Raw genomic sequence first — 230,686 nt, 5'->3', positions numbered from 1 at the left:
TGCGCAATCAACAGACCCTGCATCGGGTGCGCCTGGGGCCGATCGGCTCGCCGGGTGAAATCCAGCAGGTGCAGAACAGCGTGCGCCTGGCCAATCTCGGTTCGCCGAGCGTGGTCACCGCCGAGTAATACGTAGTACTTGATTGACGGTTCACTTGCAGTTTGGGGGGTGAACCTGGTTGTTGGCTCGTTGAAGAACAAAAGCCCGGCAAGGGTTCTGAGTGAACGACTGAACACGCGATGGCCCGTTAGAAGGTCATCTAGATTAGTTTTGCCCTCGGGCAGTTTCCATTAGCGATTTCGAGAGACGGATGAACATCACCACCTTTGCCAAACGCCTGTGCCTTCTAGTCCCGCTGCTCCTCTCGCCTGCCGCTTTCGCGGTCGAGATGATGCCGTCGCCGCCACAACTGGCCGCCAAAGCCTACGTGCTCATGGATGCCAGCAGCGGCAACGTGCTGGTCGAGAACAACGGTGACCAGCGTCTGCCCCCTGCCAGCCTGACCAAGCTGATGACCGCGTACATCGCGACCCTGGAAATCCGTCGTGGCCAGATCGGCGAAAACGATCCGGTGACCGTCAGCGAAAACGCCTGGCGCACCGGCGGTTCGCGGATGTTCATCAAGGTCGGCTCGCAAGTGACCGTCAGCGACCTGCTGCACGGCATCATCATTCAGTCGGGCAACGACGCCAGTGTTGCGCTCTCCGAGCACATCGCCGGCAGCGAAGACGCCTTCGCCGACATGATGAACAAAACCGTGGCCGACCTGGGCATGACCAACAGCCACTTCATGAACCCGACCGGCCTGCCGAACCCTGAGCACTACTCGTCGGCTCACGACATGGCCGTGCTGGCTCGTGCCATCATCCACGAAGACCCGGCTCACTATGCGATCTACTCGCAGAAAGAGTTCTTCTGGAACGGCATCAAGCAGCCTAACCGCAACCTGCTGCTGTGGCGTGACAAGACCGTCGACGGTCTGAAAACCGGTCACACCGACGAAGCCGGCTACTGCATGGTGTCTTCAGCCGTACGTGATGGCATGCGCCTGATCGCGGTAGTGTTCGGCACCAACAGCGAAGTGGCCCGTGCTTCCGAAACCCAGAAGCTGCTGACCTACGGTTTCCGTTTCTTCGAAACCCAGACCTTCTATCAGAAAGGTGCCGAGCTGGCTCAGGCCCCTGTCTGGAAAGGCGCCACCAATCAAGTCAAGGCCGGCCTGGCTGAAGACCTGACCATGACCCTGCCAAAAGGCCAGCTGAAAAAGCTCGCCGCCAGCATGACCATGAACCCGCAACTGGTTGCGCCAATCGCCAAGGGCGACGTGATCGGTAAAGTCGAAGTCAAACTGGACGACAAGGTGGTGCACAGCGCCGACCTGATCGCCCTGGACGCGGTCGACGAGGGTGGTATCTTCCGTCGCATGTGGGATAGCATCCGTCTATTCTTCTACGGCTTGTTCAACTGAATTAGTGTGGACTCTCATGGCCCCGTTCCAATCCGGAGCGGGGCCATGTCCGTTGCCACGGCTTACGAGGCCGTTACGCCATGACAGACACCGAAGTAAAGGCGCCAAAGATCGAATTCCCTTCCAATGATTATCCGATCAAAGTGATCGGCGACACCATTGTGGACATCAAGCAAAAGATCATCGATATCGTTAAGAAGCACGCGACGATCAACGATGAGAAAGTGGACGAACGCCAGAGCAGCAACGGCAAGTACACCACGATCCAGTTGCACATCATCGCCACCGGTCAGGATCAGCTGTACGACATCAACAGCGAGTTGCGGGCTACCGGTTTCGTGCACATGGTGCTGTGATGTCTGGCACGCTGGGCTTTCGCGAGCTCGGCCAGATGGCTTACGAGCCGGTCTGGCATGCCATGCAACGCTTCACCAACGAACGTGGCAGCGATGCCGCTGACGAGATCTGGCTGGTCGAGCACCCGCCGGTATTTACCCAGGGGCAGGCCGGCAAGGCCGAGCACTTGTTGCTGCCGGGGGATATTCCGGTGGTGCAGGTCGATCGCGGTGGTCAGGTGACTTACCATGGCCCCGGCCAGTTGGTGGCCTATCTGCTGCTCGATGTACGCAAGCTGGGTTTCGGTGTGCGTGATCTGGTCACCCGCATGGAACACTGCCTGATCGAGCTGCTGGCCAGTTACGGCGTCACTGCCGCGGCCAAGCCGGATGCGCCGGGCGTCTACGTCGACGGGGCGAAAATCGCGTCCCTGGGTCTGCGGATCCGCCACGGTTGTTCCTTTCATGGCCTGGCCTTGAACGTGGACATGGACCTGGAACCGTTTCGACGGATTAATCCCTGCGGCTACGCCGGGCTGGCGATGACCCAGCTGAGCGATCACGCAGGATCGATTGAATTTGCCGAGGTAAGTGCCCGGCTGCGCGCGCAGCTCGTCAAACACCTCGACTATGCTGAGCAGACGACCCTAACGGGCGGAATCGACTGATATGACTACTGATGCAGTGCAAACCATGATCCCGACGCTGGATGTCACCGAGCGTCCGGCCCCGCGTGCCAAGGTAGAAGCCGGCGTCAAGCTGCGCGGCGCCGAGAAGGTTGCACGCATCCCGGTGAAGATCATCCCGACCACCGAACTGCCGAAGAAACCCGACTGGATCCGCGTGCGCATCCCGGTTTCCCCGGAAGTCGACCGCATCAAGGCCCTGCTGCGCAAACACAAGCTGCACAGCGTGTGCGAAGAAGCGTCCTGCCCGAACCTGGGCGAGTGCTTCTCCGGCGGCACCGCGACGTTCATGATCATGGGCGACATCTGCACCCGTCGCTGCCCGTTCTGCGACGTGGGTCACGGTCGTCCGAAACCACTGGACGTCAATGAGCCGGAAAGCCTGGCCATCGCCATCGCCGACCTGAAACTGAAATACGTGGTGATCACCTCGGTGGACCGCGACGACCTGCGTGACGGCGGTGCCCAGCACTTTGCCGACTGCATCCGCGAGATCCGCAAGCTGTCGCCGAACGTGCAGCTCGAAACCCTGGTCCCGGACTACCGTGGCCGCATGGACGTTGCGCTGGAAATCACCGCTGCCGAGCCGCCGGATGTGTTCAACCACAACCTGGAAACCGTACCGCGCCTGTACAAGGCTGCGCGTCCGGGTTCGGATTACCAGTGGTCGCTGACCCTGCTGCAACGCTTCAAGCAGATGATGCCGCACATTCCGACCAAGTCCGGCCTGATGCTGGGTCTGGGCGAGACCGACGAAGAAGTCATCGAAGTCATGAAGCGCATGCGCGAACACGACATCGACATGCTGACTCTGGGCCAGTACCTGCAACCGTCCCGCAGCCACTTGCCGGTGCAGCGTTTCGTGCATCCAGACGTTTTCGCCTGGTTCGCCGAGGAAGGTTACAAGATGGGCTTCAAGAACGTCGCCTCCGGCCCGTTGGTACGTTCCTCGTACCACGCCGACGAGCAGGCGAAGCTGGTCAAAGCCGAGCTGATGTCGTCCTGATCACGCGGTGAGAAAAACAAAATGCCCGCACGGCTTTCAGGCCTTGCGGGCATTTTTTCGCCTTGCCTACGGCGATCAGTGCTTTTTCCTGCAACCTGCGGGGCGACGGACCCTCTTCTGTTTGTCCTCGTTCCTGACTACTGTGTGCTGAAGATTTATCGCAGGGAGATTCATGGATGACCGTTCGACCGACCCACACACTGTTTCCACATACACCGGTTCCGGCCTTGCCCCGGGAAGGGCTGATCGGCGTCATTGCGCCCGCCGGACCCGCGCCGCTGGACACCGACAAAGCCATTGCCTGGATGCGGGCTCGCGGTTACGCGCTGCGAATCTTTCCCGGTGTCTATGAGCAGGACGGCTACCTGGCCGGCAGCGACGATGTACGCCTAAATGACCTGCACGCGGCGTTCGCCGACGCTGAAGTGGACGCGATCATTTGTCTGCGCGGCGGTTACGGCACGCCACGTTTGCTCGATCGCATCGATTTCGAGTTGCTGCAAAACAATGCCAAGCCGTTCATCGGTTACAGCGATATCACGGCGTTGCACCTGGCGATCAGCCGTTATGCGGGGTTCGTGACGTTTCATGGTCCGCTGCTGAACGCTGATCTGTTGGGCGACAGGCAAAAACCTACCGAGTCTTCGTTTTTCAACATGCTCAGAGGGCAGGTGAAGGCCGGTAGTGTGCTGACGCACCCGGTGACCTATCCGTTGACCACGATTGAGCCAGGCATCGCGCACGGGCGCTTGCTGGGGGGCAATCTGGCGATGATTGCCGCGATCATGGGCACGCCTTATGAGATGGATGCCGAGGGCGTCATCCTGTTCATCGAGGACATCAACGAGCCGTTGTATCGCATCGACCGGCTGCTGACTCAACTGCGTCTGGCGGGCACGCTGGGCAAGTTGCGCGGGGTTCTGGTGGGGGATGTGGCGGGTGTCGAGGTGGCTGCACTGGAGCGCTTGCTCAAGCAGACCTTTGAACCGTTGCGGATACCGGTGCTGTCGGGGTGGCGCAGTGGGCATTGTGATCCGAACCTGACGTTGCCGATGGGGGCGTTGGTGAGGCTGGATGCGGGGAGCAAGGAGTTGGTGTTGGAGCAGGATGTGGTGGTCAAGGCTTAGATTTCATCGTCTGACAGGCCGCTTTCGCGAGCAAGCCCGCTCCCACATTTAATCGCGTTCCTACAGGGAAACACGGTTGAATGTGGGAGCGGGCTTGCTCGCGAAGGCGGCATTCGCCATACGACTGACTATCGGTTACGCAGGCCTTCGAGCAACTTGTGCGTCGGGTACCCGTCCGCCGGCCAGCCAAACGACTGCTGCGCACTGCGGATCGCCTTGCGGGTGTTGGCACCAATGATGCCATCGGCGGTGCCCGCGTCGTATTTCTGGGCGCTCAACAGATTTTGCAGCTCGATCCGTTCGGTACGGCTCAGTGGCAAATCATCCTTGGGCCATGTGCCGTTGATCAGGCCCGCGCCGTTGAAGCGCTCGGACAGCAAACTGACCGCCAGCGCGTAGGACGAGGAGTTGTTGTACTTGAGGATCGCACGGAAGTTGTCGAGCACCAGGAACGCCGGGCCGCGATAACCCGCCGGCAGCAGCAGTGCTGCGGACAAGTGTTCGGAGCCCGCTGGAACCTGCCCGCCGTTAGGCAGCGTCACGCCGAGCTGCCGCCATTCGGCGACACTCTTGCGGGTCGTGCCATCGGCTAGCACGTAGTTGAAGTTGCCCGGCAGTTGAACTTCAAAGCCCCACGGCTGACCTCTCTGCCAGCCAGAGCTTTGCAGGTAATGTGCGGTCGAGGCCAGGGCGTCGGCGGAGCTGCCCCAGATGTCGCGGCGACCGTCGCCATCGAAGTCCACGGCATGGGTGTTGTAGGTGGTCGGGATGAACTGCGTCTGGCCCATGGCGCCAGCCCAGGAACCGAGCATCTGCTCCGGCGCGATATCGCCCTGTTGCAGGATCTGCAGGGCCGCGATCAATTGCGCGTGGGCGAAGCCTGGGCGCCGGCCTTCATAGGCCAGGGTCGCCAGGGAGTTGATCACCGACTTGCTGCCCTGGAACTGGCCGAAGTTACTTTCCATGCCCCACACCGCGACGAGTGCCTGGCGATCGACGCCATAACGCTGCTCGATGCTTTGCAGGATGTCCGCGTACTGGCTGACCAGCGCCTGGCCTTTGCGCACACGCAGCGGCGACAGGGCGCCGTCGAGGTATTCCCACACCGGACGGGAAAACTCAGGCTGGCTGCGGTCGGCACGGATCACGCTGGTGTCCAGGCTGACATTGGCGAAGGCGCGATCAAACAGGTCGGCGCGGATGCCGGCGGCCAGTGCATCCTTGCGGAAACCCGCCTGCCATTCGGCGAAGGTCTGGGTGGGCTGGATGTCGAGGTTCTCACCGGTTGGCACCACGGGCGGAATCACCGCTGGGGCTGTCGCGACGGGGAGGGTCTGAAGCGGTTGGGCGTCGGCGGCGGTCGGTTTTTCCGCGCAGGCGACAAGCAGAACAAGGCTGGAGGCAGCGATCAATTGGCGCAGGTGCCAACGACGGGAAATACAAAAGGGCATGCACGGGTCCAGGGAATACGAATCAGGTGCAGACCTTAACATGTTGAGCGCTGGCTTGCCTTTCAGGCCGCCAGAAAGTAAGAAGCCTCCCAGTTGTCAGACTGGAAGGCTTCGCGGCGGTAGCTGCCTTTGCCCTTGCCGGCTCGTTCCTGACGGCTGCGGAACAGTGGCTGGGCGATGATGGATTTGGCCTTGTTTGGGCCATTTTTTGATGGCTTTTTGCTCATGATGATTTCTCGCAAGTGAGTGGTTTTTGCGGGGGAAATCATCTGCTGAAGTTGGGGTTCTGTCTAGACCCCACGTTGCGTAGGACCTTTCGGACGCCTTCGCGGGCAAGCCTCGCTCCTACAAGGGCGGAGGGATCCCTGTAGGAGCGAGGCTTGCCCGCGAATGGCCGTTGTGTGGTCGAGCGCCTTACTCGGCAGGCAATGTCAGCCGCTGCCCAGCCATCAACAACGACAACCGACTCAGACTCATCCACGGCGAACCCGCGGCCTGGCCTTTGATCTGTGCGTCGATGCGCTGTGCTTCCAGCAACAGCTGCGCCCAGCGTTGCGCGGAGTAGCGTTGCAGGGCTTTGCTCATCAGCGGTTTGCGTTTGTCCCAGACCGGCGGTCGGGCAGAGCTGAAGGCTTTGTCCAGCGGCACACCCTGACTGTACTGCAGCGACAGGTTGGCCAGCAGGCGCAGTTCACGGGCCAGGGCCCAGAGAATCACCGGCGGTTCGACCCCTTCACCGCGCAAGCCTTCGAGCATGCGCAGGGCATGTGCGGCTTCACCGTTGAGAATCGCATCGGTCAGGCCGAAGACATCGAAGCGCGCACTGTCGGCCACCGCCGCCTGCACGGTCTCGACGGTGATCTGACCGCCTTCGGCCATCAGCTTGAGCTTTTCGATTTCCTGGGCGGCGGCCAGCAGGTTGCCTTCGACGCGCGCGGCGATCAGTTCGACGGCGTCCTGGCTGGCGGAGAGCCCAGCCTGGGACAAGCGCTGGCGGATCCAGCTCGGCAGCTGGTTGGCATCCACCGGCCAGATTTGCACGAACTGAGTGTGCTGGCCTTCGACCAGCGCCTTGCCCCACTTGGTTTTCTGGGCGCTGCCGTCGAGTTTTGGCAGGCTGATCAGCAAGACGGTGTCTTCGGCCGGTCGCGAGCAGTATTCGATGAACGCGGCGGCGCCTTTGTCACCCGGTTTGCCGGACGGCAGACGCAGCTCCAACAGGCGCTTTTCTGCGAACAAAGACATGCTTGCGCCAGCTTGCAGCAGCGTTCCCCAGTCGAAACTGGCGTCGGCGGCGAATACCTGGCGTTCGTCGAAACCCTGTTGGCGAGCGGCTGCACGAATCGCGTCGGCGGCTTCCTGGCACAGCAACGGGTCATCGCCACTGATGACGTAGACCGGCGCGAGAGCACCTTGCAAGTGTTTGGCGAGTTGGGCGGGGGCGAGTTTCATAAGAGAGGGCGAACGGGGCGCCTGAGCGCCCCGTAAGTCTTACTGCTGCGGGATTTCGATAGGCGACTGACGCGGCGTTTCCGCTTCAGCCTTCTGCGCAGCTTCAAGTGCTGCAGCTTCAGCCTTGGCCTTCGCCTCGGCGGTCTGTTGCAGCTGATCCAGCTGGGCCGGCGACAGTTGCTGCAAGCGCAGCATCATGCGTTGTACCAATTCGCGACGGATCTCCCGGCGAGCATCGGTGGCTTCCTGATCGGAACCCACCAGGTTATTGCCGTCGTGGATAAAGACTTTCTGCACTTCAAGTTTGTCGCTCAGCAGGGGCAGGTTGTGCTCACCACTGATGTCGTACTTGAGTACCGTCGTCACCTGGTATTCGCCAGTACGGCCGGCGCCCGCGTAACTGAGGATGCGCTGGCTTTCCTGCTCATCGGCCAGCACCAGTTTGTAAGGTGCGCCCGTGTAGATCTTGACGCCGCTGCTTTCCAGCATCTGACGCATCATGGTCACGGTTTCGCCGTAGGAGTTGCGTGCACTCAGGTCGAGTTCCTTGAAGGCGAGTTGATAGGTGCCGGTGCCGCGCAGCTGGAAACCGCAGGCGCTCAACAGGACCGCAAGGCCCATCACCAGCAAATTGCGTTTGATCATCTTGTTGCTCCCCTTGAAACCATGTGGGCCGACCGTGCGGCCCGAAAGGTTTTACTCGGCACCAGGCTCACCTGGTGCCTGATCCAATTAGCTGGCGACGATATTGACCAGTTTCCCGGGCACTACGATCACTTTACGAATAGTCAGGCCATCGACAAAGCGCAGCACGTTTTCGTTGACGCGGGCGGCGGCTTCGATTTCTTCACGGGTCGCGGTGGCCGGCATTTCGATCTGGCCGCGCAGCTTGCCGTTGACCTGGATGACCAGCGTCAGGCTGTCCTGCACCAGCGCGCTGTCGTCCAGCACCGGCCAGCCTGCGTCGATCACCGGGTCAGCGTGACCCAGTCGATTCCACAGATCATGGCTGATGTGCGGGGTGATCGGAGCCAGCAGCAAGACCACGGTTTCCAGACCTTCGTGAATCAGTGCGCGATCCTGTTCGGTGCCTTGCGGGGCCTTTTCCAGCACGTTCATCAGCGTCATCACCTGGGCGATGGCGGTGTTGAATTTGTGGTTCTGGCCGACGTCATGGCTGGCCTGCTTGATGGCCTGGTGGATCGAGCGGCGAATGGCTTTCTGCTCGTCGTTCAGGCCGGCGACATCCAGTTTGCCCGGCAGGCCCTGAGTGACGTGGGCTTGAGCCAGACGCCAGACGCGCTTGAGGAAACGGTGCGAACCTTCTACGCCGGAGTCGGACCATTCCGCGCTCATGTCAGGCGGCGAGGCGAACATCATGAACAGGCGGCAGGTGTCTGCGCCGAACTGGTCAATCATCGACTGAGGGTCGACGCCGTTGTTCTTCGACTTGGCCATCTTCTCGGTGCCGCCGATTTCCACCGGCAGGCCGTCTGCGATCAGCTTGGCGCTGATGACCTTGGCCTTGCTGTCGCGTTCGAGTTCGACGTCCGCCGGGTTGAACCACGTGTAGGCACCGTTGGCTTCGCGACGATAGTAAGTCTCGGCGATCACCATGCCTTGGGTCAGCAGGTTCTTGAACGGTTCGTTGGAGCTCACCAGGCCTTCGTCGCGCATCAGCTTGTGGAAGAAGCGCGCGTAGAGCAGGTGAAGAATCGCGTGTTCGATACCGCCGATGTACTGATCCACCGGCAACCAGTGGTCGGCCGCCGATTTCTCGACCAGGCCACCTTCATAGTGCGGCGAGGCGTAACGGGCGTAGTACCACGAGGACTCGACGAAGGTGTCCATCGTGTCGGTTTCACGCTTGGCCGGTGCGCCACATTTCGGGCAGCTGCACTCGTAGAACTCAGGCATGCGCGCCAGTGGCGAACCTGCGCCGTCCGGCACAACGTCTTCCGGCAACACGACTGGCAGCTGATCTTCCGGGACCGGCACATCACCGCAGGTGGTGCAGTGGATGATCGGAATCGGGCAGCCCCAGTAACGCTGACGGCTGATGCCCCAATCGCGCAGGCGGAACTGGGTGCGCGAGGCGCCGAGGTTCTTCTTGATGAGCGCGACTTCGATGGCGTCGAACGCGCCGGCGAAGTCGAGGCCATCGAACTCGCCGGAATTGATCAGCGTGCCGTGCTCACCGTAGGCGTCCTGCCATGGCGCCGGGTTGGTCTCACCGGAGCTGGTGCGCACCACCGACTTGATCGGCAGGTTGTATTTGGTGGCGAATTCGAAATCACGCTCGTCGTGCGCCGGAACAGCCATGACCGCACCATCGCCGTAGTGCATCAGCACATAGTTGGCGACCCACACCGGGAGTTTCTCACCGGTCAGCGGGTGCTCGACGAACAGCGAGGTCGGCAGGCCTTTTTTCTCTTGGGTGGCGACGTCGGCTTCAGCAACGCTGCCGCCCTTGCATTCAGCGATGAACGCCTGCAGCTCAGGGTTGTTCTGTGCAGCCAGGGTGGCCAGCGGGTGTTCAGCGGCCACGGCAACATAGGTGGCGCCCATCAGGGTGTCCGGACGGGTGGTGAAGACTTTCAGTGCGCCGGCTTCGCCGATGGAGTCGACGTTGTACGGGAACTGCACTTCCATGCCACGGGATTTGCCGATCCAGTTGCGCTGCATGGTCTTGACCTGTTCAGGCCAGCCGGTCAGCTCGTCGAGGCTCTCCAGCAGTTCATCCGCGTAGGCGGTGATCTTGAAGTAGTACATCGGGATTTCGCGCTTTTCGATCAGCGCGCCGGAACGCCAGCCGCGTCCGTCGATCACTTGCTCGTTCGCGAGGACGGTCTGGTCGACCGGGTCCCAGTTCACGGTGCCGCTTTTCTTGTAGATCACACCTTTTTTGAACAGGCGAGTGAACAGCCATTGTTCCCAGCGGTAGTAATCCGGCTTGCAGGTGGTCACTTCGCGGGACCAGTCCACCGCCAGGCCCAGGCTGCGCAGCTGGGTTTTCATGTAGGCGATGTTTTCGTAGGTCCACTTGGCGGGCGCTACGTTGTTCTTCATCGCGGCGTTTTCCGCCGGCATGCCGAAGGCGTCCCAACCCATGGGTTGCAGGACGTTCTTGCCTTGCATGCGCTGATAGCGGGAGATCACGTCGCCGATGGTGTAGTTGCGCACGTGCCCCATGTGTAGCTTGCCGCTGGGGTAAGGGAACATCGACAGGCAATAGAAAGTCTCCTTGCCTGGCTGTTCACTGACTTCAAAGGACTTTTGCTCGTCCCAGAACGACTGGGCGGCGGCTTCGATTTCACGGGGCTGATATTGTTCGTGCATGGCTACTTTTGAACTGAATAGGGGTGGCCTAATCCTCTTCAATGCGACGCTGGACGGTGATCACGCCAAATCGGCGTTGCGGTGCCCAAGCGAGCTGGAAGTGGAGTTACAGGAAGCGCCGTAGCATACATGACCGCACTCTACCGAGGGAAACCCTGATTGTTGCCGCGCGTCTTGCAAAAATGGCTGCGAGGGCCGTTGGTCGCGGCATCCAGCCGGTTTGTTCATGGAAGCTAAGCTCTAAATGGGGAGTGAGTCTTATCTTCAATGAGGTGAGGGATGGTTGAGTCACAGCAAAAAGTTACTAAGCCGGAGTTGTACGAAAGACTGATCGATCGTCTGGGAATAGCCCTGGACGCGGCAAAAACCGCTGGCCGGTTGCGCGATGAACGCCCCCTTGAGCTGGAATTGCGTGGCCTGAGCCCCGCAGAATTTGCACTGGTCAAGGCGTATCTGGACCGCAGTGAACGTGAGACACACGGATGCTTGTCAGAAGCAGTGAAGCAACTCGACGCACCACGTTCGGCCAAGATCATCTGGCTCAAGGACAAGGTACCGGGCAGGGACGCGGTAAAGGTCCGGTCTCTGCAATTCAAGTAAGGGCACTTGAAGCCATGACGCATGGTTTTTTGAAGCATAGTCCTTCCGCATTTGTTGTCGCATTGCGTCAACCCACTTAGGCTTCGGGCATCTTCTGGAGATGCTCGATGCCTTTTCGTTACTTCGTTAAACAACTTCTGCTGCCGCCCGGCATTTTATTGCTATTGTTGCTGCTTGCCTGGTGGTTTCGCCGCTCAAGACCGCGGCTTGCGGGCGTGTGCTTTGCGCTGGGGCTCGGCGGATTCTGGCTGATGAGTCTGCCGGTGGTGGTGCAGTGGAGCGCCAAGGCGCTGGAACGGGAACCGGCGCTGAATCGTTCTGAATGGGCGACCCTGAGTCAGCGCGCTGATGCGATCGTGGTGCTGGGTTCCGGGCGCGAACGGGGCGACCTGGCCTGGGGCGACGACCAGCCGACCGGCGTGGGCCTTGCGCGTCAGCGTTATGCCGCGCGACTGGCTAAGGCGTCCGGCCTGCCGATCCTCACCAGCGGCGGTCTGCATTTCGGCACGCCGCCCAGCGAAGCCAAATTGATGGCGGATTCGATGTTTGAAGACTCCGGCATCACTGTGCGTTGGCAGGAAGGGCGTAGCCGTACAACCTGGGAAAATGCGCAGTTCAGTGCCCAGGTGCTGTTGCCGGAGGGCATCAAGCGCGTGGTCGTGGTGACTCAAGCCTGGCACATGCCGCGGGCGGTCTGGAGTTTCCAGCAGGCGGGATTCGAGGTGGTGCCCGCGCCGATGGGGTTTCTGGGCGTGGACAATGCGCTGCCATTGGGTGGCTGGATGCCTGAGTTCAAATCGATCTGGCAGAGCGGGCAGCTGTTGAATGAGGCGGTGGGACAGATCGGGTATTCAATGTTCTATCGCTGACCTGTGGCGAGGGGATTTATCCCCGTTGGACTGCGCAGCAGGCCCATTTTCAGGGCTGCTGCGCAACCCGACGGGGATAAATCCCCTCGCCACAAAAGCTGGTCAGTCTCAGACGGTTTTCGACATCCGGTTGGCCACTAACGCCCAGCCAAACAACAACACACACACGATGATCAGCGGCCACGAACGCCATTGCAGGTAAGGCGTCAGGTTGTGCATCGGCACCACTTCTCCGTACAGGATGCCGCGTTCGAACTGCGGGATCTGCGTGGTGATCTGGCCGAAGGGGTTGATCAGGCCGGTCACGCCGTTGTTGGTGGCGCGGATCATCCAGCGGCCGGCCTCAAGCGCGCGCATCTGCGCCATCTGCAAGTGTTGCAGCGGGCCGATGGAGGTGCCGAACCAGGTGTCATTGCTGATGGTCAGCAACAGATCGCTGCGAGCGGCGAGGCTGGCGGCGAATTCCGGGTAAACCACTTCGTAGCAGATGTACGGCGCAATCTGATAGCCCTTGGCTTGCAGCATCGCCTGATCGGCGGGGCCGCGGGCGAAGTCCGACATCGGCAGGTCGAAGAAGGCGATCAGGCCGCGCAGCACATCCTGCAACGGCACGTATTCGCCGAAAGGCACCAGCTTCTGCTTGAGGTAAGTGCCATCGCCTTCGCCCACAACGGTAATGCCATTGAAGAAACGCCTCTCGTGGCGGACTTCCTGGCGGATGGGCACGCCGGTGATCAGTGCGGTTTTACGCTCTGCGGCGAAATTGCCCATCATGCTCAGGTAGCCCTCGGCTGACTCCTTGAGCACCGGGACCGCCGTTTCCGGCCAGATCAGCAGGTCGACCCGTTTCGAGCTGAAACTCATGTCGCGGTACAGCGCCAGCTGCGCGTTGAGCTGCGCCGGATCCCATTTCATGCTTTGTTCGATATTGCCCTGGATCGCCGCAACGCTCAGCGGTGCACCCGCCGGGCTGGTCCAGGCATGGCCTTTGAGCGCGATGCCGGCGACCCAGGGGCCGACCAACAGCAGCGCACCCGCCGCAATAAAGGCTTTACGACCGGTCTTGATCAGGCGCGAAGCGTTGTAGATCAGCGCGGCGGTCAAGGCCAGGGTGAAGGACACCAGCCACATCCCGCCCACGGGTGCGAGGCCGGCCAACGGGCCGTCGAGCTGGCTGTAACCAGAGTAAAGCCATGGGAAACCGGTGAGGAACCAACCCCGAAACGCTTCCTGGCCTACCCACAGCGCTGCGAACGCCATGGCATCGGCCAGCGGCGCTTCGTTGCGACGCAACCAGCGCGCCCAGATCCAGGCGGGCAGGGCGAAGAACCAGGCAATCGCCGCGGTGAACAGCAGCATCAGGAACCCGGCGAGCAGTACCGAAGCGCCGCCAAAGTTGTGAATGCTGTAGTAAATCCAGCTGGTGCCGGCGCCAAACAGGCCGAAACCGAAACACCAGCCACGGCCCAGGGCCTGACGGGGGTTCAGTTCGCGCAAACCGGCATAGAAGAAACCGACCGCCAGCAACGCCAACGGCCAGATATCGAATGGCGCCAGGGCCAGGGTGGTGATTGCACCGGCCGCCACGGCCAGCAGGTTACCGGGCCAGCCGGGGCGGGTCATACGACGCATTTCAATCCTTGGATTTTATCGGGCGATAGGTGTCAGGCGCAGTAAGTGAATCCGACGGCTGTCGGCGTTCAGGATACGGAAGCGATACGGGCCGATCTCGGTTATTTCGTTGCGTTTCGGCAAGTGCCCGAACGCGCTCATCACCAGGCCGCCAACGGTGTCGAACTCATCGTTGGAGAATTCACTGTCGAAAAACTCATTGAAGTTCTCGATCGGCGTCAGGGCCTTGACCAGGAAATCACCGCTGGGCAGAGGCTTGATGTAGCTGTCTTCCTCGACGTCATGCTCGTCTTCGATGTCGCCGACGATCTGTTCCAGTACGTCTTCGATGGTCACCAGACCCGCCACACCGCCGTACTCATCGATGACGATGGCCATGTGATTGTGGTTGGCGCGGAACTCGCGCAGCAGCACATTCAGGCGCTTGGACTCCGGCACGAAGGTGGCCGGGCGCAGCAGGTCCTTGATGTTGAAGCTGTCGCCGTTCTCCCTGAGGATCAACGGCAGCAAGTCCTTGGCCAGCAACACGCCCATCACGTCATCGTGGCTTTCGCCGATGACCGGGTAACGGGAGTGGGCCGAGTCGACCACGGCCGGCAAAAACTCACGGGGTGTCTGGGTCGCCTTGATGCTGATCATCTGCGAGCGTGGGACCATGATGTCCCGTACTTGCAGGTCCGCGACCTGGATGGCGCCTTCGACGATGGCCAGCGCTTCGCTGTCCAGCAACTTGTTTTGGTGCGCATCGCGCAGAAGCTCCAGCAGCTCCTGACGGTTCTTCGGCTCGTGGGCAAAAGCCTGGGTGAGCTTACCCAGCCATGACTTCTGCCCGTTGCTCGATCGATCTTCGCTCATAGCGATTACTCTGAATCCTTTGTTGTCACGATAGTGGATGTTTCAATTTCGTCGTCCGCGTACGGATCGGGATAGCCCAATTCGGCAAGCAACGTTCGTTCCAGTGCTTCCATTTCTTCGGCTTCGTCGTCATCTATATGGTCGTAACCCAGCAGATGCAAGCAGCCGTGAATGACCAGATGTGCCCAGTGGGCCTTTGGTTCCTTGCCTTGTTCCGCAGCTTCGCGCTCGACCACCGCCACGCAGATCACCAGATCGCCCAGCAGCGGGATATCGAGAAACTCGTCAGGCACATCGGCCGGAAACGACAGCACGTTGGTGGCGTAATCCTTCTGCCGCCAGGTGTGGTTCAGCTCGCGGGCTTCTTCTTCGTCGACCAGGCGAATGGTCATCTCGGAGTCAGCGGTGCGCTGGCGCAGTGCCAGTTCGCACCATTGGCGGAACTCGGATTCGCTGGGAACAGGCGCTTCGGTAGCCAGTTGCAGATCAAGCTCAAGCATCGCGGCGACTGTCCTTTGGTGTTTCGTCTGTCACGCGATTCTCGAAGCGCTCATAGGCCTCGACGATCCGCTGCACCAGTGGATGGCGCACAACGTCCTTGGGCATGAAATGGGTGAAGCTGATGCCCGGCACATCTTTCAGCACTTCGATCACATGGTGCAGCCCGGACTTGGTGCCTTTCGGCAGGTCGACCTGGGTGATGTCACCGGTGATGACCGCTGTGGAGCCGAAGCCGATCCGGGTCAGGAACATCTTCATCTGTTCGACGGTGGTGTTCTGGCTTTCGTCGAGGATGATGAAGCTGTTGTTCAGCGTACGCCCGCGCATGTAGGCCAGCGGCGCGACTTCGATCACCTGACGCTCGATCAGCTTGGCGACGTATTCAAAGCCGAGCATTTCGTAGAGTGCGTCGTAGAGCGGACGCAGGTACGGGTCGATTTTTTGCGACAGGTCGCCCGGCAGGAAGCCGAGTTTTTCGCCCGCTTCAACCGCCGGGCGAACCAGCAGGATGCGACGAATCTGCTCGCGCTCCAGCGCGTCTACCGCGCAGGCAACGGCCAGATAGGTCTTGCCGGTACCGGCCGGGCCGATGCCGAAGTTGATGTCGTTACCGAGGATTTCCTTCACGTAGCGCAATTGATTCAAGCCGCGAGGGCGAATCATGCCTTTCTTGGTGCGCAGGGCCACGGAGGGTTCGGATGGCGAAACGTTGTCCAGCGCTTCGACGGCCGATTCCTGCAGGAACAGGTGAACCATGTCCGGCGACAGCTCGGTACCCTTGGTTTCCCGGTACAGGCGGCGCAGGAGGTTTTCCGCGGAGGAGGTGTGTTTGGGGTCGCCGATCAGCTCGAACTGGTTTCCGCGGTTGCGGATCTCGATGGTCAGGCGTTGCTCGATCAAGCGCAGGTGCTCGTCGAACATCCCGCACAGATTGGCGAAGCGGCGAGCCTCAAAGGGCTCGAGGATAAAACGATGTGGTTCTATGGGTGCGTTCAAGGTCGTATTTAGCCGCCCTGGGGCAATTAAGATGAAATCAAGGATAACGCCAGTGGCGCGGGTGCGAAAGCTCTTAAATATTTGGACCTGGAACACCGTCCCCTGTGGGAGCGGGCTTGCCCGCGATGAACGATTACACGGTGTGTCAGCCAGACCGCGTAGTGGCCATCGCGGGCAAGCCCGGCTCCCACAGAGATATTCGGCGTTACTGGATCAACGAACCCCGCAGCGAGTGCGGCTGCGCCGCATCAATGTGCACATCGGCGAACTGGCCGATCAGGGTCGGATTGTCGCAGCGGAAGTTGACGATCCGGTTATTCTCGGTCCGGCCTTGCAGCTCGCCGGGGTCTTTTTTCGAATAATCGGTGACCAGAATCCGCTGGATCGAACCGACCATTTGTCGGCTGATCTCGAAACCCTGCTGGTTCAGGCGATGTTGCAGGGCGTTCAGGCGTTCTTTTTTCAGCTCTTCCGGCGTTTCGTCGGCCAGATCGGCCGCCGGCGTGCCCGGGCGCTGGCTGTAGACAAACGAATAGGAGAAGTCGAAACCGACGTCTTCGATCAGTTTCATGGTTTGTTCGAAGTCTTTTTCGGTTTCGCCGGGGAAGCCGACGATAAAGTCCGAGCTGATGCAGATCCCCGGCACGGCCGCGCGCAACTTGCGCAGTTTGGATTTGTATTCCAGCGCCGTGTGGTTGCGCTTCATTGCCGACAGAATGCGGTCCGAACCGGATTGCACCGGTAGGTGCAGGTGCTTCACCAGCTCCGGCACTTCGGCGTGAGCCTGGATCAGGCTGTCGGAGAACTCGAGCGGATGGGACGTGGTGTAGCGAATCCGATCGATGCCATCGACCGCCGCGACGACCCGAATCAACTCGGCCAGATCCGCCAGGCGCCCATCGTGAGTGGTGCCGCGATAGCCATTGACGTTCTGGCCCAGCAGCGTCACTTCACGCACACCGTTTTCAGCGAGGTGGATGATTTCGGCGATCACGTCATCGAACGGTCGGCTGACTTCTTCGCCGCGGGTGTAGGGCACCACGCAGAAGGTGCAGTACTTGCTGCAACCTTCCATGACCGACACGTAAGCGCTCGGGCCATCGATGCGCGGCTCTGGCAAATGGTCGAATTTTTCGATTTCCGGGAACGAGACGTCCACTTGCGGCAATTTGGTGGCGCGGGCGGCGTCGATCATTTCCGGCAGGCGGTGCAGGGTTTGCGGGCCGAAGACCACATCGACATACGGAGCGCGATCGCGGATGGCGGCGCCTTCCTGACTGGCGACGCAACCGCCGACGGCAATCACCATCTCCGGGTTCGCCAGTTTCAGTTCGCGCCAGCGGCCGAGCTGGGAATACACCCGGTCCTGGGCGCGTTCGCGGATCGAGCAGGTGTTGAGCAGGATCACGTCGGCGTCTTCAGCGCGAGCGGTGACTTCCAGGGCCTGGTGTTCACCCAGCAGATCGACCATGCGCGAGCTGTCGTACTCGTTCATCTGGCAACCGTGGGTTTCGATGTAAAGCTTCTTGGCCATGGATACAGTCATCACGTGATTCAAAGAACCGCGCATTATAGGGAACATGTCCCAAGGTTCCTACCGCTGTGCGTCCGGTGGCTATGCTATAGTTCGCGCCCTCATTTTTATCCCCCGATGTGTTGCTCGCCCACCATGACCAAACGTGAAGCTCCAATCTACAAGGTGATTTTCCTCAACCAGGGCCAGGTGTACGAAATGTATGCCAAGCAGATCTATCAAAGTGATCTGTGGGGCTTCCTGGAAGTGGAAGAGTTCGTCTTTGGCGAGCGCACGCAAGTGGTCGTCGACCCGAGCGAAGAGAAGCTCAAGGCTCAGTTCGAAGGGGTCGTGCGCAGTTTTGTGCCGATGCATTCGATTGTGCGCATCGACGAAGTCGAGCGTCTTGGCACGCCGAAAATCAGCGAAGCCCGCGGCGCGGTCGGCAATGTCATGCCGTTTCCGATGCCGATGCCGGAGAAGTAGGCCGCAGTCTTTAAGCTGACAGAGCTCTCTTCTGTGGCAAGAGGGTGATTGTGGCAAGGGGGTTTATTGTGGCGAGGGGATTTATCCCCGTTGGGCTGCGAAGCGGCCCCCAACCAGACGCCTCATTCTTTCAGTTGGACCGCATTCGCTGATTTTACGACTGCTGCGCAGCCGAAAGGGGATAAATCCCCTCGCCACAAAATCCCCTCAACACAGGGGCCAGCGTTCAATTCAGGGAAGTGGCGAAAACGGCGTACGCCCGTCGGCACTTTGCAATTCCATCAGGTACTTGCGGAAGATTTGCCCCAGCACCTGGGTAGCCACCTCAAGCTCTTCACGCGGCATCTTCTCGGCGACTTCATCTGCCGTATCCAGCGCTTCTTCAGCACCGTTGACCGCGGCCATTTTCAGCACGATATATGCCTGAACGTTATTGGCCGGTACGCCTTCGCCGTGGAAGAACATGGTGCCGAGTTTGAATTGCGCCTGGGCGTGGCCTTGCAGCGAGGCCTTTTCGAAGTAGTCGAGGGCTTTTTTGAGGTCGCGCGGCGTGTTTTTGCCGTCGTAGTAGAACTCGCCCAGCTCGTATTGCGCTTGCCCATCCCCTTCATCCGACGCTTTCTGGCAGGCGGCGAGCGCCTGCGCCAGGTCTTGCGGCTGGGTATTGAGGGTGCAGCGACCCATCGCTGGGATTAACAACGAGTTGCCGCCTGCTTGTGCGAGCGCGAGCAGGGGCTGAAGGAGCAACAGGCAGCCCAATGCAAGGGCGCGGCCGGTGCGGTTCATGGGAATCGACTTACCTCTGAAGGGCGCGCGGACCCATCGAGGGATCCAATAAGCGCGCATTATGAAATAAGCAGGGCCAACCTTACAAAGTCTTTACTCGTTTTTCTGCTGCGCGGGGAATATATCGCCCGGTTTGCGGGAGATTATTGGCAGATGAGTAAGAAAAGACGCTGAAATGTAGGTGAAAGCTGACGCTGGCAATCGCCAACGTCAGCGGCACAGCATTACTTCAATGCGGCAAATGCGCGTTCGGCGGCATCCAGCGTCAGTTTCAACTCGGCTTCGCCGTGGGCAATCGAGGTGAAGCCGGCTTCGAATGCACTCGGCGCCAGGTACACGCCGCCTTCGAGCATCAGGTGGAAGAAGCGGCCGAACAGCTTCGCGTCGCTGGCCATCACATCATCAAACGTGACGATATCGTCGGCGCCGCTGAAGTAAAGGCCGAACATGCCACCGGCTTGCGTGGTCACGAACGGAATGCCGGCGGCATCGGCGCGTTGTTGCAGGCCATCGAGCAGGCGGCTGGTGTAGTCGCTCAGCTCGGCGTGGAAGCCCGGGCGGCTGATCAGGCGCAAGGTCGTCAGGCCGGCGGCCATCGCCAGCGGGTTACCCGACAAGGTGCCCGCCTGATAAACCGGGCCCAGTGGCGCGATGTGCGACATGATTTCGCGTTTGCCGCCAAAGCAACCGACCGGCATGCCGCCACCGATGATCTTGCCGAACGTGGTCAGGTCTGGCGTGACGCCGTAGTGCGCTTGAGCACCGCCGAGGGCGACACGAAAACCGGTCATCACTTCGTCGAAAATCAGCACCACGCCGTGCTTGTCGCACAGGGTCCGCAGGCCTTCGAGGAAGCCCGGCGCCGGCGGTACGCAGTTCATGTTGCCGGCCACCGGCTCGACGATGATGCAGGCCACGTCCTGGCCGACTTCGGCGAGCATGGTTTCCACGGCGTCGATGTCGTTGAACGGCAGGGTCAGGGTGTGTTTGGCGAATGCTGCCGGCACACCGGCCGAGCTCGGCACGCCTTGGGTCAACGCGCCGGAACCGGCCTTGACCAACAGGCTGTCAGAGTGACCGTGGTAGCAGCCTTCGAACTTGATGATGCTGTCGCGACCGGTGAAACCACGGGCCAGGCGAATTGCGCTCATGGTCGCTTCGGTGCCGGAGCTGACCATGCGCACCATTTCCATCGACGGCACGATCGAGCAGACCAGGTCGGCCATCTCGGTTTCCATCTCGGTCGGGGCACCGTACGACAAACCGTGTTCCAGCTGTTTACGCACGGCGTCCAGCACGTCCGGATGGCTGTGGCCGAGGATCATCGGGCCCCAGGAACCGACGTAATCCACATAGCGCTTGTTGTCTTCGTCGGTGACGTAGGCGCCTTCCGCGTGTTTGAAGAACAACGGCGTGCCGCCCACGCTCTTGAAGGCGCGAACAGGCGAGTTCACGCCACCGGGAATGTGTTTCTGGGCATTGGCAAACAGCGTTTCGGAACGAGACATGATCGGGCTCTCAAATCAGATTTTCAGTAATTCATTAAAGGCGCGGGCGCGGCGGGTGACTTCAGCCGTGCTCTCGGCGCCAAACAGGCCGTGGACCACCGCCAGCAGATCGACCCCGTGGGCCACCAGTGGCGCGGCATTGTCCAGGGTGATGCCGCCGATCGCGCAGATCGGCAGGTGCAGTTTGCTGCGGGCCTGGTCGAGCAGCTCGAGGCTGCAGGTCGGTGCGCCGGGTTTGGTGTTGGAGTTGAAGAAGCGGCCGAAGGCGACGTAGCTCGCGCCTTCCTTGGCCGCTTGTTCAGCGAGTTCGAGTTGCGCGTGGCAGGTCGAACCGATGATCGCCTGGCGACCCAGCAGCGCACGGGCCGGGGTCAGCGGGCCATCGGTCTGGCCCAGGTGCACGCCGACGTTCAGGCGCGCGGCCAGTTCGGCATCGTCATTGATGATCAGGTGGGTCTTGTAGCGATCGCACAGATCGCGCAGGGCTTCGGCCTCGCGCAGGCGGCGGGCCTCGTCGCTGCTCTTGTCGCGATATTGCAGCAGGGTGACGCCGCCTTCCAGCGCCGCCTCCACGTACGACAGGAATTTACCGGCCAGTAACTGGCTGTCGGTAATGGCGTAAAGGCCACGTAGTTTCATCGGACATGCCTCATGGCGTTACGAACAGAAATCCAGTGGCAGGCGGCGCGGCACGAACTGACCTTTGCCCAGCTGCTCTGCATCGCGCAGGGTGCGCCACGTGTAGTTAAGCGCGGTCTGCACGGCGCTGACGAGGTTTTCACCTTGAGCCAGACGACCGGCGAGGGCGCTGGCCAGTGTGCAGCCGGAGCCGTGGTAACTGCCGGGCAAGCGCTGGCAGGTGAAGGTTTCGCGGCGACCGTCGCGGCTGTACAGGCGATTGTGGATTTCGTCTTCATCGCCATGGCCGCCGGTGATCAGCAGGTGTTTGACGTAGGGCAGGAGTTTTTCAGCGCACTCGTCTGCGGTGCCTTCGGGCAGTTCGGCGAGGATGCGGGCTTCGGGAAGGTTAGGGGTTGCGATGATGGCCAAGGGCAGCAGGCGTTCGCGCATGGCGTAGCCGACTTCATCCTTGCCCAGTCGCCCGCCGCCGCCGGCGCGCAGCACCGGGTCGCAGACCATCGGCAAATGCGGGTGCGCCTGCAGCAGTTCGACGACGGTGTCGACCATTTCCAGGGAACCGAGCATGCCCAGTTTGACGGCAGCGACTTCGGAATCGTTGAGCACGGCGTTGGCCTGGGCCAGTACCCACTCACGGTCGAGGACGCGGAAGTCAGTGACATTGACCGTGTCTTGCACGGTCAGGGCGGTGACGGCCGGGGCCGCATGACAACCCTGGGCAAGCAGGGCTTCGATATCTGCCTGCAAGCCGGCGCCACCACTTGGGTCGTGGCCGGAGAGACAGAGGACAACGGGGCGAGAGCTGTAGATATTCATGGTGCGCGAGCTTACCACCAAACATCGATTTTCGGGTGCAGTGCCTGCCAGTCCTGCCGATAGAGAGTCATGGGCTGGCAACGCAACTTGGCGGGATTGTCACAATCTGACCGGGCAAACAGCTCTGGCTCAATGCGCTCCGCTGGAACGCCCGTACTAGAGCCTTTGCAGTAAATATTTCAATGGTGTTCAATGGCCATCAACGGCTATGCTAGAGTGGATCCAAACCAATAACAGGTAATACCGGTTTTACGTCTACTCAAAAGGAATGAGGGGCTTCCTGAGATAACCGGACAGGCCACGCTGGGGCTTAAATGCGCTATTTGCTGATGTTGCTGTTTTGCTTGCCCCTCATGGCGAGCGCAGTCGAATTCGATGAATTCACTCAAAGCCTGCCCTTGGGCCGAACCCTGCAAGTGTTCGAAGATGCCGATGGTCAGGCGACCATCGAAGATATCCGTGCGCAAGCCGCGGCCGGATACTTCAAGCCCCACGATAAGGCCACCCTCAACGCCGGTTATTCGCGTTCGGTGTTCTGGCTGAAAATCGACCTGCATTACCGCCCGACCAATCCGGCTGCGCAACGGACCTGGCTGCTGGAGCTGGCCTATCCGCCCCTCGATCACCTTGATCTGTATTTGCCCGATGCTGGCGGAGCCTATCGATTGGTCCGTCAGACCGGCGATGCCTTGCCGTTCGACAGTCGCGAGATTCGCCAGAACAACTACTTGTTCGATCTGAACTTCACGCCCGATCAAGCGCAAACCCTGTACCTGCGCCTGCAAAGCGAAGGGTCTATCCAGGCGCCGGTGACGTTGTGGTCGAGCACCGCATTCCTTGAAGAACAACCGGTGCGGCTCTATGTGCTGGGCCTGATTTACGGCGTGTTGCTGGGGATGCTGGTCTACAACCTGTTCATCTACCTCAGCGTGCGCGACACCAGTTACCTCTATTACATCTTCTACATTGCCTCGTTCGGTTTGTACCAGCTGTCGGTGAACGGCGCGGCGGTGCAGTATTTCTGGCCGAACAATCCCTGGTGGGCCAACGCCGCGACGCCGTTCTTCATTGGCTGCGCAGGGCTGTTCGGCAGCCAGTTCGCCCGTAGCTTCCTGCAGACGGCGACGCTCAGCCGCTGGCTCGATCGCTTGCTGCTGGCGTTGATTGCGTTCGGTGCGGTGGTGGTCGGGTTGTCATTGATGACCAGTTACGCCCTGGCCTTGCGTCTGGCGACGACGCTGGCCCTGACGTTCACCGTGGTGATTTTCGCCGCGGGATTTTTCGCCTGGTGGCGCGGCTTGCGGGTGGCGCGGTATTTCATCATCGCCTGGTCGGCGTTTTTGCTCGGCGGCATCATCAACACGATGATGGTGTTGGGTTACCTGCCGAACGTGTTCCTGACCATGTATTCCAGCCAGATCGGCTCGGCCATCGAAGTGGCGCTGTTGTCCCTGGCCCTGGCCGATCGTATCAACGCCATGCGCGAGCAACAGGCGCAGACCTTGTTCGATGCCGGTCAAAAACTCGAAGTGCTCAACCAGCAACTGGCGCACAGCAACAAACTCAAGGATGAATTCCTCGCGACGCTGACCCACGAATTGCGCACGCCGATGAACGGTGTGATCGGTTCGCTGGAGTTGATGCAAACCGTCGAGATGGACCCGGAACTGGAGCAATACCAGCAAACGGCCGCCGGTTCGGCGCGAGACATGATGCGCATGGTCAACGGTATCCTCACCCTGACCGAATTGCAGGCCGGCAAGCTCAAGGCCAATGCGTCCCCCTTCAGTTTGCGCAGTGTGGTCGATGCCCTGCGCGTGCAGTTCGAAGGCAATGCGTCAGGCAAGTCACTGGACTTCAAGGTCGATGTCACGCCAGGTCTGCCGGACCGTTTGTACGGCGACAACATCAAGTTGGCGCAATGCCTGGAATGCCTGCTGGACAACGCGATCAAGTTCACCCGGGTGGGCGGCGTGGCGTTGCGGGTCACGGGTAAGCCCGTAGGCCCCGATCGGCTGGCCCTGTCTTTTGCCGTGATCGACACCGGCATCGGCTTCACCGATCTGGGCGAGGCGACGCTGTACCAGCGCTTCTTCCAGCTCGACGGCTCGATGACCCGCGAATACGGCGGTCTGGGCGTTGGCCTGGCGATCTGTCGACAACTGGTCGACTTGCTTGGCGGGCATCTGACTCACCGCTCCGAGCCCGGTAGCGGCAGTCGCTTCCAGCTCGACGTCGAGTTTGAGTTGCCCGTGGTGGAGCGAGTCTCAACGCCCATGATGCCCCGGGAGTTTCCGCGTCTGCGCCTGCCGCAGGACTGCACCGTGCTGCTGGTGGATGAAAACAGCATCAACCAGTTGGTGATGCGTGGCATGTTGCTCAAGCTCGGGTTCCGGGTACGAACGGCCGACAATGGCGTGGCTGCGCTGGATCTCTTGCAGCGCGAAACCTTTGACGCCGTGCTGATCGATGGTCAGTTGCCGTCGCTGGATGGCGCGTCACTGTGCTGCCAGATCCGCGCCTTGCCGGGCTGCGAGCAATTGCCGGTGTTCATGATTGCCCTGAGCGTTGATCGGGAGCGTTGCCCGACCGGTGCCTTGATTGATCACCTGAGCAAACCGGTGAAGTTCGAAGACTTGCAGGCTGCGTTGTATCGTCGCGTGCTTAGTCCAAAACAAGGCGAAAGCGCCGACAGTTAGGCGGATATGCCACTTTGTTCGGCCTCGGGGCAGTGATTAACTGAATTCCTTGGCTGTCCAAAGGAGCCCCGTCATGAACCTGCATCAGTTCGCCGAAACCCACGACGTCACCAACCAGCCGCCGTCACTGGACGGCACCAACCTGTATCGCATTGATTTGCCGTTGCAGGATTGGTCGCGGCGTTTCGGGGCCGGTTGGGCCGAATCGCGGATCGACGCTTACGGCGCACTGGCCGGCGGGCCGCTGATGGAAGCGGGGTTTCTGGCCAACCAGAACAAGCCAGTGTTCAGCAGTCACGACCGTTACGGTCATCGCATCGATCTGGTGGAGTTTCACCCGGCGTATCACGAACTGATGCGCACCGCGATCGAGCACGGCCTGACCTCGCTGCCCTGGGCGCATCCGCAGGACGGCGCTCATGTCGCTCGCGCTTCCATGACCTACCTGCACAGCCAGGCTGAAGCCGGCAGTGGTTGCCCGCTGACCATGACCTTCGCCAGCGTCCCGGCGATGCGCCTGCAACCGGACCTGGCCGAGCAGTGGCTGCCGAAAATCCTCGCCACCGAATACGACCCGCGCAACGTCGGCATGGCGCACAAGGCCGGCGTCACCATCGGCATGGCCATGACCGAGAAACAGGGCGGCACCGATGTGCGGGCCAACACCACCAAGGCCTATCCGGTCGGCGCGAGCGGCCCGGGTCAGGCCTATGAACTGGTGGGCCACAAGTGGTTCTGTTCCGCGCCGATGTGCGATGCGTTCCTGACCCTGGCGCAGACCGACAAGGGGCTGACCTGTTTCCTGTTGCCGCGCCATCGTCCTGACGACACGCGCAATCAGTTCTACATCCAGCGCCTGAAGAACAAACTCGGCAATTGCTCCAATGCGTCCAGCGAAGTCGAATTCCGTGGTGCGCTGGCGTGGATGGTCGGTGAAGAAGGGCGCGGCGTTCCGACCATCATCGAAATGGTGGCCATGACCCGCTTCGATTGCATGGTCGGTTCCAGCTCGCTGATGCGTCAGGCATTGACCCAGGCCAGCCATCACTGCGCTCACCGCATGGTCGGCGGCAAGCTGCTCAGTGAACAACCGTTGATGCAGAACGTGCTGGCCGACCTCGCGCTGGAAAGCGAAGCGGCCCTGGCGTTGAGCCTGCGCATGGGCAAGGCGCTGGATCATCTGGACGATGAGCACGAAGCGAAATTCGCCCGCCTGGTCACGGCGGTGGGCAAGTACTGGATCTGCAAGCGCGCCCCCGCAATGATCAACGAAGCCGCCGAGTGCATGGGCGGCGCGGGGTATGTCGAAGACACCATCCTGCCGCGTTTGTACCGTGAGGCGCCGGTCAATTCGACGTGGGAAGGTTCCGGCAATGTGCAGTGCCTGGACGTGCTGCGGGCGCTGTCGAAAGAGCCGGGTGTGCTTGATGTGCTGTTCAGCGAGTTGGGCGACGGTCATGGCGACAAACGCCTGGCGGCGCACATCAGCCAATTGCAGACGGCTTTCAAGGACACCAGCGACATTCAGTATCGTGCCCGTCAGCTCACCGAAGATATTGCGTTGGGGTTGCAGGCCAAGTTGTTGCTGGAGGCCGGTAATTCGGCGGTCAGCGATGCTTTTATCGCCAGTCGTCTGAATGGCGGCGGCCGGGTGTACGGTGCATTGCCTCGGGGCCTGGATGTGGAAGCGATCGTCGCCCGATCGACTCCGTTTGTGTAAACAACACCGATCAAATGTGGGAGCGGGCTTGCTCGCGAAGGCGGTCTAACATTCAACAATGATGTTGGTTGACAGTCCGCCTTCGCGAGCAAGCCCGCTCCCACATTAGTTCCAGGGTGTAGCTCAACATTTATCTATCAACACGCCACTGTTCCCGTGAAGCGACGATGCAGGCAAGATGAAGACCTGCAAGTCAGAACACAGGATGCTGATCGTGACCGAAGCTTTTATTATCGTTCAAACCGCCGAGCAAGCCGTGGACCGGCTTGCGCTCTTGCACAATCGTGCCACCACCGCACTGAACCAGGCGCTCAAGCGTTACCTCAAGGATCGCATTGAGCCGGACGCCGAACAGCGTGCGATGTTTCGTTATCCTGAACTGCGTCTGACCTATCACTGCCAGGGCGAAGTCCCACAGACCACCCGCGCCTACGCCAAGGTTCAGTTGCCGGGGACCTACAGCGTCACCGTCACTCACCCGGCCGCTTTCCGCAAATACCTGCTGGAACAGCTGGTTCCGCTGATGCACGACTTCACCGTGACCGTGGAAGTCGGCATCAGCCAGCAGAACATTCCTTATCCCTACGTGGTCGAGCAGGGCGATGAACTGGCCGGCTCCGGCGTGACCGCTGCCGTGCTGGCGCGGGTGTTCCCGAGTACCGACCTGTCCGCCGCCACCGATGGCATCGCTGACGGTCTGTACGATTGGGAAAACACTGATCCCCTGCCGCTGGCCCTGTTCGATGCCGCGCGGGTGGATTTCTCCCTGCGCCGCCTGGTGCATTACACCGGCAGCGACTGGCGTCATGTGCAGCCTTGGATTCTGCTGACCAACTACCACCGCTACGTCGACCAGTTCATCGTGCATGGCCTGGAGCAGTTGCGCAGCGATCCGCGTTTCGTGCGCATGGTTCTGCCGGGCAACGTGATCATCGAAAAGAGCATGGATCACGGCGAAGCCTCGGCGATTGCGGCGGGTGTGGTTTGGCACCGCTATCAAATGCCGGCCTATCACCTGATTGCCAGCGACGGTCATGGCGTGACCCTGGTGAACATCGGCGTCGGCCCGTCCAACGCCAAGAACATCACCGACCATTTGGCGGTGCTGCGTCCGCATTGCTGGCTGATGATCGGTCACTGCGGTGGCCTGCGTCAGTCGCAGACCATCGGCGATTACGTGCTGGCTCACGCCTACATGCGCCGCGACGGGATTCTCGACCGGGTCGTGCCGCCGAACATTCCGATTCCGGCCCTGGCCGAAGTGCAGATGGCGTTGCAGCAAGCGGCGGCCAACATCACCGGCGAGAAGGGCGACGAGCTGAAAAAACGCCTGCGCACCGGCACCGTGCTGACCTACGACGACCGTAACTGGGAGTTGCGCTGGGCCCAGGAGCGTCCGCTGATAAACCTGTCCCGCGCCGTGGCGGTGGACATGGAAAGCGGCACCATCGCCGCGCAAGGTTATCGCTTGCGGGTGCCGTACGGCACGTTGCTCTGCGTCTCGGACAAACCGCTGCACAGCGAAATCAAACTGCCGGGTTCGGCCAACGCCTTCTATGAGCGCGCGGTCAGCCAGCACTTGAAGATCGGTATCGAGGCGGTGGACCTGTTGCGCACCGAACTCAACTCGCTGCACTCGCGCAAACTGCGCAGCTTCGACGAGCCGCCGTTCCGCTAACGGTTGTCATGGTCATTTGGCGGTCGGGGCACTAGCATTAGCAGCCCTGACCGTTAGATGTTCTCTTCGCCATGTCCCGTCCCCAACGTCCCGTTTCCCGCCGCCCTGGCGTGAAACCTGCGCCATCCGCATCAGCCCCGCGCCGTGTCGCCAAAGCGCCGCCGGCCGAGCCGAAGCTGATCCTGTTCAACAAACCGTTCGATGTGCTGACGCAATTCAGCGACGGCGAAGGGCGGGCGACGCTCAAGGACTACATCGAAATTCCCGGGATTTACCCGGCAGGTCGGCTGGACCGTGACAGTGAAGGCTTGCTGCTGCTGACCAACGACGGCCAGCTTCAGGCGCGGATTGCCGATCCCAAACACAAACTGGCGAAGACCTATTGGGTGCAAGTGGAGGGCGAACCGAGCGCCGAGCAGTTGCAGCGTTTGCGCGAGGGTGTCGAACTGAATGACGGCATGACCTTGCCCGCCGAAGCACGGCAACTGGATGAGCCAGAATTGTGGCCGCGCAACCCGCCGGTACGCTTTCGCAAGAGCGTGCCGACCAGTTGGCTGGAGCTGGTGATTCGCGAGGGGCGTAACCGTCAGGTCCGGCGCATGACCGCGGCGGTCGGCTTGCCGACGTTGCGCCTGGTGCGGGTCAGGATCGGTGACTGGTCGATCGAAGGGCTCGATCAGGGCCAGTGGAAGGAAGTGCCGGCGCTCTTATAGCGAGCCGGATTCGATCAGGCCGATGACCACGCTTTTGATCACGAACGCGGCCACGCCCAGGCCGAGAACGAAGAACAGGATGAACGAGCCAAAGCGCCCGGCCTTGGATTTTTTCGCCAGATCCCAGACGATGAAACCCATGAAAATGATCAGAATGCTGACCAGTCCGGTCATCATCCACTCTTCGAATACGGCAGGATCCATCAGGCAACTCCAGCGCGGGCGGGGCTAAAAGGCGCTGGAGTATACGGCATGGGGGATTGGTGCAGCATTGACCTGCGGCAGTGTGTCGCAGCTATTCGTCGCCTGTGCGGGCCCCTTCGCGGGCAAGCCTCGCTCCTACAGGTCTGGGTCGTATAAACGTTTTGCGTCTGACGCGGACCTGTAGAGGGAGGCTTGCCCGCGAAGGCGTCCTCAACTACGCAGATGAGTCAACGGCAACTCAGTGCTGTTCAACACCTGATTCAACACAAAACTCGAGCGCACACTCGTCACCCCTTCAATTCGCGTCAGATGCCCCAGCAGCAATTTCTGATAGTGGTCCATATCGGGCACCACCACCTTGAGCTGATAGTCCGCGTCCATCCCCGTCACCAGGCTGCATTCCAGCACTTGTGGCAACGTGCGAATGGCCGCCTCGAAGTTCTCGAATCGCTCCGGAGTGTGTCGGTCCATGCCGATCAGCACGTAGGCGGTCAGGCTCAAACCGAGCAGTTTGCGGTCCAGCAGCGCCACCTGGCGGGTGATGTAGCCGTCGTCCTCCAGTTGCTTGACCCGGCGCGAACACGGTGAAGGCGACAGGCCGATGCGTTCGGCCAGCTCCTGGTTGGAGATGCGCGCGTCGCGCTGCAATTCCGCCAAAATGCTCAGGTCGTATCGGTCGAGTTTGCTCATCAATCAGGCCTTTGTCATATCAATTGCGGCAGATTATCTATCCAGGGTTAAAAATTGCGCAAGTCATGTTTATTTGAGCAATCTTCGCAATCCTCTGCCGGCGCCGCAGGCCTATTCTTATCACCAGAATCACTGCTCGGACAAACAGTCCACAGCGGCTCGCCCAATCAGGCCAGTCGCGGCCGCCACCCCCACCGGGGATGTGCCGGCCCCCGAGCTGCACACTGTCCAGAAGACGGCGTGAGGTGAGCCGACGTCAAAAGCGTCGAGCACGGACGAAGTTCTCAAAGGGAGGCCGACGGGTCTCCCTTTTCTTTTGCCTGCGATTTATCGTCGGGCCCTCAATAAATAAGTTTCGCGACTGATAACCTGTTGCAGAACCGGCCTGTGCTTTCCCAGTCTTACGTACAGGCCCTAACCCGCAGTGAGGAAAAGCATGAAGTCGCGCATCTGGCGTTTGGCCGGTGTTGGTTTGCTGTGTATCAGTGTCACTGCGCAATCGCTGGCCGATGAGCCGCAGAACCGTGGTCCCGACAGCGGGCAACGAGGCGACGGCCGTCAGGGCAACAATCAGGGGCATGGCGGCAACAATCAGCCCCGCCCGCAGAACAACCCTCAGCAGAATCAACCACGCCCGCAGAACAACGACATCATTCGTGGCGACAACAGTCGCCAGTTCGAGCAAAACGGGCAGCCACGCAATGGCGGCCAGTGGCAAAACAATCAGCCGCGAGACAATCAGCCTCGCGACTTCAACAATCCCGTTCGGCCGCCACCGCCGCCGCCACAATTGCCGGCCAACGACCTGCCGATCCAGGGCCGGCCCGATACCGTGCGCCAGACCCAGCAGCCACAGCGTGGCTACTACAATGACGTGCCGCGGCGTAACGACAACAACAACCCGCACTGGCAGAACAACGGCCCGCGTCCCGACGACCATCACTGGGCCGGTCGCCCGGACGGTCACGGTAACGGTTGGGGCCCGGGCCCGCAGTATCGTCCCGGACATGTGATCGACCGCTTCCCGGACCGCGACTACCGCGTGCCCTATCGGGGCCAGGATTATTTCTACTCCGGCGGCTACTGGTACCGGCCGCTAGGCCCGCGCTATGTGGTGGTGCAGCCACCCCGCGGGATTCGCGTCGGCTACCTGCCGGATTACGCCCGAGAAGTGTGGGTCGGTGGCGCGCTGTTGTTCCTCGCGGCCGGTTCCTATTACGCCTACCAGGAAAGTACTCAGGATTACGTGGTGGTCGAGCCACCCGTGCAACCGCAGCCGCAACCGGTCAGCAATAGTTATGACGTGGTGGCGTATCCGGCCAACGGCCAGTCGCCGGAGCAGGTCAATCAGGACGGGTACGAGTGCTATCAATACGCGGTGCAGCAGAGCGGCTTCGATCCGCGCACGGCCACCTATCAACCGGACCCTTCGGTGGTGCAAGCCTACCGTCAGGCCCAGGGCAATTGCCTGAGCAGCCGCGGGTATCAGGTGAGTTTCTGATTCGCCCTGGCGGTCTTCACCACTTCCTGCGGGTCGGCGTGCACCAGCACCTCGGCTCGCGGGTAAGCGGCGTGAATCGCATCCGCCGCCTGATCGCTGATGCCGTGAGCCACTGACAGCGTCAACTCCCCCGGCAGCTCCAGGTGCAACTGCACGAACCACTGATTGCCGGAAACCCGCGTGCGCAAGTCGTGCGCGCCCAGTACGCCGGGAACGCTGCAGGCCAGTTCGAGCATGTGCTGGCTGACATCCGGCGGCAGCTCTTCGTCCATCAACACCGTAAAACTTTCCCGGGCGATCTGAATCGCGCTCCAGAGAATGTACGCGGCGATCGCCAATCCGAACCACGGATCCACCTGATGCCAGCCAAACCCGGCCAGCACCAGCGCCACCAGGATGCTGCCGTTGAGCAGCATGTCCGAACGATAATGCAGGGAGTCGGCGCGCACGGCGTTGGAACCGGTGGCCTTGACCACCCGATGCTGCAACATCAGCAACGCCAGCGTCAGTGCCAGAGAGAACACAATCACGCCGATGCTGATCCACGGCGCACCCACCGGTTCCGGATGCTTGAGCCGGTCAAACGCCTGCAAGGCAATCAGCACCGCACTGCCGCCAATGAACAACGCCTGGGCCATGCCCGCCAGTGACTCGGCCTTGCCGTGACCGTAACGGTGATCGTCATCGGCGGGGCGCAAGGCGTAATGCACCGCCAGCAGGTTGAGCAGCGAGGTGACGCCGTCGAGGGTCGAATCGGTCAACCCGGCGAGCATGCTCACCGAACCGCTCAGCCACCAGGCGATGGCTTTGGCGACGATCAAGGTGCACGCCACCGCCACCGAGGCACGGGTCGCCAGCCGCAGCAGGCGGGCGTGTTCGGAGCTGGAAATCATAGGTGCGGCTATTCCTTCATGTGCACGATTTACGCGGCAGGTTGCAGGCCGAGCAGGGCCAGTTGCTGGGTGCTGCCCTTGTGCTGGATCAGGCGCGGGTCATCCAGCGGGAAGCTGCGGCCCAGTTCGGTTTCCAGAATAGTCTGCAACTTGTGGTTATCGACCTTGCCGTCGGCGCCAATGGCTTCCTTGAGTTTTTCCGGCGCTACCTGCGCGGTCTCGCCGGGCGCGTAGTAGATCGCGCCGCTGGCGAAGTCCACTGCAAACGCGATCAGGCCGGGAATGATGTAGAACAGCAGGCCCACGGCATCCAGCGCGGCGATGGCCGGGTCGATCTTGCCTTCGATCTGCCCGCGGCGATCGGGGTAGAAGATCGATCCGCAAGCGGTGACCTGGGTCAGCAGGGTCGCAACCAGTACACCGCCAATCAGGCGAAAGGGAACACGCATAGGAAATCTCCTGAGTAGTCTTGAAACGAAAGGGCGTCTCTATGAATTAGGACCCTGATAAACGCCGAGCAGTTCGCCGTTATACTCGCGCCTCTGTTTGGGAGCCAGCATGATTTCTTTGCCGATTGATGAAGTTTTACCCGCTCTGCGTGAAGCCTTGGCTACACGCCACGAAGCGGTGCTCGAAGCACCGCCCGGCGCCGGTAAAACCACCCGTGTTCCGCTGGCCTTGCTCAACGAGCCCTGGTTGGCCGGGCAGACCATTCTGATGCTGGAACCGCGCCGCTTGGCCGCGCGTGCGGCAGCGGAGCGTCTGGCCAGTGAGTTGGGCGAGAAGGTCGGCGAAACTGTCGGCTATCGCATTCGTCTCGACAGCAAGGTTGGCCCCAAGACCCGTATCGAAGTGGTCACCGAAGGCATTCTCAACCGCCGCCTGCAGGACGACCCGGCGCTGGAAGGCGTGGGTTTGCTGATCTTCGACGAATTTCATGAACGCAGTCTCGACGCCGACCTGGCGCTGGCCCTGAGCCTGAATGGCCGGGAACTGTTTCGCGACGATCAGCCGCTGAAAATCCTGTTGATGTCGGCAACGCTGGAAGGCGAACGCCTGGCCGGGCTGCTCGACGACGCGCCGATCCTGCGCAGTGAAGGGCGCATGTACCCGGTAGCGATGCGCTGGGGGCGGCCGTTCCAGCCCGGCGAGTTCATCGAGCCGCGTCTGGTGCAGACAATTCTCGAAGCCTTGAACGACGAAACCGGCAGCCTGCTGGTGTTCCTGCCGGGCCAAGCGGAAATCCGCCGGGTGCATCAACAACTGGCCGATGCGCTGGGCGAGAGTACGCAGGTTTTGCTTTGTCCTTTGCACGGTGAACTGGACCTGGCCGCGCAACGCGCCGCGATCGATCCGGCGCCGCCGGGCTTTCGCAAAGTGGTGCTGGCGACCAACATTGCCGAGACCAGCCTGACCATCGACGGTGTGCGCGTGGTGATCGATGCCGGGTTGGCGCGGGTGCCGCGTTTCGATCCCGGCAGCGGCATGACCCGTCTCGACACGCAACGGATCTCCCGCGCCAGCGCCACTCAGCGCGCCGGGCGGGCGGGGCGGCTGGAACCGGGCGTGTGTTATCGCATGTGGTCGCAGGACCAACACGAACAACTGGCGGCGTACGCCAGTGCGGAGATTTTATCGGCGGACCTCGCCGGGCTGGCGTTGCAACTCGGTCGCTGGGGCGTGAAGCCGGGGCAATTGGTGTGGCTCGACGTGCCGCCGCCAGCGGCGTATGCCCAGGCGCAGGACTTGCTCGATCGACTGGGCGCTCTGGAGGGTGAAGCGCTGACCCGTCACGGTCAGGCCATGGCCGAACTGCCGGCGCATCCGCGCATCGCCCATTTGTTGCTGCGCGGTCAGGCGCTCGGCCTGGCGGACATGGCGTGCGATGTCGCGGCACTGCTCGGCGAGCGGGATATCTTGCGCGGTGCCGGCGCCGACTTGCACAGCCGACTGGTGCTGCTGTCCGGCGAAGAACGTGCCGCGCGCGGTACTCAGGGCGGCGTGCAACGGGCCCGGCAACTGGCGCGTCAGTATCGCGGTTACCTGCGCGGCAAACCGTCGGAGCCGGTCGGCGATCCGGATCATCCACGCTGGCTCGGCGCACTGTTGGCACTGGCCTATCCCGATCGTGTCGCCCAGCAACGTCGTGCGGGTGGCGCGGAATATCGCCTGGCCAACGGCCGCGCCGCGTTGTTCGCCGAAGCCGACAGTTTGATGAAACAGCCATGGCTGGTGATCGCCGATCTGGGCAGTCGTCAGGGGCAGCGTGAGGAACGAATTTATCTGGCGGCGGATTTCGATCCGGCGCTGTTCGATTCAGTGTTGGCCGAGCAAGTGCGCGTGGTCGATCAACTGGATTGGGACGAGCGCGAAGGTGTGTTGCGCGCCGAGCGCCAGCGCAAGGTCGGCGAGTTGATCCTCAGTCGTGAACCGATGACCGGACTTGATGAAACCGCGCGCAGTCAGGCGCTGGTGAATCTGGTGCGGCGCAAGGGGCTCGAGCTGTTGCCGTGGACGCCGGAGTTGCGTCAATGGCAGGCGCGAGTGGCGTTGTTGCGGCAGTTGGACCTTGATGGCAAGGATCAGAGTGAGTGGCCGGATGTCAGCGATGCTGCGCTGCTCAAAAGCCTCGAACACTGGTTGATGCCGTATCTGGGGAAAGTCTCGCGGCTGAGTCACTTTGCCAATCTGGACCTGTCGAGCATCGTTCACAACCTGCTGCCGTGGCCGTTGCCGCAACGGCTGGATGAACTGGCGCCGCATCATTTGAGCGTGCCGTCGGGATCGTCGATCCGGCTGGACTACAGCGAGCAGCCGCCGATCCTGGCGGTGCGTTTGCAGGAGTTGTTCGGGCTGGCCGAAACGCCGCGCATCGCCGGCGGGCGGCAGGTGGTGAAGTTGCACCTGTTGTCTCCGGCGCGGCGGCCGGTGCAGGTGACGCAGGATCTGGCGAATTTCTGGCGCAGCACGTACGCCGAGGTGAAAAAGGATTTGAAGGGGCGGTATCCGAAGCATTATTGGCCGGATGATCCGTTGGTGGCTGAGGCTACGGCGCGGATCAAACCGCGCAAATAATCCCTGAAACTGAACACAAACCCTGTGGCGAGGGGGCTTGCCCCCGTTGGGTCGCGAAGCGGCCCCATATCGGTGTATCAGATACACCGCATGCAATGGTTCGCGACTGCTGCGCAGCCGAACGGGGCGGTGCGGCGATCCGACAAGCCCCCTCGCCACAGGGGTTCACCAGGCTCAGGTTCTTGTCGCAGCCTTCGCGGTCAATTGCTCCCGGCAGTAATCCGCAAACAACTGCGCAGGTTTGGTCAGTTGCCCGCGTTTGAGCCACGCCGCCACCAGCCCTGAGCCGGTGACGTCTTCGACGATGTCCACGCACACCACTTTCTGCCCGTCGTAGGTGCATTCCGAATGCGGTCGCGTCACCAGGATCGAGAAGCCGAACCCTTGCCCGACCATGCCCCGCACCATCTCGATCGACGGTGAGCTGAAAGCAATGTGTGGGGTAAGGCCCAGCTCTTCGAACAGGCTGACGAAGTAGGTCCGGCTCGGTTGCACGTCCAGCAGAATCATCGGTTCCAGGCACAGATCCCGCAGCGACACTTGCTTGAGCTGGGCAAAGCGATGATCCGCCGGCAGCAACGCATAAGGCCGTTGCGCGGGCATCAGCGGTTCGGTCTGGATGGTGGCGTCGAGGTCGTGTTCATAGAGGATCGCCAGGTCGAAGGTGCCCGAGGTCAGGCCTTGCACCAGCTCTTGCTGCTCGCCGTCGCGGATGCGGATTTTCACCCCCGGATACAGCGCCGAGAACCCGGCAATCAATTGCGGCAGGTACAGCGGGGCAACCGTTTCGAAGCAGCCGATGTCGATTTGCCCGGCCACCACATCGTTGTCAGCCAGGGCGTTCTGCTCGAACTCCTTGGCCATGCGCAACAGTTCCTGGGCCTTGCGGTAGAAACGTGCACCACTGGGGGTCAGGGACACACCTTGTGCATGATGACGGATCAGCAGTTGCACACCGAAGCTGTCTTCCAGGCCTTTGATCGCCGTGGAGATCGCCGGCTGTGCGATATACAGCTTGCGCGAAGCCTCGGCGACGCTGCCGCATTCGACGGTGGTGATGAAGTACTTCAATTGACGCAGGTTGTAGGCAGCCACGGCAAACCTCGGGGTGGATGGACTCGACATCCAGGCAATTTTTGCGCCGACTGCATCCGTTCTGACGACGGTGTTGTTGTGCCTGAACAATAACCACATACCGCGCAACCGTGGAGATGGGCTGCCCAGTTTTTTCATGGTCTGCGAAGACATTTTTACTATTTTTCCTCGACACGGGCCTGGGCCACCATCCAGACACAAGAAAAGCCCCTGGAGCATTGAACGTGTTCGAGCTTGCATATTGGCAAAAAAAGGCCGCAGCACTGCGGTTTCCCGACCTGGCGGTGATCGACGGCAAACCCCGTTCGGCGCAGTCGGGCCAGACCTTCGCCGCGATCAACCCGGCCACCGGCCAGCGCCTGGCCAACGTGACCGCTTGCGGCGCTGACGACGTCGACGTCGCGGTCAACAATGCGCGCCAGGTGTTCGAGGCCGGCACCTGGTCGGCGCGTTCGCCGGCCGAGCGCAAGCACGTGCTGCTGCGTCTGGCTGATCTGATCATGACTCACCGCGAAGAACTGGCACTGCTCGATTCCCTGAACATGGGCAAACCGGTGATGGACGCCTACAACATCGACGTGCCGGGCGCCGCCGGGGTGTTTCGCTGGTACGCCGAAAGCCTCGACAAACTCTACGACCAGATCGCGCCGAGCGCGCAGAACGTGTTGGCAACCATCACCCGCGAAGCGCTGGGCGTGGTCGCCGCCGTGGTGCCGTGGAACTTCCCGCTGGACATGGCCGCGTGGAAACTCGCACCGGCGCTGGCGGCCGGCAATTCGGTGATCCTCAAACCCGCCGAGCAATCGCCGTTTTCTGCCCTGCGTCTGGCCGAACTAGCACTGGAAGCCGGGCTGCCGGCGGGCGTGTTGAACGTGCTACCGGGCCTCGGCGAACACACCGGCAAAGCCCTTGGTTTGCACCCGGACGTCGATTGCCTGGTGTTCACCGGCTCCACCGAAGTCGGCAAATATTTCATGCAGTATTCCGCGCAATCGAACCTGAAACAGGTGTGGCTGGAGTGCGGTGGCAAGAGCGCCAACCTGGTGTTCGCCGATTGCCAGGACCTGGATCTGGCGGCCGAGAAAGCCGCGTTCGGCATCTTCTTCAATCAGGGTGAAGTGTGTTCGGCCAACTCGCGGTTGCTGGTGCAGCGTTCGATTCATGACGAGTTCGTCGAGCGCCTCAAGGCGCAGGCCGAACGCTGGTTGCCGGGCGATCCGCTGGACCCGTCGAGCAGCGCCGGGGCGATTGTCGACAGCCGGCAGACCGCGCGCATCATGAAGTTTATCGAGCAAGCCGAGCGCCTGGGCGCGACAAAAGTGTGTGGCGGTCGGCAGTCGATCTTCAACGGTTCGGACAACTTCATTCAGCCAACGATTTTTACTAACGTGAGCCCGGACATGCCGCTGTTCCGCGATGAAGTGTTCGGCCCGGTGCTGGCGGTCACCGCGTTCGACGACGAGGCACACGCCTTGCAACTGGCCAACGACAGCGTCTACGGTCTGGCCGCCTCGCTGTGGACCGACGACCTTAATCGCGCCCACCGCGTGGCGCGGCAATTGCGCGCGGGCACGGTGTCGGTCAACAGCGTCGATGCGCTCGACGTGACCGTGCCTTTCGGCGGTGGCAAACAGTCCGGTTTCGGCCGTGACCTGTCGTTGCACTCATTCGATAAATACACCCAGTTGAAGACCACCTGGTTTCAGCTGCGCTCATAACAGCCGCTCACAAAAAAACGGAGAACTGGCGATGACCACACCACGTGAAACCCGCGACTACCAGGCCGCCGACGCTGCGCACCACATCCACGCATTCGTCGATCAGAAGGCGCTCAACGATGAAGGACCGCGGGTGATGGTCCGTGGCGAGCGCCTGCACCTGTGGGACAACGATGGTCGGCGTTACCTCGACGGCATGTCCGGGTTGTGGTGCACCAACCTCGGTTACGGGCGCAAGGACCTGGCCGCTGCTGCGACACAACAGCTTGAGCAGTTGCCGTACTACAACATGTTTTTCCACACCACCCACCCGCAGGTCATCGAACTTTCGGAGCTGCTGTTCAGCCTGTTGCCCGGGCACTACAGCCACGCGATCTACACCAACTCCGGCTCCGAAGCCAACGAGGTGCTGATCCGCACCGTGCGGCGTTACTGGACGATCCTCGGCAAGCCCGAGAAGAAAATCATGATCGGTCGCTGGAACGGTTATCACGGTTCGACGCTGGCCGCGACGGCACTCGGTGGCATGAAGTTCATGCACGAAATGGGCGGCATGCTTCCCGACATCGAGCACATCGACGAGCCGTACTTCTTCGCCCACGAGGGCAACCTCACCCCGGCTGAATTCGGTCTGCGGGCGGCGCAGCAACTGGAAGCGAAGATTCTCGAACTCGGCGCCGATAAGGTCGCCGGATTTATCGCCGAACCGTTCCAGGGCGCGGGCGGGATGATCTTCCCGCCAGAAAGTTACTGGCCGGAAATTCAGCGGATCTGCCGCAAGTACGACGTGCTGTTGTGCGCCGACGAAGTGATCGGCGGTTTCGGCCGCACCGGCGAATGGTTCGCCCACGAGCACTTCGGTTTCGAGCCGGACACGCTGTCGATCGCCAAGGGGCTGACCTCCGGTTACATCCCCATGGGCGGGCTAATTCTGTCGAAGAAAATGGCGCAGGTATTGGTGGAGCAGGGCGGGGTGTTTGCCCACGGCTTGACCTATTCGGGGCACCCGGTGGCCGCCGCCGTGGCCATCGCCAACCTCAAGGCGTTGCGCGATGAAGGCGTGGTGACGCGGGTCAAGGACGACATCGGGCCGTACCTGCAACAGTGCTTGCGCGAGGTGTTCGGCAATCACCCGTTGGTGGGGGATATTCAGGGTGTGGGCATGGTCGCGGCGTTGCAGTTGGCCGAGGACAAAAGCAGTCGCAGGCGCTTTGCCAACGAGAACGACATTGCCTGGCGCTGCCGTACGATTGGCTTTGAGGAAGGGGTGATTATTCGTTCGACACTGGGGCGGATGATCATGGCGCCGGCGTTGATTGCCAGTCGTGAAGAGGTTGATGAGCTGGTCGGGAAGACTCTGAAAGCGGTTGATCGTACTGCTCAGGAATACGGCCGGCTCTGATCTTGTAGCGTTCCTTCAGGCCTCTTCGCGAGCAAGCCCGCTCCCACATTTGATCGGTGTCATACACAAATTTTGTGACCGACATAGATTCAATGTGGGAGCGGGCTCGCTCGCGAATGCGATAGTCAATTCAACACACCTCTAGCCTTTTGCACAAACCCCGTGCACCCCCGCCAACCCCGCCCTTTTATCGCGCACGCTACCCAGTTTTTTCATCACTCCCATCGACATATTTCCTAATTTTCCTAATCCCCACCTTGGTCCAACATCGACCTCGCCAGTCAGCCGAACGCTGCCCACAAAAAGTCCATCAGAGACCACCCGTGGCAGCTCTTCTCCAAAGGCCGCTGGCCGTACTGCCCATGACAAAACTAAATCAACAGCTTTGGGAGTGCTCCATGATCAAGTCCTTGCTTACCCGCGTTGCTCATCCATTGGCGATCACCGCCATTGCCGCCACGGTCGCCACCAGCGCCCAGGCCGGCACCCTGTCCATCGGCCATACCACGTGGGTCGGTTACGGCACGCTCTACCTGGCCCAGGACCTGGGCTACTTCAAGGAAGGCGGCTTGACCGTCGAATTGCCCGTCGTCGAAGAAGCCTCGATGTACATGGCCGCGCAAGCCTCGGGCGAATTGTCCGGCTCGGCGTCGACCATCGACGAAGTACTCAAGTACCGTCCGCAATTCTGCTTCAAGGCGGTTGCGGCGCTGGATGACAGCCATGGTGGCGACGGTGTGCTGGTGGGCAAGGACGTCAAGAGCCTGCAAGAACTGAAGGGCAAGGCGGTGGCGGTGAACGAAGGTTCGACCTCGCAGTTCTGGCTGTCGTACTTGCTGAAAAAACACGGCATGAGCATGAGCGACATCACCGTGCAGAACATGACGGCTGACGATGCCGCCACCGCGTTCATTGCCGGTCGCGTGCCGGCCGCCGTGACCTGGGAACCGCACTTGTCGATGGTGCGCAGCAAGCAACAAGGCAAGGTGCTGATCGACAGCAGCAGCACGCCGGGGGTAATCGTCGACGTGGTCGCGCTCAATTGCACGGTCATCGAGAAACAGCCGGAAGACGTCAAGGCCTTGGTCGCCGGTCTGTACAAAGCGGTGCAGTACACCAAGGACCATCCGCAGGAAGCCTACAAAATCATGGCCAAGGGCGTTGGCGGTTACCTTGCCGATCCGAAGGAACTGGAAGCTGCCGCGCAAGGCGTGCGCTTCTACGATCAGGCCATGAGCGAAAAACTCCTGGGCTCGCCGGGCAAGCCGGGCGACAGCGAACCGCTGATCAAACTGGCCAACGAAACCGCCAGTGAATTGCAGGGCAAACCCTACAACGTCAGCAATGACGACCTGATCGACAACCGCTTCGTCACCCCGCTGTAGGAGGTTCGCATGTTCACGCGCAATTCATGGCTGAGCCGCTGTATCACGCCCAAGACCGGTTTGCCGGTGTCGGTGATCTGGAGCGCGAGTGGCCTGGCCTGGGTGTTGTTGGTCGGCCTTTGGGCCGGGTTGTCTTACGGCGGCGTGGTGCCGGGCATGTTCCTGCCGACACCCGGCGCGGTGGTCGAGGCCGCCGTGCGCCTGAGCCGCGACGGCACCCTCGGCCTGCATGTGTGGGCCAGCCTCGAAGTGGTGATGGTCGGTTTCATCGTGTCGTCGCTGGTGGCGGTGCCGCTGGGGTTGCTGATGGGCAGCTTTCGCATCGTCCAGGCGTTCCTTGAGCCGATGGTGAATTTCATTCGCTACCTGCCGGTGACCTCGTTCGTGCCGCTGTTCATTCTGTGGATCGGCATCGGCCTGGAGCAGCGGGTCTCGGTGATTATTTTCGGCGTGTTTTTCCAGCAACTGGTGATGATCGCGGACGTGTCCAAAGGCATCTCCAAAGACCTGATCAATGCGTCTTACACCCTGGGCTCCAACCGTCGCGATGCCGTGCTGCACGTGATCGCCCCGGCGTCGTTACCGGGCGTGCTCGACACCTTGCGCGTGACCATGGGCTGGGCCTGGACTTACCTGGTGGTCGCCGAGCTGGTCGCCGCTTCCAGTGGCCTGGGTTACCTGAGCCTCAAGGCCATGCGCGGCTTTCAAGTGGATGTGATTTTCCTGGCCATCGCGATCATCGGCCTGTTGGGCCTGGTCACCGATCAACTGTTTCGTTTCCTTCGTCTGAGGATTGCCGCATGGGCTCAGTAACCGCCGTCAACCCGCGTTTCGTCACCCCGGTGGCCACCCCGGCGCGCACCGCGCCACGCCTGCAAGTGGACAAGGTCAGCCTGCGCTATCAAAAGCCCGACGGCGGTGTGTTCACGGCACTGGATCAGGTTTCGTTCGAAGTGCCGGATCAGCAATTCGCTGTGCTGGTCGGGCCGTCGGGCTGCGGCAAGTCGAGTTTGCTGTACCTCACGGCCGGCCTGAACGAGCCCACGAGCGGCGAGATCTACGTCGGCGGTCAGCAAGTGCAGGGCCCTGGCGCGGATCGCGGCATGGTGTTCCAGAGCTATACGCTGTTCCCGTGGCTGACGGTGCGGCAGAACGTCGAGTTCGGTCTGAAACGTCGCGGCATGGCGGCGGCGCAGCGCAAGGAGATCGTCGATTATTACGTCAACGAAGTCGGCCTGACGAGCTTCGCCGACAACTACGCCAAGCAACTGTCAGGCGGCATGATGCAGCGTGTGGCGATCGCCCGGGCGTTGGCCAATGATCCGCAGATCCTGCTGATGGACGAACCCTTCGGCGCCCTCGACAGCCAGACCCGCCTGCAAATGCAGCAGTTGCTGTTAAGGGTCTGGGGCAACAGCAAGAAGACCGTGCTGTTCGTGACCCACGATATTGACGAGGCGATTTTGCTGGGTGACCGGGTTTACGTGATGGGTGCCAGGCCCGGGCGGATCAAGCAGATTCTGGACGTACCGATCGAACGCCCACGGACGCTGGACATGGTCATGGAGCGCTCGTTTATCGAGATGAAGCGCGATATTTTCGGGCTGCTGCATGATGATCTGGAGGAGGTGCATTGATGCCAGTCATGCACAAATCCCTGTGGGAGCGGGCTTGCCCGCGATAGCCGTGTGTCAGACAGCATGGATGTTGAATGTTAAACCGAATCGCGGGCAAGCCCGCTCCCACAGGTTTTGTGTACGGCGGAGCTACGGTGCGGCAGGCAGGAGAAACCGCGCAATCACCGGCAAATGATCGGAGATCCGCAAGGTATCGTCCTGCCTCACCATCGCCTCGACCCGTTTGATCCGCGGGCTGTAGAACAGGTAGTCAACGGTCCGGTCCGGGCCGTTCAAGCCCGGGTCGTTCGGGTAATGCGTCAGCCACCGTGCCCGATCGATTCCACTGGCTTCATTGTTGGTCGGGATCATCGGGTACTTGTCCCACAGCAGATGCAATGCGCTGTCGGCGGAGTAGGGCGTGCGTTGCTCGGTGGGCAGGCGTCGATATTGCCCCAGCGGCAGCAGGTTGAAGTCCCCACCGATCAGCCACGGCGTGCCTCGACTTTCGAACCGGTCGAGGACCTTGGCGACGGCGGTCACCTGGGTCTGCAGCGTGTCGTCGGGTTGAAGGACGCGGTCCAGATGGGTGTTGAGCACCGCGATCTGACCACCGTCGCTCAACGGCAGGTACGTCACCAACAATGCGTTTTTCGGATTGAACTGGCGGCTGATGAAATCGGCCGGCAGGGTTGGCAGTTGCAGGCGTTCGGCGTGTTCGATCTGGTAGCGGCTGAGGGTCGCCAGTTGCCGGCCGACGCTGCCGAAGATGTGCGGCTGCGGTACGAAATCAGCTTTCCAGTCGAAAGCAGATGCGCTGCACGGATACAGGTCGGCGACCCGTTCCTGAAGCAGTTTGAACTGGTTCTGGTAATCGCTGGCCTTGGCGCCGTCGTCAAGCTCCTGCAGCAGCACGACATCGGGCTGCTCGTCGCGAATCACCCGCGCCACTTCGTCGAGGCTGAAGGCCATGTCTTCGGGGGTGGGTTTTTCGTCGTTGCCGGCCGCCAGGTCATTCCAGAACACGTAACGTTTGCCGGCCAGGTACTGAACGTTCCAGGTCATGACTTTCAACGCCTGGCCGGGCACCAGGGTCGGGGCCTGGGCGTTGCAACTGACCGGCAACGTTTCCTTGGGCTCGGGGCGCCAGGTCAGGTTGTAGATCAGCAGGGCAATCAGGCCGAGTGCAATCAACAGGCCCAGCAGGGTGTAGCGCAGTAGACGGGTCATGGCTCGGCTTATAGCGTTACAAAAGGTGGCCCCGAGCATAACCGAGAGCTGCGCCGAAGCCCACGGTCAGAGCGGCCGGTCGATTTTCTCGGGCACGTCGCTGATCAGCATGAACATGCGGAACAACACCACGCTGGTGAACAGCTGCAAAAAGCTGTGAGCGCTGTCGATCAGCAAGGAAATCACCGGGTTCTGCGGCTCCGGGTAAATCTGGAGGGTCAAGCCCTTGAGCACCCACAACGGCCCCATCACACACAGAATGCACACCAGGATGCGCAGGAAATGGCCGCGGGTCAGGCGCAGGCTTTCTTTCATCGCCGCCAGTGGCCCCAGGCCGCGTAGCACCAGCAGGTACTCGCCGAACGCGAGGGTCACCATCAGCCAGATGCCCGGCAGGAAATACAGCGACAGGCCGATCAGGATCAGCAGGGTATTGAGCGCAGTCAAAAGGGCGAAACGCGGCCACAGGTAGGCGGCTCTCGACAGCAGGTCACGGTTGCGCGGTGATTCACCCCGGCTGCGCGCATCGAGAAACAGGATCAGCGCGGCGGTATACAGCGGATAGACCAACAAACCGACAATCACGCTGATGCCGGGAAAACTGTCCGGCTCAGTCGAGCGGTCGACCACTTGCTGCAGCAGCGCCTCGACCATCACCAGCGGCAGGCACAGCCGCACGATCTGGCCCAGATTGCGCTTGAAGAAATACAGAGAGTCACGCAGTACATCGAACGAATTCATCAGTCGGTATCGTAGGTTGAAAGCAGTGGCCCACTTTAACCGATGCAGCGCTGCGGGGCGCAAACGTAAACGTTCGGTAAAGGTCATTGAAACAACTTGTTTCAGCCTCCATTAAGGTCGAGCACCGTATCCTCCTTGGAGAAGGGCAACGATTTCCCCGGCAATCTACGAGGTCGCCATGAACAGCGAAGAACAAACCCTGATCGATGGACTGTTTTCCCGGCTGCAACAGGCCGAAACGGATTCAGCCCCGCGCGACGCCCAGGCCGAGGCGCGGATCAAGGAACACCTGACTCGCCAACCCGCGGCGGGCTACTTCATGACTCAGGCCATTCTGGTGCAAGAGGCAGCGATCAAAAGCCTCGACGCGCAGAACAAGCAACTCACCGAGCAACTCCAGCAATTGCAGGCCGAACTGCAATCGGCCAAGGCGCAGACGGCGGCTCCGGCACCGAGCAGTGGTGGCTTTTTGTCGAGTATTTTCGGCGGCAGTTCCCGTGAAACGCCTGCCCAAAGTGCACCGCCCTCCAATGGTGGCTGGCGTGAGCCGGGGCGGCAGTCGTTCAACTCGCCGCCGCCACAACAGAACTTCGGTGCAGCGCCACCGCAGCAGAATTACGCGCAGCAACAGCAACAGCAACAGCCTGTCGGTGGTGGGTTCCTCGGTGGCGCGCTGAAAACCGCAGCCGGTGTCGCGGGTGGCGTGATGCTGGCACAGGGCATCAGCAGCCTGTTCCATCACAACCAGCAGCCGGAAGTGGTTGAAGTGATCAAGGAAGAGCCGGCTCAGGTCAACGATCAGAGCGGTGACAAAGGCTGGGGCGACGATCAGCGTGTGGCTGACAACTCCGCCGATCAGGGCGGTTACGCCGACGCCGATTACAGCGATGACAGCTCATCGTTCTTTGGCGGTGACGACGATTCCTACGTCTGATTGATTTTCTGTGGCAAGGGGATTCATCCCCGCTGGGCTGCGAAGCGGCCCCCTGCGTCTGTTCAGATAAATGGAGTGGGTCGGATACACGACTGCTGCGCAGCCGAACGGGGCGGTGCGACGTTTCGCTAAATCCCCTCGCCACAGGTTGCCATTCGTCCGAGGTGCTCAGGCTCCTCGGGCCGATTATTCGCGGAACAATCCTCGAGGCTGGCATACTGGGCAACTTTCGGGCCCGGTGCCTGATTCAGCCTTGAGGAAAACCGGTGAAAAAAATTGCAGTGTTCGCCGATGTTCAAAACCTCTATTACACCGTGCGTCAGGCCTATGGTTGCCACTTCAACTACGCCGCGTTGTGGGCTGACATCAGCAAACAGGGCGAGATCGTCGAGGCCTACGCCTACGCGATCGACCGTGGCGACAGCAAACAACAGCAGTTCCAGCAGATCCTGCGCAACCTCGGTTTCACCGTGAAGCTCAAACCCTACATCCAGCGCAGCGATGGCTCGGCCAAGGGCGACTGGGACGTGGGCATCACGCTCGACATCATGGACGCGGCGGACCACGTCGACGAAGTGGTGCTGGCCTCCGGCGACGGTGATTTCGACATGCTGCTGGAACGCATCATCGCCAAGCACGGCGTGCAAGCCGTGGCCTACGGCGTGCCGGGCCTGACCGCCAACTCGCTGATCCGCGCCGCCAGCCGCTACGTGCCGATCGAAGGCGCGTTGCTGCTCAAGAATTGATTTTTACGGAGTTGAAACAGGTTTGGAACGCATAGCAGTCATCGACTTTGAAACCACCGGGATCTCCCCGAGCGGCAGCTGCCGGGCCACGGAAATCGCCGTGGTGATCCTTGAACAGGGGCGCATCGTCGAGCGTTACCAGAGCCTGATGAACGCTGGCGTGCGCGTCCCGGCCTTCATCGAACAACTCACCGGCATCAGCAACGCCATGTTGCGTACCGCACCATCGGCCGAACAGGTCATGAACGAAGTCAATGAGTTCGTCGGCACCACGCCGTTGCTGGCGCACAACGCCGCGTTCGACCAGAAGTTCTGGGACTTTGAACTGGGGCGGATCAAACGCACGCGGTTGCAGAACTTTGCCTGCTCACTGCTCCTCGCCCGCCGCCTGATGCCGGCTGCACCGAATCACAAGCTCGGTACGCTCACCACCTTCGCCAGCCTGCCCAACACCGGCAAGGCTCACCGGGCAATGGCCGATGCTGAAATGGCGGCCAACCTGACGGCGCACCTCGCGCAGGAGTTGCGGCAGAAGCACGGGTTGCGTGAGTTGTCCCATGATCTGCTGGTCAGCCTGCAGAAAGTGCCGGCGGCGAAGATCAACGAGCACCTCAAGCGCCATCGCGGGTTCTAAAAACACCACAACCTCCCTGTGGGAGCGGGCTTGCTCGCGAAAGCGGAGTGTCAGTCAACATCAATGGTGAATGACACTCCGCTTTCGCGAGCAAGCCCGCTCCCACAGGGTTGGTGTTCAATCTCAAACCTTGTGTTTAAACACGCCTAAAACTCGACGATTGATCCTACCGAAACTTAAGGATTGTCTGTCTTGCCCCCGTTCTGTGGCATCGATAACCTCTGGGACGTCGCTGCCAATTCAGCGACCGGGACTGCAAGCCCGCCGATAGTTTGGTAGACGCCTAACGGCACACCTATAATCGCGTCGCTTTATTTGTGACCATCGATTTATGGTAGCTGTGTGCGGGAGACCTTCGGGTCTGCCGGGGTTGTCTACTGACTCGGTCTTGCAGACCCGCACATAGCTGCCACCCATCATCTGCAAGTGATGCTGGCGGCTCCAACTTTCAGTAGGAAATTCGCCATGATCAAAGTTACCCCCAATCCCCCCGAAGACTCAGATCTGTCTCCTGTAGGGCAAGCAGCTGCCTGTGCCCCTCACTTCAAAGCCAAAACATTCATCCGTCACCACATCCGGCTACGAGCACTTTTACTGCACGCAGAACCCTGGTTCTGCGCCCGCGATATAGGCCGGCTAATGGGAGTGGATATAAACGGTAGATACGCACTCAAGCTCGATGCGGATCAGCGGCGGATGATGCGCTTGTCCGAAAGCGATGAAGCGCAAGAAACCTTGATGCTCAGTGAGTCAGGCGTGTACGCGATGCTGGTCTATCACTACTGCCCGGAAAACCGCCATTTGCGGCGTTGGCTGACCCACCATGTGGTGCCGATGTTGCGGGAGGAGGCGGGGCCCGTTTCGACGCAAGCGCCGCATATGCGGGCGATGGAATGGGCCGGCGGAACGCTGCGGTTGTTGCATTGGCGCAAAGAACCTTGGGTTCGTCTGCGGGATATGCCGAGTGTGTTGTCAGCCGGTTACAGCGGCGTTTGATCGATCGCTTTCGCGGGCAAGTCGGACCGCCGCACCGCTCGCTCCTACAGGACGGCATCGTACCTGTGGGAGCGGGCTTGCCCGCGATAGCGGAGTGTCAGTCGAAATCAGTGTTGTTTGACACACCGCAATCGCGGGCAAGCCCGCTCCCACAGGGTTGGTGTCGTATCAAGCTTTGCCGTTTCCTTCGATGTGCCCCAACGGCACGCGCTTCTCTATCGCGCTCGACAACACAATCGACGTCTTGCTGAACCCGAATTTGGCGATCCGGTTGATCAACTCTTCCAGCTCCGGCATCGAGCCCACCGCCGCTTGCATGATCACGCACGGATCACCCGTTACCCGATGGCATTCGGTCAGTTGCGGGATTTTGATCAGGTCGTCGTAGGCCTTCTGGTTGCCGTGCTGGTTCAGGCGCAGTTCGATGACGCACTGGATCGGCAGCCCAAGCTTGGCCATGTCGACTTTCGCCTGGTAACCGGTAATCACCCCGTTGGCTTCGAGTTTGGCCACGCGCTCGGCCACGGCCGGGGCGGACAGGTTGACCTTGCGCGCGAGGTCGGCGTAGGACGCACGACCGTTTTCCAGCAGGGCGCTGAGGAGCATGCGGTCGTATTTATCCATGGGCGATTTCCTGAAAAATGACTGACTTTCGAAAACACGGTTTATAGCGCTGATCTCCGTGATTTGAAAAGTGTACCGGCGCTATAAACAGGTTTTGTAACTTATTTTATGCGATTGGCCTTTCTAGAATAGCTGTTCATTTGCCCTTGCCTGTGAGCTGACCCATGCCTGGCCTGCGCCGTTTTCCCTTGCCGTTGATCGCTGCCTTTTTTGCGTTGTACGTGATTTGGGGCTCGACTTACCTGGTGATTCGTATCGGCGTGGAGTATTGGCCGCCCTTGCTGCTCGCCGGTATTCGCTTTGTCATTGCCGGGACCTTGATGTACGGGTTCCTGCGCTGGCGCGGGGCGCCGGCGCCGACCTGGGCGCAGTGGAAAGCGGCGGGGATCATCGGGATTTTGCTGTTGGCGTGCGGTAACGGCGGGGTCAGTGTGGCGGAGCACATGGGCGTCGCGTCCGGTGTCGCCGCGCTGGCGGTGGCGACGGTGCCGCTGTTTACCTTGCTCTGCGGATATTTCTGGGGCGCGCGTAATACCCGTCTCGAATGGGCCGGGATTGTGCTCGGGCTGATCGGCATCGCCATGCTCAACCTCGGCTCCAACCTGCAATCGAGCCCGTTGGGTGCCCTGTTGCTGATATTCGCGGCAGCTTCCTGGGCGTTTGGTTCGGTGTGGAGCAAACACCTGCCGTTGCCTCAGGGCGCGATGGCCAGTGCCGTGGAAATGCTGGTGGGAGGCGTGGTGCTGCTGATCGGCAGTGCGGTGAGCGGTGAACATCTGGAAGCCATGCCGCCGATTGAAGGTTGGGCGGCGCTGGCCTATCTGACGTTCTTCGGTTCGATCATCGCCTTCAACGCTTATATGTACCTGTTGAAAAACGTACGTCCAGCGGCGGCCACCAGTTATGCCTACGTCAACCCTGCGGTGGCGGTGTTGTTGGGGATCGTGTTTGTCGGCGAAACCATCGGTATCGAAGAAGCGTCGGCCATGTTGGTGATCATCAGTGCCGTGGTGTTGATCGGTTTGCCGCAGTGGCGTCGGGCTCCGGTAAAGCCCGCTGCCGTGGTGCAGACAGAATCGAGCGTGAATTAGGGTAAACTGCGCACCATTGCACACTTGTTCTGCACAACCGCGCTGAATTTTCCTACGGTAATCCCATGACTTTCGCCTCCCTTGGCCTGATCGAACCCTTGCTGCGCTCTCTCGAGACGCTCGGCTACCAGACCCCGACGCCGGTTCAGGCGCAAGCCATTCCGGCGGTGCTGGCCGGTCGCGACCTGATGGCCGCCGCCCAGACCGGCACCGGCAAGACCGCCGGTTTCGCGTTGCCGCTGCTGCAATTGCTGGCCATGGAAGGGCCGAAAGTCACTGCCAACTCGGTGCGCGCGCTGATCCTGGTGCCGACCCGTGAACTGGCCGAACAGGTTCACGAAGCCGTGCGTCAGTACGCCGAGAACCTGCCGTTGAGCACTTATGCGGTGTATGGCGGCGTCAGCATCAACCCGCAAATGATGAAGCTGCGCAAAGGCGTCGACTTGTTGGTAGCGACGCCGGGCCGTTTGCTCGACCTGTTCCGCCAGAACGCGCTGAAGTTCAACCAGCTGCAAACCCTGGTGCTGGACGAAGCGGATCGCATGCTCGACCTGGGCTTTTCTGAGGAGCTGGGGAACATTTACCGCGTGCTGCCGAAGAAACGTCAGACACTGCTGTTCTCCGCGACCTTCTCCGATGCGATTCGCCTGCTGGCCGGGCAGATGCTCAACGACCCGCTGAGCATCGAAGTCAGCCCGCGCAACGTTGCCGCCAACACCGTCAAACAGTGGGTGGTGACGGTGGACAAGAAGCGCAAGCCGGAGCTGTTCATCCATTTGCTGCGCAAGGGCAAGTGGAAGCAGGTGCTGGTGTTTGCCAAGACTCGCAATGGCGTGGACGCATTGGTGGAAAAACTCCAGGGCCTTGGCATCAACGCTGACGGCATCCATGGCGACAAACCGCAGGCGACCCGCCAGCGTGCGCTGGACCGATTCAAGGCCAGCGAAGTGCAGATTCTGGTCGCCACTGACGTCGCAGCCCGTGGTCTGGATATCGAAGATCTGCCGTTGGTGGTCAATTTCGACCTGCCGATCGTGGCAGAGGACTACATCCACCGCATCGGTCGTACCGGCCGTGCGGGTGCTACCGGGCAGGCTATTTCGCTGGTGTGCGCGGATGAAGTGAATTTGCTGTCGGCCATTGAGACGCTGACGCGTCAGACGTTGCCTCGGCAGATGGAACATGACTTTGAACCTGAGCACCGTGTGCCGGATACCGATGCCAGCGGTCAGGTGGTGAAGAAGCCGAAGAAACCGAAGAAGCCAAAGACGTCCAGTGGCGGTAAACGCAATTTGGGTAAATGGGTCGAGAGCGGGGATGCTTCGGCGCCAGAGCCTTCGATCAAGCCTGTGCGCAAGGTGCCGGTGTTCAATACCGGGCCGCGTAAGCGTAAGCCTTGATCCGCTTCGGCGTCTGTTAGGCCGCCTTCGCGGGCAAGCCTCGCTCCTACGGGTTAGTGGTGCCCTTGTAGGAGCGAGGCTTGCCCGCGAAGGGCGCGCCTCGGTCTCAAGACTTGCGCTTGAGCCACTCCACCATCCCCAACCCCGCCGCTCGCCCACTGGCGAAACACGCGGTCAGCAAATACCCCCCCGTCGGCGCTTCCCAATCCAGCATTTCCCCCGCGCAAAACACGCCAGGCAGTTGCTTGAGCATCAAGCGTTCATCCATCGATTCGAACATCACGCCACCGGCGCTGCTGATGGCCTCATCCAGTGGGCGGGTTTTCACCAGCGTCAGTGGCAACGCCTTGATCGCTTTGGCCAGTAATGCCGGATCGGCGAAGCATTCAGCCGGCGTCAGTTCGCGCAGCAACGCCGCTTTCACGCCATCAATCCCGAGCTGACTGTGCAGATGCTTGGACATGGAACGAGACCCGCGGGGTTTGCTCAGTGTCGCCTGTACTTTATCCACAGGCCTGCCGGGCAACAGGTCGAGATGAATCGTCGCCGAGCCGTGTTTATTGATGGCTTCACGGATGGGCGCTGACAACGCGTAGATCAAACTGCCTTCAATGCCGGTGGCGGTGATCACACATTCCCCAAGCCGCGGGACATCATCATTGAGACCGATGGCGATATTTTTCAGCGGTGCGCCGGCGAATTTACTGACCATCAATTCGCTCCAGGCCTGCACCTCGAAGCCGCAATTGCTCGGCTGCAACGGCATAAGTCCTACACCGCGCTGCTCCAGTAGCAACATCCACGTGCCGTCCGAACCGAGACGCGACCAACTGCCTCCGCCGAGGGCCAGCAGGGTGGCGTCGGGCCGAATGGTTTTTTCGCCGTCGGGGCTTCCGATGAGTAATTCACCGTTGTCGTCCCAGCCGAGCCAACGGTGGCGGGTGTGGATAACGACGCCGGCATCCCGCAACCGTTTGAGCCAGGCGCGCAACAGGGGAGCGGCTTTCATGTCGGTCGGAAACACCCGGCCGGAGCTGCCGACGAAGGTTTCGATGCCCAGGTCATGAATCCACTGGCACAGCGCGTCGGCGCCGAAGGAACGCAGCAGGGGTGCAATCTGCGGTGCGCGTTCGGCGTAGCGTGAGAGAAACGCCGGGTAGGCTTCGGAATGGGTGATGTTCATGCCGCCGACCCCGGCGAGCAGGAATTTTCGCCCCACCGATGGCATGCCGTCGTACAGGTCGACCTTGATTCCGGCCTGGCTCAACACTTCCGCCGCCATCAGGCCGGCGGGGCCGCCGCCGATGATGGCGACTTGAAGGGGGAGGGCGGTGGAAGATCGAGTCATGGAATGCGCTGCGGTTTGGCGGAATAAGCGGGGCATTCTACCGCACAGATCCAATGTGGGAGCGGGCTTGCTCGCGAAGGCGATTTAACCTTCAACATAGATGTCGTCTGGCCCACCGCTTTCGCGAGCAAGCCCGCTCCCACATTGGATCTGTGCGTGCTCGAGGGCTGATCAAAAAACAACCAGTGCTTTGCAGGCTATATGCAACATGGCCTGCAGACCCTTTCACTCAGGTTATCCACAGGCAGTTCCACAGGCATTGTGGGTAAAGACTCACACCTCAATGACAACCTGATGACGTCCACACCCGCTGCGCGCTGTGATGGAGGATTCCATGCCGGCGCGCCAAGGCCTTGCGGTCCTTGCTGTAACCGCCGCCAATCACCCCGACCACCGGAATATCCCGCCCCAGGCAATGGCGCATGACGCTTTCATCCCGAGCGGCCACGCCTTCGTCTGTCAGCTTCAGATAACCGAGCGCGTCATCCTTATGCACATCGACTCCGGCGTCATACAACACCAGGTCCGGTTGATACAGCGGCAGCAGATAGTTGAGCGCGTCGTCCACCACCTTCAGGTAATCGGCATCGCCCATGCCTTTGGGCAACGGGATGTCCCAGTCACTTTCGGCCTTGCGTGCAGGAAAGTTCTTCTCGCAGTGCAGGGAAACCGTCACCGCCTCCGGGGTGTCGTGCAGGATTCGTGCAGTCCCGTCGCCCTGATGCACGTCGCAATCGAAGATCAGCACCCGATTCACACGACCGCTTTCCAGCAGGTAATGGCTGATCACCGCCAGGTCATTGAAGATGCAGAACCCCGCCGGATAGTCGTAATGCGCGTGATGCGTGCCGCCGGCGAGGTGACAGGCCAACCCGTGTTCCAGCGCCTGCTCGGCCGCCAGCAACGAACCGCCGACCGCCCGCACCGTGCGCCGAGCCAGCGCTTCGCTCCACGGCAGGCCGAGGCGCCGCTGGTCCTCGCGGGACAACTCGCCACTCATGTAGCGTTCGATATAAGCAGCGTCATGGGCGAGGGCGAGAATCTCCGCTGGGCAGAGTTCCGGGCGCAGCAAATCGGCGTCCCGGGTCAGGCCGCTGTCCACCAGGTGATCGCGCAGCAGGCGAAACTTGTCCATCGGGAAACGGTGATCCGCCGGGAACTCGGGGCTGTAGTCTTCGTGGTAGATCAGTGGCAGCGACATGGCGGTCTTTTATCAAGTACGGCAAGCAGGAATGAAGGAAGGATCCTACCAGCGATGTAGACTTGCGGCATGGAAAGGGGGGAGTAAACGATGGAGCCGATACTGGAACTCGAGAGCGCGCGACTGCTGTTGCGGCAGTGGCGTGATGAGGATTTGCCGGCGTTTGCGGCGATGTGCGCCGATCCGCAAGTGATGCGCTATTTTCCGGCGCCCCTGAGTCGGCTGGACAGTGCTTCGCTGATCGGGCGCGTTCGCGGACATTTTGCCGAGCATGGTTTCGGCCTGTGGGCGCTGGAGCGCAAGGACACCGGCGCGTTCATCGGTTTTACCGGGTTGGGCGTGGTCGGTTTCGACGCGCCGTTTACGCCGGCCATCGAAATCGGTTGGCGCCTGGCCCGCGAGCATTGGGGCCTGGGCTATGCCAGTGAAGCGGCATGGACCGCTCTGCGCTGCGGGTTTGACCGGCTGGCGCTGAAAGAAGTGGTGTCCTTTACCAGTGAAGCTAATCTGCCTTCGCAGAAAGTCATGCAGGCAATCGGCATGCAGCATGATTCAGCCGATGACTTCGAGCACCCGAAGCTCGCGGCCGACCATCCCCTGCGGCACCATGTGTTGTACCGCATCACCCGTGAACAATGGCTGCAAACCTTGCATGGATAAGCCGGCCCGGACGTTTACAATGGCGCCAATGATGGCCCCGGCCAGAACCTGAATCGACCGCCGCAGCCAAGACTGCGCGGCATAGCGTTGTGTGAGGAGAGTCTGAATGAGCCAAGTGTTGGATGATCTGGTCGACTTGCTGACCCTGGAACCGATCGAAGAAAACCTGTTCCGTGGCCGCAGTCAGGACCTGGGTTTTCGTCAGTTGTTCGGCGGTCAGGTAATCGGTCAGTCCCTGTCGGCGGCCAGTCAGACGGTCGAAGCCGCGCGCCATGTGCATTCGATGCACGGTTATTTCCTGCGCCCGGGCGATTCGGCGTTGCCCGTGGTGTATCAGGTTGACCGGGTGCGCGACGGCGGCAGTTTCAGCACGCGCCGGGTGACGGCCATCCAGAAGGGCAACCCGATCTTCACGTGCAGCGCCTCGTTCCAGTACGACGAAAAAGGTTTCGAGCACCAGGCCGAGATGCCGGTGGTGGTCGGCCCGGAAAACCTGCCGTCGGAGCTGGAACTGACTCAGCAGCGCGCCCACCTGATTCCCGAGCACATGCGCGAAAAATTCCTGTGCCCGAAACCGATCGAGTTCCGACCGATCACCGAGAAAGATCCCTACAACCCGCAGCCGTCCGATCCGATCAAGTACGTCTGGTTTCGCGCAGACGGTGCCTTGGCCGATACCCCGGCGTTGCACAAATACCTGCTGGCCTATGCCTCGGACTTCGGTCTGCTGACCACGTCGATGCAGCCGCACGGCAAGTCGGTCTGGCAGAAAGACATGCAGGTTGCCAGCCTCGATCACGCCCTGTGGTTCCATCAGGATCTGCGCGCCGATGACTGGTTGCTCTACGCAATGGACAGCCCGTGGGCCGGCAATTCCCGTGGGTTCAGCCGTGGCAGCGTGTTCAACCGCGCCGGGCAACTGGTGGCCTCGGTCACCCAGGAAGGCCTGATTCGTCATCGCAAGGATTGGGCATGAGCCTGTCCGAGGTGCGGCACTGGGTGTTCGACATGGACGGCACCCTGACGGTGGCCGTGCATGACTTCGCGGCGATTCGCGTGGCTTTGGCGATCCCGGCCGAAGACGACATCCTGACCCACCTCGCCGCGCTGCCGGCCGATGAAGCCGCGGCCAAACACGCCTGGCTGCTGGAGCATGAGCGAGATCTGGCGCTGGGTTCGAAACCGGCGCCGGGGGCCGTCGAGTTGGTGCGTGAGTTGGCGGGGCGCGGTTATCGCCTGGGCATTCTCACGCGCAATGCGCGGGAATTGGCGCATGTCACGCTGGAGGCCATCGGCCTGGCGGACTGCTTTGCGGTGGAGGATGTGCTGGGGCGTGACGAAGCGCCGCCCAAGCCGCATCCGGGTGGTTTGTTGAAACTGGCCGAGGCCTGGAAGGTGCCGGCGAGCGAGATGGTGATGGTCGGTGATTACCGCTTTGATCTGGATTGCGGTCGGGCGGCGGGAACGCGGACGGTGTTGGTGAATCTGCCGGATAACCCATGGCCGGAATTGACCGATTGGCATGCGGCGGATTGTGTTGAGCTGAGGCAGATGCTTTTGGCTTGAGAGGCTGGTTGTCTGAGAGTGCCCCTTCGCGAGCAAGCCCGCTCCCACATTCGACCGTATTCTTTCTGAAAGAATGCGGTCGAATGTGGGAGCGGGCTTGCTCGCGAAGGGGCACTGCCAGGCAATACAGAGTTCACTGCCCAAACAAAACCTTCTGCCCCTCCGGCGACGTAAACATCCCATCCCCGTCATGCCCAACCCCGGGCACTTCGATCAGTTGCTGATTCAGCTCTTTCGGATGGCTGCGCTTTAAAAAATCAAAAAAACTGCGCCCGCGCGCCAATCGATAAGCACCCTGGGCTAGCGCCTCACAGCTTTTATCCAGCGCCGGGTGATTCGGGTCGATGTCCTGCTGCCCCAGTAGATAAACGATGTCACGCTGGACGTAATTTTCCTTCAGCTGCGCAGGCGTTTGTCCTTCGGCATAAGCCGGCAGATCGGCCAGACCGTACTTCCAGCGATTGAAACCCGGGCAACGGGCGTGACTGAACGCCACCGGCCGTCGCTCATCGAGGTACGCGTAGGAAGACGGGTTGGCGATGACATAACGCACGTGCACGCCCGCGGCCTTGAGCTCCGGTTGATCGTGATTCAACAAGGCATAGCGCTGAACCACCTGAGCGCCACCGGAGTGGCCGGCGATGACGACGTCCTTTACGTCCGGAAACTGTCGACGATCGCCGAGCCGGGCGATGATCTGGTCGAGCGCCGCGTAGGAACTGAGCGCAAACGGAGCGGTGGATTCACCGCCGGCCATCCAGTCATTGCCCTGCCAGCGCAACACGGAGTCGGCCACGGGATGGAGTGCCACGTCGGTTTCATTGAGAAATTGCGGAGCAATCACCAGCGTGTTCGTGCTTTGCCCGGCCTGCTCCGCCGCACGCTCGGCACTCTGGCGATACGTCTCGGCGTTGCGCAATCGTCCATGGATGATGATCAGCACGCGCTCGATTTTCGCCGGCGCCGGGCCAATGCCCACCGCCATCTCACCTTCGTTCAACAATAGCCGTCCGGGGCTGATCTCCTTGACCGCCTGCTCGGCAGCCTGGGTACTTGCACAGGTAAACAACAGAACCAACAGCCACTTGTTCATCTATAGGGTTTTCGCCGCAAAGGTATCGCACTGGCCCACCTGGCCTTGCGCAAATCCGGTTTTGAACCAGCGCACCCTTTGCGCTGACGTGCCATGGGTAAACGAGTCCGGTACCACGCGACCCTGACCTTGCTGTTGCAAGCGGTCATCGCCGATGGCGTTGGCGGCATTCAAGGCTTCTTCGATGTCGCCCGGTTCCAGCCAGTTCAGGCGCTGCTGCGCGTTGTTGGCCCAGACGCCGGCCAGGCAATCCGCTTGCAGTTCCTGGCGCACCAGCAAACCACCGTCGCCTTCCATTTGCCGGCCTTGCTGGCGGGCAGTCTGAATTTTCGCCGAGACACCGAGCAACGTCTGAACATGGTGTCCGACTTCGTGAGCGATCACGTAGGCCTGAGCGAAGTCTCCCGCGGCGGAAAAGCGTTGCGACATCTCCTGGAAGAACGCCATGTCCAGATAGACCTTCTGGTCCGCCGGGCAATAGAACGGACCGGTTGCAGACGTCGCCAGACCGCACGCCGAATTCACCCGGTTGCTGAACAGCACCAGGGTCGGGTTCTTGTACTGCCGCCCGGCCTGCTGAAAAATCTGGCCCCAGGTGTCTTCGGTGTCGCCGAGAATCGAGCGTACGAATTCCGCCCCTTCATCATTCGCCGGCGGTGCCTTGCGGGTTTGTGTCGAGGCCGGTGCCGATTGCTCGGTCATTTGGCCGGTCAGTTGTCCGAGGATCTGCAATGGATCCTGGCCGGTGATCCAGCCGATCCCGACAATCAGAATGATTGCCGTCAGGCTCAGGCCCTTGCCGCCACCAAAGCGCATCCCGCCGCCACCGCCGCCGACATCATCACCACGGGCATCGACCACGTTGTCGCTGCGTCGGCCTTTTTTCCATAGCATGTGGGAATCCTCTGATTGTCCGTGGTGATGAGTGTTGCTGGTGAGTGAGAGCGGCGCCAGTCCGGTCGTCCGTCTTTCGCTCGCTGGCCGGCAGCTTGCAGGCAGTAGGAACGTGGATAACCCATCGAATTCCCTCAGCAGGCGGGTTTTTATCAAACAGTCGAGTGTCTGCGTCGCTCGGGCCGAGGGTTCCAGATTTCGCATTACTCGTTTCGTCTTCTAGAATCAGGACAAATCGAATTCGGAACCTCCCATGGCCGGCAGTCAAATCGAACGTGTCTTCAACGTGCTTGAAAGCCTCACCCGTGAACCTCGCGGTTTACCTATGCAGATGCTCGCGGAGCAACTGGACATCCCTAAAAGCGCCACCCACCGTATGCTCGCGGAGCTGATTCGCCTGGGTTATGTGCGACAGAATCCGGAGAATCAGCGGTATCACTTGTCAACCAAACTGGTAGCGATGGGCTTTCGTTACCTGGCGGGCAGCGGCGCCGATATCGTTCAGCCGGTGCTGGATCGTTTGGCTCAGGAGACCGGGGAGCTGGTGCGTCTTGGGATTATCGAAGGTGAGCGGCAGATCTGGATCGCCAAATCCCAGGGCGCCCGTTCGGGATTGCGTTATGACCCGGACATGGGCCGGGACGCACCGCTGTTTTATACGGCGTCGGGCCATGCGTGGCTGGCCTGCATGAGCGACGCCGAAGCCTTGTCGCTGGTGGAGCGCCAGGGTGGCGACCGGCCGAAAGATATGGGGCCGAACGCACCGCGGTCCAACATTGAGTTACTGGAACGGCTGCGGCTGGCGCGGGAGCAAGGCTACGCCTGGGTCGAGGAAAGTTCGGCGGTGGGCACATCGGCCATTGCGGCCGTGGTACGGCACCCAACCGATGAGAGAGTGATTGGCGTACTGAGCATTGCCGGCCCCAGCGCGCGGATGCCGGGGGCCCGACTTCATGAGTTGGCCCCGCTGTTACTGAAATTTACCGAGGAATTGTCTGCAGCGAGCCTGGCGTCTGAGTTCTTCAATTAACGGCGCTACTGAAAATTGTGTGCGTTGTTCGCCCGGTTTTACGCTGTAGCTATGTAAGAATCTGGAACCAGGTTCTAAATTTAGTTGAACTCGCGAGGCAAAAAAGGTAACCCATGACCGTCAGCACCCCGCTCTCCGGCGTAAACCAGCCCTTCAAAGGGATTTTGCTGATCGTCGTCGCGACCTTCCTTTTCTCCAGCCACGATGCCTTGTCGAAATACCTCTCGGGGTTCTACCCGATCGTCATGGTGGTCTGGGCGCGCTATGTGGTTCACACCTTGTTGATGGCCGGGATTTTTCTTCCGCAATCCGGGTTGCGCGTCCTACGCACTAAACGACCGTGGCTGCAGTTGCTGAGGGCGTTGTGCCTGCTGGGCACCAGCCTGTTTTTCACCACCGGCTTGCAATACATTCCCTTGGCCGAAGCCACGGCGGTCAACTTCCTTGCGCCGGTTCTGGTGACTGCACTGTCGGTGCCGCTGCTGCGTGAGCGCGTCACCCGTGGCCAATGGATCGCGGTGATTTGCGGATTTATCGGCGTGCTGATCATCGTCCACCCCGGCGGCGATCTGTTCACCCCAGCGGTTCTGCTGCCACTCTGCTCGGCGCTGTTTTTCTGTTTCTATCAGTTGCTCACCCGCAAACTCAGTGAGATCGACAGCGCGACGACCAGTAACTTCTTTGCCGGCCTGTGTAACACCCTGGTGATGAGCGCGCTGGTGCCGTTCTTCTGGCAAGTGCCAAGCATTGGGCATGGATTGATGATGGTGGCGTTGGGCGCCTGCGGGATGACGGCGCATCTGTTTCTGACCCAGGCATTCCGCCACGCCGCGCCTGCGTTGCTGGCGCCGTTCGGCTATTGCCAGATTGTGTTTGCCGGTTTGCTCGGCTGGTTGCTGTTTTCCCATACGCCGACGCTAACGACTGTGGTCGGGATTGCGGTGATTTGCTGCAGCGGGTTGGCGGCGGCGTGGCAGCAGAGCCGTAAGTAGATGGGCACAAAAAACTGTGGGAGCGAGCTTGTGTGGCGAGGGGATTTATCCCCGTTCGGCTGCGAAGCAGTCGTCAACCCTTTACACGCGGTTGGCCTTTGAAATGCTGGGGCCGCTTCGCAGCCCAACGGGGATAAATCCCCTCGCCACAAAGGCCCGCTCCCACGGGGACATTGCGTCGGACTTTACTCAGTGACGGTCGGAATCTTGCGCGGCGCCATGAAGTACATCCAGATCAGTGCGATGAAGTACATCGCCGGAATCATCGTAAACAGCACGGTGTAGTTGTTGTTCGTGATGGTCAGGATGTGGCCGACCAACTGGGTCATGAACATCCCGCCGATGGCGGCGCACATGCCGCCGAAACCGAAGACCGTACTCATCATGTGTTTAGGCGTGTAGTCCATCACCAGGCTCCAGATGTTCGCGGTCCAGGCCTGGTGCGCGCCGATGGCCAGGGAGATGGCAAACACCGCGACCCACAGATTGCTTGAACCGGCGGCCATGATCACGCCGATGATGCAGCAGGCGAACAGCAGCATCGACATCAGTCGCGCCTTTATCGGGTTGACCCCGCGGCCAATCAGGAATGAAGAGAGGATGCCGCCGCCGACACTGCCGAAGTCGGCCGTCAGGTAAATGATGATCAGTGGGATGCCCATCTGGGTCACGTTGATGCCCAGGTTGTATTGCTGATTGAGGAACGGTGGCAGCCAGTACAGGTAGAACCAGAACACCGGCGCGGTCATCGAGTAGGCGAGGGCGAAGGCCCAGGTGCCTCGCATGCGCAGGATTTTCGAGAACGGTACGCGGGCCTGTTCCGGTTCGACTTCCTTCTGGATGTAGTCCAGTTCCGACTGTTTGACGCTCGGGTGCTCTTCCGGGTTGAAGTACTTCAAGCCCCAGAACAGCAACCAGATGCCACCCAGTGCCGCCATGCACAGAAACGCGGCTTGCCAGCCCCACACGTGCAGGATTAGCGGCAGCAGCATCGGCGTGAACATCGCCCCGACGTTGGTCCCGGCGTTAAAGATGCCGGTGGCCACGGCGCGCTCGCCGGCGGGGAACCACAACCGCGTGGTTTTCACGCAGGCCGGGTAGTTGGCGGCTTCGGTCAGCCCGAGGATAAAGCGGCAGACCATAAAACCCACCGCTGAGGTGGCCAGGCCGTGGGCACCGGTCGCCAGGCTCCAGAGCAGCACCGCGCAGAAGAACACGCGCTTCACACCGACCCTGTCGATCAACCGGCCTTGCAGCACGAAACCGATGGCGTAGCCGACCTGAAACCAGAAGTTGATGTTGGCGTAGTCCATCGCCGTCCAGCTCATTTCCTTGGCGAGAATGGGCTGCATGACGCCGAGTGCGGCGCGGTCGATGTAGTTCAGGGTAGTGGCGAAAAACACCAGCGCCAGCATGCCCCAACGGGTTTTGCCAACGGCCATGGCGCCGCGGATCTTGTCGCCGATGCCGCCAGTGGCAGGAGTCATGGAGGAACGCTCCACGGGAGAGCTTTGAGAAGGAGTCATGTAGGCCACCGATTATTTTTATGTGGTGTTCTGGGTCTTGGGTCACCGAGACCGTTGTGTGTGACCGGACTCAATGTGGGGTCGATGGTGCGCAGTGGACGAAAAATCGTCAATTCGCCAACGGTCATAGTGTTCGATAATCGCACGCAAAACTAACCGGGTAGTACACTTTGAATTGCTGTGCAGGATCTTGCAGCCAATAATTCACGTCAAGAAAAACGCGGTCCCTGTAGGAGCACGGCTTGCCGGCGAAGGCGTCCTGAAGATCGCCTTCGCGAGCAAGCTCTGCTCCTACAAAGAAGCGTGTCAGGTCCTGAAAAGACAGCCTCCACCACCGGGAGTCGAATTATGCAGCGTTCCATTGCCACCGTTTCCTTGAGCGGTACCCTGCCGGAAAAACTCGAAGCCATTGCCGCCGCCGGTTTCGACGGGGTGGAGATTTTCGAAAACGACCTTCTCTACTACGACGGTAGCCCAAGGGAAATCAGGCAGATGTGCGCCGATCTCGGGATCGCCATCACGCTGTTCCAGCCGTTCCGGGATTTCGAAGGTTGCCGCCGCGATCGCCTGCCACGCAACCTGGAACGGGCCGAACGCAAATTCGACCTGATGCAGGAACTGGGCACCGACCTGGTGCTGGTCTGCAGCAACGCCTCGGCCGACGCCATCGGTGATGAACAGATCCTCGTCGACGACTTGCGCCTGCTGGCCGAACACGCCGGTGCGCGTGGCCTGCGAATCGGTTACGAAGCGTTGGCCTGGGGTCGGCATGTGAACACCTGGCAACAGGTGTGGAACATCGTTCGACAGGCTGACCACCCGCACCTGGGCGTGCTGCTGGACAGTTTCCACACGCTGTCGCTCAAGGGCGATCCAACGGCCATCGCCGAGATCCCCGGCGACAAAATCTTCTTCGTGCAAATGGCCGACGCGCCGATCCTGGCCATGGACGTGCTGGAGTGGAGCCGGCATTTTCGCTGTTTCCCGGGCCAGGGTGAATTCGACTTGCCGGGGTTTCTTGCGCCGATCATCAAGAGTGGTTACACCGGGCCGCTGTCGCTGGAAATTTTCAACGACGGCTTCCGCGCCGCGCCGCCACGAGCCAACGCTGCCGACGGCTTGCGTTCGTTGCTGTACCTGGAAGAGAAAACCCGCGAGCGGCTGGCGCAGGAAACCCAGCCAACGGCTTGCGCCGACATTCTGTTCGAGACCCCCAAGGCCAGCGAATACAACGGCATCGAGTTTCTCGAATTTGCCGTGGACGAAAGCCTTGGCGCCAAACTCGCTCACTGGCTGGAGCGACTGGGCTTCGTCAAGGCGGGGCAACATCGCTCCAAAAGCGTGAGCCTGATGCGTCAGGGCGATATCAACCTGATCCTCAACTCTGAGCCGTACTCGTTTGCCCACAGCTTTTTTGAAGCTCATGGCCCGTCGCTGTGCGCCACCGCCGTGCGGGTCAAGGACAGCGTCAGCGCGCTGGCCCGGGCGGTGGCCTACAAGGGCCAGCCGTATCGCGGGCTGGTCGGCCCCAATGAATTGGAGTTGGCGGCGGTACGTGCACCGGATGGCAGCCTGATTTATCTGGTGGACCAGGACGCCGACGTCTATGGCACCGACTTCAATCTGCATCCGGCCGCCATGGCCAGCGGTGGCCTCAAGCGCATCGACCATATGGCCATGGCGTTGCCGGCCGACAGCCTCGACAGCTGGGTGCTGTTCTATAAGAGCCTGCTGGATTTCGAGGCTGACGACGAAGTGGTGCTGCCGGACCCTTACGGTCTGGTAAAAAGCCGGGCGTTGCGCAGTCGCGACAGCTCGATCCGCTTGCCGCTGAACATTTCCGAGAACCGCAACACCGCGATCTCACACGCACTGTCGAGTTATCGCGGCTCTGGCGTGCATCACATTGCGTTTGATTGCGACGATATCTTTGCCGAAGTCAGCCGCGCCAAGGAGGCAGGTGTACCGTTGCTGGATATCCCGCTCAATTACTACGATGACCTCGCCGCGCGGTTCGATTTCGATGACGAATTCCTCAGTGAGCTCGCCTACTACAACGTGCTCTACGACCGTGATGCCCAGGGTGGCGAGCTGTTCCACGTTTACACGGAGCCGTTCGAAGGGCGTTTTTTCTTTGAAATCATCCAGCGCAAGAATGGTTACGCCGGTTACGGCGCGGCCAACGTGGCAGTACGGCTGGCGGCCATGGCCAAATCCCGCAGTGGCGCCATTCGTCAGGCCAAGTTGTAGGAATTTGGTAAACGCGAGGTGAAACCGCTGCCGCGCGGCTTCCTTCACTGTGCGGCGCGGCTCATAATTGCCAGCCTGTGCAGTGATGGCCGTGAGCCCGCAATGACAATAATTTCAGAACTCTCCGTAGCGCCCGACGAACCCATGGCCGAGCCGCGCAAGAGTCGCAAGAACAACCCGGAAAAGACCCGCGAGAACATTCTTCAAGAAGCCATTGTCGAGTTCGTCCAGCAGGGACTTTCCGGCGCTCGCGTCGATGCGATCGCCGAGCGCATTCACACCTCCAAACGCATGATCTATTACTACTTCGGCAGTAAGGAACAGCTCTACATCGAGGTGCTGGAGAAGCTCTACGGCGATATCCGCAACACCGAAAACCGCCTGCACCTGGCCGAACTGGCGCCGGTGGAGGCCATTCGGCGACTGGTGGAATTTACCTTCGATCACCATGATCGCAACGTCGATTTCGTGCGCATCGTCAGCATCGAGAACATTCACAACGCGGAATTCGTGAAGCGCTCCGATGCGATCAAGGCGATGAACAACACCATTCTTGATTCACTGGGCGTGATTTTGCGTCGCGGGGCTGAAGAAGGCGTGTTCCGGGCGGGGCTTGATCCGCTGGATGTGCATCTGCTGATCAGCTCGTTCTGCTTCTATCGCGTCTCGAATCGCAACACGTTCGGGGAGATTTTTCAGATCGAGCTGGCAGACGAAAGCATCAAGCAGCGTCATCGGGAAATGATTTGCGAGTCGGTGTTGCGCTACCTGCAGGCCTGACCTGTGGCGAGGGGGCTTGCCCCCGTTGGGCTGCGAAGCAGACCTGAAAACAATTGCGACTGCTCGGCAGTCGAACGAGGGCAAGCCCCCTCGCCACATCTGCCCGCGAAGCTCTTCAGCCATTCATGCTCTGAAAATGCTCGAGCATCCGCTGCGCGTCCGGCACCACGCCGCTGAACAATTCAAACGCCTTCACCGCCTGAAACACCGCCATGTTGCCGCCATCGAGCGTCCGGCAACCCAGGGCGCGGGCGTTACGCAGCAGTTCGGTTTCCAGTGGGAAGTAAACGATCTCCGCCACCCACAACTGTGCCCTGAGCAACTCCACCGGTACCGGCATGCCCGGCAGTTTTTTCATGCCCATGGGCGTGGTGTTGACCAGCCCGTCGGCCTGAGCCAGCGTACTCGGCAGGTCATGACCCGCCACCGCCCGGTCCGCGCCAAAATGCTGATTGAGGTTGTTCGCCAGCGCCTGAGCGCGACTGATGTCCACGTCGAAAATACTCAGCAGGCGTACGCCTTCGCTCAATAACGCGTGGGCCACCGCCGCACCGGCCCCACCAGCGCCCATCTGGACGACACGCTCAACGGCAACGCCCTGCAAACCACGGCGAAAACCCTCGGCAAAACCCAGGCAATCGGTGTTGTGGCCAATGCGTTTACCGTCCTTCAACACCACCGTATTCACCGCACCGATGCCGCGGGCTTCCGGTGAGAGTTCGTCGAGCAAAGGGATGACCGTCTGCTTGCACGGAAAGGTGATGTTCAGGCCGGTGAAACTCATCTGCTCGGCCGCCAACAGCAAGTCGGGCAGGGCATCGCTGTCGAGTTTGAGCTGGTCGAGGTCAATCAGGCGATAGAGATAACGCAAACCCTGGGCATCGCCTTCATGCTCATGCAGTGCGGGCGTACGGGAAGCCTGGATGCCGGCACCGATCAGCCCGGCCAGTACAGCGTTGTTCTGAGTCACGGCATTCACCCCTTCAAACGCAGGCCGAAATGTTCAAGCGCCAGGCGATACCCGTGGCTGCCGAAACCGGCCATCACCGCGGTGGCAATGGCCGAAACGAAGGAGTGGTGGCGAAAGGGTTCGCGGGCGTGGACGTTGGACAGGTGGACTTCGATCACCGGCAGTTCGCTGGCGACCAGGGCATCACGGATGGCGACCGAGGTGTGGGTCCAGGCGGCCGGGTTGATAACGATCCCGGCGCAACGGCCGCGGGCGGCGTGAATCCAGTCGAGCAATTCGCCCTCATGGCTGGTCTGGCGAAATTCCACCGCCAGGCCGAACTCTTCGGCTGCACGTGCGCACAACGCTGAAATGTCTGCCAGGGTTTCGTGGCCGTAAGTCGCCGGTTCACGGGTGCCCAGCAGGTTCAGGTTCGGGCCGTTGAGCACCAGAACGATAGGTTTCATCGGGGTCTCTCCACTTATTATTTTTGGCATGGGCTGATGCTTCAGCCTGTGGAGATAAATTGTACTAGATGGTTAATTTGGTCAATTGAAGTGGCGCGACGCCGGGCTGTTGTGTGCGGTGATCGGACGGTTTCTTTTTTAGCGTGGCAAATGCTCAATCAGAAAATCGATAAACGCGCGCAGCCGAAGCGGTACATGACGACTTTGTGGATAGAGCAGGGTGAACGGCCGAGAGCGACCCCCATAAGGTTTGAGGATTTCCACCAGCGACCCATCGGCCAATTCCTTTTCGACGATGAAACGATAGGTCTGGAACAGGCCTGCACCATGTTTGGCCAGCGTCACGCCGCCCAAGACATCGTCGGAACAGCTGAAATTACCCTCGGCCTGAATTTCGCGCTGCTCGCCATCGTCGTTGAACAACCAGGCAATTCGCCGGCCGCTGCTGGGCAGATCGTACTGGATGCATTCGTGCTGTTTGAGGTCGTCCAGGGTTTGCGGAGTACCCGCGCGCTTCAGGTAATCAGGACTGGCAATCATCACCAGTCCCGCGTCCTCAAGCTGCCGGGCGATCAGCCCTGAATCCGGAATCGCCCGCACGCGGATGGCCAGGTCATAGCCTTCGCCGACGAAGTCGATGTTGCGATTGCTGATGTGCGATTCGACTTTCACCTGCGGGAAGCGCTCCCGAAACGCCGGGAGCAACGGCAGGATCCGGTGATGGGCATACGTTGTGGGAATGCTGATGCGCAAGGTGCCGGAAGGCTCCTGCTGCTGGCCCATCACTTCGCGTTGGGCCTCGACCAATTGCGCCAGCGCCTGACGACATTCCTCGTAATAGCGGCGCCCGCTGTCGGTCATTTTGACGCTGCGGGTGGTTCGTGCGAACAACCGCACACCCAGCCGTTCCTCCATGCGCGACACCGAACGGCTGACCGCCGCGGGCGTTACGCCAGCCACCAGCGCCGCGGCGGTAAAGCTGCCGGCTTCGGCGGCGAGGCAAAACAGTTCGATGCTGCCGAGCTGAAGATCGTCGAATGTTCGCTGCATGATTGATTACACCGGGGATCAAATTAAGGGCCTGACGCAGTGTTTATCAAATTGACGAAAGGATTGCTTACCATTTTTGCCCCTGATTGCCGCTCCCGGGGCGACTTCAAGCGCTAGCCTCAAGTTCCGGAGACTGAATGCAGCCAACACCGGTTATCGGATTGTTCAAGGAATGACGAGTCGTCAGGCTCAACAACCTAACGGATGGGTTAGTATGAAATTGTTCAGCTACAAAGGGCTTTCAATGGTGATCATGCTGCGCGACGAGCACTGTCCACCACACGCGCATGTGGATGCCGGCGCCTGGAGTGCACGCTTCAAATTCAGCTTTTGGCACAACGGTGTCGAGCTGTGGGATGTGGTTCCTCATTCCAACCGGCCACCTGCCGCCGTGCTGGAGGGCCTGCGTCAAGCACTCCGACAGCCTGTTCATTTGCGTCGCGCCCGCAAGATCTGGTGGGAAAAGCTGCAGACGGTCTGCCTCGATCATCAGATATGGGACTGGCGGACCAGTGAAGTAGTGGTGGTGAAAAGGATTGTCAGTGCGACCAACATGATTTATTCGGCTTGCTATGAGCCCGAGACGAACAAGACCTTGCTGGCGCTGTTTGGCGTTTCGGAGGGCGTGGAGATCAAGTTATGAAAACGATAGAGGCAAGTACGATCGCGGATCGGCCTGTGACCGAGGCCGTGCTGGATGTAGCCATCCGGCGTGGGCAAGTGCGCAACAAAGGTGGTTTTCAGGTGACGGCCGTTTCCTATTTGGAACCGTGTCTGGCGGTCAGTTTCATTGATGGCAGTGGCGTGCTGCTGCCGGTGCAGCACTATCCGGAATTCGCTGGTTTCGAGGTCGAGGATTTTGCAGACCTGAAAGTCGGCTTTTCCGGAACTGCCCTTTGCCATGAGGGCAAGGATTTGCATGTGTGCATCGCCGGGATGATCTCCGCGAGCAAGCCGCTGATGGACATGGCCGCCTCGGTCATCGCTTCGCGCAATGGTCGCCAAAGCAGTGCCGCCAAGGCCGAGGCAGCACGGGCCAATGGTCGCAAGGGTGGGCGTCCGCGCAAGCCGGATGTCCCCGTTTGAGCGCTCACAAAAAAGCCGTCGTACTGACGGCTGTTTTGTCTCGGACGAGTGCAATCAACGCCGGGTCAACAACACCCCGGATTCCATGTGATGGGTCCACGGGAACTGATCGAACATCGCGCATTGGGTGATGCGGTGGGTGTCGTGCAGTTGGGCGATGTTGGCCGCCAGGGTTTCCGGGTTGCAGGAAATGTACAGGATGTTGTCGAAGCGCCGGGTCAACTCGCAGGTGTCCGGGTCCATACCGGCGCGAGGCGGGTCGACGAAGACGCTACCGAATTCATAGCTCTTGAGGTCGATGCCGTGCAGGCGACGGAACGGGCGGACCTCGTTCAGGGCCTCGGTCAGCTCTTCGGCGGACAGGCGCACCAGCGTGACGTTATCCACCGCGTTTTCGCTGAGGTTGCTCAGCGCCGCGTTGACTGAGGTCTTGCTGATCTCGGTGGCCAGCACTTTGCGCACGCGGGTCGCAAGCGGCAGGGTGAAGTTACCGTTGCCGCAATACAGTTCCAGCAAATCGTCCGGGCGATCGCCGAGGGCGTCGTAAGCCCAGTTGAGCATCTTCTGGTTCACGGTGCCGTTGGGCTGTGTGAACGCGCCTTCCGGCTGGCGGTAACTGAAGGTGCGGCTGCCGACGTCGAGTTTCTCGACCACGTAATCGTGACCGATCACTTCGCGCTTGCCTTTCGAGCGGCCGATCACGCTGACGTTCAGGTCTGCCGCCAGTTTCGTGGCCGCCGCGTGCCAGTGTTCGTCCAGCGGACGGTGGTAGCACAGGGTGATCATTGCATCGCCGGCCAGCGTCGTCAGGAACTCCACCTGAAACAGCTTGTGGCTCAGGGCCGCACTGGCTTTCCACGCGGTCTTGAGCTGTGGCATCAACTCATTGATGCGCAGGCTGGCAATGGGGAACTCTTCGATCAGGATCGGCGTGCGTTTGTCTTCCTGGGAAAACATCGCGTAGTGACGCTCGCCACCTTCGCGCCACAGGCGGAATTCGGCACGCAGGCGGAAGTTTTTCAGCGGTGAATCGAATACGGCCGGTTCCGGTGCATCGAACGGGGCCAGCAGGTCACGCAGGCGCGAGACCTTTTCTTCGAGCTGAACGGTGTAAGCCTGGGAATCAAAAGTCATGCGTTGAACCAACCCAACTTGATCACGAACAGAATCGACAGAATCACCAGCGCCGGGTTCAGCTCACGGCCGCGACCGGACAGCAGCTTGATCGCGGTCCAGGAAATGAAACCGAAGGCGATGCCGTTGGCGATGGAGTAAGTGAACGGCATGGCCAGCGCAGTGATCACGACCGGTGCGGCAACGGTAATGTCGTCCCAGTCTATTTCGGCCAGGCCGGAAGTCATCAGTACCGCGACGAACAGCAGTGCCGGTGCCGTGGCGAACGCGGGAACACTGGCGGCCAGTGGCGAGAAGAACAGCGCCAACAGGAAAAGAATCGCCACCACAACGGCCGTCAGACCGGTGCGGCCACCGGCACTCACACCGGCTGCGGATTCGATGTAGCTGGTGGTCGTCGACGTACCCAGCAACGAACCGGCCATGGCCGCGGTGCTGTCAGCGATCAGGGCGCGGCCCATTTTCGGCATGTGGCCGTCCTTGCCCATCAGGCCGGCGCGCTTGGCGACGCCAATCAGGGTGCCGGAGTTATCGAACAGGTCGACGAACAGGAAGGCGAAGATCACGCTGACCAGACCGATGTCCAGTGCACCCTTGATGTCCAGTTGCAGGAATGTCGGCGCCAGCGATGGCGGCATCGACATCACGCCGCCGAACGGGGTGAAACCCAAGGCAATCGACGCGATAGTCACAACCAGAATCCCGATCAGCACCGCACCGCGTACGGCCAGAGCCTCGAGGGCAACGATCAGGGCAAAACCAAGGGTGGCGAGGATCGGTGCCGGTTGCTTCAGGTCACCGAGGCCGACCATGGTCGCCGGATTGCTGACCACGATACCGGCGTTGTGCAGGGCGATCAGCGCCAGGAACAGGCCGATACCGGCGGCGATCGCCGAACGCAGCGGCAACGGGATGCTGTTGATGATCCATTCCCGAATGCGGAAGATCGACAACAGGAAGAACAACACCGCCGAGATGAACACCGCCCCCAGTGCCACTTGCCAGGTATGGCCCATGTGCAGGACCACGGTGTAGGTGAAGAAGGCGTTCAGGCCCATGCCCGGTGCGAGGGCGATCGGGTAGTTGGCGATCAGGCCCATCACCGTGGAGCCAATGGCGGCCGCCAGGCAGGTCGCGACAAACACCGCGCCCTTGTCCATGCCGGTCTCGCCGAGGATGCTCGGGTTGACGAACAGAATGTAGGCCATGGCCAGGAAGGTCGTGACGCCCGCAAGAATCTCGGTCCGCACGTTGGTGTTGTGTGCCTTGAGTTGAAACAGCCTTTCCAGCATGTCTGCTCCCCGTGGCGCGCCCGGCGCCGTGAATGTATCGACCTCAACAGCAAAGCACAGACCGCTGCAGGCGCCTGGTAATTTTCTGTGGGTCGGAAAAAGCCGCGCATCATACCAGCCGCGTGGGGCTGTGGCTGCTTATGGTGGTGATCGTCGTCGATGTTTTGCGTTAAAGCCAAGTGCGCCATACTGCGCGCTGGTTTTGGGGGACATGGGGATTTCATGAAAAAGCGTCTGGTTACCGTATTTGGAACATTGATTGCCTTGTTGCTGGGGGCGCAAAGCGCTTCGGCGGCCTCGGCGGCGCCGTTGACCCAGGTCAAGGTGCTCAAGGTCGAGTCGCCGGTCTGTGGTTTTGAAGACATTGGCGAGGGGCAGGAGAAAACCCGCTGCGATCACAGCGGGCCGAACATCAAGATCTACGTGCTGGAAGTCGGTTACGGCCGCAAGGCGCAAGTCGGGCTGGACGGATTTGATGTGGACGGCACCCGGACCCCTGTCTGTGCGTTCGATAACGGCAACCTGACCGAGTGCACCGTCGGCAGAAAAACGGTCGGCTACCTGTATGTCTTCGATCTGGCCGGCAAGCAGGAAGGCACCTTCACCTTCAGCAACACGTCCATCAACGCGCCGGGCAACACGATGTCGACCCAGCTTTACATCAAGTAACGGCCGGCTCGAACAAGGGTCAGGAAAGCTGACTACGCTTTAAGGATCATCCTGTGGACCGCGCCCATGACCTTTAGAGCTCTGATTACCCTCGCCGAGGGCATCGATGACCTGCAAACCGTGACGCTGATCGATGTGCTGCGCCGCGCCAAGGTCGAAGTGGTGGTGGCGAGCATCGAGGGGCGGCGCATGCTCACCTGTGCCCGCGGCACCCGCGTGACGGCCGATGCGATGCTGGTGGATTTGCTGGCCCAGCCGTTTGATTTGATCGCACTGCCTGGCGGCGCAGTCGGTGCGCAGCATCTGGCGGCCCATCAGCCCTTGCAGCAATTGATCAAGGATCAGGTGGCGGCAGGTCGCCTGTTCGCCGCCATCGCCGAAGCCCCGGCCGTGGCACTGCAAGCCTTTGGCGTCCTGCGTCAGCGGCGAATGACCTGCCTGCCTTCGGCGAGTCATCAGCTGTCAGGCTGCAACTTCGTCGATCAACCGGTGGTGGTCGATGGCAACTGCATTACCGCTCAAGGTTCGGGAGGCGCTCTGGAGTTTGCCCTGACGCTGGTGGAACAACTTTGCGGCAAGCCAACCCGGGTGACGGTGGCGGGGGAGTTGATGGTTTAAACGGTGTCACACCCTGGCTTCTTCCACCGGCACATGCATGCGATCACGGTTGGCCAACGTCGGGAACAGCTTGATCCACACTCCGGTCACCACCAGCGTGCCGATGCCGCCCATGACCACCGCTGGCACGGTGCCAAACCAGTGGGCGGTGAGGCCGGATTCGAATTCACCCAACTGGTTCGAGGCGCCGATGAACAGACCGTTTACGGCGCTGACCCGGCCGCGCATTTCATCCGGTGTTTCCAGTTGCACGAAGGACGCGCGGATCACCATGCTGATCATGTCGGCGGCGCCCAACACCACCAGCACGGCCAGTGAGAACCAGAACGAGGTCGAAAGACCAAACGCGATGGTCGCGACGCCGAACACCCCGACAGCGGTAAACATCACCCGACCGACCTTGCGATCCACCGAGAAACGCGCCAGCCAGAGTGACATCAGTAACGCACCGACGGCTGGAGCGGAGCGCAGCAGGCCCAGCCCCCACGGCCCGGTCAGCAGAATGTCCTTGGCGAATACCGGCAGCAACGCCGTCGCGCCACCTAACAGCACTGCAAACAGATCGAGGGAAATCGCGCCGAGAATGTCCGGACGGCTGCGAATGAATCGGATACCGGCCAGCAGCGAATCCAGGGTCGCCTTGCCTTTGTTCAGCGGCGTCTGCCGGGCGGGCAGGTTGAGCATCAATCCGCAGGCGATCACATACAGGATCACGGTCGGTCCGTAGACCCAGACGCTGCCGAAGGCGTACAGCAAACCACCAAGGGCCGGTGCGACGATGGTTGCCGATTGTTGCGCCGACTGGGCGGCGGCGACGGCGCGGGGGAACAGCGCAGAGGGAACGATGCTGGGCAGCAGCGCCTGGGTGGTCGGCATTTCGAAAGAGCGAGCGGCGCCGAGCAGAAACGCCAGGATGAAGATCATTTCTCGGGTGACGTGGCCGGTCGCGCCGCCAATCGCCAGCGTCAGAGCAATCAATGCCTGCAGTGACTGACAGATGGCCGCGACTTTACGCCGGTCATAGCGATCGGCGACATGCCCGGTGTGCAACATGAACAGCACTCGCGGGGCAAACTCCACCAGGCCGACCAGGCCCAGGTCCAGCACGTTGCCGGTCAGTTGATAGAGGTTCCAGCCGATGGCAACCGTGAGCATCTGAAAGCCGCTGGCGGTAAACACTCGAGCCAGCCAGAACGCGATGAAAGGGCGATGATGACGTAACAGCAAGGGCGCTTGGCTGGGCATCTGAGGCAGGTCTTGAGCGAGGGGAAGGCCGAGATTATCACCAACCTGTAACCAGAAGTTGCAGAGGCGGGAAATTTAGTTAGCTAGACACCGATCCCGAAGCGCGGAGTTCCCCCTGTGGGAGCGAGACCGGCTTGCCGGCGATGGCGGTGGATCAGGCAGCAACGGTATCGACTGACACTCCGCCATCGCCGGCAAGCCGGTCTCGCTCCCACAGGGAATGTGTTGCAGCTGATTGCCTGGCCTGTGAGGCAACCTGTCACGCGGCAATAGACCACACCGTCCATCGTCAAAAACCGGACTACTCTTTCAGCCATGCTTGATCCAGATCAATGCCTTCCTGGAATTGGTCCGGCGGCCAGATGGCCAGATTCCCTACGTGTGATGTTGGTAAAAAGAAGAACGAATTCAAATTCGCCACACTCCATATCCGTGGGGGCATTGGGTGCAGGCCACAAGCCTTCAGCCGGTATTACCTGACAGAGGAAGACTTATGTTCGGTTTGGAGGCGCTTGATCTCGCCCGAATTCAGTTCGCGTTCACCATCTCGTTCCACATCCTGTTCCCGGCCATCACCATCGGCCTGGCGAGTTACCTGGCGGTGCTCGAAGGCTTGTGGCTGAAAACCCATAACGATACCTACCGCGACCTGTACCACTTCTGGTCGAAGATCTTTGCCGTCAACTTCGGCATGGGGGTGGTCTCCGGGCTGGTCATGGCCTATCAGTTCGGCACCAACTGGAGCCGATTCTCGGACTTCGCCGGTTCCGTGACCGGGCCGTTGCTGACGTACGAAGTCCTGACGGCCTTCTTCCTCGAAGCCGGGTTCCTTGGGGTCATGCTGTTCGGCTGGAACAAGGTCGGGCGCAACCTGCACTTTTTCGCCACGGTCATGGTCGCCATCGGCACGCTGATCTCGACCTTCTGGATTCTAGCCTCCAACAGCTGGATGCAGACCCCGCAGGGTTACGAAATCATCAACGGCCAGGTCATTCCAACCGACTGGCTGGCGGTGATCTTCAATCCGTCGTTCCCGTACCGCCTGATGCACATGGCAACGGCCGCATTCGTGGCGACGGCGTTCTTCGTCGGTTCTTCGGCGGCCTGGCACCTGCTGCGCGGCAAGGACAACCCGGCGATCCGCACCATGCTTTCGATGGCCATGTGGATGGCCCTGATCGTGGCGCCGATTCAGGCGGTCATCGGTGACTTTCACGGCCTCAATACGTTGAAGCACCAACCGGCGAAAATCGCGGCGATCGAAGGTCACTGGGAAAACCACGGTGACGAACCGACTCCGCTGATTCTGTTCGGTTGGCCGGACATGAAAGAAGAGCGGACCAAGTTCGCGGTGGAAATTCCGTACCTGGGCAGCCTGATCCTCACGCACTCGCTGGACAAACAGGTGCCGGCGCTCAAGGAATTCCCGCCTGAAGACCGGCCGAATTCAACCATCGTGTTCTGGTCGTTCCGGATCATGGTCGGCCTGGGCATGCTGATGATCTTCACTGGTTTGTGGAGCCTGTGGCTGCGCAAACGCGACAGGTTGTACACCTCGCGACCGTTCCTGTACCTGGCATTGTGGATGGGCCCGTCCGGCCTGATCGCGATCCTCGCCGGTTGGTTTACCACTGAAATCGGGCGCCAGCCGTGGGTGGTCTACGGTTTGATGCGCACGGCAGACGCTTCGTCCAATCACAGCTTCATGCAGATGAGCATCACGCTGATCCTGTTCGTGGTGGTCTATTTCGCGCTGTTCGGGGCTGGCCTGGGGTACATGATGCGTCTGGTGCGCAAGGGGCCGAAGATCGACGAAGGCGCGGAAACGCCCGATGGCGGTCCAGGCAAGCAACGCACGCCGGCCCGTCCGCTGTCCGCCGCCGACGATCCTGGCGATGCCGACCACGACCCCAGCCTGCAAAAGGAGATTTGAATCATGGGTATTGATCTTCCGCTGATCTGGGCCGTGATCATCATCTTCGGCATCATGATGTACGTGGTCATGGACGGTTTCGACCTGGGGATCGGGATTCTCTTTCCGTTCATCCCGGGCAAGACCGACCGTGACGTGATGATGAACACCGTCGCACCGGTGTGGGATGGCAATGAGACCTGGCTGGTTCTGGGGGGCGCGGCGTTGTTCGGCGCCTTCCCGCTGGCGTATTCAGTGGTGCTCTCGGCGCTGTACCTGCCGCTGATTTTCATGCTGATCGGGCTGATCTTCCGCGGCGTGGCGTTCGAGTTCCGCTTCAAGGCCAAGGACGACAAGCGTCACCTCTGGGATAAAGCGTTCATCGGTGGTTCGGTCGCCGCGACGTTCTTTCAGGGCGTGGCCCTGGGGGCGTTCATTGATGGATTGCCGGTGGTCAATCGCCAGTTCGCCGGTGGTTCACTGGATTGGTTGACGCCCTTTACGATGTTCTGCGGCGTCGCACTGGTGGTGGCTTATGCGCTGCTCGGCTGCACCTGGCTGATCATGAAAACCGAAGGCAAGCTGCAGGAACAGATGCATGACCTGGCGCGGCCGCTGGCCTTCGTGGTGTTGGCCGTGATCGGCATCGTCAGCATCTGGACGCCGCTGGCTCATCCCGAGATCGCCGCTCGCTGGTTCACGCTGCCGAATCTGTTCTGGTTCCTGCCGGTGCCGATTCTGGTGCTGGTGACCATGTACGGCCTGATTCGCGCCGTGGCACGCAATGCGAACTACACGCCGTTCCTGCTGACGCTGGTGCTGATCTTCCTCGGCTACAGCGGTCTGGGCATCAGCCTGTGGCCGAACATCGTGCCGCCTTCGATTTCGATCTGGGACGCCGCCGCACCGCCACAGAGTCAGGGTTTCATGCTGGTCGGAACGCTGTTCATCATCCCGTTTATCCTGGGGTACACCTTCTGGAGCTACTACGTGTTCCGCGGCAAGGTCACCCACGAAGACGGCTACCACTAGCGCACACGGCAATGGCGCAGGGCAGAGACCTGCGCCGTTTCAGAGGAGATTACGATGATGGCTGGCAAACATTCCTTGCAGGAAATCGAAGCAGCAGAGAAAAAACCGCTGTGGCAGCGACTCGGCTGGCTGGCGATGATCTGGACCGGCAGCGTGGTGGCGCTGTTCATCGTCGCGAGCCTGATGCGTATGTTCATGAATGCGGCAGGCCTGTCGACGCATTGATGCTTCGCACCCGATCCCATCCCGATGCCTTGCGGCACGGATTTACAACCCTCCTGTGCTGGAGGGTTTTTTTTGCCTGGAATTATTTTCGGGCTTTAAGGATCACGAACTTCGGCGTGGCCGCCACTTGTTCAACACCGCGGAACAACCGAGCGAGCTTGCTGTGATAGCCCAGATGACGATTGCCGACGATATACAGCGCACCGCCCACCACCAGCGCTTCCCGGGCTTGCTGGAACATGCGCCAGGCGAGAAAGTCACCCACCACTTGCTGCTGATGAAACGGCGGGTTGCACAGCACCACGTCCAGTGATTGCGGTTCCTGCCCGGCCAAGCCGTCACCGGCACGCACCATCACGTCTCGATCACCCAGCGCTGCGCGCCAGTTTTCGGCGGCCGATTGCACGGCCATGAAAGACTCGTCCACCAGTGTGTAGTGCGCCTCGGGATTTTGCAGGGCACTGGCGATCGCCAGTACACCGTTGCCGCAACCGAGGTCGGCGACCCGCGCCGCGCCGAGGTTCGTCGGCAAGTGCGGCAGAAATGCCCGCGTGCCGATGTCCAGGCCTTCCCGGCAAAACACGTTGGCGTGGTTGAGCAGTTCGATGGGCGGCGTGTCGAGTCGATAGCGGGTGGGATAGGGCGACGTCGCGGGGGCTTTGGCCTCGGCGGTAGCAATCAACAGTCGGGCCTTTTTCACCGCCAAGGATGCTTGCACCGGACCGATGTAGCGTTCCAGCAAATCCCCGGCGGCACGCGGCAGATGCTTGATCATGGCACCGGCGATCACTTGGGCGCCGGGTGCCAGCTGAGTTTGCAGGCGGATCAGTTGCTCCTCCAGCAAGGCCAGGGTTTTCGGAACCCGGATCAGTACCCGGTCAAACGGACCGTTGACTGCTTCGCTGGCAGGTACGCCCGCCACGGCATCAAATGCCTGGCCGTTGCGGATCAGATTCTTTTCCAGCCCCTGGAAAGCCAGGAACGAATCACCGCTCGTGGTCACCTGAACCTTGCCTGCCAGGCTGGCGGCCAATGCGCCGAAGCTGTCATTGAGCACCAGCACACGGGTATTCGCGATCGGTTGCTGTTCGGCCAGATGATTGAGCAGGTATTCGTCGGCGGCATCAAACGCCTGCAGCGGTTCATTCTGCTGTTCGGGCTGGCGGATCAGGTCGAGTCGGGCGAAGGGTGTTTCGAGCAAAGGCATGGGGCGGGGCTCTGGGTAATCAACGGGTTTCCCGCGGCCCAGGGGCGTTGTGGCGGGCGAGACCGTCCAAGTGTACTGCGTCGTGAAGGTTCACACGGCAACACTATGGAGGCGTCGCAGATGGTACGTTTTTTTCTTTTGGATTACTCGCAGGTTTTAACCGGTCAACGGATCGAGGTGCGGTTGAGATAGCCGGCCTTGAGGGCGGCGATAATGGCCGCAATCTTGTTGTTGACCCCGAGTTTATCGATCGAACTTTGAATGTGGAAATGGATGGTTCGTGCACTCAGATTAAGAATTCTCGCGCTTTCGTCTGCCGTCTTGCCGGCTGCCGCCAGTTCCAGAACGTCGATTTCCCGGGGCGACAGATGCGGGGTTGCCGGTTTCGCCGATCGCTTGGGCAGCGATTGTGCGACCAACGAATGGAGGTGACTGCACATGAACACTGAGAAGCCAAGATTTTCGTACAGCTCCATTGCCGTGATCGGACAATGGCTCCTGGCCAGGCTCAAAATGCTGCACAGGCCGCTCTCTTCGTCGTGAAACGATTGTGACCAGCCGTGCTCCAAACCTTGCGCCACAAGGTCCTCCCACAGTGAAGGAACATTGGAGAAAAGGTTTTCGCTCCATAGAATGGGCAACATGGAGCGATGGCAATGGGCTACTACCGGATCTATTGACCTCAGATTCTTTTGTTCATATTCGTTGTTCCAGTCGACAGGGTAATTGTTGCGCCGGATGGTATTGACCTGGTTGTTTTTCGTTTGATAAGTAGTTGAAAAGGCGAAAAATTTAAACCCGATGTTTTTCGCAAAACCCAGTGCAATCCGATACGCGTTCTCTATGTCGGTCGTGTACGACAGTTGTGTAAGTTGTGACTCCTTCCACCGCTCCATCATGAATCTCCATTATCCAATCTTCTCTGGGGTGCTAGTTGGATCCGAGATCCAGCACGCTAACGAGTGTAGGATGAATCCTACATATAGGGTGAGACTTTTTGGCTTTGTTAACGCGTTAAAAACTAAATATCTGGTTCTATTAATAGAGGTGTAAATAGGATGAATATTGAATGAAAGCCTTAATGTGAGTTGCGTGAATTAACCAGATGGTTCGTAAAGGTTAATGTTTCAAGCGACAGGTGTTTTTGAACATGCGTGTTAAAGGCACCACAAACCGTCAGTGTTTAATTCGCATGTTTTGCGGGACACTGGCGTCATCCGTTCAATGGAGCGCCCCATGACCGCCAGCGCAGAAAAATTCACCCGCCAGACCCTGCTCGACGTCCAGCCGCTGACTCCGAACCTGTTCACTCTGCGCACGACCCGGGATCCGGGCTTTCGCTTTCGTGCTGGGCAGTTCGCCCGGCTGGGAGTTACCAAGGCCGATGGCAGCACGGTGTGGCGTGCCTATTCCATGGTCTCTTCACCTTATGACGAGTTCCTCGAGTTCCTTTCCATTGTGGTGCCGGGCGGCGAGTTCACCAGTGAGCTGAGTCGGCTAGGCGAGGGCGATACCCTGCTGGTTGACCGTCAGGCCTTTGGTTACCTGACGCTTGACCGTTTTGTTGACGGACGTGATCTCTGGTTGTTATCCACAGGCACCGGCGTGGCGCCGTTTTTGTCGATCCTGCAGGACTTCGAAGTCTGGGAGAAATTCGAAAGAATCATCCTGGTCTACAGCGTGCGAGAAGCCAGGGAGCTGGCTTATCAGGAGCTGATCTCGGGGTTGGCGCAACGTGACTATCTGGCCGAGTACGCACACAAGCTTCAATTCATCGCCACCGTCACGCGCGAGGAGCATCCGGGCGCCTTGAACGGGCGGATCACGACGCTGATAGACAATGGCGAACTTGAGCGGGTGGCGGGTGTGGCTCTGACGGCCGAGCATTCGCGGGTCATGCTCTGCGGCAATCCGCAGATGATCGACGACACGCGCAAACTGCTTAAACAGCGCGACATGCACCTGAGCCTCAGCCGACGCCCCGGGCACGTAGCGGTGGAAAACTACTGGTAAAAAAAAACGGCGCCCCGAAGGCGCCGTTCTTGAATGCATCATGTCATTCAGGCCGATTGTTCTGGGCCTTCAACAGATCGCGAATCTCCCCCAGCAGCTCTTCTTCCTTGGTCGGAACAGGCGGCAGCGTTGGCGCAACGGCCTCTTCGCGCTTCAAGCGATTGATCGCTTTGACGCCCATGAAGATCGCAAACGCAACGATCATGAAGTCGATCATGCTCTGGATGAATTTGCCATACGCCAGCACTACCGCGGGGATATCCCCGTTGGCGGCCTTGAGCGTAATGGCCAGGTCACTGAAATCCACCCCACCGATCAGCAGGCCGATTGGCGGCATCACCACGTCGCCGACGAACGACGAGACGATCTTGCCGAAGGCTGCGCCGATGATAATGCCGACGGCCATGTCGACCACATTGCCCTTGACCGCGAAGGCCTTGAACTCACTTATCACGCCCATAGGTTATTTCCTTGTTACAGATGAGGTTGGTTACCCAGTGTAAATCAGCCGAAGGCTTCTCGCCCGAAACAACTGCTTACAGAGCTCGCCTGTAATCGACCGGGCCATCGGCAAAAAGTTTACAAAACGCCATCATTCCTGCGCGATGTTCCGTACTGCCCCATCATTCGAGGGGCACGCAGAATTAGCGTCAGCACATTTTGTCCGTCACCCTTTCACCGTTGCTTCCGCAAGTGAGGAGCACTCGAAAGTTTCGAGCGGGAGCAGTTGGTGATGTTGGTTTTTTGCAAGAAATCATATGAGTGCCTGGGCCTTTACATTGTTAGTTTGAATGTATAAGTCATATTCTGATAAATTTGGTTCGCCATTAAATTGCCAGTAAGTTGGTATGCGGTTGTTGATTAATAGTGCGGGTATGATGTTGTACGTTCCCCGCTCTAGATATAAAGGGTTTGTACAGCTTTTGTTTTTATTGGTTCGATCCGGATCTGGGTCTTGATTGAGTTGTCGATGGCGAAGTTGTACAAAATCCGTGGATGGTCACTCGACGTTTACATCGCTGACCATCAGGCAAGTTACGGCTGAAGTTTCATTGGTCAACGGCTTCGCGCCGATCCGGTCCAGCTGAGCTATCATCGCGTTTTTTGCCGGGAGTTCAGATGGCCAAGGCCAAACGCATGTACGGCTGCACCGAGTGCGGCTCAACGTTCCCCAAGTGGGCCGGCCAGTGCGGCGAATGCGGGGCCTGGAATACCTTGACCGAAACCATGGTCGAGAGCGGCGGCGCTGCGGCCCCCAGCGGACGCACCGGCTGGACAGGCCAACAGGCGCAGATCAAGACCCTGGCCGAAGTCAGTGTCGAAGAAATACCGCGCTTTTCCACCGCCTCCAGCGAGCTGGATCGGGTGTTGGGCGGCGGCCTGGTGGACGGCTCGGTGGTGCTGATCGGCGGCGACCCCGGCATCGGCAAATCAACCATCCTGTTGCAAACCTTGTGCAACCTCGCCAAAAGCATGCCGGCGCTGTATGTGACGGGCGAAGAGTCCCAGCAACAGGTAGCCATGCGCGCCCGGCGCCTGGGATTGCCGCAGGACCAACTGCGGGTCATGACCGAAACCTGCATCGAGACCATCATCGCCACTGCGCGGGTCGAAAAGCCCAAGGTCATGGTGATCGACTCGATTCAGACCATTTTCACTGAACAACTGCAATCGGCCCCCGGTGGGGTGTCCCAGGTTCGGGAGAGCGCGGCATTGCTGGTGCGCTACGCCAAGCAGAGCGGCACGGCGATTTTCCTGGTCGGTCACGTGACGAAAGAGGGGGCATTGGCCGGGCCGCGAGTGCTGGAGCACATGGTCGACACGGTGCTGTATTTCGAAGGCGAATCCGACGGTCGTTTGCGCTTGCTCCGGGCGGTGAAAAACCGTTTCGGCGCGGTCAACGAGCTGGGCGTGTTTGGCATGACCGACAAGGGTTTGAAGGAAGTCTCCAATCCTTCGGCGATTTTTCTGACGCGTGCTCAGGAAGAAGTACCGGGCAGTGTGGTCATGGCGACGTGGGAAGGGACCCGACCGATGCTGGTGGAAGTCCAGGCGTTGGTGGATGACAGCCACCTGGCCAACCCGCGCCGCGTCACGCTGGGGCTGGATCAGAACCGGCTGGCGATGTTGCTGGCGGTACTGCACCGTCACGGCGGCATTCCGACCCACGATCAGGACGTTTTCCTCAACGTGGTGGGCGGGGTGAAGGTGTTGGAAACCGCTTCCGACCTGGCGTTGATGGCGGCGGTCATGTCCAGTTTGCGCAACCGGCCATTGCCCCATGATCTGCTGGTGTTCGGCGAAGTCGGTTTGTCTGGCGAGGTGCGGCCGGTGCCGAGCGGTCAGGAGCGGTTGAAAGAGGCCGCCAAACACGGCTTCAAACGGGCCATCGTGCCAAAAGGCAATGCGCCGAAGGAGGCGCCGCCGGGGTTGCAGATTATTGCAGTGACGCGTCTGGAGCAGGCACTCGACGCACTCTTCGAGTAACGTTTTGGCGAAACTCAACCCCTGTGGGAGCGGGCTTGCTCGCGAAAGCGGTGTATCAGTCGACATTATTGTTGCCTGACCCGGCGCCTTCGCGAGCAAGCCCGCTCCTACATTTAAATGGTGTAGGTCCGTTAGGCTTCGATCAGTGCTCCCAACTCGCGCTCCAGTTCCCGCTGATCACCCAGATTGAGTTCGATCAACCGCCGCAGGCGCGCGATGGAATCCAGACTGATGTATCGGCAAACGAAACCCAACTGGCCATGTTCATTGTGCGTCAGTTGCACATCCATTTTGATCTCGATGTCTTTGCTCAAATGGATGTCGACGGAGAACATCTGCTCCCGACTCCCCAGCCACGGCTCGGGGCGCTCGATCAGCAACCCCTTCAGCGACAGGTCGATCAGTTTCACTGGCCAGATGAATTCCCCTTGGCTCAGCTCGGTTCGGGCATCGAACGCAATTCGTTTGAAGCGGCGACGATCGGCAGGGTGTTCGCTCATGGCGCAATCCTCTGAATGTTCGCTGACTATAGACCCGCATTGTCAAAGCCTGCCAGCCAGTACAAGCGTTTCGACCAATGTCGGGGTATGGCCTTTACCGTCAGGAGAGCTAAACTCGGGGTGGCTGTCTTTCTTGTCCACCCTGGCTGGAATAATAAAATGAAAAATAATAATAGCCTGCTACGCCACCTACCCTGGCTGCTGCTGGCAATCGTAGGAGCGTGCGCCCTTGGCGTAGTGGCATTGCGCCGAGGCGAGGCGATCAATGCCTTGTGGATTGTGGTCGCTGCCGTGGCCATTTATCTGGTTGCGTACCGTTACTACAGTCTGTTCATCGCTAACAATGTGATGCAACTCGATTCGCGACGGGCCACCCCCGCCGTGCTCAACAACGATGGTCTGGACTACGTCCCTACCAACAAACACATCCTGTTCGGTCACCACTTCGCGGCCATTGCTGGCGCGGGGCCGCTGGTCGGTCCGGTTCTGGCGGCGCAGATGGGCTACTTGCCCGGCACGCTGTGGCTGATTGCCGGCGTGGTGCTGGCCGGTGCGGTTCAGGACTTCATGGTCCTGTTCATGTCCACCCGTCGCAACGGCCGTTCACTCGGTGACATGGTCCGTGAAGAAATGGGTCGCATCCCCGGCACCATCGCGCTGTTTGGCTGCTTCCTGATCATGATCATCATCCTCGCGGTGCTGGCGCTGATCGTGGTCAAGGCCCTGGCCGAGAGCCCATGGGGCATTTTCACGGTGATGGCGACCATCCCGATCGCGATGTTCATGGGCATTTACATGCGTTACATCCGCCCGGGCCGCATCGGTGAAATCTCCGTGGTCGGCGTATTGCTGCTGCTCGGGTCGATCTGGCTGGGTGGGCAGATTGCTGCCGATCCGTACTGGGCCAAGGCATTCACCTTCAATGGCGTTCAGATTACCTGGATGCTGGTCGGTTACGGTTTCGTCGCCGCCTCGTTACCGGTCTGGCTGATCCTGGCGCCGCGTGACTATCTCTCCACGTTCCTGAAAATCGGCACCATCGTGGCCCTGGCTATCGGCATCCTGGTCACCATGCCAGAGCTGAAAATGCCGGCGTTGACCCAGTTCGTCGATGGCACCGGCCCGGTGTGGAAGGGCGGTCTGTTCCCGTTCCTGTTCATCACCATCGCCTGTGGTGCGGTCTCGGGTTTCCACGCGCTGATCTCCTCCGGCACCACGCCGAAACTGCTGGATAACGAGGTTAACGCCCGTTACATCGGTTACGGCGCCATGCTGATGGAGTCGTTCGTGGCCATCATGGCAATGGTCGCCGCGTCGGTGATCGAGCCAGGTGTGTATTTCGCCATGAACAGCCCTGCCGCTGTCGTCGGCGGTGATGTGGTGGCTGTGGCACAAACCGTCAGCAGCTGGGGTTTTGCAATTACCCCGGAAGCGCTGCAAGCGGTGGCCAAGGACATCGGTGAAACCACCATCCTCGCCCGTGCCGGCGGTGCGCCGACCCTGGCTGTCGGTATCGCGCAGATCCTGCACAGTGTCCTGCCAGGTGAAAACACCATGGCGTTCTGGTACCACTTTGCGATCCTGTTCGAAGCGCTGTTCATCCTGACCGCGGTCGACGCTGGCACCCGTGCCGGGCGTTTCATGCTGCAGGACTTGCTCGGCTCCTTCGTCCCGGCGCTGAAACGCACCGAATCCTGGACCGCCAACCTGATCGCCACCGCCGGTTGTGTGGCGATGTGGGGTTGGTTGCTGTACCAGGGCGTGATCGATCCGCTGGGCGGCATCAACACCTTGTGGCCGCTGTTCGGCATCTCCAACCAGATGCTGGCCGGTATCGCGTTGATGTTGGCAACGGTTGTACTGATCAAAATGAAACGTCAACGCTACGTCTGGGTGACTATGTTGCCTGCCGTATGGCTGCTGATCTGCACCACCACCGCCGGCTTCATCAAGCTGTTCGACGCCAACCCGGCGATCGGCTTCCTGTCGCTGGCCAAGAAATACAGCGATGCGCTGGCCAATGGTCAGATCCTCGCTCCGGCCAAGGACATCACTCAGATGCAACACGTGATCTTCAATGCCTACACCAACGCAACGCTGACGGCGCTGTTCCTGTTCGTGGTCTTCAGTATCCTGTTCTATGCGCTCAAGGTCGGTATTTCCGCCTGGGGCACCAAGGAGCGTACGGATAAAGAAGCACCGTTCCAGGCGCTGCCGGATGCGTAATCGAGGAATGCAGCATGTTCAATGACCTGAGTCGCCTCGGTAAATACCTCGGTCAGGCCGCGCGCCTGATGGTCGGCATGCCCGACTACGACAACTACGTCGAGCACATGCAGAGCAAACACCCGGACAAACCGGTGATGAGCTACGAGATGTTCTTCCGGGAACGTCAGGAAGCTCGTTACGGTGGCAAGGGTGGGCCGAAGTGCTGTTGATGCAACAGCCGGCTTGATGCAATCCCTGTGGGAGCGGGCTTGCTCGCGAAAGCGCTGTGTCATTCAACATTAATGTCGACTGATACAGCCTCTTCGCGAGCAAGCCCGCTCCCACATTTGTTTTGTGTTGTTTTTTAACTTTGTGAAACAGGAGACTCCAGTTGTCCTCTCCCATTCCAGTAACGATCCTCAGCGGCTTCCTCGGCGCCGGCAAAACCACGCTGTTGCGTCACCTGCTCAAAGCCGAGCACGGCCTGAAAATCGCCGTGATCGAAAACGAATTCAGCGACGCCGGCATCGACACCCAGCTGTTGGGTGATGAGCCGGTGCAAGTGATGACGCTGTCCAACGGCTGCGTCTGCTGCACGATTCACACCGACCTGACCAAGGCGCTTTACCTGTTGCTCGAACGCCTGGACAGCGGTGAAATCGCCTTCGACCGTCTGGTGATCGAGTGCACCGGCCTGGCCGATCCGGCACCCGTGGCACAAACCTTTTTCATCGATGAAGAACTGCGCGAGCGTTACATCCTCGACGGCATCATCACCCTGGTCGACGCGGCGCACGCCGACACTCATCTGACCCAAACCATCGCCCAGGCACAGATCGGTTTCGCCGACCGCTTGCTGGTGAGCAAGCGTGATCTGGTGGACGAGCCGACCTTCACGGCGTTAAGCGAACGCCTGACGCGCATCAACCGTCGCGCGCCCATCCGCGTGGTCGACCACGGCAAGATCGACCTCGCCGAATTGCTCGACGTGCGGGGTTTCAACCTCAATGCTGACCTCGGTGGCGGCGTGAGTTTGCGCCCGGTCAGCCAGGCGCCTTCCATCGACCGCATTTCCAGCCTGGTGCTGCGCACTGACAAGCCACTGGATATCGACAAGCTCAGCGAGTTCATGAACGAATTGCTGGAAGACCATGGCAAGCAACTGCTGCGCTATAAAGGTGTGTTGAGCATTGCTGGCGAGCCACGTCGCATGGTGTTTCAGGGTGTGCTGAAGCTGTACGGATTCGATTGGGATACGGAGTGGGCGGACGGCGAGGCGCGTGAAAGCGTGATTGTGTTTATTGCCGATGATTTGCCGGAAGAGAAAATTCGCGAGGGGTTTGCGCGGGTGGCGGCGGAGTAAAGCCTGACATCTTCAGCGAGCTCGATGCCGCCTTCGCGAGCAAGCCCCGCTCCCACATTTAACCGAGTTCCTCCAGGGGAATGCGGTCGAATGTGGGAGCGGGCTTGCTCGCGAAGACGATCTAACCAGCAACACGATTTTGGCGGGACATCGGTTGTGAGTTCAGTAAAACTGCCTCCAATTGATCCAGATGCTGACTCAGCAAATCCTCGGCGGTCACTGCATCCCCGCGCTCCACCGCATTCACAATTTTCCCGTGATTCTGCCAATCGCAATAACCTCCCGCCCGCACATCCAACTGCGCAATCGCCAGCGACGACAGCGGTACCAGACTACCCAAAAAATGCGCCAACGGTGCATTCCCCGCCATTTCCGCCAACTTCAGATGAAACTCCCCCGACAACCGGATCGCCGACCCACGCGCCGCACAGTGACGCTCGCTATCGATCAGGGCTCGTAGACTTTTCAAGTCTTGCGGATGGGGCTGCTGACAGGCCAGCCGCACCACCGTGGTCTCAGTCAACCGCCGGGCATGCAACGTCTGCCGAATCTGCTCGCTATCGAGCATGGCGACGCGGGGGCGATGATTGGCCCGAAGGACGATGACCTGCTGATGAGACAGTTGCGTCAACACCCCACGAATCTCACTGCGGCGAACGCCGAACATCTGCGCCAGGCTTTCTTCAGTAAAGCGGCTGGCTGCATGGATGCGCTGCTCGAGAATGGCGTCGAAGACACGCGAGTACAGATCATCCACCGGCGGGGAAAAGGGCAGGGCAACAAGAGTGTGCGGTGACGCGAAGCTGTTCATGGCCTGTCTCCGGTTTTTATAGGTTTGAACGGCCGAGGTTGTCGTCCGGGATATTCAATTCGATGCCCATCCGCTGACCTTCACGAAGGATGTGCCGACGCATTTCGGCGCTGGCCTGGGCGCTGTTCTTGCTGCGGATCGCGCGCACCACGGCTTCGTTCTCTTCGAGACGCTCAGCCAGATGCTCGGGGGAGTTGCGCAGTACCTCGGCGCTTTGCTTGAGGGCATTGCTGGTCTGCTGCACCACGCTCTGGAAAATCGGATTGGAGGTCAGGGTGAACAGCTCTTCATGGAAGGCGATGTAGGCATTGACCCCGGCCTCGCTGTCGTTGGCCTCCAGCGCTTCGCGCATGTCCATCAGCGTCAGGCGCAGTTGCCCGACCTCCTTGCTGCTGATGGATTGCGCCACCAGACCGACGATAAACGGCTCGAGGGTGTAGCGCAGTTGCAGCACATCTTCCAGGCTTGCACCGGCCACCGCGCTGTCGTGGCTTTGGCTGTCACTGAGATTGGCCTCCAGCACCACCACGCCTTTGCCTGGCATCGAACGCACCAGCCCGAGGGTTTCCAGCACGATCACCGCCTCGCGCAGGCTCGGGCGGCTGATGCCCAGTTGCTCCGCCAGTTCACGTTGCCCGGGCAACATTTCGCCGGAGCGCCACTGACCACGGGCCAAGGCGGCCCGGAGTTTTTCTACCACTGAGTTGACGACGGTTGACGAGGTAATCACTGTTCGCTCCAAGTCGCGATAAATGTGCCTGCCCGCAGGCAGGCACACGTTATTTAAAATTCCTGCTGATGCGCCGGGGCCACCGGTTTTCTCGGCTGGAAGGTATAACCCACCTGACCCGAAAGCACTTTATTTGCCCGTTGGATATCGATGTCTTTTTCCCAGCGCGCGATGGCCACGGTGGCGACGCAGTTACCAATCAGGTTGGTCAGCGCCCGCCCGATGCCCATGAACCAGTCCACCGCCAGCACCAGCACCAGGCCGACCACCGGAATCGCCGGAATCGCGGTCAGCGTCGCCGCCAGAATCACCAGCGCCGAGCCGGGAATCCCGTGGGCGCCTTTGGAGGTGATCAATGACACGAGCAGAATCGTCAGCAGATCGGTCATGGCCAGTGGCGTACCGGTGGCATTGGCGATGAAGACAATGGCGAGGGTCAGGTAGATCGAAAAACCGTCGAGGTTGAACGAATAACCGGTTGGAATCACCAGGCCGACCGTCGAGCTGCCGATACCCAGATGCTCAAGCTTGCGCATGATTTGTGGCAGCACGGCGTCGGACGAAGCGGTGCCCATGACGATCAGCAATTCTTCGCGCAGGTACTTGAGCAGCGGCCACATCTTCAGGCCCGAAAGACGCATCACCAGGCCGAGAATCAAGGCCACGAACGCCACGCAGGTCAGGTAAAACAGGCCAACCAGGCTGCCCAGATGTTGCAGCGAGTCCAGGCCATATTTGCTGGTGGTGAAGGCTATCGCGCCGAACACGCCGATCGGCGCCAGGCGCACGATCATGCCCATGATGCGGAAGATCACGTGGCTCAGCTCATTGATCAGCCGGGAAATACCCGACGCGGCTTCGCCCACCAGGTTCAGTGCGCTGCCGAACAGCACCGAGAACAGCAGGACTTGCAGAATGTTGTTCTCCGCGAAGGCCCCGATGACCGAGGTCGGGATCAGGTTCATCAGGAACTGGGAGGTGGTTTGCATGTGCTGACCGCGCTGGGCGATGTCGCCCATGTCGGCAGCAGACAGCTGCTCCAGATGAATGTTTGCACCGCTGCCGATGCCGGTGGTGAAAGCGAACACCAGGCCAATCACCAGGGCGATGGTGGTCAGGATTTCGAAGTAGATCACCGATTTCAGGCCAATGCGCCCGACCTTCTTCAGGTCGCCGGCACCGCTGATGCCGCTGACCACCACGCAGAACACGATCAGACCGATGAGCATCTTGATCAGTTTGATGAAGCCATCGCCGAGCGGTTTGAGCTGGGCGGAGTATTCAGGAAGGGTCAGCCCGCAGACGATGCCGAGCACCAGTCCGAGAACCACTTGAAGGAAGATTGAGCGCGAGCACCATCTGAGCATGGGAGGGATCCTGGTCGGTGTCCTGGCTGCCGTGCGCTGTGCGCATCAGATTCAGGACTTAATTATTGTGGTCTTACCGGTATGTCCAGTGCAGGCGCAGTCTACGCTCGGTTTTTTTGCGGTGACAAGTAGAAATCCAACAATTGGCATGACCGGTCTGACCAGTGGTATGGATTCCATAGCAGTGGGCTTCCCTGCGAAAGCGGCCCGGGATTCGACGCCAGGCTTATGGGGTTATCGCAGGCAAGGCAGCTCTTCAGAAAATCGATGTGTGGATCATTCATGGGCTGTTTGTTGTAAAAAAATATTAAACTCTCATCTTGATTAGTTAGGGTTTTATTCGATGGAGTGTGTTCAGGTCAGAGGTGAGTCGTTCTATCTGTTAAATTCAGAAACGCATTGTGAGCTCTTGTTTTGTTGGTTTTTTCTATTCTTGACTTGTCCAAGTATTACAGCGCGTTTGGTTTTTGTTTTAGTTGTGGTGTGTACGTCGGTAGTTGTTCGGTGGTGGTTGTTTACATTTGGTTTTATTTGATGGAGGGATAAGGCTGGCGGTGAGTGGTAGCTTTTGTCGGCGCCAACTAAGGCGACTGTGTATTTATCAGGAGAAAAATCATGCAAGAACAAATTATGGTTCTGTCGGGTGATCTGGATGCCGAGTTTGAAGCGTATGTAAGCTCCGGTGATGCCGATATTGAAGGCGGCGCCACCCTGTGCACCAACGCTTCGTGCGGCACCTTGCAATGCACTGTTTTAGGCTGCTGCTGATCCTCCCATCATGCGGGGCGGGTCAGTGACCCGCTCTGTTCGCCAAGAGCGGTTGCAGATGTTGAATGATATCCTGGATTTCAATGAGCGTAAGTCATGGTGCGCGATAACCGATCATGATGCGATGCGCAAGTGTCTCGATCTTTTGCACAAGAATGATAAGGCTGTTTTGCGTTATTTCGGTACCGACAGGCAGGGGTTGTTGAAACAACTTCACTGCTCTTCACAGGTGGTCAATAAGGGCAATGCTCCCGTCGTTGAGGAGCTGGATCGGAAAGTTGGGATAATTGCTTCTCTGCGACATGAGTGTGAGGGGCAGGATGCATTCAGCAGTTTTTATGCTCGCTGGCATGTTTACTTCAAACACGTTTTTTACAGTGACGAAAAATACAATTTATTTCGCAAGTGGATTGATGTCGAGACGTTTCTCTCGAGCGTCCGTCCATATGTCATTTCACTCATTAAGAGTTTCTCGGAAAAGTCGCTGGTTCATCAACTAAACAGCCGGATAGCCAATGGCAACGAGCTGGATCTCGAAACGTTTGACCGGGCGCTGGCAGACGAGGCACTGGTTCCATTCCTGACTTCGTACCCGGTACTGACACGTCTGCTGCTGGATCAGGTCGACGACATCGTGATGTACCTTTACAAGGTAATCGGTCATTTCGTCGAAGATATCAACCGGCTGGACACGGCTTTTGGATTGTCCGGCAGGCAGATCGATTCGATCATCCTCGGCCTTGGGGATTCCCATGCCAATGGCGAGACCGTCTGTTGCCTCAGGATCGGCAACCAGTCACTGATGTACAAGCCGAGGAACAACCGGGAAGCACTGTTTTACGGTGCATTGCTCGACCAATTGCATGAACACACTGGCAACACCTGCTTTTCGGTTTACTCACCGATCATGGTGTCTCTGGACAATCACTGCTGGATCGAAAAGATCGAAAACCTGGCTTGTGACTCGGAAAGCGACCTGGCGCTTTTCTTTCAGCGCCTGGGCGCCCAGGTGGCAGTGATCCACGCCTTGAATGGCATCGACTTTCACTACGAAAACATCATTGCCCGCGGTAGCAGCCCGGTGATGATCGATCTGGAATGCCTGTTCACCTCGGCCATGATCGATTTGAGAGTGAAAGTGCCTCACGGGCGTGCGTTGTTCAAAGCCATAAAATTCAACAGCCAGTCGGTTTATTCGAGCGGTTTCGTCCCTTATTCGCCGGACTCGGACAATGATTACAGTGGTTTGAGCCGGCAGCAGCAGTTTGTCTCGAAAAAAAGGCAACTGGTCCGCGAGCACCGCTTTTACCGCTTGAAGCAGGTCGCCGTCGACAACCAGCCGACCCTGCGTCACCTGCCTGTTTTCGAGGGCGAGGCGCGTTCGGTCACTGAGTACAGCGGCGCATTTTTCCTCGGTTTCGAGCAGGGCTACGATGAGGTCATGAACCGAAGCGGCGCGGTGCTTGCGCTTCTTGAACAGCATGCCGCCGGGTTGAAAACCCGAGTCCTGATCAAGAACACCCAGCGCTATGCCGACTTCATCGGGATGATGCTTCATCCGACATTTACCCAATGCAAGGTGCGCCACGAAATGCTGCTGGCAACCTTGTGGTCGGACCTCAACGAAACACTCAACGATTATGGTATTCCCGGGCATGAAATCGAGGATCTGGCGAAGGCCAACATCCCGTGTTTCACCCAGCCTCTGCTATCTGACTGTTTGCTCGACGCTCATGGCCAGACGGTTGCGTCGCTGGCTATCGAGCGTCCCTTCGACAGTTGTCGCCGCAAGCTGGACAGCCTTTCGCCTGCCGACAAAGCCTTTCAGATGCACGTGTTACAGATGTGCCTGTTCCCTGTTGCCAGTGAAGCCTTGCCACTCAACCGCGAGCATCAACTCAAGGCCGTGCCCGACCTGAGCCCCGCGCAATGCCTCGAAGGTGCGATGAAGATCGCCGGGGTCATAGAAAAAATGCGCATGGAAGGGGATGAGGGCGATGTTGGCTGGACGTTCATGGACACCCACCCACGCACCGGACGTCACTTCATCTCGCCCATGGGCAGCGGTTTGTACAACGGGATGGGAGGCCTGGCGATTTTCTATCTGAGCCTGTTCCGCGTCAGTGGTACGACGCGCTACCTGGACGAAGCGGAGCGAATCCTGTGCTCGATGAGTAAATCCCACGGGCATTTTCCCAATGAGCTTAGCGTCAGTGCTTATTTCGGTCTGGCTTCCTGGTTATACGTGCTGGTCAACTATCAGCTCATGACCGGACGCCAGACGTATCAGCCGACTGTCGACGAGTTGTTGCTGAAACTGGCCGACTTTCCACATGAGGGCGATGAATTCGATTTCATTCATGGCTGGTGCGGGGCAGTGACCGTTCTGGTGAATCTCTATCAGCTCGAAAAGCGGGAAGCCTTGCGCCTCCTGATCGAGAAGTTCTCACAAGCGATTCAGTCGGCGCTGACGCTGGACGATGGAACGCTGGTACTCAACGCGACGGGGAAACCACTGTGGACCGGTTTCTCCCATGGCATCTCCGGTGTTCTTCAGGCGATAGGTAAAGTCTGGGAGGTCACGAAAGATCCGCTTCTTGCCAAGTTGATAACACAATGGTTACAGGCAGAAAACCGCCTGACAGCCGACGGTTTCTGGCTTGATCTGCGTGAAACGGCGAAGTCTTCGTCCACTATCAAATGGTGTCATGGCGACGGCGGCATTCTCATCTCGCGGCGTTGGTTGACTCGAACGATGGGTGAGGCACTGGGTGTTGAGACCAGAGCAGTGCTTGAACAGGATGCCGAACGTTGTGAGCGTCATCTCTGGGAGCACGGCCTGGGGTCTGGTTACAGCCTGTGCCATGGTGACTTCGGCAATCTGATGTGCCTGCTCAAACTCTACCGCGAGACCGGCGATGAGCAGGGCCAGGCAAACGTCAGGCGTGCACTCTCCCAAGTGGCCCATAATTTCTTCAATGAAGATTTTCTCGACGAGCGCAACGTCCCTGACCTGGGCATGATGCTCGGCATCACGGGCGTCGGTCAGGCCCTGCTGCATGCCGTGGAGGCCGGTTTGCCCGACGTGTTGTCGCTGGACTTTGCCAGACCGGTTGTTGCCTGACCCACTCGAAAACCGGGCGAAAAAAAACCGGCCATCACTGGCCGGTTTTTTCATGACTGCGGTTCAGCGGTGCAATTAAGCGCCGTATACCGGCAGCTTCTTGCAGATGGCCTTGACCTTCTCACGAACGGCGTCGATCACCGCTTCGTTGTTCAGGTCAGCCAGGATGTCGCAGATCCAGCCGGCCAGTTCCTTGCACTCTGCTTCCTTGAAGCCACGAGTGGTCACAGCCGGAGTACCGAAGCGCAGGCCGGAGGTGACGAACGGGGAGCGTGGATCGTTTGGCACGGAGTTCTTGTTCACGGTGATGAACGCTTTGCCCAGAGCGGCGTCTGCGTCTTTACCGGAGATTTCCTGCTTGATCAGCGACAGCAGGAACAGGTGGTTTTCAGTACCGCCGGAAACCACGTCGAAACCGCGCTCGATGAATACGCTGGCCATGGCCTGGGCGTTTTTCACCACTTGTTGCTGGTAGGTCTTGAACTCAGGCTGCAGCGCTTCCTTGAAGCAGATCGCTTTAGCGGCGATCACGTGCTCCAGCGGGCCACCCTGGGCACCCGGGAATACCGCGGAGTTCAGCTTCTTCTCGATGTCGGCGTTGGCGCGAGCCAGGATCAGACCGCCACGTGGACCGCGCAGGGTCTTGTGGGTGGTGGTGGTCACGACGTCAGCGAATGGAACCGGGTTCGGGTAGACGCCAGCGGCGACCAGACCGGCCACGTGGGCCATGTCGACGAACAGGTAGGCGCCCACCTTGTCAGCGATTTCGCGGAAGCGCGGGAAGTCCAGGATTTGCGAGTAGGCAGAGAAACCGGCCACGATCATTTTCGGCTTGTGCTCGACCGCCAGACGCTCGACTTCGTCGTAGTCGATCAGGCCATTGGCGTCGATACCGTACTGAACGGCGTTGTACAGCTTGCCGGAGGAAGAAACGCTGGCACCGTGGGTCAAGTGACCACCGTGAGCCAGGCTCATGCCCAGGATGGTGTCGCCTGCTTGCAGCAGAGCCAGGTAAACGGCGCTGTTGGCTTGCGAACCGGCGTGCGGCTGGACGTTGGCGTAATCAGCGCCGAACAGCTCCTTGGCGCGGTCGATGGCCAGTTGCTCGACGATGTCGACGAACTCGCAACCACCGTAGTAGCGCTTGCCCGGGTAGCCTTCGGCGTACTTGTTGGTCAGTACCGAGCCTTGAGCTTCCATCACCGCAGGGCTGGTGTAGTTTTCCGAAGCGATCAGCTCAATGTGCTCTTCCTGGCGCTGAGCTTCTTGCTCCATGGCGGCAAAGAGATCGGCGTCGTACTTGGCAATAGTCAAATCACGGCTGAACATGGCGGTCCTCAAGGATCGGGGCAGAAAAGGGGGGCATTCTAACCCAATGGGTTTTAGATGGCATATGAAAGGAGATCATGTCGCAGACAAGTGGGCTTCATGACGGGATCAGCGGTGAATGTGCAGGCCTCATCGCGGGCAAGCCCGCTCCCACAGGGATCTTCAGTGGTCACAAATCTTGGATTCACCCAAAAAACTGTGGGAGCGGGCTTGCCCGCGATGGGGCCGGCAGCCTCTGCGCAAGGCCTCAGTCGAACATGAACAACGCATCATTGCTGAACTGCGCTTCAAACCGGCCCGCCGGCATCGGGCGACCGAACAGATACCCCTGAACCTCATCGCACCCGTGCTCACGCAGGAAGTCCAGCTGCTCATGGGTTTCCACGCCCTCGGCGATCACCGCCAGGTTCAGGCTATGCGCCATGGCAATGATCGCCCGGGCGATCTGCGCGTCCTGTTCACCTGAGGGCAATCCGTCGACAAAGGTGCGGTCGATCTTCAACACGTCGATCGGGAATTGCTTGAGGTAGTTCAGCGATGAATAACCGGTGCCGAAGTCATCGACGGCAATGCTCAGCCCCAGGTTTTTCAGCCCGGCGAGAATCTGCATGGCCTCGCTGACTTCGCGCATCAGGATACTTTCGGTCAGTTCCAGCTCCAGGCACGCCGGCGGCAGGCCGGTTTCCTTGAGGATGGTGGCGATCCGCGTACCGAGTTGGCCGTCGGAGAACTGCCGCGCGGAGATGTTCACCGACACCTTCGGCACTCGCACCTTGGCTTGATGCCAGGTCTTGAGTTGACGGCAGGCCTCGCTGATCACCCAGTCGCCGACATCCACCACCAGCCCGAGCTCTTCGAGCACCGGAATGAAATCCCCCGGCGGCACCAGTCCGCGGCGCGGATGACGCCAGCGCAACAAGGCTTCGGCGCCGGTCAGGCGTTTGCCGTCGCCACTGAACTGCGGTTGGTAGTACAGCACGAATTCGTTCTGCTCCAGGGCATGGCGCAGGTCGCTTTCCAGTTCCAGGCGCTCGAGGGCGCTGGCGTTCATGTCGGCCTGATAGAACTGGAAGTTGTTCTTGCCGCGCTCCTTGGCGTGGTACATCGCCGTGTCGGCGTTCTTCATCAACTGACTGAGTTCGTTGCCGTCCTGCGGACTCAGGGCGATGCCGATACTGGCGGTGACGAAAAACTCGCGGCCTTCGAGCACGAACGGCTTCACCAGGCTGGCGAGGATCTGCTCCGCCACGTGAATCGCCCGGTTCAGGGCGATTTCCCGGTTGACGCGCGGTTGCAGCAGCAAGGTGAATTCGTCGCCGCCCATGCGCGCCACCGTGTCGTCGTCATCGACGCAACCGAGCAGGCGCGTGGCCATTTCCTTGAGCATGCGATCGCCGGCGGCGTGGCCGAGGGAGTCGTTGATCGGTTTGAAACGGTCCAGGTCGAGGAACATCAGCACCACCCAGGACTTCTGCCGTTCCGCCGATTGCAGCGCGGTGTGCAGGCGATCCTGGAACAGCGTGCGGTTGGGCAGGTGGGTGAGGGCGTCGTAATAGGCGAGGCGGTGAATGCGTTGTTCACTGGCCTTGCGCTCGCTGATGTCGCTGAAGAAACACACGTAGCTGGCCAGATCGCCTTCGTCGTCGAGCACCGCCGTGATGCCGACCCACGCCGGGTAATGCTCGCCATTGCGCCGCTTCAGCCAGACTTCGCCTTCCCAGGTGCTGTGCTGATTCAGTTGTTTGAGCACATAGCGCAAATGCGCTTCCTGCTGCTCGTCGACGGTCAGCATGTTCGGCAACTGGTCGAGCACTTGCTCCACCGCGTAGCCGCTCACGCGACTGAACGCTTCGTTGGCCTGGACGATATAGCCCGCCGGGTCGGTGATCAGGATCGCCGACGTCGAGTGTTCGAATACCGTGGCCGCCATGCGCAGGTCTTTCTCGGCGCGGCGCTGCTGGCTGATGTCGCGACCGACGCCGAGCACGCCTTCGAAGGCGCCGTGTTCATCCCAGACCAGCACCAGACGCAACTCGATAGGGATCTTGCGCCCGTCGGCCCGCAGGCAATCGAAGAGGAACAGCTGGGTTTGTACCTGGCTGCGCAGCAGCGCCAGTTGGTCGGGTTTGTCCAGCGCTTTGCTGACGCGGTCCATCAGGCCGTAGATGCCGGACAATTGCTGAGGGTTGGCAATGGTCGTCTGCCAGCCGTTCTGGAAGATCCAATCGGTGTCGTAACCCAACACCGCTTGCACCGACGGGCTGACGTAGTTGAGCGAGAGCTTGCTGTCGGTGGAGAAGATCACGTCGCTGATGCTTTCGGCGAGCATCCGGTAACGCTGCTCGCTGTCGCGCAGGGACTCGCTGGCTTCGATCTGCTCGGTGATGTCCTTGGCCACACCGATGATTCGCGTGACCTGGTTATGCTTGTCCCGCGCCAACGCCTGCTCACGAATGTCGAAACGTCGCCAATTGCCGTCCCGGTGACGGAAGCGCAGCTGGCATTGCAGCAATTGGGTGTAGCCCGCGTGACGCTGGGTCTGGCGCGAACGATGGTAGTAGTCGGCATCTTCGGGGTGAAGGAGGATTTCCCAGAAGTACTCGCCCATCTGATGCAGCTCGGTGCGGTCGTAGCCGAGCGTCTGGCCCAGGTGGTGGTTGCTGAAGATCATGCGCTGGCTGATCACGTCCTGCACGTACAGGTGATCCGGCACGGTGCGCACCACATCGGACCAGAATCCTTCGCGCTCGAGCAGCGACAGTTCGATGAGCTTGCGGCTGGTGATGTCGCTGATGCTCAGGATCACCGCTTTATAGTCAGCCTGGTCTTCCGGCAGGCGCAGTACCAGCCACAAGTGCTGGTCGCGGCCATTGGCGTCCGAGAGCTTGATCTCCAGCTCAAGCTGTTTCTGCTGGTTGAGCACTGCGTCGAGCACTTGGTTGCCGATGGCGGTGCCGTCCAGCGGATTGCCGTCGATCAGCAGTTTCCAGGCCTGTTCGCAGGTGTTGACGTTGAGCAGTTGCAGGGCAACCTGGTTGACTTCGGTGATGCGCAGTTCCTGGAGCAATTGGTGCCGTTGTTCGGCAGATTCCAGCCAGCCACGCAGTTCTTCGCTGCTGTGCAGCCGGGCTTTGTCGAATGCAGTCTTGAGTCCCGACACGTCCAGTACACACAGCGCGACGCCGGTGCCTTCGAAAATATCCTGATAGCGTCGACGACCTTCAGTCACCTGGCGCTGACGGCGACGCATGTTCAACAGGGCGATCAGCGGCAGCAGGGAGAGCGCCAGTCCCAACAGGCATTTGCCGATGAACGCCGGCAACAGTTCTTCAATCACGCGCTTGCGGTCGAACAAGCCGCGCAATTGCCAGTCGCTGCTGCTCAGGGGAACCGTCAGCACGCTGTTGGCCACATCGTCTTCGGTCAGTTCGCCGGGCTTGGCCGAAGGGCGCGAATCATCGCGACTGATGACCTGGTGGTTGAAGCGGTTTTCCACCAGCCACATTGGGCGGATGCCGGTTTCGTTCTGTTTGGCCAGTGACGATAAAAAGCTCGGCTTCAGACGCAGGGCCCAGTAGCCACGCGTGCTGCCGCTGGCCTGATGCAGCAGCAAGTGCACCACCGAACCGTTATCGGCGTTGCTGAAATAGTGGGCCTGGCGACGGCTGTGACGAACCAGCTCGGCGAGGTAGTCGGCGTCCTCGCTGTCGGCGGCGCTATCACTGAGGACTTTGCCGGAGGGGCTCAACAGCGCAAGGCTGAGCAGGTCGGGCAAGGATTTCTGCAGCTTGCGAAGCAGCTCCTGCTGTTCGTCGGCGCTTTGTGGCTGTTCGACGATCGGTAGCAGGTTGAGGGCGATCTGCGCGTTGAGCGCCATGTTCAGACTGACTTGCGCGGCCAGATCGGCGGTGTAGTCGATGGTGTACTGGCGCTGGTTTTTCTGGGTTTCGCGCAGTTGATCCAGCAGTTGCCAGAACAGCAGGGCGAGCAGCAGCAACACCAGTGTCGCCAGCGCGCCCTTCAAGGTTCCGCGCAGGGGGGAGCCAGGCGCTGCAGTCGGCGCACGGGGGATCAGGGGCGGAGTGACATTGGACAAACTGTAATCCTGCGGTTTGGCTGGACTGGCGCGACGTGCACTATAAGCCGGACGCCCGGAGGGCGGCTAGCATGCCTTGAGTTGTGGCAAAGTGCCAGTCCCTCCCGGCTGGACTGCCTCTCGTCATTAAGGTAGCTTTGCCGGTTACGCGGGAGCGTTCCAGCTCCTAGAATCAGGTTTTTTCAGCGCGCAGCATTGATACCTGTCAATCCTCGACGCGCACGGCCTGGCCGGGCTTCGCCCGCGCTCCAATCATTCATCTGTCACTGACCCAAGGTTCTCCATGGCTCAATACGTCTTCACCATGCATCGGCTGGGCAAAGTTGTTCCGCCGAAGCGGGAAATCCTGAAAAACATTTCGCTGTCCTTCTTCCCAGGCGCCAAGATCGGCGTGCTCGGCCTTAACGGTTCGGGTAAATCCACGCTGCTGAAAATCATGGCCGGCGTTGATACCGAGTTCGAGGGCGAAGCCCGTCCGATGCCAGAGCTGAACATCGGCTACCTGCCGCAAGAGCCGATCCTGGACCCGACCAAAACCGTGCGTGAAGTGGTCGAGGAAGCGGTCAGCGTGATCAAGAACGCCCAGGCGCGCCTGGACGAGGTCTACGCGGCTTACGCTGATGAAGATGCCGACTTCGACAAACTGGCGGCAGAACAGGCCAAGCTCGAAGCCATCCTGCAAGCCAGCGACGGTCACAACCTGGATCGTCAACTGGAAGTCGCCGCCGATGCGCTGCGTCTGCCGGCCTGGGACGCCAAGGTCGAATTCCTCTCCGGCGGTGAAAAACGTCGTGTGGCCCTGTGCCGCCTGCTGCTGTCCGCACCGGACATGCTGCTGCTCGACGAACCGACCAACCACCTGGACGCCGATTCCGTCGCCTGGCTGGAGCACTTCCTGCACGACTTCCCGGGTACCGTGGTTGCGATCACGCACGACCGTTACTTCCTGGACAACGTCGCTGGCTGGATCCTCGAACTCGACCGCGGCGCCGGTATCCCTTACGAGGGCAACTACTCCGGTTGGCTCGAAGCCAAGTCCGACCGTCTGGCCGCCGAATCCAAACAGCAGTCGGCCCACGAAAAAGCCATGAAGGAAGAACTGGAGTGGGTGCGCAAAGGCGCCAAGGCCCGCCAGTCCAAATCCAAGGCTCGTCTGCAACGCTTCGAAGAAATGCAATCGCAGGAATTCCAGAAGCGCAGCGAAACCAACGAGATCTACATCCCGGCCGGTCCACGCCTGGGCGACAAGGTCATCGAGTTCAAGAACGTCACCAAGGGCTACGGCGATCGCGTGTTGATCGACAACCTGTCGTTCTCCATGCCGAAGGGCGCCATTGTTGGCGTGATCGGCGGTAACGGTGCCGGTAAGTCGACCCTGTTCCGCATGCTGATGGGCAAGGAACAACCGGATTCGGGTAGCATCGAAGTCGGCGAAACCGTGCAGCTTGCTTGCGTGGATCAGAGTCGCGAAGACCTGGACGGCAGCAAGACGGTGTTCCAGCAAATCTCGGAAGGTTCGGATCAGATTCGCATCGGCAACTACGAGATTCCGTCGCGTACCTACGTCGGTCGCTTCAACTTCAAGGGCGGCGATCAGCAGAAGTTCGTCAAGGACCTGTCCGGTGGTGAGCGCGGTCGCTTGCACCTGGCCCTGACCCTGAAAGAGGGCGGCAACGTCCTGCTGCTCGACGAACCGTCCAACGACCTCGACGTTGAAACCCTGCGTTCCCTGGAAGAAGCCCTGCTGGACTTCCCGGGCGCCGCCATTGTGATCTCTCACGATCGGTGGTTCCTTGACCGCGTCGCGACTCACATCCTGGCGTACGAAGACGATTCGCAAGCGGTGTTCTTCGAAGGCAACTACTCCGAGTACGAAGCCGATCGCAAGAAGCGCCTTGGCGAAGCGGCAGCCCAGCCGCATCGTGTACGGCACAAGAAACTGGCCTGATACCGGGTTGGTTGCATGAAAAAACGGAGCCTTCGGGGCTCCGTTTTTTTTGGGGTTTTCAGTGAGACCGCGGCGTGGCCTTCGCGGGCAAGCCCGCTCCCACAGGGATTGATGTCGTTCACAACATTTGTGTATTGCGCAAAACCAGTGGGAGCGGGCTTGCCCGCGAAGGCTTCCTCATCGTCACCTGATTTCTATGCTCAGAACCTCAATCACCAAATCCCCCACCGGCCGCTTCCACACCACTTCATCGCCCACCTGCGCGCCCAACAACGCCCGCCCCAGTGGCGATCCCCAATTGATCAGCCCGCCCGCGGCATCCGCCTGATCCTCGCCCACCAACTGCACGCGTTGTTCGTTGCCCTGTTCATCGGCAAAGGTCACCCAGGCGCCGATCTGCACTTTGTTGGTCGAGGAGGCTGGTACGACCAACTGAGCACTCTGCAGGCGCTGATTGAAATACCGCCAGTCGCGCTCAAGGTCGGCCTGGCGCTGTTTGTCTGCCAGTTCACCCTTCGTGCTCTGTTCATTGAGCAGGTTTTGCAGCTCGGCGACTTTTGCCTGCAACTGGGCAAGTCCGGCGGGGGTGACGTAATTGGGCTGCGCGCTGATCTGCCGTTCGACCGGCTGATCGGCTTGCGCAGCAGCGTTATCTTCATTGACGAAGGCGCGGCTCATGGTTTTCTCCCGTTATAGGGTTTGGGCCATGGTCACGGTCTTTTAGTTTCGACGGATATCTGGAAGCGACTCATTGCGAGCGAAACACACGGGCGGCGTCCTGGTCTTTCTGTTGCTGCCAGGCTTTTTCGCGGTCGTCCCAATGGTGGCTGCGATAGTCTTCGCGGTCTTGGCTTTCGCGCATGGCCTGGCATTGGCGGAAACCATCGCTCCAGCCTTCGGCGTATTGCTTGTCTTTGAGATAACGCGGGACGTTCTTGCGGAATTCACCGGTGATCGCCCCGGCGGCTTGCCGGCCGCTGCTGCAGCCATCGTCGAAGCCATCGGCGAACGCGGGTGGATAACCTTTGGCGATCAGGTCTTCGTGGGTCGTCTGGCAGCCCGCGATCAACATCAACACAGCCACCACACCCACGCAACGCCACATCTCGGACTCCTGGCCGTGCGACGGCCTATAAGTGAAGTCTAGGAGTGGATTCGTGAGGTGATTGTGAAAAGCACGTGATGAATCTGTCAGATAACGCAAATCAAATGTGGGAGCGGGCTTGCTCGCGAAGGCGGTGTGTCAGTCACCATTAATGTCGAATCGCCTTCGCGAGCAAGCCCGCTCCCGCAGGGATAGTGGTGTGTCAGGTCAATAGTGATACCACTTCACCTCAAGCATCACTTCGTTTTCGGGCGAGGCCAGATGGCTGAATTCACGCTGGGCGCTCAGGCGCAAACCGAGGTTGCGCGACAATTCCCATTGCTGGTTCAGGCTCACGCTACGTCGCACTTCGCCATTGGTGAAAAAATCACCTTTGGCTTCCAGGCTGAAGTTGCCCAGCGGGTTCTTCCACAGCACGCCGCTATTGAAACCCGCTGCCGGGGCGATGAAACCGGCAAAGTCGTTGTTGTGTTCAACGCGCACCGTGCCCAGGGCGAAACCGAGCATGTCTTCGCTCAACTGCCATGTGCCGCCGCCACCGCCGTTGACGTGGCTGACCAGGGTTTCATCGTCATGTTTGCCCGGCACGCGCTCCAGGCCACCGGTGACTTGCCACGACAGCGGTTGCAGCAACTCGTTGCGCGGCGTCAGGGAGCGAATGGTCGCCAAGTCCAGTTGCTGCAACTGCCATTGATTGCCTTCGTACTGACGCAGTTTCATCTGCAGGATTTCGATTTGCGCGCCGAGGGGAAAACTTTCCGAGTTGTCGTTGAGGTCGTGATACGCCATGCGCAGGCCATATTCACCGAACGCCTTGTCACCCCGAGTGCCGATGCCGGCCTGCCATGTGCGGGATTCATGGCCGTCCTCTGGCAGGCCCGGTTGCGGAATGTCCAGCTCCGGCGCCGGGTTCTGGTTGATCGCCCGCAGCAATTCGAAACTGCGCTGGGCCCGTTGCGGGTCGCGCTCCTGGCCGTTGGCGCGGTAGCGTTCGAGCCGGTAAGCCGCGTCGATGATCAGCGCCTGGCGCGCGCGGGGTTGCGCCTTGAATGCCGGTTCCTGCAATTGTTTCTGGTCAGCGCTGACTTTCAGCACCCATTGCTGTTCTTCATCGGTCAGCGGCTCGGCGCGGCTCAGCAGCTCACGCTCGCGAGACGGACGATATTGAATCGACTCCACCAGACCGGCTTCTTTCACGGCTTTGACGGTGTCGGTTGGAATCGCGGTCAGCGGGAATTGTTCGGTCAGGCGCAGGCTCGGGCGTGCGACCTGCAGCAGTTCCAGCAGGCGATAGGAGCAGTTTTCGTCGAAGAAGAAATAGTCGAACTGAATCTGTTTCAGTTCCCAGACATGCTCGACCATGCGCTCGGTTTCCTGCTGCGTCAGGTTCAGCCGGTACTCCCACAGGTCGCGGTTCTCGAGACTGCGGTATTCCGAGAGTTTTTCCTGATACGGCACCAGCGCAAACAGGCCCGGATAGCCGCCCATCAAGCCTTTCCAAGCGTACAGGATGCTGTTGTCCGAGCCTTCGATGTAGGCGCCGAAGTTGATTGCGTAGCTGAGCAGCGCCGTCTTGTCGCTCTGCACATCCGCCTGGTCGATGCGCAGCAGGGTGTGGCCGAACATCGATGACGGGCTGTTCAGATAGGCCGCCGGGAAAATCATCACCGCGCTGTGGGGCGAGACATCCTTGAACCATTGCTTGAACTCGGCGCAGTCGAGTGTCGGCAGATCGGTCAGATTGAGTTGTGCCTTGAGCCAGCGAGTACGTGCCGGGTAGACGCATTGCGCGTGCTGTTCACCGGCATTGGCCGGGGCGTACAGCGCTTGCACGGTGGCGGCCAGTTCACGGTCGGGATGTTCGTTGCCGTCGGGCGCCAGAAAGAATTTTTTGTCGCTGACATAGCTGCGCCAGCCGCCCAGCTTGGCGGTTTCGTAATGACCCAGGGAAATCCAGAAGGGATCGTTGGCCAGTTGCTGCAAACGTTGATTGTCGATGTGTGGCGCGGCGGACAGCGGGGCGCAGACACAGAGCGCCAGCCAGGCAAGGCGTTTGAACATAGTGGGCAACTTAGAAGTTCGAAAATAAAGACCCAAAGAAAGGGGCAGGTCCAAAAAATAAAACCCGCTCCCCGAAAGGAACGGGCGGGTCGAGCTTAAGCTTGAGTTGCGTACTTGGCCAGACGAGGATCGGCCTTCAAAACGGCCAGGGTGTTGGTATGCACGTCATCAGCGGTCACGTCAGCCTTGCTGAAGATCTGCTGGAAGTGCTCGTGAGTCACGGCAGCGAAGTGCGCACGGTCTTCCGGCGCCACGCCCAGTACCACGGCATAGGTAGTCAGCGCTTCGCCGTTACCTTTGGCCATGTCTTCGGACAGCTCGTTCATCATGCCATTCATGGCAAACCAGGATTTGCCGCCATAGGTCAGCGACGCATTAGTCGAGCAACCGTTGGTACCGGAGGTCATACCGAAGGTTGCGTTGCCGGACGTGCCGTTGGTGGTGGATGCCAGGAAGTGAGCCGGGGTGCCACGCTGACCTTCGAACAGCATGTTGCCCCAACCGCAATCCGGGCCGCCTGGCGCTTGAGCCATGGCATTGAGGGATACAGCGGTGAAGAGAGTACCGAGAAGAATCCGTTTCATAGCTTTGTTCTCTTTATGTGCATACCAATGGACAAGGGTCTGGCCCGATCTGGCGCCAGTGGGCCGGTTATTGTTCCAGCCGCGCAGTTTGGAGTTTAGGCACGTTCCAAGGGTTCCGTGACATTTTGCGAAATATTCGTTGAAAACGTTGATTTAGCCCCGGCCCGCCTGGGGATACTCGTTTAGCTATGCTTTGGCTAACGGCGCGCCTTGCAAGTCAGGTATGGGCAGCGCCAGAATGCCGCTATCTGCCCCGCCTGATGTAAGGAAGCCCGATGCCTGATCCTGTTGCTGCCAGCTTGCGTCTAGCGCCCGAAGCGCTGACCCGTCCGTTTTCCGCTGAACAGTTCAGCTTCTCTACCACCAATGATCTGGAGCCCTTCCGCGGTGTGCTTGGCCAGGAACGTGCTGTCGAAGCCTTGCAGTTCGGTGTGGCCATGCCACGCCCCGGTTACAACGTATTCGTCATGGGCGAGCCTGGCACTGGCCGGTTTTCGTTCGTCAAACGTTATCTGAAAGCCGAAGGCAAACGCCTGCAAACCCCGGCGGACTGGGTCTACGTCAACAATTTCGATGAGCCCCGCGAACCCCGCGCCCTGGAATTGCCCTCGGGCACCGCTGGCGCGTTCATCGGTGATATCAACGCGTTGATCGACAACCTGCTGGCGACGTTTCCGGCCGTGTTCGAACACCCGTCCTACCAGCAGAAGAAAAGCGCCATCGACCGCGCCTTCAACCAGCGCTACGACAAGGCGCTGGACGTGATCGAGCGCCTGGCGCTGGAGAAAGAGGTCGCGCTTTACCGTGACGCCAGCAATATCGCATTCACCCCGATGGCTGAAGGCAAGGCCCTGGACGAAGCGGAATTCGCCCAATTGCCGGAAGCCGATCGCGAGCGTTTTCACGATGACATTTCGTGGCTGGAAGAGCGCCTGAACGAAGAGCTCGCCAGCCTGCCGCAATGGAAGCGTGAGTCGAGCAATCAACTGCGCCACCTCAACGAAGAAACCATCACCCTGGCCTTGCAGCCGTTGCTGTCGCCGCTGTCGGAGAAGTACGCCGAGAACGCGGCGGTGTGCGGTTACTTGCAGGCGATGCAGGTTTATCTGCTGAAAACCGTGGTCGAGCAACTGGTGGACGACAGCAAAGTCGACGCCGTTGCCCGCAAGATGCTGGAAGAGCAATACGCGCCGAGCCTGGTGGTCGGTCATTCGGCAAGCGGCGGAGCGCCGGTGGTGTTCGAACCGCACCCGACTTACGAAAACCTGTTTGGCCGTATCGAATACAGCACCGATCAGGGCGCGCTCTACACGACTTATCGTCAGCTGCGACCGGGCGCGCTGCACCGCGCCAACGGCGGTTTCCTGATCCTTGAAGCGGAAAAAATGCTCAGCGAGCCGTTCGTGTGGGATGCGCTCAAGCGCGCCCTGCAATCGCGCAAGCTGAAAATGGAATCGCCGCTGGGTGAGTTGGGCCGCCTGGCCACCGTGACCCTGACACCGCAACACATTCCGTTGCAGGTCAAAGTCGTCATCATCGGCGCCCGGCAGCTGTATTACACGCTGCAAGACCTCGATCCGGACTTCCAGGAGATGTTCCGCGTCCTGGTGGATTTCGACGAAGACATCCCGATGGTCGACGAGAGCCTTGAACAGTTCGCCCAGTTGCTGAAAACCCGCACCTCCGAAGAAGGCATGGCGCCGCTGACCGCCGACGCGGTGGCGCGTCTGGCCACGTACAGCGCGCGTCTGGCTGAGCATCAGGGGCGTTTGTCGGCGCGGATTGGCGATCTGTTCCAACTGGTCAGCGAGGCGGATTTCATTCGTCACCTGGCGGGCGACGAAATGACCGACGCCGGGCACATCGAGCGTGCGCTCAAGGCCAAGGCCACCCGCACCGGGCGTGTTTCGGCGCGGATTCTCGATGACATGCTGGCCGGGATCATTCTGATCGACACCGATGGCGCGGCAGTCGGCAAGTGCAACGGGCTGACGGTGCTGGAGGTCGGTGACTCGGCGTTCGGTGTGCCGGCGCGGATTTCCGCCACGGTCTACCCGGGTGGCAGCGGCATTGTCGACATCGAGCGCGAAGTTAACCTCGGCCAGCCGATTCACTCCAAAGGCGTGATGATCCTGACCGGTTATCTGGGCAGTCGCTACGCTCAGGAATTCCCGTTGGCGATTTCCGCGAGCATCGCGCTGGAGCAGTCCTACGGTTACGTCGATGGTGACAGTGCGTCGCTGGGCGAGGCGTGCACGCTGATCTCGGCGCTGTCGAAAACGCCGCTCAAGCAGTGCTTTGCAATCACCGGTTCGATCAACCAGTTCGGTGAAGTGCAGGCGGTAGGCGGGGTCAATGAGAAGATCGAAGGCTTCTTCCGCCTCTGCGAGGCTCGCGGGCTGACCGGTGAGCAGGGGGCGATCATTCCCCAGGCCAACGTGGCCACGCTGATGCTGGACGAGAAGGTGCTGGCGGCGGTGCGCGCGGGGCAATTCCATGTCTACGCGGTGCGTCAGGCCGATGAGGCGTTGAGCCTGTTGGTCGGCGAGCCTGCCGGTGCGCCGGATGAGAACGGCGAGTTCCCTGAAGGCAGCGTGAATGCGCGGGTGGTGGAGCGTCTGCGGGTGATTGCGGAAATGATCAGCGAAGAGGACCTGAAAGAAGCCGAAAAGGAAGCGGCGCAGGAAGCCTTGGTCGAAGCAAAACCGGCCTGATGCAACTCCCGGTTCACCCCGATCCACTGTGGGAGCGGGCTTGCTCGCGAATCGATTTTTCATTCAACACATCTGTTGGCTGATCTACCGCTTTCGCGAGCAAGCCCGCTCCCACATTTGTATTGGATGAATCCTGAAAAAAGTGCCATCACTCTGACGTCAACATTCACACAATGACCATTCGGCGCCTTCTGGTCTCAGTTGACGTGCTGGTCAGACTTTTCTTCTATTCTGAGCTCAAGGACATCGACAGTAATCACTGGATCGAGACAGCTCTCCCGTGGGGGCTGAATACCGGATCTACTGAGGGTCGCCGCCATGTCGCGCAACCTCTGCCTCACCCGTCAATGCTTGGGCCTTGTGACTCGTATCGAATGCGCCATCAAGCCATTGGCCGGCGATACGGGCATGTGGACCTTGCTGTTTGCCGCCGGAATGGCCGGTGAACAACCGTCAGCCATCAAGGCCCAGGGCCCGTTTCATGGCCCCTTCGCGGCTGAATCAATCCTCGACACCATTGTTGAAAGCCTGACCCTGCACGGCTACGAGCTGGCCGACGATCCACAAATCTGGTGCCTGCACCTGCAGGCCCAGCTACGGGAAATCAATGGCGGCCGTTGCCGCAATCTGGGCGGTTTCGAGTTTCGCCCCGACCATTGAGTATGGCTATTGGGCAAGGCTGGACGTGTCAGCCTTGTCGAGCTTGATCTCGAAACCATATTGCACGGTGGTGAGGTCGGTTCGCTGATAGGTTTCCAGACGTGTGGGCTGGCCATAGAAGTAATGCACGCCGAATAACGCGGGGCCCTCTGCGCTCGCGTCGTGAATGACCGAAAGAATCTCCTTGAGGTAGTGACCGCTGTCGTCCTTGGCGAAAAAGCGCCAGTCCTCGGCGGGAAACAGCTTCAGATCAACCACCAGCGCATTGCCTTTCAATTCCAGGCCTTTGGGCAGTTGGTGGGCGTCGAGTGCCTGCTTGTCGACCTTAGCCAGGAACAGCGGCATGGAGCCCACCGCGTAGGCCGGCGTTTGCGCAAACAGGTTCAGGTCGTAAGTGATGATGCCGCGCAGGGGATCGATCTGATACGCCTCCGGCGGCAGCTCGATCGGCTCATCGCGTTTACCGCTGCTGTCCTCGGTAAAGAAGCTGACCGGGCTGTCCCCGGGGTTGAACGAAGTCCCCAGCAGTTCATCGTTGAAACTCCGGGTGTGATCGAATTCGATGCGCGCCGCGCTCGGGTCTTCCACCGATTGACGGATGCTGACGTTCTTTTTCAGTTGTTCCTCGCTGAGCGTCGCACCTTTGAGCCAGGTCGGCGCCTGATCGTCGTACACCACCACCGGCAAGGTCAGTGGCTGGATGGTTTTTTCGGTGGTGTGCTGGTCGAAGCGAAGGACTGGCAGATTCAGGTCCTTGCGCGTGACCGTGGCCGCCGAGAAGTCGAGCAGGCTGACTTCAAGGGTCTCGATCGGCCCGTTGAAATAGACCCTGGAGTAATGGTTTTTTTGTTGTTTCTCAAAGGCGCGCTGCTCTTCGTCGAGCTGTTGTTCGAACGTCTCGCTCCAGGCCTTTTGTTGCTGCATTTTTGCCAGCTGTTTTTCATAGAACGCTATTTGCGCGGCGGTTTCGTTGATCGAACCGGAGCGTGAAAGAAATTGCCCGGTGGCGTCCCTGGCCTGGACGATCAGCGGGTTCAGTGACGTGTCGCTCACCTCGGGCGCCAGCGGTGCGCTGTTGTTGAATTCGATCTCGGCGTAGTTGTTTGCCAGTTTCAGCAAGGTGATGCTGAGATTGTCGTTGGTGCGGGTCTGGCCAACGTCCTTTTTCGTCAGATCGAAGCTGTAAAGCCTGCGCGGCGCGATGACTTCGACCTTGCCTTGCAGACTGACCGGCTGCGGCTGCTGCTTGTTTTCGACACCCAGGCCATCGATGAACGGATACGTCACTGTCAGGTCATCGGGGTTGGTCAGATTGGAACTCGACGGGCTGAGCTGGATGCCCGGATCGGTTTCCGACCATTCCGGCTGGAACGCAATCACGCGTTTGTTGCTCAGGGTCACCGACTGCCATTCCAGCCCATGGGGAAAGAGAAACGCGGCCGGAATGTCGAAGTTGAAGGGGAACAGCGGTTGCAGGTCGGTCAAATAGTCGGAGCTGGAATCCTTGTGCAGCACAATCAGGCCGTTGATGTACGTGTCGACCAGAGCCTGGGGCGTGGGGTAGTGCTTGAGCACCGCAAGGACGTCTTCGCCGTACTCGGTGGTCACGGGTTTACTGTCGAGTTTGAGTTGTGCACGTTCGAGCAACAGCAGCGAGCCACCCAGTTCAGCCACGGCTTCCTTGAGTTTCGGGTCCTGAATGGCATCCAGGGACTTCTCGAACTGCGCGGTCTTTTCCTCGAGGCTGACTTGGCGTTTGTCATCGCCAGGTGAGCAGCCGCTCATTAGCAGGGCCAGACAAACCCCGGCGCTCATTAAAGGCAATCGCACATCCATTTCCCGTCTTCCTGTCCGATGTCGCTGGGCTGTCAATGGTTTGGACACTAGCAGAAAAACCTTGTCACACACGTGCAGGTGACGGATTTACCGGGTGTTTCTGGGTGTAACAGGTGGCTGGTATACTCGCGGCCATTTCCAGCCCACGTGTGAGATTCAATGGAACGCTTTATCGAAAATGCAATGTACGCCTCCCGCTGGCTGTTGGCGCCGATCTACTTCGGCCTGTCCCTCGGTCTGCTGGCATTGGCGCTGAAATTCTTCCAGGAAGTCTTCCACGTCATTCCCAACGTATTCTCGATGGCTGAATCGGACCTGATCCTGGTGCTGCTGTCGTTGATCGACATGGCACTGGTGGGCGGTTTGCTGGTGATGGTGATGATTTCGGGGTACGAGAACTTCGTCTCTCAGCTGGATATCGACGACAGCAAGGAAAAGCTCAACTGGCTGGGCACCATGGATTCGTCTTCGTTGAAGATGAAGGTCGCGGCGTCCATCGTGGCGATTTCGTCGATCCATCTGCTGCGGATCTTCATGGACGCCAAGAACGTCGATCCCGAGCATCTGAAGTGGTATGTGATCATTCACATGACCTTCGTGGTGTCGGCGTTTGCCATGGGGTATCTGGATAAGCTGACCAAGCACTGATTCTTTTTGCTTCTGCATGCCGCCCGTCTGTTGCGAAACAGACGGGCGGTGTCGTTTTTGGCTTGTACTTTGATGCGCCGAGGCCTATCCCTGTAAGGATGTTGTCTCGCCCGTGTGTGAGGTGCGTTCCATGAACTTCGAAGAGTTACGTGCATATGCCATCGCCGGGAAAGTCGATGAGCTGAACCTGATTTCCATGGAAGGCGGGATCTACCTGTTGGAGGCGCGCATGCATGGTGCCGCGTATCCCTTGAGTGATTCCCATGGCCAGGCCTTTCACCTGCGTTCGGTCGAGCATGCGCGACAAGTGCTTCATGCCTTTCCCACCTTGCCGTTCAACCTTGTGCACACCTCGGTTCATGATGAAATGTGCGGGCTGGGTGCGAATGCAGAGGAAAGTCTGAAGGTGCCGATCAATATCGGTACTGCCTGGCGACACTGACGCCTCTCATCAGCGCAACGACATCTGTGCTAGTCTGCTGGCCCTTTTTTATGAAGGGCCTTTCTGAAAGTGCTGTACGATTTTTTACCTTTTAGGGAGCGCCCCACAGCGGAGCAGTGTCATGTCCGAAGTAAATCTGTCCACCGACGAAACCCGCGTCAGCTACGGTATTGGCCGTCAGCTGGGCGACCAACTGCGCGACAATCCGCCACCGGGCGTTAGCCTGGACGCGATCCTGGCAGGCCTGACCGACGCGTTCGCCGGCAAGCCAAGCCGTGTGGGTCAGGAAGAAATGTCCGCGAGCTTCAAGGTTATCCGCGAAATCATGCAGGCCGAAGCAGCCGCCAAAGCTGAAGCGGCTGCAGGCGAAGGCCTGGCCTTCCTGGCTGAAAACGCCAAGCGCGATGGCATCACTACCCTGGCTTCCGGTCTGCAGTTCGAAGTGCTGACTGCCGGCGAAGGCGCCAAGCCATCCCGTGAAGACACCGTGCGTACTCACTACCACGGCACCCTGATCGACGGCACTGTGTTCGACAGTTCCTACGATCGTGGTCAGCCAGCAGAGTTTCCGGTTGGCGGCGTGATCGCTGGCTGGACCGAAGCCCTGCAACTGATGAACGCCGGCAGCAAATGGCGCCTGTACGTGCCGAGCGAACTGGCTTACGGCGCTCAAGGCGTTGGCAGCATTCCGCCGCACAGCGTACTGGTCTTCGACGTCGAGCTGCTCGACGTTCTGTAAGCTCTTGATCCTGTAGGAGCGAAGCTTGCTCGCGAATGCATCACCTCGGTTTCGAGTCGGAACCGAGTTGCCTGCTTCGCGAGCAAGCTTCGCTCCTACAGGGTTTTGTGGTGTTTCTCATACTTCGATCTTGTGGTTCAGATCACTGGTCGGGCGCAACGCCCGGGCGTAGCAGAACAGAAACAGATTGCGCACCAGTTCCTTGAGCACCACCGGCTCGCTGGAACTCAAGCCGTTGACGTCCAGATCACCTTGATCCTGCAGCTCGTTCAATGCTTCTTCTTCAAGCACCGCACAGACTTCCCCGGTTTCCCGATGCAGGATTCTGAGGTAAGGGTGTGGGCGGTCCAGCCAGGCGTCGATCAAATAAGTCATGGGTCTCATCTCCATTGATTGGTTTCAATGAGAATAATTCTTATTCATCAAATAGCAAGGACCTATTGGCAGTTCGCGGTTTTTTCCGGGTAAAGATTGCGTAAGGTCAAAGCGGCTGGCGTTTGGCTATTGCGAGGAAATGCTGGGCGAACCAGGGGAGGGCGAAGCACCATCCCACGCGGGGCGCGGGATGGCGTACAGCAGGTTCAGACTTTTCTGACAAACTCGGATTTGAGCTTCATCGGGCCGATGCCATCGATCTTGCAGTCGATGTCATGGTCGCCATCGCACAGGCGGATGTTCTTGACCTTGGTGCCCACCTTGACCACCAGCGACGTGCCTTTGACCTTGAGGTCCTTGATCACGGTGATGGTGTCGCCGTCCTGCAGGACGTTGCCTACCGAATCCTTTTTCACTGTGTCATCGGACGCCGCTTCGGCTTCGCCGCTGGCGGACCACTCGTGGGCGCACTCGGGGCAGATCAGCTGCGCGCCGTCTTCGTAAGTGTATTCGGAATTGCATTTCGGGCAGGGTGGCAACGTGCTCACTAAGGCTCCTTGGATTCAGGATCGCTAAAAAGCGCACATTGTATAGGGTTTTAGGCGGGGAGGGGCGATGCACGATTTGTAGGAGCGAGGCTTGCCCGCGAATGCAGTGGGTCAGTCACCTTTTCGGCAACTGGCAGATTGCATTCGCGAGCAAGCTTCGCTCCTACAGAGTGAGGGCGCGTTTTAGTGCGTACGGGCTACTGCGAACTCGCTCAATTCCACCAATGCATCGCGATATTCGCTGGCTGGCAGTGCGTCGAGGCATTTGATTGCACGGGCCACATAGTCGCGGGCCAGTTGCGCGGTGTACTCAAGGGAGCCGGACGCTTCAACAGCCTCGCGAATGCTTTCCAGGTCTTCGATGCCGCCTTTCTGGATCGCCTTGCGCACCAGTGCCGCCTGTTCCGGCGTACCTTCGCGCATGGTGTAGATCAGTGGCAGGGTCGGCTTGCCTTCGGCCAGATCGTCGCCGACGTTCTTGCCCAGGGTTTCCGCATCGCCCTTGTAGTCCAGCAAGTCGTCGACCAGTTGGAAGGCCACGCCCAGGTGATCACCAAAGGTGCGCAGGGCTTCAGCCTGTTCCGGCGTGGCTTCGCAGAGGGCGGCGGCACTGTGGGTCGAGGCTTCGAAGAGCATCGCGGTCTTGCCGCGGATGACTTCCATGTAGGTTTCTTCGGTGGTGCTGGCGTCGCGGACCTTCGACAGCTGCAACACTTCGCCTTCGGCGATGATGCGCGTGGCTTGCGACAGGATCTTCATCACCGGCATGGAGCCCAGTTCGACCATCATTTCGAAGGAACGCGAATACAGGAAGTCGCCGACCAGCACGCTTGGCGCGTTGCCCCACATGGCGTTGGCGGTCGAGCGACCACGGCGCATGCCGGACATGTCGACCACGTCGTCATGCAGCAGGGTGGCGGTGTGCAGGAACTCGATGGTCGCGGCCAGCAGGCGCAGGTCGTCGCCTTCGCGGCCGAGGGCCTTGCCACACAGCAGCACCAATAAAGGACGCAGGCGTTTACCGCCAGCCGAGGTAATGTAGTCGCCGATTTTCGATACCAGCGGCACTCGGGAAGTCAGCTGCTTCTTGATGATGCCGTCGACGGCGCTAAAATCGTCCGCCACCGCGCGGTAGAAAGCTTGGGGTTGCATCAGCGACAGTTGCTCCAGAAGGGTTGCGCGGCATGCTAGGACCCACGTCGGCGGGTGTCAAGGCACGATGGACGGCCTCTTGCATCGTCCCGGCAGCTTGCGTACAATCGCGCACCCTGAACTTCCTGGGCAGCACCTGCCTTACGCAATTGCAAACAGGCCTTCCAGCCTTATGCAGCCATGCCAGCCAATACCTCTTCTTATAAAGAGCTGGGTGAGCAGGATTATCGGAGAAATACCATGTCGTACGCAGTAATCGTTACTGGTGGCAAGCAGTACAAAGTCGCCCCAGGTGAATACCTGAAGATTGAAAAACTGGAAATCGCTACCGGCGAATCCGTAACTTTTGATCGCGTTCTGTTGGTCGCCAATGGCGATGACGTGAATATCGGCGCTCCAGTTGTTGCTGGCGCTACCGTTGTGGCTGAAGTGATCTCCCAAGGTCGTCACGATAAAGTCCGCATCATCAAGTTCCGTCGTCGTAAGCACCACATGAAGCGTATGGGCCACCGCCAGTGGTACACCGAGATCAAAATCACCGGTATTCAGGCTTAATTTCAGCCTAATTCCTCACTAGGAGAATTGAACTCATGGCACACAAAAAAGCTGGTGGTAGTACCCGTAACGGTCGCGACTCAGAAGCCAAACGCCTTGGCGTGAAGATGTATGGCGGCCAGGTTATCATTCCGGGCAACATCATCGTGCGTCAGCGCGGCACCCAATTCCACGCCGGTTACGGTGTTGGCATGGGTAAAGATCACACTCTGTTCGCTAAAATCGACGGCGTGATCAAGTTTGAAGTAAAAGGCGCTTTCAATCGCCGTTACGTAAGCATTGTCCCGAAGACTGACGTCGTCGCGGCATAATTACGTGGTTGCTGGAAAAGCCCTGTCTTCCGACGGGGCTTTTTCGTTTGTGGGGTGAGTCTCTTGCAAAGCTGTTTGTGATGGGCTCCAGCGCAGGTTTTTGCGGTCGTTGATTGAGGTCGCTGCGCTCATTTTTGCAAGAGTCTTATGTCTAGATTTTTTCGGCTCGTCCGTATGGCGAGAGGCGTTTTGTTATGAAGTTTGTTGATGAAGTATCGATTCGAGTAAAGGCCGGTGACGGCGGCAATGGTTGCATGAGCTTCCGTCGCGAGAAATTCATCGAAAACGGCGGCCCGAACGGCGGTGATGGTGGTGATGGCGGCTCGGTCTACATGATCGCCGACGAAAACCTCAACACCCTGGTGGACTACCGTTACACCCGGCACTTCGATGCCGAGCGCGGTTCCAACGGTGGCAGCACCGACTGCACCGGCAAGAAAGGTGAAGAGCTGGTGTTGCGTGTTCCGGTCGGTACGACCGTCATCGACGCTGCGACCCAGGAAGTGATCGGCGACCTGACCAAGGCTGGCCAGAAACTGCTGGTGGCTCACGGTGGCTGGCACGGTCTGGGCAACACCCGTTTCAAATCCAGTACCAACCGCGCTCCGCGTCAGACCACTCCGGGTAAACCGGGTGAGGCGCGTGACCTGAAGCTGGAAATGAAGGTGTTGGCGGACGTTGGTTTGCTGGGCTTGCCGAATGCTGGCAAAAGTACCTTCATTCGTTCGGTGTCGGCCGCCAAGCCGAAAGTTGCCGACTACCCGTTCACCACCCTGGTACCGAACCTGGGCGTGGTCAGCGTCGATCGCTGGAAGAGCTTCGTGGTCGCGGACATCCCGGGCCTGATCGAAGGCGCTTCCGATGGCGCAGGTCTGGGGATTCGCTTCCTCAAGCACTTGTCGCGTACCCGTTTGCTGCTGCACCTCGTGGACATGGCGCCGCTCGATGACGCCAGTGCCCCGGATGCTGCTGAAGTAATCGTCAGCGAACTGACCAAGTTCAGCCCGTCCCTGGCTGAGCGTGATCGTTGGCTGGTGCTGAACAAGTGCGACCAGATCCTTGAAGAAGAGCACGATGCTCGCGTCAAGGAAATCGTCGATCGTCTGGAGTGGACTGGTCCGGTTTACGTGATCTCCGCAATCTCCAAGCTCGGCACCGAGCGTCTGTGTCACGACATCATGCGTTACATGGAAGATCGTGCCGATCGCCTGGCGAACGATCCTGCTTACAAGGAAGAGCTGGCCGATCTCGATCAGCGCATCGAAGACGAAGCCCGTGCTCAGCTGCAGGCTCTGGATGACCAGCGCGCCCTGCGCCGTAGCGGCGTGAAGTCGGTCCATGACATCGGCGACGATGATTGGGACGAAGAAGACGTGGATGATGAGGATGGTCCGGAAATCATTTACGTGCGCGACTGATTAGGTAGGAGCGAGGCTTGCCCGCGAAGGCGGTCAATCTGTCTGGTCGCGGTGTTATCATCGCTGGCACGCCGGCTCACTAGGCGCCGCTCAATCGAGCGGCGTTTTGGTATCTGGAAATCGGTAGTCACGAATAACGTTACGGGCAGCGCTGGGTCGCGCTGTCCTCAAGCTAAGGTTGAAGATGATGCGGAGCAAGGTGACAGGTGCGCAGCGTTGGGTCGTGAAAATCGGCAGCGCTTTGCTGACGGCGGACGGCAAGGGCCTGGATCGCGCGGCAATGGGTGTCTGGGTCGAGCAGATGGTGGCCTTGCATGAAGCGGGCGTCGAGCTGGTGTTGGTGTCCTCCGGGGCGGTGGCGGCCGGCATGAGTCGTCTGGGCTGGACCGTGCGACCCAGTGCGATGCACGAGCTGCAGGCGGCTGCCGCCATCGGTCAGATGGGCCTGGTTCAGGCCTGGGAATCGAGCTTTGCCGAGCACGATCGGCACACAGCGCAGATTCTCCTGACGCACGACGACCTGTCCGACCGCAAACGCTACCTGAACGCCCGCAGCACCTTGCGTGCCTTGGTCGAGTTGAAAGTGATCCCGGTGATCAACGAAAACGACACCGTGGTGACGGATGAAATCCGTTTCGGCGACAACGATACGCTGGCGGCGCTGGTGGCTAACCTGGTCGAGGCGGATCTGCTGGTGATCCTCACTGATCGCGACGGCATGTTCGACGCCGACCCGCGCAACAACCCCGATGCCAAGCTGATTTACGAAGCGCGCGCCGATGATCCGGCGCTGGATGCCGTGGCAGGTGGTACTGGCGGTGCGTTGGGGCGTGGCGGCATGCAAACCAAGTTGCGCGCGGCACGGCTGGCAGCGCGTTCAGGTGCGCACACCATCATCGTTGGCGGGCGCCTCGAGCGTGTGCTGGATCGCCTGAAGGCGGGCGAGCGCATCGGCACTTTGCTGTCGCCGGAGCGCGGCATGCTGGCGGCGCGCAAGCAGTGGCTGGCCGGTCATCTGCAAACCCGTGGCACGCTGGTGTTGGATGCGGGTGCGGTGACGGCGTTGTCCCAAGGTAACAAAAGTTTGCTGCCGGTCGGCGTCAAACTGGTTCAAGGCAGCTTTCGTCGTGGCGAGATGGTGGTGTGCGTGGCGCCGGACGGTCGTGAGATCGCCCGTGGCCTGGCCAACTACAGCGCGCTGGAAGCGCAAAAAATCATCGGTCAGTCGTCTGAGGCGATTGTCGGTCTGTTGGGTTACATGGCGGAACCGGAACTGGTTCACCGCGATAACCTGATTCTGGTCTGAAGGAATAATTTGAATGCGTGTGGCAAAAGGATTGTTGGGTCTGCTGTTGGCAATGCCGCTGCTGGCCTCGGCCGAGGAGATTGGCCAGGTGTCGACGGTGTTCAAGTTCGTCGGCCCGAATGACCGCATCGTGGTCGAAGCATTTGATGATCCGAAGGTCGAGGGTGTGACCTGCTACCTGTCCCGGGCCAAGACCGGTGGTGTGAAGGGTGGTCTGGGCCTGGCTGAGGATCGCGCTGAAGCGTCCATCGCTTGTCGTCAGGTTGGGCCGATCAACTTCAAAGGCGAGTTGAAGGATGGCGAAGAGGTGTTCAAGGAGCGCACCTCGCTGGTGTTCAAGACCATGCAGGTCGTGCGGTTCCTCGACAAGAAGCGCAATACGCTGGTGTATCTGGTCTACAGCGATCGCTTGATCGAAGGCAGCCCGCAGAATGCGGTGACGGCCATTCCGATTTTGCCGTGGGCGCACGCTCAATAATCTAGCGAAGATCCAAATTGTGGGAGCGGGCTTGCTCGCGAATGCGGTGTGTCAGGCGACATTGATGCCGGCTGATGCGCCGCATTCGCGAGCAAGCCCGCTCCCACATTTTTTTTGCGCAGCGTCTACCAAATCGCAGGCAATAAAAAACCGACCCTGGGGTCGGTTTTTCAACAAGCTTATCGCTTAAGCGGCAACAGCAAGGTTCAGAGCCTTGACGTGACCGTTCAGGCGGCTCTTATGACGAGCAGCCTTGTTCTTGTGGATGATGCCTTTATCGGCCATACGGTCGATAACTGGCACGGCCAGAACGTAAGCAGCTTGAGCTTTTTCAGCGTCTTTTGCGTCGATGGCCTTAACTACATTCTTGATGTAGGTACGAACCATGGAACGCAGGCTGGCGTTGTGGCTGCGACGCTTCTCAGCCTGTTTTGCACGTTTTTTGGCGGAAGGTGTGTTGGCCACCGTCGAGCTCCTCGAAAGACTTTTTAGGAAATAGCAAACAAAATAGGCCGCGAATCATGCCGATGAGTTGATGTCTTGTCAAGGGCGGTTGAGACGTTCCGCTAAGTGGTAGGTATAAAGAGGCGGGATATTTATTTCCGGCGCTTGACCTGTAAACTCGCGAGCTTTGGCTCTGTGCTGCTGCGGCGCGGAGTATCGCATAAGTGGGCGCGTTGTTCGCCTGCTGTTTATCGACAGGCACAAACTCTTTCAATGAATCTGCTCAAATCGTTGGCCGCCGTCAGCTCTATCACGATGCTTTCCCGGATTCTGGGGTTCGTCCGTGACACCCTCATTGCGCGCACATTTGGCGCGGGGATGGCGACGGACGCCTTCTTCATCGCCTTCAAACTGCCCAATCTGCTGCGCCGGATCTTCGCCGAAGGGGCTTTTTCCCAAGCGTTCGTGCCGATTCTTGCCGAATATAAAAACCAGAAGGGCGAAGAGGCGACGCGCACCTTTATTGCCTACGTCTCCGGTTTGCTGACGCTGGTGCTGGCCCTGGTCACCGCATTGGGCATGCTCGCGGCGCCATGGGTGATCTGGGCGACCGCGCCAGGCTTCACCGATACCCCGGAAAAATTCGAGCTGACGTCCAACCTGTTGCGGGTGACCTTTCCTTATATATTGCTGATCTCCCTGTCTTCATTGGCGGGGGCGATCCTCAACACCTATAACCGCTTCTCGGTGCCGGCCTTCGTGCCAACGTTGCTCAACGTCAGCATGATCATCTTTTCGGTGTTTCTGACGCCGTACTTCGATCCGCCGGTCATGGCGCTGGGCTGGGCGGTACTGGCGGGTGGCCTGGCACAACTGCTTTACCAGCTGCCGCACCTGAAAAAGATCGGCATGCTGGTGCTGCCGCGCCTGAACCTGCGCGACAGCGGCGTCTGGCGAGTCATGAAGCAGATGCTGCCGGCAATTCTCGGCGTTTCGGTGAGTCAGATTTCGCTGATCATCAACACCATTTTTGCCTCGTTCCTGGTCGCCGGTTCCGTGTCTTGGATGTATTACGCCGACCGGCTGATGGAGTTGCCATCCGGGGTGCTGGGTGTGGCGCTCGGCACGATTCTGCTGCCGACCCTGGCCAAGACCTATGCCAGCAAGGACCGCGCCGAGTATTCGCGGATTCTCGATTGGGGCCTGCGCCTGTGCTTCATGCTGGTGTTGCCGTGCTCGCTGGCGCTGGGGATTCTGGCCGAGCCGCTGACGGTTTCGCTGTTTCAGTACGGCCAGTTCAGCGCCTTTGATGCGTCCATGACCCAGCGGGCGCTGATCGCCTATTCGGTCGGTTTGCTCGGAATTATCGTGATCAAAGTGCTGGCGCCGGGCTTTTATGCGCAACAAAACATCCGTACTCCGGTGAAAATCGCGATTTTCACGTTGGTCGTCACACAGTTGTTCAACCTGGTGCTGATCGGTCCGTTGGCCCACGCCGGCCTGGCCCTGGCGATCAGCGCCGGAGCCTGCATCAACGCCGGGCTGCTGTTCTATCAACTGCGCAAGCAGCAGATGTACCAACCGCAACCGGGCTGGGCGAAGTTCGGTACCAAACTGGTGGTTGCGGTTGCGGTGATGTCTGCGGTGTTGCTGGCCGGTATGTACTTTATGCCGGCCTGGGATCAGGGGCACATGCTTGAGCGGTTCCTGCGGCTGGGCGCTCTGGTGGGTGCTGGCGTGGTCTCGTATTTCGGTATGTTGCTGCTGATGGGCTTCCGTTTGCGCGACTTCAATCGCAAGACGCTGAGCTGAGGCTTTTGCCTCGATAAACACGGGCGAGCTGGCGGTTTTGTCGGCTCGATCACTTTGGGTTACGGTGTTGCCTGTCGTCGGCCGCCGGGTGTGGTTATAATCGACCACTTTATGAGCAAGAAGCGCGTTATGCAGCTGGTTCGAGGCCTCCACAACCTGCGCCCCCAGCATCGGGGCTGTGTCGCCACTATTGGCAACTTTGACGGTGTTCACCGTGGCCACCAGGCTATCCTGGCGAGGCTGCGTGAGCGAGCGCTCGAGTTGAGCGTACCCAGCTGCGTGGTGATTTTCGAGCCGCAGCCGCGGGAATTCTTCGCCCCGGATACGGCACCGGCCCGTCTGGCCCGTCTGCGCGACAAGCTGCAGCTGCTGGCTGACGAAGGTGTCGACCGGGTTCTGTGCCTGGCCTTCAACCAGCGCCTGAGCAAGCTCAGCGCCAGCGAGTTCGTCGATACCATCCTGGTCGACGGCCTCGGCGTACAGCACCTCGAAGTCGGTGACGACTTCCGCTTCGGCTGTGACCGGGTAGGGGATTTCGATTTCCTGCAACAAGCCGGCGTCATGCAAGGCTTCACCGTCGAAGCGGCGCAAACCGTTGAGCTGGACGGCATTCGCGTCAGCAGCACCCAGGTGCGAAATGCCCTGGCCGCTGCAGATTTTGCCTTGGCCGAACGCCTGCTCGGTCGTCCGTTCCAGATTACCGGGCGTGTGTTGCACGGCCAGAAGCTGGCGCGCCAGCTGGGTACGCCCACCGCCAACATTCAACTCAAGCGCCGTCGTGTTCCGTTATCCGGAGTTTTTCTGGTCGACATCGACATCGACGGCAAGACCTGGCCAGGCGTCGCCAATATCGGCGTGCGGCCAACGGTCCAAGGGGATGGCAAGGCCCACCTCGAAGTGCATCTTTTAGATTTTGCCGGCGATCTGTATGACCGGCGTTTGACGGTGGTTTTCCACCACAAGCTGCGTGAAGAGCAGCGTTTCGCCTCTCTGGAGGCGCTTAAGACGGCGATCAATGCGGATGTCGCCGCCGCCCGTGCCCTGTCGCACCTAGCGCCAATCGCTAATGAAGAGCCATAAATGACCGACTATAAAGCCACGCTAAACCTTCCGGACACCGCCTTCCCAATGAAGGCCGGCCTGCCTCAGCGCGAACCGCAGATTCTGCAGCGCTGGGACAGCATTGGCCTGTACGGTAAGTTGCGCGAAATTGGCAAGGATCGTCCGAAGTTCGTACTTCACGACGGTCCTCCGTACGCCAACGGCACGATTCACATCGGTCATGCGCTGAACAAGATCCTCAAGGACATGATCATCCGCTCGAAGACCCTATCGGGTTTCGACGCGCCTTATGTTCCGGGCTGGGACTGCCACGGTCTGCCGATCGAGCACAAAGTCGAAGTGACCCACGGCAAGAACCTGGGCGCGGACAAGACCCGTGAACTGTGCCGTGCCTACGCCACCGAGCAGATCGAAGGGCAGAAGTCCGAATTCATCCGTCTGGGCGTGCTGGGCGATTTCGCCAACCCGTACAAGACCATGGACTTCAAGAACGAGGCCGGCGAAATCCGTGCCCTCGCGGAAATCGTCAAGGGCGGTTTCGTGTTCAAGGGCCTCAAGCCTGTGAACTGGTGCTTCGATTGCGGTTCGGCCCTGGCTGAAGCGGAAGTCGAGTACGAGAACAAGAAGTCCTCGACCATCGACGTGGCCTTCCCGATTGCCGATGAAGCCAAACTGGCTGCCGCTTTCGGTCTGCCATCGCTGGGCAAACCTGCTTCGATCGTGATCTGGACCACCACCCCGTGGACCATCCCGGCCAACCAGGCGCTGAACGTTCACCCGGAATTCAACTACGCCCTGGTCGACGTCGGCGACAAACTGCTGGTCCTGGCTGAAGAGCTGGTCGAGTCTTGCCTGGCCCGTTACAGCCTGGAAGGCTCGGTCATCGCGACCACCACCGGTAAAGAACTGGAACTGATCAACTTCCGTCACCCGTTCTACGATCGTCTGTCGCCCGTTTACCTGGCCGACTACGTGGAACTGGGCGCTGGCACCGGCGTGGTTCACTCCGCACCGGCCTACGGCGTGGACGACTTCGTGACCTGCAAGAAATACGGCATGGTCAACGATGACATCATCAACCCAGTACAAAGCAACGGCGTTTACGTGCCGTCGCTGGAGTTCTTCGGCGGCCAGTTCATCTGGAAAGCCAACCCGGCCATCGTCGACAAACTGACCGAAGTCGGCGCGCTGCTGCACACCACGATCATCGAACACAGCTACATGCACTGCTGGCGTCACAAGACCCCGCTGATCTACCGCGCCACTGCGCAGTGGTTCATCGGCATGGACAAAGAACCCGCGACCGGCGAAACCTTGCGCAAGCGGGCGATCAAAGCCATCGAAGACACCAAGTTCGTCCCGGCCTGGGGCCAGGCGCGCCTGCACTCGATGATCGCCAACCGTCCGGACTGGTGCATCTCCCGTCAGCGCAACTGGGGCGTACCGATCCCGTTCTTCCTGAACAAGGAAAGCGGCGAACTGCACCCGCGTACCGCCGAGCTGATGGAAGAAGTCGCCAAGCGAGTCGAAGTCGAAGGCATCGAAGCCTGGTTCAAGATGGACGCTGCCGAGTTGCTCGGTGACGAAGCGCCGCAGTACGACAAGATCAGCGACACCCTGGACGTCTGGTTCGATTCGGGCACCACGCATTGGCACGTCCTGCGCGGTTCGCATCCGATGGGCCACGAGAGCGGCCCGCGTGCCGACCTGTATCTGGAAGGCTCGGACCAGCACCGTGGCTGGTTCCACTCCTCCTTGCTGACCGGTTGCGCCATCGACAACCACGCGCCTTACCGCGAGTTGCTGACCCACGGCTTCACCGTGGATGAGTCCGGTCGCAAGATGTCCAAGTCCCTGGGCAACGTGATCGCGCCGCAAAAGGTCAACGACACCCTGGGCGCCGACATCATGCGTCTGTGGGTCGCTTCCACCGATTACTCGGGCGAAATGGCGGTGTCCGAGCAGATCCTGCAACGCAGTGCGGACGCCTACCGGCGGATCCGTAACACCGCGCGCTTCCTGCTCTCGAACCTGACCGGTTTCAACCCGGCCACCGACATCCTGCCGGCCGAAGACATGCTGGCGCTGGACCGTTGGGCCGTGGACCGCACCCTGTTGCTGCAACGCGAGTTGCAAGAGCACTACGGTGAATACCGCTTCTGGAACGTCTATTCCAAGATCCACAACTTCTGCGTGCAGGAGCTGGGCGGTTTCTACCTCGACATCATCAAGGACCGTCAGTACACCACTGGCGCCAACAGCAAGGCCCGCCGTTCGGCGCAAACCGCGCTGTATCACATCTCCGAAGCGCTGGTGCGCTGGATCGCGCCGATCCTCGCGTTCACCGCCGACGAACTGTGGGAATACCTGCCGGGCGAGCGTAACGAATCGGTGATGCTCAACACCTGGTACGAAGGCCTGACCGAACTGCCGGACAACGTCGAACTGGGCCGCGCCTACTGGGAGCGGATCATGGCGGTGAAGGTCGCCGTGAACAAGGAAATGGAAATCCAGCGCGCGGCCAAGGCCGTCGGTGGCAACCTGCAAGCCGAAGTGACGCTGTTTGCCGAAGACGCGCTGAGCGCGGACCTGGCCAAGCTGAGCAACGAACTGCGTTTCGTGCTGATCACCTCGACCGCCAGCGTTGCGCCTTTTGTTCAGGCACCAGCGGACGCGGTGGTCACCGAAGTCAGCGGCCTGAAGCTGAAAATCGTCAAGTCGGCCTTCGCCAAGTGCGCCCGTTGCTGGCACTGCCGTGAAGACGTCGGCGTGAACCCGGAGCACCCGGAAATCTGTGGTCGTTGCGTCGATAACATCAGCGGCGCTGGCGAGGTTCGTCACTATGCCTAATGCCATTGGCCGTTTCGGACGGCTGAGCTGGCTCTGGTTGAGTTTGCTGGTCCTGGTCATTGACCAGGCCAGCAAGTTCTACTTTGAAGGCTCGCTGAAGATGTACCAGCAGATCGTGGTGATCCCCGATTACTTCAGCTGGACCCTGGCCTACAACACCGGCGCAGCGTTCAGCTTCCTGGCCGACAGCTCGGGCTGGCAGCGCTGGTTGTTTGCCCTGATCGCGATCGTGGTCAGTGCAGTGCTGGTGGTGTGGCTCAAGCGTCTGGGGCGTAACGAAACCTGGCTGGCCGTTGCGCTGGCCCTGGTGCTCGGTGGCGCGCTGGGCAATCTGTATGACCGCATTGCCCTGGGCCATGTGATCGATTTCATTCTGGTGCATTGGCAGAACCGCTGGTATTTCCCGGCGTTCAACTTCGCCGACAGTGCAATCACTGTCGGTGCCGTGATGCTGGCGCTGGACATGTTCAAAAGCAAAAAAACCGGAGAAGCCGTTCATGACTGAACAGGTATTGGCTGAGCAACGCATCCGCCAGAACACGGAAGTCACCTTGCACTTTGCACTGCGCCTGGAGAACGGCGACACCGTCGACAGCACCTTCGACAAAGCCCCGGCGACCTTCAAGGTCGGCGACGGTAACCTGTTGCCAGGTTTCGAAGCGGCCCTGTTCGGCTTCAAGGCTGGCGACAAGCGTACGCTGACGATCCAGCCGGAAAACGCGTTCGGCCAGCCGAACCCGCAAAACGTACAGATCATCCCGCGTTCGCAGTTCAAGGACATGGACTTGTCACCGGGTTTGCTGGTGATCTTCAACGATGCGGCGAATACTGAGCTGCCTGGCGTAGTGAAAGAGTTCGATGACGAGCAAGTGACCATCGACTTCAATCATCCGCTGGCCGGAAAGACATTGACCTTTGACGTCGAGATCATCAGCGTCAAATCGCTGTAATCTGTGGGAGCGAGCTTCTGTGGTGAGGGGATTTATCCCCGTTCGATTGCGAAGCAATCGTAAATAAGACACCGCGCGCTCCTTCAAGACCGTGGTAGTTGGGTTTAGGGGCGTTTCGCACCCCAACGGGGATAATCCCCTCGCCACAAAGGCTCTCCCACAGTAGTTTTCATCGTTTTCGCTATTTCTTGCGCGCAAGACACGAGGCACAGCATGCAAATCAAACTCGCCAACCCCCGTGGCTTCTGCGCCGGTGTGGACCGGGCGATCGAAATCGTCAACCGCGCCCTGGAAGTCTTCGGGCCGCCGATCTATGTTCGCCACGAAGTGGTGCACAACAAATTCGTCGTTGAAGACCTGCGTGCTCGCGGCGCGATTTTCGTTGAGGAACTGGATCAGGTGCCGGATGACGTCATCGTCATCTTCAGTGCCCACGGCGTTTCCCAGGCGGTGCGCACCGAAGCCGCCGGCCGAGGCCTGAAAGTGTTCGATGCGACCTGCCCGCTGGTCACCAAGGTGCACATCGAAGTTGCGCGTTACAGCCGCGACGGCCGTGAATGCATCCTCATCGGCCACGCCGGTCACCCGGAAGTCGAAGGCACCATGGGCCAGTACGATGGCAGCAATGGTGGCGCGATCTACCTGGTCGAAGATGAAAAAGACGTTGCCGCGTTGCAGGTGCATAACCCTGAAAAACTGGCGTTCGTGACCCAGACTACCCTGTCCATGGACGATACCAGCCGCGTCATCGACGCCCTGCGTACACGCTTCCCGGCCATCGGTGGTCCGCGCAAGGACGACATCTGCTATGCCACGCAAAATCGTCAGGACGCCGTCAAGCAACTGGCTAACGAATGCGACGTGGTGTTGGTGGTCGGCAGCCCGAACAGCTCCAACTCCAATCGCCTGCGTGAGCTGGCCGAACGCATGGCCACTCCGGCCTACCTGATCGATGGCGCCGAAGACCTGAAAAAAAGCTGGTTCGATGGTGTCGAGCGTATCGGCATCACCGCGGGTGCCTCTGCACCGGAAGTGCTGGTGCGCGGCGTGATTCAACAACTGCAGGCCTGGGGCGCTACCGGAGCCGATGAGCTGGCCGGTCGCGAGGAGAACATCACGTTCTCCATGCCTAAAGAGTTACGGGTCCGTTCGCTGCTTTGATTTTTCTCCTCCCTCGCACAACGCCTGTACAGTCTTGATGCTACGCAGGCTGACGCGACCGCTGGGAGCCAGCACCACCTGGTGCTGGCTCACCGGCTCGCGTTTTGCGCAAACGTGTATTGTCCCCGCTTGAAAGCCACCGTGCACAGGTTCGCCCAGATGGCTGAATCGTACGGAAGTCCTGACGTAGTGATTGCCGAAAACCGGCACTTGAGTGTCACTTCGACGTTCGACCAGCAGCGGATTGCTGCTGTCCTCATGTCCCTTGCCATTTAAATCCAGAATCATCCGCCAGCCTTGGCCCCAATCGTCGTTAATCCCGTGAATGACGACGGTCTGGTTTCGCGATATCGCCTCGCTTCTGGCGCTGCGCATACCGCTGGCTAGTGACTGCGCTGCCTCCTCGTGATGGTTCGATTCCGTTAGCGCTGCGAACGCCGGACTGACCAATTGCAGAACAATTCCGACAATCATCAGTCCCATGAGCAGTTCAACCAGACTGAAACCCTGCTGACGCATGAAATCTCCCTCCCTGGAAAGCGGTAGCCCGCGCAATCCTTGCGCGAGTAATGGCAAAACAACCGAACATCTGTCGGTCGAATGTTCTAGCGTGTAGACAGCAGGTATAGCCGACGGCAACGGAGGGCACCGATGGATCATCGTACAAAAGGTTTCACGCTGATCGAGTTGCTCGTCGCGCTCGCGGTTTTTCTGATCCTGATTACCCTGGCGGTGCCGGCGTTTACCCGTTCGGTACAAGGCACCAAGGCCGACACTGAGATCGGCGACCTGCAACGTGCCCTGAATTTCGCCCGACTCGAAGCCATCGACCGCGGCGTTACCACCCGCGTGCGGCCAACGGCCGGTGGTAGCGTCTGGACCGGGGAATTGGCGGTCTACGACAGTACTGGCACTCCGGCCAATGTATTGCGGGTTGTTCCAGCGATGAGCAGCGGCGCGACTCTGACGCTAACCTCAGGGGTGACCGCCATCGATTTCAATAATCTGGGCGGTCTGTCGGCACCGTCCACGGCGGTGGTGATCAGTTATGTGCTGGGGGCGCAAAGCAGGACGCTGACGGTGTGTTTGAACGGACGAATTCTATTGGGTGGAAGTTGCGGATGAGGGGATGGAGCAAGCGTGCACAGGAAGGCATGACGCTGATCGAGGTTCTGGTGGCGTTGTTGATTCTGAGTGTGGGGCTGTTGGGGGCGGCGGCGTTTCAGCTCAATGCGCTGAAATACACTGACAGCTCGCGGATGACCAGCCAGGCCAGTTTCATCGCCTATGACATGATGGACCGCATCCGCGCCAACTCCGGCGCCGATTACACCGTCACGCCACCGACGTCGGGCAACCTGAATGTCGCGCGAGATCAGGATCTCTACGACTTCACCTCCAACATCGTCAGTTTCCTCGGCAGTACCGCCACGGGCAGCGTCACGCTCAATCAGCGGGTGTACACCATCACCATTACCTGGGACGACTCCCGGGCAGCCAACACCGCCAATTCCCGACGCAGCTTTGTGCTGACCAGTCGTGCCGCGGTCGATCCGGTGGCGACGCCATGAACCGGCTCAACAGAGGTTTCGGCCTGATCGAAATGCTGATCGCCCTGGCATTGAGCCTGGTCGTGGTACTCGGCGTGGCGCAGGTTTTTATCGCGGCCAAGAACACCTACGTCAGCCAGAACGCGGCGGCGAACATACAGGAAGATGCGCGTTTCGTGCTGAGCAAGATGATTCAGGAAATTCGCATGGTGGGGATGTTTGGTTGCCTGGGAACGATTACCGATGCCAGCGCGGGAGGAAGTTTTTATCTCAGTCAGGTAGCGCCGATCAGTTGGGACAATTCCACGCTCAAGCTGATCCTGGTGACCGCCGATGTGGGTGCGGGCGGCGGTACGCCCACCTGGACGGTGGTTTCCGATTGCCGAAACACAGCGACGGCATATTCCAATGTGCAGACGCCTGCGACGGGACAACTGGCGTTTCCGATTCGACGATTGATCTACAGCCTCAAGAACGGCCAATTGACCATGGGCAGTGGCATCGGGACGCCAACTCAGGCGGTGCTGGTCGATAACGTCAGGGCTTTCACTGTGCTCTTCGGTCTTGCTGCATCGGCCACCGATACGGCGGCCTCCAGTTACAGCGCCAACCCGACCGACCCTGCGCGAATCCGCAGTGTGCGTTTGACGCTCACCCTCTTTGATCCGAACAGTCGCGTAAGCGAGCAAACCTTCACCGTCGTTGCCGCATTGCGCAATCGCTTGCCATGAGGGGAGAGGGCCGATGAATTTTTCTTCTGTGAGCTCCCAGCGAGGCATGGCATTGCTGGTCAGTCTGGTGTTCCTCCTGTTGCTGACGCTGATCGGCCTTTCATCAATGCAGAACGCCACCTTGCAGGAAAAAATGGCCAGCAGCGTGACCTTGCGCAATCAGTCGTTCCAGATCGCCGAAGCCGTGTTGCGCATCGGTGAAAGTGCGGTGCAACTGAGTACTTATGCATTGCCGGTTTGCAGCGGCAATCAATGTTTGCCGCCCGCCGAGTCATCGACCCTCACGGCTGCCGGTCTCAATTCCACTTCGGGGGTCACCTGGATCGCCGCCGCCAACGGTTTCTACGGGGTGCAGAACATCGGCACCACATTGAACGCCGTGAATGTACCGAGCAACACCTCTGCGACGCTTTATCGGGTCACGGCAGTGGCCATCGTCGGCAATAACGTTCGCAGTGTGGTGGAGAGCATCTATGCCAAGTACTGATAGGTGTTCCGGGATCTGGCGGCTGCTTTGCGGCGTTGCAGTGGGCCTGTACCTGTCGGCTCCTGCGTACGCGTTCTCGCCTTCTGACTCGCCCCTGCTGAGCGCTGCGGCGGTGCCGCCAAACGTGATGCTGCTGATCGACGATTCGGGAAGCATGAACAACATCATTTGGGCGCCGGATTTCAATCCGACAGCCAATCAGGCGCAAATTGCGAATTGCAATTCCAACTCGTCATGTTTCGGCGGTCAGAATCTGGACATGAGCGATACCAATATTGCCTTGTCGAGCCTCAATCGCGGCGGTTGCTCCACCAACGGCAACTGGTACGGCTTCTATCGGGGCTTTTTGGGGCTGTCATCGGTATGCCTGAAGCTGCCCGATCCGGTGGGCAATGAAAACACGCGTTATACGGCTGACTATCTGTCTTATCTGGTGAGTCTGGTGACGGGTTCGAGCAGGGACTTCACCACAGGTGCCATCCCCAACGATTACCGTATGAATGTCGCGAAGGATGTGTCGAAAAAACTCGTTACCAGTAATCGCGCGCTACGTATCGGCCTGTCGACGTTCAATCCGCCTACGGGCTCCAACTCCGGCCCCGGTGGTTTTATTGCCCGAGCAGTCAGTGATCTGTCTCCCGTTGGCAGCATTACCCAGGATAGAGCGGACGATAACTTCGATGACCTGATTTCATCGATCACGGGTTTGAGTGCAATCGCCAATACCCCGCTGGCGGAAACCTATTACGAGATCACGCGCTACATGCGCGGCATGGCGCCGTACTACAACTCCACGCCAACCACTTACACCAGCCCGATCCAGTACCGATGCCAGAAAAACTATGGCGTGGTGATCACCGATGGCCTGCCTACGTTCGACCGGACGTTTCCGACCAACGATCCGCTCGGTGGCATCAGCTTGCCAAACTGGGATGGCAAAAGCGCGAACGATGGTGACAACCTTTCGGGGGATGGCGAAGGCGATACCCTTTATCTGGACGACATCGCCAAATTCGCCTTCGACATCGACATGCGCACAACCGGTACCGATGCCGCCGGCAAGAACTGGAACGCCACGGATTTCCCCAAACAGAACATGAACACCTACACGGTAGGTTTCACTGCCGCGAATCAGATGTTGTCGGATGCGGCGACCTACGGGCAAGGCAGGTACTACCAGGCCGCGGACAGTGCCGGCCTCAATGCCGCGTTGTCATCGGCATTGAGCGACATCACCTCCAAGGCCGGTTCAGGAGGAAGTGGCACTACCAGCAGTTCCATCGTCGGTGTCGGTTCCTCCTACTATCAGACCAGCTATGACCCCAAGGATTGGCGCGGCACGATCAAGTCCTATGGGATCACCGCTACGGGCGCGGTGAATACCGCAGCGGTGCTCTGGACTACCGACACGGCCATCGTCCCCGGCGCCACCGCTCCCGTTTACCAATCCTGGAACACTGCGAGCAACGCGCCGATCACTTTGGCCTTCACCAGTTTTTCCCCGGCGCAGCAGACGGTGCTGGGCCAGGGCCTTCCCACCGGTATCACTGGCATTGATCTGGTGGAGTGGAGCAAAGGCACCAACAAAACCGGCCTGAAGGTGCGCAGCGTGCTGCTCGGCGATATCATCAACTCGCCACTGGTGCTGGCCTCGCCGACGGAAAAAACCGCGGCCGATCTGACCGGTGACACCAGCTACAGCACCTATCTGGCTACAAAAGCCATCAACATGAAAAATAGCCTGGTGGTCAACGGCAACGACGGTTTTGTCAGCGTCATCGACACGGGTAACGGTGCCAGGCGCTATGCCTACATGCCTTCCAGTGTCTTGCCATCGCTGCGCTATATCGCCGATACCGCTTACATCAACGGTGTCAGTCACAAGTTTCTGGTCGACGGCCAGGTCGGCGTGTTCGATGCGCAACTCAACAGCGCCTGGAAAACCCTGGCGATCGGCGGGACAGGGGCGGGTGGCAAGACGTTTTACGCGTTGCAGCTGTTCGACGCTTCGCCCAGTAACGTGATCAAGGCGTTGTGGGAAATCAGTGCTCCCGCGACTGCAAACCCGGCGAACGTTTTCAATGATCTGGGTTATGCCTACGCCCGTCCGGAAGTGGCACGCTTGTCGAATGGGCGGTGGGCAGCGTTCATCTCCAACGGCTATGGCAGCAACTCGGGCGTGGCAGCGTTGTACGTGGTGGATGCCCTTGATGGGTCACTGATCAAGAAAATCGTGGTCGACAGTACGGAAACCACCAACGGCTTGTCGTCGGTGAAGCTCAAGGTCAACTCGCAGAATGTGGTGCAGGCCGCCTATGGTGGCGACCTGAAGGGAAGGCTGTGGAAATTTGATTTAAGCGGCACCAGCACGGACAACTGGGGCGTAGCGTTTTCCGGCAAGCCGTTGTTCACCGCAGCAGGTGGTGCCACGCAGCCGATCACTGCGCAGCCATTGCTCGCGGACAACTCCCTGGGCGGCAAAGTAGTGTTTTTCGGCACCGGCAAATTCAACGAGACCATCGACAAGACCAACAAGGATTTGCAGGCGTTTTATGCGGTGTGGGATGCGGACGGCGGTTCCGGGCAGATCACCACGTCCAGTTTGCAGATCCAGTCGGTGACGGGCGTGTTCTCGGGAAGCTCGGGACAGTTCATCACTACCAGCCAGAACGAAGTGACTTATCCGGCGGAGAAGGGCTGGTACCTGCCTCTGGTCTACAACAGCGTATTGACCGGTGAGCGGGTGATCAACCAGGCGGCTCTGGTGCTGGGGCGCATCGTATTTACGACGGCCAACGTGGACACAACGGACCCTTGCGCCAGTTTCGGCACCGGCAAACTGGTCGAGCTGGATGCGTTCAGCGGTAAGATGCTCAACTACGCGGTACTCGACACCAACGGCGACGGGTTAGTCGACAGCAGCGACGCGTTGTCCAGTGGTGTGATCTTTACGGGCGGGATTCCGATGTTGAACGCCATCGTCAACGGCGGTACCGGTAAGCTCGTAGGAGATACCAGTGGCGCGGTGGCCAGGCTTGTTGAAAAAGGCGGTGGCGGCAGCCGTCGCATCATGTGGCGACAAATTCAGTGAGTGAGAGTTGAGGCATGCGCAGATCCAACCGAGGTTTTACCCTGATCGAAATCATGATCGTGATTGCGATCATCGGGATCGTCATCACCATTGGCTACCCGAGCCTCACCGAATACGTGAAAAAGGGGCGTCGGGCTGAGGTGGCCGGTCTGCTCTCCGAGCAGGCGCAAATTCTCGAACGGTTTTACTCGAAGAATAATGTCTACACCGGTATCAGCGTTCTGAGCACCGGTAATGACTACTACACGATCACCCCGACCCTGACCGACCAGACCTTCCTGCTGACCGCCACACGCAAGGCCGGCAGCATGGCCACTGACAAGTGTGGCGATTTCACCATCACCAACACCGGTGTCAGGAGCATGGTCGGTGCAAAGACCGGGGTAACCACCAAGGATTGCTGGGGGCGCTGAGTTTCTTTTTTCGGGCGCCTTTTGCGCCCTCTGTCTATCTAACGTTTGGATCGGAACATGACCATGCAACAGCAAGTGGTGATTGTCGGCGGCGGTGTGATTGGCCTGCTGACGGCGTTCAATCTCGCATCCGAAGTACAGAGCGTCGTGCTGCTGGACCGTTCGAATGTCGGTCAGGAATCGTCCTGGGCGGGGGGAGGCATCGTTTCCCCGCTCTACCCATGGCGCTACAGCCCGGCAGTCACCGCACTGGCCCATTGGTCCCAGGATTTTTATCCACAGCTCGGCGAGCGGCTGTTTGCCGCGACCGGAGTTGATCCCGAGGTTCACACCACCGGCCTGTACTGGCTGGATCTGGACGATGAGGCCGAGGCACTGGCCTGGGCCGAGCGGGAAAACCGTCCGCTGAAGGCTGTGGATATCTCGGCGGCGCATGACGCCGTGCCGGTACTGGGTTCCGGTTTCTCCCGGGCGATCTACATGGCCGCCGTGGCCAACGTGCGCAATCCGCGGCTGGTGAAATCCCTCAAGGCGGCTTTGCTGGCGTTGCCGAACGTGACGATTCATGAGCATTGCGAAGTCAGCGGGTTTATCCGTGAAGGTGATAACGTTGTCGGTGTGCAGACATCGTCGGGCGCGATCCACGGTGATCAAGTGGTGCTGACGGCTGGCGCCTGGAGCGGTGATTTGCTCAAGAGTCTTGGGCTGGAATTGCCGGTCGAGCCTGTGAAAGGGCAGATGATCCTGTACAAGTGCGCGGCCGACTTCCTGCCGAGCATGGTGCTGGCCAAGGGGCGTTACGCAATTCCTCGTCGGGATGGACACATTCTGATTGGCAGTACGCTGGAGCATGAAGGCTTCGACAAGACCCCGACCGAAGCTGCGCTGGAGAGTCTGAAGGCCTCTGCGGTTGAGCTGATTCCAGCGCTGGCCGAGGCCGAGGTGGTCGGGCACTGGGCCGGGCTGCGACCGGGTTCGCCAGAGGGGATTCCCTACATTGGCCGGGTACCGGGTTTTAAAGGGCTATGGCTCAACTGCGGGCATTACCGCAACGGCCTGGTGCTGGCACCGGCGTCGTGCCAGTTGTTTGCGGATGTGATGCTGGGCAGGGCGCCGATCATTGATCCGGCGCCGTATGCGCCGACCGGGCGAATTTAATCGCGGTGTCTGTCGGATCGCCATCGCGGGCAAGCCCGCTCCCACAGGTCTTGTGTCGATCACAACACTTTCAATCGACTCAAATCCTGTGGGAGCGGGCTTGCCCGCGAAAAGGCCCTCAATCCAAACCGAATTTCTTCAGCCTGTAACGCATCGACCGAAACGACAAATTCAACCGCTGAGCCGCCGCCGTGCGGTTCCAGCGGGTTTCCTCCAGGGCCTGGAGGATGAGTTTGCGTTCGACGTTATCCAGATAGTCTTCCAGATTGTCGATCTGAGTCAGGTCCGGCACCCCACTGTCAGCGGTGCAGTTGCCTTCGGTCAGTCGCAGATCGGTGGCTTCGATTTGTTTGTTTTCGCACAAGGTGTGAGCCCGTTCGAGCATGTTCTCCAGTTCCCGCACGTTGCCCGGGAAGCGATAGCTTTTCAACGCTTCAAGGGCTTGCGGGTGGAGTTTTGCGGCGGGGTGGCCGGTGCCGGCGGCCAGGCGCTTGAGAACATGGCTAGCCAAGGATTCGATGTCATCGCGGCGTTCGCGCAACGGCGGAACTCGTAGTTCGATGACGTTGAGTCGGTAGTACAAATCCTGGCGAAAGCGTTCGGCGGCAACTTCAGCGGCGAGGTCTTTGTGGGTGGCGCACAGGATGCGCACATCGACCACGGTTTCCTGTTGCCCGCCCACGCTGCGAACGGCTTTTTCCTGAATCGCCCGCAACAGTTTTACTTGCATCGCCAGCGGTAAATCAGCCACTTCATCGAGAAACAGCGTGCCGCCATGGGCGGCCTGGAATAATCCGGGTTTGTCTTCGATGGCGCCGCTGAAGCTGCCTTTGCGATGTCCGAAAAATTCGCTCTCCATCAGTTCCGACGGGATCGCCCCGCAGTTCACCGGCACAAACGGCTGGTTGGCGCGCGACCCTTGTTCATGGATCAGCCGGGCGACCAATTCCTTGCCGCTGCCGGACTCGCCGCTGATGTACACCGGCGCCTGGCTGCGGGCCAGCTTGTCGATTTGTTTACGCAAATTGCGCATGGGCAACGAATCACCCAGCAAGCGACGATCGACGGTGACCCCCGGCGCGGGCATGCGCAGTGCACTGGTGACCAGTTCGCGCAGGCGGGCGAGGTCCACCGGTTTGGTCAGGAAGTCGAAAGCACCGGCCTTGAGCGCGTTGATCGCTGTTTCGAGGTTGCCGTAAGCGGTGATCATGGCCACCGGCAGTTGGGGATAGCGTTGCTGAATGTGTTGCACCAGCTCAAGGCCAGTACCGTCCGGCAGGCGCATGTCGGTCAGGCACAGATCGAACGTTTCGCGCTTCAACAGGGCCTGGGCTTCGCCAAGGTTGCGGGCGCTGAAAGTGTCGAGTTTCATTCGTCCCAGGGTGATTTCCAGGAGTTCGCGGATATCGGGTTCGTCGTCGACGATCAGGACTTTTTGCTGTGGGCTCATGTTCAACTTTGTTTCCGTCCGTGAGCAAAGGTGATGCGAAAGCAGCCGCCGCCTTGGCGTGGCTTGAAGTCTAGGCGGGCCTGGTTGCTTTCGCACAGTTCACGGGACAGATAAAGCCCCAGGCCTGTGCCTTGGGCGCTGGTAGTGAAAAACGGTTCGAACAGATGCACTTGCTGATCCGGCGCCACGCCGGGGCCATCGTCCAGCACTTCGATGATGGGCAGCTGGGTGTCGGGGTCGATGAACAGATCCAGCCAGACCTGCGCCTGATCGTGGGTTTGAGCGCTGTGGCGCCAGGCGTTGCGCAGCAGGTTGTCGAGAATCTGGGTCAGCTGGTTCGGGTCCATCAGGGTTTTGAAGTCGCCCGTGCCGATATGCAGGTGAATCTGCTGGCGGTCGAGCGCACCTTCGCGACTTTCTGCAACGAATTGTTCCAGCCACGGCTTCAGATCAAGCCGTTGCGGCACGGTTTGCTGGCGGCGGGACAGTTGCAGGACGTTTTCGATAACCCGATTCATGCGCTGAGAGTGATCTTGAATAATCTGGGTCAGACGTCGATCTGCGCCGTTCAGTTCCTCGGATTCCTGCAATAGCTGAGCGGCGTGACTAATGGCGCCCAGTGGATTGCGTATTTCGTGGGCGATACCAGCGGTCAGGCGGCCAAGGGCGGCGAGCTTCAGTTGTTGGGCCTGCTGGGCGATTTGCGCGAGGTCTTCGAGAAAGACCAGGGTTTGGTGGTGTGGGGTTTGGTCCAGTGCAATGAAGCTCGGCTGCAATTCCAGGCCGTTGCTGGAGACTTTCAGGCTTTGCGGACGCAACGTCGGGTTGTTTAACCACAGTTGCAGGCGTTCGACGAGCGTGGGTGAGCAGTCATCGATCCGTTGGCCTTCGAGGTTGTCCTGGCCCAGCAGGACTTGGGCGCTGTGATTGGCCAATTGCACGCGCCGCTGGTCGTCGAGCACCAGGATGCCGGTGCGCATGCGCTGCAGGATCAACGTATTGAGGGCTTCCAGGCCCACGACTTCACTGGCCCGTTGCTCGGCGAGGGTCTCGCTGACTTCCACACGCTGGATCAGCCCTTGCACGAGCAATGCCGCAGCAAAACACAGCGCTCCGAGCGTACCGACCTGCAGGTAATCGTTAGGGGTGGCGGGATGGCTGAAGCTCAGGAGAAAACTCAGTCCGACGATGCCGAGAGCGCCGACGGCGGCAATCAGCAGGCCGATACGACTTCGCAACAAGGCATTGCTGATGGCCACCGAGACGATCAGCAGGTTGCCGATGGCGCTGGCGACACCGCCGGCGGCATAGAACAGGCCGCACAGCAGCAGGACATCCATCAGCGCCAGACTGAACAGCTGCGCCGGGCGGCGCGTGTTCTCAAGGAACACCACCAGCAAAATGTTCAGGACCAGGTACAACCAGCTGCCACTGCGCAACAGGTCGTCATTGGAATAGGTCAGCAACTGGTTGTCCAAGTCGCTGGAGATCAGCAGCACCAGAGTGATGCCGACACTTAAACGGTAGAGATGATAAAGGCGCAGCAGTCGCTGGGCCTGTTTGCTGCGGGGACTGGACGTCTCAGCGATCACTGGTGCCAGGGCCTTGCTCAAGGTGAGCCTGGCTGCAATACCACTGTTGTTGAAGGCTCAGCGCGCGGTCGCGGGGCAGATGAACACCACAATGGGCGCAACGAACCATGGGCGCGGCTTCCAGTTCGGCCGAGGACTTGGGCACAGAGGGCTGGGCCTTGAACTTGCGCCAGAACCATACCGCAGCGGCAATCAGGGCGATCCAGAACAATAGACGAAGCATGGTGAACTGCTTTATGACGAGTGATCCTGCAGTTTAGCCAAGGACATGACGGGCGCACAGCGTAATAAATCGCTGAAATAAAAAGGGAGACTCAAGAGTCTCCCTTTTTGCACAACCCGGTGTGTCAGTCGAACACGCCGAAGGTCATGTAGCTGAACCACGAGCGGTCGCTGTTGTTGGCTTCGGACTCGTGTTCCTCTTCTTCGATCACGTCGCCATTTTCATCTTTAGGCTTGAGATCGTTCGGAATCGCGTCCTTGGCGTCTCGGAATTGTCTCTGCACGTCCTGGTTGGCGCGGGTTTCGCCTGGTGGCAGCGGTGGACGGGATTCGATCAGGCCCAGGGTGGCCTTGCTCAGCCACGAACGGTTATCGGCTTCATCCACCGACGGCACGAACTGACCGTCCACCAGGGTTGGGTGGTTCGGGTAGTTGAGCTTCAGGGTTTCGAGGCTGGTGGCCGCCAGGTCGTCCAGGTGCAGACGCTGATAGGCTTCAGTCATGATCGCCAGGCCGTCACCGACCGATGGGGTTTCCTGGAAGTTTTCCACGACGTAACGACCACGGTTCGCGGCAGCGACGTAGGCCTGACGGGTCAGGTAATAGTCGGCGACGTGAATTTCGTAGGCCGCCAGCAGGTTGCGCAGGTAAATCATGCGCTGCTTGGCGTCCGGCGAGTAGCGGCTGTTCGGGAAGCGGCTGGTCAGCTGGGCGAACTCGTTGTAGGAGTCGCGGGCAGCGCCCGGGTCACGCTTGGTCATGTCCAGCGGCAGGAAACGCGACAGCAGGCCGACGTCCTGGTCGAAAGACGTCAGACCCTTGAGGTAATAGGCGTAATCCACGTTCGGATGCTGTGGGTGCAAACGAATGAAACGCTCGGCAGCAGACTTCGCAGCCTCAGGCTCGGTGTTCTTGTAGTTGGCGTAGATGAGCTCGAGTTGAGCCTGATCGGCGTAGCGACCGAACGGATAACGCGACTCCAGCGCCTTCAGCTTGGCTGTGGCGGCGGTGTAGCTATTGTTGTCCAGATCGTGCTGAGCCTGCTGGTACAGCTCGACTTCGCTCAGGTTTTCGTCTACGACTTCCTTCGATGAGCAAGCAGCGGTCAATGCGAGGATGGCGATCAGCAGCAGGTGTTTCACTTGCATGGCGGCTTGCGTCCCTATGACGGCCGCTGTCTTGGGCGGGGCCGTCCTGTTATGATGAGCGCCCCGTTGAATAGCCTCGGGGCAAAAGACGCCGTATTTAACCACAAGCGCGCAGCCGAAACCAAAGGCTGTGCCGACGCCTAGTCCGAGCATGTCCGATAAAATTGAACTTCGCGCAGAGGTGCCGTCCGAATTGGGCGGCCAACGCCTCGATCAAGTCGCCGCACAATTATTCGCTGAGCACTCGCGCTCGCGCCTTTCCGCCTGGATCAAAGACGGCCGCCTGACTGTGGATGGGGCGGTAATCCGCCCGCGAGACATCGTTCACGGTGGCGCCATTCTTGAGCTGACTGCCGAGCAGGAAGCTCAGGGCGAATGGATCGCTCAGGACATCGAGCTGGACATCGTCTATGAAGATGACGACATCCTCGTGATCAACAAGCCTGCGGGACTGGTGGTGCATCCTGCCGCCGGCCACGCTGATGGCACCTTGCTCAATGCCTTGCTGCACCACGTGCCGGACATCGTCAACGTGCCCCGCGCCGGTATCGTGCATCGCCTGGACAAGGACACCACCGGTCTGATGGTGGTGGCCAAGACCATTCAGGCGCAGACGCAGCTGGTTACACAGTTGCAGAGCCGTAGCGTCAGCCGGATCTACGAGTGCATCGTGATCGGCGTGGTGACTGCCGGCGGCAAGATCAATGCGCCGATCGGTCGTCACGGTCAGCAACGCCAGCGCATGGCCGTGATGGAAGGTGGCAAGCAAGCCGTCAGCCATTACCGCGTGCTCGAGCGTTTCCGCTCCCACACGCACGTGCGGGTGAAGCTTGAAACCGGTCGTACGCACCAGATTCGGGTGCATATGTCCTACATCAACTTCCCGTTGGTCGGAGATCCTGCCTACGGCGGTCGTTTCCGAATTCCGCCAGCCGCCAGCCAGACCATGGTCGATTCGTTGAAGACGTTCCCGCGTCAGGCCTTGCATGCGCGGTTCCTGGAGCTGGATCACCCGACCACCGGTGTGCGCATGAGCTGGGAGTCGCCACTGCCGGATGATTTCGTCTGGTTGCTGACATTGCTCAAGCAAGACCGCGAGGCGTTCATCGGATGAGTGACTGGCTGATTCCCGACTGGCCTGCGCCTGCCGGGGTGAAAGCCTGTGTGACCACCCGTGCGGGCGGCGTCAGTCTGGCACCGTTCGACAGCCTCAACCTCGGCGATCACGTCGACGACAGCCCCGACGCTGTGGCCGAAAATCGCCGGCGCCTCACCGATCATTTCTCTATTCAGCCAGCCTGGTTGAAGCAGGTTCACGGCATTGTCGTGGCTCATGCGGACCCAGGACTTGTGGCCACCGCCGATGCCAGCTGGACGGCAACGCCCGGCATTGCCTGCGCGGCGATGACGGCGGATTGCCTGCCCGCATTGTTCTGCGACCGTGCCGGCACTCGCGTCGCAGCGGCCCATGCCGGTTGGCGCGGGCTGGCGGCGGGTGTACTCGAAGCGACGCTCGACACGCTGGCCGTGCCGCCAGAAGAAATACTCGTCTGGCTCGGCCCGGCCATTGGCCCGCAAGCCTTTGAAGTCGGCCCTGAAGTACGCGAAACCTTCGTCGAGCAACTGCCTGAAGCCGCCAAAGTCTTTGTGCCAAGTGCAAATGCGGGCAAGTTCATGGCCGATATCTACGAGCTGGCGCGCTTGCGTCTGGCTGTTCGCGGCGTTACCGCTGTCTATGGTGGCGGTTTCTGCACCGTGACCGATCCGCGCTTCTTTTCTTACCGCCGCAGTCCACGCACTGGTCGGTTCGCCTCCCTCGTTTGGTTGGAACGCTAGACTTAGCTGACCTGCATCAATAGATCGACGCTTGAAACTCCCAGAATCGACCGCATCTATAACGGTATCTGGCAGGTTTCTTCATTCAGGATGTTTTATAGGTCCGGCCTGCTCAAAAGGAAGGTGACCCATGCGTATAGATCGTTTAACCAGCAAATTGCAGTTAGCTCTATCCGACGCCCAATCGCTGGCCGTCGGCCTTGACCATCCCGGCATCGAGCCCGCGCACTTGATGCAGGCCATGCTTGAGCAGCAGGGTGGTTCGATCAAGCCCCTGCTGATGCAGGTCGGTTTTGACGTCAACAGCCTGCGTAAAGAGCTGACCAAAGAGCTCGACCAGCTGCCAAAAATCCAGAACCCCACCGGCGACGTCAACATGTCGCAGGATCTGGCGCGTCTGCTCAATCAGGCCGATCGCCTGGCCCAGCAGAAGGGCGATCAGTTCATTTCCAGTGAGTTGGTGTTGCTCGCCGCCATGGACGAGAACAGCAAACTCGGCAAATTGTTGCTCGGCCAGGGCGTAAGCAAGAAAGCCCTGGAAAACGCGATCAACAACCTGCGCGGCGGTGAGGCGGTCAACGACGCCAACCACGAAGAGTCGCGCCAGGCGCTGGATAAATACACCGTCGACCTGACCAAGCGCGCCGAAGACGGCAAGCTCGATCCGGTGATCGGTCGTGACGACGAAATTCGCCGGACCATTCAGGTGCTGCAACGTCGCACCAAGAACAACCCGGTGCTGATCGGTGAGCCTGGCGTGGGTAAAACCGCCATCGCCGAAGGCCTGGCCCAGCGCATCATCAACGGTGAAGTGCCGGACGGCCTCAAAGGCAAGCGCCTGTTGTCCCTGGACATGGGCGCACTGATTGCCGGTGCCAAATACCGCGGCGAGTTTGAAGAGCGCCTGAAATCCCTGCTCAACGAACTGTCGAAGCAGGAAGGGCAGATCATTCTGTTCATCGATGAACTGCACACCATGGTCGGCGCCGGTAAAGGCGAAGGCTCGATGGACGCGGGCAACATGCTCAAGCCTGCGTTGGCTCGCGGCGAACTGCACTGCGTCGGCGCAACCACGCTCAACGAGTACCGTCAATATATAGAGAAGGATGCCGCCCTCGAGCGACGCTTCCAGAAAGTATTGGTGGACGAGCCGAGTGAAGAAGACACCATCGCTATTCTGCGTGGCCTGAAAGAACGCTATGAAGTCCACCACAAAGTAGCGATCACCGACGGCGCGATCATCGCCGCGGCCAAGCTCAGCCATCGCTACATTACCGACCGTCAGCTGCCGGACAAGGCCATCGACCTGATCGACGAAGCCGCCAGCCGCATCCGCATGGAGATCGATTCCAAGCCGGAAGTGCTGGATCGTCTGGAGCGTCGCCTGATTCAGCTCAAGGTGGAATCCCAGGCGCTGAAGAAAGAAAGCGACGAAGCGGCGATCAAGCGCCTGGAAAAACTCCAGGAAGAAATCGTTCGTCTCGAGCGTGAGTATTCGGACCTCGAAGAAATCTGGAATTCGGAAAAAGCCGAGGTTCAGGGTTCTGCGCAGATCCAGCAGAAAATCGAACAGTCCCGTCAGGAACTGGAAGCAGCGCGCCGTAAAGGCGACTTGAACCGCATGGCCGAGCTGCAATACGGGGTGATCCCGGACCTGGAGCGCAGTCTGCAAATGGTCGACCAGCACGGCAAAAGCGAAAACCAGTTGCTGCGCAGCAAGGTGACCGAAGAAGAAATCGCTGAAGTCGTGTCGAAGTGGACCGGCATTCCGGTGTCGAAAATGCTCGAAGGCGAGCGCGACAAGCTGATGAAGATGGAAAGCCTGTTGCACCAACGTGTGATCGGTCAGGACGAAGCGGTGATCGCGGTTTCCAACGCGGTGCGACGTTCGCGCGCCGGGTTGTCCGACCCGAATCGCCCGAGCGGTTCGTTCATGTTCCTCGGCCCGACCGGTGTTGGTAAAACAGAGCTGTGCAAGGCATTGGCCGAGTTCCTCTTTGATACCGAAGAGGCGATGGTGCGGATCGACATGTCCGAGTTCATGGAGAAACATTCCGTGGCTCGACTGATTGGTGCGCCACCAGGCTACGTGGGCTATGAAGAGGGCGGTTACCTGACCGAGGCGGTGCGTCGCAAGCCTTATTCGGTGATCCTGCTGGATGAGGTCGAGAAGGCCCACCCGGATGTGTTCAACATCCTGCTGCAAGTGCTGGAAGATGGCCGCCTGACCGACAGCCATGGCCGCACGGTGGATTTCAAGAACACCGTGATCGTCATGACCTCCAACCTGGGCTCGGTACAGATCCAGGAGCTGGTCGGTGATCGTGAGGCTCAGCGCTCGGCGGTAATGGATGCGATTTCCACGCACTTCCGGCCGGAGTTCATCAACCGGGTCGACGAAGTGGTGATCTTCGAGCCATTGGCTCGGGATCAGATCGCCGGTATTACTGAGATCCAGTTGGGTCGTCTGCGCAGTCGCCTGACCGAGCGGGAACTGAAGCTGGAACTCAGCCCTGAGGCCATGGATAAGCTGATTGCGGTCGGTTACGACCCGGTGTACGGCGCACGGCCGCTCAAACGAGCGATCCAGCGTTGGATCGAAAACCCGCTGGCGCAGCTGATTCTGTCGGGGCGTTTCATGCCCGGCGATACCGCCAAGGGTGTCGTGGAAAACGACGAAATCGTCTTCGCCTGATCCACATCGGCAGCAAAATAGAAGAGGCCTCGCATTGCGAGGCCTTTTTTTCGTCAGGTTGTTGAACTGAAAGGAAAAGGCTTGTAAAGTGCGCCCCGCAGTAAGTCACCCCCCGAGGGTTTCCGCTCCCCAAGCAGGAATCTGAAATAAGTTGCAAATCATTAACTTGAAAGCGATTTAAGGGGTTGACAGAGGTGGTTAAGATTGTAGAATAGCGCGCCTCAGACACACGAACGCAGCGATGCGAACGGGTTGAAGAGGTGAAGCAAGCTTCACAGTTGTAAATTGAAATATGTAGTTCCGTGATAGCTCAGTCGGTAGAGCAAATGACTGTTAATCATTGGGTCCCAGGTTCGAGTCCTGGTCACGGAGCCAATTTCAAACCGGGGTATAGCGCAGTCCGGTAGCGCGCCTGCTTTGGGAGCAGGATGTCAGGAGTTCGAATCCCCTTACCCCGACCATTTTTGGGTCGTTAGCTCAGTTGGTAGAGCAGTTGGCTTTTAACCAATTGGTCGTAGGTTCGAATCCCACACGACCCACCATTTTTGAAACCAGTTAACGCTGGGATCAGATCTTAAGATCAGAGGCCAAAAGCACTGATCGAAGAAGGCGACTTTTTTAAAGGTCGCCTTTTTATTACCGGGGTATAGCGCAGTCCGGTAGCGCGCCTGCTTTGGGAGCAGGATGTCAGGAGTTCGAATCCCCTTACCCCGACCATATAAAAAAAGGCGTCCTTTATGGGCGCCTTTTTTTTTATATGTTGTTCCGTCCTGAATAAGGTTTTTACCTTCGGCCATATCTTCAGGAGGGCTCAGTGGGTTCGCGGTGAGGCGCCGTCAGTGTGATTGGGCGCTAACCTTTAAATTGTGTGTCGACAACCAGCTCGAAAAAAGGTGCGTTGAGTTTTGCATGTGCTCGGCTTCGCTGGGGCGTCCAGGACCGATCTACGGTTTTGGAGATGTCGTCCTGCTCACGCCGTCCGCCTTCGGCCAGTCTGCGCTGCAACCGCTGCTGCAACATCCCCTCTGCTTACTCCGCGCCTGCCTGGGCATCATCGTTGGTGACCCAGCTGGTGAGGGCAAAACCTGGCTCGCTTGCGGGTCTGCCGAAACGGCGGCAGTGCAAATTAACTGCGCCTGTCGCGTTTGATGTAGGAGATTGGTCTTGCCCATGGCGATGCTGATCGGCGATCCGCCCTTAAGCGACGCAATCCTCGACCGGCGAGTACCCAGCTTTTATCAGATCGAACTGAAAGGCGAGTCTATGCTCACGGCGAAATTGACGGCGGCGGGTACTTGAGACTAAGAGTGCAAGCCTGCGTCACTGCATTCCGACTGCCAGTCCAAATAGATGTGGATAAGGTGTCCAAGTGAGCATGGGTTGAGTTCCCGGCTGTCGTAGAATCCGCAGTGGCGGCTGCATGACTGCTTTTCGTGCAAAACCAGGGCTGTAAAATCTTGTATACTGACGCCCATTTCTTGCAGTGCTGTATGAAATTTTCCCTTGGGAACTTGGTTGGTGTGGTGAAATAACACTTGGCATAACGTGCTATCGCCTGGTGTGTTAATCGTGATGATGGGGGGGCTTGGTGATGAGGATTGAACCAGGCCTTTGAAGGGGATTTTTACAAAGCGCAATTTTTGAGGGTTTAAATTAGTGCGCCCCTAAAGAAAACAGCAGGTTGTTTAGATGAATGTTATTGAGGTTTCTGCAAGGCTACGGCGCTCATTGAAGATCAATGTAGAGTTTTTTGGCTTTTTAAAGAATTCCGGATGGTTGTTTTTTGATCGATTGGTTCGTCTCTTGCTGGGGGTGCTGGTTAGTGCCTGGGTGGCGAGATATTTGGGGCCGGAAAGTTACGGAAAACTGGCATATGTTTTCGCATTTTTAGCCTTCTTTCAAGTATTGGTAAGTGTCGGCCTGGATGGAATTGTTGTTCGTGAAATTTCACGAGATCAGACCCGAACCGATTTGGTACTTGGTACCGCATTAACCCTCAGAATAGCAACGGGATTGCTGGGGTGGTTGTTCGGTACATTGCTGGTCTGGGCGATTGGTGGCTTTGACAGTGCTGTACTATTTGCTCTTTGTGCTGCTGGTCTGACTTTTCAGGCCGCCGATACAGTTGATTTGTGGTTTCAAAGCCGCAGTCGCAGTGTGCGTACAGTCGTTTCAAAACTTTGCGCGTACGGAATTTCTAATGCGGCCAAAGTCCTGTGCATTGTGAATGAGGCACCGCTGACATACTTCGCAGCGATCGCTTCACTGGAAGTGGTTCTCTCTGCTCTAGCCCTTTACATTTCCTATAAAGGCGAATCATTAGGGCGTCCTTGGCGTTTTGAAGCTGAGCGAGTTGTACCTATGTTGAAAGAGTCATGGCCGGTGTTGGTGAGCGGTCTGGCAATCATCGCATATCTTAAGAGTGATCAACTCATGGTAGAGCATTTTATGGGTGTCGAGGCGCTAGGCATCTATTACTCTGCGGTGACGTTGACTAGCCTTTGTTATTTCGTTCCAGTCTTACTGAACACTAGTTCTGCCCCTTTTCTGCACCGCCTTGCGGCCAGTGATGCTGCAAAGTTTGACCGTTTGATGCGTCAATATTTTTCTGCGGTGTTTGTTATCGGGGTGATGGCTTTCTTGTTTTTGTATTTTCTCGCTGAACCCTTGGTATTACTACTCTATGGCGCTGACTATTTAGCTGCAGTAAGCGTTATCAAGGTCCACTCGTTGGCGGTTGTTTTTATTTTTATGGGGTCGGCGCAAAACAATTGGTTGATTGCAAAGAAACAAGTCAATCAAATGTTTTATAGAAGCTTGATTACTATCAGTATCGGCGTGCTTTTGAATCTGTGGTTAACACCACTGTTGGGGTTGCAAGGGAGCGCGCTATCTTTCGTTGTTGCGAGTGCGGTGGGGTTGTTTTTCTCTAATTTTTTTATTAATAGAGATCTCTTCCTTGCGCAAATAACCTGTTTTAGCTTTAAGAGATATAAGGCTTGATATGACGCAGATTAAAGTTGAAGAGAGTTTGCGAAATCCATTTTCCGTTGTGGATAGGGATGCGGTCCTGCTTGCCTATAATAATGTTTTTTTGCGAGGTGTTAAGGGAGAGCTGGCTCAGGATCTTCAGGAGGCATTGCGCTGCGGCCTCATAGATGAGTTGGTGTCGAAGAGGATGATTCCAGGCACCTTGAAGTCGGAAGTCGATATCGAGGGTTATGACTTGGTGTTGAGCCACGAAAAGCTGGAGTTCGTAAGCTATCCTCACGAGTGGTCCTTCTCAATGTTGAGAGATGCCGCGTATCTGGTGCTGAACATCTCCGAGATTGCGCATAAGTATGGTTTTCAACTAAAAGATCCGCATTCTTATAATATTGTTTTTGATGCCAACAAACCGGTATTTGTTGACGTTGGTAGCTTGGTCAGGTCCAGGGTTCCTGCATCGAAGGCAAAAATATCTACCTATCAAGAATTCTTGTCTTGCTATTACTATCCGTTGTACTTGTGGAGTAAGGGCGACATCTTTACAGCACGAAAGTGGATGCAGCGCTGGAAGATAATGACACCTGTTGAGTCGTTCGTGTCCTACCGTTTTGGTTTCGCGCCGAGAAAGCTGAAGGAGCTGCTGGCTAGATTCTATCGTTACGATGCTCGCTTACAGAGCTACGGCAATGGTCGAGTGCTCACGGGTCTAGCGGATACTCTAGTTCGTGCATTGCCATGGCGCGACAAGGCAACACTCACCTCCTTGCGCAAGCGATTGGGGAGTTTGGAACAACCCAAGGTCAAGTCGGCCTGGGGAGAGTACCATGGCATGTATGATGTCCAATCGGCGTTCCATAAACGTATTTCTACTATTGCCGATCTTGCGGCCGAGTTGGCGCCTGTCTCTGTTGTGGATATTGCTGGTAACCAGGGAGTAGTTCTCTCGGAAGTTGCCAAGCGGATGAATCTCGGAAAAGCTACTTGTGTGGACTATGACGTTCAGGCTATTGAGAACGGCTATATCAAGGCTAAAGATGATGGTCGCCTGAATTACGCTGTGGTTAACCCGTTTTACCCAGAGTGTAATAATTTTGAAACTCAACCTAGTAGTCGTTTTTCATCTGAGTTAGTGATGGCGTTGGCGGTAACTCATCACCTGTTTTTAGGTCAGGGTTACGATATTAATTACGTCTTCGGCAAAATCGCAGAGTACAGTACGCGTTATGTCATGATCGAATTTATGCCGCTGGGATTATATAGCAGCGTCACTCGTAAAGGAACGACTCCCCCTGATTGGTATACTTGCGATTGGTTTCGGGAAAATTTCGAGACGCACTTCAGGGTGCTCAATATCTTGGAGTTAGAGGAGAACAGAACTCTGTTCATAGGTGAACTTCCCGATAAAAAGGAGAGGTAGCCAATGGGGCTTGTCAGTCGCGCGACGTGGTTGCTTAGAAGGCAGTTGCTGAAACGCAAGGTTAAAGGTTTTTCTGCGGGCATTCGAAGTTTTGCCGATTCGCAGGTATGTTTTTCAGATCACGTTCGAATGATGGGGCGCACTATTCTCAGTGATGTCAAAATCGGGCGCTGTACTACTTTTGTGGACGCTGTCGTCTGTCGAGGGGTGGTGGGCTCATTTTGCAGCATCGGTCCTGGCACGACGATTGGCGGGTTAGGTGCGCATCCACTGAGCATGATCAGCACCAATCCTGTTTTTTATTCGACTTTGCGCCAATGCGGCATGACATTCTCTGACGCGGATTACTTCACCGAAATGAAGTCGGTCGTACTTGGTAATGATGTCTGGGTCGGCGCTAACGCCCTGATTTTGGGAGGGGTCACTGTTGGTCACGGCGCGGTGATCGCCGCTGGCGCCGTAGTCACAAAGGATGTGCCCGATTACTCTGTGGTAGGTGGAGTGCCGGCAAAAGTGATCAAGTACAGATTTACCGCAGAAGAGATTGCTCTTCTATTAAAGCTTCAGTGGTGGGCGCTACCCGATTCTGTTCTGAGCGCTCATGCGCAACTTTTCAGGAGCGGGGATGTTCAGGCGTTGTCGAGCGCCTTAGGGTGAATGATGAGTAACGTAGTGCTAGTGTCGACAAAATACCCGAAAGGTGCGGGTAATGAGTGGCTAACCAATGAATTGGCCGAGTACGCCGCAGCTCAAGAGCATGCTGTTTCAGTGGTGGTTTTGAGTTGGGACTATGATGATGGTCAAACCGAAAACTACACGGCAAATGACGTGGATGTCTTTCGTGTACGTTTGCCTGCATTCTTTTACTATAAGAATGTATTTTGTGCGTTTTTGAAAATACTTCTATTTTCATTCTATGCGCGCTTAAAAACCGGCCATGTTTTGCGCCAGGCAGATGTGCTAATCGCTTCTACGCCTTGTGTAGCTACTTGGGCTTTTTTTACCGGGCGGCCTCTTAAAGCAGGCGCGAAAAGCTTTCTTATCCTTTGGGATTTTTTTCCTTTCTACATGAATGGTCTCTGGGGTTGGAAGAAGGTGTCCTTCCCATTCTTTTTGTGGGTTGAGAACTACTTATACAAAAAGTTCGACTTTATTGGTTGTATGACCAAGGGTAATAAAGCCTTTTTGTTGGATAAGTACCGGGGTATAGACCCGCATCGAATCGTTGATCTGCCACTGTGGACAAAACAAGTTCCCAAGCCTGAACTGAGCAAGCAAAAGGCTCGCAGCATGTTGGGGATTGATGAAAAAGCTTTTGTCGTCATCTATGGCGGCGCTATGTCTGTGGTTCAGGGGCTTGACTGTATTGTTGAACTCGCTGATCGCTGTCGTGAAGACCGCGACATATTGTTTTTGATGGTGGGGCGTGGTTCAGAGCGGTCACGGTTGCAAGAGAAAGCTGCTGTTTTAGGATTGGTCAATATCCGCTTTGTAGAATTTGTTCCTAGGAATGAGTACGAAGCGTTTGTTTGTGCTAGTGATTTGGGACTTATCTCTCTTGCAGCTAGCCATCAGGTACCAAGTTTTCCATCTAAATCGATTGATTATTTGAAAGTTGGATTGCCAATATTAGCCTCTCTCGACACCTGTACGGATTTTGGAAATGTATTGGTGGAGGACATGCAGGCAGGACTATGGGTTGAGGCAGGTGATATCGATGCGCTTACCGCATCGCTATACAGTTTAAGATCTGATAGCGAGCAATTGGCTGTCTATGGTAAAAATGGCCGATCGTACTATGAAAAAAGTATGAATGTGTCTGTCGGCTATAACAATATTTTCAGATTTTTGTGAGGTTTTATGTCTTTTGATAATAAAGTATTGTTGATTACGGGCGGTACAGGGTCCTTCGGCAATGCTGTATTGAAACGCTTCCTGGATTCAAATATCGCCGAGATTCGCGTGTTTAGTCGTGACGAGAAAAAACAAGACGACATGCGTAAGCGCTATTCGAGTTCGAAGTTGAAGTTTTATATCGGAGATGTACGTGATTATCAGAGCGTACTCAACGCGACCCGTGGAGTGGATTATATATTTCATGCTGCGGCCCTCAAGCAGGTGCCTTCTTGTGAGTTCTATCCGCTGGAGGCGGTGAAGACCAATGTACTCGGGACCGAGAATGTGCTGGAGGCGGCCATTCAGAACCAGGTCAAGCGCGTGGTGTGCCTGAGTACTGATAAGGCAGTTTACCCGATCAACTCCATGGGTATCTCCAAGGCCATGATGGAGAAAATCATGGTCGCCAAATCACGCAATATCGACGATGAGAAAACCGTTATTTGCGGCACTCGTTATGGCAATGTCATGGCATCCCGGGGCTCCGTGATTCCACTGTTTATCGAGCAGATTCGGGCGGGGAATGCTCTGACTTTGACCGATCCCAACATGACTCGTTTCATGATGACACTTACCGATGCCGTGGATCTGGTGTTGTATGCTTTCGAAAATGGTCGCAACGGTGACTTATTCGTGCAAAAGGCACCTGCAGCCACAGTGGAAACACTGGCCAGAACGTTGGCCTTGATGCTCGGTGTCCCAGAGCATCCGATCCAGGTAATTGGCACGCGTCATGGTGAAAAACTCTATGAGGTGCTACTCAGCCGTGAAGAAATGGCCTGTGCCGAGGACAAAGGGGACTACTACCGTATACCTCCTGACCTACGAGATCTGAATTACTCCAAGTTTGTCGAGCAAGGGGAAGAGAAGATCTCCCGTACTGAAGACTATAACTCGCATAACACCGAGCGGCTTAATATGGATGGCATGCAAAACTTATTGCTTAAGCTTGACTTCATGCGTGCTATCCAGTGTGGCGAGCACGCTACTCCCGAGGAGTAATCTATGAAAGTCCTGATCACGGGTGCTGATGGGTTTGTTGGTAAGAACTTAATTGCGCATTTGAGCGAGCGTAATGATGTAGAGATCGTTCGATTCGTTCGTAGTGATGATGCTGATTGCTTACCGCTTATGGTGTGCGATGTGGACTTCATATTTCATCTAGCGGGAGTTAACCGGCCGTTGAATGTTGAGGAGTTCAAGGACGGCAATACGCATTTGACCCAAATGTTGTGTGAGGCTGTCAAGGGTAGCGGTAGGCCCATTCCAGTACTATTTACATCGTCCATCCAGGCAGAGCAGAGCAACCCTTACGGAATCAGCAAGCTGGGTGCGGAGCAGACGTTGCGAGAGCTGGAGCGTTCCCACGGTTCAGTTGTCCACTTATTTCGTTTGCCCAATGTGTTTGGCAAGTGGGCTCGCCCGAATTATAACTCTGCAGTGGCAACGTTTTGCCACAACATCAGCCGTGACTTGCCGATCCAGATCAATGATCCTGATGCATGCATTAATTTGGTTTATATTGATGATGTCGTATCTTATTTCATAGCTGCAATGGATGGTAGTGTAAGCGGAGGGGAATATATCGATGTTAATCCCGTTTACAGTATTACCGTGGGAGCATTGGCCGAGCAGTTGAAGGCGTTTCGTAGTAGTCGTGCAAATCTCGTCAGCGAACCAGTGGGAGCGGGGTTAGTACGTGCTTTGTATTCAACTTACGTTAGCTATCTGGCACCTGAGAAGTTCACCTATGAAGTGCCTAAGCATGGTGATCCACGTGGGGTATTCGTGGAAATGCTCAAGACAACTAACAGTGGTCAATTTTCTTATTTTACAGCTCATCCCGGTGTGACACGGGGTGGTCATTACCATCACTCGAAAACAGAGAAATTTTTGGTAATCAGAGGCAAGGCGTGCTTTCGTTTTCGTCATATTGTTTCTGATGAATTCTATGAACTGTTCACCACCGGTGAAAACCCCGTAATAGTCGAAACTGTCCCTGGCTGGACTCACGACGTTACCAACGTCGGGGGGGAGGAAATGATTGTCATGCTATGGGCCAATGAGATTTTTGATCGCGAACGACCTGATACGTACTCGATGCCCGTTGGGCCTCAGGCATAGCCTCCTGGGTGATGTATTGCTATGGTTGTCTAAGAAGCGGATATTTGACGTAAAGTGTTCGCTCGTGTCTCACTGGCCTCAATGGTTTTCTACAGAGTTTTACAATGAAAAAGCTAAAAGTTCTTACCGTAGTTGGTACCCGACCTGAAATTATTCGTTTGTCGCGGGTAATCGCCAAACTGGATCAGTACTGTGAACATGTTTTGGTTCACACTGGGCAAAACTATGATTATGAGTTGAACGAGATTTTTTTTCAGGATTTAGGAATTCGTAAGCCGGACCACTTTCTCAATGCCGCAGGCGTTAGCGGTGCGCAAACTATCGGGAATGTAATTATTGCCGTAGATAATGTACTGGAGTTAGAGAAGCCTGAAGCTCTTTTGGTCCTTGGAGACACCAATAGTTGTATGGCTGTCATTCCCGCCAAACGGAGAAAGATCCCAGCCTTCCACATGGAAGCTGGTAATCGCTGTTTTGACATGCGTGTTCCCGAGGAGATTAATCGCCGAATAGTCGATCACACGGCCGATATCAATCTGACTTACAGTTCGATCGCGCGTGATTACTTGTTACGTGAGGGATTGCCGCCAGATATGGTCATTAAGACGGGGAGTCCTATGTTCGAAGTGCTTAATCATTACCGAGACGGTATTGAAGCCTCTGATGTTCTGACCCGCCTAGAGTTGGAAAAAGGACAGTTTTTTGTAGTGAGCGCCCACCGTGAAGAAAATATCGACTCGGACAAAAATTTCCTAAAGTTGGTGGAGGTCCTCAACACCGTTGCAGCTCACTATAATCTTCCCATAATTGTGTCGACTCATCCACGCACACAGAAGCGTGTAGATGCAATGGGTGTGGTGTTCCATGCCAATGTCCAACTACTAAAACCTTTGGGGTTTAAGGATTACAACAAGCTGCAATTAACATCCAAAGCGGTTTTGTCTGACAGTGGCACTATCAATGAAGAGTCTTCCATCCTCAATTTTCCAGCGCTGAATATACGAGAAGCTCATGAGCGTCCTGAAGGTATGGAGGAGGCGTCGGTAATGATGGTCGGCTTGGATGTTGAGCGCGTAATGCAAGGTTTGCATATTCTTGAAAGTCAGGAACGCGATGATCAGCGAGGCTTGCGACTGGTGGCCGACTATAGCATGCCCAACGTTGCCGAGAAGGTTGTAAGGATTATTCATAGTTACCGTGACTATGTGATGCGTACTGTGTGGAAGCAATATTGACCGGGTGCACTGTTTATGGATAAGCCGCTGAAAATTCTGGTTGTTTCTCAGTACTTCTGGCCAGAAAATATGCGCATCAACAATATGGTCGAAGGTTTTGTTGCCAAGGGCCATGAAGTCACCGTGCTTACTGGGCTGCCGAATTACCCAGAAGGACAGGTTTTTACTGCCTATAAAAAAGACCCTCCACAATTTTCAAACTATCACGGGGCCGAAATTGTCCGTGTGCCAATGCTTCCGCGGGGGCGCAGTAGTGTAACTCTAGCGCTTAATTATCTATCTTTTTTTAGCAGCGCGTCAGCGGTTGGGGCTTACAAGCTTCGTAAGCATAAGTTCGACGTTATTTTTGTTTATGCTGTGTCACCGATCATGGCGGCTATTCCTGCAATAGTCATTGGCGGTTTGAAAAAGACACCTGTATTACTTTGGGTGCTTGATCTTTGGCCGGAAACATTAAGCGCGGTCGGGATGATCAAGAACAAAAGGCTTCTGGCCCTTGTTGGTAGTATGGTGTCCTGGATATATAATCGTACTGATTATTTGCTAATGCAGTCGAAGTCTTTCGAAGAAAATATTAGAAAGTACTGTAGAAAGGATATCTCTCCTGAACGACTGATTTATTTTCCCAGCTGGGCGGAAGAGGATTTTCATTCGGAAATTGAAGTGCCATCCGATATTCTCTTACGTGACAGCTCGGTATTTACTATCGTTTTTGCAGGCAATCTTGGAGAAGCCCAGGATTTTTCATCTATTTTGCAAGCTGTTGAATTACTCGGCTCTGAACTACCAGTGCGATGGGTCATCGTTGGTGACGGTCGGGTCAGCAACTGGTTACACGAACAGGTGGCAATTCGAAAATTGAGCAATGTTTTGCTGCTGGGCCGCCATCCGCTGGAAAAGATGCCTGCGCTTTTTGCGGCAGCAGACGCTCTGCTGGTATCTTTAAAGACTAACGAGGTCTTTGAGAAAACGGTTCCAGGAAAAGTGCAGGCCTACCTAGCCTCAGAAAAGCCGATTATTGCGATGATTGATGGTGAAGCGGCCAGAGTAGTGAATGAGGCTGGTGCGGGTATGACGTGTCAGTCGGGTGATGCGTCAGGGTTGGCGGGAATCGTGGGTGCGATGGCTGCTCTGAAGCCTGAGCAGCGTCAAGAGATGGGCAAGGCAGGCAGGCAGTACTACCTTGAGCATTTCTCTAAGGATCGGCTTTTCGACCGACTCGAAATCATTTTTCGCAAAGCGCGTATTAGGCGCAGCAAGGCGCTATGAGGCCTGGCGCCTTTTACAGATGGCATCGAACGCCCAATAGCTTGGGTAAAGTTGATGTTCGCGAGTGAATAGCCGTCGTTTAAACTCAAGTGTTCGATCACTTGAAAGTAATCTAGTTGTATAGGTAGCGGCAATCTATGAAACAGTCTACTGAAGTGATAATCCTTTCTGAACGCGGGGCCATAAGTCATATTTTATCCAAACGGGTGTCAATGAAATACTACGTGAACGGTTGATTTTTCGACCAGCCAAGGTGCAACTGGGCTGAAGCAGAATTGGTCTGGATGCCCACCGCCAGCGTAAGCAATTGGTAGTGGTAGTATTTTTTACATGTGATGTGTCATGTGTGCCATTACGAAATTTTCTCAGCGAGATCGGCCAATAGGAGGGAATTGCTAACTGAAGGACGAGGATCACTACCTATTGGGTTTCGAAGCGGAAAGCCTCAACGAAATGATTCAAAAAAGTGACGAGGCTTTCATCGGAAACTAGATAGGTAGCGGCTTGCTTCAGATTGGCGTGTATGGTCTCTGGGGGGCGTCTCTTGTATGATCGCTATCAACGTGTTTGCCTTCAGTAAATGCTGAGGGCCCTGCGTCATTGAATTGGATTCATAAATCTTGTGAAGAGTCTATTGGTTTTTCCCGCCGCTTTCATGGCCAACACATTCGCTTTGACGCTGGTGATGATTGGCTTGAGCCTGTTTGGTAAACCGGAATTGGCGGCTGATTTTGGCATTGTACATGGGGCCACTGTTGCTCTTTTTTACGCATTTTCCGGAAACACCAGAAGCCTTATTCTTGGCGGCGGAGAACAAGTAAAAACATCCTATCACTTGCGTCTACGCTGTTTTATGTTGATTCCTCTTTACCTGTTTGCAGTCATATTAAGCGTTGGCTTAGTCGCCTCAAGTATGTGGGTGATTTTATTGCTGATAGGCCGCCGAGCATGTGAATGGTTAGCTGAAGTATTCTTGAGCGAACAAGAGCGGGAGCATTTGCCTATCCCCGCTTTTATGTTTTTTCTTACTCAAGGAATATTAAGTCTTTTGGTTCTGGTGACTCTAGTCCTGGATAGTTTCGCCAGCTATGCGGCTTTGACACTATGGGCGATATCACCGCTGTTTTGGTGTATGCGTCGGGATATTTTCGCTGATGCATTAAAAAGGCCGTCCAAAGGAACTGACTACCTGAAGGTGTTGTTGCCTAACTTCGGTTCAACTGCGGTCATAGGTGCTTCCGTCTACATAATTAGGGTTTTTATAATTCTCTTGGTAGGAAGGGAAATCGCGGGCGATTTTTTTTCGGCCTTCGCCCTTGGTGGTATTCTAGGTAGTATATTTGCTCTTGCTCTAGGTCCCACACTAGTACGGCATGAAGGTGACTCTTCACGTGTCGTGCATATGGTGCGAATACTTAATTGTATGCTGGCCGTTTCGTTTGGATTAGGGGTTCTCCTTGCCGGGCTTTCCATATTTAGTCCTGATGTATTACTTTGGACTGGAAAGAGTTCTCTTTTCTGGCTCGCCGTGGGCTGCTCACTTATCGGTGGGGTGGTCATGGTCAGAGCGCAGAGGGTTCGTCTTCGATTACTTCAGGGGGCTCTAGGCAAAGATACATTCGGCGCTGATATTTTGACGAATATATTGCTCGTCGGCTGCGCGCCATTCCTGTATTACATCCTGGGGGTGGAAGCGCTATCAGGGGTGTACCTGCTAGGTGCTATCTTGTCGTTAGTGTTTTACTCCAGCGAAGCCGGCGTTTTATTTGCTCGGTTTTCCAAAGAGCGTTGGGTTTATTATTTGCTGGCATGTTTTATTTTTTTACCACTATTTTTACAATTGTCGGCTGGTATATATCAGGGAGAAGGTACCGTTCATTCGGGCGACGTAAAGTTTGCAATGCTGCCTATACCAATATCTGTATTGGTTTGTTATGTAGGTATTGTGATGCTGGGGGGGTTCTCTAAAGCACGGATATCTCTCGTTTTTATTTTCTTTACTTTTGTGGGTATGTTTCTTACAAGTTTGCTGTTGGCGACAGATTACGGGCTCGATGAAAGGTCGAAGTTGACGTTGCTCCTGCAGTACATGCTTCCAATGTTTGCTCTGGTGCTTGGGCAGCAATATGCATCAGGAAAAGATGCGGATCTGATTCTGGCGAAGTCTATTTTCTGGGTTTTGATTGTTATTGTTCCTCTTCAGGTGGCTTTCACGGTGATTGAAGATACGCGTTATTTGTCTTCATCTTTGTATTTATTTAGTGTGTATCAGGGGGCTAGTTATGTGCCCGTGGTGTTTGTAGGTGGATTCTTACTGGTGTTGTTCTCCTTTTGGAGGGAGAATAAGTATCGGGAGGCCCTTGCAGCGCTTTCATTTTTTATGGGGGTGTACGCCACTTTTTCGGCGTCACTCATCGCATTGGCATTTTTCATTGGTGGGGTTTTTCTGTTTTTGGCTAGAAGTTTTATTTTACGAATAGACATTTCTAGAGCGTTGCGTATATGTGGGTTTGCTTATGTTGCTGTTTTTTTGGCGTTTCAATTTTGGTTGGGGGGTGGGCTCCTTCGTAGTAAGAGTGTCGCGCTACCGCATAATTGGTCTGAGAGTTTCATGTTGACACCTTTTCGAGACGCTTTGGAGTTGCGGGCCTCCCATTGGGAGGTTTATTACACTGGGTTTATTGATAATATTAGTTCGTTCTTGCTGGGGCATGCTCATCTCTTAGATCGGAAGATGTTTCCCAGTGCATATAATTACTATTTGGATTTTCTATACAACTTCGGCGTCATTGCTGCCTTGCCGCTATTGGCGATCATTGTATTTGCTATTTATAAAGTAGTGGTTCGGTTTGCAGTGATTTTTGCGTCGGATAAGTTGTGTGGATTAACAGTTGTTACTCTGTTCATGTTGCTCGTGGATAACTCCCTGCAGGTGGGTATGCGGCAACCTTACTCGGGGATAATAGTTTTTTTCTTGTTGGGCATTCTACTTTCTAGTATCTGCCGGCAAGACGGTGATGCTCTAATACGGTCTGGTGTGGTTAAGTCTGAAACTGGGCTAGGGTAAAAAATTTAAGGAGTCGGGTTTATGCGTTGGAGCGAGTTTCCGAAATGGCTGAAAGCTATAATTGTGACGGTTATCTTAACGTTGTTTGTATTGGGGGCTTTGAATTACCCAGGTAATCTTATTTATTATGCTTTGCTAAGCCTTGTAGCTAATGTTCTTCTTTATTTTGGGTTTAGGGATAACGCAATTTTTTTTGATACATTTATTGGCGTTTTTTTCTGGCTCGGATTCTGGATGAAGCTTTCTTTCCGCCTCGCTTTTATGGATGGAAAGTTCGTAGATGCGGGCGCTTTTGATGGATCTATCGGTGCGATGGATCGGGTGGCTCTAGTGTCGTCCTGCGGTCTGTTTGCTCTGGTCGTGGCGAGTTACTTGCGTGAAAGATTTATTTTTAACTACCCTAAAGTTTTGCCCGCTTTTGCGCAGGATGGATTGTTTTGGTTGTATGGGAATTATAGAAAGTTAGTACTGTGCGGGTTCTTGGTTTTCATTGTTTTTATCGGATTTACCAACGTATATCTAGGTATTTACCAGCGAGGCGAAGTTGTTAGGACTGTTCTTCCATTTGGCTTGAATAGATTGGTTATTTGGCTCCTTTTCTTTGGTTTGGCTGCCACTATGGCGGTTATTTTGAATTTTGAGTTCAGGTTAAGTAAGAAGACCTTTTGGCTCGCGGTCATATACTCGTTTCTTGAAGGGGCTATTTCCAGTACGTCGCAACTGAGTCGTGCCATGATCCTGAACTCGGGTTCTATCCTGTATGGGGCGATTTTTCAGGCGCGGCTGGGCGCGTTGAGATTAAAAAAACGTCTGATTGTGGTTGTTTTGTTGGCATTTTTCGGTTTGTTTGTCAGTTCGGCTATTGGCGTGACCTACGTTCGTAATCACGCGTATGTCGGAGAGCTTTTTGAGTTAAAAAAACGTATGGCAATGGAAGAGTCAGAACAGAAAGCATCCAACTACGCCACGCCTGCTGATAAAGCTGTTTATGTTAAAGAAAATGTAATTAAACAGTCAGTTGTAGGTGTGGCAGCTTTGTTTTTGGATCGCTGGGTGGGTATAGAGGGTGTTATGGCGGTATCCAGTTATCCACACCTTGGGTGGGACCTCTGGCGTCAAGGGTGGGCTGAAGTTTATGACGAGAATAAACTGAGTTTTTATGATTCTAATATGATTTTGTCTGCCTACAGATTTGCAAACACTTCAAAGTTTCATTTTGTCTCGTTGTCTGGAATAGTAGCGTTTTTCTTTTACCCTGGCTCTTACATGTTTTTGTTTTTCTCCATGATTTGTTTGGGGGTTTCTGCGGGGTTGCTGGAGCTGCTCGTTTATAGATTTGGCGGTAAAAATTTAATACTTTGCTCGCTGTTTGGACAAATTATCGCGTATCGATTTATGAATTTTGGTTACGTGCCGGGGCAGAGTTATCTATTGTTCGGCTCAATTGCTCTTTACGTGTTCCTGCTTTGTCTCGTGGATAATACCTTGATCTATGCTCGTTCTAAATTCGCTACCTGAGGGTTTGTCGTATTAGTAAGTGCTGTCGGCGACCCAAGGTGGAGGGTGCACTTAACTCGTGCACTGTTTTCGAAGTATGCCCATGGGTGCCACCGCAGTGCGCAGAGCTACAGTTGGGCCAAGGCCTCCAAGTTCAACAGCCAGGAGCGTTACGCGTGGCTACGCCATGTGCAGGAAGGGCTGTCGCATGCACAACCGATTGGGGGCGATGAAACCTTGCTTCCATGGAATTCTCGTCAGAGATGCCACCGTAAGAGACTGCTGCATCTGGAGGTTGGTGTAGCTCGTGGACCGCTTACGTTGCAGGAGTTACGGAGCTGTTGCTAAAACTCGTTCACAGCGAGGAGCCGCTCGATGCTTAAAGTCATCACCTTGGGATATACTCGCTCCGAGCCGATCGTCACAACCGGCTCGGACGCGCAGGAAACCCGAGACGATTACATGCCGAAGATTGAGCGTTCCGATGTTCTGCGACTCGGGGGGGCTTAAGGGCGATTAGTTGTTATTGTCAGTATCAACCGAACGGCATGGGATAACGCCTGGATGCAAGCATGATGCAAATTCTTTTGACCGGAGCCAGCGGTTTCGTAGGCTCTGGGGTCCAGGCTCGATTGCTGGAAAACCGTGATGTGACAGTCCGTTCTGCCTATAGGCAATTGCCCGGACAACTACCTTCGAATCTGCAGGTTTGCCAGGTCGACTCGCTCGAGTCCGACACTGACTGGCAGGCTGCGCTCGCCGATATCCAAGTGGTGATCCACTGCGCTGCGCGGGTCCACGTGATGGCGGAGACAGATGCCGATCCTCTGGCGGCCTTTCGTCGGGCCAACGTGCAAGGCACTTTGCAGTTGGCCAGGCAGGCAGCCGAGGCCGGCGTAAGGCGTTTTATCTATCTCAGCTCGATTAAGGTAAATGGCGAGAGTACGCAGCCAGGTTATGCCTATACCGCGCAGGACCAGCCTGCACCGCTGGATCCCTACGGTGTTTCCAAGCTGGAAGCCGAACTAGGGTTGTTGGCCTTGGCCGAACAGACGGGTATAGAGGTGGTGATTGTTCGCCCGGTCCTGGTTTATGGCCCCGGTGTGCGCGCCAACTTCCTCAGCATGATGAACTGGTTGAACAAAGGCGTGCCGCTGCCGTTTGGGTCGATTACCAACAAGCGCAGCCTGGTGGCCTTGGACAATCTGGTCGACCTGATAGTGACTTGTATCCAGCATCCCGCCGCTGCCAACCAGGTTTTCCTGGTGAGCGACGATGAAGACCTGTCCACTAGCGAGTTGCTACGGCGAATGGCTCGGGCTTTGGGCCGGCCTGCGCGCTTGTTGCCATTGCCGATGTGGCTGTTGAGCGGCACCGCGCAACTGTTGGGGAGAAAGGCCTTGTCCCAGCGTCTTTGTGGCTCGCTGCAGGTCGATATCGAGAAAACCAAAACCTTGCTGAATTGGACTCCACCGGTTGGCGTAGATGGGGCATTAGCAAAGACTGCGAAAGACTTTCTGGAGCGGTGAGTGTGAGAGGGTGGTTTGCAAGCCTGAAGTCGAGCGAAGGGAAATCGTGTAATGCGTGAGCGTTTATTGAGTCTGTCGCGTAGCTACAAGCGCGTCTTACAGTTGTCGGTTGATATTGTTTTGGTCTGGGTCGCGCTCTGGCTGGCATTTGTCGTGCGCCTGGGAATCGAGCGGCCAGTTAATCCTTTCGGGGACTATGCCTGGTTGTTCGCGGCCGCGCCGGTTATCGCAGTACCCATCTTTACTCACCTTGGCTTGTATCGCGCGGTGATGCGATATTTCGGTAATGACGCACTACTCAGTATCTTCAAAGCCGTGACCTTGTCGGCGTTGGTGTTGACTGTCTACGTCTACTTGTACCGCCCTGACGTATTGGTGCCGCGTTCGCTCATTATCAATTACTGGTGGTTGAGCTTGTTGATGATCGGCGGCCTGCGGTTGTTCATGCGCCAATATTTTCTCGGCGACTGGTTTCTTGCCGGCCAGCATGTACCTTTTCTGCGTCAGGATGATGATGCTCCCAAAGTCGCCATCTATGGCGGCGGGGCAGCCGGTAACCAATTGGTTGCAGCACTTCGGATGGACAGGGCAATGCGCCCGGTTGCCTTTATCGATGATGACGTGGGCGTTGCGAACAGGGTAATCGCCGGACTGAAGGTCTACCGGTCTGTGGATATCGAGCAACTGATCGAGGACACCGGAGCATCTGAAGTGTTGCTGGCCATTCCATCGGCTTCGCGCGCCAGACGTCGTGAGATTCTGGTCGCGCTTGAATCTTATCCAGTGCATGTGCGGACGATTCCTGGGTTCATGGACCTAGCCAGTGGCCGGGTCAGTGTCAGCGATCTTCAGGAAGTCGATATCATCGACCTGCTCGGGCGAGACACGGTTGCGGCGCAACAGGCGCTTTTCGAACGCTGTATCCGTGGTCAGGTCGTCATGGTCACGGGTGCTGGCGGCTCCATCGGTTCGGAACTGTGTCGGCAAATCCTCACCAGCAAGCCAACGGCGCTGGTCCTGTTCGAGCACAGTGAATTCAACCTCTACAGCATTCAGAGCGAGCTGGAGAAGTTGATTTACAGTAAGGGACTGAACGTCGAACTGGTGCCGATCCTCGGTTCGATTCGCAACAGTGAGCGTCTGCTGGATGTAATGCGCACCTGGAGCGTGAAAACGGTCTATCACGCCGCGGCCTATAAACATGTGCCGATCGTCGAGCATAACGTTGCCGAAGGCGTACTGAACAACGTATTCGGGACCTTGCAGACCGCCCAGGCGGCCGTGCAGGCAGGCGTTGAGCACTTCGTGCTGATCTCCACCGACAAGGCTGTGCGGCCGACCAATGTCATGGGATGTACCAAGCGCCTGGCCGAGATGACGCTACAGGCTCTCAGCCGTGAATCCCATCCGCTGTTGCTGGGCGAGCACTTCACGGCGCCTTGCACCAACGCGACCCGGTTCACCATGGTGCGATTCGGCAATGTGCTGGGTTCGTCCGGTTCGGTGATCCCGCTGTTTCGCGAGCAAATCAAGAATGGCGGGCCGATTACAGTGACCCACCCGAACATGACCCGCTACTTCATGACCATTCCCGAGGCCGCACAACTGGTGATCCAGGCGGGCTCCATGGGCCAGGGTGGTGACGTGTTCGTGCTCGACATGGGGCAGCCAGTGAAGATCGCCGACCTGGCGGAAAAGATGGTCCATCTGTCTGGTCTTTCCCTGCGTAGCCAAGAGCGGCCCAATGGGGACATCGCGATCGAGTTCACCGGGCTGCGCCGCGGCGAAAAGCTCTATGAGGAGTTGTTGATCGGTGACAACGTATCCCCAACTGACCACTCGATGATCATGCGCGCCGATGAGGAGCATCTGCCGTGGGAGGAATTCAAACTGGCGATTTCGGCGCTGTTGAAGGCTGTCGCGAAGGATGACTATGTGCAGGTTCGCGCGCTGCTGTGCGATACGGTCAACGGCTACACACCCGAGTGCCAGATTGTCGACCTGATTCATCAGCGCCGTCAGGTGGCGGGGGATCCTGACGACGTTTGACTGATACGGACGCTGGGTGAAAATTCGACAAACGAAAAAAAGCCGCGCTTCTCGATAGAGAGGCGCGGCTTTTCTTTTTGGATTTACGCGCCATCTTGGTCTTTCAGGTGTTCGAACAAGCCTTTTGGCATTTTCTTGCCATTGGCTTCGTAGTTGGCTTTCACGTTATCAAACGCCTCTTGTTCGTCGATGAAGCCGTCATGGTTGGTGTCGATCTTGTCGAAGTTCGACTTCGGCGCCACTTTCAGGAATTCCGCGCGGGACACTTTGCCGTCGTCATCAGTGTCGGTTTTTGCCATTGAGGCATCGCCGCACTTGCCTTCGCCACATTTGCCTTCAGGGGTTTTCACCACCTGTTCGGCGGAGGCCAGCAGATAGCCCTGGGTCAAAGGCTGTGAAGCGAAAACCGAACCGGACAACATCATGCCACCGGCCAAAACCGCGCCGAGCAAACCGATAGTGTTTTTGGTGGTACGGGACATTTCAAATCTCCTGGGTTGCACGACACAACCGCTCGATAAAGGTAGCCACGTGGGTGCGGCGTTAACCGAAGCTGGCGGGGGGCCTTGCTCGGATGTGGCCATTTAACGGGTGGGGTGTATCGCTACTGTGTCGCGCAAGGGGGAGTTTGTAAGCGAAGGGGCGAAACCGCGGGAGGAGACACAGTGAGACACACAAGTGTCAGAGAGTTAGACCGAGGCGCCTGCATCGCGGGCAAGCCTTGCTCCTATAGGTTGATGATGACCCTGTAGGGCCGCGCCTGCGGCAGATCCTGAATAACAGGAGCGCACACACCGCTTGGAAACAGGGCGCTTGGCAAGGCGATCTGACATGCGAAAAAACTGAGGAAGTAAGAGAAATATAAGACAGGATTGGTACCAATCCCGGCCACTACCTTGCGGTAATGGACGGATTGGAAGGTTACCTATTATCGGATTGTCGGCAGCGCATCGGCGCTGCCGACTTCTCGACTGCCCTGGCTTAAAGCACCAGATCCGCCGCGGTCAATGCTGTGACGCCCACCAGCTTGATCGAGAAATCAGCCGCGTGGTCGGTGTTGCTGTTGCCGTAAATCACCACATAGCTGCCTTGATCGTCCGAGCCGGTTTCGTAGCGAAGTTCTTTGGCCGCACCTGTGAAATCGTCCGCCTCGCCCACAAACTTGTAGCCCTTGAGTGCCGAGAAGTCGAGCTTGTCGCCGCTCCCCGGTTGATCGGCGTCTGTGGTGAATTTCCAGACTTCATCCTGCTTGGCACCCAAACCCATTTCGTTGAGGGCATTGAACTTGAAGATGTCGACCCCGGTGTTGCCCATCATATGGTCGGTGCCGGTCCCGCCGATCAGGATATTGGTGCCACCCACGCCGGCATAGAGATTGTCATCTCCCGCACCGCCGATAAGGGTGTTGTTGCCCTCGTTACCAAAGATCAGGTTGTTGGCGGCGTTACCGGTCAGGGTGAGGTTCAGCGTCCCGGTTTGCCGCGCATCGAGCCATTCCAGATTGGCGCCCAGGGTGACGGAAGCGGTACCCTGGAAGGCCGCGATGTCATCACTGTCCATACGCAGTATCAGGGTGTCCCGATCGCCTTCACCGGTTTTCTCGGTGATGGTGTCTTCCAGCGCCACGGTAGCCTTGGTACCGGCGCCTTTGGTGACCAGGTCAACGACGTAAGTGTCGTTGCCTTTGCCACCGATCAGGCTGTCCGCACCTGCACCGCCGTCGATCCGGTTGGCCTCGTCGTTGCCGGTGATGATGTTTTTCAGCCCGTTGCCGGTGCCTTCGATAGCCGATCCGGTCAGGATCAGGTTCTCGACGTTGGCCGCCAGGGTGTAGTCGATCGACGCGCTGACAGCATCGACACCTTCATTGAGCAGCTCGACGACGCTGTCGCCGATGTTGTCGACGAAGTAGGTGTCGTTGCCCTTGCCACCGATCAGGGTATCCGCACCGACACCGCCGTTCAGGACGTTGTTGGCGGCGTTGCCGGTCAGGGTGTTATCGAGCCCGTTGCCCACGAGGTTGATCGCCGCGAGGGAATCGATAATGGCGTTTTCGATATTGTCGCCCAAGGTGTAGCTGTTGCCGGTATAGGCGGCGACACGCACGGTGTCATTGCCACCATCGGCTGCTTCGACCACCACGTCCTTGTTGCTGTAAATCACGTAGGTGTCATCGCCGTCGCCACCGGTCAACAGGTCGCCGCCGTTTTTGCCGTCGAGCAGGTCATTGCCGGTACCGCCGGTGATTTCGTTGCGCGCCGCGTTGCCGGTCAGCTTGTTGCCCAAGTCGTTGCCGACCAGATTGAACAGCCCGGTGCCGGTGACGGTGAGGTTTTCGAAGTTCTGCAGGTTGCTGCTGTTCAGATCGATGCTCTGGGCAAGGGTCTTGGACGCATTGTTGTAAGCAATTTGCAGGGTGTCGTTGCCTTCATCCGCCGCTTCCGTCACCAGCGCCAGCTCTTCCACCTTGTCGAGGACGTAGGTGTCGTTGCCTTTGCCGCCGATCAGGGTATCGATGCCTGCACCGCCATTGAGAACGTTGTTGCCGTCGTTGCCGGTGATGATGTTGGCGGCGGCGTTACCGGTCAGGTTGATTGCCAGCGAGCCCGTCGCAGAAGCGTCGAGGTCTTCGAGGTTCAGGCCCAGGGTCACGGCCGCAGTACCGCTGAAGTTGATCAGCGCATCGCCGCGCAGTTTCAGGATGTCGTGATCGCCTTCACCGGCCTTCTCGGTGACGGTGTCTTGCAGTATGGCGATGGCTTTGGCGCCGACACCGCTGGTGACCAGGTCAACGACGTAGGTGTCGTTGCCTTTGCCACCGATCAGGGTGTCCGATCCCGCGCCGCCGTCGATCAGGTTGGCCTCGTCGTTGCCGGTGATGGTGTTTTTCAGCTCGTTGCCGACGCCTTCGATAGCCGACCCGGTCAGGATCAGGTTTTCGACGTTGGTCGCCAGGGTGTAGTCGATCGACGCGCTGACAGCATCGACACCTTCATTGAGCAGCTCGACGACGCTGTCGCCGATGTTGTCGACGAAGTAGGTGTCGTTGCCCTTGCCACCGATCAGGGTATCCGCACCGACACCGCCGTTCAGGACGTTGTTGGCGGCGTTGCCGGTCAGGGTGTTATCGAGCCCGTTGCCCACGAGGTTGATCGCCGCGAGGGAATCGATAATGGCGTTTTCGATGTTGTCGCCCAAGGTGTAGCTGTTGCCGGTATAGGCGGCGACACGCACGGTGTCATTGCCACCATCGGCTGCTTCGACCACCACGTCCTTGTTGCTGTAGATCACGTAGGTGTCATCGCCGTCGCCACCGGTCAACAGGTCGCCGCCGTTTTTGCCGTCGAGCAGGTCATTGCCGGTACCGCCGGTGATTTCGTTGCGCGCCGCGTTGCCGGTCAGCTTGTTGCCCAGGTCGTTGCCGACCAGATTGAACAGCCCGGTGCCGGTGACGGTGAGGTTTTCGAAGTTTTGCAGGTTGCTGCTGTTCAGATCGATGCTCTGGGCAAGGGTCTTGGACGCATTGTTGTAAGCAATTTGCAGGGTGTCGTTGCCTTCATCCGCCGCTTCCGTCACCAGCGCCAGCTCTTCCACCTTGTCGAGGACGTAGGTGTCGTTGCCTTTGCCGCCGATCAGGGTATCGATGCCTGCACCGCCATTGAGAACGTTGTTGCCGTCGTTGCCGGTGATGATGTTGGCGGCGGCGTTACCGGTCAGGTTGATTGCCAGCGAGCCCGTCGCAGAAGCGTCGAGGTCTTCGAGGTTCAGGCCCAGGGTCACGGCCGCAGTACCGCTGAAGTTGATCAGCGCATCGCCGCGCAGTTTCAGGATGTCGTGATCGCCTTCACCGGCCTTCTCGGTGACGGTGTCTTGCAGTATGGCGATGGCTTTGGCGCCGACACCGCTGGTGACCAGGTCAACGACGTAGGTGTCGTCGCCAGTACCGCCAATCAGCGAATCCACACCCGCGCCACCATCGAGGGTGTCATTGCCGGCACCGCCACTGAGGATGTTCTTGCCGCTATTGCCTGTGATGACGTTGTCCAGCCCGTTACCGTTGCCGTTGATCGCGGAGGTGCCGGTCAGGGTCAGGTTTTCCAGGTTGTTACCCAGGGTCAAGGTGATCGAGGACTGCACCGTATCGATGCCTTGGTCGGCATTCTCGGTGATCACGTCCTTGAGGTTATCGACCACGTAGGTGTCATCACCCGCCCCGCCCTTCAAGGTGTCGGCCCCGGCGCCGCCATTGAGGATGTCGTTGCCGTTTCCACCGTCGAGGGTGTCGTTACCGGCACCACCAGTCAGGGTGTCGTTGCCTCCTTCACCTTTGAGAATGGCCGAACCCGAACCGCTCCAGATCAAGGTGTTGTCATTGGCATCGCCAGTGAGCGTCGTGGAGTTGCCGTTCTCATCGAAGCGCTGGCTATGGATATCGCCTATCAGGTTATCCGACGACAACACTTCCCACGTGATCACGAAGCCGCCGTCCTGGGTGGCGTTGACCACCGGGAACATGTCGTTTTCATTGCTGGTGATCAGCAGCTGATTGCCGACTTTGACGCCATTCTTGTCATAGACCTGCGCATACAGGTTGGCGTCTGCCGAGTGCGCGGCTTCGTCGGAAGTTGCCCAACTGATGACGTAGCCGCCACCTTTCAGTGCCGTGATCGCCGGCTCGCCCTGAATTTCCGAAGTGGGCGTATTGACCAGCGTTTCGCCGCCCAGTTTTACCCCTTTGTCGTTGTAACGCTGCATGTAGACGTTACCGGTAACCGGCTCGCCGTTTTTCAATGTAACGCTAACCCAGGTCACCACCAGGCCACCGTCTTCAAGCGTGGTAACTTCCACTCCATCCTGATCGCCGGCCTTGCTGGTATTGATGGGTGCTGCACTGCCATCGCCGACCTTTTGACCGTTGGCGTTGAAGCGCTGCATGTAGATGTCTACGTCACCCGCGGATTTGGTTTCGCGTCCCCAGACGATGACGAAGCCGCCATCTTTCAGGCTGGTGATGCTGGGTTCTTCGGCGAAGATCGCGGCGTCCTTGACTTTGGTATCGACCTTGACCATTCCGCCGATTGGCGCGTGGGTGTCGCCGTTGAACATCTGCATGTACAGTTCGGAGGCGTAAAACGGCGAAGAGCTTGAGCCGCTGGAGCCATTCATCTCCTCTGCCCAGGTCACCACATAGTTGCCATTGGTCAGAACGGTAACCGCGATGTCCTCGAAGTGAACATTGGGTTCGTCGCTGTCTTGCGGCGACAGGCTGATCAGGGAACCGGTGGCGGCACCATCAGCGTTGAACGCCTGGACCTCGAGCTTGTTACCGACAGTCGTCCAACCGATCACGTAACCGCCGTCGTTGGTCGCAGCGATCACCGGATTACGGCCACTGATGCCTTCCAGTAAACGGTCGTTGAGCAGCTCATGGTTCTGGCCAAACTGCTGCAGATGAAGCTGCCCGGCTTCCTCCCAAACCACCGCATAGCTGCCATCGCTCAACAGCGTGGATGCCGGTTCCATGGAGACCACACTCCCGGCTTCGTTGTCGAACTTCCCATCGTTGACGCCGATGGTCGTGCCGTCGCCGAAGACTACTTTTTCAATGCCGACCAGTGTTGTGTCCTGGTTGCCATGCACCACTACATTGCCTTGGCTGTCCTGAGTAAAACTGTAGCCGGACTGGCCCGACAAACCTGCAGTATCTACACCGTCGCCACCGTCGAGGGTGACGTCGTCGGTGCCACTCCAGTTCAAGGTATTGTCGTGTGCGTCTCCGCTGATCACCGTGGTGCTGGAGCCCACCAGCAGGTTATCGGCCGTGACCTTTTGCACGTGGACTTCAAAACCGCTTCCGCTTTTGACGCTTTCCCAACTGACCACGACGGTACCTGAGGTACGCACTGTGACGACCGGGGTGTCCATCAATTGTTCGTCAGTATCGGCGGTGGCCACCAGCACCGGCGAGAGATCGGTCTTGGTGCCGTCGGCACCGAAGCGCTGAATGTAAACACCGGCGCTACCCTGGGCGAATTCGTTCCAGGCCAGGACATAACCACCGTCCGGCAGCGAAGTGATTGCCGCGCCGTTGATCGAGAGGTTGCTGCCGACTTCAACCGGGTCTCCCACAGGGGAGAAATTCTTGTCGTAGAGCTGGGTGATGATCACCCGATCCATACCGCCCGTGCCTTGGTCAACACGGCTGAGTACATAACCGTCGGTGACGGGAGTGATGTCGAAGTAGGAGGCGTATCCGAAGTTGCTGACCAGACTGTCCAGAGTCTGAGTCGAATTCGCGACGACCTTGCCGTTGGCGTCAATCTGGCTGATCTGGAACTTGGAGTCGAATGTCCCGTTATCCGCAGAAAAATGCTGGGTGGTATAGGTCAGCCAGTACCCGCCATCGCCCGTCGGCAGCACGGTGATATCGTCGGCTTCGCCCAGGGCTTCGTTGCCCTTGGTCAGGGTTTGCACCGCGCCCGGCTTGCCGTTGGTGTAAACGACGGCCTTGATATCGGAAAGGTCGAGCCGTTCGTCACCCGATGCATGTTCATGGGTTTCACCCCAGGTCACGATGTACTTGTTGTCGGCCAGTACCGTGACTTGTGCGTCCTCCAGTTCGAAAGCGGCGCTCGCAACTTTCACAGCGCTGCCACTGGCGACGCCATTAGTGCCGAACGACTGGGTGTACACGGTAGAGACGTGAGTGGCGTCGTTTTCCGAAGTCCAGGACACAATGAACTGACCATTGGCCAACGCAGTGACAGAAGGATCATCCGCGTCTGGTGTTGAAATATTAGTGCGTTGCAACATCTCGCCATTGGCAGAGTAACGCTTGACCACGATGCCTTCAAAGTCGACGTTGCTCAATGCCCAGGAAATGACATATCCACCGTCGCTGAGCGCTATCACATTTGGGCTTTCGGCACCGTTGCCAGCCGTTTTTGTTTCGATTTCACGCGTAGCCGTCAGCGTGCTGCCATCGGTAAATTCCAGAACCCGCTCACCGTTGTCGCCGTCGACACTATGGATAACAGTTCCTTCGTTGTCCGTTACTACTATGTTTTCACCGTCATCACTGAAGCTATAATCCGTTTGATTTCCCGGGACTTGGGTCGGAGTGCTCATAATCCTTTCCTTTTCATAGCGAGATGCGGCGTTTTTGGCCGTGGCGTTGTTGGAGGGGGATGACCACTGTCATGTTCGCGCGAGCGCGAATGACAGTTTATATCGACTGCTAAAATTACAACGTTATAGCAAGGCGGCAAGCTAATGGCAATTAGCCATTTTACTATGGCTGCACGCTTTTCACCGGGCAGGTATTTTTTTTCTCGACAAGCAGATATGCTCGCCGCGCGGGATGCCAGGCTGCCAGCATCGGTAAATTTTTTTTCTTGTTGGAATTATTGTTTTGACAATAAAACCACTCGATAAAAATAGCGTTGTATAACACCAGAAACCTTGTTTTCAGTATTTCCTTAATGCCTGACTGTGCATTGAAATGTTGTTTTAACTCTCCACGGTTCATGCGTCCTCTATTAAAAAAGCAAAAAATGGCGACCATAAAGAGTGGTCATACAACTGGCAGTAATGTTTTGAGCTCTGAAGCTGAAGATTGCGTCACCGATGCCGATAACAAAATGATCGACATCGCCACCGATTCAAGCGTGAACGCAGACAACATGGTTTTGGATCTTTACAGCGACTCGGTGCATGCCCTGAAAGCAGTGAAAGGTACACATTTTTCCCACCACGAAGGCCCGTCTGCCCTTCGCGGATAACGAATTTTTCCGGCTCGCTACGCGGGTCTCAGGTAATGGACTATGTCAGCCCCTCCCAGGACCGAACTGGAAAATGCCCTAGCGGTTTGCAAAGGCAGCTTTCTTTCCGTTGGTTTCTTCAGCTTCTTCGTCAATCTGCTGATGCTGGTTCCCTCCTTCTACATGCTTCAGGTCTATGACCGCGCGGTAGGCAGCGGCAGCTTGTCGACCTTGCTGATGCTGACCCTGATCATGCTGTTGTTGATGATCACGCTCGGCGGGCTGGAATGGGTGCGCTCACGGATCATGGTGCGCATCAGCACACGCCTTGAAACACTGCTGGGCCAGCGCCTGTTTGATGCCAGTTTCAAGCAGGCACTCAACACCGGAGGCATGAACGCTTCGGCACAGCCGCTGAGCGATCTGAGCAACCTGCGTCAGTTCCTCACCGGCAACGGCCTGTTCGCCTTCTTCGATACACCATGGATTCCCATCTACCTGGCGGTAATGTTCATTTTCCACCCTTGGTATGGCTGGTTGGGTGTGATCAGCGCTCTGCTGCTTGTGGGGCTTGCGTACATCAACGACAAGCTCACCAATAGTCCGCTGCATGCCGCCAACCGTGAGCATATGGCCGCCACCACCTTTACCAACAAAAGCCTGCGCAATGCTGAAGTTGTCGAATCCATGGGCATGCTTGGGCAGTTGCGCCAGCGCTGGAGTGTCCGGGTTCACAAGGTGCTGTCCTTGCAAAGTACGGCCAGTGATCGAGCGGGCGCGATCTCGGCGATTTCCAAGACTTTCCGTCAGATCGTCCAGTCACTGGTGCTGGGCCTTGGCGCCTATCTGGCCATCCAGCACGAGATTTCCTCAGGTTTGATGATCGCCGGCTCGATCCTGCTAGGCCGGGCCCTTGCGCCGATCGATCAGTTGATCGGCGCCTGGAAGGGTTTTATCGGCGCGCGTTCGCAATACGATCGCCTGCATGAGCTACTGGAAAAAATTTCCGCCGAACCTCAGCGCATGTCTCTTCCGGCCCCACAAGGGGCGGTGAGCGTGCAGAATCTGTCGGTGGCACCACCGGAAAGCCGCAAAGCGATCATCCGTGGCCTGACCTTTGATGTGGCGGCGGGCGAATCGGTGGGCATCATCGGTCCAAGTGGCTCGGGCAAGTCCACCCTGGCCAGGGCTCTGCTGGGTATCTGGCCGCCCATAGCCGGCAGCGTACGCCTGGACGGAGCGGATATCACACAATGGCGGCGTGACGAGCTGGGCCCGCACATCGGTTACTTGCCTCAGGACATCGAGCTATTCGAAGGCACCATCAGCGAGAACATCTCGCGTTTTGCCTCGCTGGATGCGCAAGCCGTAGTGGCGGCGGCACGCATGGCCGGCGTGCATGAACTGGTACTGCAACTGCCCGAGGGCTACGACACCGTGATAGGCGCCAATGGTGGCGGGCTGTCCGGCGGTCAACGCCAGCGAATCGGGCTGGCCCGGGCGCTTTACCGCCAGCCACGGCTGGTGGTGCTAGACGAGCCCAACTCAAACCTGGACGACATCGGCGAAAAAATGCTTGCCCAAGCGCTGCACAAGCTCAAGCAAAGTGGTGCCACGGTGTTTGTGATTACGCACCGCCCCAATGTCTTGGCCCATGTCGACAAGCTGCTGGTCTTGAACAACGGCGATCTGGCCATGTACGGACCGCTGAAACAGGTCTGGGCCAAGCTGCAAAATACGCAACAGGCCGCCGCAAACGCGGAACCCACCTCCGCGCAACAATAAAGTGTAGAAATACCACGCTATGCAAAACCCCACACCCTTATCTACTGATTCATCCGACCTGCCTGTCGATGACCGGCCGACCCGCCGCGTCGGCTACCTTATTCTGCTGCTGACCTTTGGCCTGTTCGGTGGCTGGGCGACACTCGCGCCCCTCGGTAGCGCTGCGTTGGCGCCTGGGGTAGTCACGGTCAAGAGCTACCGCAAGACCGTGCAACATCTGGAGGGCGGTATCGTTCGTGAATTGCGCGTCCATGACGGCGACCAGGTGAAAACCGGCGATATCCTTCTGGTGCTGGACAACACCCAGGCCCGCTCCGAGATGGAAATGATGCGTAGCCAACTGGTTGCCGCACTTGAACTGGAAGCGCGCCTGGTAGCCGAGCGCGATGGGTTATCGGAACCGAAAGCGGTCCCAGGCCTCAACGCTGAAGATCCGCGGGTACGTGAAGCCCACGACAGCGAGGCGCGAATCTTCCAGACCCGACGTACTTCGCTGCTGGGTGAAATAGGTCTGCAGGAACAGGCCATCGGGCAGATCGAGCAGCAGATCCGCGGCTTCAAGGCGATCATCGCCAGCAAGCAGACCCTGGCTAGCTCCTACGAGGAAGAAATAGTCGATCTGCGCGCGCTGTTGGCCGATGGCTACGTCGACAAGCAACGCCTGCGCGAACAGGAACGCAGCCTCTCGCGCCTGCAGGCTGAAGTGGCCGAGCAACAGTCGGAAAGTGCCCGGGCGTCAGTGCAGATAGGCGAGGCCAAACTGAAGATTCTGCAACTGAAAAAGACCTTCGCTTCCGAGGTGGCAGGGCAACTGGGTGAGGCGCGCACCAAAGTCTATGACCTGCGCGAACGACTCTCCTCCGTGCAGGACCGCGACCAACGCACCGAGATTCTCGCTCCGGAATCGGGGATGATCATGGGCATGACCGTACACACCCTCGGCGGTGTGATCAGTCCCGGAACTCCTTTACTGGATATCGTCCCCGCCAGCGAAGAGCTGATCGTCGAGGCCCAGGTCTCACCGATCGACATCGACCGGATTTCCGTGGGGCGTCCGGTGGACATACGCTTCAGTGCCTTTAAAAGCAGTACCACGCCCGTGATCAGCGGGCGGCTGATCCAGATTTCGGCTGACCGCTTGACCAACAAGGACACCGGCACGGCTTATTACCTGGCGCGTGTGGCCGTCACCGATGAAGGCCGCAAGGCCTTGGGCGATCTGGCTCTGGTACCGGGAATGCCGGCCGAGGTGCTGATCAATACCGGCGCACGCACGCTCTTGCAGTACCTGATGCAACCGGCGACCAATGCGTTCGCCCGTTCGTTGATCGAGGACTGATATGAGGCGTTGTATTGCATGGTGGCTGTCCTTGCCACTTGGGCTTCTTCCCGCTGGCCTGATGGCCGCCGAGGCCTATTCGAATTATGTTGATCTTTGGCAACTGCAACAGGAAGCACGGGGTGCCGACCCGCGCATTCTCAAGGCACAGGCGCAGGTCCGCAGCGGCGAAGGCCGCCAGCGCGAAGCCCTGGGCCGGATGCTGCCGCAACTCAATGCCAACGGGAGTGTCAACCGCAGCCGCCGTGATGATGACTTGAGCCGGACCGAGTACAACGGCAAGCGCGCTTCGCTGGCGCTCAATCAAGTCATCTACGACCCGCAAAGCTGGCGCAGCTATCAGAAGTTTTCCGAGCTGGCGCAACAGAGCCAGTTCGAATCGGCGGATGCCCAGGTGCTGAGCAGTATCGACCTGTCGGATCGCTACTTCACCGTACTCGCGGCAGAGGATGAACTGTCCCTGGTGCGTCGCGAGCTGGAAGCGACCCGGCACAACCTGAAGCGGGTCGAGAGTCTGTTTCAAAGACAGATGGTGACGGTCACCGACCCGCTGGAGATTCAGGCCCGGGTGGACACCCTGGAGGCCGATGAAATCGAGGCTGCCAACAAGGTGGCGATCAGCCGCGAAGCCATCTCGGAGCTGGTCGGTCGCGATGTCCAAGAACCCCTCAAGCGCATCGGCGAGAACCCGGCCTTCAGCTTGCCGGCGCAAGCTGAAGCGTACTGGGTGCAGACTGCGCTGGAGAGCAATCCGGCCCTGAAAGCCCGCGAACACAGCGTCAACGCCGCTGAGGCCGCCATCCGCGAGGCCAAGGCCGGGCATCTGCCCCGTCTGGGTTTGAACCTGACCGCGCAACGCAGCGACATTGGCTACGAAGGCTCACTGACGCCGCGCTCCGATAACTTCGTGGCGTCCCTGGATCTGCAGGTTCCGCTGTACAGCGGTGGTTCTGCCAGCGCCAAGGTGGTGGCCTCCGAAGGCGACAAGGAAGCCGCCCAGCAAGACCTGGAAGCCCTGCGTCGACAGGTGGTCAAGGAAACGCGAAGCGCTTACATCGGCATCACGGCCGGCCTCAGCCGGATCAAGGCAACCCGCCGTGCGCTCGAATCTGCCGAGAGATCACGTCTCGCCACCGAGAGCGCGTTTCAGTATGGCGTTAAGAACGCCACCGATGTGCTGGATAGCATCAAGAACGAATTTAGCGCACGACGTGATCTCTACCAGTCGCAATACAAGTTTGTTACCAGCCTGCTGGTGCTGCACCGCTGGAGTGGCCGACTGAGTGACATCGATATACGCCAGGCGAACGACTGGCTGGTGGCTCCGTTATAACCGCACGGCGGTTCAAGGGATTGGTAATCATGGCCAGACAACCCGGCGCCGCCGACGCATCATATTCTGGCGTGGTTCATTCCCCGCAATCGCTGCATTTATCCTTCTCATGCTGGCCTTGCTTATGCGCGATGCGGAAACGGAGCCGGTATCGCTTCTGTGTCGCGCAAGGGGGATACCGTGAGACACAGATCTGCGGATTGATGCATAACAAATGTGGGAGTGAGCCTGCTCGCGAAGGCGGCGTAACAATCAACATAGATGCTGAATGTGATGACCTTTTCGCGAGCAGGCTCGCTCCCACAGGGTGAATGTGTGTCAGTGCAGCTTGAGCCGCGGCTCAGTCCCGCGTCCGATCTTGCTGCCCAACACCAACATCGCCGTGCGGAACGCGCCATACAGCGCCATCTGGTGCATGCGATACAGCGACACATAAAACATCCGCGCCAGCCAGCCCTCGAGCATGACGCTGCCGGTCAGGTTGCCCATCAAGTTACCCACAGCCGAAAAACGCGACAGCGAAATCAGCGAGCCGTAGTCGGTGTACTTGTACACAGGCAACGGCTTGCCTTCGATGCGCAGCTTCAACGATTTGGCCAGCAATGACGCCTGCTGATGCGCGGCCTGGGCGCGCGGCGGCACATTGCGATCGGTACCCGGCTGCGGACAGGCGGCGCAGTCACCGAAAGCGAAGATGTTCTCGTCGCGGGTGGTTTGCAGGGTCGGTAGCACTTGCAGCTGGTTGATGCGATTGGTTTCCAGACCGTCGATGTCCTTGAGGAAACCCGGCGCACGAATCCCGGCGGCCCAGACCTTGAGGCTGGCGTTGATCACTTTGCCGTCGGCGGTGATCAGGCTGTCGGCGGTCACTTCGCTGACGGCCGCATTGGTCATGACGTTGACCCCGAGTTTCTCCAGGGTTTTATGCACAGGGCCGCCAATCCGTTCCGGCAACGCTGGCAACACCCGTGGACCGGCTTCGATCAGGGTGATGTGCATGTTTTCCGGTTTGATCCGGTCCAGACCATAAGCCGCCAGTTCGTGCGCGGCGTTGTGCAGTTCGGCGGCCAGCTCGACGCCTGTGGCGCCGGCGCCGACGATCGCCACGCTGATCTGTTGCACCACATCGGTTTGCCCGGCGTGAGCGCGCAAGTAGTGATTGAGCAGTTGCTGGTGGAAACGCTCGGCCTGTTTGCGGGTGTCGAGGAACAGGCAATGCTGCGCCGCGCCCTGGGTGCCGAAATCGTTGGTGGTGCTGCCGACGGCGATCACCAGTGAGTCGTAAGGCACTTCACGTGCCGGCACCAATTCCAGGCCGGCTTCATCGTACGTGGCCGCCAGCTGGATTTTCTTCTGTGCGCGATCAAGCCCGCTCATGCGTCCCAGCTGGAACTCGAAGTGGTTCCATTTCGCCTGGGCGACATAGTTGAGTTCGTCTTCGGAAGAGTTCAGGGAACCGGCCGCCACTTCATGCAACAGCGGTTTCCAGATGTGGGTCAGGTTCGCGTCGACCAGCATCACACTGGCCGTGCCGCGCTTGCCCAGAGTCTTACCCAGACGGGTAGCCAACTCCAGACCGCCGGCGCCGCCGCCAACGATGACAATACGATGAGTCATGGGGATATCTCGCAAGGCTAAAAGAAATCGGTGCAATTACCCGAGCGAGCGCGAAGCAGCTCATAGCGTCAGGTAACTGATAAATCGGCTCAACAGGCCCAGGCCAATGGTCACTGCCAACACCACCACCAGGAGCATCCACGGCCGGAAAGGCCGGCGCTCGACTCGGTGCTGGGACAGGTGCAGGTACTCTTCGACATGCTTTTGGTCGTCGGGGTTCAGGCGGCTGGTCATATCGGGCCTCGTCAGGGGGAGACGTTGCTGAATGTGAAGAAGCTACAGGGGGTTTTTACCCCGCGTTGAACGGAGCATAGCCGCTGGCCGGAATCGGCTCGACGCTGACTGTATCGTCCAGGCGAATGATTCCACTTTGTAACACTCGGGCGGTGATTCCGCCATGTCCGCGAACGGCCTGAAAGGTCCCGGGGCCGAGGTTGTGTTGCAAGCGCGCGCAAGGCTGGCACCAACCCGTGGTTTCGAAAATCGCCTGGCCGATTTTGAAGCGACGGCCCTTGAGGCTGAACAGGTTGATACCGCTGATAACGAGATTGCGGCGCAAATCATTAGGCAACACTGGATTATCGTCCGGCCGGCCCATCAGCGAACTGATCACCGGCAGATGTTCCCACTGAATCAGCGTGACCTGTCGCGCGTTGCGTACGCCAGGGCGAGCGCGATCACCGGTCAACCCGGCTTCAAGTCGCGCCTCCACCGCTTCCAGTTCGATCATCGGCACATGAGGCTGCGGGCGCACGCCGATCCAGCGAACGCGACCCTGTTGCGGCACTGCGGCAAGTAATTCCTGCAATGGGCTCACAGGCTGATCCCGACATCGAAAACGATGCTGCGTCCCAGGTTGCTGCGCAGAAAGTCCGGTGCATCCGGGTGGGCGAACAGCACGCGAGCGAATGTCGGACCGACCAGCGACAACGAGCGCCAGCCCTGACGCAAGTATTCGGTTGGCGGCGGGAAATGGCTATTGAGGTCGAGCACTTCGCGCTTGAGGCTGGCGAAGGCAATGATGTCCAGTTCGCCCAGGTCCATGCCGCGTTCTTTGTAGTTGTGTGCTTTCTTGCGCAAGGTCGGCGCGAGTCTCAGCAGGAACTCATTGGCCGGAATACGCCTGGGCTTGGCCTCACGGCGCACCAGCGAACTCAATGAAAAGGCACTGCGTCGCCGCTGCAGCTCATCACGCCACTCATCATTGAGACGCCGGCCCTCGTCGAGCACGAAAAACACTTCGAAATTCGCCTCGCGAAACAGCACGTCCGGCGGCTCCCCGGCGGGGGCGAATTCGTCGACGCGGTAAGGAATGTTCAGGCCTTGCAGCAGGCGCTGGCACACCCAACGCTCACGCTCCCATTTGCGGGCATTGGAGAGGAACGCGTTGGCCTGCTCGGCCGCAATGGTCAGCAGGCGTAAATAATCTGAGTCATCCATAGGCCCAAGCTTAGCGTTCAAATGCGATCGCAAAGAAGACAGTTTGTCGGAGAAGAGCAAAAGACTGCCGCGATATTTCCTCATCCAGCGCCCGATTCAGGGCCTTGCACAAAACGGATAGCGATCTGCGCAAAGCGGATATTGCCCAGCGCCTGGCAACTTTACCCTCGGCTTTACGGGACGTTAGCCGCTTTACCGGGATTTTTATAAAAACAACAACAAGAGATAAATGCCATGCGCAAGATTGACGTACATGAGGTTATCGACAAAGCACGATTCAACCGCTTCCACTGGATGGTGCTGTTCTGGTGTGCCCTGATCATCATCTTCGATGGTTACGACCTGGTGATTTACGGGGTCGTGCTGCCGATGCTGATGAAAGAGTGGGGGCTCAGTCCCTTGCAGGCCGGCGCACTGGGCAGCTACGCGCTGTTCGGCATGATGTTCGGCGCACTGTTTTTCGGCCCGCTCTCGGACAGGATCGGTCGCAAGAAAGCCATCACGATCTGCGTGATGCTCTTCAGCGGTTTTACCGTGCTCAACGGTTTTGCCCGTAACCCCACCGAGTTCGGGATTTGCCGGTTCATCGCCGGGCTGGGCATCGGCGGGGTGATGCCCAATGTCGTGGCACTGATGAACGAGTACGCGCCGAAGAAAATCCGCAGCACGCTGGTGGCGATCATGTTCAGCGGGTACTCGGTGGGCGGCATGCTCTCGGCGGGGCTGGGCATCGTGCTGATCCCGAGCTTCGGCTGGCAGTCGGTGTTTTACGTCGCGGTGCTGCCGTTGGTGTTGTTGCCGCTGATCATGTACTTCCTGCCCGAGTCGGTGGGTTTCATGTTGCGTCAGGGACGCAACGAAGAAGCGCGCAACATTCTCCAGCGGGTCGATCCGGCGTACATCGCGCAGACCAGCGATCAACTGCACATGAGCGAAGTGAAGGGCACCGGCACCCCCGTGCTGCAACTGTTTCGCGAGGGCCGGGCACTGCGCACGCTGATGCTGTGGCTGGCGTTTTTCTGCTGCCTGCTGATGGTGTATGCCTTGAGTTCGTGGCTGCCGAAACTGATGGCCAACGCCGGGTACAGCCTGGGCTCGAGCCTGTCGTTCCTGTTGGTGCTCAACTTCGGTGCCATTTTCGGCGCGGTCGGCGGAGGCGTTCTGGGCGACAAACTGAACCTGCCGCGGGTGTTGGCAGTGTTCTTTGGCGTGGCGGCGGTGTCGATCACGTTGCTGGGCTTCAATAGTCCGATGCCGGTGTTGTACCTGCTGATCGCGCTGGCCGGCGCTACCACCATCGGCTCGCAAATCCTGCTGTACGCCTGCGCCGCGCAGTTCTACTCCATGACCATTCGCTCCACCGGTCTGGGCTGGGCCTCGGGCATCGGGCGCAACGGCGCGATTGTCGGGCCGCTGCTGGGCGGTGCCTTGCTCGGGATCAGCCTGCCGCTGCAACTCAACTTCATGGCGTTCGCCTTGCCAGGCGCGGTGGCCGCAATCGCCATGACCGTGTTCGCTATCAGCAATCAGCGCAGTCACAGGCAATCGTTGTCGGGCCTGCGTCACGGTTCGCCAGACGGGTCCATCGGCGAAGCCTCATGAAAACGTTCGTCCGGGACTTTTCCTTGTCGGCGGCGATCGCCGGATTCATCGCCACGGTGATTTCCTACGCAGGCCCGTTGGTGATTATTTTCCAGGCCGCCGAGAGCGCGCAGCTGTCACGGGAAGTGCTGTCGTCGTGGGTCTGGGCGATTTCCATCGGCAGTGCGGTGCTCGGCATCGGCTTGAGCCTGCGTTACCGCGTGCCGGTGATCATCGCGTGGTCGGCGCCGGGTTCGGCGTTGCTGGTGGCGTTGTTGCCAGGGATCTCCATGCCGGAGGCGGTGGGGGCGTATCTGGTCAGCAGCCTGATCATTTTCCTGGTCGGGGTGTCGGGGGCGTTTGACCGGATCATCGGCAAACTGCCCGCGGCCATTGCGGCGGCGATGCTGGCGGGGATTCTGTTCAGCTTCGGCACGGGGTTGTTCGTCTCGTTGCAGGGCAAACCGTTGCTGGTGCTGGCGATGTTTGCCACGTACCTGATCTGCAAACGGTTGATGCCGCGTTATGCGGTGTTGATGGTCCTGTTGGTGGGCTGCTCGATCGCGTTTCTCGCGGGTGATTTGCACAGCGAAGCACTGGTGATCGGGTTGGCCACGGCGGTGTGGATCACGCCCGAGTTCAGCCTGAGCGCGACCCTGAATATCGCCTTGCCGCTGGTGATGGTCGCCCTGACCGGTCAGTTCGTTCCCGGCATGGCGGTGTTGCGCGCCAGCGGCTACGCAACGCCGGCCGGGCCGATCATCGCCAGCAGCGCCTTGGGCACGGCGCTGTTGGCCCCGTTCGGCTGTCACGGACTGAATCTGGCAGCGATCACCGCAGCCATTTGTACCGGCCGCGAGGCCCATGAAAACCCTGGCAAGCGCTATGTGGCCGGGGTTGTCGGCGGGCTCTGTTACCTGGTGCTGGGGATTTTCGGCGCCACCCTGGTTTCGCTGTTTTCGGCGTTCCCCAAAGAGCTGATTGCGGCGCTCGCCGGGCTGGCGCTGTTCGCCGCAATTGCCGGGGCGCTGGCTGGCGCGATGGCGGTGCCGAGTGATCGCGAAGCCGCGCTGGTGACCTTCCTTACTACAGCGTCGGGCATGTCGCTGTTGGGGTTGTCCGCGGCTTTCTGGGGGCTGATTTTCGGGATGGTTACCCACGTGTTGTTAAACGCCCGTCGCGAAAGCGCGGCGGCTGAAGCACTTCCAACTGTCGATCAATAAAAATAAGAGAAACAATGATGAAACAGATTCTTCCAACAACCGGTTCGGTGTTGTCCATGGCGCTCGTCTCGGGTTTCTCCAATGGGGCAACGGCAGCCGAGAGCGGCTTTATCGAAGACACCACGGCCACCTTGCAAGCACGCAATTACTACTTCAGCCGTGATTTCTCCGACATCGTCGGGGCCAACAAACAATCGAAGGCCGAGGAGTGGGCGCAGGGTTTCATCCTCAACGTCAAATCCGGTTACACCGAAGGTCCCGTCGGATTCGGTGTGGATGTGATCGGCTTGCTCGGGCTCAAACTCGACAGCAGCCCCGATCGCGTCAATACCGGTTTGCTCCCCGTTAAAGACGACGGGCGCGCGGCGAATGACTACAGCCGTCTCGAAGCGGCGCTGAAGGTGCGTTACTCCAGGACCGAGCTGAAAGTGGGGGAGTTGCAACCCAATCTGCCGGTGCTGGCGTTCAGCGATATCCGGCTGCTGCCGCCCAGCTATCAGGGCGCAAGCATCAGCTCCAATGAGATCAATGGCCTGACCTTGCAGGGTGGCCACTTGAGTACCACCAGCCTGCGCAACGAGGCCGGCGACGAAAAGATGCAGGCCATGCTCGGTCACGTTCCGCAGCGTCAGGTCAGCAGTGACGGCTTCAATTTTGCCGGTGCCGATTACGCCTTCAACGATAAGCGCAGTTCGGTCAGTGCCTGGTTCGGGCAACTGGAAGATATCTACAACCAGCGCTTTCTCGGTCTCAAGCACAGCCAGCCGATGGGTGACTGGACGCTGGGTGCCAACCTTGGCTATTACGATTCGCGCGAAGACGGCAAGAAGTTGCTGGGCAACATCGACAACCAGGCGTTCTTCTCGCTGCTGTCAGCCAAGCGCGGCGGCCACACGTTTTATGTCGGTTATCAGGGGATGTTTGGTGACAGTGCTTTCCCGCGGGTCTTTGCCAACATCACGCCGCTGGGCAACGAGGTGCCGACCTACGAGTTTGCCTACACCGACGAGCGCTCCTGGCAGGCGCGTTACGACTACGATTTCGCCGCCCTCGGCGTGCCGGGGCTGACCAGCACCGTGCGCTACATCTCCGGCAACAACGTCGACACCGGGCAGGGCTTCGAGGGCAAGGATCGCGAGCGTGATCTCGACCTCGGTTATGTGCTGCAGAGCGGCAGCCTCAAGGGCCTCGGGATTCGGGTGCGTAATGTGATGGCGCGTTCGAACTACCGCAGTGATATCGACGAAAACCGCCTGATCCTCAGTTACACCTGGACGCTGCTATGAGCACTGAAAAAGAACAAACCACTTACCAAGTCGGCTTGCAGGTCAAGCTGGAGCAATTGACCGAGTCGGTGCTGCAAACCGAGGAGGACATGCGTTTTGCCAACCAACTGGCGCGCACGGCGGGCGAACGGGTCAAGGCGAGTACTCAGAGCATGCAGTCTTCGGCCACTGTGCTGGAGGATCTGAACCTCTACATGCAGCGTCTGGATCAAGTGTTCGATGAGCTCGGCAGTCAGTCGATGCGTATCGGCTCGATTGTCGGCAGCATCCAGGACATTGCCCGTCAGACCAACCTGTTGGCGCTGAACGCGGCGATCGAGGCGGCGAGGGCGGGTAGTCATGGCCGGGGGTTTGCGGTGGTCGCCGATGAGGTGCGCAATCTGTCGCGTCAGGCGGCGGACTCCAGTGCGCAGATCCGGCATATCGCCACGGGGCTGGAGCAGTCCGCGGAGCAGGCGCGCCAAGGGCTTCAGCAGTTATCAGGGTCGACCCGTCTGGGGTTGGAAAAGGCCGGGGTGGCGTTGCACTCGATGGGTGAATTGCAAAGCGGTGCGGTTGCCAGGGTCGAGGTGGTCGAACGGATCATGGCGCGTTTGGCCGGCCTGCACGATTTGGCGTTGCAGGCGAAACGGCTGATCGTGTGAGTCGTGGGTTGCCCGGCTTTACAGGCTGCTGGTGCAGTTGCCCATGACTTGGTAAGTCACGCTGTGGGTCTGGCCTTTATGATCGATGTAGACCATGGTTGCCGGCACGACGTCGCAGGTGGTTGCGGTGTCAGTCACTGAAACCACCTTGGCGATGTCCAGTGGTTGCGCCGGGTTGTATGGGGTGGCGACTGGCTCGTTGGTGGCGGCCATGGCTGATGTGGCAAGGAGGGTCAGAAGCAGGGTGGTCAGGGTTTTCATTTTTGTCGGCTCGGTGGTGGTTCTGATGCTTTGAAGTTTAGTCCTTGGGTGGGAGTGATAAAGGGGGCTGGGGCTGATTCAGCGTTGCAGGAAACGTAATAATCGCTCGGGTTGTTTGGGTGTATATCCGTTTCTGCGGTAACGGCTGATATTGGTTTCGCCCTTACGGCGAGTCACTTGGAGAAGCCCCAAGTAACCAAGGGCTTTTGCCCCTTTCGTTCGGTGCCTCGCTAAGGCTCGGCATGCCCTCCTTCCGGTCCTGCTCCGTGGGCCCGCCGCCATCGGCCATCCATGGCCGGGGGCGGCTACCGCGGCATCCTTGCCGCGGTGCCCACTGCGCAGAACCTCCACTCGGCCTCTCGAGGGGGCGTGCACCGCCACAGCACCGCGAGGCCGCCTACCGGCCTGTCATGTGAAGCGTTTCGCATTCCCCTGTGGGAGCTGGCTTGCCAGCGATGGACGCCCAGACACCGCGTTCATTCAGACAGCATGCGTTATCGTTGACGACCATCGCTGGCAAGCCAGCTCCCACAGGGATTGTTGGCGGGCGTGACATTAGCGTTCCCCCCCCGATGATCCTGACGAACTTCAGGCCGGCTCTCAGGCCGCCTCGCTTCGGCTTTTGATCTTGATCTGCCCCGTCGGAAGGCCGAGCGCAGGTTCTGCGCAGTGGGCAATCCGGCCGGGATGCCGGGTTAGCCGCCCCCGGCCATGGATGGCCGATGGCGGCGGGCCCATGGAGCAGGACCGGAGCGAGGGAATGCCGAGCATTAGCGAGGCACCGTACGTCAGGGGCGCAGGCGCTTGGTTACTTGGCGTTCTTCCAAGTAACCCGCCGTAAGGGCGGAACCAATACCAGCCGTTACGGAAGAAACGGATATACACCCAATCGTAGGGCGCACAAACAGCGGTGTAGACTGATGAAACCTGTCCTCCCCCGGCAAAGAAAAAGGAGCAAGCCCTGCCATGATCGGCGCCGAGCTACTGTCCCCGGAAACCCTCACAGTCGGATGGCTGATCTACGTACCCGCACTGATCTGGGCCGTCGCGCGTGCCCCGTGGGTTGAGCTGTTCAGCGACAACCGCCGCCAGCACCTGCTATTCGGCACAGTATTCGCCCTGTTCATGCTCTGGCTGGTACGACGGGATTTCGACACCGGCGTGTCCTACCACTTCATCGGCATGACCGCCGTGACCCTGCTCCTGGACTGGCCGATGGCGATCATCGGCGGATTGGTGGCCCAAGCAGGCCTGGTATTACTCGGGCGCCAGGACCTCGCCGCCGTCGGGGTAAACGGCGCACTGTTGATTCTGCTGCCCGTGCTGGTCACCGAATGCTGCGCCATCCTGGTAGAACGCGCGCAACCGCGTAATCCCTTCGTGTACATCTTCGTTTCGGGGTTCTTCGCGGCGGCGTTGTCGGCATTGCTGTGCCTGCTGCTGGCGCTGTGGCTGCTGTGGTTCGACGAGCTGTTCGCCATGCCCTATTGGCTGGAAGATTTCGTCGGCTACCTGTGGCTGATCATTTTTCCGGAAGCGTTCATCAACGGCATGGTGGTCAGCGCGCTGGTGGTGTTCTGCCCGGAATGGCTGGAGACCTTCAACCGCACACGCTACCTTTCGGCGCCCTGGAAAGACGACGATCCGAAGTCTTGATCCACATCAAACCCACAATACGGCGACGAATCCATGCTCCGCAAAACCTTCAGGAGGATCGAAATGAGTGTCTACGAATGGGCAAGGCAGGAGTTGCGCCACAGTCTGGATGCAGCGCAGGAAGTAGGATTTGATCCGGGGTTGAGCTTGCGCGCCTTGCTCAGTGCGGTGGTGCAGCAGAGCAAGGCGGTGCGCAGTGTCGAGGATCTGGCGGATGAGTTGCAGTTTCTCGCCGAGAACCTCGATGACGGTCAGGACTACGGCTTCATGCGGCCCTGAACACCGGACTCAGTGACGCGGTTCGAAATCTTCGCTGAACAGATCGTCCTCAGCATCCGGGCTCACCGGAATCTTGTGTTCTTCTGACGCCCAGGCGCCCAGGTCGATCAGTTTGCAGCGGTCCGAACAGAATGGCCGGAAGGTGCTCTCGGCGGTCCATTCGACAGGGGCGCCGCAGGTTGGGCATTCGACGGTTGGGATCTGGCTCATGACTGGCCTCCACGCAAAGTAAGGTAAAAGTGATGCAGGCGCTCGACCTCGCTGTGCAGCCAGGCGAGGTCGCGGTCATTGACCACCACATCGTCGGCATGGCTTACGCGATCCTGGCGGCTGGATTGCGCCTTGAGGATGGCGTGAACCTGTTGTTCGCTGATCTGGTCGCGCTGCAGGGTGCGTTCGATCTGCAGTTGTTCGGGCGCATCGATCACCAGCACGCGCTGGGTCATGGCGTATTGCCCGGACTCGATCAGCAACGGCGAAACCAGAATCGCGTAAGGCGATTGTGCCTTGCCCAGGTGATCGGCGATTTCCTTCGCGATCAGCGGATGCAAAAGCGCCTCGAGCCAGAGGCGTTGCTCAGGCACTTCGAAGATCAGTTTGCGCAACGCCGCACGATCCAGTTGACCGTCGGCTTGCAACACGCCGGGGCCGAAATGTTCGGCGATCCGGGTCAGTGCCGGGCGACCGGGCTCCACGACCCAGCGTGCGGCATGATCGGCATCGACCACGTGCACGCCCAGGTCGATGAAGTGCTGGGCCGCCGCGCTTTTGCCGCTGCCGATGCCGCCGGTCAGGCCGAGAATCCAGGGTTTTTCCACAGGGGTATTCATTTCAAACCGACAAACTGCCAATAGAAGCCGGTTATTTGACCACCCCAGAGCAACGCAATCCAGCCGGCAATCGCCAGATAGGGACCGAAGGGGATCGGCGTCGAGGTTTTCGCGTTGCGCAGGCTCAGTAAAATAACGCCGATCACGGCGCCGACCAGGGACGACAACAGCAGGGTCAGCGGCAAAATCTGCCAGCCTCCCCAAGCGCCCAGCAGGGCCAACAGCTTGAAGTCGCCGTGGCCGATGCCGTCCTTGCCGGTGATCAGCTTGAACAGCCAGAACACAGCCCACAGCGTCATGTAGCCAGCAATTGCGCCCCACAACGCCTCAGTCAACGGCACGAACAACCCGAAGCTGTTGACGATCAGTCCCAGCCACAGCAGCGGCAGCACCAGGACATCCGGCAACAGTTGATGCTCGGCGTCGATCAGGCTCATGCCCAGCAAGCCCCAACTCAACACCAGCACCATCACGGCTTGCCAACCGAAACCGAAATGCCAGGCGATGAACGCTGACAGCAAACCGCAGGCCAGTTCGGTCAATGGATAGCGTTTGCTGATGGGCGTAGCGCAGCTTGAGCATCGTCCACGTAAAAACACAAAACTGAGCAGCGGAATGTTTTCCCAGGCGCGGATCCGGTGCCCGCAGTGCGGGCACTGGGAGTGGGGCAGCATCAGGTTGTAGGTCGGCTGCGGCGTTTCGCCCGGCAGGCCCAGAATGTCGTAGGCCTGCAGCCGCCACTCGCGTGCGAGCATTTTCGGCAGGCGCCAGATCACCACGTTGAGGAAGCTGCCGACCAGCAAGCCGACCACCAGAGCAATGACGACAAACGCTAGCGGGTACAGGGTCAGGATTTCGTTCAGGGGCATGTCAGATCGCATTGCCGAGTTGGAAGATGGGCAGGTACATCGCAACCACCAGGCCGCCGACGATAACACCCAGCACCACCATGATGAACGGCTCCATCAGGCTGGTGAGGTTATCGACCATGTTGTCGACTTCGGCCTCATAGAAACTGGCGACCTTGTCGAGCATGTCATCCAGTGCGCCGGACTCTTCACCAATGGCGGTCATCTGGATCGCCATGTTCGGAAAGATGCCGGAGGTGCGCATGGAGAAATTCAGCTGCATCCCCGTCGACACGTCCTGCTTGATACGCAGCACTGCGCGCTTGAACACGATATTGCCGGTCGCGCCCGCCACGGATTCCAGCGCCTCGACCAGCGGCACGCCAGCGGCGAAGGTCGTCGACAGTGTACGGGCGTAACGGGCCACGGCGGACTTGTACATCAACGTGCCAATCAGCGGCAGTTTCAGCAGCCAGGTGTCGGTCCGGTCCCGAAAGGCTTGCGATGTCTTGAAGGCATGGCGCGCACCGAATATCGCCGCAATCAAAGCCCCCAACATCACCCACCACCAATCCTGCATGAACTGCGACAGGCCGATGACCATCACCGTGAACCCCGGCAATTGCGCACCAAATCCTTTGAACACCGACTCGAACTGCGGCACCACCTTGACCAGCAGAATCCCGGTGACGATGATCGCAACGAACACCACGGCCAGCGGATACGTCATGGCTTTCTTGATCTTGGCCTTGAGGCTTTCACTCTTTTCCTTGTAGGTCGCGACACGCTCCAACAGGGTGTCCAGCGCGCCGGCCTGCTCGCCGGCATCGACCAGGTTGCAGTAGAGCTCATCGAAATACTGCGGTTTTTTGCGCAGGGCGGCGGCGAAGCTGTTACCCGCCGCGACCTCCTGTTTCACGTCGTCCACCAGTTTGCGCATGGCCGGGTTATCGAAGCCCTCGCCGATGATGTCGAACGACTGCAACAGCGGCACCCCGGCTTTCATCATGGTCGCCATCTGCCGGGTGAACAGGGCAATGTCATGTGCCTTGATGCGTTTGCCGAGGCTGAAAATCGAGGCGGATTTCTTGCGCACCTTGCCCGGGTTGATGCCTTGCTTGCGCAGTTGCGCCTTGATCAACGCCGGGTTCTGACCGCTGAGTTCGCCGGTCATCTTCGTGCCTTTTTTATCCGTGCCTTCCCAGGCGTACACACTGATTTTTGCTGCTTTGACCGCCATGTTCAGTCCTTGGTGACCCGGTTGATTTCTTCAAGGCTGGTGATGCCTTGCATGGCCTTGATCAGCCCGGAAGTACGCAGGTCGTTGAAGCCGTCCTTGCGCATCTGGATATCGATTTCCAGCGAATTGCCTTCGGCCATGATCAGCCGTTGCAGATCGGGTGTGTTCTTCACCACTTCATAAATCCCCACGCGCCCCTTGTAGCCGACGTTGCACTGGTCGCAACCGACCGGCTCATAGATCGTGAACGAGCCGATGCGTTCCTCGGGGAAGCCTTCCTTGATCAAAGCCTCGCGGGGAATATCGATGGGTCTCTTGCAATGGGGGCACAGTTTGCGCGCCAGGCGCTGGGCGATGATCAGGCTGACCGACGTCGCGATGTTGAACCCCTGAATGCCCATGTTGTGCAGGCGGGTCAGGGTTTCCGCAGCGCTGTTGGTGTGCAGGGTCGACAGCACCAGGTGGCCGGTCTGGGCCGCCTTGATGGCGATCTCGGCGGTTTCCAGGTCGCGGATCTCGCCGACCATGATCACGTCCGGATCTTGCCGCAAAAACGAACGCAGCGCCTGGGCAAACCCCAACCCCTGCTTGGGATTGACGTTGACCTGGTTGATGCCTTCCATGTTGATCTCCACCGGGTCTTCGGCGGTGGAGATGTTGATGTCAACGGTGTTGAGGATATTCAGCCCGGTGTAGAGCGACACGGTCTTGCCCGAACCGGTAGGCCCGGTCACCAGAATCATCCCTTGCGGCTGCTTCAACGCGGCCATGTACAGCTCTTTCTGGTCCGGCTCGTAGCCGAGGGCGTCGATGCCCATTTGTGCGCTGGACGGGTCGAGGATCCGGATCACCACTTTCTCGCCCCACAGGGTCGGCAGGGTATTGACCCGGAAGTCGATGGACTTGCTCTTGGACAGGCGCATCTTGATCCGCCCGTCCTGGGGTTTGCGCCGCTCGGAAATGTCGAGGCTGGCCATGACTTTCAGGCGCGCAGCGATGCGGCTGGCCAGTTGAATCGGTGGCTTGGCGACTTCACGCAACATGCCGTCCGTGCGCATCCGCACGCGGTAGGTTTTCTCATAGGGTTCGAAGTGCAGGTCGGAGGAGCCGCTCTTGATCGCGTCGAGCAACATCTTGTGGACAAAGCGCACCACCGGCGCGTCGTCGGCGTCTTGCCCGGCGATGGCGTCCTGGTTGCGGTCATCCATCGACTCGATGTCGACGCCATCGAGGTCGACGTCGGCCATGTCTTCGAGGCCAGTACTATGGCTGTCGAAAAATTTCTCGATGGCGTCGCTGAGCTTGTCGTCCTCCACCAGAATGGCTTCGGTGTTCAGCCCGGTGCTGAACTGGATATCGTTGATGGCCTGGTGATTGGTCGGGTCGGAAACCCCGACGAACAACTTGTTGCCGCGCCGCCAGAGGGGCAGGGCGTGGTGCTGGCGAACCAGTTTTTCGCTGACCAGTCCTTTGGGTTGGGACTCTTTGTCCAGGGAGTGGAGGTCCAGCAGGGCCATCCCGAAATGCTCCGAGGCAATCTCGGCGACCTGACGGCTCTTCACCAGTTTGTTCTGCACCAGATAACTGACCAGGGAGAGTTTCTGGCGTTGGGCTTGCTGATACGCCTGTTGCGCGCTTTTGTCAGTGAGCAGTTCGGCCAGGACCAATTGCTTGGCCAGACCGCTAAGGGCGATGTCATTCATTGGAATACCGGACGCAGACAGTTCATGACTTATAGCCTAGTCAACCGATGGAGCCAAACCAGCGCTGCTCTGGTGACAAAAAGTGTCAGTTAGTGCGGACCTTGGGTACTGGCAAAAGCGCCGTGTTGTTCTCGCGCCCCGTTAACAGGGGATTAACGGATTGGCACGGGCTGTGCTGCGGCTAATTCAGATCATGAGATTTCGACTCATGCATGGAGCTTGTCTATGAATACTCAAAAAGGTTTTACGCTGATCGAGCTGCTGATCGTGGTGGCGATCATCGGGATTCTGGCGACGTTTGCATTGCCGGCTTACTCGAAATATCAGGCCCGCGCGAAAGTGACGGCGGGGTTGGCGGAGATTGCAGCCTTGAAGGTTTCGTTTGAAGATCTGATGAATGCCGGCACTTTAGAACCCACCACACTGGCAGGCGCCGGTACGACTACGCAGAACTGTGCAATCGCTGTCACCGGTACGGTTGCTTCGGGCGCTGGAACCATCGTCTGCACACTGCAGAAGGCACCCGCTCCTGTAGCAGGTAAAACCATTACGCTGACGCGCAGTGCTACGACGGGCTGGTCATGCGCCACCGGCGTCACTGCCGATTACGCACCGCCTGGTTGCACAGCTTCTGCAACGTAATGCTGCAGACGGGTAAATAGAAGAATGCCTCATCGTCAGATGGGGCATTTTTTTTGGGAAAAACGTCAAGTTTGCCGCGATGCTCAGCAAGAATTAGAAAACCCCGCAAATTCATGGCCTTAGGCCCACGCCAAAACCCGCAACTTGCATGTACATAAATTCAAAGTCATGCAATTTGCATGATTCCGAAAATTTGCCATTTCTGTATCTTATTGATTTATAACGATTTGTTGTCTGTCTTAAACTTGGCACAGCGTTCGCAATATACCCAGTAACCCTGCTGACAAGACACGCAGCAGACTTTATGAAAAAACAGGAGTTACTCGTATGAAGAAGTTCGCTATCGCTGCCGCTACTGCTACCGCGCTGACCCTGACCATGGCCAACGCTGCATTCGCTCAAACACAAGCGACCCAGGCTCCAATGGTTCTGGCTGCGGGTGAAGTGACAGAAGCCAAGGAAGCTACCTCCGACACCTGGATCACCACCAAAGTCAAAGCTGACCTGGTGACCGAAAAAGGCATTCCTGGTACCGACATCAAGGTTGAAACCAACAAAGGTGTTGTTTCCCTGTCGTCCACCACTGCCGTGACTGACTCCCAAAAAGAAGTTGCGGTGAAAATCGCCAAGAACATCAAAGGCGTCAAAGCGGTCTCCGCTGACGGCCTGAAAGCCGAGTAAGGCAAGACTTCTCGCCTGAACCGGGAGAAGACGCGGTAGACGAGCCAAGTCATACGTCTACCGCCACTTGAGAGTTCATGCGACGGCCACAAGGATGTGGCCATTACAGGCCCCGGACATTCGTGTTTGGGGCCTGTTCTATTGTGGGTACCGCAAAACCAATGTCGGAGCGAGCCTGTGTCGTGAGGGGATTTATCCCCGTTCGGCTGCGAAGCAGTCGCAAGCTAAGTGGCACCGTAGTCACAGACTTGGGGCCGCTTCGGGACCCAACGGGGGATAAATCCCCTCGCCACACAGGTTCACTTCCACATTTTTGGTTTTGTGTCGGGTTCAGTTACCGCGCTTGCTGGTGATCTGCTTCAACCGATTCCCTTCAAACCGCAGGTACTGGTACATCCCGCCGTTGGGCCCGTAGGTCCATTCCTCGACCTGGAACTCTTCCCGCCGATTGGCACTGCGCTTGTAGCCCAACAGATCGCGGCTGACCGGCTCACCGCACTTCTGCAACACCTCGCTGGACCTGTCCCCGACGCTGACCAGCTGACTGCCGCAGCGCAGGGTATCGGCGGCCGAGACCTGGCTGGCCACCAGTGTCAGTGCCAGGCCCGACAGCAATTGTCTGATCATCACTCGGCGTCCAGATGCAGTGGTGTCACCACCTTACCGTCACTTTCCGCTTCGCCGAGGCTGGCGTCGATGAAATAAACGCGGTCGTCGGCCAGCTGGCCCTTATCGACGAGATAATCCTTGATGCTGCTGGCGCGGTCCTGGCCCAGTTGCCGCAACAGCACGTCGCTGGTACTCCAGAACTTGATCACGTCCGCACGCATTTTCGCAGTGCGTTCTTCCTTGCCCAGATCCTTCCATTCGGCGGGCGGCTGGACTTTCAGGCGGGTGCGGTAGATGCCTTCCAGCAGCGCGCCTTTCTCGCCGTCCGGTACTTGCAGCAACGAAGCCTGCGCCGGCACCTTGTCGCCGCGACGCTGGAGCATCTTGTAGTAGTTGTACTGGTATTCGCGTTCCAGGCGTTGCTCGGCGATCGGCGGACCATCACTGCTGGCGGCAGCGGTGCCTTCGATTTCCAGGCGCAGGGCAGGGCGTTCCTTGAGGGCCTGGGACAGCTTGACCAGCGAACCCTCGGCCTCCTTGCTCAAGTCGCTGGATCCCGGCGTGAACGAGACCGTGCCCAGGTCTTCCGAACCGCCGCCACTGACCAGCCCGCCGATCATTTTGAACGGTGCGGCGGCGGCCTTGACGATCAGGTTGCGCAGGGTCTGCCAGACAATCGGCATGACGCTGAACTGTGGATTGTTGAGGTCGCCGGTGACCGGCAGTTCGATGGAAATCTTGCCGTCGACGTCCTTGAGCAGGGCGATCGCCAGTTTCAACGGCAGGCTGACAGCGTCCGGGCTGTCGACTTTTTCGCCGAGTTGCAATTGCTCGACCACCACTTTGTTTTCAGCCTTGAGCTGGCCTTTGGTGATCAGGTAATGCAGGTCGAGATTGAGCCGGCCCTTGCGGATACGGTAGCCGGCGAACTTGCCGGAGTAGGGGGTCAGCGTGGTCAGTTCCACCCGTTTGAAACTGGTGGCGATGTCGAGGCTGGCCATCGGATCGAACGGATTGACCGAGCCCTTGATGGTCACCGGCGCGTAGCGATCGACCTTGCCTTTGATGTCCACGGTCGCCGGTTTCGCCTGACGGCTGTCGATGGTGCCGATTTGGCCGTTGAGCTGTTGCACGGCGGTGGCGAAGTTCGGGGTCAGACTGAAGTCGGCGAAATTGGCCGAGCCGTCATTGATGGCAATACCGCCAATGTGAATGCCCAGCGGTTTGTCCTTGCTGGCGGGTTTGGCGGCGGCCGTTTTGGCACCGGAGTCGGGCGGCTGCGGGATCAGCAGGTCATCGACGTTGGTGGTGCGATCATCGTTGATCATGAAACGCACATAGGGCTGGAACAGGTTGATCCGGTCGATCGACAGGCTGTCGCCGTGCTGATAATTCAAGCCTTCGACCACCACCTGCTGCCACTTGAGGAAGTCGCGGGTTTTCAGGGTGTCGAGGGTGTGCAACTGATCGATCTGCGCGCGTCCTGTCACGCTGAGCGCCAGCGGTTCGGTGCTTTTCAGGTTGACCGCCAGGTCGCTGCCCAGCATGCCGCTGCGCAGTTCGAGGCGAATGAACGGGTTGATGTAGGACTGGGCAACCCGCAGGTCGATGTCCTTGGTCTGCACGTTGAGTCTGGCGCTGACCGGGGCCAGATTGACCTCGCCATCGGCGGTGATCTTGCCTTGCTTGCCCACGCCGGTGTCGAGCTTGAGGGTAAAAGGCGAGCCATTGAGGCTGTCGAAATTCTGCAGGTCCAGGTTCAGCGGGTTCAGGTCGAGCGTCACGGCGGGTTGTGCTTTGCGGTCGGCCAGGTGCACCTGGTAATCGCGCAGCTGCACGTCTTTGAGCAATACCTGCCAAGGCTTGCTCGGCGCGGCAGGTGTTTTCGGCGAGTCGGCGGCGGCTGGCGTGCTGACGGGTTCGGCTTTGGCCTTGGTCGCTTCTTTGGACGGTTGGCTGGCGAACAGTTTCTGCCAGTCGAGTTGGCCGTCAGCTTCAAGCGCCGCCCAGGTTTCCAGTTTGTTGCTGCGGATCTTGCCAACCACGACTTGCTGCTTGGCCAGGTCCACGGTGGTGTCGCTGATGTCGAGTCGCGCGAGTTTCGCCAGCGGTCGACCGTCCGGAGCGTTGATGGCGAAGGGCGCGACACTAACCGCGACGTTGCTCAGCAGCAGCTCGGTTTCCTTGGACAGGTTGAGTTTGTAGTCGGTGCTGAGGTTCAGCACGCCGTTTTCCAGCACCAGCGGCAGCGCGTCACGCACATAGGGCCAAAAGGCTTTCATCTGGCCGTCGGTGATTTTCAGCTTACCTTCGGAGGCGATCGGGATCAGGCTGAAATTACCGGTCCAGTCGAGCTGCCCACCGTTCGGGCCGATGGCCACAAGGGTCATGTCGGCACTGTCTTCGGGCAGGGTGCTGAGGTTGTTCAGCTCGAAATCGAGTTTGTCGTAGAGGAACTCGATGGCTTCGCTGGGACGGTCATCCTTGAAATGCACGACACCGTCAGCCAGTTTGATCCGCTCGATGCGCAACGGGAACGGTTTGGCGTTCGGGTCGGCCGGCGTCGGCTCGCTGGCGGGGATTTTGAACAGACCGAGCAGATTGAGCTTGCCGTCCTTGCCGAAGAGGATTTCGGTCTTGGGTTTGTCCAGTTCGATATCCGACAGATGCAGCGCTTTGGTCCACAGGCTGTCGATCTGCAGGTTGGCGTACAGGCGTTCGAAGCCGACCTGTTCCTTGCCCGGCTCGCCGATGATCAGGCCCCACAGTGTGACTTCAAGACTGAAGGGGTTGAGTTCGATTCGCTGAATGGTCGCCGGCGTCGTGGCGTAGTTGGCCAGTTGCTGGTTGGCAACCCGCAATGCGATGCCCGGCAAAATCAGAAACCCCAGCAGGCTGTAGAGGGCCAGAGCAGTCAACAAGGCGCCGATAGCGCGGATCAATCCTTTGGGCATGTGTGGCTTCATCTGTCTGAATCGGAGTGCGTTGGAGTATGGCACGCGAATCCGGTTCCGAAGTAACCACGCGTTATCGGATTTATCTGATTTTGCCGCGGGTTTTCAGAGCTGCAGGATCAGGGTTTTCAGCGGAGGCTGTTGATCCATGGACGGGAAATCGCCGCCCGGTTTCATCACCGTCCACTCGCGCACCGGTCGCCCGGCTTTCTCCGCGCAACGCAAAACCTGCTCGCGCCAGTCGTCCATGCTGACTTTTGCCAGGTTGTTGCAGCAGATCAGCACGCCATTGTCGGCGGTGGTCAGCAGCGCGGGTTTGAGCAGGCTCTGATAGTCGCGCAACAGGTCGACGGTGCCGAAAGCGCTCTTGGCCCAGGCCGGTGGGTCCAGCAGAACCAGGTCGTATTGACGTTGTTCCAGGCGTTGATAGCTCGGCAATTTCTGCCCGCGGCGCTGGCTGATGGGCAGGCCGGCGAGCTGGCGAATGGCCGGGAAGTAATCTGACTGGATGAACTGCATGGTCGGCAACTGCGGATTGAGCAGACCGTTTTCGCGGCCTACCGCCAGATTGCCCTCGGCGAAATCGAGGTTGCACACCTCGCTCGCGCCACCGGCCGCAGCGCTCAGGCCGACGCCGCAGGTGTAGGCAAACAGGTTGAGCACGCTTTTATTCTTGCTGTGTTCCTTGACCCAGCCGCGGGTGTTGCGCAGGTCGAGGAACAGCAGCGGGTCCTGACCGGCGTGGCGGCCGCGAACCCGGTAATTCAGGCCCCATTCGTGACCGACCAGGTCTTGCAGGGCGGCTTCGTCAGCCCGGTAAACGGTGTCTTCACGGTCGATGCGCGAGTTGCCCCGGGAGCGGTCGTTGTAGACCAGCAGGGTTTCGAAGCCCAGGTGTTGATTGATCGTTTCGTGCAGTTGCAGCAGGGCATCGCGCTCCAGTGCCTGGTGAAAGCTCTGCACCAACAACTGCGGGCCGTAGCGGTCGATGGTCAGGCCGCCGGCGCCTTCCTGGCTGCCATGGAACAGGCGATAGCAATCGGTGCCTTGCTGATGCAGTTCGGCAAGCAGGTCCTGGCGATGATCGAGGGCGGCGCGCAGCGCCTGATTCAAGGAAGACATGCTGGGCGCCTTGCAGGAGGGACGGGATTTGGCGCGGGAGTTTAACAGCTTGCGCACGAGAGGACTTGTAGGAGCGAGGCTTGCCCGCGAAGAACGATGACGTTGTGTATCAGGCAGACCGCGTTGCCTTCTTCGCGGGCAAGCCTCGCTCCTACAAAAATCTGGATCAGATGAGCAGACCCATCCGCCGCTTCGCCCGATGCGCCGAGCCATTGCGCACCGCCCAGCGCAGCATCGGCGCGCTGCGGTTGATGCTGGCGCGGATCAACGTGCGTTGCAGCGGGCTCTGGCGCACGCCCAGCATGTCACTGGCCCAGTCCGGCAGCAGGTCGATGCCCGCCTGCATCATCAACCCACCGAACGGCTTGGCCAGACGGCTGGGGGCCGGGGCATTCAACAACAGTCGCAACACCTCGCGACTGCGTTCGTCGCACAGCAGTTGTGGGCGAATACGTTCAAGGTACTCGGCTATTTCCTGTCGCGAACGGGGCACATCACGGGCGCCCAAGCGTTCGGCGATCAAGGCGATTTCATTGTAGTAACGGTCCTGATCGGCCGCAGACAGGTGCGGATTGCGGTAACGCAAATGCGCAGCGAGGAAGTTGCTGACCTCGGCCACATGCACCCAGGTCAGCAGATCGGGATCACTGGCGGCGTAAGGCCGGCCATCCGGCGCGGTGCCGGTTACTTGCAGGTGGATGGTTCGGACTTTCTCGATCAGCCAGTCGGCGTCTTTACGCGAGCCGAACGTGGTGCCGGAAATGAACTGCCCGGTTCGCCGCAAGCGACCGAGCATGTCCTCGCGAAAATTCGAATGGTCCCAGACCCCGGCCAGTGCCAATGGGTGCAGGGCCTGCAGCATCAGCGCGCTGATCCCGCCGATGAGCATGCTGCTGAAGTCGCCGTGAACCTGCCAACTCACCGAATCGGGACCGAACAGGCCGGGGTCGCCCTTGGGGTTTTCCAGGTCGAGCTTGCCGAGGGACAGTCCGGTGAGGCTCATGACCTGGGTTTCGATGCGGCTGCGGATGAATTCCATGGCGACTCAGTGGTGAAAAAAATGCGCGGCAAATTTTGTAATGCTCCCCTGTGGGAGCTCCCCTGCTCGCGAAGGACGTTAACGATAACGCGTTTTCTCGAATAAACGCGGTGCGCTTGAGTTCATCGCGAGCAAGCTCCCTCCTACAAAGGGTGGTGCGTTATTGGTTCAGGCGCTTATCGACCAGATCCTGAACCACACTCGGATCAGCCAGGGTCGACGTATCGCCCAGACTGTCGAGCTCGTTGCAGGCGATCTTGCGCAGAATCCGCCGCATGATCTTGCCCGAACGGGTTTTCGGCAAGGCCGGTGCCCACTGGATCAGGTCCGGTTTGGCGAAGCTGCCGATTTCCTGGCTGACGTGGGCCAGCAGTTCTTTCTTCAGTTCATCGGAGGGGTCGGTGCCGTTCATGGGCGTGACAAAGGCATAGATGCCCTGACCCTTGACGTCGTGAGGGTAACCGACCACGGCGGCCTCGGCGATGCTGTCGTGCAGCACCAGGGCGCTTTCGACTTCGGCGGTGCCGATGCGGTGACCGGAAACGTTGATCACGTCGTCGATACGCCCGGTGATCCAGTAGTCACCGTCCTCGTCGCGGCGGGCGCCGTCGCCGGTGAAGTAGTAACCGGGGTACGGTTTGAAGTAGGTATCGACCATCCGTTGCGGGTCGCCGTAGACGCTGCGGATCTGCGCCGGCCAGCTCGATTTGATCGCCAGCACGCCGCTGCCGGCACCTTTGATTTCCTTGCCCACTTCGTCGAGCAGCACCGGTTGCACCCCGAACATCGGTTGCGTGGCGCAGCCGGGTTTGATCCGCTGGGCGCTGACCAGCGGGCTGAGCATGATGCCGCCGGTTTCGGTCTGCCACCAGGTATCGACGATCGGGCAACGTTGTTCGCCGACGACATTGAAGTACCAGTCCCACGCTTCGGGGTTGATCGGCTCACCGACGCTGCCGAGCAATCTGAGGCTCGCGCGAGACGTTTCCTTCAACGGTTCGGGACCTTCGCGCATCAGCGAACGCAGGGCGGTGGGGGCGGTGTAGAAGATGTTGACGTGGTGTTTATCGATCACCTGCCAGAAGCGCGAACTGCTTGGATAACTCGGCACGCCTTCGAAGATCAGCGTGGTCGCGCCGTTGGCCAGCGGGCCGTAGACAATGTAACTGTGCCCGGTGACCCAGCCGACATCGGCGGTGCACCAGAAGACTTCGTCGTCGCGGTAGTCGAGCACGTACTTGAAGGTCATCGCCGCTTGCAGCAGATAGCCGCCGGTGGTGTGCAGCACGCCTTTGGGTTTGCCCGTGCTGCCGGAGGTGTAAAGAATGAACAGTGGGTCTTCGGCGTCCATCGGCTCGGGCGGGCAATCGTCGCTGACGTCGCGCAGGGCCTGGTGATACCAGAGGTCGCGGCCTTCGACCCAGTTCACTTCGCCCTGAGTGCGCTCGACCACGATTACCGTGCTGACGTTCGGACAACTTTGCAGCGCCTTGTCGACCTTCTCCTTGAGCGGCACGAATTTACCGCCGCGCACGCCTTCATCGGCGGTGATCACGGTACGGCAGTCGGCGTCGAGAATCCGGTCACGCACAGAATCGGGGGAGAACCCGCCAAACACCACCGAATGCACCGCGCCGATTCGCGTGCAGGCGAGCATGGCGTAGGCGGCTTCGGGGATCATCGGCATGTAGATGCACACGCGGTCGCCTTTCTTCACGCCACGGCTTTTGAGCACGTTGGCCAGGCGGCAGACGTGGTGATGGAGTTTTTTGTAGGTGATCTGGGCGGACTCGGCGGGGTCGTCGCCTTCCCAGATGATTGCGATCTGATCGCCACGTTTTTCCAGGTGACGGTCGATGCAGTTGTAACTGACGTTCAGCTTTGCGCCGGCAAACCAGCTGGCTTCACCGGTTTTCAGGTTATAGCGCTGGACGGTATCCCACGGTTTGCTCCAGTCGAGAAAGCGTGAAGCCTGCTTGGCCCAGAATTCAGTGGGATGTTCGATGGACTGGCGGTACAGGCGCTTGTAGTCGTCTTGACTGAGTTGTGCAGCCCGGCGGACGGCATCGGCTTTGGGGAACGTGCTGATATCGAACATGACGGTTCCTTATTCTTGTTTGCACGACAAGATCTAAAGATGCGCCGAGTAGCGAAAGGGTTCAAGCCAGACACAAAACAACTGTGGGAGCGGGCTTCCTCGCGAATGCGGTGTGTCAGTCAACATCATCGTTGAATGACACACCGCATTCGCGAGGAAGCCCGCTCTCACAGGGGATAGCAGTGAACCGTCGAATCACCCGCGGTGACGACCACGGAAGTAATTGATCAGCCCTTGGGTCGACGCATCGTCAGCCGGGGTTTCTTCGCTGCCGACCAGACGGTTGTAGACGCCTTTGCCCAACTCTTTGCCCAGCTCCACGCCCCACTGGTCGAAGGCGTTGATGCCCCAGACCACGCTCTGCACGAAGACTTTGTGTTCGTACATCGCCACCAGTGCGCCGAGACGACGGGGGCTGATGCGTTCGACCACCAGCGTGTTGCTCGGACGGTTGCCCGGGATCACCTTGTGCGGCGCGAGTTTCTGCACGTCCGCTTCGGCCATGCCCTTGTCACGCAGTTCGGCTTCGGCCTCGGCGCGGGTCTTGCCAAGCATCAGTGCCTGGCTTTGCGACAGGCAGTTGGCGTACAGCCACTGGTGGTGATCGGACACCGGGTTGAAACTGACGATCGGCACGATGAAGTCGGCCGGGATCAGTTGGGTGCCCTGGTGCAGCAACTGGTGATACGCGTGCTGACCGTTGCAACCCACGCCGCCCCAGATCACGGGACCGGTGTCGGTGGACACCGGCGTGCCGTCCTGGCGCACGCTCTTGCCGTTGGATTCCATGTCCAGCTGTTGCAAGTGCTTGGTGATGTTGCGCAGGTAGTGGTCGTACGGCAGGATCGCGTGGCTTTGCGCGCCCCAGAAGTTGCCATACCAGACGCCGAGCAAGGCCAGCAGCACCGGCATGTTCTGTTCGAAAGGCGCGCTCTGGAAATGCTGGTCCATGGTGTAGGCACCGGACAGCAGTTCCTTGAAGTTCGACATACCGATGGCCAGGGCGATCGGCAAACCGATGGCCGACCACAGCGAGTAACGACCGCCCACCCAGTCCCACATCGGGAAGATGTTTTCTTCGCGGATACCGAACGCCACGGCCGCCGCGTTGTTGCTGGAGACGGCGATGAAGTGACGGTACAACTCGGCTTCCGAACCGCCCTGAGCCAGGTACCAGGCGCGAGCGGCCTGGGCATTCTTCAGGGTTTCGAGGGTGTTGAAGGATTTCGACGAAACGATGAACAGCGTGGTCTCGGCGCGCAGCTTCATGGTCAGTTCATGGAGCTCAGTGCCGTCGATGTTCGCCAGGTAATGGCAGCGCACGCCTTTCTGGGCGTAGGACAACAGCGCTTCGGAGACCAGCTCCGGGCCGAGGAACGAGCCACCGATGCCGATGTTCACCACGTCGGTGATCGGCTTCTCGGTGTAACCGCGCCACAGACCGTCGTGGATCCGGCCCACGAGGTCGGTGATCTTGTTCAACACCTTGTGTACTTCGGGCATCACGTTGACGCCGTTGACCGACAACTTCTCGCCAACCGGGCGGCGCAGCGCGGTGTGCAGGGCCGGGCGACCTTCGGAAGAGTTGACGATCTCGCCGTCGAACAGCGCTTTGATCGCGCCCTGAAGGTCGACTTCGTTAGCCAGGCCTACCAGCAGATCGCGGGTCTCGGTGTTGATCAGGTTCTTCGAATAGTCGAGAAACAGACCGCAGCTGCTGAGGGTGAATTGAGTAAAGCGCTGCGGGTCGGCATTAAAGGCTTCGCGCATGCTGAAATCCTGCATGGCTTGGCGGTGGTCATTCAACGCTTGCCAGGCGGGCAGAGCGGTCACGTCGTGAGGAGTGCGGTAGTACGCCATCGCTGCGGGTTTCCTTTTTACTTGAACGGCCTTTTGAACACTAAAAAATCCCGGAGCGCTGTGGGTGGGCGTCCGGTCAACTGCGTCGACACGATTTCATGGCACAGGGCGAATACAGTAAACCTCGCGCTGCGATCTGTCTTGACTTTGTCTGACCCGTTCCCGGTACTTTTTTATACATAAAGCAGGGAACGGTCCGACAAACGGAAGAGAAGGTTCGGTCAGGCGACCTGAACCGGAATGGCATTGCTGGTGTGGCTCAACTCGTTACCCGGCGCCATGTAGAGCATGCGCGGCTTGAAGTTGAGCAGCTCGGCTTCACTGTAGTGAGCGTAAGCGCAGATGATCACACGGTCGCCAACCTTGGCCTTATGCGCCGCGGCACCGTTGACCGAAATCATGCGCGAGCCGGCTTCGCCACGAATCGCGTAGGTGGTGAAGCGTTCGCCGTTGTCGACGTTGTAGATCTGGATCTGTTCGTATTCACGGATGCCGGACAGGTCCAGCCAATCGCCGTCGATGGCGCAGGAACCTTCGTAATCGAGCACTGCGTGGGTGACTTCGGCGCGATGCAGCTTGGCCTTGAGCATGATGGCGTGCATGAGTGTTTCCCCAGGTCGGAATCGAACGGCGGGCAGTTTGCCCGAAGGCAATGTGGGCAGCAATACGATCTGGAAGCCGACGTAGATCGAATGTGGGAGCGGGCTTGCTCGCGAAGGCGGTGGGTCAGCCAACATTAATGCTGAATGACACGCCGCCTTCGCGAGCAAGCCCGCTCCCACAGGGATTGTGGTGTTTTAGGCGGGCGCGTCGAGGTTCAGGTGCAGGTTGTCGATCAACCGCGTGGTGCCGAGGAACGCCGCCACCAGAATCACCAGGTCCCGATCTTCCGCCGTTGCCTGACGCAAGGTCAGCGCATGACGGATTTCCAGGTAGTCGGTACGCAGGCCCGCGGCTTCGAGTTGCTGCTGTTGTGCCGCGATCAGCGCTGGATAATCGCGATCACCTTGTTTGATGGCTTCGGCAATCGAGGACAGCGTGCAATACACCACCGGCGCAACCGCCCGCTGTTCTTCACTGAGGAACCCATTGCGCGATGACAGCGCCAGACCGTCGGCCGCACGGACCGTCGGCTCGCCGATGATCTGGATCGGCATGTTCAGGTCATGCACCAGCGCGCGGATCACGGCCAGTTGCTGGAAGTCTTTCTGGCCAAAGATCGCCAGATCCGGCTGGACCATGTTGAACAGCTTGCTGACCACCGTCGCCACACCTTCGAAATGCCCCGGACGGCTGGCGCCGCACAGTCCTTCGGACAGTTGTGGAACGCTGACGCGAGTCTGGCCAGCCATGCCGTCGGGGTACATTTCTTCGACGGTCGGGGCGAACAGCAAGTGGCAACCGGCCTGGAACAGTTGTTCCTGGTCTGCCGCGAGGGTGCGGGGGTACTTGTCGAGGTCTTCGCCGGCACCGAATTGCAGCGGGTTGACGAAAATGCTCGCGACCACGAAATCCGCCCGTTGGCTGGCTTTGGTAATCAGTGCGATGTGGCCGCTGTGCAGGTTGCCCATGGTCGGCACGAAGGCAATACGCTTGCCTTCGCTGCGGGCACGGGCCACCGCGGCCCGCAGTTCGCGTACGGTTTTTACGGTGTTCATGCAGAGAATCCGTGTTCGATACCAGGAAAAGTGGCTGCTTTGACTTCAGTGACGTAAGCGCCAAGTGCCGCTTGAATGTTTTGTTGTCCGGCCATGAAGTTCTTCACGAACTTGGGCACCCGGCCTGTGATCGACAGACCGAGCATGTCGTGCAGCACCAGCACCTGGCCGTCGGTGCCACTGCCGGCGCCGATACCGATCACCGGGATCTTCACGGCCTGGGTGATTTCTTCGGCCAGTTCGCTCGGCACGCACTCGAGCAACAGCATCGCTGCGCCCGCCTGTTCGAGGGAGATCGCATCGGCGCGCATCTGCCGCGCCTGGTTTTCATTGCGACCCTGGACTTTGTAACCGCCGAGGATATTCACCGACTGCGGTGTCAGCCCCATGTGTGCGCACACCGGGATGCCGCGCTCGGCCAGCAGACGGATCGAGTCCGCCAGCCACAATGCGCCTTCAACCTTGACCATGTGCGCACCGGCCTGCATCAACAGCGCGCTGTTGACCATGGCTTGTTCGGTGGTGGCGTAGGCCATGAAGGGCAGGTCGGCGAGGATCAGCGCGTCGGTGTTACCGCGTTTCACGGACGCGACGTGGTAAGCCATCTCGGCAGTGGTCACCGGCAGGGTGCTGTCGTGACCTTGCAACACCATGCCGAGGGAGTCGCCCACCAGCAGCACTTCGACGCCAGCCTCATTGCAGGCGTGGGCGAAGGTCGCGTCATAGCAGGTCAGCATGGTGATTTTTTCACCTTTTTGCTTGAGACCTTGCAGAGTGGTCAGGGTGATGGCTGGCATGAAAAGTTCCTCATTCAGGCGCTGTGGAAACTACTGCGAGTAACGCGCGTGATTCTTCGTTAAATACAGGCGCACGGTCTGTTGTCGTGCTTTTAAGGCCTGGATTGCGCCCTTCAACGCCGTGTTGGCGGCAGCGGGACGCCTATAGTCGTGAGGAGAACTCGGGAAGTCAATTGCGTGTGTTACCGCGTTGTTACGGAGAGGGTGTTACCGGCGTAACTGATGCGATTCAGCAGCCGCAGATCTGATGCCCGACACAAAAACAATGTGGGAGCGGGCTTGCTCGCGAAGGCGGTGTATCAATCAACAATGACGCTGAATGACACACCGTCTTCGCGAGCAAGCCGCTCCCACAGGGGAATTTGCATCAATTTTGGGGGAGGCGTTCCAGCCCGACGAACGGGCAGGCAGCGAGTAGATCAGTGAGTGTGCGCCCATCCGCCAAACGTAAATCCGCAGGCGCCAACTCGGCCAGCGGATACAGAACGAAGGCTCGCTCCTGCATATGGTAGTGAGGCACCTTGAGGCGAGGCTCATCGATCAGCCGATCACCGAACAGCACGATATCCAGATCCAGCGTGCGCGGCCCCCAGCGTTCCAGGCGTTCGCGACCCTGTCCGTTCTCGATGGCTTGCAGCGCATCGAGCAGCGCCAGCGGGGCAAGTATGCTGTCGAGGGCGGCAACGGCGTTGGTGTAGCGCGGTTGGCCGGGCAGCAGCGAATCGCTTTGATAAAACGCCGAAACCCCGACCAGTTCGCTCTGCGGCAACTGCGCCAGCGCATCGACGGCGCTGCGCAATTGTTCGGCGGGGTCAGCCAGATTGCTGCCCATGCCGATGTAGATGCGCTCCATGCTTACTCGCCCGTAGCGCTCGGTGCGCCGGCCGCGCGTTTGCGCTTGGCACCGCCACTGCGACGACGTTTGCGGGGTGCGCCAGTGCCGTCTTCCTTGCCGCTGAGGTCGCGGATCATGTCGCGACGCTCGCTGTCGTTGGCGTCCTGATAATCCGTCCACCATTCGCCGAGGCCATCGGTCTGCTCGCCGGCGCTTTCGCGCAGCAGCAGGAAGTCGTAACCGGCGCGGAACCGCGGATTGTCCAGCAACAGGTCGGCGCGTTTGCCGCTGCGGCGCGGCAGACGTTCCTGCATGTCCCAGATTTCGCGGATCGGCATGGTGAAGCGTTTTGGAATCGCGATCCGCTGGCACTGTTCGGCAATCAACTCGTGCGCCGCTTCCTGCATCGCCGGGATTGGCGGCATGCCACGTTCCTGCAAGCGCAACACGCGAGCCGGGAGGGCAGGCCAGAGCAGGGCTGCAAACAGGAACGCCGGGGTTACCGGTTTGTTCTGCTTGATCCGCAGGTCGGTGTTGATCAGCGCTTCGCTGATTAGGGTGTGGGTGTACGTCGGGTTGTATTCCAGCGCTTCGGCACTGGCCGGGAACAGCGGATCGAACAACTGCAGGTCGACCAGCATCTCGAACGTGTCCGCGGCATGGCCGGAGAGGAACAACTTGAGCACTTCTTCGAACAGCCGGGCTGACGGAATCTCGCGCAGCATCGGCGCCAGATCGCGGATCGGCAGGGCGCTGTGTTTTTCGATGCCGAAATTCAGCTTGGCGGCGAAACGCACGGCCCGCAGCATCCGCACCGGGTCTTCCTGGTAGCGTTGCTTCGGGTCGCCAATCAGGCGGATCAGGTGATTGCGAATGTCGTGTACGCCGTTGGCGTAGTCGAGAATACGTTCGCTGACCGGGTCGTAATACAGGGCGTTGATGGTGAAGTCGCGGCGTTGCGCGTCCTCTTCCAGCGTGCCGTAGACGTTATCGCGCAGGATCCGCCCACTCTCGTTGCGGGAAGACTGGTTGCTGTCTTCCTCTTCATCGTTTTGCGGGTGATTGGCGCGGAAGGTCGCGACCTCGATGATCTCGCGACCAAAGTGGATGTGCACCAGTTTGAAGCGACGACCGATGATCCGCGCATTGCGGAATTCGGCGCGTACCTGTTCAGGGGTGGCGCTGGTGGCAACGTCGAAATCTTTTGGCGTGATGCCGAGCATCATGTCACGCACACAGCCGCCGACCAGATAAGCCTGGTAACCGGCGTTCTGCAGGCGTTCGACGATATTCACCGCATAACGGCTGAATTGCGCCTTTTGCAGCGAATGTTGGCCGCTGTTAAGCACTTCAGGCGTGCTGCGGATGTGTTGCGTATGACGCTTGGGAGAACGGAATGACTGGAACAGCTTCTTCAGCATGGGATGCACTGTTTGAAGGAATGTTCGGCCATAACGAAGAATGACCGCATGATGGGCGGGGATTCTAGCATTTAGTCGGGGGATGGTGTAGGACACAGCAGATATGAGCTGTAAGCCGCACTACTGTAGGAGCGAGCTTGCTCGCGATGGTCGTGAACGATAACGCGTAAAACCAGATACCCTGCGCTTGCCCTCGGGTTTTTCGCGAGCAAGCTCGCTCCTACAGGGGCTTGGAAGGATTTTCAAATCGCAGAAACTACAAGGGGAGCCGAAGCTCCCCAAGAAGTAGTTGCATGTTCTATTTTTGTTATTGGTTTCGGGCTTTTTGTTTTTGTTGAGTGCCCGCGTCATGAAATTTTCTTTCATGACCCTCCCAATCGGGAGCCAAGAGCAAACGGATTGCTTTGGTCGCTGTGCTGCAGTGATCTTGCGATCCAACCAGTTCAGGCTCTGTCTCAGGACAGTTTTTGTTGTTCTCGGCCTGGTCGTGGGGCAAGCCCCAAATACAACGCCTCTCCAAAAGAATCAGTTAGCTGCGCCTCTCGCCGTCTTGTTTTTATTGTGCGTGAGTCGATTCGTCTTATTTTTATTGTCTTGTGCATTGCTTGTTATTGTTGTTGTACCAAACATATAGCAGGGTGCGTGCCAACTTTTGCGAGGCCCAGCAAAACAAGGGGTTACGTCACCTGGTCGGGTTTTTCGGGGCCCAAAAAAACCGGGGCTTCGTTACCGTAAGCCCCGGCTTCTGTTACGTGAAAAAGCTGAGGTAACAGTTTTTTCACAAAGTCATGTGTTACCCGTTCAGCTCTCGCTGGCCACCCCGGTCTTGCGTCGCGGGATACCCAGGCGCTGCCGACGCTCCCACAGGCATTTACGGCTGACCCCGAGTTTGCGTGCCAGCTCGGTTTCGGTCATGTGGTCCTGATGCTCCAGAACGAAATGCTGGAAGTAGTCTTCCAGCGACAGGTCCTCGGTCGGCTCATGATTGTTGTTGCCGGCACCGTTGCCTTGTTGCGGAGGCAGGCCGATGAACTCGTCGTCTTCCAGGCCGCTCAGCTCGATGTCGATGCCCAGCAGCTCGGCGGAGATCTCCGGGCTTTCGCACAGGATGACCGCGCGCTCGACTGCGTTTTCCAGCTCGCGCACGTTGCCCGGCCAGGAATAGTGACGAATCGCTTGCTCGGCGTCCGGAGCGAACTTCAGGTCGGTACGGTTGACCCGCGCGCTCTGCCGCGCCAGGAAGGCATTGGCGATTTCATTCACGTCGGCGCCACGCTCGCGCAGGGCCGGCAGTTTCAGGGCGATCACGTGGAGGCGGTAATACAAGTCTTCACGGAACTGGCCGATTTTCGCCAGGCTCTTGAGGTCTCGGTGAGTCGCGGCGATCAAACGCACATCGACCTTCTGCGACTGGACCGAGCCCACCCGGCGAATTTCGCCTTCCTGCAACACGCGCAGCAAGCGAGCCTGGGCTTCCAGCGGCAGTTCGCCGATTTCATCGAGGAACAAGGTACCGCCGTCTGCCGCTTCCACCAGACCGGCACGGCCGGCGCTGGCGCCGGTGAACGCGCCCTTTTCGTGGCCGAACAGTTCGGACTCGATCAGGCTTTCCGGAATGGCCGCACAGTTCACCGAAATCATCGGAGCCTTCGCGCGTTTGGACAGGTTGTGCAGGGCGCGCGCCACCAGTTCTTTACCGGTGCCGGACTCGCCCTGGATCAGGACATTGGAATCGGTTGGCGCGACTTTGCGGATCTTGCTGTACAGATCCTGCATCGGCGGGCACGAGCCGATAATGCCGATTTCGCCGTTGCTGTTGTCGATACCCGGTTTCGCCGCGCCATTGGCGGCTTTGCCGACGGCAGGTTCACCGCTGGCCTGCACCGATTGCCGGTCACGCAGGATGCGCGCGACGGCCTGGAGCATTTCATCGTGGTCGAAAGGCTTGGCGATGTAATCCACCGCGCCCATCTTCATCGAGTCGACCGCCGAACGCAGGCTGGCGTAGCTGGTCATGATCAGCACCGGAGTGCCCTGGCCGAGTTTGATCAACTCGGTACCCGGCGCGCCAGGCAGACGCAGGTCACTGACGATCAGGTCGAACGTGGGAATGGTGAAGCGTTCTTGTGCTTCCTGCACTGAACCGGCTTCGCTGACCTGGTACTGGTTACGTTCCAGCAGGCGGCGCAAGGCGGAGCGGATAATTGTTTCGTCTTCGACGATCAAAATGTGCGGCATTGATTCGATACTCTCGACGGTCTCAGTTCACAGCGGACGTCGCTTCGACATGACGCGGCAAGGTCACCCGGATACGGGTGCCGCGTTGGCTTTGTACATCAGCCGGGCTGTCGATGGTGATTTGTCCATAATGCTCTTCAACGATGGAATAGACCAGTGCAAGGCCCAGACCGGTGCCTTCGCCAGGATCCTTGGTGGTGAAGAAAGGTTCGAACAATCTATCCATGATGTTCTTCGGAATACCGCTGCCTTCGTCTTCCACGATCAGGTCGACCGTGTGTTCGCCGGCTTCGCTTTTCACCCGTACCGCACTGCCGGGAGGCGAGGCGTCACGGGCGTTTGAGAGCAGATTGATCAGGACCTGGGCGAGTCGTTGTGGGTCGCCTTCGACCCAGTGATCGGGGTCGCACAGGTTATAGAACTGCACTTCGAAATTACGTCGGTTCAGGGCCAGCAAACCGATGGCGTCCTGGGCCACTTCGGCCAGACAGACGGGCTCGTCACTGTGCTGGTGACTGCCGGCGTGGGCAAAACTCATCAGCGACTGAACGATGCGCGAGACGCGTTTGGTCTGCTCCAGGATCTGCCCGCTGATTTCCTTCAGCTCGCCATCGTCTTCACGTTCTTCGCGCAGGTTCTGCGCCAGACAGGCGATGCCGGTGATCGGGTTGCCGATTTCATGGGCCACACCAGCGGCCAGGCGGCCGATGCTGGCCAGTCGCTCGGAGTGCACCAGTTTGTCTTCGAGCATCTGGGTTTCGGTCAGGTCTTCGACGAGCAAAACCAGGCCGCTGTTACCCGGCGCGAGCGGTTCATCGATCGCCGCTTTGTGCAGGTTCAGCCAGCGAGTCTGGCCATCGAGCGCCAGATGCTGCTTGTGCAAGTGTTCGTCGGGCAGGTTGATGAAGCCTTGCAGCAATTCTTTCCACGGATCGGCGATGGTGCTCAGGCGCGAACCGACCACACGCTGCGCGGCGATTCCGGTCAGCTCCTCCATGGCTTTGTTCCACATGAGGATTTCCTGATCCTTGGCCAGCGAGCAGACGCCCATCGGCAATTCCTGCAGGGTCTGGCGGTGGTAACGGCGCAGGGCATCGAGTTCGGCAGCCAGGCCGGTGAGGCGCGAGTGGTAATCCTCGAGGCGACTTTCAATGAAGTGAATGTCTTCGGTGACGTAGTTTTCGCCGCCGGCCTTATAAGGCAGGAAGGTCTCGACCATGTCTTGCGCCACGCTCGGCCCCATCAGGCCCGAGAGGTTGGCTTCGATCCGGTCGCGCAAGCGGCGCAAGGCGTAAGGCCGGCGCTCGTCGAACGGCAGATAGAGATCGCGCAGCGCCTGTTCGACTTCTTTCTGCGCAGCCTTGGCGCCCAAGGGTTTGGCCAGTTGCGTGGCGAATTCCTGGGGCGAGGCAGCGTGCAACTCACGGCGCTGCGGGCGACGCACGTTGTCCACGGCGCAGGCTTCGGCAGCGCTGGCCTCTTCGGGGCTGGCATTGGTGAACAGCGAGATCAGGGTGAACATCAGCACGTTGGCGGCCAGCGAGGCGATCGCGGCCATGTGCCAACTGGTGTCGTCCAGCACGTAGATCATGTTCAGCAGAGGAATGTAGAAGCCTTGCAGGTTGCCGACCAGCGGCAGCAGCATGGTCACCAGCCACACCAGAATCCCTGCCAGCAATCCGGCGATGAAGCCGCGACGGTTGGCGGTCGGCCAGTAAAGGACGGACAGCACGCCCGGCAGGAACTGCAAGGTCGCCACAAACGCAACGATGCCGAGGTTGGCCAGATCCTGCTCGGCACCCAGCAACAGGTAGAAACCGTAACCGGCCATGATGATCGCGACGATCAGTGCGCGACGGGTCCATTTCAGCCAGCGGTAGATGTTGCCTTCGGCCGGCGGCTGATAAAGCGGCAGCACCAGATGGTTCAGCGCCATCCCGGACAGTGCCAGGGTGGTGACGATGATCAGCCCGCTCGCCGCCGATAGCCCACCGACATACGCCAACAGCGCCAAGGCCTTACTGTTGGCGGCGATGCCGATGCCCAGCGTGAAATATTCAGGATTGGTCGTGGCACCGAGTTTCAGCCCGGCCCAGAGAATCAGCGGCACCGCCAGGCTCATCAACAGCAGGAACAACGGCAAGCCCCAGCTCGCGCTGACCAGCGAACGCGGGTTGAGGTTTTCGGTAAACGTCATGTGGTACATGTGCGGCATCACGATCGCCGACGCGAAGAACACCAGCAACAGCGTGCGCCACGGGCCTTCCTGCAAAGGCGTGTGCAACGCGGCGAGGGCGGTCTGGTTTTGCAGCAGCCACAGTTCCAGCTGTTGCGGGCCGTCGAACACGCCATACAACGCATACAGGCCGACGCCACCAATGGCGATCAGTTTGATCACCGACTCAAAGGCAATCGCGAACACCAGCCCTTCGTGTTTCTCGCGGGTGGCGATGTGGCGCGAGCCAAAGAAAATCGTGAACAGCGTAATCAGCGCGCAGAAGCTCAGGGCGACACGGTGTTGCACCGGCTCGCGGGTGAGGATGCCGATGGAGTCGGCCACTGCCTGAATCTGCAGCGCCAGCAACGGCAGCACGCCGATCAGCATGAAGATCGTGGTCAGTGCGCCGGCCCAGGTGCTGCGGAAACGGAACGCGAACAGGTCTGCCAGCGACGACAGTTGGTAGGTGCGAGTAATTTTGAGGATCGGATACAACAACACCGGCGCCAGCAGAAATGCGCCGGAGACGCCCAGATAGCTGGACAGAAATCCGTAGCCGTACTGATAGGCCAGGCCCACGGTGCCGTAGAACGCCCAGGCACTGGCGTAGACACCCAGCGACAGGGTGTACGTCAGCGGGTGGCGAATGATCGCCCGGGGGATCATGCCCCGTTCGCTGATCCAGGCCACGCCGAACAGCACCGCCAGGTACGCGGCACTGATCAGGATCATCTGGGTCAGGCTAAAGCTCATCGGCATCTTTTTGGCTCTGCAGGATGAAGGTCACGACGATCAGAATCAGCCAGAGCAGATAAGGGCGATACCAGGCGCCAGTGGCGTCGATCCACCAATCCATGATGGCCGGGGAGAACAGGTAAATCCCCACTACCAGGAGCAGGACCAAGCGATAGATGTACATCCCGGCCTCTCTTTTTTATGCGCGTGCCCGAAAACGTGCGGCGATGGTAACGGATGGGCGCGCCACTGCAAGTGTGATCACTGTAGTTGCGCTTCGGGCAAGGCGAGTGTGCGCGGGATCTTCGTCGCGTCCCAGTGGGCGATGCCCCAGTTCAGCACTTCCCGTGGGGTGGCGTACGCCAGTTCTGTGCCGGGACTTTGCCCGAGTGCGCGCAATGCACGAAGCAGCAGCGGTGTGGCCTGATCTTCGGTCAGCGGCGGCGAACGGTAGGACTTGCCGAGCTTGTTGCCGTCAGGCTGGGTTATCAGCGGGATGTGCAGATAGCGCGGTTGCGAGAACCCCAGCAGTTCCTGCAGATAGAGCTGACGTGGGGTGGAGTCGAGCAAGTCTGCGCCACGGACGATGTCGGTAATGCCCTGCCAGGCGTCATCGAGCACCACGGCCAGTTGGTAGGCGTAGAGCCCGTCGCGGCGGCGGATCACGAAATCACCGACATCCCGACCCAGGTGCTGGCGGTATTCGCCTTGCACGCGGTCGATGAAGTGGTATTCCAGTTCGGGCACACGCAGGCGAATCGCGGCATCTTCGGTGGCATGACCCGCGTTGCGGCACAGTCCCGGATAAATGCCGTGATACGGCTCCAGTTGTTTGCGCGAACAGGTGCAGGCGTACGCCAGACCATGATTGAACAGGCGGTTGAGCACGTCGGCGTAGGCATCGTGCCGGTCGCTCTGTCGGACCAGTTCGCCGTCCCACTCGAAGCCGTAGCCCTCCAGCGCCTTGAGAATGGCCGCTTGCGCGCCGGGTTCTTCCCGTGGCGGATCGAGGTCTTCCATGCGCATCAGCCAGCGACCACCCACCGCACGCGCGTCGAGGTACGAAGCCAGCGCTGCGACCAGCGAGCCGAAATGCAGATGGCCGCTTGGCGTGGGGGCGAAGCGACCGATGTAGGGGGAGGAGACGATGGCGGTCATAAGGCGATTTCAGGCTGTTCAATCGTTTTGAGCATGGCTTGAAGCCGTCTTCGCGAGCAAGCTTCGCGCCTACAGGAGCGTGTGCCAGCTGTAGGAGCGAAGCATGCTCGCGAAGACAATTCCGAAGACGCTACAAATATCAGAAACAAAAACGGAGCGTTCGCACGCTCCGTTCTTCGTTCAAGTCGAGATTACTTGCCGACTTGCTTTTCCTTGATTTCCGCCAGGGTCTTGCAGTCAACGCACATATCGGCGGTAGGGCGGGCTTCCAGTCGCTTGACGCCGATTTCGACGCCGCAGGACTCGCACCAGCCATATTCTTCGTCTTCGATCAATTGCAGCGTCTTGTCGATCTTCTTGATCAACTTGCGCTCACGGTCGCGGGCGCGCAATTCAAGGCTGAATTCTTCTTCCTGGCTGGCACGATCTGCCGGGTCAGGGAAGTTGGCCGCTTCGTCTTTCATGTGATCAACCGTGCGGTCGACTTCCTGCATCAAGTCCTGTTTCCACTTGTTCAGGATCTTGGTGAAGTGAGCGCGCATGGGTTTGCCCATGTACTCCTCGCCCTTAACTTCTTTGTAGGGTTCGAAGCCGCTGATCGACTGGTTTTGCTGCTTTGCTTGGGTGGGCATGAAATGGACCGCCTCTACTCTTGTAATCCATCTGCGCAGGATTGCTCCATCACCGACACCTGCCGGCCCTGCGGCTGCAAGCGGGCGAACTTACCAGATCAAATCGGACCGCGCTACTCCCGGATGTCGAGGTAGTGGCCCGAGGGGCTTGCAAATGATTGCAAACCCTTGTCTGGTGGTGCTGGAGACCTGATCAATTAATGATTTTAGTCAAACCTTGCGCACTCGCATGAGTCGTTTGTGGCCAGGGTCTTAACGCGTCTGACCGCTTTAGGTTCTCGCTCGTTCCTGCGCTTGGGTAGAATCGGTTTTTTTTCCCGTTGAAGGAAGGCTAATGGCTCAGTCCTACAGTGCCCGCAGTCGCGCAATCGAACCGTTCCATGTCATGGCGCTGCTGGCGCGGGCCAATGAACTGCAAGCCGCTGGCCACGACGTGATTCACCTGGAAATCGGCGAGCCGGACTTCACCACCGCCGAGCCGATCATCCAGGCCGGCCAGGCTGCACTGACGGCGGGGAAGACCCGTTACACCGCCGCCCGCGGCATTCCTGAGCTGCGCGAGGCGATTTCAAGCTTCTATCAGCAGCGTTACGGTTTGAACATCGACCCACAGCGAATCCTCATCACGCCCGGCGGTTCCGGCGCGTTGCTGCTGGCCAGCGCCTTGCTGGTGGATCCGGGCAAGCACTGGCTGCTGGCGGACCCGGGTTACCCGTGCAACCGGCATTTCCTGCGGTTGGTGGAAGGCGCTGCGCAGCTGGTGCCTGTGGGGCCGGACGTGCGTTATCAACTGACACCGGACTTGGTCGCCCGTCATTGGGATCACGACAGCGTCGGCGCCCTGGTGGCATCGCCGGCCAACCCGACCGGGACGATCCTGACCCGCGACGAACTGGCGGGGCTGTCGACTGCCATCAAGGCACGCCACGGCCATCTGGTGGTGGACGAAATCTATCACGGCCTGACTTATGGCACCGACGCCGCCAGTGTGCTGGAAGTCGACGACAGCGCTTTCGTGCTCAATAGTTTTTCGAAGTATTTCGGCATGACCGGCTGGCGGCTCGGCTGGCTGGTGGCGCCCGAAGCGGCGGTCGGTGAGCTGGAAAAGCTTGCGCAGAACCTCTACATCAGTGCCCCAAGCATGGCCCAGCACGCGGCGCTAGCGTGTTTCGAGCCCGCGACCATCGCCATCCTGGAAGAGCGTCGCGCCGAATTCGGCCGTCGCCGTGATTTCCTCTTGCCCGCCTTGCGGGAGCTGGGTTTCGGTATTGCCGTCGAGCCGGAAGGGGCGTTCTATTTGTACGCCGATATCAGCCAGTTCGGTGGCGATGCCTTCGCATTCTGCCGGCACTTCCTCGAAACCGAGCACCTGGCGATCACGCCGGGGCTCGACTTCGGGCGTTATCAGGCCGGCCATCACGTTCGGTTTGCCTACACCCAAAGTCTCTCGCGCCTGCAGGAAGCGGTTGAACGCATTGCTCGCGGCTTGAAGAGCTGGCAAGGCTGATGCGCTTTCATCCTCCCCTCGAAGAAGGTCGTCTGATTCGGCGTTACAAGCGTTTTCTCGCCGATATCGAAACCGTTCACGGCGAGTTGGTGACCATTCACTGCCCGAACACCGGCTCGATGCTCAATTGCCAGGTCGAGGGCGGGCAAGTGTGGTTCAGCCGTTCCAACGACCCCAAGCGCAAATTGCCAGGCACCTGGGAAGTTGGCGAAACCCCTCAGGGGCGGCTGTTTTGCGTGAACACCGGGCGAGCCAACGGTTTGATCGAAGAGGCGCTCAGGGCTGGCGTCATCAGCGAACTCAACGGTTTCACCGAGCTGAAGCGTGAAGTGGCCTACGGTCAAGAAAGCAGTCGTATCGACTTTCGCCTCGATTACCCGAGCGGGCCGGCGTATGTGGAAGTCAAAAGCGTCACGTTGGGGTTCGATGGCTCATCGGTCGCGGCGTTTCCCGATGCGGTCACCCAGCGTGGCGCCAAGCATTTACGGGAACTGGCGCATTTGGCTCGGGACGGCATTCGCGCGGTGCAGTTGTATTGCGTGAACCTCACGGGCATCGATGCCGTGCGTCCTGCAGACGAAATCGATTCGGCCTACGCGGCCGCTTTGCAAGAAGCGGTGGCGTGCGGGGTCGAGGTGTTGGCCTACGGCGTGCGCTTGACCCACGAAGAAATGGTGGTCGATCGGCGTCTGGAGGTGGTGCTCGGCGGTTAAAGAGTGATCCAGATCCCTTGATCGTCTTCGCGACTTTCAACGGTGGTCAGGGATTGCCCGGCGCACGGGCCGGAGACGCATTCGCCGTCTTCGATCAAGAACAGTGCGCCGTGGGTCGCGCACTGGATCAGGCTGTTGCTGGGGTCAAGAAACTGGTCGGGTGTCCATTCCAGCCCGACGCCACGGTGCGGACACCGGTTGATGTAGACGTAGACCTGACCGGCCCGGCGCACGGCAAACAGCTTCTGGCCGTCGAGGTCGAAACCGCGGCTGCCGGATTCGGCCAGCTCGGAGCCTGCGCAAAGAAACTTCATGTCTATCCTCAACTCCGCTGGCTCGTGACTGGATATGTCCGAGCTTGACGTTCAAATGCAAACAATTATCAAATGGCTGCCTTGCCCGTCGGGTGCGGATGCCAGACGCCGAGGATACTTGGCCTGTCACTTCAATGCCTGGGAAAACCTTTAAAGGAAGCTGTTTATGCGCCTGAGTACCCGCGTTGCCGCACTGTGTGTCGGACTCCTCGTCAGTCACCACACCGCGGCGGCCGAGTTGCCACAACGCTGGGTCAGCGCCGGCGGGGCCTTGTCGGAGTGGGTCAGTGCGCTGGGCGGCGAATCGAAACTGGTGGGTGTCGATACCACCAGCCAGCATCCGGAATCCCTCAAGGCATTGCCGAGCATCGGCTATCAGCGGCAGTTGTCGGCAGAAGGCGTGCTGAGTCTACGTCCGCAAATTCTGGTCGGCACCGAAGAAATGGGCCCGCCGTCGGTGCTGTCGCAGATCCGCACGGCGGGCGTGCAGGTCGAACTGTTCTCGGCCCAGCCGGATCTGCCGACGTTGGAGGGAAATTTGCAGCATTTGGGCAAGTTGCTCGGCGCTGAGGACCGGGCGATGCAATTGTTCCAGGCTTATCAGCAGCAACTCGATCAGCAAAAGATTCGCGTCACCCAGGCACAACTGACGCAACAATCGCCCGGCGTACTGGTGCTGCTCGGTCATGCGGGCGGCAAGCCACTTATCGCCGGAAAGGACACCGCTGCCGATTGGTTGATCCAGAAGGCCGGCGGGCACAATCTGGCGACGCACACCGGTTACAAACCTTTTTCCAACGAATCCCTGATCAGCCTGGACCCAGAAGTGCTGGTGTTCGCCGACCGCGCACTGGTCGGCGAAGCGGCGCGTGCAGCGTTGTTCAAGGAAAACCCGATTCTGTCCTCGACCCGCGCCGCGAAGGACGGGCGTGTCATGGAGCTTGATCCGACGTTGCTGGTCGGTGGGCTCGGCCCGCGGTTGCCGCAGGCGTTGAAAAAAATCAGTGACGGCTTCTATCCGGGCACGGCGGCCCAATGACCGTTCTGGTAAAACCCCGAACGCTGTTCATTGGCCTGAGCCTCCTGTGTTTGCTGGCGATCTGGCTGTCATTGGCGTTGGGCCCGGTTAGCCTGCCGTTGCTCGATACCTTGCGTGCGGCGTTGCGCATGATCGGCTTGCCCATTGCGCCTGACGGATTGGAGCAGGCCGAACTGATCCTCGGGCAAATTCGCCTGCCGCGTACCCTGCTGGGGTTGGCGGTGGGCGGAGTGCTGGCGCTGTCGGGCGTAGCGATGCAAGGGTTGTTTCGCAACCCGCTGGCCGATCCGGGCCTGGTGGGTGTTTCCAGTGGCGCGGCATTGGGCGCGGCGATTGCGATTGTCGGCGGTTCCGTTTTTGGCGGTTTGCCGGAATCCTTCGGGCCTTATCTGTTATCGCTGTGCGCGTTTCTGGGTGGCCTTGGGGTGACCGCGCTGGTGTATCGACTGGGCCGGCGTAACGGGCAAACCAATGTCGCGACCATGCTCCTGGCGGGTATCGCATTGACGGCGCTGGCGGGCTCGGCAGTGGGACTGTTCACCTATCTGGCGGACGACGCGACCCTGCGCACGCTGACGTTCTGGAACCTGGGCAGTCTCAATGGCGCCAGCTATTCGCGACTCTGGCCGTTGCTGCTGATCAGCGCCGGCGTGGCGCTGTGGTTGCCGCGTCGGGCCAAGGCCTTGAACGCATTGTTGCTTGGAGAGTCGGAGGCCGGTCACTTGGGGATCGACGTCGAAGGACTCAAGCGCGAGCTGGTGTTCTGCACGGCGTTGGGTGTCGGCGCGGCAGTGGCGGCGGCGGGGATGATCGGATTTGTCGGGTTGGTGGTGCCGCATCTGGTGCGTCTGCTGGCCGGTCCCGATCATCGGGTGTTGTTGCCGGCCTCGGTGCTGGCGGGCGCCAGTCTCCTGTTGTTCGCCGATCTGGTGGCGCGACTGGCGCTGGCACCGGCCGAGCTGCCGATCGGAATTGTCACCGCGTTTATCGGTGCACCTTTCTTCCTCTATTTGTTGCTCCGAGGGCGTGCCTGATGTTGCGAACGCAAAATCTGCAAATCCGCCGGGGCCGCAAGATCGTTCTGACGGACATCACACTTGCACTCAAACCGGGGGAAGTCCTCGGTGTACTGGGGCCTAACGGTGCCGGCAAAAGTACACTGCTGGGTGCCTTGTGTGGTGAGTTGCCGGCGAATCATGGCAGCGTGTGGCTTGATGAGCGCGAACTGCGTGACTGGACCGGCGCTCAGCGCGCCCAGCGTCTGGCGGTGTTGCCGCAAGTCTCGACCCTGGACTTCGCTTTTCGCGTCGAGGAAGTCGTCGGTATGGGGCGTTTGCCGCATCAGAGCGGCCGGGTCCGGGACGATGAAATCGTCGCCGCCGCGTTGCAGGCCGCCGATGCCGCGCATTTGAGTGGTCGCAGCTATCTCGCGTTGTCTGGCGGCGAACGGCAGCGGGTGCATCTGGCGCGGGTGCTGGCGCAACTCTGGCCGGGCGAGGAGGGGCAAACGCTGTTGCTCGATGAACCGACTTCGATGCTCGATCCGCTGCACCAACACACAACCCTGCAAGCGGTGCGCGAGTTCGCTGATCGCGGTGCGGCGGTGCTGGTGATCCTGCATGATCTGAACCTCGCGGCGCGCTATTGTGATCGCCTGTTGCTGCTCGAAGGCGGGCGCCCGATCGCGCTCGACACGCCCGAGCAGGTGTTGCGCCCTGAGCCGCTCAAGGCCGTATTCGGGCTGGAAGTACTGGTGCAACAACATCCGGAGCGCGGGCATCCGCTGATCATCGCCCGCTAGGTTTTCGATAGGGGGAGTTCATGCGTTTAATGATGATTCTGGCGGTGCTGGTGCTCAGTGCCTGTCAGCATGTTCCGACGCCGCCACCGATTGTCGGCGAGATTCGCGACATGCGCACCGGCCAGGCACTGACGGCGCAGGAGCTGGTGCTGCGACTGGCCAAGCCATCGCGATTGATCGTCGGTGAGCAGCATGACAATCGCGATCACCATGAGTTGCAGCGCTGGTTATTGCAGGCGCTGGGAGAGCAGCGCCCGCAAGGCAGTCTGCTGCTGGAAATGCTCACGCCGGATCAGCAACAGCGCGTCGATGATGTGCGTCATGCCTCGACGCTACCCGCCGACCTGCCCGATGCATTGGCCTGGCAGCCTGGCTGGGACTGGAATCTCTACGGTCCGATCGTGCGTTTCGCCCTGATCCAACCGCATCCACTGCTGGCCGCGAATCTGGACACCGTCGAGGTGCGTGCTTTCTACGCCCAGTCGCCGATATTGAGCGGCGCTCGTTCCAATACCGCAGCGGTGAAGGCTGAATTACTGGCCCAGATCAGCGAGTCCCATTGCGGCCTGCTGCCGGCCTCGCAAATGCCGGCGATGCTCGCAGTCCAGCAACAACGTGATCGACGCATGGCCGAGCGGTTGCTGGCGGCACCTAAGCCTGCATTGCTGTTTGCCGGCGCTTATCACGCGCGCAAGGATGTGGGTGTGCCGATTCACGCACTTGATCTGGGTGCGCCAGAAGCGCCGACGGTATTGATGCTGGCGCAGCAGGGCAGTGAGGTCACGGCGGCAATGGCGGATTACGTCTGGTACACGCCTGCCATGCCAGCGCCGGATTACTGTGCGGAAATGCGCAAGCAGTTCGGCAAGTAACAAGGGACTTTTCCACAGGCAAAAAAAGACCCGGCAAGAGCCGGGTCAAATAACCGTGATTAGCCTGATGAGGAGATATCTGAGAGTCCGAACCAAGGGCTTTTCAAATATCGACCAGTCTCGCGACCAGTTGTGATAATCATAGCGATTCTCATTACCAAGTCAACCGCTGATTTTTCATTTATTTGAAAATCACCTTTGGGTTGCCGAAAAGCCCCGTAAACACTGGGTTTCAGGGTGAGCTCAGCTGCGTAACTTGCGTGTTCCGCAAGCACACGCTGTGCCCGTTCAATTCTTGTGGCGTGACGAGATCGCTTCCAGCTGTTTATTCAGGGCTTCCTTGCGCTCTGCAGGAATGTCATTCCAGTGCACGTCCATCAACGCGCCTTCGATCGCATACAACAACACCTTGGATGCCCGAAACCCGCGTGTGCGCACGGCCCGATAAGCATCCACCGCCCCCAGGCGACGCAAGTCCGAGGCGCTGTGGATGCCCACGGCATGCAGCCATTGCGCCGACGTCTTGCCAAGATTTTTCAGGTGCTGCAGTTCATCATTCATCAAGCCTCCTTGCGACGGCCGAACGGTGCGTGGGCAAGCTTCTGAGGAGTGTAGCCATCAGTAGGAAAAGCGTGATTGTTTGGTCGGTTTCGGAGCAAATGCTTCTAAGAGGCAAGTCCAATGAGTGGGGTAAAAGTGTGCGAACACGGTAGGAGCGGGCAGGAGGGAGTCAGCTTTCCAGACTGAAAATGCCCACAGTCCAGCGCAAGGCGGGGGCGCTGGACAGGTCAGTTATCGGTCGTTTTTAACGGGTGCGATAACGCAGGCGTGTGCCGAAATTCATCGACATGAGGATTTCGTCGGCACTCAGTTCTGGCGGAAAGTAGGCGCCGGAAATCTGTGCGTGAGCCAGGCTGGCCCCTTCAAGGTTGGAATGAGTGAAGTCAATGCCGCGCAAGTCGGCGGAACGGAAGTAGGCATTGGTAAAGTCGACGCCGTCGGCGTTCAGCTCACGCAGGTCCAGGCCTCGGAAATCACCACCGACCATGTCGATAGGTCCGTCTTTTGGACGTTCGTTGTTGAAACCTGTGATGTCATCTTTGTGCAGCAAGGCATAAAGCGGGGTGTCGAGAAGTTTGGGCTGGCTCATGTCACATCACCTGTTGGTTTTATGACGCCAGTATAGTGCCACTATTTGACAGCCGTGAAGCCGGCGAAGGCTCCACGGCTGAAATACTTTCTTACAGCCCCGGCAAGCGTTGGCGAATTTGCGCAACGACGGTGTCGAGGGTTCCGCTTTCATTGGTCTGAACGCGTTTGCTGCACAGAATCTCTTCTGGCGTCAGGGCTTCACGACTGGCTTGCTGAGCGGCGATAACGGCCAGGTTGGCGTCGGACGGATCCTTTTTGTCAGCCTGACGCAGGGCCAGCCAGCTTTCGATCACCGCTTGTGGTGCGTTGCAGTCAAGGATCAGGAACGGCGCGCCGGTGGCTTCGGCGATTTTTGCCGCGCCATCACGCTGATCGCGCTTGAGGTAAGTGGCATCGACCACGACGGGGAAGCCGGCACGCAGGATCACCGCGGCGATTTCATGCAGGCGGGTGTAGGTCGCGGCGCTGGCGTCGGCGCTATAAATGCCGGCTTGCGGATCGTTCGCGACGGTTTGCTCGCCGAACAGGCGTTTGCGTTCTACATCGGAGCGCAGGCGAATTGCGCCCAGCGCTTCCACCAGACGCATGGCCACATGACTTTTGCCGACAGCGGAAACGCCGTGAGTGATTGCCATGAAGCGCGAAGGAATGGTGCTGTAGCTTTCCGCCAGGTTGGCGTAGTTGCGGTACTGGCGCAGGGTGGTGGCGCGCTGCACCGGATCGGCTTCGGCCGGCATGCTGAACAGGCTGACTTTGGCACGAACCAGTGCGCGGTAAGCTTTATAGAAGTTCAGCAGTTCCAGACCCTGGTAATCGCCGGTCAGCTCCAGGTACTGGCTGATGAAACGACGGGCCAGGCTTTTCAGGCCGCGGTCTTCAAGGTCCATCGCCAGGAAACCGGTGTCGGCATAGACGTCGGTGAAGCGGAACGGTTCGTTGAATTCGATGCAGTCGAAGATCACGACCTTGTCATCGATCACGGTGGCGTTGCCCAGGTGGATGTCGCCATGGCACTCGCGGATGAACCCTTCGGCCTTGCGTTGGGCGAACAACGGCTTGAGGCGCTCGAAGCTGCTTTCGGCCCAGGCTTGCAGGGCGTCGAGTTGCAGCAGGTCAGCCTTGTCACTCAGAAACGGGCGGATCTGTTCGAAGTTCTGGCGCACGGGTGCCATGACGCTGTCCGGGGTGCCGGCTTCGTGTTCGGCAGGGACTTTTGGCGCGGTGAGGTGGAACTGCGCGATTTGTACGGCCATCTCGTCGATGTGCGCGGTGGTCAATTCGCCGTTGGCCTGCAGCGTGCTGAGCAACTGGCTCTGCGGGAACTGACGCATTTTCAGGGCGTAATCGACGACCGGGCCATCGCCACCGAATTGCGGTGCTTCAGCACTGCCAGTGATCGGCAACACTTCGAGATACAAATCATCGGTCAGACGCTGGTTCAGGCGCAGCTCTTCGCCGCAGAAATGCTCGCGAGCATCGAGGCTGGTGAAGTCGAGGAAGCCGAAATTGACCGGCTTCTTCACTTTATAAGCAAAGGGGCCTGTGAGGATCACCCACGAGATGTGGGTTTCGATGACCTGGAACCCGTCTACCGGATGCGGGTAAAGGGCCGGGTTTTGCAGGGCGGCGATCAGGGACTGGCTCACAAGCGTTCCTTCAGAGTCTGGGAAAATTCACGGCGGTCATTATGGCCGCAAGTCCGCCCGACGCAAACCTCGGCGGGCTCCTGTTGAGTATGAATAAAGTGCGTATAATCCGGCGCCATGACTCGTACTCGATCCCCCCGCACCCCCAAAAAACCACCTTCCAGAGGCCTGAGCCCTTGGCTGGGCTGGGCTCTTAAACTCAGTCTGGTCGGCCTTGTGGTGCTCGCCGGATTCGCGGTTTACCTTGATGCCATCGTCCAGGAGAAGTTCTCCGGCAAGCGCTGGACCATCCCGGCCAAGGTGTATGCACGCCCGCTTGAGCTGTTTACAGGGCAGAAGCTGAGCAAGGAAGACTTCCTCACCGAGCTCGATGCCCTGGGCTATCGTCGCGAAAGCGTGAGCAACGGCCCCGGCGCGGCAGCGGTCAACGGCAACACCGTTGACTTGAATACCCGTGGCTTCCAGTTCTATGAAGGGCTGGAGAATGCCCAGCCTGTGCGTGTGCGGTTCTCTGGCGATTATGTGGCCGAGCTTTCGGCGACCAACGGTTCGAAACTGTCGGTCGTGCGGCTGGAGCCGCTGCTGATCGGCGGGATTTACCCGAAGAACCTTGAAGACCGCATTCTGATCAAGATCGATCAGGTTCCGCCGTATCTGCTGGAAACCCTGGTTGCCGTGGAAGACCGGGACTTCTATAGCCATTGGGGCGTGTCGCCGAAGTCGATCGCCCGCGCCATCTGGGTCAACACCTCTGGCGGCAAGATGACCCAGGGCGGCAGTACGCTGACACAACAGCTGGTCAAGAATTTCTATCTGACCAGCGAGCGCAGCCTGACCCGAAAACTCACCGAAGCCATGATGGCGATGTTGCTGGAGCTGCATTACGACAAGCGAGAAATTCTTGAGGCTTATCTCAATGAAGTGTTCGTCGGTCAGGATGGCCAGCGAGCGGTGCATGGTTTTGGTCTGGCCAGCCAGTTTTTCTTCGGGCAGCCGTTGTCCGAGCTGAAACTGCATCAAGTCGCGATGCTGGTGGGCATGGTCAAGGGGCCGTCCTATTACAATCCGCGTCGCAACCCGGAGCGGGCGCTCGAGCGACGCAACCTGGTGCTCGATGTGCTTGAGCAGCAAGGCGTCGCCACCGCCGAGCAGGTCGCTGCCGCGAAGAAAATGCCACTGGGTGTGACGACCCGCGGCAAGTTGGCCGACAGCTCGTTCCCTGGTTTCCTCGACCTGGTGAAACGTCAGTTGCGCGAAGACTATCGCGATGAAGACTTGACCGAAGAAGGCCTGCGGATCTTCACCAGCTTCGACCCGATTCTGCAGATGAAAGCCGAAGCGTCGGTCAACGATACGTTCAAGCGCTTGTCCGGACGCAAAGGCTCCGATGACGTTGAGGCCGCGATGGTCGTGACCAACCCGGAAACCGGTGAGGTCCAGGCCATGATCGGCAGCCGTCAGGCGAGTTTCGCCGGTTTCAACCGGGCGTTGGATGCCGTGCGACCGATCGGCTCGCTGATCAAGCCGGCGGTGTATCTGACAGCCCTTGAGAAACCGAGCCAGTACACGTTGACCAGTTGGCTGTCGGACGAATCCTTCTCGGTGAAGGGCGCCGATGGTCAGGTCTGGAAACCGCAGAACTATGATCGTCGTTCCCATGGCACGGTTTTCCTGTATCAAGGCCTGGCGCATTCCTACAACCTGTCGACGGCGCGTCTCGGGTTGGCGGTGGGCGTGCCGAATGTCTTGAAGACGCTGGCTCGCCTGGGTGTGAGTCGCGAGTTCCCGGCATTCCCGTCGATGTTGCTCGGTGCGGGTGGCATGACACCGATCGAAGTGGCGACCATGTACCAGACGCTCGCCAACGGTGGCTTCAATACGCCGATGCGCGGGATTCGCAGCGTCCTGACGGCCGAAGGCGAGCCGCTCAAACGGTATCCATTCCAGATTCAGCAGCGTTTCGATCCGGCGTCCATTTACCTTATCCAGAGCGCCATGCAGCGGGTCATGCGTGAAGGCACCGGCAGTTCGGTTTACAACGTGTTACCGAAAACCCTGACGCTGGCCGGCAAGACCGGTACCAGTAACGATTCGCGAGACAGCTGGTTCGCCGGTTTCAGTCAGGACTTGCTGGCGGTGGTGTGGCTGGGGCGCGACGACAACGGCAAGACACCGTTTACCGGTGCCACCGGCGCGTTGCAGGTCTGGACCAGTTTCATGCGCAAGGCCGATCCGTTGCCGCTGGACATGCCGCAGCCGGATAATGTGGTTCAGGCCTGGGTCGATTCACATACCGGACAAGGCTCGGATGCCAACTGCCCAGGCGCCGTGCAGATGCCGTATATTCGCGGCAGCGAACCGCCTCCCGGCGCCGCGTGCGGTGGCGAAAGCCCTGTTAACGGTGAAACGGTGATGGATTGGGTCAAGGGCTGGATGAATTAAGCAAAGAGGGTTTCAAGTGAACAAGTGGTTGATTCCAGCGGTGACTGCCGTGGCTTTGCTCAGCGGTTGCTCCAGCGTACAGCGCGGTTCGATCCCGGTTGTGGATTCCGGCAGCGCCGTTTCCAACAGTGAACGTGTTTCGGCAAATGGCGGATTTCGTCAGACGACGACCCAGCGTCCTGTGCAAGCCCAGACGCAAGCGATTCCGCAAGGTGACACCGGCGTCGTGGTCATGGTGCCAGGTGGCGGAGCAGTTGCCTCAGCACCGATCAGTACCTCGCCGATTACGCCTGGCCCGATCGACACCTCGCCGGTTCAGTCGGCGCCGATCAATCAGGGCAGCTACAGCATGCCGTCGACCCCGAGCGGGATTCCTTCGTCGAGCGCCGGTGGCCTGTCTGCCGACGAACAGCTCGACGGCCCGGTGCTGGCATTGCTGACCACCGCTCAGCAACAACAGGCCGGTGGTGACCTCAACGGTGCCTCTTCCAGTCTCGAGCGCGCGCAACGTGTCGCGCCGCGTGAGCCGCAAGTGCTTTATCGTCTGGCTCAGGTCCGCATGGCTCAAGGCGATGCGGCACAAGCCGAGCAGTTCGCTCGTCGTGGTCTGACCTTCGCCAATGGTCGTCCGGCGCTTCAGGCCAGCCTGTGGGAATTGATTGCGCAGGCTCGTGAGAAACAGGGTGATTCCGCAGGCGCATCACTGGCCCGTCAGAAGGCCAAGGTTTCGTCGTGATGGACGCACGCTTTCCAAAGATTGCCGAGCAGTTGCTTTTGATCGAGCGCGAACTGCGCGTTCAGGGTTGGTGGGACGATGTCTCGCCTTCCGCTGAAGCGCTGTCCAGCGTCGAGCCCTTTTCGGTCGATACGCTGGATTTCGAGCAGTGGCTGCAATGGATTTTCCTGCCTCGCATGAAAACCATCCTGGAGCAGGATTTGCCGTTGCCCAACGCCTCGGGCATTCAGGAGATGGCCGAAATGGTCTTCGCCGCCCGCAATGTTCAGGGCAGGGATCGGCAGTTGCAGGTGCTGCTCAAAGAGTTCGACCTGCTGATTACTGCCTCTCGCTGACCCGTTCCTTTGAAGGAGCAGAGGCTACTGGCAGTTCTCGTTGATCTGTCTCTGTGCTTCGGCGGTGCGCTCCTGACGTTGCTCGTCGGTCAGGCGGCGCATCTCACCGTCGACATCCTCTCGTAATCGCGGATTGTTCTGCAGTTGAGCCAGGTTCGTCCGCGCCTGCTCGCAGAACACCTTCAACTGGGCTTGCTGCTCGGCGACCTGTTTTTTCACTGTCTTGTCGATGGCCTGTTGATCGCCAATGGCGTTGCTGCGTGGCAGCGTAGCCGGCTTGCCCGCAGAGGGGGAGGGCGTGACCACGGTGGTGGCTTCCCGGCCCTGGGGCGGTTGCGCATCGAAGTGCGTAACACCCTGTTCATCGACCCATTTGTAAATCTGGGCGGCCATGGCCACAGGGCTGATGCCTATCAGCAGGCTGACGGTCAGGAAAAACGTTCGCATGCCATTTCCTTGTATTGGGTTGCGCAATTGAAGCTAACACAGTTGCTGTTTAGCGGTTTTTTCTTGCTTTCTCATGTGCTTACTTCAATAAAGCACATTGACGACTTGACTTGCAGGGGACGAAACAGAAGAATCCAAAGTCCGCTGTAGAGGGACTGCCAGAAGCAGGCCCACTCGGCAGATCATGAGGCGCACATCCGCGCCGACCTGTTACACCCGCAACGCGTTACCTCGCGCTGGGTGGGAAAGGCCCGCAACACTTGGGACGATCCCAATACTTGCTCAGTCAGTGCTGACGTAGTCGGCGACCACCGTCGCTCATGCTCTGCCGAGAAGTAAACCTATTAAGACCCGTCCTCTTTCATGTGGGCGGTATTCTGGCGTTTTAGAGGTGAACAACGTGGAGCTTTTATCTGGCGGTGAGATGCTCGTCCGCTTCTTGCGTGACGAAGGCGTCAAATATATCTATGGGTACCCGGGCGGTGCCGCATTGCATATCTACGACGCGCTGTTCAAAGAACCAGCCGTTCAACATATTCTCGTTCGTCATGAGCAGGCTGCCACTCACATGGCAGACGGCTATGCGCGCGCCACCGGCAAGGCCGGCGTCGTACTGGTGACCTCCGGTCCTGGCGCGACCAACGTCATTACCGGTATTGCCACTGCGTACATGGACTCGATCCCGATGGTGATCCTGACCGCCCAGGTGCCGAGCACCATGGTCGGTACCGACGCCTTCCAGGAAACCGACATGATCGGTATCTCCCGGCCGATCGTGAAACACAGTTTCATGATCAAGCATGCTTCGGAAATCCCGGAGATCATGAAAAAGGCGTTCTACCTGGCGCAATCCGGTCGTCCAGGTCCTGTCGTTGTCGATATCCCGAAAGACATGACCAACCCGGCCGAGAAGTTCGAATACGTCTTTCCGAAAAAAGCCAAGCTGCGTTCCTACAGCCCGGCGGTTCGCGGTCACTCGGGCCAGATCCGCAAAGCGGTGGAAATGCTCCTGGCGGCCAAGCGGCCGGTCATCTATGCCGGTGGCGGCGTCATTCTGGGTAACGGCTCTGCGCCGTTGACCGAGCTGGCGCAACTGCTGAACGCACCGGTCACCAATACCTTGATGGGCCTCGGCGCCTATCCGGGCACGGACCGTCAGTTCCTCGGCATGCTGGGTATGCACGGCAGCTACACCGCCAACCTGGCGATGCACCATGCGGACGTGATCATGGCTGTGGGCGCGCGTTTCGATGACCGTGTAATCAACGGCGCGTCGAAGTTCTGCCCAAGCGCCAAGATCATCCACATCGATATCGACCCGGCGTCGATCTCCAAGACCATCAAGGCCGACGTTCCTATCGTAGGCCCGGTGGAAAGCGTATTGACCGAAATGGTCGCTACCTTCAAGGAAATCGGCGAGACCCCGAACAAGGACTCGGTCGCTGCCTGGTGGAAGCAGGTTGAAGAGTGGCGCGGTGATCGCGACATGTTCCCTTACAACAAAGGGGACGGCAGCATCATCAAGCCGCAGACGGTTATCGAAACCCTGCACGAAGTGACCAAGGGCGATGCCTACATCGCTTCCGACGTGGGTCAGCACCAGATGTTCGCGGCGCAGTACTACCGCTTCGACAAGCCTAACCGCTGGATCAACTCCGGCGGCCTGGGCACGATGGGCTTCGGTTTCCCGGCGGCAATGGGCGTGAAACTGAGCTTCCCGGACGCTGATGTGGCTTGCGTGACCGGTGAAGGCAGCATCCAGATGAACATCCAGGAGCTGTCCACTTGTCTGCAGCATGACCTGCCGGTGAAGATCATCCTGCTCAACAACGGCGTGCTGGGCATGGTCCGTCAGTGGCAGGACATGAGCTACGGCGCGCGTCACTCGCACTCCTACATGGAATCGTTGCCGGACTTCGTCAAGTTGGCGGAAGCCTACGGCCATGTCGGGATGCGCATCACGGACTTGAAGGATTTGAAGCCGATGATGGAGCAGGCATTTGCGATGAAGGATCGTCTGGTGTTCATCGACATCAAGGTTGACGCCGGTGAACACGTCTACCCGATGCAGATCAAAGACGGCTCCATGCGCGATATGTGGCTGAGCAAGACGGAGCGTACTTAATCATGCGACATATTATTTCCCTGCTTCTGGAAAACGAACCCGGCGCTCTGTCTCGCGTAGTCGGCCTGTTCTCGCAGCGCAACTACAACATCGAAAGCCTGACCGTGGCGCCAACCGAAGACCCGACCCTGTCGCGTCTGACGCTGACCACGGTCGGTCACGATGAAATCATCGAGCAGATCACCAAGAACCTGAACAAGCTGATCGAAGTGGTCAAACTGGTCGACCTGTCGGAAAGTGCTCACATCGAGCGCGAACTGATGCTGGTCAAGGTCAAGGCTACCGGCGCCCAGCGCGCCGAGATCAAGCGCACCACCGATATTTACCGTGGGCAGATCGTCGATGTCAGCGCTAGCGTGTATACCGTTCAATTGACCGGTACCAGCGACAAGCTCGACAGCTTCATTCAGTCCATTGGCACCGCCTCGATTCTGGAAACCGTCCGCAGCGGCGTAACCGGTATTGCTCGCGGCGACAAAGTACTCAGCATCTAAACCAAATTAGCGAACGGCCTGAACGGCCTGGATATATAGGGGAATTTCATGAAAGTTTATTACGAAAAAGACTGCGACCTGTCGATCATCCAGGGCAAGAAAGTTGCCATCATCGGTTACGGTTCCCAGGGCCACGCTCAAGCGTGCAACCTGAAAGACTCCGGCGTTGATGTCACTGTCGGCCTGCGTAAAGGTTCGGCGACTGTTGCCAAGGCAGAAGCTCACGGCCTGAAAGTGACCGACGTTGCTTCCGCTGTCGCGGCTGCCGACCTGGTCATGATCCTGACCCCGGACGAGTTCCAGTCTGCCCTGTACAAGAACGAAATCGAGCCGAACATCAAGAAAGGCGCCACCCTGGCCTTCTCCCACGGTTTCGCGATCCACTACAACCAGGTTGTTCCGCGCGCTGACCTCGACGTGATCATGATCGCGCCGAAAGCACCGGGCCACACCGTACGTTCCGAGTTCGTCAAGGGCGGCGGTATCCCTGACCTGATCGCTATCTACCAGGATGCTTCCGGCAACGCCAAAAACGTTGCACTGTCCTACGCAGCTGGCGTGGGTGGCGGTCGCACCGGCATCATCGAAACCACCTTCAAGGACGAGACCGAAACCGACCTGTTCGGCGAACAAGCCGTACTGTGCGGCGGTACCGTTGAACTGGTCAAAGCCGGTTTCGAAACTTTGGTTGAAGCTGGCTACGCGCCGGAAATGGCCTACTTCGAGTGCCTGCACGAACTGAAACTGATCGTTGACCTCATGTACGAAGGCGGTATCGCCAACATGAACTACTCGATCTCCAACAACGCTGAATACGGCGAGTACGTGACCGGTCCGGAAGTGATCAACGCCGAATCCCGTCAGGCCATGCGCAACGCCCTGAAACGTATTCAGGACGGCGAATACGCCAAGATGTTCATCAGCGAAGGCGCAACCGGCTATCCTTCGATGACCGCCAAGCGTCGTAACAACGCCGCTCACGGTATCGAAATCATCGGCGAGCAACTGCGCTCCATGATGCCGTGGATCGGTGCCAACAAGATCGTCGACAAAGCCAAAAACTAAGTCGCGCACTTGTACGGAAAACGCGGCCCAGGCCGCGTTTTTTCGTTTGGGAGGCCGGTTCTGGTATAAAGCTGCATCGTTTGCGGCCGAACCCTCGTCCCAGACACCTGTCGAAACTTTCCACCCCGTTGCAAGGTAATGTCCATGAGCGAACGTCCCGAAGAGCCAAACCAGGCTTCTGACGCCGAAAGCCTGCTGCCCATCGATGAACACATCGAAGAAGGGCATGACGCTGAAGGTCGTAAAGTCCGGCATCGTGGTATCTATCTTCTGCCGAATCTGTTCACCACTGCGAACCTGTTCGCAGGGTTTTACTCCATCATCAACTCGATGAGTGCCCAGAGCGCCTTGAGTGCCGGCGATGCGATTGGTGCGAGCAAGTATTTCGCATTTGCCGCGATCGCCATTTTTGTCGCCATGGTGCTCGACGGTCTCGACGGTCGCGTTGCCCGTATGACCAACACCCAGAGTGCCTTCGGTGCCGAGTACGACTCGCTGTCCGATATGGTCGCCTTCGGTGTCGCGCCGGCACTGCTGGCATTTGGCTGGGCCTTGGGCGATATGGGCAAGGTCGGCTGGATGGTCGCCTTCATTTATGTCGCTGGCGCTGCACTGCGTCTGGCTCGCTTCAACACCCAGGTGGGGACCGCCGACAAGCGCTACTTCATCGGCCTGGCCAGTCCGGCTGCAGCGGGTGTGGTTGCAGGTATTGTCTGGGCATTCAGTGATTACGGCATCCAGGGCTCGAAGATGTCTTTCCTGGTGGCGCTGATGGTCGCGGCCGCCGGCATGCTGATGGTCAGTAACATCAAGTACAACAGCTTCAAGGAGCTGGACCTGAAAGGGCGCGTACCTTTTGTGGCGATCCTTGCGGTCGTGCTGGTGTTCGCCGTCGTGTTCAGTGATCCGCCGCGCATCCTGCTGCTGGTGTTCCTCGCCTACGCAGCATCGGGTCCGGTTCAATATCTGTTACGTCTTCGTCGGCACAAAACCACGTAATTTCCCTCATACTCCGCAGTCTATTGGTGCATCTGTCCTCCAATGCTGCGGAGTTGCCATGCTGATCAAAGTCCCCAAGACGTCCGACTGCCATGAGTCGGACGTTACGCCTGAATCCCTCTATCTATCTCGTCGAAATGTACTGGGTGCGGCTGTTGCCGGCTTGGCGGTGAGCAGCTTGCCTCGTTGGGCCAATGCGGAAGATGCCGTGCGATACGCGGATGTCGAGGCGGGCAACGCGCCTTCCTGGTTTGCCGAGAAACTTCCTTCTACCCGGTGGGGGGCGGTCAACGTCAAGGATGAATCGATCACGCCGTTCAAGGACGCGACCCACTACAACAACTTCTATGAGTTCGGCACCGATAAAGGTGATCCGGCGGCCAACGCTGGCGCGCTGAAAACCGAACCCTGGAGCGTGGTGGTCGATGGCGAGGTAGGTAAGCCGGGTCGATATGCGCTGGAAGACTTCATGAAGCCCTACCAGTTGGAGGAGCGTATTTATCGTCTCCGCTGCGTGGAGGCCTGGTCGATGGTCATCCCGTGGATCGGTTTTCCCCTATCGGCTTTGCTCAAGGAAGTAGAGCCGACCTCCAAGGCCAGGTTCATTCGCTTTGAAACCTTGCAGGATCCTAAAACCATGCCGGGGCAGCGCTCTGGTTTCGCCTTGATCGACTGGCCTTATGTAGAAGGGCTGAGGCTGGATGAGGCGATGAACCCGTTGGCGATCCTTGCGGTGGGTATGTATGGGCGCGAGCTGCCTAACCAGAACGGCGCGCCTCTGCGTTTGGTAGTGCCGTGGAAGTATGGCTTCAAGAGCATCAAATCCATCGTGCGGATCAGTCTGGTCAGCGAACAGCCGAAAACTACCTGGCAGAGCATTGCTGCGGACGAGTACGGCTTTTACGCCAACGTGAACCCGACCGTCGATCATCCGCGCTGGACCCAGGCCCGGGAACGGCGTTTACCGAGTGGTCTGTTCAAGCCCAATGTGCGCGACACGCAAATGTTCAACGGCTACTCGGACGAAGTCGCTTCTTTATATGCAGGGCTCGATCTGCGGAAGAATTACTGATGCGATATCCGTTGTGGCGAGTGGCTGTCTTTGTGGCGGCGGCGGTTTGGCCATTGCTCTGGCTGTATCAGGCCTGGGCGGATGTGCTGGGACCGGATCCGGGCAAGGTGCTGGTTGACCGGTTGGGGCTGGGGACGCTTGTGCTGCTGCTTGTTACGTTGAGCATGACGCCTTTGCAGAAACTCACCGGTTGGGCGGGGTGGATTGCTGTCCGTCGGCAATTGGGGTTGTGGTGCTTCGCTTACGTGGTTCTGCATTTGAGCGGTTACACGGCGTTCATTCTTGGTTTTGACTGGTCCCAGTTGGGGGTCGAGCTGCGCAAACGGCCTTACATTATTGTCGGGGCGCTTGGATTCCTTTGTTTGTTGGTATTGGCGTTGACCTCAAATCGCTACAGTCAGCGACGATTGGGATCTCGCTGGAAGAAGTTGCATCGACTGGCCTATGCAGTTCTCGGGCTCGGACTGTTGCATATGTTGTGGATCGTGCGTGCCGATCTGAAGGAGTGGGCGGTCTATGCCTCTATAGGGCTGTTGCTATTAGTGCTGCGCCTACCCCCTGTAACCCGCCGAATTCCACGTTTAACCGCTAAGAAATCATCTTCTGCAAGAAAAGCGTAATTAAGGGTTGACGGCAGATTCTGGAAGTCTATAATTCGCCCCACTTCCGGCGCAGTCGAAACGGAAAACTCCTTGGTAAACAAAGAGTTACGCAGTTTTCGACAGCGAGTTGCTTCAGTTCATCGAAGCCCAGAAGGAGTTGGTTGAGCAGTGTGTTTTCGCTTGATTGACGGTTCGATCTTCTCGGTCGAAAGCGGAGAAAAAGAGGTGTTGACAGCAGCGAGTAACGCTGTAGAATTCGCCTCCCGCTAACGAGAGATCGGAAGCGCAAGTGGTTGAAGTTGCAAAGGAAACTTTGAAAACTTCTGAAAATAACCGCTTGACAGATACAGAGGACGCTGTAGAATGCGCGCCTCGGTTTAGACGAAAGATCTTAACCAACCGCTCTTTAACAACTGAATCAAGCAATTCGTGTGGGTGCTTGTGGAGTCAGACTGATAGTCAACAAGATTATCAGCATCACAAGTTACTCCGCGAGAAATCAAAGATGTAACCAACGATTGCTGAGCCAAGTTTAGGGTTTCTTAAAAACCCAAAGATGTTTGAACTGAAGAGTTTGATCATGGCTCAGATTGAACGCTGGCGGCAGGCCTAACACATGCAAGTCGAGCGGTAGAGAGAAGCTTGCTTCTCTTGAGAGCGGCGGACGGGTGAGTAATGCCTAGGAATCTGCCTGGTAGTGGGGGATAACGCTCGGAAACGGACGCTAATACCGCATACGTCCTACGGGAGAAAGCAGGGGACCTTCGGGCCTTGCGCTATCAGATGAGCCTAGGTCGGATTAGCTAGTTGGTGAGGTAATGGCTCACCAAGGCGACGATCCGTAACTGGTCTGAGAGGATGATCAGTCACACTGGAACTGAGACACGGTCCAGACTCCTACGGGAGGCAGCAGTGGGGAATATTGGACAATGGGCGAAAGCCTGATCCAGCCATGCCGCGTGTGTGAAGAAGGTCTTCGGATTGTAAAGCACTTTAAGTTGGGAGGAAGGGCATTAACCTAATACGTTGGTGTCTTGACGTTACCGACAGAATAAGCACCGGCTAACTCTGTGCCAGCAGCCGCGGTAATACAGAGGGTGCAAGCGTTAATCGGAATTACTGGGCGTAAAGCGCGCGTAGGTGGTTTGTTAAGTTGGATGTGAAATCCCCGGGCTCAACCTGGGAACTGCATTCAAAACTGACAAGCTAGAGTATGGTAGAGGGTGGTGGAATTTCCTGTGTAGCGGTGAAATGCGTAGATATAGGAAGGAACACCAGTGGCGAAGGCGACCACCTGGACTGATACTGACACTGAGGTGCGAAAGCGT

The 230,686-nt window shown here is 58.8% G+C and carries 204 protein-coding genes, 4 tRNA genes and 1 rRNA gene (2 of these 209 running past the window's edge); 119 read left to right on the top strand and 90 right to left on the bottom strand.

What is annotated here, in order from left to right; genetic code table 11:
* From J2Y86_RS14340 to J2Y86_RS14315, 6 genes are all read left to right on the top strand, one after another.
* Positions 1–128: the end of a septal ring lytic transglycosylase RlpA family protein gene (locus J2Y86_RS14340; protein WP_253432480.1), read on the top strand. The gene continues 886 nt to the left of window position 1, outside the view; only the last 128 of its 1,014 coding nucleotides appear in the window; the start codon falls outside the window, past its left edge; its stop codon occupies positions 126–128.
* Positions 129–310: 182 nt separating this feature from the next.
* Positions 311–1,468, top strand: a complete 1,158-nt coding sequence (locus tag J2Y86_RS14335; RefSeq protein ID WP_253432477.1) for a D-alanyl-D-alanine carboxypeptidase family protein — start codon at positions 311–313, stop codon at positions 1,466–1,468.
* A gap of 80 nt (positions 1,469–1,548) precedes the next feature.
* On the top strand, positions 1,549–1,824 hold the full coding sequence (locus J2Y86_RS14330) for a DUF493 domain-containing protein (protein WP_083375686.1): 276 nt from the start codon (positions 1,549–1,551) through the stop codon (positions 1,822–1,824).
* The gene (gene lipB, locus J2Y86_RS14325) at positions 1,824–2,471 is read left to right on the top strand and encodes a lipoyl(octanoyl) transferase LipB (protein ID WP_157712737.1); all 648 of its coding nucleotides are present in this window, start codon (positions 1,824–1,826) and stop codon (positions 2,469–2,471) included. The genes J2Y86_RS14330 and lipB overlap by 1 nt, the downstream gene beginning before the upstream one ends.
* A 1-nt stretch (position 2,472) precedes the next feature.
* On the top strand, positions 2,473–3,495 hold the full coding sequence (gene lipA, locus J2Y86_RS14320) for a lipoyl synthase (RefSeq protein ID WP_059402097.1): 1,023 nt from the start codon (positions 2,473–2,475) through the stop codon (positions 3,493–3,495).
* 176 nt (positions 3,496–3,671) lie between these two features.
* Positions 3,672–4,622, top strand: a complete 951-nt coding sequence (locus J2Y86_RS14315) for a S66 peptidase family protein (protein ID WP_253432475.1) — start codon at positions 3,672–3,674, stop codon at positions 4,620–4,622.
* A 128-nt stretch (positions 4,623–4,750) separates the two neighbouring features.
* On the opposite strand, the gene J2Y86_RS14310 is transcribed toward J2Y86_RS14315, so the two are convergent.
* The 5 genes from J2Y86_RS14310 to leuS form a co-directional block, all read right to left on the bottom strand.
* Positions 4,751–6,073: a lytic murein transglycosylase gene (locus tag J2Y86_RS14310; RefSeq protein WP_253432472.1), complete on the bottom strand. Its 1,323-nt coding sequence runs from the start codon at positions 6,071–6,073 to the stop codon at positions 4,751–4,753.
* 62 nt (positions 6,074–6,135) lie between these two features.
* Entirely contained in the window at positions 6,136–6,300 is a 165-nt protein-coding gene (gene arfA / locus J2Y86_RS14305; RefSeq protein ID WP_017340991.1) for an alternative ribosome rescue factor ArfA, read from the bottom strand.
* A 187-nt stretch (positions 6,301–6,487) separates the two neighbouring features.
* On the bottom strand, positions 6,488–7,525 hold the full coding sequence (gene holA / locus J2Y86_RS14300; protein WP_253432469.1) for a DNA polymerase III subunit delta: 1,038 nt from the start codon (positions 7,523–7,525) through the stop codon (positions 6,488–6,490).
* Between the two features lie 39 nt (positions 7,526–7,564).
* Positions 7,565–8,170: an LPS-assembly lipoprotein LptE gene (gene lptE / locus J2Y86_RS14295; protein ID WP_253432467.1), complete on the bottom strand. Its 606-nt coding sequence runs from the start codon at positions 8,168–8,170 to the stop codon at positions 7,565–7,567.
* An 87-nt stretch (positions 8,171–8,257) separates the two neighbouring features.
* The gene (leuS, locus tag J2Y86_RS14290; protein ID WP_253432464.1) at positions 8,258–10,864 is read right to left on the bottom strand and encodes a leucine--tRNA ligase; all 2,607 of its coding nucleotides are present in this window, start codon (positions 10,862–10,864) and stop codon (positions 8,258–8,260) included.
* Positions 10,865–11,143: 279 nt separating this feature from the next.
* Here leuS and J2Y86_RS14285 point away from each other — a divergent pair, with 279 nt between their 5' ends.
* Together J2Y86_RS14285 and J2Y86_RS14280 are read left to right on the top strand one after the other, a co-directional pair.
* Positions 11,144–11,464 carry a hypothetical protein gene (locus J2Y86_RS14285; RefSeq protein ID WP_253432461.1) on the top strand — a complete coding sequence of 107 codons (321 nt, stop codon included), beginning with the start codon at positions 11,144–11,146 and terminating at the stop codon, positions 11,462–11,464.
* A gap of 107 nt (positions 11,465–11,571) precedes the next feature.
* A complete protein-coding gene (locus tag J2Y86_RS14280; protein ID WP_253432458.1) occupies positions 11,572–12,333 on the top strand; it encodes a YdcF family protein in 762 nt (253 codons plus the stop codon).
* Between the two features lie 108 nt (positions 12,334–12,441).
* Here J2Y86_RS14280 and lnt read toward each other — a convergent pair whose 3' ends face one another.
* From lnt to miaB, 5 genes are all read right to left on the bottom strand, one after another.
* Complete coding sequence (lnt, locus tag J2Y86_RS14275) at positions 12,442–13,965, bottom strand: apolipoprotein N-acyltransferase (RefSeq protein ID WP_253432455.1); 1,524 nt, start codon at positions 13,963–13,965, stop codon at positions 12,442–12,444.
* Positions 13,966–13,980: 15 nt separating this feature from the next.
* A complete protein-coding gene (locus J2Y86_RS14270; protein WP_084319721.1) occupies positions 13,981–14,820 on the bottom strand; it encodes an HlyC/CorC family transporter in 840 nt (279 codons plus the stop codon).
* 5 nt (positions 14,821–14,825) lie between these two features.
* Positions 14,826–15,320: an rRNA maturation RNase YbeY gene (gene ybeY, locus J2Y86_RS14265; protein ID WP_253432451.1), complete on the bottom strand. Its 495-nt coding sequence runs from the start codon at positions 15,318–15,320 to the stop codon at positions 14,826–14,828.
* Positions 15,313–16,317, bottom strand: coding sequence for a PhoH family protein (locus J2Y86_RS14260; protein ID WP_253432433.1), 1,005 nt, complete (start codon positions 16,315–16,317; stop codon positions 15,313–15,315). Before J2Y86_RS14260 ends, ybeY begins: the two co-directional genes overlap by 8 nt.
* Positions 16,318–16,522: 205 nt before the next feature.
* On the bottom strand, positions 16,523–17,851 hold the full coding sequence (miaB, locus tag J2Y86_RS14255) for a tRNA (N6-isopentenyl adenosine(37)-C2)-methylthiotransferase MiaB (protein WP_031319146.1): 1,329 nt from the start codon (positions 17,849–17,851) through the stop codon (positions 16,523–16,525).
* 135 nt (positions 17,852–17,986) lie between these two features.
* Between miaB and J2Y86_RS14250 the strand changes: the two genes are divergently transcribed.
* Positions 17,987–18,316 (top strand): DUF1820 family protein, encoded by a 330-nt coding sequence (locus tag J2Y86_RS14250; RefSeq protein WP_007894425.1) that lies wholly within the window; start codon positions 17,987–17,989, stop codon positions 18,314–18,316.
* A 231-nt stretch (positions 18,317–18,547) separates the two neighbouring features.
* On the opposite strand, the gene J2Y86_RS14245 is transcribed toward J2Y86_RS14250, so the two are convergent.
* The 4 genes from J2Y86_RS14245 to J2Y86_RS14230 all read right to left on the bottom strand — a co-directional run bounded on the left by J2Y86_RS14245 (position 18,548) and on the right by J2Y86_RS14230 (position 22,065).
* Positions 18,548–19,102, bottom strand: coding sequence for a tetratricopeptide repeat protein (locus J2Y86_RS14245; RefSeq protein ID WP_253432430.1), 555 nt, complete (start codon positions 19,100–19,102; stop codon positions 18,548–18,550).
* 224 nt (positions 19,103–19,326) lie between these two features.
* Positions 19,327–20,610, bottom strand: coding sequence for a glutamate-1-semialdehyde 2,1-aminomutase (gene hemL, locus J2Y86_RS14240; protein WP_253432428.1), 1,284 nt, complete (start codon positions 20,608–20,610; stop codon positions 19,327–19,329).
* A gap of 15 nt (positions 20,611–20,625) precedes the next feature.
* A complete protein-coding gene (gene thiE, locus J2Y86_RS14235; RefSeq protein WP_253432425.1) occupies positions 20,626–21,249 on the bottom strand; it encodes a thiamine phosphate synthase in 624 nt (207 codons plus the stop codon).
* Between the two features lie 18 nt (positions 21,250–21,267).
* The gene (locus J2Y86_RS14230; protein WP_214379004.1) at positions 21,268–22,065 is read right to left on the bottom strand and encodes a hydroxymethylpyrimidine/phosphomethylpyrimidine kinase; all 798 of its coding nucleotides are present in this window, start codon (positions 22,063–22,065) and stop codon (positions 21,268–21,270) included.
* Positions 22,066–22,379: 314 nt separating this feature from the next.
* On the opposite strand from J2Y86_RS14230, the gene J2Y86_RS14225 reads away from it, so the two are divergent.
* From J2Y86_RS14225 to J2Y86_RS14210, 4 genes are all read left to right on the top strand, one after another.
* A complete protein-coding gene (locus tag J2Y86_RS14225) occupies positions 22,380–24,764 on the top strand; it encodes a hybrid sensor histidine kinase/response regulator (RefSeq protein WP_253432422.1) in 2,385 nt (794 codons plus the stop codon).
* Positions 24,765–24,837: 73 nt separating this feature from the next.
* Positions 24,838–26,484, top strand: a complete 1,647-nt coding sequence (locus J2Y86_RS14220; RefSeq protein WP_253432419.1) for an acyl-CoA dehydrogenase family protein — start codon at positions 24,838–24,840, stop codon at positions 26,482–26,484.
* A gap of 178 nt (positions 26,485–26,662) precedes the next feature.
* Entirely contained in the window at positions 26,663–28,162 is a 1,500-nt protein-coding gene (gene amn / locus J2Y86_RS14215; RefSeq protein WP_253432414.1) for an AMP nucleosidase, read from the top strand.
* Positions 28,163–28,233: 71 nt separating this feature from the next.
* On the top strand, positions 28,234–28,875 hold the full coding sequence (locus J2Y86_RS14210; RefSeq protein ID WP_253432411.1) for a pseudouridine synthase: 642 nt from the start codon (positions 28,234–28,236) through the stop codon (positions 28,873–28,875).
* Here J2Y86_RS14210 and J2Y86_RS14205 read toward each other — a convergent pair.
* Both J2Y86_RS14205 and J2Y86_RS14200 read right to left on the bottom strand, forming a co-directional pair.
* Complete coding sequence (locus J2Y86_RS14205) at positions 28,870–29,079, bottom strand: DUF2788 domain-containing protein (RefSeq protein WP_093229943.1); 210 nt, start codon at positions 29,077–29,079, stop codon at positions 28,870–28,872. The genes J2Y86_RS14210 and J2Y86_RS14205 overlap by 6 nt on opposite strands.
* A gap of 210 nt (positions 29,080–29,289) precedes the next feature.
* The gene (locus tag J2Y86_RS14200) at positions 29,290–29,769 is read right to left on the bottom strand and encodes an Lrp/AsnC family transcriptional regulator (protein WP_253432408.1); all 480 of its coding nucleotides are present in this window, start codon (positions 29,767–29,769) and stop codon (positions 29,290–29,292) included.
* 436 nt (positions 29,770–30,205) lie between these two features.
* Between J2Y86_RS14200 and J2Y86_RS14195 the strand changes: the two genes are divergently transcribed.
* On the top strand, positions 30,206–31,270 hold the full coding sequence (locus J2Y86_RS14195) for a DUF6515 family protein (protein WP_253432405.1): 1,065 nt from the start codon (positions 30,206–30,208) through the stop codon (positions 31,268–31,270).
* Here the strand turns inward: J2Y86_RS14195 and J2Y86_RS14190 are convergent.
* A complete protein-coding gene (locus J2Y86_RS14190; protein ID WP_253432402.1) occupies positions 31,255–32,163 on the bottom strand; it encodes a cation diffusion facilitator family transporter in 909 nt (302 codons plus the stop codon). The genes J2Y86_RS14195 and J2Y86_RS14190 overlap by 16 nt on opposite strands.
* A gap of 29 nt (positions 32,164–32,192) precedes the next feature.
* Entirely contained in the window at positions 32,193–32,612 is a 420-nt protein-coding gene (locus J2Y86_RS14185; RefSeq protein WP_253432399.1) for a polyribonucleotide nucleotidyltransferase, read from the bottom strand.
* A 109-nt stretch (positions 32,613–32,721) separates the two neighbouring features.
* Between J2Y86_RS14185 and hrpB the strand changes: the two genes are divergently transcribed.
* Complete coding sequence (hrpB, locus tag J2Y86_RS14180) at positions 32,722–35,238, top strand: ATP-dependent helicase HrpB (RefSeq protein ID WP_253432395.1); 2,517 nt, start codon at positions 32,722–32,724, stop codon at positions 35,236–35,238.
* Positions 35,239–35,412: 174 nt separating this feature from the next.
* Here the strand turns inward: hrpB and J2Y86_RS14175 are convergent, their stop codons facing one another.
* Positions 35,413–36,333: a LysR substrate-binding domain-containing protein gene (locus J2Y86_RS14175; protein WP_253440301.1), complete on the bottom strand. Its 921-nt coding sequence runs from the start codon at positions 36,331–36,333 to the stop codon at positions 35,413–35,415.
* 224 nt (positions 36,334–36,557) lie between these two features.
* On the opposite strand from J2Y86_RS14175, the gene J2Y86_RS14170 reads away from it, so the two are divergent.
* From J2Y86_RS14170 to J2Y86_RS14150, 5 genes are all read left to right on the top strand, one after another.
* A complete protein-coding gene (locus tag J2Y86_RS14170) occupies positions 36,558–38,051 on the top strand; it encodes an aldehyde dehydrogenase (protein WP_253432392.1) in 1,494 nt (497 codons plus the stop codon).
* Between the two features lie 31 nt (positions 38,052–38,082).
* Entirely contained in the window at positions 38,083–39,453 is a 1,371-nt protein-coding gene (locus tag J2Y86_RS14165) for an aspartate aminotransferase family protein (protein ID WP_253432389.1), read from the top strand.
* 398 nt (positions 39,454–39,851) lie between these two features.
* On the top strand, positions 39,852–40,838 hold the full coding sequence (locus J2Y86_RS14160) for an ABC transporter substrate-binding protein (RefSeq protein WP_253432386.1): 987 nt from the start codon (positions 39,852–39,854) through the stop codon (positions 40,836–40,838).
* A 9-nt stretch (positions 40,839–40,847) separates the two neighbouring features.
* Positions 40,848–41,651 carry an ABC transporter permease gene (locus J2Y86_RS14155; protein ID WP_253432384.1) on the top strand — a complete coding sequence of 268 codons (804 nt, stop codon included), beginning with the start codon at positions 40,848–40,850 and terminating at the stop codon, positions 41,649–41,651.
* Positions 41,639–42,475, top strand: coding sequence for an ABC transporter ATP-binding protein (locus J2Y86_RS14150; protein WP_253432381.1), 837 nt, complete (start codon positions 41,639–41,641; stop codon positions 42,473–42,475). The genes J2Y86_RS14155 and J2Y86_RS14150 overlap by 13 nt, the downstream gene beginning before the upstream one ends.
* A gap of 129 nt (positions 42,476–42,604) precedes the next feature.
* On the opposite strand, the gene J2Y86_RS14145 is transcribed toward J2Y86_RS14150, so the two are convergent.
* Both J2Y86_RS14145 and J2Y86_RS14140 read right to left on the bottom strand, forming a co-directional pair.
* Positions 42,605–43,684, bottom strand: coding sequence for an endonuclease/exonuclease/phosphatase family protein (locus tag J2Y86_RS14145; RefSeq protein WP_253432378.1), 1,080 nt, complete (start codon positions 43,682–43,684; stop codon positions 42,605–42,607).
* Positions 43,685–43,750: 66 nt separating this feature from the next.
* Entirely contained in the window at positions 43,751–44,425 is a 675-nt protein-coding gene (locus J2Y86_RS14140) for a YciC family protein (RefSeq protein ID WP_253432359.1), read from the bottom strand.
* Positions 44,426–44,603: 178 nt separating this feature from the next.
* Between J2Y86_RS14140 and J2Y86_RS14135 the strand changes: the two genes are divergently transcribed.
* The 4 genes from J2Y86_RS14135 to J2Y86_RS14120 all read left to right on the top strand — a co-directional run bounded on the left by J2Y86_RS14135 (position 44,604) and on the right by J2Y86_RS14120 (position 47,735).
* Positions 44,604–45,359 (top strand): DUF2076 domain-containing protein, encoded by a 756-nt coding sequence (locus J2Y86_RS14135; RefSeq protein WP_253432356.1) that lies wholly within the window; start codon positions 44,604–44,606, stop codon positions 45,357–45,359.
* Between the two features lie 266 nt (positions 45,360–45,625).
* Positions 45,626–46,105 carry a LabA-like NYN domain-containing protein gene (locus J2Y86_RS14130; protein WP_064675757.1) on the top strand — a complete coding sequence of 160 codons (480 nt, stop codon included), beginning with the start codon at positions 45,626–45,628 and terminating at the stop codon, positions 46,103–46,105.
* Between the two features lie 22 nt (positions 46,106–46,127).
* Positions 46,128–46,739 carry a 3'-5' exonuclease gene (locus J2Y86_RS14125; RefSeq protein ID WP_253432353.1) on the top strand — a complete coding sequence of 204 codons (612 nt, stop codon included), beginning with the start codon at positions 46,128–46,130 and terminating at the stop codon, positions 46,737–46,739.
* A gap of 465 nt (positions 46,740–47,204) precedes the next feature.
* Positions 47,205–47,735: a BRO-N domain-containing protein gene (locus tag J2Y86_RS14120; protein WP_253432350.1), complete on the top strand. Its 531-nt coding sequence runs from the start codon at positions 47,205–47,207 to the stop codon at positions 47,733–47,735.
* Positions 47,736–47,903: 168 nt separating this feature from the next.
* Here the strand turns inward: J2Y86_RS14120 and J2Y86_RS14115 are convergent, their stop codons facing one another.
* Positions 47,904–48,359, bottom strand: coding sequence for an Lrp/AsnC family transcriptional regulator (locus J2Y86_RS14115; protein WP_253432348.1), 456 nt, complete (start codon positions 48,357–48,359; stop codon positions 47,904–47,906).
* A gap of 164 nt (positions 48,360–48,523) precedes the next feature.
* Here J2Y86_RS14115 and yedA point away from each other — a divergent pair, with 164 nt between their 5' ends.
* Together yedA and J2Y86_RS14105 are read left to right on the top strand one after the other, a co-directional pair.
* Complete coding sequence (yedA, locus tag J2Y86_RS14110; RefSeq protein ID WP_253432345.1) at positions 48,524–49,450, top strand: drug/metabolite exporter YedA; 927 nt, start codon at positions 48,524–48,526, stop codon at positions 49,448–49,450.
* A gap of 65 nt (positions 49,451–49,515) precedes the next feature.
* Entirely contained in the window at positions 49,516–50,850 is a 1,335-nt protein-coding gene (locus J2Y86_RS14105; RefSeq protein WP_214378976.1) for a DEAD/DEAH box helicase, read from the top strand.
* Positions 50,851–50,956: 106 nt separating this feature from the next.
* Here J2Y86_RS14105 and J2Y86_RS14100 read toward each other — a convergent pair whose 3' ends face one another.
* A complete protein-coding gene (locus J2Y86_RS14100) occupies positions 50,957–52,198 on the bottom strand; it encodes a TIGR03862 family flavoprotein (protein ID WP_253432342.1) in 1,242 nt (413 codons plus the stop codon).
* A 280-nt stretch (positions 52,199–52,478) separates the two neighbouring features.
* Entirely contained in the window at positions 52,479–53,399 is a 921-nt protein-coding gene (locus J2Y86_RS14095) for a histone deacetylase family protein (RefSeq protein WP_253432339.1), read from the bottom strand.
* A 90-nt stretch (positions 53,400–53,489) separates the two neighbouring features.
* Here J2Y86_RS14095 and J2Y86_RS14090 point away from each other — a divergent pair, with 90 nt between their 5' ends.
* The 3 genes from J2Y86_RS14090 (at position 53,490) to J2Y86_RS14080 (ending at position 55,625) form a co-directional block, all read left to right on the top strand.
* Positions 53,490–54,059, top strand: a complete 570-nt coding sequence (locus J2Y86_RS14090) for a GNAT family N-acetyltransferase (RefSeq protein WP_017340909.1) — start codon at positions 53,490–53,492, stop codon at positions 54,057–54,059.
* Between the two features lie 106 nt (positions 54,060–54,165).
* Positions 54,166–55,035 carry an acyl-CoA thioesterase II gene (gene tesB / locus J2Y86_RS14085; protein ID WP_253432336.1) on the top strand — a complete coding sequence of 290 codons (870 nt, stop codon included), beginning with the start codon at positions 54,166–54,168 and terminating at the stop codon, positions 55,033–55,035.
* Entirely contained in the window at positions 55,032–55,625 is a 594-nt protein-coding gene (locus J2Y86_RS14080) for an HAD family hydrolase (protein WP_253432333.1), read from the top strand. The genes tesB and J2Y86_RS14080 overlap by 4 nt, the downstream gene beginning before the upstream one ends.
* Before the next feature lie 133 nt (positions 55,626–55,758).
* Here the strand turns inward: J2Y86_RS14080 and J2Y86_RS14075 are convergent, their stop codons facing one another.
* Together J2Y86_RS14075 and ypfJ are read right to left on the bottom strand one after the other, a co-directional pair.
* Positions 55,759–56,718 (bottom strand): alpha/beta hydrolase, encoded by a 960-nt coding sequence (locus J2Y86_RS14075; RefSeq protein ID WP_253432330.1) that lies wholly within the window; start codon positions 56,716–56,718, stop codon positions 55,759–55,761.
* On the bottom strand, positions 56,719–57,612 hold the full coding sequence (gene ypfJ / locus J2Y86_RS14070) for a KPN_02809 family neutral zinc metallopeptidase (protein WP_253432327.1): 894 nt from the start codon (positions 57,610–57,612) through the stop codon (positions 56,719–56,721).
* 253 nt (positions 57,613–57,865) lie between these two features.
* Here ypfJ and J2Y86_RS14065 point away from each other — a divergent pair, with 253 nt between their 5' ends.
* Together J2Y86_RS14065 and J2Y86_RS14060 are read left to right on the top strand one after the other, a co-directional pair.
* Positions 57,866–58,642 carry an IclR family transcriptional regulator gene (locus J2Y86_RS14065; RefSeq protein WP_253432324.1) on the top strand — a complete coding sequence of 259 codons (777 nt, stop codon included), beginning with the start codon at positions 57,866–57,868 and terminating at the stop codon, positions 58,640–58,642.
* Positions 58,643–58,755: 113 nt separating this feature from the next.
* Positions 58,756–59,634, top strand: a complete 879-nt coding sequence (locus J2Y86_RS14060) for a DMT family transporter (protein ID WP_253432322.1) — start codon at positions 58,756–58,758, stop codon at positions 59,632–59,634.
* A gap of 185 nt (positions 59,635–59,819) precedes the next feature.
* Here J2Y86_RS14060 and J2Y86_RS14055 read toward each other — a convergent pair whose 3' ends face one another.
* Positions 59,820–61,121: an MFS transporter gene (locus tag J2Y86_RS14055; RefSeq protein ID WP_253432319.1), complete on the bottom strand. Its 1,302-nt coding sequence runs from the start codon at positions 61,119–61,121 to the stop codon at positions 59,820–59,822.
* 387 nt (positions 61,122–61,508) lie between these two features.
* On the opposite strand from J2Y86_RS14055, the gene quiC reads away from it, so the two are divergent.
* Both quiC and J2Y86_RS14045 read left to right on the top strand, forming a co-directional pair.
* The gene (quiC, locus tag J2Y86_RS14050; RefSeq protein WP_253432316.1) at positions 61,509–63,410 is read left to right on the top strand and encodes a 3-dehydroshikimate dehydratase QuiC; all 1,902 of its coding nucleotides are present in this window, start codon (positions 61,509–61,511) and stop codon (positions 63,408–63,410) included.
* Between the two features lie 102 nt (positions 63,411–63,512).
* Positions 63,513–64,190 carry a TetR/AcrR family transcriptional regulator gene (locus J2Y86_RS14045; protein WP_253432313.1) on the top strand — a complete coding sequence of 226 codons (678 nt, stop codon included), beginning with the start codon at positions 63,513–63,515 and terminating at the stop codon, positions 64,188–64,190.
* Positions 64,191–64,305: 115 nt separating this feature from the next.
* On the opposite strand, the gene J2Y86_RS14040 is transcribed toward J2Y86_RS14045, so the two are convergent.
* The 3 genes from J2Y86_RS14040 to J2Y86_RS14030 all read right to left on the bottom strand — a co-directional run bounded on the left by J2Y86_RS14040 (position 64,306) and on the right by J2Y86_RS14030 (position 66,656).
* A complete protein-coding gene (locus J2Y86_RS14040; RefSeq protein ID WP_253432310.1) occupies positions 64,306–65,160 on the bottom strand; it encodes a shikimate dehydrogenase in 855 nt (284 codons plus the stop codon).
* Positions 65,161–65,165: 5 nt separating this feature from the next.
* Positions 65,166–65,606, bottom strand: coding sequence for a type II 3-dehydroquinate dehydratase (aroQ, locus tag J2Y86_RS14035; protein WP_253432307.1), 441 nt, complete (start codon positions 65,604–65,606; stop codon positions 65,166–65,168).
* A gap of 138 nt (positions 65,607–65,744) precedes the next feature.
* Positions 65,745–66,656: a LysR family transcriptional regulator gene (locus tag J2Y86_RS14030; RefSeq protein ID WP_253432304.1), complete on the bottom strand. Its 912-nt coding sequence runs from the start codon at positions 66,654–66,656 to the stop codon at positions 65,745–65,747.
* A 214-nt stretch (positions 66,657–66,870) separates the two neighbouring features.
* Here J2Y86_RS14030 and J2Y86_RS14025 point away from each other — a divergent pair, with 214 nt between their 5' ends.
* Together J2Y86_RS14025 and J2Y86_RS14020 are read left to right on the top strand one after the other, a co-directional pair.
* Positions 66,871–67,299, top strand: coding sequence for a DUF4160 domain-containing protein (locus J2Y86_RS14025; protein ID WP_253432301.1), 429 nt, complete (start codon positions 66,871–66,873; stop codon positions 67,297–67,299).
* The gene (locus J2Y86_RS14020) at positions 67,296–67,742 is read left to right on the top strand and encodes a DUF2442 domain-containing protein (RefSeq protein ID WP_253432289.1); all 447 of its coding nucleotides are present in this window, start codon (positions 67,296–67,298) and stop codon (positions 67,740–67,742) included. The genes J2Y86_RS14025 and J2Y86_RS14020 overlap by 4 nt, the downstream gene beginning before the upstream one ends.
* Before the next feature lie 54 nt (positions 67,743–67,796).
* Here the strand turns inward: J2Y86_RS14020 and trmA are convergent, their stop codons facing one another.
* The gene (gene trmA, locus J2Y86_RS14015; RefSeq protein ID WP_253432286.1) at positions 67,797–68,876 is read right to left on the bottom strand and encodes a tRNA (uridine(54)-C5)-methyltransferase TrmA; all 1,080 of its coding nucleotides are present in this window, start codon (positions 68,874–68,876) and stop codon (positions 67,797–67,799) included.
* Positions 68,873–70,168 carry an NCS2 family permease gene (locus tag J2Y86_RS14010; protein ID WP_150710951.1) on the bottom strand — a complete coding sequence of 432 codons (1,296 nt, stop codon included), beginning with the start codon at positions 70,166–70,168 and terminating at the stop codon, positions 68,873–68,875. The genes trmA and J2Y86_RS14010 overlap by 4 nt, the downstream gene beginning before the upstream one ends.
* A gap of 222 nt (positions 70,169–70,390) precedes the next feature.
* Between J2Y86_RS14010 and J2Y86_RS14005 the strand changes: the two genes are divergently transcribed.
* Both J2Y86_RS14005 and J2Y86_RS14000 read left to right on the top strand, forming a co-directional pair.
* Positions 70,391–70,837 carry a DUF4879 domain-containing protein gene (locus tag J2Y86_RS14005; RefSeq protein ID WP_253432284.1) on the top strand — a complete coding sequence of 149 codons (447 nt, stop codon included), beginning with the start codon at positions 70,391–70,393 and terminating at the stop codon, positions 70,835–70,837.
* A gap of 66 nt (positions 70,838–70,903) precedes the next feature.
* A complete protein-coding gene (locus tag J2Y86_RS14000; RefSeq protein ID WP_253432283.1) occupies positions 70,904–71,455 on the top strand; it encodes a DJ-1 family glyoxalase III in 552 nt (183 codons plus the stop codon).
* 6 nt (positions 71,456–71,461) lie between these two features.
* On the opposite strand, the gene J2Y86_RS13995 is transcribed toward J2Y86_RS14000, so the two are convergent.
* The gene (locus J2Y86_RS13995; RefSeq protein WP_253432281.1) at positions 71,462–72,700 is read right to left on the bottom strand and encodes an MFS transporter; all 1,239 of its coding nucleotides are present in this window, start codon (positions 72,698–72,700) and stop codon (positions 71,462–71,464) included.
* A 493-nt stretch (positions 72,701–73,193) separates the two neighbouring features.
* On the opposite strand from J2Y86_RS13995, the gene J2Y86_RS13990 reads away from it, so the two are divergent.
* From J2Y86_RS13990 to J2Y86_RS13980, 3 genes are read left to right on the top strand one after another with little or no spacing between them, the layout of a single operon-like run.
* Entirely contained in the window at positions 73,194–74,633 is a 1,440-nt protein-coding gene (locus J2Y86_RS13990; protein WP_253432279.1) for a cytochrome ubiquinol oxidase subunit I, read from the top strand.
* A gap of 3 nt (positions 74,634–74,636) precedes the next feature.
* Complete coding sequence (gene cydB / locus J2Y86_RS13985) at positions 74,637–75,644, top strand: cytochrome d ubiquinol oxidase subunit II (protein WP_253432277.1); 1,008 nt, start codon at positions 74,637–74,639, stop codon at positions 75,642–75,644.
* A 57-nt stretch (positions 75,645–75,701) separates the two neighbouring features.
* Positions 75,702–75,869: a DUF2474 domain-containing protein gene (locus J2Y86_RS13980; protein WP_064680606.1), complete on the top strand. Its 168-nt coding sequence runs from the start codon at positions 75,702–75,704 to the stop codon at positions 75,867–75,869.
* Between the two features lie 82 nt (positions 75,870–75,951).
* Here J2Y86_RS13980 and J2Y86_RS13975 read toward each other — a convergent pair whose 3' ends face one another.
* Both J2Y86_RS13975 and J2Y86_RS13970 read right to left on the bottom strand, forming a co-directional pair.
* A complete protein-coding gene (locus J2Y86_RS13975; protein WP_253432275.1) occupies positions 75,952–77,076 on the bottom strand; it encodes a methyltransferase in 1,125 nt (374 codons plus the stop codon).
* Between the two features lie 164 nt (positions 77,077–77,240).
* The gene (locus tag J2Y86_RS13970) at positions 77,241–77,972 is read right to left on the bottom strand and encodes a helix-turn-helix transcriptional regulator (protein WP_253440298.1); all 732 of its coding nucleotides are present in this window, start codon (positions 77,970–77,972) and stop codon (positions 77,241–77,243) included.
* A gap of 340 nt (positions 77,973–78,312) precedes the next feature.
* Between J2Y86_RS13970 and J2Y86_RS13965 the strand changes: the two genes are divergently transcribed.
* The gene (locus tag J2Y86_RS13965; RefSeq protein WP_253432271.1) at positions 78,313–79,089 is read left to right on the top strand and encodes a ferredoxin--NADP reductase; all 777 of its coding nucleotides are present in this window, start codon (positions 78,313–78,315) and stop codon (positions 79,087–79,089) included.
* Between the two features lie 43 nt (positions 79,090–79,132).
* Here the strand turns inward: J2Y86_RS13965 and mscL are convergent, their stop codons facing one another.
* Positions 79,133–79,549 (bottom strand): large-conductance mechanosensitive channel protein MscL, encoded by a 417-nt coding sequence (mscL, locus tag J2Y86_RS13960; protein WP_253432268.1) that lies wholly within the window; start codon positions 79,547–79,549, stop codon positions 79,133–79,135.
* A gap of 659 nt (positions 79,550–80,208) precedes the next feature.
* On the opposite strand from mscL, the gene radA reads away from it, so the two are divergent.
* A complete protein-coding gene (radA, locus tag J2Y86_RS13955; RefSeq protein WP_008040321.1) occupies positions 80,209–81,576 on the top strand; it encodes a DNA repair protein RadA in 1,368 nt (455 codons plus the stop codon).
* A gap of 131 nt (positions 81,577–81,707) precedes the next feature.
* On the opposite strand, the gene J2Y86_RS13950 is transcribed toward radA, so the two are convergent.
* On the bottom strand, positions 81,708–82,076 hold the full coding sequence (locus J2Y86_RS13950) for a PilZ domain-containing protein (protein ID WP_253432265.1): 369 nt from the start codon (positions 82,074–82,076) through the stop codon (positions 81,708–81,710).
* Positions 82,077–82,235: 159 nt separating this feature from the next.
* On the opposite strand from J2Y86_RS13950, the gene J2Y86_RS13945 reads away from it, so the two are divergent.
* The 3 genes from J2Y86_RS13945 (at position 82,236) to yjiA (ending at position 85,647) form a co-directional block, all read left to right on the top strand.
* The gene (locus J2Y86_RS13945) at positions 82,236–84,302 is read left to right on the top strand and encodes a carbon starvation CstA family protein (RefSeq protein ID WP_253432262.1); all 2,067 of its coding nucleotides are present in this window, start codon (positions 82,236–82,238) and stop codon (positions 84,300–84,302) included.
* A gap of 14 nt (positions 84,303–84,316) precedes the next feature.
* The gene (locus J2Y86_RS13940; RefSeq protein WP_008052036.1) at positions 84,317–84,514 is read left to right on the top strand and encodes a YbdD/YjiX family protein; all 198 of its coding nucleotides are present in this window, start codon (positions 84,317–84,319) and stop codon (positions 84,512–84,514) included.
* A gap of 161 nt (positions 84,515–84,675) precedes the next feature.
* On the top strand, positions 84,676–85,647 hold the full coding sequence (gene yjiA / locus J2Y86_RS13935) for a GTPase (RefSeq protein WP_253432259.1): 972 nt from the start codon (positions 84,676–84,678) through the stop codon (positions 85,645–85,647).
* Positions 85,648–85,768: 121 nt separating this feature from the next.
* Here the strand turns inward: yjiA and J2Y86_RS13930 are convergent, their stop codons facing one another.
* The 3 genes from J2Y86_RS13930 to J2Y86_RS13920 are packed head-to-tail and all read right to left on the bottom strand — an operon-like array spanning position 85,769 to position 88,555.
* Positions 85,769–86,458, bottom strand: coding sequence for a GntR family transcriptional regulator (locus J2Y86_RS13930; RefSeq protein WP_253432256.1), 690 nt, complete (start codon positions 86,456–86,458; stop codon positions 85,769–85,771).
* Positions 86,459–86,474: 16 nt separating this feature from the next.
* Positions 86,475–87,188, bottom strand: coding sequence for a FadR/GntR family transcriptional regulator (locus tag J2Y86_RS13925; RefSeq protein ID WP_253432254.1), 714 nt, complete (start codon positions 87,186–87,188; stop codon positions 86,475–86,477).
* Between the two features lie 53 nt (positions 87,189–87,241).
* Positions 87,242–88,555 carry a C4-dicarboxylate transporter DctA gene (locus tag J2Y86_RS13920; RefSeq protein WP_253432251.1) on the bottom strand — a complete coding sequence of 438 codons (1,314 nt, stop codon included), beginning with the start codon at positions 88,553–88,555 and terminating at the stop codon, positions 87,242–87,244.
* A gap of 615 nt (positions 88,556–89,170) precedes the next feature.
* Here J2Y86_RS13920 and J2Y86_RS13915 point away from each other — a divergent pair.
* Positions 89,171–89,323 (top strand): hypothetical protein, encoded by a 153-nt coding sequence (locus J2Y86_RS13915; protein ID WP_253432248.1) that lies wholly within the window; start codon positions 89,171–89,173, stop codon positions 89,321–89,323.
* 58 nt (positions 89,324–89,381) lie between these two features.
* A complete protein-coding gene (lanM, locus tag J2Y86_RS13910; protein ID WP_253432243.1) occupies positions 89,382–92,447 on the top strand; it encodes a type 2 lanthipeptide synthetase LanM in 3,066 nt (1,021 codons plus the stop codon).
* Between the two features lie 75 nt (positions 92,448–92,522).
* Here the strand turns inward: lanM and glyA are convergent, their stop codons facing one another.
* Together glyA and J2Y86_RS13900 are read right to left on the bottom strand one after the other, a co-directional pair.
* Positions 92,523–93,776: a serine hydroxymethyltransferase gene (gene glyA, locus J2Y86_RS13905; protein WP_253432240.1), complete on the bottom strand. Its 1,254-nt coding sequence runs from the start codon at positions 93,774–93,776 to the stop codon at positions 92,523–92,525.
* Between the two features lie 247 nt (positions 93,777–94,023).
* Positions 94,024–97,872 carry a sensor domain-containing protein gene (locus tag J2Y86_RS13900; RefSeq protein WP_253432237.1) on the bottom strand — a complete coding sequence of 1,283 codons (3,849 nt, stop codon included), beginning with the start codon at positions 97,870–97,872 and terminating at the stop codon, positions 94,024–94,026.
* 283 nt (positions 97,873–98,155) lie between these two features.
* On the opposite strand from J2Y86_RS13900, the gene ettA reads away from it, so the two are divergent.
* Entirely contained in the window at positions 98,156–99,820 is a 1,665-nt protein-coding gene (ettA, locus tag J2Y86_RS13895) for an energy-dependent translational throttle protein EttA (RefSeq protein ID WP_253432234.1), read from the top strand.
* A gap of 183 nt (positions 99,821–100,003) precedes the next feature.
* On the opposite strand, the gene J2Y86_RS13890 is transcribed toward ettA, so the two are convergent.
* From J2Y86_RS13890 to J2Y86_RS13875, 4 genes are all read right to left on the bottom strand, one after another.
* Positions 100,004–100,498, bottom strand: coding sequence for a GreA/GreB family elongation factor (locus tag J2Y86_RS13890; RefSeq protein ID WP_253432230.1), 495 nt, complete (start codon positions 100,496–100,498; stop codon positions 100,004–100,006).
* Positions 100,499–100,568: 70 nt separating this feature from the next.
* Positions 100,569–100,925: a hypothetical protein gene (locus J2Y86_RS13885; protein ID WP_253432228.1), complete on the bottom strand. Its 357-nt coding sequence runs from the start codon at positions 100,923–100,925 to the stop codon at positions 100,569–100,571.
* A 207-nt stretch (positions 100,926–101,132) separates the two neighbouring features.
* Complete coding sequence (locus J2Y86_RS13880; RefSeq protein ID WP_253432224.1) at positions 101,133–102,986, bottom strand: Lnb N-terminal periplasmic domain-containing protein; 1,854 nt, start codon at positions 102,984–102,986, stop codon at positions 101,133–101,135.
* 95 nt (positions 102,987–103,081) lie between these two features.
* Entirely contained in the window at positions 103,082–103,570 is a 489-nt protein-coding gene (locus J2Y86_RS13875) for a DUF3015 domain-containing protein (protein WP_253432222.1), read from the bottom strand.
* 275 nt (positions 103,571–103,845) lie between these two features.
* On the opposite strand from J2Y86_RS13875, the gene J2Y86_RS13870 reads away from it, so the two are divergent.
* Together J2Y86_RS13870 and J2Y86_RS13865 are read left to right on the top strand one after the other, a co-directional pair.
* A complete protein-coding gene (locus J2Y86_RS13870) occupies positions 103,846–106,284 on the top strand; it encodes a Lon protease family protein (protein ID WP_253432220.1) in 2,439 nt (812 codons plus the stop codon).
* Between the two features lie 318 nt (positions 106,285–106,602).
* A complete protein-coding gene (locus tag J2Y86_RS13865) occupies positions 106,603–106,944 on the top strand; it encodes a hypothetical protein (protein ID WP_253432218.1) in 342 nt (113 codons plus the stop codon).
* Between the two features lie 6 nt (positions 106,945–106,950).
* Here J2Y86_RS13865 and J2Y86_RS13860 read toward each other — a convergent pair whose 3' ends face one another.
* Positions 106,951–108,780: a hypothetical protein gene (locus tag J2Y86_RS13860; protein WP_253432216.1), complete on the bottom strand. Its 1,830-nt coding sequence runs from the start codon at positions 108,778–108,780 to the stop codon at positions 106,951–106,953.
* Between the two features lie 159 nt (positions 108,781–108,939).
* On the opposite strand from J2Y86_RS13860, the gene J2Y86_RS13855 reads away from it, so the two are divergent.
* The 3 genes from J2Y86_RS13855 to J2Y86_RS13845 all read left to right on the top strand — a co-directional run bounded on the left by J2Y86_RS13855 (position 108,940) and on the right by J2Y86_RS13845 (position 110,609).
* Positions 108,940–109,428 (top strand): TIGR00645 family protein, encoded by a 489-nt coding sequence (locus tag J2Y86_RS13855; RefSeq protein WP_007943976.1) that lies wholly within the window; start codon positions 108,940–108,942, stop codon positions 109,426–109,428.
* A gap of 130 nt (positions 109,429–109,558) precedes the next feature.
* Entirely contained in the window at positions 109,559–109,870 is a 312-nt protein-coding gene (locus J2Y86_RS13850; protein ID WP_253432214.1) for a DUF6482 family protein, read from the top strand.
* 121 nt (positions 109,871–109,991) lie between these two features.
* Positions 109,992–110,609, top strand: coding sequence for an FKBP-type peptidyl-prolyl cis-trans isomerase (locus J2Y86_RS13845; protein ID WP_017340863.1), 618 nt, complete (start codon positions 109,992–109,994; stop codon positions 110,607–110,609).
* 117 nt (positions 110,610–110,726) lie between these two features.
* Here J2Y86_RS13845 and J2Y86_RS13840 read toward each other — a convergent pair whose 3' ends face one another.
* The 3 genes from J2Y86_RS13840 to J2Y86_RS13830 form a co-directional block, all read right to left on the bottom strand.
* Positions 110,727–110,984 carry a PA4570 family protein gene (locus J2Y86_RS13840; protein ID WP_084319505.1) on the bottom strand — a complete coding sequence of 86 codons (258 nt, stop codon included), beginning with the start codon at positions 110,982–110,984 and terminating at the stop codon, positions 110,727–110,729.
* Positions 110,985–111,190: 206 nt separating this feature from the next.
* Positions 111,191–111,532 carry a zinc ribbon domain-containing protein YjdM gene (locus tag J2Y86_RS13835; RefSeq protein WP_010467527.1) on the bottom strand — a complete coding sequence of 114 codons (342 nt, stop codon included), beginning with the start codon at positions 111,530–111,532 and terminating at the stop codon, positions 111,191–111,193.
* Between the two features lie 183 nt (positions 111,533–111,715).
* Positions 111,716–112,684: a polyprenyl synthetase family protein gene (locus tag J2Y86_RS13830; protein WP_017340860.1), complete on the bottom strand. Its 969-nt coding sequence runs from the start codon at positions 112,682–112,684 to the stop codon at positions 111,716–111,718.
* A gap of 240 nt (positions 112,685–112,924) precedes the next feature.
* On the opposite strand from J2Y86_RS13830, the gene rplU reads away from it, so the two are divergent.
* From rplU to J2Y86_RS13805, 5 genes are all read left to right on the top strand, one after another.
* Positions 112,925–113,239: a 50S ribosomal protein L21 gene (gene rplU, locus J2Y86_RS13825; RefSeq protein ID WP_003176051.1), complete on the top strand. Its 315-nt coding sequence runs from the start codon at positions 112,925–112,927 to the stop codon at positions 113,237–113,239.
* A gap of 35 nt (positions 113,240–113,274) precedes the next feature.
* Positions 113,275–113,550, top strand: a complete 276-nt coding sequence (gene rpmA / locus J2Y86_RS13820) for a 50S ribosomal protein L27 (RefSeq protein WP_007943982.1) — start codon at positions 113,275–113,277, stop codon at positions 113,548–113,550.
* A gap of 194 nt (positions 113,551–113,744) precedes the next feature.
* Positions 113,745–114,968 (top strand): Obg family GTPase CgtA, encoded by a 1,224-nt coding sequence (gene cgtA, locus J2Y86_RS13815; RefSeq protein ID WP_253432212.1) that lies wholly within the window; start codon positions 113,745–113,747, stop codon positions 114,966–114,968.
* 187 nt (positions 114,969–115,155) lie between these two features.
* Positions 115,156–116,274, top strand: a complete 1,119-nt coding sequence (gene proB / locus J2Y86_RS13810; protein ID WP_253440295.1) for a glutamate 5-kinase — start codon at positions 115,156–115,158, stop codon at positions 116,272–116,274.
* A gap of 13 nt (positions 116,275–116,287) precedes the next feature.
* A complete protein-coding gene (locus J2Y86_RS13805; RefSeq protein WP_007901880.1) occupies positions 116,288–116,752 on the top strand; it encodes a CreA family protein in 465 nt (154 codons plus the stop codon).
* A 186-nt stretch (positions 116,753–116,938) separates the two neighbouring features.
* Here the strand turns inward: J2Y86_RS13805 and rpsT are convergent, their stop codons facing one another.
* Positions 116,939–117,217 (bottom strand): 30S ribosomal protein S20, encoded by a 279-nt coding sequence (gene rpsT, locus J2Y86_RS13800; RefSeq protein WP_008154937.1) that lies wholly within the window; start codon positions 117,215–117,217, stop codon positions 116,939–116,941.
* Positions 117,218–117,469: 252 nt separating this feature from the next.
* Between rpsT and murJ the strand changes: the two genes are divergently transcribed.
* The 6 genes from murJ to ispH all read left to right on the top strand — a co-directional run bounded on the left by murJ (position 117,470) and on the right by ispH (position 125,031).
* Positions 117,470–119,008, top strand: a complete 1,539-nt coding sequence (gene murJ / locus J2Y86_RS13795) for a murein biosynthesis integral membrane protein MurJ (protein ID WP_253432203.1) — start codon at positions 117,470–117,472, stop codon at positions 119,006–119,008.
* A gap of 129 nt (positions 119,009–119,137) precedes the next feature.
* The gene (gene ribF, locus J2Y86_RS13790; protein ID WP_084319501.1) at positions 119,138–120,088 is read left to right on the top strand and encodes a bifunctional riboflavin kinase/FAD synthetase; all 951 of its coding nucleotides are present in this window, start codon (positions 119,138–119,140) and stop codon (positions 120,086–120,088) included.
* Entirely contained in the window at positions 120,089–122,920 is a 2,832-nt protein-coding gene (gene ileS, locus J2Y86_RS13785) for an isoleucine--tRNA ligase (protein ID WP_253432201.1), read from the top strand.
* Complete coding sequence (gene lspA, locus J2Y86_RS13780) at positions 122,913–123,425, top strand: signal peptidase II (protein WP_253432199.1); 513 nt, start codon at positions 122,913–122,915, stop codon at positions 123,423–123,425. Before ileS ends, lspA begins: the two co-directional genes overlap by 8 nt.
* 7 nt (positions 123,426–123,432) lie before the next feature.
* Positions 123,433–123,870 (top strand): FKBP-type peptidyl-prolyl cis-trans isomerase, encoded by a 438-nt coding sequence (gene fkpB / locus J2Y86_RS13775; protein WP_178082362.1) that lies wholly within the window; start codon positions 123,433–123,435, stop codon positions 123,868–123,870.
* A 213-nt stretch (positions 123,871–124,083) separates the two neighbouring features.
* Positions 124,084–125,031: a 4-hydroxy-3-methylbut-2-enyl diphosphate reductase gene (gene ispH / locus J2Y86_RS13770; protein ID WP_253432197.1), complete on the top strand. Its 948-nt coding sequence runs from the start codon at positions 124,084–124,086 to the stop codon at positions 125,029–125,031.
* Here the strand turns inward: ispH and J2Y86_RS13765 are convergent.
* Positions 125,008–125,550, bottom strand: a complete 543-nt coding sequence (locus tag J2Y86_RS13765) for a GspH/FimT family pseudopilin (protein WP_253432194.1) — start codon at positions 125,548–125,550, stop codon at positions 125,008–125,010. The genes ispH and J2Y86_RS13765 overlap by 24 nt on opposite strands.
* A 132-nt stretch (positions 125,551–125,682) precedes the next feature.
* Here J2Y86_RS13765 and J2Y86_RS13760 point away from each other — a divergent pair, with 132 nt between their 5' ends.
* The 7 genes from J2Y86_RS13760 to thiO are packed head-to-tail and all read left to right on the top strand — an operon-like array spanning position 125,683 to position 132,461.
* Complete coding sequence (locus tag J2Y86_RS13760; RefSeq protein ID WP_253432192.1) at positions 125,683–126,156, top strand: GspH/FimT family pseudopilin; 474 nt, start codon at positions 125,683–125,685, stop codon at positions 126,154–126,156.
* Positions 126,153–126,602, top strand: a complete 450-nt coding sequence (gene pilV / locus J2Y86_RS13755) for a type IV pilus modification protein PilV (RefSeq protein WP_253432190.1) — start codon at positions 126,153–126,155, stop codon at positions 126,600–126,602. Before J2Y86_RS13760 ends, pilV begins: the two co-directional genes overlap by 4 nt.
* On the top strand, positions 126,599–127,312 hold the full coding sequence (locus J2Y86_RS13750; RefSeq protein WP_253432187.1) for a PilW family protein: 714 nt from the start codon (positions 126,599–126,601) through the stop codon (positions 127,310–127,312). Before pilV ends, J2Y86_RS13750 begins: the two co-directional genes overlap by 4 nt.
* 13 nt (positions 127,313–127,325) lie before the next feature.
* On the top strand, positions 127,326–127,799 hold the full coding sequence (locus J2Y86_RS13745; protein WP_253432184.1) for a pilus assembly PilX family protein: 474 nt from the start codon (positions 127,326–127,328) through the stop codon (positions 127,797–127,799).
* A complete protein-coding gene (locus J2Y86_RS13740; RefSeq protein ID WP_253432181.1) occupies positions 127,786–130,890 on the top strand; it encodes a pilus assembly protein in 3,105 nt (1,034 codons plus the stop codon). Before J2Y86_RS13745 ends, J2Y86_RS13740 begins: the two co-directional genes overlap by 14 nt.
* A gap of 14 nt (positions 130,891–130,904) precedes the next feature.
* Positions 130,905–131,303, top strand: coding sequence for a type IV pilin protein (locus tag J2Y86_RS13735; RefSeq protein WP_253432178.1), 399 nt, complete (start codon positions 130,905–130,907; stop codon positions 131,301–131,303).
* Positions 131,304–131,360: 57 nt separating this feature from the next.
* Entirely contained in the window at positions 131,361–132,461 is a 1,101-nt protein-coding gene (gene thiO, locus J2Y86_RS13730; protein ID WP_253432175.1) for a glycine oxidase ThiO, read from the top strand.
* A gap of 118 nt (positions 132,462–132,579) precedes the next feature.
* Here thiO and J2Y86_RS13725 read toward each other — a convergent pair whose 3' ends face one another.
* The 4 genes from J2Y86_RS13725 to J2Y86_RS13710 all read right to left on the bottom strand — a co-directional run bounded on the left by J2Y86_RS13725 (position 132,580) and on the right by J2Y86_RS13710 (position 136,873).
* The gene (locus J2Y86_RS13725; protein ID WP_253432172.1) at positions 132,580–133,911 is read right to left on the bottom strand and encodes a sigma-54-dependent transcriptional regulator; all 1,332 of its coding nucleotides are present in this window, start codon (positions 133,909–133,911) and stop codon (positions 132,580–132,582) included.
* Positions 133,912–133,913: 2 nt separating this feature from the next.
* Entirely contained in the window at positions 133,914–135,503 is a 1,590-nt protein-coding gene (locus J2Y86_RS13720) for a sensor histidine kinase (protein WP_253440292.1), read from the bottom strand.
* Positions 135,493–135,726, bottom strand: a complete 234-nt coding sequence (locus J2Y86_RS13715; protein ID WP_214378865.1) for a PP0621 family protein — start codon at positions 135,724–135,726, stop codon at positions 135,493–135,495. The genes J2Y86_RS13720 and J2Y86_RS13715 overlap by 11 nt, the downstream gene beginning before the upstream one ends.
* 124 nt (positions 135,727–135,850) lie before the next feature.
* Entirely contained in the window at positions 135,851–136,873 is a 1,023-nt protein-coding gene (locus J2Y86_RS13710) for an outer membrane protein assembly factor BamD (RefSeq protein WP_253432169.1), read from the bottom strand.
* Between the two features lie 151 nt (positions 136,874–137,024).
* Here J2Y86_RS13710 and rluD point away from each other — a divergent pair, with 151 nt between their 5' ends.
* The 20 genes from rluD to J2Y86_RS13610 all read left to right on the top strand — a co-directional run bounded on the left by rluD (position 137,025) and on the right by J2Y86_RS13610 (position 160,475).
* Positions 137,025–137,987, top strand: coding sequence for a 23S rRNA pseudouridine(1911/1915/1917) synthase RluD (rluD, locus tag J2Y86_RS13705; RefSeq protein WP_017340837.1), 963 nt, complete (start codon positions 137,025–137,027; stop codon positions 137,985–137,987).
* A complete protein-coding gene (gene pgeF / locus J2Y86_RS13700; protein WP_253432165.1) occupies positions 137,984–138,709 on the top strand; it encodes a peptidoglycan editing factor PgeF in 726 nt (241 codons plus the stop codon). The genes rluD and pgeF overlap by 4 nt, the downstream gene beginning before the upstream one ends.
* 130 nt (positions 138,710–138,839) lie before the next feature.
* On the top strand, positions 138,840–141,404 hold the full coding sequence (gene clpB / locus J2Y86_RS13695; RefSeq protein ID WP_253432162.1) for an ATP-dependent chaperone ClpB: 2,565 nt from the start codon (positions 138,840–138,842) through the stop codon (positions 141,402–141,404).
* Between the two features lie 299 nt (positions 141,405–141,703).
* A tRNA-Asn gene (locus tag J2Y86_RS13690) sits at positions 141,704–141,779 on the top strand.
* Between the two features lie 9 nt (positions 141,780–141,788).
* Positions 141,789–141,865 (top strand) — tRNA-Pro (locus J2Y86_RS13685).
* A gap of 5 nt (positions 141,866–141,870) precedes the next feature.
* Positions 141,871–141,946, top strand: a tRNA-Lys gene (locus tag J2Y86_RS13680).
* A gap of 98 nt (positions 141,947–142,044) precedes the next feature.
* Positions 142,045–142,121 (top strand) — tRNA-Pro (locus tag J2Y86_RS13675).
* Between the two features lie 453 nt (positions 142,122–142,574).
* Positions 142,575–142,703, top strand: a complete 129-nt coding sequence (locus J2Y86_RS30460; RefSeq protein ID WP_437180662.1) for a hypothetical protein — start codon at positions 142,575–142,577, stop codon at positions 142,701–142,703.
* A gap of 390 nt (positions 142,704–143,093) precedes the next feature.
* Positions 143,094–144,407, top strand: coding sequence for a flippase (locus J2Y86_RS13665; protein WP_253432159.1), 1,314 nt, complete (start codon positions 143,094–143,096; stop codon positions 144,405–144,407).
* 1 nt (position 144,408) lies between these two features.
* A complete protein-coding gene (locus J2Y86_RS13660) occupies positions 144,409–145,809 on the top strand; it encodes a hypothetical protein (RefSeq protein WP_253432156.1) in 1,401 nt (466 codons plus the stop codon).
* Between the two features lie 3 nt (positions 145,810–145,812).
* Positions 145,813–146,466, top strand: a complete 654-nt coding sequence (locus tag J2Y86_RS30205; RefSeq protein ID WP_301308739.1) for a CatB-related O-acetyltransferase — start codon at positions 145,813–145,815, stop codon at positions 146,464–146,466.
* Between the two features lie 3 nt (positions 146,467–146,469).
* Positions 146,470–147,663 (top strand): glycosyltransferase family 4 protein, encoded by a 1,194-nt coding sequence (locus tag J2Y86_RS13650; RefSeq protein ID WP_253432154.1) that lies wholly within the window; start codon positions 146,470–146,472, stop codon positions 147,661–147,663.
* 6 nt (positions 147,664–147,669) lie between these two features.
* Entirely contained in the window at positions 147,670–148,707 is a 1,038-nt protein-coding gene (locus tag J2Y86_RS13645) for a polysaccharide biosynthesis protein (protein ID WP_253432151.1), read from the top strand.
* A 3-nt stretch (positions 148,708–148,710) separates the two neighbouring features.
* Positions 148,711–149,829, top strand: coding sequence for a UDP-2-acetamido-2,6-beta-L-arabino-hexul-4-ose reductase (gene wbjC / locus J2Y86_RS13640; protein WP_253432148.1), 1,119 nt, complete (start codon positions 148,711–148,713; stop codon positions 149,827–149,829).
* A gap of 104 nt (positions 149,830–149,933) precedes the next feature.
* Entirely contained in the window at positions 149,934–151,064 is a 1,131-nt protein-coding gene (gene wecB, locus J2Y86_RS13635; RefSeq protein WP_253432145.1) for a non-hydrolyzing UDP-N-acetylglucosamine 2-epimerase, read from the top strand.
* A 15-nt stretch (positions 151,065–151,079) separates the two neighbouring features.
* Positions 151,080–152,333 (top strand): glycosyltransferase family 4 protein, encoded by a 1,254-nt coding sequence (locus J2Y86_RS13630; RefSeq protein ID WP_253432142.1) that lies wholly within the window; start codon positions 151,080–151,082, stop codon positions 152,331–152,333.
* 622 nt (positions 152,334–152,955) lie between these two features.
* Positions 152,956–155,400: a hypothetical protein gene (locus tag J2Y86_RS13625; protein WP_253432139.1), complete on the top strand. Its 2,445-nt coding sequence runs from the start codon at positions 152,956–152,958 to the stop codon at positions 155,398–155,400.
* 21 nt (positions 155,401–155,421) lie between these two features.
* A complete protein-coding gene (locus tag J2Y86_RS13620; protein ID WP_253432135.1) occupies positions 155,422–156,918 on the top strand; it encodes a hypothetical protein in 1,497 nt (498 codons plus the stop codon).
* Between the two features lie 551 nt (positions 156,919–157,469).
* A complete protein-coding gene (locus J2Y86_RS13615) occupies positions 157,470–158,426 on the top strand; it encodes a UDP-glucose 4-epimerase family protein (RefSeq protein ID WP_437180661.1) in 957 nt (318 codons plus the stop codon).
* Between the two features lie 51 nt (positions 158,427–158,477).
* The gene (locus tag J2Y86_RS13610; RefSeq protein WP_253432132.1) at positions 158,478–160,475 is read left to right on the top strand and encodes a polysaccharide biosynthesis protein; all 1,998 of its coding nucleotides are present in this window, start codon (positions 158,478–158,480) and stop codon (positions 160,473–160,475) included.
* Between the two features lie 83 nt (positions 160,476–160,558).
* Here the strand turns inward: J2Y86_RS13610 and J2Y86_RS13605 are convergent, their stop codons facing one another.
* The 3 genes from J2Y86_RS13605 to J2Y86_RS13585 form a co-directional block, all read right to left on the bottom strand.
* Positions 160,559–160,957 carry an HvfA family oxazolone/thioamide-modified RiPP metallophore gene (locus J2Y86_RS13605; protein WP_253432129.1) on the bottom strand — a complete coding sequence of 133 codons (399 nt, stop codon included), beginning with the start codon at positions 160,955–160,957 and terminating at the stop codon, positions 160,559–160,561.
* A 499-nt stretch (positions 160,958–161,456) separates the two neighbouring features.
* Positions 161,457–167,603, bottom strand: coding sequence for a calcium-binding protein (locus tag J2Y86_RS30200; RefSeq protein WP_301308738.1), 6,147 nt, complete (start codon positions 167,601–167,603; stop codon positions 161,457–161,459).
* A 163-nt stretch (positions 167,604–167,766) separates the two neighbouring features.
* A complete protein-coding gene (locus tag J2Y86_RS13585) occupies positions 167,767–168,003 on the bottom strand; it encodes a hypothetical protein (RefSeq protein WP_253432126.1) in 237 nt (78 codons plus the stop codon).
* 25 nt (positions 168,004–168,028) lie between these two features.
* Between J2Y86_RS13585 and J2Y86_RS13580 the strand changes: the two genes are divergently transcribed.
* The 4 genes from J2Y86_RS13580 to J2Y86_RS13565 are packed head-to-tail and all read left to right on the top strand — an operon-like array spanning position 168,029 to position 172,692.
* Positions 168,029–168,256 (top strand): hypothetical protein, encoded by a 228-nt coding sequence (locus tag J2Y86_RS13580; RefSeq protein ID WP_253432122.1) that lies wholly within the window; start codon positions 168,029–168,031, stop codon positions 168,254–168,256.
* Positions 168,257–168,298: 42 nt separating this feature from the next.
* Positions 168,299–170,020: a type I secretion system permease/ATPase gene (locus tag J2Y86_RS13575; protein ID WP_253432119.1), complete on the top strand. Its 1,722-nt coding sequence runs from the start codon at positions 168,299–168,301 to the stop codon at positions 170,018–170,020.
* A 19-nt stretch (positions 170,021–170,039) separates the two neighbouring features.
* Entirely contained in the window at positions 170,040–171,359 is a 1,320-nt protein-coding gene (locus tag J2Y86_RS13570; protein ID WP_253432117.1) for an HlyD family type I secretion periplasmic adaptor subunit, read from the top strand.
* Between the two features lie 31 nt (positions 171,360–171,390).
* Positions 171,391–172,692, top strand: coding sequence for a TolC family outer membrane protein (locus tag J2Y86_RS13565; RefSeq protein ID WP_253432114.1), 1,302 nt, complete (start codon positions 171,391–171,393; stop codon positions 172,690–172,692).
* Positions 172,693–173,010: 318 nt separating this feature from the next.
* On the opposite strand, the gene J2Y86_RS13560 is transcribed toward J2Y86_RS13565, so the two are convergent.
* From J2Y86_RS13560 to J2Y86_RS13545, 4 genes are read right to left on the bottom strand one after another with little or no spacing between them, the layout of a single operon-like run.
* Positions 173,011–174,309: an NAD(P)/FAD-dependent oxidoreductase gene (locus J2Y86_RS13560; protein ID WP_253432109.1), complete on the bottom strand. Its 1,299-nt coding sequence runs from the start codon at positions 174,307–174,309 to the stop codon at positions 173,011–173,013.
* 60 nt (positions 174,310–174,369) lie between these two features.
* Positions 174,370–174,543 (bottom strand): DUF3094 domain-containing protein, encoded by a 174-nt coding sequence (locus J2Y86_RS13555; protein ID WP_008028730.1) that lies wholly within the window; start codon positions 174,541–174,543, stop codon positions 174,370–174,372.
* A gap of 55 nt (positions 174,544–174,598) precedes the next feature.
* Positions 174,599–175,126, bottom strand: a complete 528-nt coding sequence (locus J2Y86_RS13550) for an MOSC domain-containing protein (protein ID WP_253432106.1) — start codon at positions 175,124–175,126, stop codon at positions 174,599–174,601.
* Entirely contained in the window at positions 175,123–175,749 is a 627-nt protein-coding gene (locus J2Y86_RS13545) for a DUF1780 domain-containing protein (RefSeq protein WP_253432103.1), read from the bottom strand. The genes J2Y86_RS13550 and J2Y86_RS13545 overlap by 4 nt, the downstream gene beginning before the upstream one ends.
* 234 nt (positions 175,750–175,983) lie before the next feature.
* Here J2Y86_RS13545 and J2Y86_RS13540 point away from each other — a divergent pair, with 234 nt between their 5' ends.
* From J2Y86_RS13540 to J2Y86_RS13525, 4 genes are read left to right on the top strand one after another with little or no spacing between them, the layout of a single operon-like run.
* Complete coding sequence (locus J2Y86_RS13540) at positions 175,984–177,351, top strand: aromatic acid/H+ symport family MFS transporter (RefSeq protein ID WP_253432099.1); 1,368 nt, start codon at positions 175,984–175,986, stop codon at positions 177,349–177,351.
* The gene (locus tag J2Y86_RS13535; protein ID WP_253432096.1) at positions 177,348–178,553 is read left to right on the top strand and encodes a benzoate/H(+) symporter BenE family transporter; all 1,206 of its coding nucleotides are present in this window, start codon (positions 177,348–177,350) and stop codon (positions 178,551–178,553) included. Before J2Y86_RS13540 ends, J2Y86_RS13535 begins: the two co-directional genes overlap by 4 nt.
* Before the next feature lie 17 nt (positions 178,554–178,570).
* Positions 178,571–179,839 carry an OprD family porin gene (locus J2Y86_RS13530; protein ID WP_253440279.1) on the top strand — a complete coding sequence of 423 codons (1,269 nt, stop codon included), beginning with the start codon at positions 178,571–178,573 and terminating at the stop codon, positions 179,837–179,839.
* On the top strand, positions 179,836–180,483 hold the full coding sequence (locus J2Y86_RS13525; RefSeq protein ID WP_301308735.1) for a methyl-accepting chemotaxis protein: 648 nt from the start codon (positions 179,836–179,838) through the stop codon (positions 180,481–180,483). Before J2Y86_RS13530 ends, J2Y86_RS13525 begins: the two co-directional genes overlap by 4 nt.
* Positions 180,484–180,501: 18 nt before the next feature.
* On the opposite strand, the gene J2Y86_RS13520 is transcribed toward J2Y86_RS13525, so the two are convergent.
* Positions 180,502–180,744 (bottom strand): DUF2790 domain-containing protein, encoded by a 243-nt coding sequence (locus J2Y86_RS13520; protein WP_253432092.1) that lies wholly within the window; start codon positions 180,742–180,744, stop codon positions 180,502–180,504.
* 966 nt (positions 180,745–181,710) lie between these two features.
* On the opposite strand from J2Y86_RS13520, the gene J2Y86_RS13515 reads away from it, so the two are divergent.
* Both J2Y86_RS13515 and J2Y86_RS13510 read left to right on the top strand, forming a co-directional pair.
* Positions 181,711–182,400, top strand: coding sequence for an energy-coupling factor ABC transporter permease (locus J2Y86_RS13515; protein ID WP_253432089.1), 690 nt, complete (start codon positions 181,711–181,713; stop codon positions 182,398–182,400).
* A gap of 63 nt (positions 182,401–182,463) precedes the next feature.
* Complete coding sequence (locus J2Y86_RS13510; protein ID WP_008033212.1) at positions 182,464–182,679, top strand: hypothetical protein; 216 nt, start codon at positions 182,464–182,466, stop codon at positions 182,677–182,679.
* A gap of 9 nt (positions 182,680–182,688) precedes the next feature.
* Here J2Y86_RS13510 and yacG read toward each other — a convergent pair whose 3' ends face one another.
* From yacG to pilB, 5 genes are read right to left on the bottom strand one after another with little or no spacing between them, the layout of a single operon-like run.
* Positions 182,689–182,889, bottom strand: coding sequence for a DNA gyrase inhibitor YacG (gene yacG, locus J2Y86_RS13505; protein WP_253432086.1), 201 nt, complete (start codon positions 182,887–182,889; stop codon positions 182,689–182,691).
* The gene (gene coaE, locus J2Y86_RS13500) at positions 182,886–183,509 is read right to left on the bottom strand and encodes a dephospho-CoA kinase (protein ID WP_253432083.1); all 624 of its coding nucleotides are present in this window, start codon (positions 183,507–183,509) and stop codon (positions 182,886–182,888) included. The genes yacG and coaE overlap by 4 nt, the downstream gene beginning before the upstream one ends.
* On the bottom strand, positions 183,506–184,378 hold the full coding sequence (locus J2Y86_RS13495; protein WP_253432080.1) for a prepilin peptidase: 873 nt from the start codon (positions 184,376–184,378) through the stop codon (positions 183,506–183,508). Before J2Y86_RS13495 ends, coaE begins: the two co-directional genes overlap by 4 nt.
* 1 nt (position 184,379) lies before the next feature.
* Positions 184,380–185,597 (bottom strand): type II secretion system F family protein, encoded by a 1,218-nt coding sequence (locus J2Y86_RS13490; protein ID WP_253432077.1) that lies wholly within the window; start codon positions 185,595–185,597, stop codon positions 184,380–184,382.
* Between the two features lie 2 nt (positions 185,598–185,599).
* Positions 185,600–187,300, bottom strand: coding sequence for a type IV-A pilus assembly ATPase PilB (pilB, locus tag J2Y86_RS13485; RefSeq protein ID WP_253432075.1), 1,701 nt, complete (start codon positions 187,298–187,300; stop codon positions 185,600–185,602).
* Between the two features lie 225 nt (positions 187,301–187,525).
* Between pilB and J2Y86_RS13480 the strand changes: the two genes are divergently transcribed.
* Together J2Y86_RS13480 and J2Y86_RS13475 are read left to right on the top strand one after the other, a co-directional pair.
* A complete protein-coding gene (locus J2Y86_RS13480; protein WP_253432072.1) occupies positions 187,526–187,942 on the top strand; it encodes a pilin in 417 nt (138 codons plus the stop codon).
* A gap of 327 nt (positions 187,943–188,269) precedes the next feature.
* Complete coding sequence (locus tag J2Y86_RS13475) at positions 188,270–188,623, top strand: BON domain-containing protein (RefSeq protein ID WP_253432070.1); 354 nt, start codon at positions 188,270–188,272, stop codon at positions 188,621–188,623.
* Positions 188,624–188,953: 330 nt separating this feature from the next.
* On the opposite strand, the gene J2Y86_RS13470 is transcribed toward J2Y86_RS13475, so the two are convergent.
* The 16 genes from J2Y86_RS13470 to dksA all read right to left on the bottom strand — a co-directional run bounded on the left by J2Y86_RS13470 (position 188,954) and on the right by dksA (position 209,997).
* Positions 188,954–189,250: a DUF2845 domain-containing protein gene (locus J2Y86_RS13470; RefSeq protein WP_253432067.1), complete on the bottom strand. Its 297-nt coding sequence runs from the start codon at positions 189,248–189,250 to the stop codon at positions 188,954–188,956.
* A complete protein-coding gene (locus tag J2Y86_RS13465; RefSeq protein WP_253432063.1) occupies positions 189,250–192,198 on the bottom strand; it encodes a DUF748 domain-containing protein in 2,949 nt (982 codons plus the stop codon). Before J2Y86_RS13465 ends, J2Y86_RS13470 begins: the two co-directional genes overlap by 1 nt.
* A gap of 93 nt (positions 192,199–192,291) precedes the next feature.
* The gene (locus tag J2Y86_RS13460; protein ID WP_253432061.1) at positions 192,292–193,308 is read right to left on the bottom strand and encodes a class I SAM-dependent rRNA methyltransferase; all 1,017 of its coding nucleotides are present in this window, start codon (positions 193,306–193,308) and stop codon (positions 192,292–192,294) included.
* 166 nt (positions 193,309–193,474) lie between these two features.
* The gene (locus tag J2Y86_RS13455) at positions 193,475–194,347 is read right to left on the bottom strand and encodes an oxygenase MpaB family protein (protein ID WP_253432058.1); all 873 of its coding nucleotides are present in this window, start codon (positions 194,345–194,347) and stop codon (positions 193,475–193,477) included.
* A gap of 160 nt (positions 194,348–194,507) precedes the next feature.
* A complete protein-coding gene (gene acs, locus J2Y86_RS13450) occupies positions 194,508–196,445 on the bottom strand; it encodes an acetate--CoA ligase (RefSeq protein WP_253432039.1) in 1,938 nt (645 codons plus the stop codon).
* Between the two features lie 195 nt (positions 196,446–196,640).
* A complete protein-coding gene (pgi, locus tag J2Y86_RS13445; RefSeq protein ID WP_253432036.1) occupies positions 196,641–198,305 on the bottom strand; it encodes a glucose-6-phosphate isomerase in 1,665 nt (554 codons plus the stop codon).
* A 221-nt stretch (positions 198,306–198,526) separates the two neighbouring features.
* On the bottom strand, positions 198,527–198,907 hold the full coding sequence (gene panD, locus J2Y86_RS13440; RefSeq protein WP_253432033.1) for an aspartate 1-decarboxylase: 381 nt from the start codon (positions 198,905–198,907) through the stop codon (positions 198,527–198,529).
* Positions 198,908–199,102: 195 nt separating this feature from the next.
* Entirely contained in the window at positions 199,103–199,963 is an 861-nt protein-coding gene (panC, locus tag J2Y86_RS13435; protein WP_253432030.1) for a pantoate--beta-alanine ligase, read from the bottom strand.
* Positions 199,960–200,760, bottom strand: a complete 801-nt coding sequence (panB, locus tag J2Y86_RS13430; protein ID WP_253432026.1) for a 3-methyl-2-oxobutanoate hydroxymethyltransferase — start codon at positions 200,758–200,760, stop codon at positions 199,960–199,962. Before panB ends, panC begins: the two co-directional genes overlap by 4 nt.
* 367 nt (positions 200,761–201,127) lie before the next feature.
* Positions 201,128–201,613, bottom strand: a complete 486-nt coding sequence (gene folK / locus J2Y86_RS13425) for a 2-amino-4-hydroxy-6-hydroxymethyldihydropteridine diphosphokinase (protein ID WP_253432023.1) — start codon at positions 201,611–201,613, stop codon at positions 201,128–201,130.
* Positions 201,614–201,615: 2 nt separating this feature from the next.
* Positions 201,616–203,016: a polynucleotide adenylyltransferase PcnB gene (locus tag J2Y86_RS13420; RefSeq protein WP_192419993.1), complete on the bottom strand. Its 1,401-nt coding sequence runs from the start codon at positions 203,014–203,016 to the stop codon at positions 201,616–201,618.
* Between the two features lie 801 nt (positions 203,017–203,817).
* Positions 203,818–205,254 (bottom strand): sigma-54-dependent transcriptional regulator, encoded by a 1,437-nt coding sequence (locus J2Y86_RS13415; RefSeq protein WP_084323055.1) that lies wholly within the window; start codon positions 205,252–205,254, stop codon positions 203,818–203,820.
* Between the two features lie 22 nt (positions 205,255–205,276).
* Positions 205,277–208,231, bottom strand: a complete 2,955-nt coding sequence (locus tag J2Y86_RS13410) for a sensor histidine kinase (RefSeq protein WP_031319123.1) — start codon at positions 208,229–208,231, stop codon at positions 205,277–205,279.
* Positions 208,215–208,391 (bottom strand): hypothetical protein, encoded by a 177-nt coding sequence (locus J2Y86_RS13405; protein ID WP_003176118.1) that lies wholly within the window; start codon positions 208,389–208,391, stop codon positions 208,215–208,217. Before J2Y86_RS13405 ends, J2Y86_RS13410 begins: the two co-directional genes overlap by 17 nt.
* Before the next feature lie 77 nt (positions 208,392–208,468).
* On the bottom strand, positions 208,469–209,365 hold the full coding sequence (gluQRS, locus tag J2Y86_RS13400; protein ID WP_253432020.1) for a tRNA glutamyl-Q(34) synthetase GluQRS: 897 nt from the start codon (positions 209,363–209,365) through the stop codon (positions 208,469–208,471).
* A gap of 191 nt (positions 209,366–209,556) precedes the next feature.
* Positions 209,557–209,997, bottom strand: a complete 441-nt coding sequence (dksA, locus tag J2Y86_RS13395) for an RNA polymerase-binding protein DksA (protein ID WP_007902025.1) — start codon at positions 209,995–209,997, stop codon at positions 209,557–209,559.
* A 334-nt stretch (positions 209,998–210,331) separates the two neighbouring features.
* Here dksA and J2Y86_RS13390 point away from each other — a divergent pair, with 334 nt between their 5' ends.
* Both J2Y86_RS13390 and sfsA read left to right on the top strand, forming a co-directional pair.
* The gene (locus J2Y86_RS13390) at positions 210,332–211,504 is read left to right on the top strand and encodes a pyridoxal phosphate-dependent aminotransferase (RefSeq protein WP_253432017.1); all 1,173 of its coding nucleotides are present in this window, start codon (positions 210,332–210,334) and stop codon (positions 211,502–211,504) included.
* Entirely contained in the window at positions 211,504–212,217 is a 714-nt protein-coding gene (sfsA, locus tag J2Y86_RS13385) for a DNA/RNA nuclease SfsA (RefSeq protein ID WP_253432015.1), read from the top strand. The genes J2Y86_RS13390 and sfsA overlap by 1 nt, the downstream gene beginning before the upstream one ends.
* Here the strand turns inward: sfsA and J2Y86_RS13380 are convergent.
* Entirely contained in the window at positions 212,214–212,531 is a 318-nt protein-coding gene (locus tag J2Y86_RS13380; protein WP_253432012.1) for a Rieske (2Fe-2S) protein, read from the bottom strand. The genes sfsA and J2Y86_RS13380 overlap by 4 nt on opposite strands.
* Positions 212,532–212,697: 166 nt before the next feature.
* On the opposite strand from J2Y86_RS13380, the gene J2Y86_RS13375 reads away from it, so the two are divergent.
* From J2Y86_RS13375 to J2Y86_RS13360, 4 genes are read left to right on the top strand one after another with little or no spacing between them, the layout of a single operon-like run.
* On the top strand, positions 212,698–213,570 hold the full coding sequence (locus J2Y86_RS13375) for a heme/hemin ABC transporter substrate-binding protein (protein WP_253432008.1): 873 nt from the start codon (positions 212,698–212,700) through the stop codon (positions 213,568–213,570).
* Positions 213,571–213,620: 50 nt separating this feature from the next.
* Positions 213,621–214,604 carry a FecCD family ABC transporter permease gene (locus tag J2Y86_RS13370; protein ID WP_253440274.1) on the top strand — a complete coding sequence of 328 codons (984 nt, stop codon included), beginning with the start codon at positions 213,621–213,623 and terminating at the stop codon, positions 214,602–214,604.
* A complete protein-coding gene (locus tag J2Y86_RS13365) occupies positions 214,604–215,371 on the top strand; it encodes a heme ABC transporter ATP-binding protein (protein WP_253432006.1) in 768 nt (255 codons plus the stop codon). The genes J2Y86_RS13370 and J2Y86_RS13365 overlap by 1 nt, the downstream gene beginning before the upstream one ends.
* A gap of 20 nt (positions 215,372–215,391) precedes the next feature.
* Positions 215,392–216,243 (top strand): ChaN family lipoprotein, encoded by an 852-nt coding sequence (locus J2Y86_RS13360; protein ID WP_253432004.1) that lies wholly within the window; start codon positions 215,392–215,394, stop codon positions 216,241–216,243.
* Positions 216,244–216,531: 288 nt separating this feature from the next.
* On the opposite strand, the gene J2Y86_RS13355 is transcribed toward J2Y86_RS13360, so the two are convergent.
* The 3 genes from J2Y86_RS13355 to J2Y86_RS13345 all read right to left on the bottom strand — a co-directional run bounded on the left by J2Y86_RS13355 (position 216,532) and on the right by J2Y86_RS13345 (position 219,041).
* A complete protein-coding gene (locus J2Y86_RS13355) occupies positions 216,532–216,804 on the bottom strand; it encodes a TfoX/Sxy family protein (protein ID WP_007971093.1) in 273 nt (90 codons plus the stop codon).
* 244 nt (positions 216,805–217,048) lie between these two features.
* A complete protein-coding gene (locus tag J2Y86_RS13350) occupies positions 217,049–217,393 on the bottom strand; it encodes a pentapeptide repeat-containing protein (protein ID WP_253431999.1) in 345 nt (114 codons plus the stop codon).
* 91 nt (positions 217,394–217,484) lie between these two features.
* Positions 217,485–219,041, bottom strand: a complete 1,557-nt coding sequence (locus J2Y86_RS13345; RefSeq protein WP_253431995.1) for an AAA family ATPase — start codon at positions 219,039–219,041, stop codon at positions 217,485–217,487.
* 117 nt (positions 219,042–219,158) lie between these two features.
* On the opposite strand from J2Y86_RS13345, the gene mrcB reads away from it, so the two are divergent.
* The 3 genes from mrcB to J2Y86_RS13330 are packed head-to-tail and all read left to right on the top strand — an operon-like array spanning position 219,159 to position 222,554.
* Positions 219,159–221,483 (top strand): penicillin-binding protein 1B, encoded by a 2,325-nt coding sequence (gene mrcB / locus J2Y86_RS13340; protein ID WP_253431992.1) that lies wholly within the window; start codon positions 219,159–219,161, stop codon positions 221,481–221,483.
* A gap of 16 nt (positions 221,484–221,499) precedes the next feature.
* On the top strand, positions 221,500–222,219 hold the full coding sequence (locus J2Y86_RS13335) for a tetratricopeptide repeat protein (protein ID WP_253431989.1): 720 nt from the start codon (positions 221,500–221,502) through the stop codon (positions 222,217–222,219).
* On the top strand, positions 222,219–222,554 hold the full coding sequence (locus tag J2Y86_RS13330; protein WP_084323068.1) for a YqcC family protein: 336 nt from the start codon (positions 222,219–222,221) through the stop codon (positions 222,552–222,554). Before J2Y86_RS13335 ends, J2Y86_RS13330 begins: the two co-directional genes overlap by 1 nt.
* Before the next feature lie 24 nt (positions 222,555–222,578).
* Here J2Y86_RS13330 and J2Y86_RS13325 read toward each other — a convergent pair whose 3' ends face one another.
* Positions 222,579–223,001, bottom strand: coding sequence for a DUF4124 domain-containing protein (locus tag J2Y86_RS13325; RefSeq protein WP_253431986.1), 423 nt, complete (start codon positions 222,999–223,001; stop codon positions 222,579–222,581).
* A 400-nt stretch (positions 223,002–223,401) separates the two neighbouring features.
* On the opposite strand from J2Y86_RS13325, the gene J2Y86_RS13320 reads away from it, so the two are divergent.
* From J2Y86_RS13320 to J2Y86_RS13290, 7 genes are all read left to right on the top strand, one after another.
* Positions 223,402–225,126 (top strand): acetolactate synthase 3 large subunit, encoded by a 1,725-nt coding sequence (locus J2Y86_RS13320; protein WP_253431983.1) that lies wholly within the window; start codon positions 223,402–223,404, stop codon positions 225,124–225,126.
* Between the two features lie 2 nt (positions 225,127–225,128).
* A complete protein-coding gene (gene ilvN / locus J2Y86_RS13315; protein WP_003205610.1) occupies positions 225,129–225,620 on the top strand; it encodes an acetolactate synthase small subunit in 492 nt (163 codons plus the stop codon).
* Positions 225,621–225,668: 48 nt separating this feature from the next.
* Positions 225,669–226,685, top strand: a complete 1,017-nt coding sequence (gene ilvC, locus J2Y86_RS13310) for a ketol-acid reductoisomerase (RefSeq protein WP_007948647.1) — start codon at positions 225,669–225,671, stop codon at positions 226,683–226,685.
* 144 nt (positions 226,686–226,829) lie between these two features.
* Positions 226,830–227,684, top strand: a complete 855-nt coding sequence (gene pssA / locus J2Y86_RS13305) for a CDP-diacylglycerol--serine O-phosphatidyltransferase (RefSeq protein WP_253431979.1) — start codon at positions 226,830–226,832, stop codon at positions 227,682–227,684.
* A 58-nt stretch (positions 227,685–227,742) separates the two neighbouring features.
* Complete coding sequence (msrP, locus tag J2Y86_RS13300; RefSeq protein ID WP_253431976.1) at positions 227,743–228,756, top strand: protein-methionine-sulfoxide reductase catalytic subunit MsrP; 1,014 nt, start codon at positions 227,743–227,745, stop codon at positions 228,754–228,756.
* Positions 228,756–229,376, top strand: a complete 621-nt coding sequence (gene msrQ, locus J2Y86_RS13295; protein WP_253431972.1) for a protein-methionine-sulfoxide reductase heme-binding subunit MsrQ — start codon at positions 228,756–228,758, stop codon at positions 229,374–229,376. Before msrP ends, msrQ begins: the two co-directional genes overlap by 1 nt.
* A gap of 544 nt (positions 229,377–229,920) precedes the next feature.
* Positions 229,921–230,686, top strand: a 16S ribosomal RNA gene (locus J2Y86_RS13290) (it continues 771 nt past the right edge of the window).

It is taken from the genome of Pseudomonas migulae (assembly GCF_024169315.1).
Taxonomy (GTDB): domain Bacteria; phylum Pseudomonadota; class Gammaproteobacteria; order Pseudomonadales; family Pseudomonadaceae; genus Aquipseudomonas; species Aquipseudomonas migulae_B.
The sequence above is the reverse complement of the archived record's forward strand: the minus strand, read 5'-3'. Positions and strand labels throughout refer to the sequence as shown.

Coding starts and splice junctions, on each gene's coding strand:
- J2Y86_RS14010 (WP_150710951.1), bottom strand. CDS start 70,168: ATGCTGGAAAGGCTGTTTCAACTCAAGGCACACAACACCAACGTGCGG.
- clpB (WP_253432162.1), top strand. CDS start 138,840: ATGCGTATAGATCGTTTAACCAGCAAATTGCAGTTAGCTCTATCCGAC.
- J2Y86_RS13510 (WP_008033212.1), top strand. CDS start 182,464: ATGAGTGTCTACGAATGGGCAAGGCAGGAGTTGCGCCACAGTCTGGAT.
- J2Y86_RS14205 (WP_093229943.1), bottom strand. CDS start 29,079: ATGGATCCTGCCGTATTCGAAGAGTGGATGATGACCGGACTGGTCAGC.
- J2Y86_RS13535 (WP_253432096.1), top strand. CDS start 177,348: ATGAAAACGTTCGTCCGGGACTTTTCCTTGTCGGCGGCGATCGCCGGA.
- pgeF (WP_253432165.1), top strand. CDS start 137,984: ATGAGTGACTGGCTGATTCCCGACTGGCCTGCGCCTGCCGGGGTGAAA.
- lipB (WP_157712737.1), top strand. CDS start 1,824: ATGTCTGGCACGCTGGGCTTTCGCGAGCTCGGCCAGATGGCTTACGAG.
- J2Y86_RS13660 (WP_253432156.1), top strand. CDS start 144,409: ATGACGCAGATTAAAGTTGAAGAGAGTTTGCGAAATCCATTTTCCGTT.
- arfA (WP_017340991.1), bottom strand. CDS start 6,300: ATGAGCAAAAAGCCATCAAAAAATGGCCCAAACAAGGCCAAATCCATC.
- J2Y86_RS13610 (WP_253432132.1), top strand. CDS start 158,478: ATGCGTGAGCGTTTATTGAGTCTGTCGCGTAGCTACAAGCGCGTCTTA.
- J2Y86_RS13965 (WP_253432271.1), top strand. CDS start 78,313: ATGACCGCCAGCGCAGAAAAATTCACCCGCCAGACCCTGCTCGACGTC.
- J2Y86_RS14080 (WP_253432333.1), top strand. CDS start 55,032: ATGAGCCTGTCCGAGGTGCGGCACTGGGTGTTCGACATGGACGGCACC.
- J2Y86_RS13455 (WP_253432058.1), bottom strand. CDS start 194,347: ATGGAATTCATCCGCAGCCGCATCGAAACCCAGGTCATGAGCCTCACC.
- J2Y86_RS14245 (WP_253432430.1), bottom strand. CDS start 19,102: ATGAACCGCACCGGCCGCGCCCTTGCATTGGGCTGCCTGTTGCTCCTT.
- J2Y86_RS13620 (WP_253432135.1), top strand. CDS start 155,422: ATGCGTTGGAGCGAGTTTCCGAAATGGCTGAAAGCTATAATTGTGACG.
- J2Y86_RS13940 (WP_008052036.1), top strand. CDS start 84,317: ATGTTCAATGACCTGAGTCGCCTCGGTAAATACCTCGGTCAGGCCGCG.
- J2Y86_RS13605 (WP_253432129.1), bottom strand. CDS start 160,957: ATGTCCCGTACCACCAAAAACACTATCGGTTTGCTCGGCGCGGTTTTG.
- J2Y86_RS14155 (WP_253432384.1), top strand. CDS start 40,848: ATGTTCACGCGCAATTCATGGCTGAGCCGCTGTATCACGCCCAAGACC.
- J2Y86_RS13530 (WP_253440279.1), top strand. CDS start 178,571: ATGAAACAGATTCTTCCAACAACCGGTTCGGTGTTGTCCATGGCGCTC.
- sfsA (WP_253432015.1), top strand. CDS start 211,504: ATGCGCTTTCATCCTCCCCTCGAAGAAGGTCGTCTGATTCGGCGTTAC.
- J2Y86_RS13870 (WP_253432220.1), top strand. CDS start 103,846: ATGCCTGATCCTGTTGCTGCCAGCTTGCGTCTAGCGCCCGAAGCGCTG.
- ybeY (WP_253432451.1), bottom strand. CDS start 15,320: ATGCTTGAGCTTGATCTGCAACTGGCTACCGAAGCGCCTGTTCCCAGC.
- J2Y86_RS14165 (WP_253432389.1), top strand. CDS start 38,083: ATGACCACACCACGTGAAACCCGCGACTACCAGGCCGCCGACGCTGCG.
- J2Y86_RS13420 (WP_192419993.1), bottom strand. CDS start 203,016: ATGCTGAAGAAGCTGTTCCAGTCATTCCGTTCTCCCAAGCGTCATACG.
- J2Y86_RS13375 (WP_253432008.1), top strand. CDS start 212,698: ATGCGCCTGAGTACCCGCGTTGCCGCACTGTGTGTCGGACTCCTCGTC.
- J2Y86_RS13330 (WP_084323068.1), top strand. CDS start 222,219: ATGGACGCACGCTTTCCAAAGATTGCCGAGCAGTTGCTTTTGATCGAG.
- pgi (WP_253432036.1), bottom strand. CDS start 198,305: ATGGCGTACTACCGCACTCCTCACGACGTGACCGCTCTGCCCGCCTGG.
- J2Y86_RS13745 (WP_253432184.1), top strand. CDS start 127,326: ATGAATTTTTCTTCTGTGAGCTCCCAGCGAGGCATGGCATTGCTGGTC.
- J2Y86_RS13885 (WP_253432228.1), bottom strand. CDS start 100,925: ATGTGGCGTTGCGTGGGTGTGGTGGCTGTGTTGATGTTGATCGCGGGC.
- J2Y86_RS14095 (WP_253432339.1), bottom strand. CDS start 53,399: ATGTCGCTGCCACTGATCTACCACGAAGACTACAGCCCCGAGTTCCCG.
- J2Y86_RS13725 (WP_253432172.1), bottom strand. CDS start 133,911: ATGAGCCCACAGCAAAAAGTCCTGATCGTCGACGACGAACCCGATATC.
- holA (WP_253432469.1), bottom strand. CDS start 7,525: ATGAAACTCGCCCCCGCCCAACTCGCCAAACACTTGCAAGGTGCTCTC.
- J2Y86_RS13950 (WP_253432265.1), bottom strand. CDS start 82,076: ATGAGCGAACACCCTGCCGATCGTCGCCGCTTCAAACGAATTGCGTTC.
- panB (WP_253432026.1), bottom strand. CDS start 200,760: ATGCCAGCCATCACCCTGACCACTCTGCAAGGTCTCAAGCAAAAAGGT.
- ilvC (WP_007948647.1), top strand. CDS start 225,669: ATGAAAGTTTATTACGAAAAAGACTGCGACCTGTCGATCATCCAGGGC.
- J2Y86_RS14285 (WP_253432461.1), top strand. CDS start 11,144: ATGGTTGAGTCACAGCAAAAAGTTACTAAGCCGGAGTTGTACGAAAGA.
- rplU (WP_003176051.1), top strand. CDS start 112,925: ATGTCGTACGCAGTAATCGTTACTGGTGGCAAGCAGTACAAAGTCGCC.
- lspA (WP_253432199.1), top strand. CDS start 122,913: ATGCCTAATGCCATTGGCCGTTTCGGACGGCTGAGCTGGCTCTGGTTG.
- J2Y86_RS14075 (WP_253432330.1), bottom strand. CDS start 56,718: ATGAACAAGTGGCTGTTGGTTCTGTTGTTTACCTGTGCAAGTACCCAG.
- J2Y86_RS13995 (WP_253432281.1), bottom strand. CDS start 72,700: ATGCCCAGCCAAGCGCCCTTGCTGTTACGTCATCATCGCCCTTTCATC.
- ettA (WP_253432234.1), top strand. CDS start 98,156: ATGGCTCAATACGTCTTCACCATGCATCGGCTGGGCAAAGTTGTTCCG.
- J2Y86_RS14045 (WP_253432313.1), top strand. CDS start 63,513: ATGACAATAATTTCAGAACTCTCCGTAGCGCCCGACGAACCCATGGCC.
- dksA (WP_007902025.1), bottom strand. CDS start 209,997: ATGCCCACCCAAGCAAAGCAGCAAAACCAGTCGATCAGCGGCTTCGAA.
- J2Y86_RS30460 (WP_437180662.1), top strand. CDS start 142,575: ATGGCGATGCTGATCGGCGATCCGCCCTTAAGCGACGCAATCCTCGAC.
- J2Y86_RS13945 (WP_253432262.1), top strand. CDS start 82,236: ATGAAAAATAATAATAGCCTGCTACGCCACCTACCCTGGCTGCTGCTG.
- J2Y86_RS13560 (WP_253432109.1), bottom strand. CDS start 174,309: ATGACTCATCGTATTGTCATCGTTGGCGGCGGCGCCGGCGGTCTGGAG.
- J2Y86_RS14250 (WP_007894425.1), top strand. CDS start 17,987: ATGACCAAACGTGAAGCTCCAATCTACAAGGTGATTTTCCTCAACCAG.
- ribF (WP_084319501.1), top strand. CDS start 119,138: ATGCAGCTGGTTCGAGGCCTCCACAACCTGCGCCCCCAGCATCGGGGC.
- J2Y86_RS14195 (WP_253432405.1), top strand. CDS start 30,206: ATGAAGTCGCGCATCTGGCGTTTGGCCGGTGTTGGTTTGCTGTGTATC.
- mrcB (WP_253431992.1), top strand. CDS start 219,159: ATGACTCGTACTCGATCCCCCCGCACCCCCAAAAAACCACCTTCCAGA.
- lptE (WP_253432467.1), bottom strand. CDS start 8,170: ATGATCAAACGCAATTTGCTGGTGATGGGCCTTGCGGTCCTGTTGAGC.
- J2Y86_RS13930 (WP_253432256.1), bottom strand. CDS start 86,458: ATGAACAGCTTCGCGTCACCGCACACTCTTGTTGCCCTGCCCTTTTCC.
- J2Y86_RS13735 (WP_253432178.1), top strand. CDS start 130,905: ATGCGCAGATCCAACCGAGGTTTTACCCTGATCGAAATCATGATCGTG.
- J2Y86_RS13975 (WP_253432275.1), bottom strand. CDS start 77,076: ATGCCTTTGCTCGAAACACCCTTCGCCCGACTCGACCTGATCCGCCAG.
- J2Y86_RS13410 (WP_031319123.1), bottom strand. CDS start 208,231: ATGCCGATGAGCTTTAGCCTGACCCAGATGATCCTGATCAGTGCCGCG.
- J2Y86_RS13470 (WP_253432067.1), bottom strand. CDS start 189,250: ATGATCAGACAATTGCTGTCGGGCCTGGCACTGACACTGGTGGCCAGC.
- J2Y86_RS14210 (WP_253432411.1), top strand. CDS start 28,234: ATGTCCCGTCCCCAACGTCCCGTTTCCCGCCGCCCTGGCGTGAAACCT.
- J2Y86_RS13380 (WP_253432012.1), bottom strand. CDS start 212,531: ATGAAGTTTCTTTGCGCAGGCTCCGAGCTGGCCGAATCCGGCAGCCGC.
- J2Y86_RS13545 (WP_253432103.1), bottom strand. CDS start 175,749: ATGGATGACTCAGATTATTTACGCCTGCTGACCATTGCGGCCGAGCAG.
- gluQRS (WP_253432020.1), bottom strand. CDS start 209,365: ATGACCGCCATCGTCTCCTCCCCCTACATCGGTCGCTTCGCCCCCACG.
- wbjC (WP_253432148.1), top strand. CDS start 148,711: ATGAAAGTCCTGATCACGGGTGCTGATGGGTTTGTTGGTAAGAACTTA.
- J2Y86_RS13415 (WP_084323055.1), bottom strand. CDS start 205,254: ATGCCGCACATTTTGATCGTCGAAGACGAAACAATTATCCGCTCCGCC.
- J2Y86_RS14330 (WP_083375686.1), top strand. CDS start 1,549: ATGACAGACACCGAAGTAAAGGCGCCAAAGATCGAATTCCCTTCCAAT.
- thiE (WP_253432425.1), bottom strand. CDS start 21,249: ATGAAACTACGTGGCCTTTACGCCATTACCGACAGCCAGTTACTGGCC.
- J2Y86_RS14120 (WP_253432350.1), top strand. CDS start 47,205: ATGATCAAAGTTACCCCCAATCCCCCCGAAGACTCAGATCTGTCTCCT.
- J2Y86_RS13525 (WP_301308735.1), top strand. CDS start 179,836: ATGAGCACTGAAAAAGAACAAACCACTTACCAAGTCGGCTTGCAGGTC.
- lnt (WP_253432455.1), bottom strand. CDS start 13,965: ATGCGTCGTATGACCCGCCCCGGCTGGCCCGGTAACCTGCTGGCCGTG.
- J2Y86_RS13740 (WP_253432181.1), top strand. CDS start 127,786: ATGCCAAGTACTGATAGGTGTTCCGGGATCTGGCGGCTGCTTTGCGGC.
- J2Y86_RS14065 (WP_253432324.1), top strand. CDS start 57,866: ATGGCCGGCAGTCAAATCGAACGTGTCTTCAACGTGCTTGAAAGCCTC.
- J2Y86_RS13365 (WP_253432006.1), top strand. CDS start 214,604: ATGTTGCGAACGCAAAATCTGCAAATCCGCCGGGGCCGCAAGATCGTT.
- J2Y86_RS14090 (WP_017340909.1), top strand. CDS start 53,490: ATGGAGCCGATACTGGAACTCGAGAGCGCGCGACTGCTGTTGCGGCAG.
- folK (WP_253432023.1), bottom strand. CDS start 201,613: ATGGAGCGCATCTACATCGGCATGGGCAGCAATCTGGCTGACCCCGCC.
- leuS (WP_253432464.1), bottom strand. CDS start 10,864: ATGCACGAACAATATCAGCCCCGTGAAATCGAAGCCGCCGCCCAGTCG.
- J2Y86_RS13805 (WP_007901880.1), top strand. CDS start 116,288: ATGCGTGTGGCAAAAGGATTGTTGGGTCTGCTGTTGGCAATGCCGCTG.
- J2Y86_RS13715 (WP_214378865.1), bottom strand. CDS start 135,726: ATGCTTCGTCTATTGTTCTGGATCGCCCTGATTGCCGCTGCGGTATGG.
- J2Y86_RS13360 (WP_253432004.1), top strand. CDS start 215,392: ATGCGTTTAATGATGATTCTGGCGGTGCTGGTGCTCAGTGCCTGTCAG.
- wecB (WP_253432145.1), top strand. CDS start 149,934: ATGAAAAAGCTAAAAGTTCTTACCGTAGTTGGTACCCGACCTGAAATT.
- J2Y86_RS13860 (WP_253432216.1), bottom strand. CDS start 108,780: ATGGATGTGCGATTGCCTTTAATGAGCGCCGGGGTTTGTCTGGCCCTG.
- J2Y86_RS13980 (WP_064680606.1), top strand. CDS start 75,702: ATGGCTGGCAAACATTCCTTGCAGGAAATCGAAGCAGCAGAGAAAAAA.
- J2Y86_RS14135 (WP_253432356.1), top strand. CDS start 44,604: ATGAACAGCGAAGAACAAACCCTGATCGATGGACTGTTTTCCCGGCTG.
- J2Y86_RS30200 (WP_301308738.1), bottom strand. CDS start 167,603: ATGAGCACTCCGACCCAAGTCCCGGGAAATCAAACGGATTATAGCTTC.
- ileS (WP_253432201.1), top strand. CDS start 120,089: ATGACCGACTATAAAGCCACGCTAAACCTTCCGGACACCGCCTTCCCA.
- J2Y86_RS14190 (WP_253432402.1), bottom strand. CDS start 32,163: ATGATTTCCAGCTCCGAACACGCCCGCCTGCTGCGGCTGGCGACCCGT.
- quiC (WP_253432316.1), top strand. CDS start 61,509: ATGCAGCGTTCCATTGCCACCGTTTCCTTGAGCGGTACCCTGCCGGAA.
- coaE (WP_253432083.1), bottom strand. CDS start 183,509: ATGAATACCCCTGTGGAAAAACCCTGGATTCTCGGCCTGACCGGCGGC.
- rluD (WP_017340837.1), top strand. CDS start 137,025: ATGTCCGATAAAATTGAACTTCGCGCAGAGGTGCCGTCCGAATTGGGC.
- J2Y86_RS13645 (WP_253432151.1), top strand. CDS start 147,670: ATGTCTTTTGATAATAAAGTATTGTTGATTACGGGCGGTACAGGGTCC.
- J2Y86_RS14140 (WP_253432359.1), bottom strand. CDS start 44,425: ATGAATTCGTTCGATGTACTGCGTGACTCTCTGTATTTCTTCAAGCGC.
- J2Y86_RS13355 (WP_007971093.1), bottom strand. CDS start 216,804: ATGAATGATGAACTGCAGCACCTGAAAAATCTTGGCAAGACGTCGGCG.
- J2Y86_RS13880 (WP_253432224.1), bottom strand. CDS start 102,986: ATGTTCAAACGCCTTGCCTGGCTGGCGCTCTGTGTCTGCGCCCCGCTG.
- miaB (WP_031319146.1), bottom strand. CDS start 17,851: ATGGCCAAGAAGCTTTACATCGAAACCCACGGTTGCCAGATGAACGAG.
- J2Y86_RS13390 (WP_253432017.1), top strand. CDS start 210,332: ATGGCTCAGTCCTACAGTGCCCGCAGTCGCGCAATCGAACCGTTCCAT.
- radA (WP_008040321.1), top strand. CDS start 80,209: ATGGCCAAGGCCAAACGCATGTACGGCTGCACCGAGTGCGGCTCAACG.
- J2Y86_RS13540 (WP_253432099.1), top strand. CDS start 175,984: ATGCGCAAGATTGACGTACATGAGGTTATCGACAAAGCACGATTCAAC.
- J2Y86_RS13405 (WP_003176118.1), bottom strand. CDS start 208,391: ATGTACATCTATCGCTTGGTCCTGCTCCTGGTAGTGGGGATTTACCTG.
- hemL (WP_253432428.1), bottom strand. CDS start 20,610: ATGTCTCGTTCCGAAACGCTGTTTGCCAATGCCCAGAAACACATTCCC.
- J2Y86_RS14055 (WP_253432319.1), bottom strand. CDS start 61,121: ATGACTCCTGCCACTGGCGGCATCGGCGACAAGATCCGCGGCGCCATG.
- J2Y86_RS14060 (WP_253432322.1), top strand. CDS start 58,756: ATGACCGTCAGCACCCCGCTCTCCGGCGTAAACCAGCCCTTCAAAGGG.
- J2Y86_RS13495 (WP_253432080.1), bottom strand. CDS start 184,378: ATGCCCCTGAACGAAATCCTGACCCTGTACCCGCTAGCGTTTGTCGTC.
- J2Y86_RS13875 (WP_253432222.1), bottom strand. CDS start 103,570: ATGAAACGGATTCTTCTCGGTACTCTCTTCACCGCTGTATCCCTCAAT.
- J2Y86_RS14020 (WP_253432289.1), top strand. CDS start 67,296: ATGAAAACGATAGAGGCAAGTACGATCGCGGATCGGCCTGTGACCGAG.
- J2Y86_RS14000 (WP_253432283.1), top strand. CDS start 70,904: ATGACCTTTAGAGCTCTGATTACCCTCGCCGAGGGCATCGATGACCTG.
- J2Y86_RS14270 (WP_084319721.1), bottom strand. CDS start 14,820: ATGAGCGAAGATCGATCGAGCAACGGGCAGAAGTCATGGCTGGGTAAG.
- proB (WP_253440295.1), top strand. CDS start 115,156: ATGCGGAGCAAGGTGACAGGTGCGCAGCGTTGGGTCGTGAAAATCGGC.
- acs (WP_253432039.1), bottom strand. CDS start 196,445: ATGTTCGATATCAGCACGTTCCCCAAAGCCGATGCCGTCCGCCGGGCT.
- ilvN (WP_003205610.1), top strand. CDS start 225,129: ATGCGACATATTATTTCCCTGCTTCTGGAAAACGAACCCGGCGCTCTG.
- J2Y86_RS14185 (WP_253432399.1), bottom strand. CDS start 32,612: ATGCGTGTTCCCTTTCGCCTGATTGGCGGTGTACTGGTTGCGACCCTG.
- tesB (WP_253432336.1), top strand. CDS start 54,166: ATGAGCCAAGTGTTGGATGATCTGGTCGACTTGCTGACCCTGGAACCG.
- J2Y86_RS14105 (WP_214378976.1), top strand. CDS start 49,516: ATGACTTTCGCCTCCCTTGGCCTGATCGAACCCTTGCTGCGCTCTCTC.
- J2Y86_RS13990 (WP_253432279.1), top strand. CDS start 73,194: ATGTTCGGTTTGGAGGCGCTTGATCTCGCCCGAATTCAGTTCGCGTTC.
- hrpB (WP_253432395.1), top strand. CDS start 32,722: ATGATTTCTTTGCCGATTGATGAAGTTTTACCCGCTCTGCGTGAAGCC.
- yedA (WP_253432345.1), top strand. CDS start 48,524: ATGCCTGGCCTGCGCCGTTTTCCCTTGCCGTTGATCGCTGCCTTTTTT.
- panC (WP_253432030.1), bottom strand. CDS start 199,963: ATGAACACCGTAAAAACCGTACGCGAACTGCGGGCCGCGGTGGCCCGT.
- lanM (WP_253432243.1), top strand. CDS start 89,382: ATGTTGAATGATATCCTGGATTTCAATGAGCGTAAGTCATGGTGCGCG.
- murJ (WP_253432203.1), top strand. CDS start 117,470: ATGAATCTGCTCAAATCGTTGGCCGCCGTCAGCTCTATCACGATGCTT.
- J2Y86_RS13830 (WP_017340860.1), bottom strand. CDS start 112,684: ATGCAACCCCAAGCTTTCTACCGCGCGGTGGCGGACGATTTTAGCGCC.
- cgtA (WP_253432212.1), top strand. CDS start 113,745: ATGAAGTTTGTTGATGAAGTATCGATTCGAGTAAAGGCCGGTGACGGC.
- J2Y86_RS13575 (WP_253432119.1), top strand. CDS start 168,299: ATGTCAGCCCCTCCCAGGACCGAACTGGAAAATGCCCTAGCGGTTTGC.
- yacG (WP_253432086.1), bottom strand. CDS start 182,889: ATGAGCCAGATCCCAACCGTCGAATGCCCAACCTGCGGCGCCCCTGTC.
- J2Y86_RS30205 (WP_301308739.1), top strand. CDS start 145,813: ATGGGGCTTGTCAGTCGCGCGACGTGGTTGCTTAGAAGGCAGTTGCTG.
- thiO (WP_253432175.1), top strand. CDS start 131,361: ATGACCATGCAACAGCAAGTGGTGATTGTCGGCGGCGGTGTGATTGGC.
- J2Y86_RS13570 (WP_253432117.1), top strand. CDS start 170,040: ATGCAAAACCCCACACCCTTATCTACTGATTCATCCGACCTGCCTGTC.
- J2Y86_RS13665 (WP_253432159.1), top strand. CDS start 143,094: ATGAATGTTATTGAGGTTTCTGCAAGGCTACGGCGCTCATTGAAGATC.
- ypfJ (WP_253432327.1), bottom strand. CDS start 57,612: ATGCTATGGAAAAAAGGCCGACGCAGCGACAACGTGGTCGATGCCCGT.
- aroQ (WP_253432307.1), bottom strand. CDS start 65,606: ATGAAACCTATCGTTCTGGTGCTCAACGGCCCGAACCTGAACCTGCTG.
- J2Y86_RS13970 (WP_253440298.1), bottom strand. CDS start 77,972: ATGGAGCGGTGGAAGGAGTCACAACTTACACAACTGTCGTACACGACC.
- J2Y86_RS13845 (WP_017340863.1), top strand. CDS start 109,992: ATGTCCGAAGTAAATCTGTCCACCGACGAAACCCGCGTCAGCTACGGT.
- J2Y86_RS13915 (WP_253432248.1), top strand. CDS start 89,171: ATGCAAGAACAAATTATGGTTCTGTCGGGTGATCTGGATGCCGAGTTT.
- pilB (WP_253432075.1), bottom strand. CDS start 187,300: ATGAATGACATCGCCCTTAGCGGTCTGGCCAAGCAATTGGTCCTGGCC.
- pssA (WP_253431979.1), top strand. CDS start 226,830: ATGAGCGAACGTCCCGAAGAGCCAAACCAGGCTTCTGACGCCGAAAGC.
- J2Y86_RS13760 (WP_253432192.1), top strand. CDS start 125,683: ATGGATCATCGTACAAAAGGTTTCACGCTGATCGAGTTGCTCGTCGCG.
- J2Y86_RS13480 (WP_253432072.1), top strand. CDS start 187,526: ATGAATACTCAAAAAGGTTTTACGCTGATCGAGCTGCTGATCGTGGTG.
- panD (WP_253432033.1), bottom strand. CDS start 198,907: ATGCACGCCATCATGCTCAAGGCCAAGCTGCATCGCGCCGAAGTCACC.
- msrP (WP_253431976.1), top strand. CDS start 227,743: ATGCTGATCAAAGTCCCCAAGACGTCCGACTGCCATGAGTCGGACGTT.
- J2Y86_RS14335 (WP_253432477.1), top strand. CDS start 311: ATGAACATCACCACCTTTGCCAAACGCCTGTGCCTTCTAGTCCCGCTG.
- J2Y86_RS13765 (WP_253432194.1), bottom strand. CDS start 125,550: ATGCGTCAGCAGGGTTTCAGTCTGGTTGAACTGCTCATGGGACTGATG.
- J2Y86_RS14150 (WP_253432381.1), top strand. CDS start 41,639: ATGGGCTCAGTAACCGCCGTCAACCCGCGTTTCGTCACCCCGGTGGCC.
- lipA (WP_059402097.1), top strand. CDS start 2,473: ATGACTACTGATGCAGTGCAAACCATGATCCCGACGCTGGATGTCACC.
- J2Y86_RS13850 (WP_253432214.1), top strand. CDS start 109,559: ATGAACTTCGAAGAGTTACGTGCATATGCCATCGCCGGGAAAGTCGAT.
- J2Y86_RS13865 (WP_253432218.1), top strand. CDS start 106,603: ATGTCGCGCAACCTCTGCCTCACCCGTCAATGCTTGGGCCTTGTGACT.
- J2Y86_RS13465 (WP_253432063.1), bottom strand. CDS start 192,198: ATGAAGCCACACATGCCCAAAGGATTGATCCGCGCTATCGGCGCCTTG.
- J2Y86_RS14025 (WP_253432301.1), top strand. CDS start 66,871: ATGAAATTGTTCAGCTACAAAGGGCTTTCAATGGTGATCATGCTGCGC.
- rpmA (WP_007943982.1), top strand. CDS start 113,275: ATGGCACACAAAAAAGCTGGTGGTAGTACCCGTAACGGTCGCGACTCA.
- J2Y86_RS13515 (WP_253432089.1), top strand. CDS start 181,711: ATGATCGGCGCCGAGCTACTGTCCCCGGAAACCCTCACAGTCGGATGG.
- J2Y86_RS14005 (WP_253432284.1), top strand. CDS start 70,391: ATGAAAAAGCGTCTGGTTACCGTATTTGGAACATTGATTGCCTTGTTG.
- J2Y86_RS13490 (WP_253432077.1), bottom strand. CDS start 185,597: ATGGCGGTCAAAGCAGCAAAAATCAGTGTGTACGCCTGGGAAGGCACG.
- J2Y86_RS13710 (WP_253432169.1), bottom strand. CDS start 136,873: ATGCAAGTGAAACACCTGCTGCTGATCGCCATCCTCGCATTGACCGCT.
- J2Y86_RS13475 (WP_253432070.1), top strand. CDS start 188,270: ATGAAGAAGTTCGCTATCGCTGCCGCTACTGCTACCGCGCTGACCCTG.
- pilV (WP_253432190.1), top strand. CDS start 126,153: ATGAGGGGATGGAGCAAGCGTGCACAGGAAGGCATGACGCTGATCGAG.
- J2Y86_RS13890 (WP_253432230.1), bottom strand. CDS start 100,498: ATGAGCCGCGCCTTCGTCAATGAAGATAACGCTGCTGCGCAAGCCGAT.
- J2Y86_RS13615 (WP_437180661.1), top strand. CDS start 157,470: ATGATGCAAATTCTTTTGACCGGAGCCAGCGGTTTCGTAGGCTCTGGG.
- J2Y86_RS13750 (WP_253432187.1), top strand. CDS start 126,599: ATGAACCGGCTCAACAGAGGTTTCGGCCTGATCGAAATGCTGATCGCC.
- mscL (WP_253432268.1), bottom strand. CDS start 79,549: ATGGGCGTGATAAGTGAGTTCAAGGCCTTCGCGGTCAAGGGCAATGTG.
- J2Y86_RS13460 (WP_253432061.1), bottom strand. CDS start 193,308: ATGTCTTCCTTGAATCAGGCGCTGCGCGCCGCCCTCGATCATCGCCAG.
- msrQ (WP_253431972.1), top strand. CDS start 228,756: ATGCGATATCCGTTGTGGCGAGTGGCTGTCTTTGTGGCGGCGGCGGTT.
- J2Y86_RS13920 (WP_253432251.1), bottom strand. CDS start 88,555: ATGCTCAGATGGTGCTCGCGCTCAATCTTCCTTCAAGTGGTTCTCGGA.
- J2Y86_RS13520 (WP_253432092.1), bottom strand. CDS start 180,744: ATGAAAACCCTGACCACCCTGCTTCTGACCCTCCTTGCCACATCAGCC.
- J2Y86_RS13650 (WP_253432154.1), top strand. CDS start 146,470: ATGAGTAACGTAGTGCTAGTGTCGACAAAATACCCGAAAGGTGCGGGT.
- trmA (WP_253432286.1), bottom strand. CDS start 68,876: ATGACTTTTGATTCCCAGGCTTACACCGTTCAGCTCGAAGAAAAGGTC.
- J2Y86_RS13555 (WP_008028730.1), bottom strand. CDS start 174,543: ATGACCAGCCGCCTGAACCCCGACGACCAAAAGCATGTCGAAGAGTAC.
- ispH (WP_253432197.1), top strand. CDS start 124,084: ATGCAAATCAAACTCGCCAACCCCCGTGGCTTCTGCGCCGGTGTGGAC.
- J2Y86_RS14100 (WP_253432342.1), bottom strand. CDS start 52,198: ATGACTCGATCTTCCACCGCCCTCCCCCTTCAAGTCGCCATCATCGGC.
- J2Y86_RS14315 (WP_253432475.1), top strand. CDS start 3,672: ATGACCGTTCGACCGACCCACACACTGTTTCCACATACACCGGTTCCG.
- J2Y86_RS13855 (WP_007943976.1), top strand. CDS start 108,940: ATGGAACGCTTTATCGAAAATGCAATGTACGCCTCCCGCTGGCTGTTG.
- J2Y86_RS14280 (WP_253432458.1), top strand. CDS start 11,572: ATGCCTTTTCGTTACTTCGTTAAACAACTTCTGCTGCCGCCCGGCATT.
- glyA (WP_253432240.1), bottom strand. CDS start 93,776: ATGTTCAGCCGTGATTTGACTATTGCCAAGTACGACGCCGATCTCTTT.
- J2Y86_RS14310 (WP_253432472.1), bottom strand. CDS start 6,073: ATGCCCTTTTGTATTTCCCGTCGTTGGCACCTGCGCCAATTGATCGCT.
- J2Y86_RS14115 (WP_253432348.1), bottom strand. CDS start 48,359: ATGGATAAATACGACCGCATGCTCCTCAGCGCCCTGCTGGAAAACGGT.
- J2Y86_RS13580 (WP_253432122.1), top strand. CDS start 168,029: ATGGCGACCATAAAGAGTGGTCATACAACTGGCAGTAATGTTTTGAGC.
- cydB (WP_253432277.1), top strand. CDS start 74,637: ATGGGTATTGATCTTCCGCTGATCTGGGCCGTGATCATCATCTTCGGC.
- J2Y86_RS13350 (WP_253431999.1), bottom strand. CDS start 217,393: ATGAGCCAGCCCAAACTTCTCGACACCCCGCTTTATGCCTTGCTGCAC.
- J2Y86_RS14200 (WP_253432408.1), bottom strand. CDS start 29,769: ATGAGCAAACTCGACCGATACGACCTGAGCATTTTGGCGGAATTGCAG.
- J2Y86_RS13840 (WP_084319505.1), bottom strand. CDS start 110,984: ATGACTTATTTGATCGACGCCTGGCTGGACCGCCCACACCCTTACCTC.
- J2Y86_RS13325 (WP_253431986.1), bottom strand. CDS start 223,001: ATGCGAACGTTTTTCCTGACCGTCAGCCTGCTGATAGGCATCAGCCCT.
- J2Y86_RS14225 (WP_253432422.1), top strand. CDS start 22,380: ATGCGCTATTTGCTGATGTTGCTGTTTTGCTTGCCCCTCATGGCGAGC.
- J2Y86_RS14220 (WP_253432419.1), top strand. CDS start 24,838: ATGAACCTGCATCAGTTCGCCGAAACCCACGACGTCACCAACCAGCCG.
- J2Y86_RS13630 (WP_253432142.1), top strand. CDS start 151,080: ATGGATAAGCCGCTGAAAATTCTGGTTGTTTCTCAGTACTTCTGGCCA.
- J2Y86_RS14230 (WP_214379004.1), bottom strand. CDS start 22,065: ATGAATATCTACAGCTCTCGCCCCGTTGTCCTCTGTCTCTCCGGCCAC.
- J2Y86_RS13585 (WP_253432126.1), bottom strand. CDS start 168,003: ATGAACCGTGGAGAGTTAAAACAACATTTCAATGCACAGTCAGGCATT.
- J2Y86_RS14145 (WP_253432378.1), bottom strand. CDS start 43,684: ATGACCCGTCTACTGCGCTACACCCTGCTGGGCCTGTTGATTGCACTC.
- J2Y86_RS14160 (WP_253432386.1), top strand. CDS start 39,852: ATGATCAAGTCCTTGCTTACCCGCGTTGCTCATCCATTGGCGATCACC.
- J2Y86_RS14030 (WP_253432304.1), bottom strand. CDS start 66,656: ATGCAGCGAACATTCGACGATCTTCAGCTCGGCAGCATCGAACTGTTT.
- amn (WP_253432414.1), top strand. CDS start 26,663: ATGAAGACCTGCAAGTCAGAACACAGGATGCTGATCGTGACCGAAGCT.